The 165,369-nt window shown below is 47.9% G+C and carries 143 protein-coding genes, 5 pseudogenes and 1 riboswitch; of the genes and pseudogenes, 38 read left to right on the top strand and 110 right to left on the bottom strand.

Annotation, left to right across the window (positions count from 1 at the left end):
* Positions 1-294 precede the first annotated feature (294 nt).
* From AB1L17_RS16385 to AB1L17_RS16430, 10 genes and pseudogenes are all read right to left on the bottom strand, one after another.
* Complete coding sequence (locus AB1L17_RS16385) at positions 295-1,245, bottom strand: ABC transporter ATP-binding protein (RefSeq protein ID WP_412845853.1); 951 nt, start codon at positions 1,243-1,245, stop codon at positions 295-297.
* Positions 1,242-2,264 (bottom strand): ABC transporter ATP-binding protein, encoded by a 1,023-nt coding sequence (locus AB1L17_RS16390; RefSeq protein WP_412845852.1) that lies wholly within the window; start codon positions 2,262-2,264, stop codon positions 1,242-1,244. The genes AB1L17_RS16385 and AB1L17_RS16390 overlap by 4 nt, the downstream gene beginning before the upstream one ends.
* 21 nt (positions 2,265-2,285) lie before the next feature.
* Positions 2,286-3,221, bottom strand: coding sequence for an ABC transporter permease (locus tag AB1L17_RS16395; RefSeq protein ID WP_412845857.1), 936 nt, complete (start codon positions 3,219-3,221; stop codon positions 2,286-2,288).
* 9 nt (positions 3,222-3,230) lie between these two features.
* Positions 3,231-4,163 (bottom strand): ABC transporter permease, encoded by a 933-nt coding sequence (locus AB1L17_RS16400; RefSeq protein ID WP_412845851.1) that lies wholly within the window; start codon positions 4,161-4,163, stop codon positions 3,231-3,233.
* Between the two features lie 15 nt (positions 4,164-4,178).
* Positions 4,179-5,612: a dipeptidase PepV gene (pepV, locus tag AB1L17_RS16405; RefSeq protein ID WP_412845850.1), complete on the bottom strand. Its 1,434-nt coding sequence runs from the start codon at positions 5,610-5,612 to the stop codon at positions 4,179-4,181.
* Positions 5,609-7,684, bottom strand: a complete 2,076-nt coding sequence (locus AB1L17_RS16410; RefSeq protein ID WP_412845849.1) for a sigma-54 interaction domain-containing protein — start codon at positions 7,682-7,684, stop codon at positions 5,609-5,611. Before AB1L17_RS16410 ends, pepV begins: the two co-directional genes overlap by 4 nt.
* 71 nt (positions 7,685-7,755) lie before the next feature.
* The gene (locus AB1L17_RS16415; RefSeq protein WP_412845848.1) at positions 7,756-9,426 is read right to left on the bottom strand and encodes a peptide ABC transporter substrate-binding protein; all 1,671 of its coding nucleotides are present in this window, start codon (positions 9,424-9,426) and stop codon (positions 7,756-7,758) included.
* An 84-nt stretch (positions 9,427-9,510) separates the two neighbouring features.
* Positions 9,511-10,536: an asparaginase gene (locus AB1L17_RS16420; protein WP_412845847.1), complete on the bottom strand. Its 1,026-nt coding sequence runs from the start codon at positions 10,534-10,536 to the stop codon at positions 9,511-9,513.
* A 278-nt stretch (positions 10,537-10,814) separates the two neighbouring features.
* A pseudogene (locus AB1L17_RS16425) lies at positions 10,815-11,783 on the bottom strand (GDP-mannose 4,6-dehydratase).
* Between the two features lie 197 nt (positions 11,784-11,980).
* Entirely contained in the window at positions 11,981-12,868 is an 888-nt protein-coding gene (locus AB1L17_RS16430) for a DUF4915 domain-containing protein (RefSeq protein WP_412845846.1), read from the bottom strand.
* Positions 12,869-12,938: 70 nt separating this feature from the next.
* On the opposite strand from AB1L17_RS16430, the gene AB1L17_RS16435 reads away from it, so the two are divergent.
* Positions 12,939-13,760: a glycosyltransferase family 2 protein gene (locus tag AB1L17_RS16435; RefSeq protein ID WP_412845845.1), complete on the top strand. Its 822-nt coding sequence runs from the start codon at positions 12,939-12,941 to the stop codon at positions 13,758-13,760.
* On the opposite strand, the gene glf is transcribed toward AB1L17_RS16435, so the two are convergent.
* Entirely contained in the window at positions 13,755-14,882 is a 1,128-nt protein-coding gene (gene glf, locus AB1L17_RS16440) for a UDP-galactopyranose mutase (protein WP_412845843.1), read from the bottom strand. The genes AB1L17_RS16435 and glf overlap by 6 nt on opposite strands.
* A gap of 108 nt (positions 14,883-14,990) precedes the next feature.
* On the opposite strand from glf, the gene AB1L17_RS16445 reads away from it, so the two are divergent.
* The 7 genes and pseudogenes from AB1L17_RS16445 to AB1L17_RS16475 all read left to right on the top strand — a co-directional run bounded on the left by AB1L17_RS16445 (position 14,991) and on the right by AB1L17_RS16475 (position 23,637).
* Positions 14,991-16,736 (top strand): phospho-sugar mutase, encoded by a 1,746-nt coding sequence (locus AB1L17_RS16445; RefSeq protein ID WP_412845842.1) that lies wholly within the window; start codon positions 14,991-14,993, stop codon positions 16,734-16,736.
* A gap of 133 nt (positions 16,737-16,869) precedes the next feature.
* On the top strand, positions 16,870-17,730 hold the full coding sequence (locus AB1L17_RS16450; protein ID WP_412845841.1) for a hypothetical protein: 861 nt from the start codon (positions 16,870-16,872) through the stop codon (positions 17,728-17,730).
* A 125-nt stretch (positions 17,731-17,855) separates the two neighbouring features.
* Positions 17,856-18,818, top strand: a complete 963-nt coding sequence (locus AB1L17_RS16455; RefSeq protein ID WP_412845840.1) for a GDP-mannose 4,6-dehydratase — start codon at positions 17,856-17,858, stop codon at positions 18,816-18,818.
* 54 nt (positions 18,819-18,872) lie between these two features.
* Positions 18,873-20,102, top strand: a complete 1,230-nt coding sequence (locus tag AB1L17_RS16460; protein WP_412845839.1) for a glycosyltransferase family 2 protein — start codon at positions 18,873-18,875, stop codon at positions 20,100-20,102.
* Positions 20,103-20,203: 101 nt separating this feature from the next.
* Positions 20,204-21,067, top strand: a pseudogene (locus AB1L17_RS16465) (GDP-L-fucose synthase family protein); the annotation flags it as partial.
* Positions 21,064-22,170, top strand: a complete 1,107-nt coding sequence (locus AB1L17_RS16470) for a glycosyltransferase family 4 protein (RefSeq protein ID WP_412845837.1) — start codon at positions 21,064-21,066, stop codon at positions 22,168-22,170. The pseudogene AB1L17_RS16465 and the gene AB1L17_RS16470, both read left to right, overlap by 4 nt.
* A gap of 27 nt (positions 22,171-22,197) precedes the next feature.
* A complete protein-coding gene (locus AB1L17_RS16475) occupies positions 22,198-23,637 on the top strand; it encodes an FkbM family methyltransferase (RefSeq protein ID WP_412845836.1) in 1,440 nt (479 codons plus the stop codon).
* Positions 23,638-23,689: 52 nt separating this feature from the next.
* Here AB1L17_RS16475 and AB1L17_RS16480 read toward each other — a convergent pair whose 3' ends face one another.
* The 6 genes from AB1L17_RS16480 to AB1L17_RS16505 form a co-directional block, all read right to left on the bottom strand.
* On the bottom strand, positions 23,690-24,577 hold the full coding sequence (locus AB1L17_RS16480; protein ID WP_412845835.1) for an NAD-dependent epimerase/dehydratase family protein: 888 nt from the start codon (positions 24,575-24,577) through the stop codon (positions 23,690-23,692).
* A 39-nt stretch (positions 24,578-24,616) separates the two neighbouring features.
* Entirely contained in the window at positions 24,617-25,210 is a 594-nt protein-coding gene (locus AB1L17_RS16485; protein ID WP_412845834.1) for an FkbM family methyltransferase, read from the bottom strand.
* A 16-nt stretch (positions 25,211-25,226) separates the two neighbouring features.
* A complete protein-coding gene (rfbF, locus tag AB1L17_RS16490; protein WP_412845833.1) occupies positions 25,227-26,003 on the bottom strand; it encodes a glucose-1-phosphate cytidylyltransferase in 777 nt (258 codons plus the stop codon).
* 36 nt (positions 26,004-26,039) lie between these two features.
* A complete protein-coding gene (gene rfbG, locus AB1L17_RS16495) occupies positions 26,040-27,128 on the bottom strand; it encodes a CDP-glucose 4,6-dehydratase (RefSeq protein WP_412845832.1) in 1,089 nt (362 codons plus the stop codon).
* Entirely contained in the window at positions 27,121-28,524 is a 1,404-nt protein-coding gene (locus tag AB1L17_RS16500; RefSeq protein WP_412845831.1) for a sugar phosphate nucleotidyltransferase, read from the bottom strand. The genes rfbG and AB1L17_RS16500 overlap by 8 nt, the downstream gene beginning before the upstream one ends.
* 113 nt (positions 28,525-28,637) lie before the next feature.
* Complete coding sequence (locus tag AB1L17_RS16505; protein ID WP_412845830.1) at positions 28,638-29,483, bottom strand: hypothetical protein; 846 nt, start codon at positions 29,481-29,483, stop codon at positions 28,638-28,640.
* A 496-nt stretch (positions 29,484-29,979) separates the two neighbouring features.
* Between AB1L17_RS16505 and AB1L17_RS16510 the strand changes: the two genes are divergently transcribed.
* The gene (locus AB1L17_RS16510; protein ID WP_412845829.1) at positions 29,980-31,161 is read left to right on the top strand and encodes a glycosyltransferase family 2 protein; all 1,182 of its coding nucleotides are present in this window, start codon (positions 29,980-29,982) and stop codon (positions 31,159-31,161) included.
* Between the two features lie 4 nt (positions 31,162-31,165).
* Here the strand turns inward: AB1L17_RS16510 and AB1L17_RS16515 are convergent, their stop codons facing one another.
* Complete coding sequence (locus tag AB1L17_RS16515) at positions 31,166-31,513, bottom strand: DUF1360 domain-containing protein (RefSeq protein ID WP_412845828.1); 348 nt, start codon at positions 31,511-31,513, stop codon at positions 31,166-31,168.
* Positions 31,514-31,608: 95 nt separating this feature from the next.
* Here AB1L17_RS16515 and AB1L17_RS16520 point away from each other — a divergent pair, with 95 nt between their 5' ends.
* Positions 31,609-32,715, top strand: a complete 1,107-nt coding sequence (locus AB1L17_RS16520; protein ID WP_412845827.1) for a peptidoglycan-binding protein — start codon at positions 31,609-31,611, stop codon at positions 32,713-32,715.
* A 52-nt stretch (positions 32,716-32,767) separates the two neighbouring features.
* Here AB1L17_RS16520 and AB1L17_RS16525 read toward each other — a convergent pair whose 3' ends face one another.
* Positions 32,768-34,135: a hypothetical protein gene (locus AB1L17_RS16525; RefSeq protein WP_412845826.1), complete on the bottom strand. Its 1,368-nt coding sequence runs from the start codon at positions 34,133-34,135 to the stop codon at positions 32,768-32,770.
* Between the two features lie 136 nt (positions 34,136-34,271).
* Here AB1L17_RS16525 and AB1L17_RS16530 point away from each other — a divergent pair, with 136 nt between their 5' ends.
* The 6 genes from AB1L17_RS16530 (at position 34,272) to AB1L17_RS16555 (ending at position 41,771) form a co-directional block, all read left to right on the top strand.
* Positions 34,272-35,156, top strand: a complete 885-nt coding sequence (locus AB1L17_RS16530) for a glycosyltransferase family 2 protein (protein ID WP_412845825.1) — start codon at positions 34,272-34,274, stop codon at positions 35,154-35,156.
* Positions 35,157-35,264: 108 nt separating this feature from the next.
* Complete coding sequence (locus tag AB1L17_RS16535; protein WP_412845824.1) at positions 35,265-35,387, top strand: hypothetical protein; 123 nt, start codon at positions 35,265-35,267, stop codon at positions 35,385-35,387.
* A gap of 207 nt (positions 35,388-35,594) precedes the next feature.
* Positions 35,595-35,813: a hypothetical protein gene (locus tag AB1L17_RS16540; protein WP_412845823.1), complete on the top strand. Its 219-nt coding sequence runs from the start codon at positions 35,595-35,597 to the stop codon at positions 35,811-35,813.
* A 33-nt stretch (positions 35,814-35,846) separates the two neighbouring features.
* Positions 35,847-36,467, top strand: a complete 621-nt coding sequence (locus tag AB1L17_RS16545) for a hypothetical protein (RefSeq protein ID WP_412845822.1) — start codon at positions 35,847-35,849, stop codon at positions 36,465-36,467.
* Positions 36,468-36,617: 150 nt separating this feature from the next.
* Complete coding sequence (locus AB1L17_RS16550) at positions 36,618-41,093, top strand: hypothetical protein (protein WP_412845821.1); 4,476 nt, start codon at positions 36,618-36,620, stop codon at positions 41,091-41,093.
* 288 nt (positions 41,094-41,381) lie between these two features.
* Positions 41,382-41,771: a M67 family metallopeptidase gene (locus AB1L17_RS16555; protein ID WP_412845820.1), complete on the top strand. Its 390-nt coding sequence runs from the start codon at positions 41,382-41,384 to the stop codon at positions 41,769-41,771.
* 38 nt (positions 41,772-41,809) lie between these two features.
* On the opposite strand, the gene AB1L17_RS16560 is transcribed toward AB1L17_RS16555, so the two are convergent.
* The 6 genes from AB1L17_RS16560 to AB1L17_RS16585 form a co-directional block, all read right to left on the bottom strand.
* On the bottom strand, positions 41,810-41,998 hold the full coding sequence (locus tag AB1L17_RS16560) for a hypothetical protein (RefSeq protein WP_412845819.1): 189 nt from the start codon (positions 41,996-41,998) through the stop codon (positions 41,810-41,812).
* 16 nt (positions 41,999-42,014) lie between these two features.
* Positions 42,015-42,311 carry a ferredoxin family protein gene (locus AB1L17_RS16565; RefSeq protein ID WP_106838684.1) on the bottom strand — a complete coding sequence of 99 codons (297 nt, stop codon included), beginning with the start codon at positions 42,309-42,311 and terminating at the stop codon, positions 42,015-42,017.
* Positions 42,311-43,606, bottom strand: a complete 1,296-nt coding sequence (locus AB1L17_RS16570) for an FAD-dependent oxidoreductase (protein WP_412845818.1) — start codon at positions 43,604-43,606, stop codon at positions 42,311-42,313. Before AB1L17_RS16570 ends, AB1L17_RS16565 begins: the two co-directional genes overlap by 1 nt.
* The gene (locus AB1L17_RS16575; protein WP_412845817.1) at positions 43,599-44,621 is read right to left on the bottom strand and encodes an electron transfer flavoprotein subunit alpha/FixB family protein; all 1,023 of its coding nucleotides are present in this window, start codon (positions 44,619-44,621) and stop codon (positions 43,599-43,601) included. The genes AB1L17_RS16570 and AB1L17_RS16575 overlap by 8 nt, the downstream gene beginning before the upstream one ends.
* Positions 44,618-45,448 (bottom strand): electron transfer flavoprotein subunit beta/FixA family protein, encoded by an 831-nt coding sequence (locus tag AB1L17_RS16580; RefSeq protein ID WP_412845816.1) that lies wholly within the window; start codon positions 45,446-45,448, stop codon positions 44,618-44,620. The genes AB1L17_RS16575 and AB1L17_RS16580 overlap by 4 nt, the downstream gene beginning before the upstream one ends.
* 199 nt (positions 45,449-45,647) lie before the next feature.
* Positions 45,648-47,909: an immune inhibitor A domain-containing protein gene (locus tag AB1L17_RS16585; RefSeq protein ID WP_412845815.1), complete on the bottom strand. Its 2,262-nt coding sequence runs from the start codon at positions 47,907-47,909 to the stop codon at positions 45,648-45,650.
* A 399-nt stretch (positions 47,910-48,308) separates the two neighbouring features.
* Between AB1L17_RS16585 and AB1L17_RS16590 the strand changes: the two genes are divergently transcribed.
* Together AB1L17_RS16590 and AB1L17_RS16595 are read left to right on the top strand one after the other, a co-directional pair.
* Complete coding sequence (locus AB1L17_RS16590) at positions 48,309-49,067, top strand: TrmB family transcriptional regulator (RefSeq protein WP_412845814.1); 759 nt, start codon at positions 48,309-48,311, stop codon at positions 49,065-49,067.
* A 124-nt stretch (positions 49,068-49,191) separates the two neighbouring features.
* On the top strand, positions 49,192-50,379 hold the full coding sequence (locus tag AB1L17_RS16595; protein WP_412845813.1) for an MFS transporter: 1,188 nt from the start codon (positions 49,192-49,194) through the stop codon (positions 50,377-50,379).
* Positions 50,380-50,450: 71 nt separating this feature from the next.
* Here the strand turns inward: AB1L17_RS16595 and AB1L17_RS16600 are convergent, their stop codons facing one another.
* Complete coding sequence (locus tag AB1L17_RS16600) at positions 50,451-51,776, bottom strand: ATP-binding protein (RefSeq protein ID WP_412845812.1); 1,326 nt, start codon at positions 51,774-51,776, stop codon at positions 50,451-50,453.
* A gap of 265 nt (positions 51,777-52,041) precedes the next feature.
* On the opposite strand from AB1L17_RS16600, the gene AB1L17_RS16605 reads away from it, so the two are divergent.
* The gene (locus tag AB1L17_RS16605; protein ID WP_412845811.1) at positions 52,042-53,226 is read left to right on the top strand and encodes a M20 metallopeptidase family protein; all 1,185 of its coding nucleotides are present in this window, start codon (positions 52,042-52,044) and stop codon (positions 53,224-53,226) included.
* A 67-nt stretch (positions 53,227-53,293) separates the two neighbouring features.
* Here the strand turns inward: AB1L17_RS16605 and AB1L17_RS16610 are convergent, their stop codons facing one another.
* The 15 genes from AB1L17_RS16610 to AB1L17_RS16680 all read right to left on the bottom strand — a co-directional run bounded on the left by AB1L17_RS16610 (position 53,294) and on the right by AB1L17_RS16680 (position 69,480).
* Positions 53,294-54,457, bottom strand: a complete 1,164-nt coding sequence (locus AB1L17_RS16610) for an FAD-dependent monooxygenase (protein WP_412845810.1) — start codon at positions 54,455-54,457, stop codon at positions 53,294-53,296.
* Between the two features lie 15 nt (positions 54,458-54,472).
* The gene (gene cysK / locus AB1L17_RS16615) at positions 54,473-55,387 is read right to left on the bottom strand and encodes a cysteine synthase A (RefSeq protein WP_412845809.1); all 915 of its coding nucleotides are present in this window, start codon (positions 55,385-55,387) and stop codon (positions 54,473-54,475) included.
* 122 nt (positions 55,388-55,509) lie between these two features.
* Positions 55,510-56,562, bottom strand: a complete 1,053-nt coding sequence (locus AB1L17_RS16620) for a hypothetical protein (RefSeq protein WP_412845808.1) — start codon at positions 56,560-56,562, stop codon at positions 55,510-55,512.
* 201 nt (positions 56,563-56,763) lie between these two features.
* Complete coding sequence (locus tag AB1L17_RS16625) at positions 56,764-57,873, bottom strand: phage exclusion protein Lit family protein (protein WP_412845807.1); 1,110 nt, start codon at positions 57,871-57,873, stop codon at positions 56,764-56,766.
* Between the two features lie 8 nt (positions 57,874-57,881).
* The gene (locus tag AB1L17_RS16630) at positions 57,882-58,253 is read right to left on the bottom strand and encodes a DUF4160 domain-containing protein (RefSeq protein ID WP_412845806.1); all 372 of its coding nucleotides are present in this window, start codon (positions 58,251-58,253) and stop codon (positions 57,882-57,884) included.
* Between the two features lie 148 nt (positions 58,254-58,401).
* On the bottom strand, positions 58,402-59,388 hold the full coding sequence (locus tag AB1L17_RS16635; RefSeq protein WP_412845805.1) for an ROK family protein: 987 nt from the start codon (positions 59,386-59,388) through the stop codon (positions 58,402-58,404).
* Between the two features lie 29 nt (positions 59,389-59,417).
* Positions 59,418-60,239 carry a sugar phosphate isomerase/epimerase family protein gene (locus tag AB1L17_RS16640; RefSeq protein ID WP_412845804.1) on the bottom strand — a complete coding sequence of 274 codons (822 nt, stop codon included), beginning with the start codon at positions 60,237-60,239 and terminating at the stop codon, positions 59,418-59,420.
* 5 nt (positions 60,240-60,244) lie between these two features.
* Positions 60,245-61,219, bottom strand: coding sequence for a Gfo/Idh/MocA family protein (locus AB1L17_RS16645; RefSeq protein ID WP_412845803.1), 975 nt, complete (start codon positions 61,217-61,219; stop codon positions 60,245-60,247).
* A 15-nt stretch (positions 61,220-61,234) separates the two neighbouring features.
* Positions 61,235-62,209: a Gfo/Idh/MocA family protein gene (locus AB1L17_RS16650; protein WP_412845802.1), complete on the bottom strand. Its 975-nt coding sequence runs from the start codon at positions 62,207-62,209 to the stop codon at positions 61,235-61,237.
* Positions 62,210-62,222: 13 nt separating this feature from the next.
* Positions 62,223-63,212, bottom strand: a complete 990-nt coding sequence (locus tag AB1L17_RS16655) for a Gfo/Idh/MocA family protein (RefSeq protein ID WP_412845801.1) — start codon at positions 63,210-63,212, stop codon at positions 62,223-62,225.
* A gap of 30 nt (positions 63,213-63,242) precedes the next feature.
* Positions 63,243-64,085: a carbohydrate ABC transporter permease gene (locus AB1L17_RS16660; RefSeq protein WP_412845799.1), complete on the bottom strand. Its 843-nt coding sequence runs from the start codon at positions 64,083-64,085 to the stop codon at positions 63,243-63,245.
* 30 nt (positions 64,086-64,115) lie between these two features.
* A complete protein-coding gene (locus AB1L17_RS16665; RefSeq protein WP_412845798.1) occupies positions 64,116-65,075 on the bottom strand; it encodes a carbohydrate ABC transporter permease in 960 nt (319 codons plus the stop codon).
* A 69-nt stretch (positions 65,076-65,144) separates the two neighbouring features.
* Positions 65,145-66,425 (bottom strand): ABC transporter substrate-binding protein, encoded by a 1,281-nt coding sequence (locus AB1L17_RS16670; protein ID WP_412845797.1) that lies wholly within the window; start codon positions 66,423-66,425, stop codon positions 65,145-65,147.
* A gap of 150 nt (positions 66,426-66,575) precedes the next feature.
* The gene (locus AB1L17_RS16675) at positions 66,576-67,781 is read right to left on the bottom strand and encodes an ROK family transcriptional regulator (protein ID WP_412845796.1); all 1,206 of its coding nucleotides are present in this window, start codon (positions 67,779-67,781) and stop codon (positions 66,576-66,578) included.
* Positions 67,782-67,938: 157 nt separating this feature from the next.
* Complete coding sequence (locus AB1L17_RS16680; protein WP_412845795.1) at positions 67,939-69,480, bottom strand: YcdB/YcdC domain-containing protein; 1,542 nt, start codon at positions 69,478-69,480, stop codon at positions 67,939-67,941.
* Positions 69,481-69,688: 208 nt separating this feature from the next.
* On the opposite strand from AB1L17_RS16680, the gene AB1L17_RS16685 reads away from it, so the two are divergent.
* Entirely contained in the window at positions 69,689-69,931 is a 243-nt protein-coding gene (locus AB1L17_RS16685; RefSeq protein ID WP_412845794.1) for a hypothetical protein, read from the top strand.
* 230 nt (positions 69,932-70,161) lie between these two features.
* Here the strand turns inward: AB1L17_RS16685 and AB1L17_RS16690 are convergent, their stop codons facing one another.
* Positions 70,162-72,360 carry a glycosyl hydrolase family 18 protein gene (locus AB1L17_RS16690; RefSeq protein WP_412845793.1) on the bottom strand — a complete coding sequence of 733 codons (2,199 nt, stop codon included), beginning with the start codon at positions 72,358-72,360 and terminating at the stop codon, positions 70,162-70,164.
* A 154-nt stretch (positions 72,361-72,514) separates the two neighbouring features.
* A pseudogene (locus AB1L17_RS16695) lies at positions 72,515-72,604 on the bottom strand (helix-turn-helix transcriptional regulator); the annotation flags it as partial.
* A 525-nt stretch (positions 72,605-73,129) separates the two neighbouring features.
* Here AB1L17_RS16695 and AB1L17_RS16700 point away from each other — a divergent pair.
* Together AB1L17_RS16700 and AB1L17_RS16705 are read left to right on the top strand one after the other, a co-directional pair.
* Positions 73,130-74,380 carry a chymotrypsin family serine protease gene (locus AB1L17_RS16700; protein ID WP_412845792.1) on the top strand — a complete coding sequence of 417 codons (1,251 nt, stop codon included), beginning with the start codon at positions 73,130-73,132 and terminating at the stop codon, positions 74,378-74,380.
* A gap of 67 nt (positions 74,381-74,447) precedes the next feature.
* On the top strand, positions 74,448-74,756 hold the full coding sequence (locus tag AB1L17_RS16705; protein ID WP_412845791.1) for a hypothetical protein: 309 nt from the start codon (positions 74,448-74,450) through the stop codon (positions 74,754-74,756).
* Between the two features lie 43 nt (positions 74,757-74,799).
* Here the strand turns inward: AB1L17_RS16705 and AB1L17_RS16710 are convergent.
* From AB1L17_RS16710 to AB1L17_RS16765, 12 genes and pseudogenes are all read right to left on the bottom strand, one after another.
* Positions 74,800-74,940 (bottom strand): annotated as a pseudogene (locus AB1L17_RS16710) (transposase); the annotation flags it as partial.
* 101 nt (positions 74,941-75,041) lie between these two features.
* Entirely contained in the window at positions 75,042-75,221 is a 180-nt protein-coding gene (locus tag AB1L17_RS16715; protein ID WP_412845855.1) for a hypothetical protein, read from the bottom strand.
* A 486-nt stretch (positions 75,222-75,707) separates the two neighbouring features.
* Positions 75,708-75,929, bottom strand: a complete 222-nt coding sequence (locus AB1L17_RS16720; protein WP_003387736.1) for a helix-turn-helix domain-containing protein — start codon at positions 75,927-75,929, stop codon at positions 75,708-75,710.
* A 428-nt stretch (positions 75,930-76,357) separates the two neighbouring features.
* Positions 76,358-77,281, bottom strand: a complete 924-nt coding sequence (locus AB1L17_RS16725) for an ABC transporter permease (RefSeq protein ID WP_412845790.1) — start codon at positions 77,279-77,281, stop codon at positions 76,358-76,360.
* 61 nt (positions 77,282-77,342) lie between these two features.
* Positions 77,343-78,266, bottom strand: coding sequence for an ABC transporter permease (locus tag AB1L17_RS16730; RefSeq protein WP_412845789.1), 924 nt, complete (start codon positions 78,264-78,266; stop codon positions 77,343-77,345).
* Positions 78,267-78,301: 35 nt separating this feature from the next.
* Complete coding sequence (locus AB1L17_RS16735; RefSeq protein WP_412845788.1) at positions 78,302-79,165, bottom strand: ABC transporter permease subunit; 864 nt, start codon at positions 79,163-79,165, stop codon at positions 78,302-78,304.
* Positions 79,166-79,629: 464 nt separating this feature from the next.
* On the bottom strand, positions 79,630-80,145 hold the full coding sequence (locus tag AB1L17_RS16740; protein ID WP_412845787.1) for a GNAT family N-acetyltransferase: 516 nt from the start codon (positions 80,143-80,145) through the stop codon (positions 79,630-79,632).
* Between the two features lie 90 nt (positions 80,146-80,235).
* Positions 80,236-81,978, bottom strand: coding sequence for an ABC transporter ATP-binding protein (locus tag AB1L17_RS16745; RefSeq protein ID WP_412845786.1), 1,743 nt, complete (start codon positions 81,976-81,978; stop codon positions 80,236-80,238).
* Positions 81,979-81,998: 20 nt separating this feature from the next.
* Positions 81,999-82,523: a hypothetical protein gene (locus AB1L17_RS16750; RefSeq protein ID WP_412845785.1), complete on the bottom strand. Its 525-nt coding sequence runs from the start codon at positions 82,521-82,523 to the stop codon at positions 81,999-82,001.
* A gap of 46 nt (positions 82,524-82,569) precedes the next feature.
* Positions 82,570-83,028 carry a chemotaxis protein CheX gene (locus tag AB1L17_RS16755; protein WP_412845784.1) on the bottom strand — a complete coding sequence of 153 codons (459 nt, stop codon included), beginning with the start codon at positions 83,026-83,028 and terminating at the stop codon, positions 82,570-82,572.
* Between the two features lie 119 nt (positions 83,029-83,147).
* On the bottom strand, positions 83,148-83,543 hold the full coding sequence (locus tag AB1L17_RS16760; RefSeq protein ID WP_412845783.1) for a hypothetical protein: 396 nt from the start codon (positions 83,541-83,543) through the stop codon (positions 83,148-83,150).
* A 70-nt stretch (positions 83,544-83,613) separates the two neighbouring features.
* The gene (locus AB1L17_RS16765) at positions 83,614-87,366 is read right to left on the bottom strand and encodes a S8 family serine peptidase (RefSeq protein ID WP_412845782.1); all 3,753 of its coding nucleotides are present in this window, start codon (positions 87,364-87,366) and stop codon (positions 83,614-83,616) included.
* Between the two features lie 191 nt (positions 87,367-87,557).
* On the opposite strand from AB1L17_RS16765, the gene AB1L17_RS16770 reads away from it, so the two are divergent.
* A complete protein-coding gene (locus tag AB1L17_RS16770) occupies positions 87,558-87,998 on the top strand; it encodes a MarR family winged helix-turn-helix transcriptional regulator (RefSeq protein ID WP_412845781.1) in 441 nt (146 codons plus the stop codon).
* 512 nt (positions 87,999-88,510) lie between these two features.
* Here the strand turns inward: AB1L17_RS16770 and sdhB are convergent.
* From sdhB to AB1L17_RS16785, 3 genes are read right to left on the bottom strand one after another with little or no spacing between them, the layout of a single operon-like run.
* The gene (sdhB, locus tag AB1L17_RS16775) at positions 88,511-89,260 is read right to left on the bottom strand and encodes a succinate dehydrogenase iron-sulfur subunit (RefSeq protein ID WP_412845780.1); all 750 of its coding nucleotides are present in this window, start codon (positions 89,258-89,260) and stop codon (positions 88,511-88,513) included.
* Positions 89,261-89,278: 18 nt separating this feature from the next.
* Complete coding sequence (gene sdhA, locus AB1L17_RS16780; protein WP_412845779.1) at positions 89,279-91,033, bottom strand: succinate dehydrogenase flavoprotein subunit; 1,755 nt, start codon at positions 91,031-91,033, stop codon at positions 89,279-89,281.
* Positions 91,034-91,051: 18 nt separating this feature from the next.
* Entirely contained in the window at positions 91,052-91,663 is a 612-nt protein-coding gene (locus AB1L17_RS16785; RefSeq protein WP_412845778.1) for a succinate dehydrogenase cytochrome b558 subunit, read from the bottom strand.
* Between the two features lie 429 nt (positions 91,664-92,092).
* Between AB1L17_RS16785 and AB1L17_RS16790 the strand changes: the two genes are divergently transcribed.
* Positions 92,093-92,545 carry a YslB family protein gene (locus tag AB1L17_RS16790; RefSeq protein ID WP_412845777.1) on the top strand — a complete coding sequence of 151 codons (453 nt, stop codon included), beginning with the start codon at positions 92,093-92,095 and terminating at the stop codon, positions 92,543-92,545.
* 49 nt (positions 92,546-92,594) lie between these two features.
* On the opposite strand, the gene AB1L17_RS16795 is transcribed toward AB1L17_RS16790, so the two are convergent.
* The 18 genes from AB1L17_RS16795 to AB1L17_RS16880 all read right to left on the bottom strand — a co-directional run bounded on the left by AB1L17_RS16795 (position 92,595) and on the right by AB1L17_RS16880 (position 110,783).
* Positions 92,595-93,836, bottom strand: coding sequence for an aspartate kinase (locus tag AB1L17_RS16795; protein ID WP_412845775.1), 1,242 nt, complete (start codon positions 93,834-93,836; stop codon positions 92,595-92,597).
* A 230-nt stretch (positions 93,837-94,066) separates the two neighbouring features.
* Positions 94,067-94,256, bottom strand: a riboswitch (Lysine riboswitch).
* Between the two features lie 81 nt (positions 94,257-94,337).
* On the bottom strand, positions 94,338-96,119 hold the full coding sequence (uvrC, locus tag AB1L17_RS16800) for an excinuclease ABC subunit UvrC (RefSeq protein WP_412845773.1): 1,782 nt from the start codon (positions 96,117-96,119) through the stop codon (positions 94,338-94,340).
* Positions 96,120-96,157: 38 nt separating this feature from the next.
* Positions 96,158-96,409 (bottom strand): DUF2164 domain-containing protein, encoded by a 252-nt coding sequence (locus AB1L17_RS16805; RefSeq protein ID WP_412845772.1) that lies wholly within the window; start codon positions 96,407-96,409, stop codon positions 96,158-96,160.
* 126 nt (positions 96,410-96,535) lie between these two features.
* A complete protein-coding gene (locus tag AB1L17_RS16810; protein WP_412845771.1) occupies positions 96,536-97,249 on the bottom strand; it encodes an ABC transporter ATP-binding protein in 714 nt (237 codons plus the stop codon).
* Between the two features lies 1 nt (position 97,250).
* Entirely contained in the window at positions 97,251-98,012 is a 762-nt protein-coding gene (locus AB1L17_RS16815) for an ABC transporter ATP-binding protein (protein ID WP_412845770.1), read from the bottom strand.
* A gap of 1 nt (position 98,013) precedes the next feature.
* On the bottom strand, positions 98,014-98,985 hold the full coding sequence (locus AB1L17_RS16820; RefSeq protein ID WP_412845769.1) for a branched-chain amino acid ABC transporter permease: 972 nt from the start codon (positions 98,983-98,985) through the stop codon (positions 98,014-98,016).
* A 5-nt stretch (positions 98,986-98,990) separates the two neighbouring features.
* Complete coding sequence (locus AB1L17_RS16825; RefSeq protein WP_173608613.1) at positions 98,991-99,857, bottom strand: branched-chain amino acid ABC transporter permease; 867 nt, start codon at positions 99,855-99,857, stop codon at positions 98,991-98,993.
* Positions 99,858-100,005: 148 nt separating this feature from the next.
* Positions 100,006-101,193 (bottom strand): ABC transporter substrate-binding protein, encoded by a 1,188-nt coding sequence (locus AB1L17_RS16830; protein ID WP_412845768.1) that lies wholly within the window; start codon positions 101,191-101,193, stop codon positions 100,006-100,008.
* A 184-nt stretch (positions 101,194-101,377) separates the two neighbouring features.
* Positions 101,378-101,695: a thioredoxin gene (gene trxA / locus AB1L17_RS16835; RefSeq protein WP_007722428.1), complete on the bottom strand. Its 318-nt coding sequence runs from the start codon at positions 101,693-101,695 to the stop codon at positions 101,378-101,380.
* Positions 101,696-101,836: 141 nt separating this feature from the next.
* Positions 101,837-102,124 (bottom strand): hypothetical protein, encoded by a 288-nt coding sequence (locus AB1L17_RS16840; RefSeq protein WP_412845854.1) that lies wholly within the window; start codon positions 102,122-102,124, stop codon positions 101,837-101,839.
* A gap of 108 nt (positions 102,125-102,232) precedes the next feature.
* Positions 102,233-103,192, bottom strand: a complete 960-nt coding sequence (locus tag AB1L17_RS16845) for an electron transfer flavoprotein subunit alpha/FixB family protein (RefSeq protein WP_412845767.1) — start codon at positions 103,190-103,192, stop codon at positions 102,233-102,235.
* A gap of 20 nt (positions 103,193-103,212) precedes the next feature.
* On the bottom strand, positions 103,213-103,980 hold the full coding sequence (locus tag AB1L17_RS16850; protein WP_412845766.1) for an electron transfer flavoprotein subunit beta/FixA family protein: 768 nt from the start codon (positions 103,978-103,980) through the stop codon (positions 103,213-103,215).
* 52 nt (positions 103,981-104,032) lie between these two features.
* On the bottom strand, positions 104,033-104,806 hold the full coding sequence (locus tag AB1L17_RS16855) for an enoyl-CoA hydratase (protein ID WP_412845765.1): 774 nt from the start codon (positions 104,804-104,806) through the stop codon (positions 104,033-104,035).
* Positions 104,807-104,924: 118 nt separating this feature from the next.
* Positions 104,925-105,515, bottom strand: coding sequence for a fatty acid metabolism transcriptional regulator FadR (gene fadR, locus AB1L17_RS16860; RefSeq protein WP_412845764.1), 591 nt, complete (start codon positions 105,513-105,515; stop codon positions 104,925-104,927).
* 151 nt (positions 105,516-105,666) lie between these two features.
* The gene (locus AB1L17_RS16865; RefSeq protein WP_412845763.1) at positions 105,667-107,367 is read right to left on the bottom strand and encodes a long-chain-fatty-acid--CoA ligase; all 1,701 of its coding nucleotides are present in this window, start codon (positions 107,365-107,367) and stop codon (positions 105,667-105,669) included.
* A 207-nt stretch (positions 107,368-107,574) separates the two neighbouring features.
* A complete protein-coding gene (locus tag AB1L17_RS16870) occupies positions 107,575-108,564 on the bottom strand; it encodes an LCP family protein (protein ID WP_412845762.1) in 990 nt (329 codons plus the stop codon).
* A gap of 53 nt (positions 108,565-108,617) precedes the next feature.
* Positions 108,618-109,793 (bottom strand): acetyl-CoA C-acetyltransferase, encoded by a 1,176-nt coding sequence (locus AB1L17_RS16875; protein ID WP_412845761.1) that lies wholly within the window; start codon positions 109,791-109,793, stop codon positions 108,618-108,620.
* A gap of 42 nt (positions 109,794-109,835) precedes the next feature.
* The gene (locus tag AB1L17_RS16880) at positions 109,836-110,783 is read right to left on the bottom strand and encodes a 50S ribosomal protein L11 methyltransferase (RefSeq protein ID WP_412845760.1); all 948 of its coding nucleotides are present in this window, start codon (positions 110,781-110,783) and stop codon (positions 109,836-109,838) included.
* 434 nt (positions 110,784-111,217) lie between these two features.
* Here AB1L17_RS16880 and csaB point away from each other — a divergent pair, with 434 nt between their 5' ends.
* A complete protein-coding gene (gene csaB / locus AB1L17_RS16885; protein WP_412845759.1) occupies positions 111,218-112,315 on the top strand; it encodes a polysaccharide pyruvyl transferase CsaB in 1,098 nt (365 codons plus the stop codon).
* A 24-nt stretch (positions 112,316-112,339) separates the two neighbouring features.
* Positions 112,340-113,191 carry a class I SAM-dependent methyltransferase gene (locus AB1L17_RS16890; protein ID WP_412845758.1) on the top strand — a complete coding sequence of 284 codons (852 nt, stop codon included), beginning with the start codon at positions 112,340-112,342 and terminating at the stop codon, positions 113,189-113,191.
* Positions 113,192-113,248: 57 nt separating this feature from the next.
* On the opposite strand, the gene AB1L17_RS16895 is transcribed toward AB1L17_RS16890, so the two are convergent.
* Entirely contained in the window at positions 113,249-114,901 is a 1,653-nt protein-coding gene (locus tag AB1L17_RS16895) for a putative polysaccharide biosynthesis protein (RefSeq protein WP_412845757.1), read from the bottom strand.
* 204 nt (positions 114,902-115,105) lie between these two features.
* On the opposite strand from AB1L17_RS16895, the gene AB1L17_RS16900 reads away from it, so the two are divergent.
* The gene (locus tag AB1L17_RS16900; RefSeq protein WP_412845756.1) at positions 115,106-116,482 is read left to right on the top strand and encodes a phenylacetate--CoA ligase family protein; all 1,377 of its coding nucleotides are present in this window, start codon (positions 115,106-115,108) and stop codon (positions 116,480-116,482) included.
* On the opposite strand, the gene murJ is transcribed toward AB1L17_RS16900, so the two are convergent.
* The gene (gene murJ, locus AB1L17_RS16905) at positions 116,457-117,983 is read right to left on the bottom strand and encodes a murein biosynthesis integral membrane protein MurJ (protein WP_412845755.1); all 1,527 of its coding nucleotides are present in this window, start codon (positions 117,981-117,983) and stop codon (positions 116,457-116,459) included. The genes AB1L17_RS16900 and murJ overlap by 26 nt on opposite strands.
* Positions 117,984-118,175: 192 nt before the next feature.
* On the opposite strand from murJ, the gene AB1L17_RS16910 reads away from it, so the two are divergent.
* Genes AB1L17_RS16910 through AB1L17_RS16920 form a run of 3 tightly spaced genes read left to right on the top strand, consistent with a single transcriptional unit; the run spans position 118,176 to position 121,882 of the window.
* On the top strand, positions 118,176-119,438 hold the full coding sequence (locus tag AB1L17_RS16910; protein WP_412845754.1) for an O-antigen ligase family protein: 1,263 nt from the start codon (positions 118,176-118,178) through the stop codon (positions 119,436-119,438).
* A gap of 4 nt (positions 119,439-119,442) precedes the next feature.
* A complete protein-coding gene (locus tag AB1L17_RS16915; protein ID WP_412845753.1) occupies positions 119,443-121,071 on the top strand; it encodes a hypothetical protein in 1,629 nt (542 codons plus the stop codon).
* Positions 121,064-121,882: a hypothetical protein gene (locus AB1L17_RS16920; RefSeq protein ID WP_412845752.1), complete on the top strand. Its 819-nt coding sequence runs from the start codon at positions 121,064-121,066 to the stop codon at positions 121,880-121,882. The genes AB1L17_RS16915 and AB1L17_RS16920 overlap by 8 nt, the downstream gene beginning before the upstream one ends.
* 147 nt (positions 121,883-122,029) lie before the next feature.
* Here AB1L17_RS16920 and AB1L17_RS16925 read toward each other — a convergent pair whose 3' ends face one another.
* Positions 122,030-123,379 (bottom strand): glycosyltransferase family 4 protein, encoded by a 1,350-nt coding sequence (locus AB1L17_RS16925; protein ID WP_412845750.1) that lies wholly within the window; start codon positions 123,377-123,379, stop codon positions 122,030-122,032.
* A 213-nt stretch (positions 123,380-123,592) separates the two neighbouring features.
* On the opposite strand from AB1L17_RS16925, the gene AB1L17_RS16930 reads away from it, so the two are divergent.
* Together AB1L17_RS16930 and AB1L17_RS16935 are read left to right on the top strand one after the other, a co-directional pair.
* Complete coding sequence (locus AB1L17_RS16930) at positions 123,593-124,726, top strand: glycosyltransferase (RefSeq protein WP_412845749.1); 1,134 nt, start codon at positions 123,593-123,595, stop codon at positions 124,724-124,726.
* A gap of 159 nt (positions 124,727-124,885) precedes the next feature.
* Positions 124,886-125,713, top strand: a complete 828-nt coding sequence (locus tag AB1L17_RS16935; RefSeq protein WP_412845748.1) for a M55 family metallopeptidase — start codon at positions 124,886-124,888, stop codon at positions 125,711-125,713.
* A gap of 356 nt (positions 125,714-126,069) precedes the next feature.
* Here AB1L17_RS16935 and AB1L17_RS16940 read toward each other — a convergent pair whose 3' ends face one another.
* The 6 genes from AB1L17_RS16940 to AB1L17_RS16965 form a co-directional block, all read right to left on the bottom strand.
* Positions 126,070-126,270, bottom strand: coding sequence for a cold-shock protein (locus AB1L17_RS16940; RefSeq protein WP_087345359.1), 201 nt, complete (start codon positions 126,268-126,270; stop codon positions 126,070-126,072).
* 106 nt (positions 126,271-126,376) lie between these two features.
* Complete coding sequence (locus AB1L17_RS16945; protein ID WP_412845747.1) at positions 126,377-126,904, bottom strand: DUF4179 domain-containing protein; 528 nt, start codon at positions 126,902-126,904, stop codon at positions 126,377-126,379.
* A 35-nt stretch (positions 126,905-126,939) separates the two neighbouring features.
* Positions 126,940-127,128, bottom strand: coding sequence for a hypothetical protein (locus tag AB1L17_RS16950; RefSeq protein ID WP_412845746.1), 189 nt, complete (start codon positions 127,126-127,128; stop codon positions 126,940-126,942).
* 146 nt (positions 127,129-127,274) lie between these two features.
* Complete coding sequence (locus tag AB1L17_RS16955) at positions 127,275-128,573, bottom strand: nucleotide sugar dehydrogenase (protein WP_412845745.1); 1,299 nt, start codon at positions 128,571-128,573, stop codon at positions 127,275-127,277.
* A 252-nt stretch (positions 128,574-128,825) separates the two neighbouring features.
* The gene (locus AB1L17_RS16960; protein ID WP_106841582.1) at positions 128,826-129,236 is read right to left on the bottom strand and encodes a DUF350 domain-containing protein; all 411 of its coding nucleotides are present in this window, start codon (positions 129,234-129,236) and stop codon (positions 128,826-128,828) included.
* Positions 129,237-129,253: 17 nt separating this feature from the next.
* Positions 129,254-131,611 (bottom strand): endonuclease MutS2, encoded by a 2,358-nt coding sequence (locus AB1L17_RS16965; protein ID WP_412845744.1) that lies wholly within the window; start codon positions 131,609-131,611, stop codon positions 129,254-129,256.
* A gap of 242 nt (positions 131,612-131,853) precedes the next feature.
* Between AB1L17_RS16965 and AB1L17_RS16970 the strand changes: the two genes are divergently transcribed.
* A complete protein-coding gene (locus AB1L17_RS16970; RefSeq protein WP_412845743.1) occupies positions 131,854-132,228 on the top strand; it encodes a phage holin family protein in 375 nt (124 codons plus the stop codon).
* A 104-nt stretch (positions 132,229-132,332) separates the two neighbouring features.
* Here the strand turns inward: AB1L17_RS16970 and zapA are convergent, their stop codons facing one another.
* The 3 genes from zapA to pheS all read right to left on the bottom strand — a co-directional run bounded on the left by zapA (position 132,333) and on the right by pheS (position 136,164).
* The gene (gene zapA, locus AB1L17_RS16975) at positions 132,333-132,608 is read right to left on the bottom strand and encodes a cell division protein ZapA (RefSeq protein WP_412845742.1); all 276 of its coding nucleotides are present in this window, start codon (positions 132,606-132,608) and stop codon (positions 132,333-132,335) included.
* 82 nt (positions 132,609-132,690) lie between these two features.
* Positions 132,691-135,114, bottom strand: coding sequence for a phenylalanine--tRNA ligase subunit beta (gene pheT / locus AB1L17_RS16980; RefSeq protein ID WP_412845741.1), 2,424 nt, complete (start codon positions 135,112-135,114; stop codon positions 132,691-132,693).
* Positions 135,115-135,129: 15 nt separating this feature from the next.
* Positions 135,130-136,164, bottom strand: coding sequence for a phenylalanine--tRNA ligase subunit alpha (gene pheS, locus AB1L17_RS16985; protein ID WP_412845740.1), 1,035 nt, complete (start codon positions 136,162-136,164; stop codon positions 135,130-135,132).
* 453 nt (positions 136,165-136,617) lie between these two features.
* Here pheS and AB1L17_RS16990 point away from each other — a divergent pair, with 453 nt between their 5' ends.
* The gene (locus AB1L17_RS16990) at positions 136,618-137,337 is read left to right on the top strand and encodes a DUF2225 domain-containing protein (protein ID WP_412845738.1); all 720 of its coding nucleotides are present in this window, start codon (positions 136,618-136,620) and stop codon (positions 137,335-137,337) included.
* On the opposite strand, the gene AB1L17_RS16995 is transcribed toward AB1L17_RS16990, so the two are convergent.
* The gene (locus AB1L17_RS16995; RefSeq protein ID WP_412845737.1) at positions 137,334-138,161 is read right to left on the bottom strand and encodes a TrmH family RNA methyltransferase; all 828 of its coding nucleotides are present in this window, start codon (positions 138,159-138,161) and stop codon (positions 137,334-137,336) included. The two genes, AB1L17_RS16990 and AB1L17_RS16995, sit on opposite strands and share 4 nt — an antisense overlap.
* Before the next feature lie 4 nt (positions 138,162-138,165).
* A complete protein-coding gene (locus AB1L17_RS17000; RefSeq protein WP_412845736.1) occupies positions 138,166-138,819 on the bottom strand; it encodes a potassium channel family protein in 654 nt (217 codons plus the stop codon).
* 352 nt (positions 138,820-139,171) lie between these two features.
* Here AB1L17_RS17000 and sspI point away from each other — a divergent pair, with 352 nt between their 5' ends.
* Complete coding sequence (gene sspI, locus AB1L17_RS17005) at positions 139,172-139,408, top strand: small acid-soluble spore protein SspI (protein ID WP_412845735.1); 237 nt, start codon at positions 139,172-139,174, stop codon at positions 139,406-139,408.
* Positions 139,409-139,448: 40 nt separating this feature from the next.
* Here sspI and AB1L17_RS17010 read toward each other — a convergent pair whose 3' ends face one another.
* The 10 genes from AB1L17_RS17010 to AB1L17_RS17055 all read right to left on the bottom strand — a co-directional run bounded on the left by AB1L17_RS17010 (position 139,449) and on the right by AB1L17_RS17055 (position 150,257).
* On the bottom strand, positions 139,449-140,594 hold the full coding sequence (locus AB1L17_RS17010; protein ID WP_412845734.1) for a GerAB/ArcD/ProY family transporter: 1,146 nt from the start codon (positions 140,592-140,594) through the stop codon (positions 139,449-139,451).
* Positions 140,595-140,607: 13 nt separating this feature from the next.
* Positions 140,608-141,744, bottom strand: a complete 1,137-nt coding sequence (locus AB1L17_RS17015) for a Ger(x)C family spore germination protein (protein ID WP_412845733.1) — start codon at positions 141,742-141,744, stop codon at positions 140,608-140,610.
* Positions 141,737-142,897 carry a GerAB/ArcD/ProY family transporter gene (locus AB1L17_RS17020; protein WP_412845732.1) on the bottom strand — a complete coding sequence of 387 codons (1,161 nt, stop codon included), beginning with the start codon at positions 142,895-142,897 and terminating at the stop codon, positions 141,737-141,739. The genes AB1L17_RS17015 and AB1L17_RS17020 overlap by 8 nt, the downstream gene beginning before the upstream one ends.
* Positions 142,894-144,432 carry a spore germination protein gene (locus AB1L17_RS17025; RefSeq protein ID WP_412845731.1) on the bottom strand — a complete coding sequence of 513 codons (1,539 nt, stop codon included), beginning with the start codon at positions 144,430-144,432 and terminating at the stop codon, positions 142,894-142,896. The genes AB1L17_RS17020 and AB1L17_RS17025 overlap by 4 nt, the downstream gene beginning before the upstream one ends.
* Positions 144,433-144,568: 136 nt before the next feature.
* Positions 144,569-145,849 (bottom strand): kynureninase, encoded by a 1,281-nt coding sequence (gene kynU, locus AB1L17_RS17030; protein WP_412845730.1) that lies wholly within the window; start codon positions 145,847-145,849, stop codon positions 144,569-144,571.
* A gap of 98 nt (positions 145,850-145,947) precedes the next feature.
* Positions 145,948-146,331 (bottom strand): DUF1294 domain-containing protein, encoded by a 384-nt coding sequence (locus tag AB1L17_RS17035; RefSeq protein WP_412845729.1) that lies wholly within the window; start codon positions 146,329-146,331, stop codon positions 145,948-145,950.
* Positions 146,332-146,334: 3 nt separating this feature from the next.
* On the bottom strand, positions 146,335-146,952 hold the full coding sequence (locus tag AB1L17_RS17040) for a DedA family protein (protein WP_412845728.1): 618 nt from the start codon (positions 146,950-146,952) through the stop codon (positions 146,335-146,337).
* 173 nt (positions 146,953-147,125) lie between these two features.
* The gene (locus AB1L17_RS17045) at positions 147,126-147,794 is read right to left on the bottom strand and encodes a DNA alkylation repair protein (RefSeq protein WP_412845727.1); all 669 of its coding nucleotides are present in this window, start codon (positions 147,792-147,794) and stop codon (positions 147,126-147,128) included.
* Positions 147,795-147,841: 47 nt separating this feature from the next.
* Positions 147,842-149,620 (bottom strand): B12-binding domain-containing radical SAM protein, encoded by a 1,779-nt coding sequence (locus tag AB1L17_RS17050; RefSeq protein WP_412845726.1) that lies wholly within the window; start codon positions 149,618-149,620, stop codon positions 147,842-147,844.
* 130 nt (positions 149,621-149,750) lie between these two features.
* Positions 149,751-150,257 carry a MogA/MoaB family molybdenum cofactor biosynthesis protein gene (locus AB1L17_RS17055; RefSeq protein ID WP_412845725.1) on the bottom strand — a complete coding sequence of 169 codons (507 nt, stop codon included), beginning with the start codon at positions 150,255-150,257 and terminating at the stop codon, positions 149,751-149,753.
* A 171-nt stretch (positions 150,258-150,428) separates the two neighbouring features.
* On the opposite strand from AB1L17_RS17055, the gene AB1L17_RS17060 reads away from it, so the two are divergent.
* Positions 150,429-151,871: an aminotransferase-like domain-containing protein gene (locus AB1L17_RS17060; RefSeq protein WP_412845724.1), complete on the top strand. Its 1,443-nt coding sequence runs from the start codon at positions 150,429-150,431 to the stop codon at positions 151,869-151,871.
* A gap of 86 nt (positions 151,872-151,957) precedes the next feature.
* Complete coding sequence (locus AB1L17_RS17065) at positions 151,958-153,304, top strand: TrkH family potassium uptake protein (protein ID WP_412845723.1); 1,347 nt, start codon at positions 151,958-151,960, stop codon at positions 153,302-153,304.
* A gap of 73 nt (positions 153,305-153,377) precedes the next feature.
* Here the strand turns inward: AB1L17_RS17065 and leuB are convergent, their stop codons facing one another.
* The 9 genes from leuB to AB1L17_RS17110 all read right to left on the bottom strand — a co-directional run bounded on the left by leuB (position 153,378) and on the right by AB1L17_RS17110 (position 162,676).
* Entirely contained in the window at positions 153,378-154,472 is a 1,095-nt protein-coding gene (leuB, locus tag AB1L17_RS17070; RefSeq protein ID WP_412845722.1) for a 3-isopropylmalate dehydrogenase, read from the bottom strand.
* A gap of 80 nt (positions 154,473-154,552) precedes the next feature.
* Positions 154,553-156,091, bottom strand: coding sequence for a 2-isopropylmalate synthase (locus tag AB1L17_RS17075; protein WP_412845721.1), 1,539 nt, complete (start codon positions 156,089-156,091; stop codon positions 154,553-154,555).
* Positions 156,092-156,147: 56 nt separating this feature from the next.
* A complete protein-coding gene (ilvC, locus tag AB1L17_RS17080) occupies positions 156,148-157,170 on the bottom strand; it encodes a ketol-acid reductoisomerase (protein ID WP_412845720.1) in 1,023 nt (340 codons plus the stop codon).
* Between the two features lie 58 nt (positions 157,171-157,228).
* Positions 157,229-157,735, bottom strand: coding sequence for an acetolactate synthase small subunit (gene ilvN, locus AB1L17_RS17085; RefSeq protein WP_412845719.1), 507 nt, complete (start codon positions 157,733-157,735; stop codon positions 157,229-157,231).
* Between the two features lies 1 nt (position 157,736).
* Positions 157,737-159,473 carry a biosynthetic-type acetolactate synthase large subunit gene (gene ilvB / locus AB1L17_RS17090; RefSeq protein ID WP_412845718.1) on the bottom strand — a complete coding sequence of 579 codons (1,737 nt, stop codon included), beginning with the start codon at positions 159,471-159,473 and terminating at the stop codon, positions 157,737-157,739.
* A 600-nt stretch (positions 159,474-160,073) separates the two neighbouring features.
* Positions 160,074-161,210, bottom strand: a complete 1,137-nt coding sequence (sat, locus tag AB1L17_RS17095; protein WP_412845717.1) for a sulfate adenylyltransferase — start codon at positions 161,208-161,210, stop codon at positions 160,074-160,076.
* A complete protein-coding gene (locus AB1L17_RS17100) occupies positions 161,192-161,893 on the bottom strand; it encodes a phosphoadenylyl-sulfate reductase (RefSeq protein ID WP_412845716.1) in 702 nt (233 codons plus the stop codon). The genes sat and AB1L17_RS17100 overlap by 19 nt, the downstream gene beginning before the upstream one ends.
* A gap of 138 nt (positions 161,894-162,031) precedes the next feature.
* Complete coding sequence (locus AB1L17_RS17105; protein WP_412845715.1) at positions 162,032-162,271, bottom strand: hypothetical protein; 240 nt, start codon at positions 162,269-162,271, stop codon at positions 162,032-162,034.
* A gap of 162 nt (positions 162,272-162,433) precedes the next feature.
* Positions 162,434-162,676: a hypothetical protein gene (locus AB1L17_RS17110; RefSeq protein ID WP_412845714.1), complete on the bottom strand. Its 243-nt coding sequence runs from the start codon at positions 162,674-162,676 to the stop codon at positions 162,434-162,436.
* A gap of 223 nt (positions 162,677-162,899) precedes the next feature.
* Here AB1L17_RS17110 and AB1L17_RS17115 point away from each other — a divergent pair, with 223 nt between their 5' ends.
* A complete protein-coding gene (locus AB1L17_RS17115; protein WP_412845713.1) occupies positions 162,900-163,952 on the top strand; it encodes a hypothetical protein in 1,053 nt (350 codons plus the stop codon).
* Positions 163,953-164,006: 54 nt separating this feature from the next.
* Here AB1L17_RS17115 and AB1L17_RS17120 read toward each other — a convergent pair.
* A pseudogene (locus AB1L17_RS17120) lies at positions 164,007-164,915 on the bottom strand (R2-like ligand-binding oxidase); the annotation flags it as partial.
* Positions 164,916-165,369: the final 454 nt, after the last annotated feature.

Below are 165,369 nucleotides of genomic sequence, written 5' to 3' on the forward strand. Positions count from 1 at the left end.
CATTCCAAGACCCAGCATACAGGAGGCGCTTTTTTCTTTCAAAGCTCAAATTTCTTCATTACAGGAATGGCTCCTCGAAAAATAAATGGTATGGTATCATATGCAAATAGAAGCATGACAGGTTGGACAGTTTGACCATGTAAAATCGCTGAGATTCCCTATGAAAAAGCGTTAGCTGATTTTTGAGAAGGAGGAAAAAAATCGAGAGAGGCTGAATGCTCGAAAAAACAGGATAAAAAACAAGGGCCATCCCTCGTCTAAAGCAGACACTTGGGATAGCCCGTTTTTCATTTTCTACGACTCTATCAAATGACAGGCCACCCAATGCCCGGGTTCTGCTTCCTGCCACTTCGGCACTTCTTCTGCACAACGCGGCTGTACGAGTGGGCAGCGTGTACGAAAACCACAGCCACTCGGCTTGTTGGCCGGACTCGGCAAATCTCCTTGCAGGACGATACGCTCTCGCTTGATCGTCGGGTCAGGTACGGGCACAGAAGAGAGCAACGCCTGTGTATATGGATGCAGTGGACGGGCGTACAGCTCGTAGCTAGATGCCAGCTCAACCATTTTACCCAAATACATGACGCCAATCCTGTTGGAAATATGCTTGACCATGGATAGGTCATGGGCGATGAATAAGTAAGTCAGTCCGCGATCATGCTGCAAGTCTTCCAAAAGATTAACGACCTGTGCCTGAATCGAGACGTCGAGCGCAGAAATCGGTTCGTCGGCAATGATGAACTCCGGCTCTACGGCCAATGCGCGCGCAATCCCGATCCGTTGACGCTGCCCCCCACTGAATTCATGTGGAAAACGCTGTGCGTGATCCTTGTGCAGGCCTACCAGATGCAAGAGCTCTGCCACACGCTCTCGTCTCATCCCGCGATTCAAATGGTGGATGTCCAAGCCTTCTGCGATGATATCCTCCACAGTCATGCGCGGGTTCAGACTCGCTTGCGGGTCCTGGAAAATCATCTGGGCATCCCGATTGAATTGCCCGGCTTCTTTTCCTCGCAGCTGATGAACATTTTTCCCTTTGAACAACACTTCGCCATCCGTATTTTCATATAGTCGAATAATCGTCCGGCCAAGCGTAGACTTGCCGCAGCCACTCTCTCCGACCAGACCAAACGTCTCGCCTTTGTTGATCGCAAACGATACGCCATCAACTGCCTTTAAATCAAAGCCGGTTCCCAACGAAAAATACTTCTTCAAATCGCGAACATCAAGCAAAGCTTCTGTCATACTCCCTGCCTCCCTGCAGCCACCAGTTCCTCGATTCGCGGTGCCCTCGGATCGTGGAGCCAGCACGCTGCCTCGTGTCCGCGACCGAATTCACTAGTCACAGGCATCTGCTGCTCACATATTTCCATCGCAAAATCACAGCGGGCAGCAAACGGACAGCCGACCGGTGGATTGAACAAATCAGGAGGACTGCCTTCGATGGGAATCAGCCGTTGCTTTTCTCCTTCATCCAGACGTGGAAGGGAACGCATGAGTCCCCATGTATACGGATGACGAGGATTCGCAAAAACGTCCTCCACCGTTCCTGTCTCCACCACCATACCGGCATACATGACGACCATGCGGTGAGCAATCTCCGCTACGACTCCCAAATCATGCGTAATGATGACCACCGATAGCTCCTGCTCCTCCTGCAGTCGCTTCAGCAAATCCAAAATCTGTGCCTGAATGGTCACATCCAGTGCGGTTGTCGGTTCGTCTGCAATGACTAGCTTGGGCTGGCAAGCCAGTGCAATAGCGATGACCACACGCTGACGCATCCCGCCGCTAAACTGGTGCGGATACTGATCAATACGCTTCTCCGGATCAGGAATCCCCACGAGTCTCAGCATCTCAATCGCTCGCTTTCGTGCATCCTCTCTCGATACTTGATGACTGCGGACGAAGCCCTCTACGATCTGCGTCCCTACCTTCATCGTCGGGTTGAGTGCTGTCATCGGGTCCTGAAAAACCATGCCGATCTGTGTCCCGCGAATGCCGAGCAGCTCTTTTTTGGGCAGGTGACTGATTTCGGCTCCTTCAAAAACAACCTTTCCCCCGACGATTTTTCCTGGTGGATTCGGGATGAGTCCCATGATCGCTTGTGCTGTAACACTCTTTCCACATCCGCTCTCGCCTACGATGGCAACTGTCTCCCCCTTGTCCACATAAAAAGAGACTCCCCGCACGGCTTGCACCTCGCCACCATACGTCTTGAAGTTCACTCGCAGGTTATCGATTGTAAGCAAATGCTGATTCATCTTCATTTCCCCCTGTCGTCTCTAGTCGCGCAGACGCGGATCAAGCGCATCCTGCAAACCATCGCCGAATACGTTAAAGGCGAACATCGTCAGCGAGATCATCAACGCTGGGAAAAACAGTCGCCACCAATCGCCCGTCAAAATAACGCCCAAGCCGTCGTTTGTCATCGTCCCCCAGCTCGCGACGGGAGCCTGTACACCTAGTCCAAGAAAACTGAGAAACGATTCTGCGAAAATCGCCGAGGGAATCGTAAAGGTCAAATTGACGATAATGACACCAAATGTATTTGGAATCAAATGCTTCAACAGGATTCGTGAAAACTTCGCCCCCAGTACCTGGGCAGCCAGGATAAACTCCTGATTTTTCAGTTGCAGGATTTGACCGCGCACCAACCTCGCCATGCCAACCCAGCCAGTAGCGGACAGCGCAATAATAATCGTCAGCATTCCCGGCTCCATCACGACCATGAGCAAAATGACGACCAATAAATACGGCAGCCCATACAAAATCTCGATAATGCGCATAATGATCGTGTCGATGCGATCACCTCTTTTGCCTCGTCCCGCCATGTACCCCGCGATTCCGCCGACTGTCACTCCGATGACCAGGTCGATTAACGCAGCCACAATGCCAATCGTCAAAGAAATCCTCGCTCCATACCACGTACGGGCAAACATGTCACGCCCCAGCTCATCCGTACCGAACCAATGCTCTGCGGATATTTCCTGATTTTTGGTCAGCAGGCTTTGGTCTGAATAGCTGTAAGGCACGAGATTCGGTCCAATAATCGCCATGCTGACCAAAGCGAGAATAATGAACAGCCCGAGCATGGCCAGCTTGTTTTTCGCGAGCTTCCGAATGACTTGCTGTCCATTGCTAAGACTCGGTCGTGCAATGACATTCGCCTGCGTATTTTTCGCCAACGGGCGAAATAACGGGTCCACTTTGTGCTCCATCGCCACAGTTTATCTCTCCTTGTTGGTCAGCTTGATCCGCGGGTCAATCAGGGTGTATGCGATATCAATCAGGAAAATGGTAAAAATCAATATCGCGCTGTAAAAAATGGTCGTCCCCAAAATGACCGGATAATCACGATTAAAAATGCCATCTACGAAATACTTGCCAATGCCGGGAATCGCAAAGATTTTCTCGACGACAAAGGTCCCTGTTATCAAGCTGGCAATCAAAGGTCCGAGAAAGGTTACAACAGGCAGAATCGCATTGCGAATACCGTGTCTGACAACGATGATAAACATGGGAATCCCCTTCGCCTCTGCTGTGCGAATGTAGTTCTGGTTCATCACTTCAATCATACTGGCGCGCATGTAGCGGGTAATAATCGCAACAGGTCCAAAGGCCAGAGCCAGGGACGGAAGGATCGTGTGCATCCAGGTTCCCCACGTCGCTACAGGAAAGATCGTCAGCTTGATCGCGAAGAAATTGATCAGAAGAGGTGCCATAATGAAGCTCGGGATCGCGATCCCCAATACCGCGAGAGCCATGGCCACATAATCCAGCCATTTATTGCGATTAAGCGCTGCGATGATCCCCAATGAGATTCCGAAAACGAGTGCGATTCCGATCGCTTGCGCACCCAACCAGGCAGATGCTCCAAAACCATCAGCGATCATGTCATTGACTCCACGAGAGTCTGATTTGATAGAAGGACCCAAATCGAACATTAACAGATTTTTCAGATACAAAACGTACTGAACAGGCAACGGTTCGTCCAGGTTGTATTTGGCTCGCAAATTGTTGAGAATTTGCTCTGGCAGCTGATCCGACTCGGAGGCGAACGGATTACCCGGAATAGCATGCATCAAGGCAAACGTCAGCGTCACGATGATCCACAGCGTGACGAACATCATCAAAATACGTTTTACCAGATAGTTTGACATGGAGGTCCTCCTCGTTTACTTGGCCAGCTCGTAAATGGCATGAGCGTAAATCGCCATTGCACGCAGCAGGTCGTCAATCTCGGCATACTCATCAGCCAGATGGGCCATCGATTCCTTGCCTGGAAAGAGCGGTCCGAAAGCAACACCATACGGCATGATTTTGGCGTAGGTAGCACCTCCCGAGGAAAGAAGCGTCGCTGACTCTCCTGTATGCTCCTCATACACCCGCGACAAGGTTTGGATCACAGGATGATCTTTGGGTACATAATGCGACTTGGAGGTCCGTAGAATAGAGATCGTCCAGCCTAATTCCTCTGTCCTTTGCTTCAATTTCCGAACGTATTCCTCACAGGAAACGGTAGCAGGATAGCGGATGTTCAAGAGGACAGTCGCCCCGTCGACTGCATCATAGCGCAATATCCCCGCGTTGACCGTCAGCTTGCCTGTCACTTCATCTTCGCAAGCCATATGCAGGTTGTTCCCAAAATAATCCTCATGCAGCACATCTGAGAGCAGCGCAAGAAAGGAAGAGCATGAGCCCGCAAACGAATACTGTCGTAAAAAGGTGGCGAGCAAGGTTCCTGCATTCACTCCCTGAAATGGCACCATTCCGTGTGCAGGCTTACCTGTGAGGCTGAATTGTAGCTGGCCCAGCGCTATCATTTTCATGCATCCGTTGGTTTGATTCTCCGTCAGAAACCTTTCCCATTCTTCCGCCAATTGAGAAAGAACAACCTCCTGCTGTGCCTGCGAACTGAGCCGTATGAGCGCGACGGCTTTTTCGGGGACGCTGTTCCCTTGATCACCGGAAACAAATGACGCTAACTGCCACGCTCCGTTTGACTCGGTCGGTTCCACTGCTGGAATCGTCAATGTCGGATTGATCTGTCCCTTCTCGGCATGTGTCATCGGGAAAGAAGAATCAGGTGAAAAGCCAATCTCCGGGACGCGATCATGTTCGGCAAAGTGCTTCATGCACAGCCAGCCGCTCTCTTCATCCGTTCCGATGATCATTCGTACGCGTTTTTTCAGAGGCAGTCCTGAATCCTTGACAAGCTTCAACGCATAGTACGCTGCCATCGCAGGACCCTTGTCGTCAATCGCTCCCCGCGCATAGATACGACCATCACGAATGCTCGGCTCAAAAGGCGGAGTCGTCCATCCTTCTCCAACGGTAACGACATCGATATGAACGAGGACACCGACCTCTTCATCCCCTTCTCCGAACTCGATGGTACCTGCATAGCCATCCAGGTTTTTTGTCTGAAAACCATCCTGCTCCCCTCGTGCCAGCATCGCTTCAAGCGCCTCTGCTACGCCATCACCAAACGGCTTCCCGTCCCTCGCTGTCGTCATGTCCTCTATACTGTTGATAGACAGAAACGATTGCACATCCTCCAGATACTTCTCTTTTTGCAGAAGCGCTTGCTGCTTCCAATACTCGCTCATGTACGTTCCCCTGCTTTCGTCCGTTGTAAATAGGCAAGAAACGATTCACCTTTCGAGGAAATCTGACTTCCTTGTCTCCCTTTTCCTACATGAATCAGCTCGTCCTGCTGCAAGAGCTTCAGACGATAGCGCAACTGCTGCAAGGTAACGGAATGACCGCTTTCCTGCAACTGTTCAAGAAGCGTGTAACGTCCACCGCCTCCTCGCCCCAGCTCCTGCAGGATGGCTGTCATTTCATCCAGAAAGCCTCGTTTTCTATATTCCGTGATCATGCTTTCACATTCGCTATTAAGTCCATCTACGGGTAACAGCACTTCCGGTATTTCGCGCAGAAACGGCAAATGATACGGATACGCCTCATCCTCCACGACATGCGCCAAATACTCGATCACATTTTCGAGCTCACGTATATTGCCAGGCCAATCGTATTCGTGGAGCGCTCGTAACGCTTCCTTGGTCAAAGTAAACGGCGGTCTGCGCAAATCATACGAATATTTCTTGATGAATTGATGGGCCAGCCATGAGATGTCCTCCCGTCTGTTACGAAGCGGGGGCAAATGGATCGGCAGGATGTTCAATCGATAATACAAATCAGCTCGGAAAGCACCTTCTGTAATCATCCGTTGCAAATCTTGATTCGTCGCAGCGATGACACGTATATCTGTCGGGATGATCTTGTTGCCGCCTACGCGCATGATCTGCCGTTCTTGCAGCACGCGCAGCAGTCGATTTTGAATCGCTCCGCTGGCATCCCCGATTTCATCAAGAAAAATGGTCCCTTTGTGAGCCAGTTCAAACCAACCGATATGTCCCCCTTTTCGAGCTCCGGTAAAAGCCCCTTCTTCATAGCCGAACAGCTCACTTTCCAAAAGGGATTCCGATATCGCCGCGAAGTTGACTCCGACAAACGGCTCCCTTCTGCGTGGCGAAGCATTGTGGATAGCCTGGGCGAGCAATTCCTTCCCGGTTCCCGTCTCTCCCAACAACAGCACTGTGGAATTGCTTCTCGCGATTTTGCGGGCAATCTGAATGACTTTTTGTACAGACGTGCTCTCTCCATAAATATCCTCGAACTGATATTTGGCTACCAATCCCTTGTTATACAGGCGCATGCGATAATCATGCTCGAGCTTTTCAATTTCTGCCGCCTGACGAAACAAGAGCAAGCTCCCGAGAAAGCTTCCTTCCATGACGATGTGCATTTTGCGGAAAAAGTAGGTTTTGTTCGCCCAATCTACCAAGACGTCTTTGTTCTCATCACACTGCTGGATCAACTCATAAAAATGCCTCGGCAAGCAATTCGCTGCTCGCTCACCGACGACTTTATCCCCTTCCATCTGCAAGCTATCGACTGCCTTCTGATTGACGAAACGGATGTTTTCCTTTTCATCCATGGCAATCACTGCATCCTCGATCCGATTAACGATAGCCTCCAAATATTTGCTCAACAGATGCGCATGCTGAATCTCGTTGTTCAGCTCCTTGGTGATGTAGACCAACGATTGCATGGCGCGCGCTGTCACCTTTTGAAAATTGCCGTTGTTAAAATGAGAGTAGATCGCAAGCCAAGTAGATAAATCGATGATTCGATAGCCAATATCGACGACCTTGCGAATATGCGGCGGGACATGCTCTGCCTCTCCTGGTGTCACCGCGATCTCAATTTCTGGGGGATAATCGGCACCCGGATAATACGGATACAGCTCAAAATCCATTCCAGAGGCCCGCAATAGATCCACATTTTCTTCCGCTGTCTCTTTGGTGTCACTGACGAGAAGCACCTTCACGCCTTTCGGAATCTCCAGCATGCCGCGCAAATTATGGTACGGCAGCATTCGTTTGGCGATAATGATGCTCGTTTCACTCGGCACATACGGTTGTACCAGTGGGATGATGCTCTTAGTGGATACGATCACGAGTGCTCCCGGGGTAATGGGGCGCAAGGGAAGCTGGTCGACTCGTATCGCCTCGACATGAATATCATCGCCGATCCCCAACTCATGATATTGACTAACGACAGACTGCAGGAACTCGTCCATTCTCGCTATAAATACAATTGTTTTTTTGTCCATATCAGCCGCTCCAGGATGTAAAGTGAAGACAAGAGCGTTTCGAATATTCGCTCTTGTCTTCTAGTATTCTACTATTTATTGCCGACTTCTACCCACTTGAAGTCGAGTGTTCCTACTGGATGGCGAACGATGCCTTTGATGTTTGGCTGTTCCATAAATACTTTTGTGCCGAAGTAGATCGGTACGAGTGGCATATCATTCATGAAAATTTTCTCTGCGTCATGCATGAGCTTGAAGCGCTCGGTCTCGTCTGCTGTATTGCGAATCTTCTCTACCAGTGCATCATACTCTTTGTTACTGTAGTTGACACGGTTTCCAGGATGATCTGTCACGAACAATTCGAGGTAATTGACCGGATCTCCGTAATCGGCAGGAATCGTCGAACGGGAGAATTGAAGATTGCGAGCACGCTGATCTGCCAGGAATACTTTCCACTCTTTATTCTCCAGCTTCACATCTACCCCGAGGTTTTTCTTATACATTTCTTGCAAAACTTGTGCAATTGCTTTGTGTGTATCACTGGTGTTGTACGTCATCGTTACAGGTGGAAGGGTTGTCCAGCCTTCTTCTTCCATCCCTTTTTTCAGCAGTGCTTTTGCTTGTTCCACATCGTTATCCTTGAAGTAGTCTCCACCCTTTTCGCGGAAATCCGCACCGTCCGGCTCAGGGAAGCCCAATGGCACGTGAGCCATGGCAGGTGTTTGTTTGCCTTGCACCACATTGTCGATTAACGTCTTGCGATCGATTGCCAGCGCAAACGCTTTCCGAATATTGGCGTTGGTGAATGGAGGCATCTTGGTGTTCATGCGGTAGTAGTAGATGGACGCTTCCGTTTCCACCTTCGCTTCTCCAGATTCGATCAGCTGCTTCTTCATATCGTTCGGAACAGTCTGGATCATGTCGAGCTGTCCTGTTTTGTACATTTGGAATTGCGTATTTTCATCATTGACCATCACCCATTCGATCCCTGCATATTTGATGGAATCGCGGTCCCAATAGCCATCGTTTTTCGCCAGCTTTACCGATTGGTCATGGACCCAATCCTCCATTTTGAACGGCCCGTTCGTCACGATGCTTGCGGCGCTTTCCGCCCATTTCGGATTGCTCTCCACCACTTTTTTATTCACGGGGAAGAAGGTTGGCTGCGTTAAAATGTGGAGGAAATAACCTGTTGGCGCCTTCAAGTTTACTTCAAACGTCTTCTCGTCAACGGCTTTCACCTTCACACCGTCTGCATTTCCTGTTCCTTTGTTGTACGCCTCTGCCCCATCGATGTAATAGGCGAGGAAAGCAGATGGGAATGCATTGTTCGGATCAACAATGCGCTTGAATGCAAACTCGAAATCCTGAGCTGTCACGGGGTCGCCATTCGACCATTTGCTGTCGCGCAGTGTGAAGGTGTACGTTTTCCCATCCTCACTCACTGCCCACTTCTCAGCCATGGCTGGCTGCGGCTTATGATCCTTGTCCAATCGAACCAAGCCTTCCATGGTCGCATTCAACACCTCGTTGGAGGTACTGTCAAAGCCCTTCGGTGGATCGAGCGAAGGTGGTTCTGTCTTCAGGTTGAGCTTTAGTTTTGCTGCCGCATTCGCTTGTCCACCTGTTTCTGTGGACGTTTGACCTGCTGTACCTCCCCCTGCTGGCTGCGTCGGTGCTGCCGACTGGCTACATCCTGTAACGGCAAGGACAGCGACGAGTGCAGCAGTACTTAGCAGCTTCCATCCTTTTTGCATGTTCATTGCATGTGACCCCCTTTTCTTTTTGAACAACTCTTAGCTTGACTTACTTTGCTTTATGGATAAACGGCATCGAAGGAATGCCATTTATACACGTAAGGAAAAATTGGTCTTAGTGAGGCTAAACGAAGTCTCAATCCGACCGACGACATTACCGCTCATGTTCGTGATCGGCGGGTTAGTATATTCGGCGAGTACTTCCAACGGGCCGTCTATGCCGATGCCCAATTGACGAAGCACTTCATTTACGACCGGATTGATCGCCCGCGGTCCCCCATCCTCGATTTTTATCGCAATGCCCAGTCCTGTTTCTCTATCGCCCAGACAATATACCGACTCGGCGCCTGCCTTGCCTACGATTCGACCGCCAAAGGCTGACATGAGGTCTGTACAGTATCGATTTTCACCACCGACCATTTCGGGATGTGCAGTCATGGCATCGGCAATTCGCTGAACGGCTTTTCGGCGCTCTGGTTTATCGATCACCTCAGGTCTCGCCAGCTTGGCAAATGCCCAGGCATAATGAGCGAGCGGTAATTGATGGACGGGAACACCGCATCCATCTGTTCCAAGGTTGATTTTGTCTTTGGGGTAGCCTGTTATGTCCTCCACTACTTCAAGAATCCGTTGTTGAACCGGATGCTCCGGCAGATGATACGTAGCCACGTCCTCCCCCATATGTGTCGCGGTGGCGATCATACCGGAGTGCTTCCCAGAGCAATTCGAGAAGATCGGTGTAAGCGGCTTGCCTTCCCGAATCAGCTGTTTGTAGCTCTCCTCATGACGGGGTACATGTGTCCCGCATTGCAGTGTTGATTCTGGTTGACCTGCTCGCATAAGCATGGAAAACGCCCGTGAGCGATGGCGCGGCTCTCCACTATGCGAAGCGCAACAGAGCGATAGATCAGCAGGCTCGAAGCCAAAGCGATCAGCTGTACCTGTCTCGATGACCGGAATCGTCTGCAGTGGCTTCATACTAGAACGTGCATATGTAAGGCGATGGGGATCACCGTACGAATATAGTAATATCCCCTCCGAATTGACGACTGCAATATGTCCAAGATGAGAGCTCTCTACCTGTTCTCCACGGTATACGTTGGCAACGACGTTCATGACAAGTCTCCTTTGAGTGTGAATAGTAGATTGTTTGTACTTTGCTACATTAAGCAATTAGCGTGCCAACGCAAAAAGGTTACAGTTAATATTGAATTTTCTGCTATTTTACCGAATTGAACGGGACAATAATAATGAGCAACAATGTGAATAGGTCAACACATAAGCATTAATAGGTTGTCTCATTTATTTATTAGGCTAACTTTTTCATCAATAAAAAGAAAAACACCCCTTTTCCTCCTGCAAACGGAAATAGGGTGTCCTCATTCTGCATTCATTTATTGTTTGGCGATACGCTGCAAGTCTGCTTCGACCATCATGTGAATGAGCTGTTCCAGCTTCGTTTTCGGAGTCCAGCCGAGATCTCTTTTCGCTTTTTCCGGATTGCCCAGCAAAACGTCCACTTCTGCTGGCCGATACAAATCCGGGTCGATTACCAAGTAATCCTGGTAGTTCAACCCCACGTAATCAAAGGCGATTTTGCACATCTCTTCCACCGTCGAAGTTTTCCCCGTGGCAATGACATAGTCGTCCGGCTGATCCTACTGGAGCATCAACCACATCGCTTCCACGAAATCACCGGCAAAGCCCCAATCCCGCTTCGCCTGAATGTTTCCCAGCCGAAGCTCCTTTTGCTTGTTCGCTGCAATTCTTGCGACAGCATGCGTTACTTTCCTCGTTACGAATTCCAGCCCGCGCAAGGGTGATTCATGATTGAACAAAATGCCGTTGGTGCTAAACATCTGAAAGCTTTCCCGATAGTTTTTGGTCATCCAATAGCCGAAAAGCTTGGAGACCGCATAAGGGCTTCTTGGATAAAAAGGCGTTTGCTCCGATTGCTGTGGTTCCTGGATTAATCCGTACAGCTCACTTGAGGAAGCCTGATACATTTTGATTGCCGGGTCCGTCTCCCGTATCGCCTCGAGAATATGCAGGACACCCAGTCCGGTTACTTGCGCAGTTAAAATGGGCTGCTCCCACGACGAGCCGACAAAGCTCTGCGCCCCTAAATGGTACACTTCTTCCGGTTTGCATACCTTCAGTGCACGCGTCAACGATGACACATCCTGCAGATCGCCATCCTTGTACTCTACTTGATCTGCGATGTTCAAATACTCCAACCGCCACCTGTCCACCGTGCTACGGCGTGGTACCAGTCCCACAACATGGTACCCCTTCTCTAGCAAAAATTTTGCCAGATAGGCGCCGTCCTGACCTGTGATTCCTGTAAGGAAAGCTGTTTTCATCCGCTACTACTCCCCTTCTTCAGGCTGTGCCGTATTGTTCATTCCGGTAAGTTCCCTTGAGCATCTCTTCAACTTATGCCGGACCATGTTCATACGTTCAGTTGTCAGGGTGAGGGTCAAGAATGGAAGTCCGTAATAAACTAATGAAAGCAGACGATTGTCATGGCTCGATGAGGAGGTAGACAGCTTACCACCCATCAGCTCGGCGTCGATGAATGCGTGGAACGAATCTGGTCCTCTTTCCTGTCGATCATTAACAAGCAATAAGGCTGGGAGTCAGGGATCGGGATCAGCCTGCTTACTTTGTTGACTCGATCAAAAACATGGATTCCGCTATCCAATGAGACATTCAGATGATGTCGCACATCTCTTTCATGAGCAACCGTTATTTTCTTCGTAACGCTTTGGCCAATGAACAGAAAATCACCACACCTCTCCATGCCTCGGGTAAAACCATTACATCGGAAGATAGCCTCCTTGTCTTTTTTCACTTCGAATTCCAAGGAATTGCAGTAGTACAATCCATCCTCACCCAAAATAACGGTATGCGGCTTACTCAGTTTTTGATCATGGATATGAGTGATTTGTCCTTTATCCAGGCAGTACTCCATCACGACCCCAGACGGCCCCTCCGTTGATCTCCAATTTGTTTCCAAGGAAAACATGGAGACAAACAACCTGTTCCCATGAATCCACAGATCATTTACGTGATGAATATCCCGATTCTCTTGGGAAAATCGGATTTCATCTTCTCTGGTTAATGTCAGCGGATGGAAGATTCCGATTGAGTTCGTCCTTGTTTCAACAATGTACGCTTTATTGTTGTGGACGAAGACCCCGTGATAATCCATCGGAGTTTGCTGGCTGCGCACAAGGGTACGGCCATTCGCGTCCAAGAGATGGACTTCATCATAGGTCGCCATCACGAAACGCTCTCTCCACCTGGCAATTCCCCTACAGTTGTTCGTCAACAGTTTCGTGAGCTGATAACTCTCTTCTTTTACATCCAGAACGTACAGTCCTCCATTCACCTTGCTACACGTGACGAGCAGCTTGCATTTCCCGATTCCAAAAATGGTACGCACCCTCTTCCTTCCTGCTGACGTGTGATTCCTAGCTCGTTTTAAAATGACCAAAAGAGGTGTTTTGACCGCCATGACGCTCATTACTGTCGTGATTCCAACCTATAATCGGGAGAAGTATCTCCCTACAGCCATCGAAAGTGTGTTGAACCAAACGCACACGGAATGGAAGCTGCTGATTGTAGATGATGCCTCCACCGATCAAACTGGTGCCCTCGTTGAAGGGTACCTCGACGATCCCCGTATTCAATACGTGCTGCTGCCTGAAAACTCAGGTATCGGAAAAACGATGGCTGCGGCTCTCGAAAGAATTGATACGCCATACTTCGTCTCGCTCGACTCGGATGACTGGTTCGATGAAAAGACATTGGAAATTTTGTTAGACGAGATGGAACGACAGCCTGAAACCACGAACGTCGTCTTTGCCAACACCGTTTTTTGGAAGGAAGCAGGGGACTCGCGAGAATTGCACGAGATCATGCGGCCACCGATCTATGAAGATAAATATTATTACCTGGAAGCACCGATGGTTTGGCCTCGTTTTTATCGGACGCAAGCGGTTCGTGATGTCGGTGGCTTCGAATTTGATGATCCGATGGAGGGAAGGTATTCGCATGACAAATACATGTTATTGAAATTGATCGGAGCAGGTCATATTCACTGGGTAGACGCGAACCTGTATCATTATTTGATTCACGAGAGCAACAATTCTCACACAAAAAACTGGCCGCAATGGACAAAAGCAAGAAAGTACATCCTTACGAAAATCTTGAAGCTGTGGGGCGACGAGTATGAGCCTGTTTTTGTGTACACACCGGAGGGATGGATCTATGTGAACGAGCTAATTTCCAAAGCAGATCCGAACGGGAAACGAATGTACAGAAGCCCATCATGACTTCTCCTCTACAATCTGCTTAAACAAGGTCAATGCCCGGGCTACAGCTTGATCCATGTTGTAGTATTGATAATCCGCGAGTCTCCCCGCAAAAAGCACCTGATCCCGAATCTGCTCTGCTTCTTGTTTGTAGAGGCTGTAACGTTGGGTGTTTTCCTTGCGAGGAATCGGGTAATAAGGCTCGTTCTCACCAGGTGTATACGGCTGTGGATATACGAAGGATATGGTTGTGTGAGGTGAAGCTTGACCCGTGAGATGCTTTTGTTCGAGGATTCTGGTGAAGTCATATTCATTTGGATAATTCACAGTCCCCACTTCCTGGTGCCACTCTTTTTGATGTGTTTCAAAATGAAAGCGCAGGCTTCGATAAGGCAACTGCCCGTGCTTGTAGCGAAAAAAGGAATCGATCGGGCCTGTATAAATCATTCGTTTATACCTGATTTCATCCGCGATCTCCTGGTAGTCCGTATTTAAGAGCACCTTAATATTGGGATGATCCAGCATGCGGGTGAACATCGCCGTATAGCCATGCAATGGAATTCCTTGATACGTATCCTGGAAATACCGATTGTCCCTGCTGACGTACACGGGAACCCTTGCGGAAACAGACTGATCCAATTCCTCCGGCTTCAAGTCCCAATGCTTGATCGTATACCGATAAAATACTTTTTGGTAAATGAAATCAGCCAAAAAGTCAAGCTCTTCATTTGCACGATCCCGAAGCTTCAGAATCGGAATCTTCGCCCCGAAGCCAAATTGACGAATCAGCAAGCTCTCCAGCTTCTGTGCATATTGCGGGGGAAACAATGCCGAAATCGCATTCAGATTGAAAGGCAGTGGTATTTTCATCCCATCGACAGATGCACGCACCTCATGGAAGTACGGCCTCCACTGCGTAAATCGCGACAAATATTCCCACACCAGCTTGGAATTCGTATGAAAGGTATGCGACCCGTATTTGTGAATCATGATCCCCTGTTCATTGTAGCAATCATAGGCATTTCCCCCGATATGATTGCGCCCCTCTACGACCAGGACTTTTTGATCAAGCCCTTTTGCAATCCGCTCTGCGAGTGTAGCTCCGGTAAAACCAGCTCCCACAATCAGCCAATCCACCTTCATCTTTAGACTCACATCCTCAAGGTCTTAATCACATCCACTCACTCCCTCGCCATTCCGTTAATATCCTAGTGAATGATGCAGTATTCTTCACTTGGGAGTGAACGCTACATGAATGCAATTTGGTACTCACACTACGCACGCTGGAATGAATGCGAGTCTCTCGATTCGGAGCTTCGTCAGCAATTAACTGCTATGCAGTCTGATGAAAAACAGCTTGCAGATTGCTTCTCAGCTCCGATCTCATTTGGAACCGGAGGCATGCGCGGCGTCATGGAGCCGGGAATTAACCGCATCAACCTATACACGATTCGCAAAGCAAGTGCAGGGTTGGCTCTTTATTTGCTCGAAGCATTCCCGGACATATCCGTCAAAAAGGTCGTCATTGCCTACGATTCAAGGAGACACTCACAGCTGTTCGCTCGGGAAACTGCCAACATTCTCGGACAGTACGGTATTACTACATGTATATTCAAGCAGCTGACTCCTACCCCACTGCTTTCATTTGCCGTCCGCCACTATTGCGCGTGTGCTGGCATTGTCATTACAGCAAGCCACAATCCGCCAGAATATAACGGCTACAAAGTTTATGGCCCAGATGGGGGACAAATTACAGCAGTCACAGCCGAACGACTACTGGAGCACATCGCTGCCGCGGGAAATGAACTAGAATTGATCTCGGCGAATGAGCAAGAGCTTCACAAAAATGGATTGCTCCACTACATTGACGATTCTCTTTTACAAGCGTACTTGGAAAAAGTAAGTCAAATACGGGTCCATCCGAACTTATCTCCCGCGATCCGAGAGCAAGTGAAGATCGTCTTTACTCCCCTGCATGGTACGACCCATGACTCCATTACACGCGGTTTGGACCTCTTCGGATATACACAGGTGAGTGTCGTCGCAGAGCAAGCCATCCCCGATCCTAACTTTTCGACCGTAGCTTCGCCTAATCCCGAGGAGCCCGAAGCTTTTCGATTAGCAATTTCATACGCCAAACGGGTGGATGCCGATATCATCATGGGGACGGACCCTGACGGAGATCGACTAGGTGTTCTCGTCAAAAATCATGCGGGTGACTACGTCGTTCTGACAGGGAATCAGTTGGGAGCCTTGCTTCTTCAATACCTGCTGGAAGCCAAACAAAAAAAGGGGGAGCTCCCCTCTAACGGCATTGTATTGAAAACAATTGTCACTTCCGAATTGGGCAGAGCGATTGCCTCACACTTCGGTGTAACGACCGAAGACACACTAACAGGCTTCAAGTATATTGGCGAAAAAATCGAAGCCTATGAAAAAAGCGGAGCGTACGTTTTCCAATTTGGATATGAAGAAAGCTACGGATATTTAATCGGCGATTTTGTCCGGGATAAAGATGCCGTACAAACTGCTTTGGTGCTTGCCGACATGTGTACGTATTACAAATCGCATCACAAAAGCCTCTATGACGCCATGAACGACTTGTTTCACAGCTACGGTCATTATGCGGAGGAGCTCATTTCCTTTACGTGCAAAGGCGGGGATGGCATGCAAAAAATAGCTGCAACGATGACTTCCCTGCGCAGTCATCCCCCCTCCCAAATCGCTTCCCAGCCCATCATTGCCATTGAAGATTATGGAACCCGAATACGTACGGACTGCCTGACGCATACATCAACACCACTCACCTTGCCTACTTCAGATACGATCAAATACTTTTTCGAAGACCAATCGTGGTTTTGTGTCAGACCTTCTGGCACAGAACCAAAAATCAAAATCTATATTGGCGTGAAAGGAACAAGCCAACCCAATGCGCAAGAAAGGCTTGCCGCCTTGAAACAATCTATCTTGAAAGAGATCGGATTTAACTCAGAGTAAAATAGGACTCGATTCCCAAATCTGTAGCAAGAAGGCGACTGCCGTTTCATGGTCCACCTCGTCACATATACTAGCAAAGAGTTTGCTAGTTGTAGCCTATTTGGCATTTTGAATGACAGAGGAGATGTGTATCATGAGTTTACCGATCGTGTTTATCCACAGAGATAATGAGGCACATGTAGGCATCTGCATGCAGCAGGCAAAATTCAGCAACCCTTCCTCACGTGTCATTCTGATTGGGAGCCCAGGTAACAAGCAGCTTTGTGGCAATAACATAGAGCACTTCCTTTTGACAAATTACAATCAAAGCGCCCAGATTTTTTCTACTCATTACAAGCACTCCTCCCCCATAACCAGCTACGCTTACAATCTGTTTTGCTTTTTGCGCTGGTTCGTTCTGCGCGATTTTATGAGGAGTCAAGGCTTTGAGCGCTGCTGGTACTTTGATTCCGATGTGATGCTTTACTCCGATCTTAGCAAGATGAATACGGAAGAGTTCCCTAATTTTGAGTTTGAGTATTCGTGGACAACGGTCTGCGAATTGAGCATGCTCGATCAATTTTGCGACTATGTGACGATATTTTTTCGCGAACATGCTCACTACCAGATGCTGCTTGCCTACGCGAAAGAACATGGAGATGTACCCGTGTCAGATATGATTCTGTTTGTTTTTTTTCATAATTACGCCCTTCGCCGCAGTGCTACGTATGGAATGGTCGCCGATGGCTTTTTCGATCATAACCTGAATTGTCCTTTCCCTCCATTCGCTGCTCAAATTAATAGCTTGGATAATAAAAAACAAGTGTATCAAAAAGACGGAACGCTCTTTTGCAAATTCACCGATAAGAATGACTACCTCAAAGCCCATTCCTTGCATTTCCAAGGACATGCGAAAGCATACATTCCTTATTTTCGCTCACAGGTCATCCCGAACACAGACTATGCCATGTATTTCGACTACACGACCTGCACATGGGTGCGTGCCGATTCCTAATCCCAGCAAATTTTCATTCAAAACGAGCTGTACGCCGTGCCATTTTTTTACGTTTCTCCATATTCATAATATGTTAAGCTGTTCATCCTTCGCCAAGCGCATCATGGACAGGGGGGATTCTACTCATGAAGGCATTGATTACCGGAATAACAGGATTTGCCGGCGGTCACTTAGCTGAGTATCTACTGTCGCGGGGAGATGTGGATGTTTACGGTACATTCCGGTCCCTCACCAAAAAGGAGCAGCTGGGGAAACTATTCGATCAAGTCCATTTGGAAAACTGTGAATTGAAAGATCCCCAATCCGTAAATGAACTCATCCAAAAAATAAAGCCTGATCTTATTTTTCACTTAGCTGCACAAAGCTTCGTCCCCACCTCGGTGCACTCGCCCGCTGATACGATGGTGAACAATATCGTCCCACAATTAAACTTGTTCGAGGCTGTACGCAATCAGGCCGTCCCGTGCAAGATTCAGATCGCTTGCTCCAGTGAAGAGTACGGTCTGGTCTATCCCGATGAAATCCCCGTTAAAGAAACCAATCCCCTCCGTCCACTCAACCCGTACGCAGTCAGCAAGATTGCCCAAGATTATCTCGGGTATCAATATCATCACAGCTACGGACTGGCGATCATTCGTACCCGTACGTTCCATCACACAGGACCCAGAAGAGGTGAAAGCTACGTCACCTCTAATTTCGCCAAACAAATTGCCCAAATCGAGCTCGGTCAGCAAGAGCCAAAAGTACACGTCGGGAACCTCAGTGCAATTCGGGACTTCACGGATGTCCGGGATATAGTCAAGGCGTACTGGTTGGCTCTTACTCGAGGCGAACCTGGTGATGTATACAATATATCCGCTGGGACTCGTTACACCATTGAGGACATGTTAAAGACGCTGCTTGCGCTGACTGATGTACAGGTGGAAATACATGTAGACACTGATCGACTAAGACCCTCCGATATCGACATCGTATTGGGTGACTCTTCACTGTTTCGAGAAAAGACCGGGTGGAAGCCCGAGATTTCTTTTCAGCAAACGATGGAAGATTTGTTGAATTACTGGCGCACGGTGCTTCGCCAACCATAACAGCTCATGAATAACGTCGCGTGGATGATTAGAAAAAACTGGAGGGAACCTTATATGTCCATGCAATCCCTTCCTCTCGTTAGTGTGATCACCCCTTCGTACAACCAGGCAACATTCATCAAACGAACGATTGATAGCGTACTGACCCAAGATTATCCCCATATTGAACACATTGTGGTCGATGGCGCATCAACGGACGGTACGCAGGGCATTTTGCAGCAATATAACCATCTGCAAGACCGCTTCCGATTCGTTTCCGAGCCTGATCGCGGCCAAGCGCACGCCATCAATAAAGGGTTAAAAATGGCCCGTGGTGAGATCATCGGCTGGCTCAATTCAGATGATACGTATTTTCCCGGCGCCATTCGAAAGGCCGTGGCAGCCTTCCAGCAGCATCCCGATTGGGGCGTGGTTTACGGAAAGGGTCTCCATATCGATGAGTATGACAAGGTAAAGTATCCATACATTTGGATGGAGTTTGACAGAAAAAAATTGTTTCACCTTAACCTCATTTGCCAGCCAGCTGCTTTCTTGCGGAAACATGCCTTTGAAGCAGTCGGCGGTGTAAATGAGGAACACGACTGGTGCATGGATTACGATCTGTGGAACCGCATCTCCCTGCATTTTCCCATTGGCACGATACCAGAGTATTTGGCCAATTCCCGCTTGTACAACGGGATCAAAACGTTTGTCTATGAATTGGAGCCAGGGTTTTCCGAAATATTGAGTACGAGCGTGAGAAATCATGGCACGATCTCGAATGATTGGCTCCAGTTCTACACGCAAAAGTATTACCATCAAGGAGCATTTTGGTTCCTCCACAAGCTAAAAACGTATCAAGCTTTCGGACCCTCTCCAAAAATCATCGCGTCCAATCGCTACTCGGACTCCTGGGCTCCGCAAAACCTGCGTCTGACCATCGAAGCCAGTCATGGACCGATGTACGCTTTACTTCTCAAGGGAAGAAGTATCTCCCCTCTATTGCATTTCCATATCATGAGAAATGGCACACTCGTACACAAATTCCAAGTCACCCACACCAGTTTTCAAATTGCGATTCCCATTACCTCAGAAGGACAACAATGTGAAGTGAGTATTTTTAGCAGCCAGCAGCTCCTTCAGGACTCGCCAAACAATCCGGGAACCAAGCGATCTGTCAGCTATCACCTAGAAGAAATTCTCCCCCTTTCCTATGAGGAGTACCAATTTTATCAAGAATTCACTAAAGGCAAGGCCCATCTCGAAAAATGGGTTAATCGCAGAGTCCCATCGCCTCGAACTTGAATGCGGACGAGAAAGGCAGGTTGACAAGAATTGAATCTGGCGAAAAAACGGATTGTGGTTACTGGTGGTGCGGGATTTCTGGGAAGCCACGTCGTCAATCAATTACGCAAGTTGGACTGTACTGACATCTTCATCCCTAGAAGCCACGAATACGATCTTCGCAAAGAACATGATGTGAACAAGATGTTGCAAGACTTCCGGCCCGATCTCATTGTGGAATCGGCGCCAATCAAAAAAATCCCGGAAAGTACTTTTACGATAATTTGATGATGGGGACCCAGCTCATGGAGCAATCCCGCTTATTTGGAGTCGAAAAATTCGTGGCTATCGGAACCATTTGCTCCTATCCAAAGCATGCACCCGTCCCGTTTCGAGAAGAAGATATATGGAATGGCTACCCTGAAGAAACCAACGCTCCGTATGGCTTGGCAAAAAAAATGATGCTGGTCCAATCTCAAGCTTATCGTGAGCAATACGGGTTCAATTCCATTTATTTGCTCCCTGTCAATTTGTACGGTCCTGGTGACAATTTCGATTTGGAAACATCACACGTCATCCCTGCCATCATTCGAAAATGCGTGGACGCCATGCGAAATGGAGAGAAGAAGATCGTGCTCTGGGGAACAGGGAACGTCACGAGAGAATTTATTTATGTGGAAGATGCCGCACAGGCGATTATTGCTGCAACCAAGAGCTATGATCGCTCTGAACCGGTTAACATCGGCTCCGGCCACGAAATATCCATCAAAAACTTAGCCGAAATCATCAGGCAGCTAAGCGGCTTTCATGGAGAGATCGAATGGGATGACACCAAGCCTGACGGACAACCGCGACGCCTATTAGATGTGACCAAAGCAAAAGCGCTGTTTGGCTTCGCGGCACAAACATCCTTACTAGCTGGTTTAGAGAAAACGATTGCTTGGTACATGACGCATCCTCATCCGCAAGGGAGGATCCCTACATGAGAATCGGCATAAACCTGATGTCAGTCATACCTGGCAAAATCGGCGGCATGGAACAGTACGTAAGAAACCTGCTGGCCTACTCGATGAACGCAGGGGACAATCATCAGTGGTTTCTTTTTTTATCGTCTCACAATTTCCATACCTTTGATGCGCAAAAAAATGTACGTAAATTCATGGTTCCCGACCGTGGCAATGTGCACGAGATGTTACACTACTGGATTAACTCCCTGCAATTGAATTTGTGGTTCTGTCCGCTGCTCGTATTGAATCCAGCCGATGTCAAAATCCCTTCTGTGATCAACATTCCTGATATTCAACACGAATATTACCCGCAGTTCTTTGATGATCATTCCTTGCGCTGGAGACTGAATAACTATAAATCTTCTGCAGAACGCTGCAGCGCCGTACTGACACTCTCAGAGTTTTCCAAACAAACGATCATCCAAAAATTCGGGCTTCCTCCACATAAAGTGCATGCGATTCACTTGGATGCCTCACGCGAATTTACGTTGCCGCATGATGAATCACGCAACCAACACGTCCTGCAAAAATACAAACTGCCCAGCGACTATGGCTTTTTCCCTGCAAATACATGGCATCACAAAAATCACCTGAATGTATTCAAAGCACTGGTCACTTTGCGAGATAAACACGACATTCGAATTCCCATGGTTTTCACAGGCTTCGCTCAAGAGGCACACCAAAACGTCATGAATTACATCACGAATAACCAGCTATGGAACCAAATCAAATGGCTTCATTACGTACCGCAGGAAGAGATGCCTTACTTATATCGAAATGCGCAATTCCTTTGCTTCCCTTCGCTATTCGAAGGCTTCGGCATTCCGCTTGTAGAGGCCATGAAGTCCCATATTCCAATCGTTTGCTCCAATGCAGGTAGCATTCCAGAGGTGGTAGGTGACGCTGCTCTCACCTTTGATCCGAATATTTCGGATGATATCGCGGTGAAGCTCGCCCATGTTTATTTGTCACCTGACGTAAGGACTGACTTGGTTGCCAAAGGCATCCATCAAGCGAAGCATTTCTCGTGGGAAAAATGTGCATACGAAACATTGACGGTATTTTCTTCCGTCGCACACTAAAATCATTTGAAAGGAGGTCATCTTGGTATGTCGCGCATGCAGCAAATCCGGGAGACGTGGAGGAAGGAGCGCCGAATCCCGTTTCCGTTAACTGAACAAGAAACGTGGGATTTTTGGCTATTGGAAGCACCGACGAATGATTTCAAAATGTCGAAGGTTCAACACATTGGAAAAACGATGGGCTTACGTATCTTGATCGAGACAGGTACGTTTAAGGGCGACATGTTGGAAGCGATGAAGAACAATTTCGACTTGCTCGTTTCCATCGAACTCGATGAAGCATTGTTTTTGGCAGCAAAAGAGAAATTTTCAGGCGACAGTCATATTCACATATTCCAGGGTGACAGTGGAGAAATGATGACCACTCTGATGCATTCTGTCTCAATACCTTGTCTGTTTTGGCTGGACGGTCATTACATTCCCCGATCAACCGAGGCAGCCAAAGGAGTGCTGGATACACCAATCTTGCAGGAGCTAACTGCTATCCTGCAGCATTCTGTTTTGAATCATGTCATTTTGATTGATGATGCCCGTTGCTTTATTGGCCCCAATCCATTGCTGAAGGATTATCCTACCATCGAAGAACTGCGAGAATTCGTTCATTCTCTTCGTCCAGACCTTTTATTCGTCGTAGCAAATGACATCATCATGATCTACAATCCACTTGAAGGAGCAACGAATTCCATGAAGAAAGTTGACTTTCACCTGCCGTTCGATAATCAAACCTTTACCGTGTATGGGGATGACTCCGATCAAAGTGTCTTGTACTTTATCGAGTATTGTAAAGGATACTATGAAGATTATGTCATCCTTCCGCTAAAAAAAATCGTACAACCTGACTATATTTGCCTAGACATCGGAGCGAACCTCGGTACGATATCGCTCGCACTTAGCTATCTCGCACCCCAGGGCAAGATATACGCATTCGAGCCCTCCGATGTTAACTATCCGTATCTCCTGCGAAACCTATCCGAGAATCACATCACGAATGTCGAACCTTTACAGCTCGGTGTAGCGGATCGGAACGGAAAAATTCATTTTCAAGAAGACCCTCGCGGCGGCGGATGGTCTTACATTCCACATGACCCGGCGACCGTGGAGAAATCCACTCAATTTATCTCGTGTGTCAGGTTGGATGATTGGGTAGAAAAGAATATGATCTCCAGCATCGATCTCATCAAAATCGACGTGGAAGGATCAGAAATCGCCGTCCTGGAAAATGCCATGCGGACACTTAAGCAATGGGACCCGGATCTGATCATTGAATTTAGCCCAGAGAACATCAAGCAAAAATTCGGCAGACATCCGCTGGTTTTATACACTCTCCTGGAAAAATTGTTTACCCATATGTATATTTTCAAGCGGGACAATACGGTTGTGAAAGTGAAAAACTACAACCACTTATTAGACGAAATGAAACCTTTCCACGCTGATCTGTTCTGCACGAACAAGACTTTTCTCGATTAAGTGCACGCAATAAAAACATGGCTGCAGGCTCGCCATGTTTTTTGTTTCGCTGCTATTTGCAGCTTTTCATTACCATTCTCACCCCATCCGCTAGCTCCACTTCACCCTTCCATCCTAACGCTTGCAAGGGGCGAATGTCAGCCTGTGAGTGCATGATCTCCAGATCCTGATAGGCAATCGAGCCAAACTTCAAGATCGTCTTGGATTGAGTCAGTTGATGGACCAGTTGGACGAATTCTCGGATGGTTGTGGCTTTCCCTGTTCCTACCTGGTATTCGGCAAATCCACTCGGCAGGCTTGCCGCATGCGCCAGCAGCACGCGAAAGGCGGAAACAACATCCTCCACATAAACAAAGTCCCTCGCTTGCTTCCCTTCTGTCAGCCTTAGTTCAGGCTCATTGGCGAGACATCGTCTGATGACAGAAGCGACAAATTTATCGGCATTGTCATACGGACCATACATATGCTCCAGCCTGACGTTTATGAATTGCAAGGCAGACGATTCTGTCATGCTTTTTCCCCATTCCCTAAACTGACGCTTCGTCAAATTGTAGGGGCGTAGATGTCTGGATAATGAGAGGGGTGCACTTGAAAACGTATCTGTATTCAGAAAAACAGGAGTATCAAAGCGCATGGCCACGTCCAGCAGCTGCAGCGGAAAAGTCACATTGGCATTGACCAGCATGGCAGGACTTTCCTTGTTGCGTCCATAGCATGTGGCTGTATGGATAATCGCATCAATTTTTCCGTGTTCGATAAAAGGGACTTCCAACTGGCTCCGATCCATGTCATACGTAATCAAATCAGATAAAATGTCATGGATGCGCGAGCAATCGGAAGTGCTCCTTTTTAAAATGATGACGGTATGGCCGTCCAATCGAAGCGCTTTTACGAGATGGCTGCCGAGAAAGCCTGTCGCACCCGTCACAAGTACCTTCATTTGGGATCGCTCCCCTTCAACTGCTTGGATCTACTTCGCTTACACCCAGTTTAAATCAATGTTGTGAATTTGTTTTTCTTGCATGACTCTCCGAAAATGATCGGCTTTCGCTTTTAAGTCGGCGATGAGCCATTCGTGATTTTCTACCACGATCTTATCGATTTGCAAATGCAAATTATGCTCCACGATTTTTTCCAGCAGTTCAAATTCTGCTCCTTCTATATCGATTTTGATCAATTTGATCGGACGATTGAGCATTTGAATGAACTGAGTCAAATCGATGACCTCTACCTCTACATATTTCTGGATATCCGTTACAGGGTGATTGGTCAGAAGAGAAGAAGCATATGCTGATCCCGCTGGATCGGTATGATAAAGGTCATGCAAATGCAAGCGCAGCTTGTCGTTTTTATGCCATACTGCTTTATTGATACATACGACGTTTGGATACGACCCTACCCGTTTTAACAGCTCTTCAAATACGAATGGATTCGGTTCGAACGCAAAGACGAGGGCACCTTTATCTGCCATTTTTTGAGAGATGATGCCCATATTTGCTCCGCAATCGATTGCAATGTCCCCATAACTGATGGAAGCAAAAACTTCTTCCGTGTTCTCGTTCAGCACTCCCATTCCCGCTCCCCCTCCATTATCGGTCGGTTGCCCATGCAGCTTTCCCGGATTTCCACAGCTCTTCCAAGTACTTTTTATCTCGCAGCGTATCCATGGGATGCCAAAAGCCCGCGTGCTTGAAGGCCATCAGCTGATTAGCTTTGGCCAAGCTCTCCAGTGGCTCTTTTTCCAATACGGTCTCATCACCCGCAATGTAGTCAAATACGCCCGGCTCCATGACAAAAAAACCAGCATTGATCCATCCGCCATCCCCTTTCGGCTTCTCCTGGAATCCTGTAACAGAATTCCCATCGGCAATATCCAGCGCTCCGAATCGGCCTGGCGGTTGGGTCGTGGTGATGGTTGCAAGTTTATGATGAGTGCGATGAAATTGTACCAGCTGTCCAATATCCATGTCGGATAAGCCGTCGCCGTACGTCAGCATGAACGTTTCCTCTCCAACATATTTCTGAATCCGCTTCACTCTTCCACCCGTCCCCGTATCTTTACCAGTATCAATTAATGTGACTCTCCACGGAGCAGCGTTATGGTTGTGAAATGTGACCTGATTGTCGTTTCGAAAATCAAACGTTACATCAGAATGGTGCAGGAAGTAGTGCGCGAAGTACTCCTTGATCATATACCCTTTGTATCCCAGACAGATGATAAAATCGTCGAAGCCGTACTTGGAATATAGGGACATGATATGACAGATGATGGGCCAGTCTCCGATCTCAATGAGCGGCTTTGGACGAAGATGCGTCTCTTCTCCTATCCTCGTGCCATACCCCCCTGCAAGAATAACGACTTTCATTGGCTGCCCTCCTTCCTCTGTATGAGCGGCTGTGCGCTAAGTCTCATCTGTATACGCTGCGATTTGTTCCAAACAGATCGTTCGCACGTCTTGCTTTTGCTGATAAGCTGTATGCCAAGAAATGATACTGTCCAAGGTCTGTTCGAGCGACCACTTGGGCTTCCAGCCTAAAGCACTTTTTGCCTTGGAGCAGTCCAGCTTTAAATATTGCGCTTCGTGCCATGTTGATTCTGTTCGTTCCGTTTCAAAGCGAGCGTCTGATCCCCAACGCTCACACAGCTGCTGGACGATCCACTCTACCGATTTGGCATCTTGATCATTCGGACCAAAATTCCAGCTCTGCGCGTAATCCTTGCCATTCGCCCACATTTTTTCAGCTAGCATCAAATAACCCTTCAACGGTTCAAGTACGTGCTGCCACGGGCGAATCGCAATTGGATTACGGATGATGATTTTCTCTCCTTTTATCAAGGAACGTATGCAATCCGGGATTAAACGATCAAGAGCCCAATCACCACCGCCGATCACATTGCCTGCCCTGGCTGAAGCAATCGCTACACCGTGCTGATGATACTGGTCAGGGTGAAAAAAGGCGTTGCGATAAGAAGCAGTAACCAGCTCTGAGCACGCTTTGCTATTGGAGTATGGGTCATAACCGCCCAACCCATCCTGCTCACGGTATCCCCACACCCACTCCTGATTTTCGTAAACCTTATCGGTCGTAACATTGACAATTGCCTTGATTTTCATTCCGTTCTGTACGGACAATCTCGCTGCTTCGAGTACATTCACCGTGCCCATGACATTGATTTCATAGGTTTCGACCGGAAATTGATACGACAATCGCACCAGTGGTTGAGCAGCCATATGGATAATGATATCCGGGTTTGCTTGATTGATCGCTTTCTGGACGCTGTCCTTTGACCTGATATCATCGATGATCGAATTGACGAAGGAGCTGATTCCAGCACACGTAAATATACTTGGGTTCGTTGGAGGCGACAGCGCATATCCTGTTACCTTCGCCCCCAAGGAATGCAGCCATAAGCATAGCCATGACCCTTTAAAGCCCGTATGCCCCGTAACCAACACTTTTTTGTCTCGCCAGAAGGCTGTATTAATCATGCTGATCACCCTGGTTTGATATTTGCTCCAGAATCTCTGCCCATGTCATGCCCAGTCGAACGATATCTTCTTCCACCAACTGACTTCCCATCTGTACCTCGATGAATTCCAGCTCACTCGTCGCTTTGATCGCATGCTTGGCCCCTACTGGGATTTGCAGTACGTCACCAGGTCCAACCAAACGCAACTGATCGTCTAAGATGAAATCGCCAGAGCCCTCGACGATCATCCATATTTCGCTACGGTGGTGATGGTATTGATAGCTCAAATTTTTTCCTGCGTTTATATGGAGCCTTTTCGTTAATACCTCCACATCTTCTTCATTCTTCTGAAAATGCATGACCTGATACCAGCCCCACCGTCGCTCTTCGTACATTGGGCGCTTTGTCCAATCCAAGGCCAAATTTTTTACCATGTGGCTGTGCTCCTTGGTAGAAACCAGGATGCCATCCGGACTGGCCGCCACGATCATATCCGATAGACCGATGGACACGATGGGTATGTCCAATTCGTTGATAACGTGCGTATTCGTGCAGCTTTCATCGAGCAAGACCTTTCCGATTTCATTTCCGCTCATTTCTTCCGTCAGCGTATTCCAGGTCCCCAAGTCCTTCCAATAACCGTCATACGGTAGAACGACTACTTTCTCTGCCTTTTCTACAATTTCATAGTCAAAGCTGATTGCAGGCAATTGGCTATAGTTCTCATGCATGCGGTTGTATTCAGTAGGCAATCCTTTTTTCTCCAACTCTCGAATCAGATAGCCCAATCGAAAGGCAAAAATTCCACAATTCCATAGGGCTTTCTTTTCTACTAAATCCTGCGCTTGCTCAAGTGATGGCTTTTCTTTGAAGCTTTTTACTTCATTATAGGCAAAACGTCTTTCCGCCTTATCCGCTTCCGAATCAAGCCGCGGAACAATGTAGCCGTATTTCGTAGATGGATACGTAGGTTTAACTCCAATCAATGCGAGATTCGCTCCTGAGCTGAGAAGGACTTTCTCCAGCTCCTTGATTCTCTCCATGAATCGATCCTCCACGAAAGGATCGACTGGCATGATGGCTACGACCTCATCCGGGTTCATTTGCAAAGCAGAGTACAGATAAGTAACCGCCAATGAAATCGCAGGAAAGGTATCTCTTTTTTCTGGTTCCACGATCAAGGGAACATCTTCACCCAATTGGCTTTGGATCAAATCAACATGTGAGCGGCCTGCCGAAATATAAACCGGCTCCGACCATTTGCACGAGTCCAGCTGTCTCCACACTCTTTGAACCATCGCCTCTGGTTCGTTATGTGCACTGCGTATCAGCTTCAAAAACTGTTTTGATCTCACATCATTGGAGAGCGGCCACAGCCTTTTCCCTGAACCACCCGATAGTAATATCAGTTTCACCCAGGCCACCTCTATCCGTTTATCGTGTTGTATGCACCATCTTATGCGTTTGTCGTTGGGGATGCTCTACGGTTCAATGAAAATGGTCAAATAACACGAGGGATGATAGAAGCCTACATGAACTGAATCCAACGACTTGAAATATAATCGAAAAAGTAGCAGCCTCCTTGTGGTAGATGGGGAGCAGTAAAATACTTCATATAGTGCTTCGTATACCCTTGAAAATGAAGGGAAAACAACGGGAGGTATCGACTTGTTGCGATGTCCTTGCAGCACAAGGAACCGTTGATCGCGTAAATTTTCTTATATCCGTACAAATTCTCCACCGAAGCAGGATACTGAATATTCCCATCAATAAAGCCATCATGAAACAAGCCGTTCGTCATTTGGTAATCCTTGAATTGCGCGAGAAATAGCAAGGCCACCACCATATCGGTAATTAAAGGCTGGTTGAATCTTATTTGGTCCTTTCGCTGCATCGTGTATTGGACGACTTTCGCAAACGAGATAGGATTCGCAAAATGAGACGTCATGAAAGTGCAAAATTCCTCCAGCTTCTGTATATCAACGAAATTGGTCCATACGAATTCCATCATAAAGCTGTCAAAGCGCGGATGGTTCACGTCCGTATACAGCATAACATCCGTATCGATATAGCAACATTTTGGAATGTGGTGCTTCTTCATAAACGCCAGTAAAATAAACCATCTTTGAAAACAAAATAAATTGTACTCGTATGGCATGAAATGAATGTGCTTATAGACTCTCGTAAACTCCATAGCGGCATGCATGTAATTGTCTATCATCTCGTGATTGATTCCATGTGTCACATACCTTCTGTTTCCTACATTCCCTATCAAATAGACGGGCGAATGGGGGTTGCTTCTTTTCGCTTGCTGCAAGCTGTATGTGAGATAATCATCGTCTCCGCGATGGATGATCACAATAGGCAAGGGCATACGCTTTCCGCCTCCTTTTCTCCCCATACTTTATGTCTCTGGCAGACCTCAAGAAACGGGCATATGCCTTTTTTCCAAAAACCTGGTGACTGCCAAGCAACCTTGCACCACTTTGGGACGAAATTAATGCATCTATATCATTCCGTCGAGCACTGCTGAAACATATCGTATAGGGCGAGCACTGTGAAGGGGGACATGTCGATGGGAATATCTTGGACAGATCAGGAACCACTTGGTGGCTGCCATCCGTACTTTGCATCGTGGAAATGTGAAAAGTACACTGTTCGAAGTCATTCCTGAATCGATTCGGACCATTCCATCCGGCAGAAAGAATTGCTCCGTATATTCCGAAATCCGGGCATCGTTCCTGATATCCAGGTAAAATGAGCTCGGGTACACAAGATCAATCGATGCTTGTGTACCCGATTTACCATTCTTTCATAGTCTGATGGTAGTGCATGCTTTATTTTATGAAGTAAAGATGGGAGTGAATCTCGTGTCCCACCAACCCTTGGTGAGTATCATTACCCCTTCCTACAACCAAGGCCGGTTTATTCGTGAGACGATCCATAGCATATTGACTCAAGACTATGCGAACATTGAGCATATCGTTGTAGATGGAGGCTCAACGGATGCTACTCTCTCCATCTTGCAAGAATATGCACAAAATGATCCGCGATTCCGTTACATTTCCGAACCGGATCGCGGACAGTCTCATGCTCTGAACAAAGGCTTGGCAATGGCAAGAGGGGAGATTATTGGCTGGCTGAATTCAGACGACACATATGTACCCGGCGCCCTCATGAAGGCTGTTCACGCTTTTGCGAGTAACCCGGGTTGGGGCATGCTTCACGGCAATTGCTATGTGATGAACGAGTACGGCCAAGTATCCACCACCTACCCGTCAGAACAGGCTGACTCCAAGAAATTGTACCAGAGCTGCGTGATTTGTCAGCCATCCGCTTTCATCAGAGCTCACGTCTTCCGGCAAATGGGGGGCGTCGATGAAAAATTGCAATTTTGCATGGATTACGACCTCTGGATGCGAATCGCCAAATATTATCCCATTGGTTATCTCCCCCACTATTTAGGAAACGCTCGAATCCACACGACGTGCAAATCAGCTACCCAATGGCATTCAGTCGGTGTACCGGAAGTCTTGAGATCTCTTGCGAAAAATTATGCGTCCATACCCCATCATTGGATTTCGTACGTTCCACAGTACAAAGGCATGGGTGTACTTGACTTGCTCCGACTGTATAAGTCATTCCCATCCAATACAAACCGAATCGCAAGCATGAATCGCAGCATGGACTTGTGGGCGCCCCCTGTCCTGCGCGTCATCGTTGAATCGGATCCTTCTGCACCTGCACAAATGCTATTAGTAAAAGGCAAAATTCCTGGTTCCCCTGCAAAATTGCCGAAGCCGATTGTCTTGACTGCGCTCGTGAACGGAGTAAACGTCAAAAGCTATACCGTTGATAAGCCCACCTTTGCCCTCGAAATTCCGCTCGACCCGAATGCCACAAAGCTTCGGGTGGACATAGCGTCATCCAGTGTTGGCTTACCAAGCACCCCACAAGTCCAACAACGAATCGCAGGAGGATACATGGCAGAAGAGATCCTTCCTCTTTCCCATGACGAAGTAATCGTGTACAAAGCTTTTTCGAGGAGCTAACTATTCAGCTTGCGTAGAGCTTCGTTTCAATGACAGCCGCCGCTCCGGCTATGGCAAGCAGGAGTAAAACAGGATAGGCGGCTGGCACATACATATACAACCCAACGATCAGAGCTCCCACCCAAACTCCAATGCACCAATGGCAGCTCAACAATCTTCCTATCCATTGGCGCACCCTCCCGCCTTTAAATTGAAAGTCCCGAACCATTTGTCCTGACTCATCAGTTATATATACGACCTGGTAAAACGGTTTTCGCAGAAAAGACGTGATCTCATCAAAGACAATCAAATGCGTGAGACGAAAGCTTGCCAGCACTAAGATGATCAGATCGATCCACGAGAGGTCAAGCATCACACCTCCACCTCTTTCCAATATTTTGTGCTTTTCTCATTTGTTCCACATTTAGTACCATTGTGGTGCGACAAACCAGAGAAAGGCGTGATGAGATGAATCGCAACATGAAGAAGATTGCAACCATCCTTTCCCTGTCCGTCCTCGTTACCATGATCGGACAACCTGCATTTGCGAAAACAACCTTTACCCCTTTGAAAAAAGGGATGAAGAACACACGTGTGCTTGAAGTGGAAAAGATGCTCGATGCACTCCATTACGACTACAAGCTGGTAGTGGACAAGACCTACAACAGCAACACGGCTTATAACGTCAAAGCGTTTCAAAAAAAGTACAAGCTCCCGCAAACCGGAATTGTCAATAAAGCTACGTACGATAAACTGAAGAGCGCGTACAAGAAACTGAATCAAAAACCGACTACTCCGCCAGTCACACCATCCAAGCCAACTGAGCCAAATGAGTCAAATGAGTCAAATGATTACGCTACGCTCAAATTGGGTGCAAGCGGTGAACGAGTGAAGGACTTGCAAAAGATGCTCGCTGGTCTCGGATACAAAGTGACAGCGTCGGGTCAGTACGATGAATCTACCCGATTTGCCGTCATGCTGTTCCAGTCCCGCAACAAACAACCGTTGACCGGTGAAGCGGACGCCAAAACATATACAGCCATTGCAACGCAATACAAGAACAATCCAGTACAGCCTCAACCAGATACGAAGCCAACCAATCCTACGACACCAACTACTCCTGTAACACCGAGCAAGCCTGAGCAGCCACAAAAGCCTGGGACAGGCACGCAAGTTCCTCTTCCAGCAGGATTGACAGCTGAGGAAAAAGAAATGGTTCAACTCGTGAATCAAGAGCGCACCAGCCGTGGACTTGCACCCTATCAAGTCGACATGCAGCTGGTGAACGTTGCACGTGTGAAAGCCCAAGAGATGGTAAACAAAGGCTACTTCAGCCACACTTCGCCCACTTACGGCTCACCATTTCAAATGATGGACACTTTCGGCATTCGCTATTTAGCTGCAGCCGAAAATATTGCACAAAATTATTCAGTGAGTGGTGCCCATCAAATGTTCATGAATTCCTCCGGGCACAAAGCCAATATCATGAGCCCCACATACGACTACGTAGCCATTGCAGTCGTAAATGGCGGCCCACATGGGAAAACGTTTGTACAAATGTTCCTGAAAAAATAGAGGCTCGGAACGGAAAAGCCATCATTTCTTCTGAAATGGTGGCTTTTCTTCATTAAAAAGAAACGGCGATCCGGTTATTGGCTGGAAAATGCACCTCCTGATCGTTGCAAAGCACGACTCCCTCGACGACTATTCCCTTCCCCGCTTCTTGTTTCATAAAAGAAATCTGGAAGTTTTGGAACGATTCCGTCGATTGTGGCGAAATGGATACAGGCTGGATCGGTGCAATCCAGTATTCCCCCCTCTCCATTGCTTGGGCAAACCAGTCGTCTTCTAAGTATCGCCACCCTTTCATACCCGTCGTGCTTTGAACGGCCATCGTCTCCACGAGCTTGGGTGGCAATACCTGGCCCCCCATTTTGATCGAATCGACAGGCGAGACACGCAAACAAACGATTGGATTATTCAATTCAACATTCCCCGTATTTTTCACTTGGAGCGTACCAATTAAGAGGTACGGCTTCTCAATTGATTCGGAGTGAATCAATGTGTAATCAAAAAACACCTCTGCGGCCGCATGCAAGTCATTTTGTTCAGGCACTTCTAAAATGGGATGAATCATCACTTCCTGTTCCAGATCTTCTTCCGCCATAGTCAGTACTTCTATCGGTTCACTATATTGTTCAGTGACCAGATCACTTGTCAGATCACTTACTTGATCACTTACCTGATCACTCGCCTGATCACTCGCCTCATTCGTGATCAGTGCCTCTGACTGATACCCCTCATCTGCTACCTTCTGTCTCTCCGTATCGGCGGTAAAAAACATCTGGGAATAAAACAGCTTTAAAAGATTTGGCGGTAAAAACGCCAAGGGCTGAATGTGTAAACCATTTTGCAAATACTCCAAAACACCAGACGCTAAGTGAAGAGCAATTTTCTCCGCATAATTCTTCAGTTGGATCTCATCTGTATAGAGCGGTAGCTGAAGCTGGATGTGTATAATCGATGTCTGGTTTTTATTTTTGGGCACTTTGTAATGACACGCGATTCCTGACTGCTGCATTTCTGTACGTAAACACTTGACCAGCTCTTGTCGCTTCTCATCCTCCGACTGAAAAAAAATGAGTCTGGGTTTTTCAAGTATTCGGATTTCCCGCATGCTGAAGCGTATGGCTACATCTGTATTTTTCGCCAAAGAAGAATTGTTTTGGCTTAAGACAACCTCCATACCGCTATCGGAGAGAAATTTTTGTACGGTCCCCAATACCTCCCGCTCGTAGGCTGTCTCTACCGTTGATACTCCTGTAAACAGCACGCAAATTTTCCCTTTCAAACCAGAGTCCAAGTCGATTCTTTTATTCGTCGAATCCCATTTCAATTGAAAGCCATTTTGTTTGCAAAACAAACGAAATGCTGGCAGAGCCTCATACGGCATGGTCCCGCCACGTTGTCCGCTGTAATATACCTCGACTTCCATCCCCATCTCTCCTCACGACTCTTTCTTGAGTCCGCGATATTGTATGAATGCCCAGTGTCCAAAGTGAACATTTTTGGCAACGACCGTTCCGAAGTAACACTTTGCGCATACCATGGCTACAGAAAGGAGTGGTCATATGCCCATCTCACAAACGCCCCTGATCTCTATTATCATTCCAGTAAAAAATGAAGGGGATAATGTGCGTTCTACTATCACTTCCCTTTTGAATACAAGAACCACCTATCCGTATGAAGTGATCGTAGTCGATGATGCCTCAACAGATAACGGTTGTCACTTTTTACAAGGTCTAGGGCAAAATGAAAAAATAAAACTAATCACAACAGAAGGCATCGGCGCTGCAGCAGCACGAAACTTAGGCGTGGATCATGCCCGCGGTAACTACCTGATTTTTTGCGATGCCCATCTGACTTTTGAAAACTTTTGGATCGATCAGATGATGGAGCTCATTCTCACTAAAAAAGCAGATGGCGTTGCCCCTGGCATCGCATCCATGACAGAGCCTCACAAAATTGGTTATGGGCAAAATTTGAACAATAAGCTCGAGATAACCTGGTATCCAAAGCCAAAAGGCCCGGTCCCGGTTGCGATATTGCCAGGGGGATGCTTCCTCGTGACCAGAGAGGCTTTTATGAAAACAGGGGGCTTTGACCGCGGTTTTCGCATTTGGGGATTTGAAGATATCGAGTTTTCCATCAAAATGTGGCTCTTTGGATATACGTGCATGGTCCAACCATCCGTAAAAATCTTGCATTTATTTCGGCAAGTACATCCCTATACAATTGCGCATGAGCACATTTATTACAACATGCTTCGGATGGCGTACAGCCATTTTAGTGAGCATCGAATAGAGGCTGCGAAAAAACTTGTGTTATACGCGAATGCCAGCGAAATTACGGATGATGTGCTGACTTGCGGGGCGGCTGCTCAGCGTGTTCGATACGCTGCTCAAAGAAAATTTGATGACAATTGGTACTTTCAAAAATTCCAAATTCCCTTCTGACAAGATAATTACCTAAAAAATAGGCGCTTGCTGAACATGCAAAACTCCCATTGCCCACATAGTATGTAACTGCAAAGCAAACTCCCTAGGAAAGGAAGGATTCTTACGGTGAAACATCACGTGAAGCCCATTATGGGTCGCCAGCTCCCTACACCGACGCCTACAGCAACTCCTCCTATACCGAACAACTTGCAGGAAGAGTGCATTCGCGTCAAAAAGGTGTATGACTAGGTAGTATTAGCGAACAGCTACCGAAACAAGATTGCCCTTCCAGATGATTGTCAAGCTCTGGTAGACGCAGCTATTCGTGCAGGGCAAGATATTACGCTCTCCTGCGTTGAGCCTGTTGCTCCTGGTCCTACATGCAGAGTCGTCAGTATTCGCCGCGAGAACATTACAGTCAATGGGACCACCGTTCGGGTCGGGGTCGTTCGCTTCGTGTTCGGAGCCACCGTGCTGGTTCGCGTCTTCGCAGATGGAACCCCTCTCTGCGAATTCACAACCACTGTGCAATTCGATCAGGAAGTTGTGCTGTGCCTGCCTGAGCCGCTTGATGAGGACAATGTCTTGTGCCGAATCAGTGCATTCGAGTGCTCTCCAACCGGTACAGTTCTCCTCGGCGGCATGGTTCAACTCGACGTCATTGTTTGCGTATAGATCCAAGTAGAAGCAGAAGTCAAGCTGGAAGTATTGGCGAAATTCTGCGCACCTCGTCCAAACAACATTCCAATCCCATCGCCGACGCCTTCTTTCCGTTGCCCGCCGATCACATTCCCGCCACAATGCCCACCAATCTTCCCAGTACGCAACTGCGATTGCCAGGCATCCGTCAACGCATTGGTACCAAACGTCTCCATTTCCATTGGTATCCCACTCGCGATAGCCGTCGGTACTATCCAGCTCATCGCAGATATCTGCCCAAGCTGCGATCCATCCAGCAGCTCGTTTACTTTTAACTTCTTTGATGCTCTCCTGCCTGATGTGCTTGGCGATCAAAGCTTCAGCTTCTCGCCAACGACCATCAGCTCTCCGACATGCATCACTGTACTGCCTATCCTGCCTATCGTGACAGGTCTGATCGTAACAGGTACTGGTGTACGGACATTCACAGCAACAGGCGTACAAGAAACCATGACCTACTCCCTGACACTCGCCGAAACAGGTATCGGCCTGCCAGACGTCATCATCCTGACACTCACCGACTCTGCTGGCATCCTCGTCTTCAGCGCAACAGTCACAATCGTACCAGACGAACAATTGCTGGTTGCCGATTGCATTACCTTCGGAGATATTGTCATTACCACTCCGTAAGGACAAATATTCATTTCCAATCAGACGGGAGAAGTCAAACACTTCTCCCGTTTTTTCTTTATAAGAGCATTCGCCACAATACAGGCACCAATTCCACCCCCGTACATATGTCTATATGGGAATGCCAGACGGAAAAAGGAGGACAACACTGTGCACAAAAGGAGAATCTCCAATACGAATAAGCCGAGAGAAAATGAGAAGCTCCTCTTGCTAAAAAAACAAGCGCACTACTACGAGGACAAAGCGAACCAACTCACGCAAGAAGTGTGGCATCTACAGAAGCAGATCGAAGAAACAACCAATAAAAGCGAAACGTACAGAGAACAACTTGAACAATTGAACCAAACCCTACACGAGTTGGACAGCAAAGGGACACAGTGGAAGCAGCGTTTGAACGAATCGCAAGACTTGCTCCAAGAAATGAAAAGCAAGCTCGACTACTACGAACGTCTCCTGAAGCAGCGCGAAAATACCATAACCAGCTATCAGGATACAGAGGCAAAGCTGAAGCAATCGATCGAAAACTTGAAAACCGAAATCAAGGAGCAGCGAAAAGGGCCACAGCTTGAAGAAATCATGTCCAAACATCAAGCCCAGGAAGCGCACTTACGCGAGCATCTGGAATTGCTCCAACGACGGGTACAAAGCTACGAACAAAAAGAAGCACAGTGGCAAGCGACGTTACAGGAGCAAGAACAGCTACAGTTGCAGCAAATCGAGGAAATGCAGCAAGAACGCCAACAGCATCTAGACATGATCGCACATCTGGAGCAACAACAAATCGAGTGGAAACAAGCGTTAGACGACGCAAATGAAAATTTTGAGAATGCACAGATAAGTCAGCAGGAGCAGCTGTCCAAAATGGAGTTATTGAATCAACAGCTGGAAGATGCAATCGCAAAATGGGAGCAGCGGGAGCAAGAGCTGGACTCTCAAGCTCAAGAGCTACACGTTCTCCAGCAAGACCTCCATTCTCAAACGCAAGACCTGCAGACACGGGAACAAGATTTGCAGTCTCAAGCTCAAGCGCTACACGCTCTAGACCAAGAGCTGTATACTCAAGCGCAAGAACTGAAGACACGCGAGCATAATCTTAACGCTCTCGAGCAAGGGCTGCAATCTCAGGAGCATGACCTACAGAATCGGGAGCATGACCTCCAGACTCTCGAGCAAGGGCTACATTCTCAAGCTCATGACTTGCAGACACGGGAGCATGACCTTCACGCTGTCGAGCAAAGAGTGCATTCTCAGCTGCATGACCTGCAGGCGCGGGAGCATGACCTGCATGTTCTCGAGCAAGAGCTGCATTCTCAAGCAAACAACCTCCAAACTCGGGAGCAAAACCTTCACTCTCTCGAACAAGGGCTGCTCACTCAGGAACAAGAACTTCAATCAAAGTCAGATGACCTGCAGGCGCGGGAGCATGACCTACAGAATCGGGAGCAAAATCTTCACGATCTCGAGCAAGAGCTGCAAACTCGAGAACATGGCCTCCATTCTCAGGTACATGACCTCCAAGAGCGAGAGCAAAGCCTTCACGCACTCGAGCAAGAGCTGCTCACTCGGGAACAAGACTTCCATTCTCAGGTACATGACCTGCAAAATCGGGAGCAAAGCCTTCACGCACTCGAGCAAGAGCTGCTCACTCGGGAACAAGACCTCCATTCTCAGGTACATGACTTGCAAAATCGGGAGCATGACCTTCGCACTCAAACACAAGAACTACAGACGCGAGAGCAAGAACTACATGTTCACGAGCAAGGCCTGTTCACTCGAGAACAAGAACTGCACTCTCAGGCACATGACCTCCAAGCACGGGAGAATGACCTTCACTCACAGGCTAAAGAACTCCAGACGCGAGAACAAGAAATGCACGTTCTCGAGCAAGGGCTGTTAACTCGGGAACAAGAACTGCACTCTCAGGCACATGACCTACAGACACGGGAACATGATCTTCACTCTCAGATGCAAGACCTACAGACACGGGAACATGATCTTCACTCTCAGATGCAAGACCTACAGACTCGTGAGCAAGGGCTGCACACTCGAGAACAAGAACTGCACTCTCAGGTACATGACCTACAGACAAAAGAGCATGACTTGCACGTTCTCGAGCAAGGTCTGCTCACTCGGGAACAAGAGCTGCATTCTCAGACACATGACCTACAGGCACGGGAACATAATCTTCACGCTAAAGCGCAAGACCTCCAGACGAAAGAGCATGACCTGAACGTTCTCGAGCAAGGTCTGCTCACTCGGGAGCAAGACCTCCACTCTCAAGCTCAAGAACTCCAGACGAAAGTGCACGACCTGAACGTTCTCGAGCAAGGTCTGCTCACTCGGGAGCAAGACCTTCACTCTCAAGCTCAAGAACTCCAGACGAAAGAGCATGACCTGCACGTTCTCGAGCAAGGGCTACTTACTCGGGAACAAGAACTGCACTCTCAAGCTCAAGAACTCCAGACGAAAGAGCAAGAAATACTCGCTCTAGAGCTAGACCAGCAGACTCGGGAACAAAAGTTACAGGCACTCGAACAAAGCCTGCAAACTCAGGGACTAGAACTGCAGTCTCAGGCTCAAGACTTGCAAGCATGGGAGCATGAACTAGCTTCTCAAGCGCAAGGACTACTAACTCAGGAACAAGAACTTCACACTCGGACACAAGAACTTCAAGCGCAGGAGCAAAAACTCCACGCTCAAGCGCAAGAACTTCAATCTCGGGCGCAAGAACTGCAAATTCGAGAACAAGAAATGCACGCAGAGACACAAGAACTTCAGGCGCAGAAGCAAGAGCTTCTCTCTCAAGCGCAAGAACTACAATCTCAGGAACAAGAACTTCACGCTATGGCCCAAGAACTTCAAGCGCAGGAGCAAAAACTTCACGCTCAAGCGCAAGAACTACAATCTCAGGAACAAGAACTTCACGTTCTCGGGCAAGGACTGCAATCTCGGGGACAAGAACTTCACTCTTATGCTCAAGACCTTCAGGCGCAGGAACAAGAACTGCACGCTCAAGCGCTTAACCTACAGAACCGGGAACAAAAGCTACACGATCAAGAGCTAGACCTACATGCACGCGGACAAGAACTGCACGCACAAGGGCAGGACCTACAGACGCGAGAGCAGGACCTACAGACGCGAGAGCAAGAGTTGCACGCGCAGGAGCAAGTACTGCAGACCCAAGGAAAAGAACTGTACGCTCTGACCCAAGAACTACAGGCACGAGAGCAGCAGCTGCACGTTCTCGAGCAAGATCTGCAGGCACGGACTCAAGAGCTACACGCTCAAGCACAAACGGTGCAATTTCAAGAAGAAGAGCTACAGTCTCATGAACAGGAGCTTCAGGTTCGGGAGCAAGCCATTTTCTCCCAGGAGAAAACACTTCTTGCTCAAGGCCAAGAGCTGCAGGTGCACGAGCAAGGTCTACAAGCCCGAGAGCAAGCCATTCAGGTTCGAGAGCAGGAGCTTCTCTCTCACGAACAGGAACTCAGTTCCCATGAGCAAGAGCTACTCACTCTGAAGCAAGAGCTGCACACTCGAGACCAAGCTCTTCTCAATCAAGAGCAGGAGCTACAGGCTCAAGAGCAAGTGCTACACACTCGTGAACAGACAGTAGTCACTCGGGAGCAAGAACTACACACACTGGAACAGTCACTCCTCACTCGCCAACAAGAATTAAATGCTCAGGAGCAAGAACACCAAAATCAGAAGCTGGATTTGCACGCCCAGGAGCAAGAATTCCAGACTCAGAAGCAAGAACTCCAGACTCAGAAGCACGATTTACACGCGCGGGAGCAGGAACTCCAGAAGCAAATACAGGATTTACACACCCGAGAACAAGAACTCCACAATCAAAGCCAGGATCTGCATACCCGAGAACAAACGCTACAGGCCACCCAAAAAGAAATGTCCCAAAAAGTCATTGATCTGGAGCAAAGTTGGGCAGCAAAACACGAAGAAGTTTCTCAACAATTAACCGAAGCGCTTCTTGAGCTGGAAGCTGCACGGCTAAGAAAAAATCAACTCATCGCAGATTATAATGAGCTAGTCGAAGCACATTCCCTGCGTGAGCAAGAACTGCAGCATATTATCCAAAATCGCGACGAGGAATTACAACGTACACAAAACACCGTACAGACCCTCCAGTCGGAGCTACAAGAAACACGGCAGCAATTAACGGAGTCAGGAGATCGTTTGGCTGCTTTTCAAAAACAAGCCAAGGAAAACGACGAAAAGCTGACCACCATCTCTGTTCAGCAAAATAAATGGAACGATGTTTTGGAGCGAACAACCAAAAAATATGACACGATCATAACTGAAAAAGAAAAAGCTCTTGAGCAACTTACAACCCAAGAGCAAGTGCTGAAGAAGACAGTAGCCAGCCTCAAAAGCATGGTGAAGGAATTGCAGAACAACGAAGAAAAATACAAGCAAATCATCAAGGAATTTACGCAAAAAGAGGCTCGTACCAACAAAGTCTTCAGTCAACTCCCGAACACCCAATTCAACCAGCCTTCCCAAACGTCCCATACTTCCCATACTTCGAATCAGTTTTCATCCCCCACTCCAGTGCAAATGCCGATATCTTATACGCAAAACCCGAATACCTTCAACCCGTTTCGCTGAAAAAGCGAAAATGTGCAGGAGCCGTTACCATGTGCAACGATGCTGAATACAACATAATACATTCCAGAAAGGGAGGAAACACCATGACACCTGAACAAATGCGTGCACTGTACCAGCAACGTCAGCAACATTTCGTCCAACCTGCCCAACGTCCATCGAGAATGCCGCGATCACCTTTGCCAAAATCCGGTCCGGTGCACAGAGTGCAGCCGTCCGTACAGACTAGAACCAGTGGAGGTTGCTGCGGCAGGCGTTGGCAGGGCTAATCTTACAGAGACCCCCTTTTCTATGACCCGCGATGTCAGGGATGAAATCATCCGAGATTCACTGGAAAAAAAGCCGAATGAAACGTGTGGATTGCTTTCCGGTAGGAATGGTATGGCACAGACGGTTTGGCGTATGGAAAATACGTTAAAAAGCCCTGTTGCCTTTGCCATGGACCCTAGGCAGATTCAACAGGTATTCCACAAAATGGCGTTACGTGGAGAGCAATTGGTTGGAATTTATCACTCCCATCCAACTGCACCAGCCATCCCGTCACCTGAGGATATTGCTTATTGTCATTACCCGGAAGTAGCCTATCTTATCGTATCGCTCTCTTCTCCCCAACCAGTTCTCGGCTGTTTTCGAATCGAGGGGTCTTGGGCTCGTAAGTATCCTTTTACAGTCCATCACTAATAATCGAATCCACCAAAAAGCAGAAGAACAGCGGGAACTCACTCCCGCTGTTCTAACTGCTTTTTTTGATCGTGATGTTCCACGGAGCTGGCCTGCAGCCATTCCCTTTTCTCCCAGCTAACAAAATCATCTTCCCACTTTACCTGGAAACGATCCTCCTCAATATGGAGAACGACTCCCTTTGCCCCATCCTTCACATATACCACCAGATCGCCTACTTGTATCACCGCTCATCGCCGCCCATTACCCGAGTCTGAAGATGATTCCGTGTCCACCCTTCGGATACACCCATTTAATGTTTTCATACGGGCAACCAATGCGGCAGCTTCCGCACTCATGACACCCTTCGTACCCCACGTGCATCCGCACTTCTTCCCATTTGTATACTTCCGCTGGACAGAAGATCGTACAGAGCTTATCCGGGCATTGCGTCGCACAAACATCAGCGGAGAGCACGTGCAGATGAGACTGTGTATCCGCTTTGAAGCGTACCAGGTACTGTTTTTCTTCGATCGACTGACCCTTCGGTAGATCCTGCATCACTTCATCACCCTCCACGCATTCATCAGATCACGTGCCATTTTCCATTTGTCCTTGGCAGAGCCTAGATCGCGCCAGATTTTTTTCTGCTTCGTCCATTTCGAGCTTCCATCGACCGTAAACATCTGACTAGCCGCTTTGTTCATCATCGGTATATACTGTTCGAAATACTGCGGGAATTTTTCAAAGTGATGCGTGGCATCCTTGTACTTTTTCAAATCTTGACCGACAAAGCTGTTCAACAGATTAATCCGGTATGTGTCGAGCATTCTTTCTGAATAATCGTCCGCCTCTTTTGCCGCGAGAATCGTCTCAGCCGCCATCACACCAGAGGCCATCGCCATATTCGAGCCCTCACGGTGAATGGCGTTCACGAGCTGAGCCGCATCCCCTACAACAATTACACCATTTCCGACGACTTTCGGAATGGAGCGATAGCCGCCCTCGGGAATCAGATGCGCCAAGTATTCCTGTTGTTCACAGCCCTGAATGTACGGACGAATCATCGGGTGATTTTTGACATAGTCCAATAACTCATATGGCTTGATCTTGTTTTTGATCAGACCCGACAGCATCGTCCCTACCCCGATGTTCAAGCTGTCCTTATTCGTATAAAGCCAGGCCGTTCCCAAAATCCCTTTGGTCGAATCCCCGAATATTTCGATGGTACAACCGTGATCGCCCTCCAGATTGAAGCGATCCTCAATCACCTTACGATCCAGCTTCAGTACTTCCATGACGGCAAGCGCTACCTCATCTGGACGAAACTCTTTGTGGAAGCCTAGCGATTTTGCCAGCAAGGAATTGACGCCATCTGCCAATACGACAACATCCGCATACAGATCTCCATCCGGTCGATCTGTTTTTACGCCGACCACCTTGCCGTTTTCCACGATGCACTGCAACGCGACCGTCTCATTGAGCAACAAGGCTCCCTGCTGCACGGCTTTATCAGCGAACCATTGGTCAAATTTTGCCCGCAGTACAGTGAAATTGTTGTACGGCTCCTGTGCCCACTCTAAGCCCTTATAGCTGAAGTTGATGGCTGATTCCCTATCGAGCATCATGAATCGCTGCTCGACAATCGGTCGTTCTACAGGCGCCTCCTTGTAAAATTCGGGGATGATGTCTTCCATCGTCTTGCGATACAAAACACCTCCCATCACGTTCTTGGAGCCTGGATATTCGCCGCGCTCCATCAACAAAACATTTACGCCCGCTTTGGCAAGCGTATACGCACAAGCCGTTCCAGCCGGACCTGCTCCGACGACAATGACATCAAATTTCTCAGCCATACGTTACCTCCTTGTCCGGCTCTTTTTGGAATGCTTCTATTAATAATGGCACGATTTCAAAAGCATCACCGACGATTCCATAATGACAAGACTGGAAGATAAGCGCATTTGGGTCTTTATTGATCGCAATGATCAATCCAGAGTTACGCATCCCGACCAAATGCTGGATGGCTCCCGATATGCCGATGGCAAAGTAAATTTTAGGCGTTACCGTCACTCCTGTTTGCCCTACCTGATGCTCATGATCGATCCACCCTGCTTCAACTGCATCCCGACTCGCCCCAACTGTCGCCCCAATTTTTTCAGCGAAGCGCCGAATCAGCGCAAAGCCTTCCTTGCTCCCCATCCCTTTTCCACCGGCGACAATTACATCGGCTTCATCCAGCCGCACCTTTTCCTTCGTCTCCCGGACGATTTTCAGTACTTTTGTGCGAATGTCTTCTTCACGCAGCCGAATGCTTTCGTCGATGATTTCTCCCGTGCGCGACTCATCTGGCTCAAGCGCTTTCATGACTTTTGGTCGGACAGTCGCCATTTGTGGTCGATGCTTTTTGCACAGAATCGTCGCCATGATGTTACCACCAAATGCTGGGCGGCTCGCTTCCAATAGACCTGTTTCCGCGTTCACATCGAGCATGGTCGTATCTGCGGTCAGTCCTGTCTCCAAGTCTGTCGCGACAGCGCTCGCCAAATCTTTTCCGGTCGAAGTCGCGCCGTACAAGATGATTTCTGGCTTGTGCTTTTGGACACATTCGATGACTGCTCGCATGTAGGACTCTGTTCGATATTCTTGAAAAATCAGGTGATCGTATACGTACACTTGATCAGCACCGTATGGAAACACGGTATGGGCCAACTCCCGTACGCCATCCCCGATCAACAAGCCTGCAAGCGGAACACCTCGCTTGTCAGCCATTTGCCGTCCTGCCCCCAGCAGCTCGAGTGATACAGGCGCAATACGGCCGTCACTCGCCTCCAAATACACCCAGATGCCTCGAAAATCATCCAGATTCATACCTGCTCCTCCTTCACTCGAAACAATCGCTGTTTATCGTGTAAAATTTCCATCAGGCGTGAGATTTGCTCGTTCGTGCTCCCTTCGAGCATTTCGCCACCCTTTGGCTTCTCTGGAGGCCAAACCTTCGCGACGATAGTAGGAGAGCCCTTCAGACCTAACAGTGTCCGATCGATATCCCCCAAGTCATCGACGGACCAGACAACGGGGTTGTATCTGGCTGCTCGAAGCATGTTGGGCAGCGGAGAATAGGGCACCTCGTTAATCTCCTTCTCCACGGAAAACAAACAAGGCAAGGTCGACTGAATGACTTCATAACCATCCTCCAGCTTTCGATGCACGATGGCGTAACCTTGCTCTTTGTTTACCTCCACTACTTTTTTCACACACGTAAGCGGCGGAATATCCAATCTTCTGGCGACACCCGGTCCGACTTGTCCCGTATCACCGTCGATGGTCATCTTCCCGCAAATAACGAGGTCGACTGGCTGGCTTTCTGCAATCTTCTCGATGGCTTTGGTAATCGCATAGCTGGTCGCCAATGTGTCTGCTCCGGCAAACGCACGATCCGTTACCAGATAGCCTGCGTCTGCTCCGATCTCGATACATTTTCGAATGGCCTTCACCGCTGGCGGAGGTCCCATGGTTACGACCGAGACCACACCCCCATATCGCTTTTTCAAGCGAACGGCTTCCTCCACAGCATGTGCGTCATACGGGTTGAGAATGGCTGGCGCACTAGCCCGGTCCATCGTATTTGTCTTCGGATTCATCTTGATGATTTTTGTGTCTGGCACCTGCTTAATGCAAGCGACAATATGCAGCATAAAATAATCCCCCCTTGCTGCCGGGCGCGATTCCTATGCCTGTACAAAAGGTTGTCTGTCTTGCGCGCAATTACGTTCAGGCAGCTTGTCGTTCATTGTTATAGCCTATTGCGATGGAGGCGAGCTTAGACCAGTAAAGAGTGAAACGAAAAAGACGCCAGACATCAGCTCGGCGCTGTGTGGCGTCTTTTTCGTTTCATTAATCTTTGTCGATGGACAACTCAATCGTTGCATCCGTGAACTTTTTGGATACTCTTTTCAATTTGATCTCCAAGCCGATTTGCGGCAGGATTTTTCCGATTTCCGGTACTTCCGGCATCGAGTAGTCATCACTGTCTTCAAACTCAGTAACGCCATCCAGCGGCTCGTATTGCATCGTTCCATAAATGTAATCCAGATCCATTCCGGAGGTATCTTTCGGGCTAAACGCAGCGTCATTCACTTGGTAGCGGGAGTCTGCGATTGCCTTTTTGTTACCCTCATCATTGTTCCAATAACGCACTTCCTGATGAGCATCTACTACACCGAGCAAGCCGTAGCCTGGATGCTGGCTCGTATTATTGTCGCGGGTTCTTTCGAAGCGACCATCAAAGTACCAAATCACCATACCTGGATCATAGGTGAAGAAGGAATCGTTGCGACGGAAATGCTTCAGCCCAGCGTCAATGCCTTCATGAGAGCGCAGCTCAATCAGGTAGTACGTATCGTACATTTTTCCTTTTCCATCGAAGTGGATGAAGCCGTCCAATTTGAACTTCTTCTCACCCTCTGCATCATCAGCGAAGATGACTTGACCGTCTGCTTCTACTTCAAAATTATCGAGATAGAAGCCATCCAACACGTAAGCGACGTCAGTCACATAGTTAAACTCGACTTGTACTTTTTTGCCAACAAACTCATTCAGGCTGATTTCTTCTTTGTCCCAGCCTTTTGTGACGTCATCGAATTTCTGAACTTCTTTTTTCTCGCCTGTATCCGCATCGATCACGTTGACGAACAGGTAGTCATACCCAGTCTCAATGCTTCTCCACGAATCGAATTTCATTGTAGCGGAGCTGACTCCTGTCAAATCGATCACATCAGAAGTCATTTTTGTATTCAGTTTGTTGCCCTCGTCTGAGAAATACGAGTATCCACCATCTTTTGGCTCAACCGGCGGTTTCTTTTCGGCCTTAGGCATGTTCAGCTTGATGACCTTGCCGTCTTTTTCGAGGCTGCTCGCATCAATGAGTCGGAGGGTCCTATCGCGCCTTTCTACATCCTTGTAGTCCAGCACATGCGGAGTAATCCAGTTGCCGCCGAACATTTGCTGCAATACCATTTTGGACCAAGGGTCTAGGCCAGTAGGCTCTGTTTGGAAAACCTTGCCTGTATGGCTGCCTGACGACATGAGGGACCATGCCCCTACTGGCGAATCTTTTCCTGCTCGAGTCGTGTCGTACAAGTCTGGCAACCCGAGATTGTGCCCGTATTCGTGAGTGAATACACCCGGTGCGCCATCTTCAGGCTGAATCATATAATCGAACGCTTTGAGGCTTGTCCCTGGAATCTCCACAGGTCTTTTCAAGGTCCAACGGTGAGACCAGATCGCATCATCGTCTTCCCCTGTCTCTTCCCCGATCCCTGCATGAACGAGCATGAGGTTGTCCAGCATGCCATCCGGCTCCATCAGATCGCCATCGCTATCATGATCATACGGATCGCGTTGGTCATACTCGTCTTCTTTCCCAGCAATGGAATCTCCAACTGCCTCAAGCGTCTCGATTACCAGATCGCGAGGGTTGGAATCGTCACCCTTACTATCGTTTCCTCCGTAATACTTGTAGTCTTTCTCGGCCATTTGCCATGGCGTTACGACACCATCAACCGTCCACGTTTTACCCGATTGTTGATAGAAGTAATTCGCCATCGTTGTCATGCTTGTTCCTTCTGGAGTCGTATACCCTTTCGGATCAAACAGCATCTTTTTATAGTGCTTTTCGTCGAAGTCTTTCGTCCATAGCGAGTCACTGACTTCTGGTAGCTCGTTATGCTCCCGATCAGGGAACTCGACAAGAGCGATCACGATGTTATCGGTATGTACACGCTTGGAAGAGCGCAATTCATCGCCATCTTCCATCTCGGCAACTTTCTTGGCAGCCTTCGCCAATGCGGCCTGCTGCCTTCTACTTGCTTCCCTACCATAAGAAGTCGATTCGTCAATGCCGTGCGGTACTTTTTTGTCTTCCAAGTACTCCATCAACGCCTCGTCAATTTCTTCCTGATCGGCGTCTTCATCAATAATACCTTGCGCCATTAACCCTTTAATCAGTCGCTCGAGGTTAACAGTGGACAAGTCGACTTGCAGGTCATGCTTGTCCTCTTTTGATTTGGCCAAACCCGTTGTTGGGGCAGCCACGAAAGTACTGAGCACGAGTGAGGAGGAAAATAAAACGGATAAGAGCTTTTTGCTTTTCTTCACTTCGGTTCACCCTCTTTTTCTATCTATTTGTGATGCATCGGAAAATTTTTTACCCCCAATTCCGATTATTCATAATTATTGCGTGATACGTAATCTTTGCCAAATTTTTTCCTTCGACAAATAATACTTCCTGTTCAAAAGAAATTTCTCAATAAGGCTATCGTCCTACTTCTGACAAGTGCCGAATTTTCGGCTATTGCTTTATGCTTCTTATTTCTATGTAACATATGAAGGACGTGTCTACCAACTAAAGACCTACAAGATTTTGTCGTTTTTTGTCGGAAAAACATGATAGTTTTTTTGTAACGCAATTCCTTTACCTCGTCCTCTTTCTTGCAAAAAGGCTCGATTATCGGTACGATCGTATAAAAATGCTCGTGTTTTCCATGGAGGATTTTGATGCTGCAAACATTTGGTTTTTCTCTGTATGAGAGTAAAGTTTATGAAGCGCTGGCGTCTAGCGGAGAGCCTCTCGATGCGGCAATGGTCGTCAAGCATTCCGGGGTACCAAAGGCAAAAATTTACGAGGTGTTGAATCGTCTCGTTGAAAAAGGGATGGTACTCGACACCGTTTCGGAAAAGAAAAAGCGGTATACAGCCCTCCCTCTGGATAGCCTGGTAGAAAAGCTAACCAGACAATTCCAAGCGGATGTCAAGCAGTTGACCAGCTCCCTTTCTCATAAAACCGTACGCGATGACCGGGTCTGGAGCCTCAAGGTAGATGAATCGATACGCGCGGAATGCAAGCAATTGATTCAGCGGGCAACGCGGTCTATACGTATCTCTGCTTGGTCGGACGATTTTTTGGAATATGTACCTCTATTGGAGAAGAAAGAAAAAGAAGGAGTCGAGATCGAAGCCCTGGTCATTGGGCAGATTAACACCAAGCTGTCCTGTGTACATTCCTTTATTCCTGTACAAGAGCACGAGGGCTTGGAGCGTTATCAGCTAATCGTAGCGGACCAAGATGAAATGATTTTTGCAGGCGAGGAGGAAACGGGCTGGCATGCGATCAAGACTCGTGGTCAACCGTTCGTCAAATTTTTTGCAGATTCCTTTTACCATGATGTCGCCCTTACAAAAATCACCCAAAAATATGTGGATCAACTGTTTGACGATGAAGAAATTCGCAAGATGATCATCCGTCTCCGATATTGACGATACCTGGACTTTGGCTTTTTGCCAGAGTCTTTTCCTTTTATACGGAGAAATTTCTAGTTGCACAAGCTACAAAAGGTTACTATTATGGTAGTAACCTTTTAACTTGAGAGGAGCTACTGTTTTGAATCCACGTGTCTTCATCTTGGCGATTGCAACCTTTGTCGTAGGTACGGTGGAATTGATTATCGGCGGTACGCTCGACCTGATCGCTCGTGATCTCCAGGTCTCGATCAGTACAGCCGGACAATTGATCACCATTTTCTCGCTTGCCTTTGCTGTTGCCGCTCCTCTGCTCCTGCACCTTACCAGACGCGTTGAGCGCAAACAGTTATATGTGTATGCATTGGCTGCCTTTTTCCTAAGTAATGTGCTCGCTGCACTCAGTCCCAACTACGCTGTATTAATGACGGCGCGTATCCTAAGCGCAGCAAGCAGCTCCATCTTGATCGTCCTGTCGATCACCATCGCGACGAGTCTTGTAGAGCCTGCATACCGCGGTCGTGCGATCGGCGTCATTTTTATGGGAATTAGCGGTTCACTTGTACTCGGTGTCCCTGTCGGTCTTGCGCTGGGGAATGCATTCGGATGGCGCGCTCCGTTTTGGCTCATTGCAGCGTTAAGCGTCGTCGCGATGATTTTCATCCTCTTGTTTTTGCCAAAAGTCCAGACAGCACCGCCTGTTCCGCTGCGTGACCAGATCACGATCCTGCGTAGCGGCAAGCTTTTGAGCGCATTGTTTATCGTCTTGTTAATGCTGACGGGTCACTTGACGCTGTATGCCTACTTCACACCATACCTGCAGACAACGATGGATGTTGACGGAAATACACTGAGCTTGATCTATCTCTTGTTCGGAATCGCTGCCGTCGCAGGCGGAGGTATGGGCGGATGGATTGCAGACAAATGGGGGGCAACCAAAAGCATTCTGTTCATCATTCCTGTGTTTGGAGTGATCATGTGTGTCTTGCCGTTTTTCACGGGCTCTCTTTATTTGTTCTTGCCAATCATGGTGATCTGGAGTGCACTGAGCTGGGCCATTTCGCCGGCACAGCAAAATTATTTGATCTCCTGCTCACCAGCTACAGCAGATATTCAGTTAAGCTTGAATACTTCTGCTCAGCATTTAGGTATCGCCTTCGGTTCACTGGCTGGCGGACTCGTGGTCGAACGATCATCCGTCATCTACACGCCTTGGGTGGGAGCCGTGTTCGTTCTGCTTTCGTTCGGATTTGCCTATTACTCCATCACACGTCCATTTCCCTCACAGGAAAGCCAATTGGAGCAGCCTATATCAGGACAAAATGCATAACAATCGCAAAAAGAAAAGCCGTCAAATGTCTGACGGCTTTTTCTCATCCTAGAATCGCTTTCGTTATTTGCTTATTTCACTGGCAGCCGGACGGTAAACCTCGTAATTCCACGCTCGGACCAAACCTCAATGTTCCCCTTGTGCTTGTGAACGACGGCGGCAACGATCGTAAGACCTGTTCCACGCCCGCCACATTTTTCTTCTGTCTTTGTGGTAAAACCATGTTCAAAAATATACGTACGTTGTTCCGGCGATATTTCTGCCCCTGTATTCTCCACGCAAAAAACAACTTGTTCACCATCACAGCAACAAAAAATGCTAATCCGCTTTTCCCCGTCCGCTACTTCCGTTGCTTCAATCGCATTATCAATCAGATTTGATAAAATTTTGATGAGATCAATGGAAGGAATGCTATCAATTGGATCTGCGCATTCTTCAAATTGCATCACGATTTGCTTGGACTTGGCCTGCTCCCATTTGGTGTGAAACAGCACCATCAGGGCAGGGTTCGCAATCCTCCCGGTGAGATCCAAGAGCTTGGTTTCCTTCAGCAAAGACTGCACGTAATCTCGTGCTTTTGGATAATATCCGCATTCGATCAAACCGTACAGTACCTGCATATGATTGACGAAATCATGGCGAATGGAGCGAATAGAACTAATGACCGAACGCAATTCTTCCTGATAGGCTTCCTCCGTCTCGCCAACCGCAGCCTTGATGGCACGTTGGTACCAGCGTTGCATACACAGAATCAACAAGATGAGTGCAACGACAAAAAATCCTTGGAAAACAAAGACAGGAATACTGCTGCGGACGACATCATTTCCGATGTCTTCCACGATGGCCACGTCCGTATCAACTCCGATAATTCCGATGATTCGTCCTTCTTGATCTCGAAGTGGTGCGCCCGCAGACATGTAGACTCCATAATCGGGGTCCCTAATAATATCTGAATAGTACGTCGACCCTTGGTAGATCGTTGTGATTTGCTCGGCAGATAAATATGTAGGGACACCGATCTCAAAGTTTTGATGCGCATTTGGAGGCCTTGCTACGATCAGTGCACGACCGCTCTTCATGTCCTCGCTTATTTGAATCGTGTATAAATACAGCAAGCCAAACTGCTCTCGTGCCTGATTTAATTGCTGTTCAATTCGTTTATAGGCGGGGTTCGTTTTTACCGGATTGCGCAAAAACTCCTGGTATACTGCAACGTCTAGACTATCTGCAATAGCCGTAGCAGCATTCATGCTTTGATTTGCGATGGAGAGTCGGACTGATTGAATCGTATTAAAATAGGAAATCGCAATACTTACACAAGTCAAGATCAAAACAAGGATGCCAGAAACGAGCATAATGATCAGAATTCTAGGATTTTTCGGGTGTGGACTCGTCATAATCTCCTCAATCAATCGTGTTCTTGACATCGTTTATGATATGTTCAAAAAGTCGTCTTTTGATTACATAGTTGTACGAAAAACACGACTTTTTGAACATGTCCCCCTAACATTCTAGAGATTTCTTATGGAAATGTCTACATCCTATGAACTAACAGGCAGTATACTTATTGAAATCATACATTGAAATATGATTCGGAATATTTTTATAATAAGTCGAATACGAAATACCAATCTCTTTCCCTAGGAAAAAGGAGTGGGTTCGATGGAAGAAAAGCTGTTTGCCCGACTACAAGAGATTTATCCAGAGCTTGTTGCATTCCGACGTGATTTGCATATGTATCCCGAGCTTTCCTTTCAAGAGGAAAACACGGCAAAAAAAGTAGCAGACAAGCTGGCGTCTTTCGGTATTGAAGTACAGACAGGTGTAGGCGGCATGGGTGTTGTCGGTCTACTGAAAGGTGGAAAGCCCGGAAAAACAGTTGCTCTGCGTGCTGACTTCGATGCCTTGCCCATTCAAGATGAAAAAGAAGTACCGTACAAGTCCCGCATTCCGGGTGTCATGCACGCATGCGGACACGACATACATACCTCCGGACTTTTGGGAGTCGCGCAAGTATTGAGCGAGTTCCGCGATGAGCTGCCAGGAAATGTGGTATTCCTGCATCAGTTCGCGGAAGAGCTGCCACCAGGTGGTGCCAAAGCCATGGTCGAGGCTGGCTGCCTGGAGGGAGTCGATGTCGTGTATGGTGCTCACGTCGCTTCTGACCTTCCCGTAGGCATTGTCGGGATTGGCACGGGCTACGTAACAGCAGCGGCAGACAGCTTCGAGATCACGCTATACGGAAAAGGCGGTCACGGCGCTTACCCCCATACTGCTATCGATCCGATCGTATTGGGCAGCCAAGTCGTCATGAGTTTGCAGCAGATTGCCAGCCGCCAAGTCGATCCACTCAAACAGATCGTAGTGTCTGTCTGCTCTTTCGTTGGAGGCGGTGAAGCGTTCAACGTCATTCCCGATCAAGTGAAGTTGAAGGGAACCGTCCGTACATACGACGAGGATGTGCGTACAGCAGCAGAACAATCACTGAGACGTATCGTGGAAGCGAACTGCCAAGCAATCGGCGCGACTTGTGAAATCGTATACCAACGCGGCTACCCTGCTTCCTGGAACGACGAAACGGAGACACCACTTCTAGACGCTGAAGCAAAACGACTTTTCGGTGAAGAGAAAGTGATCAAAATGCCCCCTGGTATGGGCGGTGAGGATTTCGCTTATTTTGCCGCGGAGCGTCCAGCTACCTTCTTCATGGTCGGTGGCGGCAATCCGGAAATTCAGGCTACGTATCCGCACCACCATCCAAAATTCGATGTCGATGAGCGCTCCATGATTCAAACGGGCCAACTGTTTATCGCAGCCTTGCTCGCGTATCAGGCTCGCCATCAATAAGCGCACACAGGTAAAGGCAAGGGCGATGAGCTCCTTGCCTTATTCATCACCGTCTGCTGTTCGTCGCTCATACCTCGTGGCCGACAATCCAGTCCAGTCTCTTGCTCTGGATACGGGCAGGGACTGTTTTTAGCATAAAATTACGGGCAGCGATGGCTAGCGGATTCTCCCATTGAGTGACTGCACCCATCAATCGAGAACCCTTCACAATCGCATTCGCTCGCTTCATCCGTTGCTCCTCATACATGCGCAAGGCCCGAGCCGGGTCCGTCTCCGCTTCTGCCAAGCTTCTCGCCAGCACGAGCGCGTCTTCCATTCCCTGGCCTGCCCCTTGCCCCAGATTCGGAAGCATCGGATGCGCAGCATCGCCTACTAATGTCACACGGCCATCGCTCCATCTCTTGAGCGGTGTACGATCATAAATATCATGACGCAAGATGGCGGCATCCTCTGTTGCCTTAATTACTGCACGCACTGGTTCATACCAGCCATCCAAACGCTGCAAAATCTCTAGCTTGCGCCCCAACGGCCCATCGCTTTCACCCTCTGGTGCATTCATAGCGGCAAACCAATGAATGCGATTGTTGCCGATATGGGAAAATCCGAAACGAATCCCCTTGCCCCATGCTTCAAAGCCTCCGCCTGATTCCAGTGGATACCGTGAGTCTGCGTAAGTCGCTATCCCGCGAATCGCCGTGTAACCGGAATATCTCATCTTCTCTTCACCGAACAGCCTCTTCCGAACACGAGAGTGAATGCCGTCCGCTCCAATCAAAATCGCCCCTCGTGCGCTTGTCCCATCCGCAAAAGCAGCTAGAACCCCTTCGGCTTCTTGCGTGAAGGAGACGAGCTGCTTGCCCAGATCCAGCTCCTGCGGCGAGATTTTTGCCAAGAGAGCCTGCTGCAAATCAGCGCGATGAATCAAGTAGCTATCTGCTCCGTACCGTTCTGCTTGTTCCGCAACAGGCAGTTCTACTAGCAAGTTTCCCTGCCAATCGCGAATCCGTGCGGAGCGGACAGCAGCACCAAGTTCGCGTACCTCCTGTCCCACCCCCAGCTTATCCAACGCTTTCATTGCATTGGCAGCCAACACAATGCCAGCACCGATTCCTTTATGCTCCTTCGCCTGCTCATAGAGCGTCACGTGCCAGCCTACTTGCTTCAATGCAAGTGCTGTTGAGAGCCCACTCAAGCCTGCTCCAACAATCAGTGCGTGTTTTTCACTGCTCATCGCATTTTCTCCTCATTAGAAAAGATTCATGCTCAAATAACGCTCACCCGTATCAGGCGCGATACATACGACCCGCTTACCCGCTCCCAGCCTTTTCGCGATGGTGATGGCAGCAAAGACCGAGGCACCGGAAGAAGGCCCCACGAGAATTCCTTCCATTGCTGCAAGCTGGCGCATGCTATGTAAAGCGTCCTCGTCTGCAATTTGAATAATTTCATCGTAGATGCTTGTATTGAGAATTTGAGGGACAAAGCCTGGACTCGTACCTACCAGCTTATGTGGACCAGGCTTTCCGCCTGACAAAACCGGTGAGCCTTTTGGTTCGACAACAGCGATGTACAGCTCCGGGAGTCTTTCGCGCAGTGCTTCTCCTGTTCCGGTAATCGTTCCACCCGTCCCAGCTGTTGCGACAAAAGCATCCAGTCGTCCATTCGTCTGTGCAAAAATTTCCTCAGCCGTCGTCGTTCGATGAATGTCCGGGTTTGCCTGGTTTTCGAATTGCTGGGGAATAAAGCTCCGCGGAATCTCCTTTTGCAGCTCCTGTGCTTTGGCAATGGCACCTGGCATCCGTAGCTCACTCGGTGTCAATACAACCTCAGCCCCATACGCTTTTAAAATGTTGATTCGTTCCTTCGACATGTTGTCAGGCATAACCATAATGGCGCGATAGCCTTTAGCCGCGGCATTCATCGCCAAGCCAATGCCAGTATTACCACTCGTCGGCTCTATGATCGTATCGCCCGGTTGGATCAATCCCGCTTGCTCGGCCGTCAAAATCAGATTGTATGCTGCGCGGTCCTTCACACTCCCGGAAGGATTGAATTTCTCCAGCTTGACGAAAACCTCTGCAGCTCCTTCAGGAACCATGCGCCTCAATCGAACAATCGGCGTATTTCCAATCAATTCAGTTATGTTCTGGTAGACGCTCATCGTACTCCCCCCGGAAAATCATCTCTTAGTAATACTATAAGAATAATATAATTTTTCCGACCTGAAAACGAAAAAGGGTGTTCCAATGAGAAAAAGCTCCCAAACGAGAGCCCTTATCCTGCCTAAAAACCATACTTTGCTTTTGTCTGATTGATCACTTCTACCGCTTGTTGATACAGATTGTTGGCGGATGCTTTTACCTTTGCTTGCCCGCTTTTGTCAACGGACCCTTGGCGTGCTCTCGCCTGCGCGATTGAATCCGTCGCCGTCTTGATAGCCGTATCAATTGCTTTTTCCCGCTTCTCGGCATCTGGCACGCTCGCTTTAATTTCCGCCCAGATTGTTTGGATGTCCTTCATGTCGGTCTCCATAATAGCGATCATTTCCTGCATGTTTTTGCTTTTATCCTGGATCGAGCCATCCATGGTGTTCATCCCATCGACCAATACCTTCATACTGCCCAGTGTTCCTTGCATGACCTCGAATTCCATCATGCTTAATCCTGGCTGCTGCGAATAGGTACGAATCTCGTCCAAAAGTCTTTGCAGCTCTGCGACTTGATCACCTACAAACTGCGCTTCATCCGTAAATTGCAGCTCGTCCAAATACTTTGCCGTTTCAATCAGATCAGCCTCCAGCTTCCCTGTCTGTTCGACTTTTTTGGCGAAGTCTACACGCGCTGCTTCTTTGGCTCTTTGTTCTGCTACTTCTTTCTTTTTTACTTCTGCTTCCTCGTTAATACGCTTGGTTAATGTCGCCAATTTGCTTTCGTAGGAGCTTTTTTTCGTCGCAACAAGGCTCGTCAGTCCCTTATTTTCTTCCAAAAACAGCCCGTCAAATTCGAGCTCGTCCCCCTTCACTGTGCCAATGATATCCTGACCAGTTGCCGGATTTTTTAGTGTCAGCTGCTTACCGTCCATCGTTCCCTCCAGCAAGAGCGACTCGGTTTTTAGAACAGGGATGCTATCTTCCGTTTCGACGATGGAATCCGTCATTTCTACACTTACTTTCTCGTTATTCATCACGACACTCGTGTATAGAATACGCGTGTCGTCTTCGTACAAATACCCTTCCGCCAGTGTCACAGGACCAAAGAAACGATAGCCTGCGTATCCCAGCAATGCGACGATGACCAGAGCCATGACGATCATGATGCTTTTGTTTTTTCTCTTCATGCTGCGACCCCTTTACCCACATTTTCTATTACGTTTGACCTGTTTTTCCTGCCAAAACGTGCCATAGTTAAATGATACATGAATCGCGGGGGAAAACCCTATGAGTCTAAAGGCCAAAACTAGTAAAGACCTTTAATAACCGAACTTGTCCAGGAGAAGGCATTATAGACACAAAATGGATGTGTATACTAATGATTGGAACTAGCCTAGTCGATTTCGTGAATATTTTTCCATTTTTGTCATGAGCTTACTCCATGTTTCGATGATATTATTCATCTGATGTTCATTTTCCGGATCAACTATTTTATCAATTGTCAGAGTTTCGTTATGATAGATTTTTGCAAGTATTTTTTCACAATGTATGATTCCTTCGTATAATCCATCGATAACAACGGCCAATTCACTTGCTCTATTTAAAGCCTGTATTCTTGCAGCCTCAAAAGCAAACATTTTTCTAATGATCAGCGGTGGATGTGATTGGTTTCTTTGGATTTTTTTATGCAACTGTTCATATTCAAGAATGGAAAACAATCCATGTATTGAGAAGCCTAGTATTTTGAATATATCTCTTTTATTTGAGATAACTGAAAGCAAATTGTTATCCTTATATAATTGATTGATAACGATTTCAATTAATCGGCACATTGCAAATTCATCTGCGTTAATTTCCATCGCATATAATTCCATAACAGGAATGTCTAGATCTCCATTATTGTGAAGCATAAATGCACTACTTGTCTTCTTACTTACTGCTTGCCGATAATGACAATGCCCGTTGTACAAATGTCCTACTTCATGCGCGATAACAAATTTAATTGCCAACATCGCCATATATTCAGCTACAATATTACAATCTTTATTCGATGATACAGGAAACTTCACATTTATTTTCCGGTCAGGTCCAAACTTACTCACGATATTCAAGTTATATAATGTACTTGGTTCCCGAGAAAAGGGACCTACCGTGTGGTAAACAGCATTCATTGTATAGAACAACTCGTAAATCTTTAATATTAATCCCTCAGTCAGGATTATTTTTTCTTGATGGTCGTTAATCGCTGCTCCAGCATTTATCTCAGGATTCACTAGATAATCGTAAATGAATTGATATTGATTAGCTCGCTTGTTGTAACTATTCGCATCATCGTTGAAAAATTGTACAAGACCGATTGCGTAATCTTTGTAGTAATCGTATATTTTAATTTCCTCGTCAAATTGGCTAGTATAGTATGAAAAAGCTGTTTTCCCAAACAACGAAAAAAGATGCTCTACTTTTTCTCTATCATCAGTTAGCTTGTGAAAATCCTTCATTTTTCACCTCAAACCTGAATTTTTTTACTTGGATGAATCGCGTTCCATTTTTCTATCAACATTCTTTGATTTTTTTCTGCCCAATCCAAAATAAATTGATTATGCCTTTTCGTAAAATTGCTACTCAATTTTTTCGCTGGGTATATGGCAAATGACCCCTCGTACTCTGCTTTTTTTACATGGAAATGGGGGAGTTGATGGTTATTCTCTTTGGTTCTCAGCTCGAAGAAAAATCCTTCTATCTTATCTAATGTTAAAGGAAAAAAATCCTCAGGCAGTTGCTCCCACTCACTATTTTCCTCAAAGTTCAATCCTTCTTCTAACTCTTGCAATACTTCCTCAAAATCATCATGCTCTGCATTGCTCATTGGCTTTGTCATATATGCACCTTACCCTCTCGTTTGAATTTTATTACAATTATACCAAATTGTTCTTTCATTTAAAAACTTCGCTCTCTTACCTTCCTACTCAGGAAAATAAAGAAAAAGCCGATGTCATTCAAACATCGGCCCCCCAACTCTCATTCTGTTATACCTCTACCATTTCACGCTCGGACGGATAGTACATGCCTGCTGCACCGAGCACACCTGCTTCTGCTCCGATCGTAGTCAACTGGATGCTCGCTTGGTTTGCCATCCGGGAGATGGAGCGCTCGCGAAGGACGTTCTTGGCTTCTGCAAGCAGCAGCTGTCCGTTCTTCATCACTCCGCCACCAATGACAATCACCTGCGGGTTGAACAGATGAATCAGATTGGTCAATCCGACCCCGAGATAATAACCCGCTTCCTTCATCAAGGTCATGCTCAGGATATCTCCCCGATCCGCTGCCTCTCCTACTTCTCTAGCAGTTATCCTGCCGAGGTCGTTCCCATTTTCAGTGAGCAACGAGCTCGTGACGCCCTGTAGAAGCTGTTCTCTTGCTCTACTTGCCAACGCCAGCCCAGACGTGTAATTTTCCAGGCATCCTCTATTCCCGCACGCGCAAAGCGGTCCTTCCGGGTCCATCGAAATATGCCCGAACTCCCCAGCACTATCGCCAACTCCGGTAATCAGCCGCCCTCCACTAATGATTCCTGCACCGACACCCGTACTGACCGTTACATAGATCAAGTCTTTGGTGCCTCGTGCATCGCCAAACGCCCACTCTGCTACCGCTGCTGCATTCGCGTCGTTGATCAGGTGCACGGAAACACCAAACCGTTCCTTGAGCATCGCGCCGATCGGCACATCGCTCCAGTTCAGGTTGCTCGCAAAGATGACCATTTGGCGCTGGGTATCAATAATACCTGCTGTCGCTATCCCGATCCCGCGAATGCGAGAGATGCCTATTCCACTATCGTCCAGAACGGATTGCACCAAATTACCGATGCGTCCGATGACTGCTTCCGCTGACTCTTCTGTTTGTGTCGCTGCGTTCGCCTGACTGAGGATGTTGCCATACTGGTCGACGATCGCGGCCATGATCTTCGTGCCTCCCAGATCAATCCCGATGGCATATGGTTTGTCTTGATTCATCACGCTTTCACATCCTTGCTGTCAGTTCACTACTGGAAAATGGCGTCCAACGCTTGGGAGGTATGCGCGATTAATTGCTCGGGCAGTTGGCTGTAAGGCGAGATTTCCGGGATGATGTAGCCGTTGTACCCGATCTCACGCAACGCTTCTACGACACGGTTCCAAGGAATATCGCCAGCAAGTAGCGGCACAAATCCTGTAATATTGCCTGTCGACGTCTTGAAATCCTTGACATGGACAGCCAGAATTCGCTTACCCAGAATCCGAATCCATTGCTCGGGAAAACCGAATTGCAGCACATTGCCTACATCAAAGTAAGCGCCCACCCAAGGACTGTCTACTTCATCGATCAATCGCGCCATTTCGAGTGGACTGAGCAAAAATTTATTCCACACGTTTTCGACGCCGATGTATACCTGATGCTGCTCCGCTGTTTTCGCCAGTCGCTGCAATGCTTCACGTGCCCGCTCGTAGGCAGTATCATACGACACCTCAGCCGTTACTAGACCAGGGACGACGAGGACCGTCCGTGAACCAAAAATACTTGCCGCCTCTATCATTTTCTCGACAACTCGAATACCTTTCTCGCGGATCGCTTCCTCATTGTGCGTCAGCGGATATTTCCATAAAAGGGCCGTAGAGACGCTTGGCAGCTCCAATCCTAGCCCGCGAGCCTCGTCCGCCAGCCCCTTCATTTCCTGCTCTGTCATCTCCAGATGAAAGGGAGCGTCTCCCTCGTCCAAGTTCAGTTCTACCCCTAGATAGCCATGTGCTTTCGCCTGGCGAAACATTTCTTGCACACTCGTTTCCTTCGGGAAGCACCAAGCATTAATTCCCTTTTGAAAAGCCATGCGCCTCACTCCCCTTTTCCCATAATTGTGACTGGCTTCCCTTGCTCAGCCGATTGATTGGCTGCCAAGGTTACTTCCAACGTCTTTCTCGCTGATTCATACGGAGACAGAATCAAGCTGCGATCCTCTGTCAGGATCGCGGTAATAAACGCACGATCCTGCTCCATGTACATATCGACCGTGCTCTCGGAAGTACGTGTTCCTTGCTCATCCATAATCGTCAATTGCTTTCCGTCAATCGTGACACGGAAGTCTTTGCCCATGATCTCGACATTTGTACGGTGATCTGTTTGGATAAAGCACGTATCCAGATGCCCAAGTGCCCCGGATTGTAATACCATACTGATGGAAGACACATCTGGGATATCGATGTTTGGTACATCACGCGAAACAAGCAAAGCCATATGCGCATAGACCTTCTCAATGTCTCCAGCCAAATACCGCATCATGTCCAGCGTATGTGTCGCCTGCTCTACCAGCTGGCCACCTGATTTCCCCATTTCCCTCCACCAAGGTGTCGTAACGAACTTGGTCAAATAATGGCCGCGGACGAGTGCAATGGACTTGTCTCCCAAGTACGCTTTCGCTTCTTGTACGATATCGAGATAGCGCAGGCAATAACCAGTCGCGGTAATAATCCCTGCCTTTTCAATCGCTGCTTGCTTTTCTCTCACCTTCTGCATGTCGAGTCCGATTGGCTTTTCCACAAATAGATGAATGCCTTTCGCAGCAGCCGTTTCCTCAATTTCCTCATGCGCAAAAGGAGGGACACACACAAACAAAGCATCCAGCTTCTCCGCCTCTAGCAGCTCACGCCAAGAGGTGTAGCCATGTGCACCAATGCGCCGAGCCGTCTCATTCACTGCCTCACTGTTCACGTCGCACACAGCAACGACCTCTACACGTTCGTCCGCAAGCAAGCCCTTCAAATGATGCTGCCCGATACCACCTACGCCGATCATGCCTACACGTACACTCATGCGTCATTCACCTTCCTAGCGTAATACTACTGGTTGCTTCTGTTCAGCGGATTGATAAGCCGCGAGTGCTACTTCTACAGCTCGCAAGCCGTCTTCACCCGTAATCGACGGCGCTTTCTTTTCACGCACGCTGGTGACGAAATCTTTGACCAGCTGGCTATCCATGTCATCGCCCCAGTTGACCCACCTCAAGCCCTTCTCATTGGAATAGACGTCCAGCTTCTGGGAAAACGCGTCGAGCGAGATCGTGCCTTCTGTCCCGATAATTTCCATCGTAACGTCGCCCCATGTCGGGAACGCCTTGTTGCGAGACCAGCTGCAATCGAGTGTGGCAAATACACCGTTCTCAAATTCCATCGTCAAAATGCCGCAATCGTCAATCGGGGTATCGGAAAACTTGCTGTCAACCTCCGCGTAGACCTCACGCACTTCAGAGGCCATGAACCAGCGCATCAAATCAACCACGTGAACCGTATGATCAATCACTGCACCGCCGCCGGATTTCGCCGGATCGACGAACCAACCGCCAGGATTTTGTCCACGATTCGTGCCCCGGATCGCCATAATACGTCCGACCTTGCCTTGCTCCACCAGTTGCTTGGCTCGCACGACAGCCGGATGGAATCGGACAGGGAATGCAGTCTGCAAAATAACGCCTTGCTCACGGCAAATGTCGATCATCTCTTGAGCAGCCTCTGCGGTAGTGGCAAGCGGTTTTTCGCACAGGATGTGCTTGCCAGCCTTCGCTGCCGCTAACGTATGCTCTTGGTGCTTGGCGTTTTCCGAGGTGATGATGACTGCATCGACATCCGCAGCGAGCAGTTCATGATAATCCGAGAAAAACGGAACGCCAAACTTCTCAGCCGCCGCCTTTCCACGTACTTCATCCTCGTCTGCTACACCAACTAATTGAACCCCTTCCAAATTCGCAACTGCATTTGCGTAGCTGTATGCATGCATATGTGCAACACTGATGATTCCGAGTTTCATGTCCAGTCCCCTCCTACTCCAAAGTTACGGGTTTGCCCGTTTCGATTGACACAAGCGCAGCACGAGCGATTTCTACCGCTTTCACGGCGTCTTCTGCTGTCACGAGTGGCTCCAGATCACGATCGATGCACTCGATGAAATGCTTCAGTTCTCTGAAATACGGGTTCTCACGCAACGGACTCTCCGGAACGGCGACTCCGTTCATGCCTGCTTGCTTCGAGCGGTTCACGGCTACCAACGGCTTATCCTTCGAGCTGTCGTAGGAAATGATGCCTTCCTTGCCTGCCAGCTCCATTTTCATTGCGAAGCCTTCATGCGCCCACGAGCCTTCCACATGCGCAATCATCCCGTTCTTGAAGCGCAGCGTAACCAGTGCGTAATCCATCCGGGCAAATCCTCGACCAAGCAAGCCTTTCGCGTACACTCGCTCCACATCCCCGAAGCACCAGCGCAAAAAGTCAAAATCGTGAATGATCATATCTAAGACAAGGCTGCCACTGTTTTTGTAGTCCGCGTACCAGTCGTTCCACGCTGTAGGGAAGATACCACCGCGGAACGTACGTGCCACACCGACATTGCCAATCGCGCCGTCATTAACCAGCTGACGGGACTTTTCGTATTCCGGGAAAAAGCGCAGAACGTGTCCGACGAACAGCTTGACGTTTTTCTCCCGGCAATAATCGACGATAAAACGAGCCTCTTCCTTATCACGAGCCAACGGTTTTTCGCAAATGACATGCTTGCCTGCATCCGCAGCCTTTTGCACATAAGTCTTATGCAGGTACGTAGGCAAACACACGTCTACGATGTCTACCTGCGCCAGCTTTTCCATGGCTTCTTCATAGCTCGCGAACCATTCCGTTTTTGTTTCTGCGGCTAATTCCTGTCCGCGTTCACTGCGGATATCGACGATCCCGACCAGCTTGACGTTTTCCATGGCAGCATACGATTTCGCGTGAACAGTCCCCATGGTGCCTGCTCCGATTACCAGAACATGATGCATAATGGTTTTCACTCCTTTTTTCGAAAATAACTATTTGGACCCAGTTAGGGTAATTCCCTCAACAAAATGCTTCTGCAAGAAAATAAAGACGATGATCATTGGCCAAATGGCAAGAACGGAGCCCGCCATCAAAATCGGGTAGTTCGTCAAGTTTGTGTGCTCGCCCGTCAAGTAAGCAAGACCCGCGGAGAGCGGCATTTTATCTGGTGTGCTGTTGACGATCAGCGGCCACATCAAATCATTCCAAGACCACAACGCAACGAAAATAGCGAGTGCGATCAATCCGGGCTTCGCCAGCGGCAGCATAATTCTCCAGTAAATCTGGAAATGGTTGCAGCCGTCGAGCTTCGCCGCTTCTTCCAGTTCTTTTGGCAGCGACATGAAAAACTGGCGCAGTAGAAACGTACCAAATGCACTGAACAATCCCGGTACAATCAATGCTGTCAAGGTGTTCAGCCAGCCAAGCTCTTTCATGATCATAAATTGCGGGAGCAGAAACACCTGACCTGGAACCATCAATACGGTCAAGAACAGGATGAACAAAGCATTTCTCCCCGGAAATTCAATTCGTGCGAATGCGTACGCCGCAAGCGAGCAAAGGAATACTTGCCCGACTACCTTCGCCACGGTTGTGATCACGGTATTCCAATAAAAGTCCAAGAACGGCAGCATCTCAAAAATATGGGTGTAATTCTCCCATTGATACTTGGTCGGCAAAATGACCGGTGGTACCTGTGTCGATTCGCCCAGTGACTTGAGAGACGTGAGAACCATCCAGACGAATGGCGCAATCATCACGAGAGCACCTGCAATCAACAGCAGATGAATCAACAGCTTCTTGGTCGTTTTATTCCGACTCGTATAAACACTCATTCCATATCCCTCCCGTCTGTCCAGCGCAGGTTAATCATAGTGAACCCATTTTTTCTGCAATTTCATTTGAATAGCCGTTACGATCAGGATCATCACCAGCAGCACGACGGCAACTGCGGCCGCATAGCCACCATTTCCCGATTCAAATCCATTGGTAAAGAACAAGTACGCCATCGTCTGCGTCTGCTCTGTTGCCGGATTCCCCATTTTGCTTCCAAGCATCAGATAAATCAGGTCAAATACTTGAAAAGCCCCGATCAGGGAAGTGATACTGACGAAAAAGATCGAAGGAGTCAACAGCGGCAATGTAATCTTGAAAAACATGCGAATCGGTCCCGCACCGTCAATTTCTGCTGCTTCGTAATAGCTTCTCGGGATGCCTTGCAGTCCAGCCAGAAAAATCACCATGTTATATCCGATGGAGCTCCAGACGGCAACGATAATCACCGCATACAAAGCGATGGCAGGATCAGATATCCAGCGCGGACCTTCAATCCCCACCAAGCCCAGCAAATAGTTGATCAGACCGTAGTCAGCGTTGTACAACCATCTCCACACCATCGCTACCGCGGCCGCCATTGTCACAACGGGCAAGAAATACAGAGTACGATAAATCGTAATCCCCCTAATTTTCTGATTAAGAAGGACAGCGATGAAAATGGAGATAGCGATACCTACTGGAACCGCGATCACTGTATAAATAAGCGTGTTTTTCAGCGCGATCCACAAGTATGGGTCTTTAATCAACAGCTCGTAATTATGTAAGCCAGCCCACTTGTATTTGCCGAATCCTCCCCATTTGGTAAAGCTCAAATAAATGGTTTGCACGATCGGCCACAAGTAGAACACACTCAACCCGATCAGTGTGGGAGCAATCATGAGGTACGCCCAGAACCAATCATTTCTCTTCATGCGATTCAACGATTTTTTCGTTTTTTGCTGGACGGCGGCGTGCATTTCAGGCTGCAACTGGCTGCTCATCGCATTCATTCCCTCCTGACATAGGCTTTGAAAAAGGATGGCCTCGTCCATGATACGAAGCCATCCATCATGGACCTTTTATTCTTGACTCAGCATTTCGTTCATTTTTTGCGCGAGCTCTTTCGATGCATCCTCTACGCTCATTTGACCAGCCCAAGCCTTGGTCATGAGCTCTGTTTCGAGCTTGGCCCACTTCGCCGTGTCTTTCGAGATCGGATACGGTTTCGCTACAGCTGCCTGATCAATAAAAATTTTCAGATTAAAGTTCGGCATGGATTGTACCCATGTATCCTGTGTTCCGTTAAACGCTGGAATTGCAGCACCCGATTTTGCCAGGATTTCTGCCCCTTCTTTAGAGCCCAAGAATTTCACGAACTCCCATGCTTCCTTCGGATGCTTGGTATTAGCAGAAATCACGTTGCCCAAGCCGTGAATGACGCTTGTATTCTCTTTACCTTTCGGGAGATACGTCACGTCCACTTTGTCTTTTGTATACTCATTCTTATTAAAAGCAGAAGCCATCCATGATCCGTTGTACATCATCGCAACCTTGCCTGATTCAAACAGCTGTGTTGCCTCTGTTTCCGACATTTGCGCTGCGGTTGGCGATGATTTTTCGTTGATCAGGTCTGTCCAAAACTTGAGACCTTCGATTGTTTCCGGTTTGTCATAGCCCGACGTTTTCTTGTCTTCCGAAATGATATAGCCACCGCTTTGATAGATTGTATTATAGAAGCCGTCTTGTCCATAAGGAGGTGCCGCAATTCCCCACACACCTTTTTTCTCGTCCGTCAGCTGTTTAGCCGCTTCCTTCAGCTTGTTCCAATCCCAGGTTTCATCTGGATATGGGACTTTTGCGTCGTCAAACAGCTTCTTGTTGTACCAAAGGCCAATCGTGTCGAAATCTTTCGGTAGCGCGTAGTTTTGTCCATCGTAGGTGTAGAGATCAACGAGAGCTTTTGGATAATTGTTCAAATCGATGCCATCAGCCTTAATTTGGTCTGTAATTGGCAAGAGCATGTCATTCGCTGCATATTTGATGATGCGCGGACCATTTATCCAAAAAATATCCGGCAAGGTGCCACCCGTTGCGGCTGCCTCCATCTTTGTCCAGTATTGCTTGTTAGGCGTTAGCTCGATCTTGATGTCCACGTTCGGATTCTTTTCGTTAAACTTTTTCGCCATTTCCTCTATCGCAGGCATTTGGTTTTTGTCCCACAATGCGTATGTGAGCGTCACCTTTTCGCCTGAAGCAGCACTGTCAGTCGTTCCAGCTGGTGCGGAGCTCTGCCCACCGCCAGAACATCCTGCCACTGCTACCAAGAGAGCAGCCATTGCAATCGAAACCAACTTCTTCATCAGAAATCCCTCCTCGATTTACGTTCTCCTCTGTTACCCCCAAAATATTGCAAACGCGACACGCTTCCCTTTTCGACTCGCCCCCCTTCACCGATTGTTTACGCACCAACTTTCTTTTTCCAATGACCAAATAAAGTATCTAAAAAGATGTTACAAGCTGAAGTGGAAAACATCTTGTAACAAAACAGCGGCAGCAGCCTTGACCTCGAAATCAGCTCCCAACACCGTCGGACGGAATTCAAGACCTTCTACCATGGTCCCCATCGCTTGAACCATCACTTGTTTTTGGATGCGCTCAAACAACACCTGGTTGTCACGTATCATTTCTCCACCCAGAATGATCAGGCTCGGGTTGAACAAATTCACCAGATTCACAATTCCGATCGACAAGTACGAAGCGATCTCGTCGACGATGTCTTGGCATACCTGATCCCCTTGATGCAGTGCCTGGCGAAAGACATCAAATGTGATTCTTGTCATATCTCCGTCAGCCAAATCCATGACGAGTGTTTCTTTTCCGCGTGTAACAGCAGACAGTATGCCTGAGTAGATGGCTGGCCAAGCTACGTAGTTTTCCAAGCAGCCTACGTTGCCACAATCACAGCGCATGCCGCTTCGATCTACCGTCGTATGCCCAAATTCGCCTGCTCCACCACGGCTGCCCCGGAAAATGGAACCGTTTACAACAAGACCCGACCCAACACCTTCTCCTACCGTTACAAAGAGAAGATTGTCAGCATTCAGGCCACCGCCGAAGTTTTTTTCTGCCAGGGCGATTGCATTGGCATCATTATCGAGCCAAGTTTCTAGCCCAAAGCGCTCTTCTGCCATGTCCTTTAACGGAACATCATGCAGGCGCAGCTTGGAGTTGAAGCGGATGACCCCGCTCGCTGCATCGACAATCCCTGGTGCGATGATGGAAATACCCAGACAACGGCCGACATCATCCACCGACTGGAGAAAGCCCTCGATTGAATCCAGTACATACTGGATGATCAAATCACTCACAAGCCCAGCTTTTACCGGATAGATTTTCTTTTGCTTTGTCGCTGCTTCCAAATTCATTTCGGCAATCGTGATCGCTGTATTCGTAATGGAGACGCCAATCAAAAATTTCCCGTCTGGACAGAAGCGAACCATGATCGGCTTTCGGCCACCCTTTGACTCACCTGTTCCATCTTCTGCTACCATACCCTCACGAATCAGTTCATTGACCGCTGAGGTAACTGTCGTTGGACTGATGCCCTGCTTTTTGGCGATATCACTTCGCGAGATGGGCCCAAACTGGCGAATGGTGTCGAGTATAATAAAACGATTTAGTTCTTGGATTAATTTCAGATCTCCAGTTCTGCGCATCGTAATCGTTCATCCTTTGTTTTTCCAATGACTTTATAAAGTGATCATACTGAAATTTGTATTTTGTGTCAATTTGGTTTTTTCTTATATTTCAATTAATTTTTTCTGATCGAAAAAGAACCTCCCTTAAACAGGAGGCTCTTCTTTGCTTGTACTCTTATTCTGTGGACCCGTAGGAATAAAACTCACCTGTCAACGCATCTATTTTTGCATCGAACAACTGAGGCAAGGTATAGACGAGAGAAGCTTTGCCTTCCTCTTGCAAGGTATATTGCAGCTGCAACGGATATTTCTTGAGCAAAGCGGCTGCCGCTTTTTCCTGGGAGATTGCCTTCTTCGGATCAGGCATCACTCCATCGAGATTTTGATTGATATCCATCCCCATGACTTTCCCATTACTGCCGTTGATCGAGATATGCGTCAGCCAATCCTCTACAGGAATTCCTTGCTCATGCTTCACAAAATGGAAGGAGTATTGATTAGTACTTTCATGAAATTCTCCGGGCTGAAGTAGTAGCAGCTCGCCTGTACCCGCAGGAGCGATCTCAGCCAATTCATTCATGGCAGATTGCAAGGCCTGCTCTGACGTCAATTTTTTGTCAGATGCCTTTGGCGCACTTGTATCGATCACACTATAGTTCACAATTGAACCTGTTTTCGGTTCGATCAGCATGCTCCCAATCCATCCGTCTTCTGTCCTCCACGAATAATTGGTACGTCCCTCCCATTTGTTTGTTTTCCAGAAAGATTCGATAATCACGGGTTTTTCACCAGTCAAATCTTCAAAAAAGACGTTCCCTTTTGAAAAATCATAACCAGTACGCTGAGTCAGATACGTTTGTGCTTCTTCACGCGATTTCGCTACGTGCTGGCTGGTACCCTTTGGCTTCACATTCACTTTGCTATGGTAAGGCATATTCACGCTGTCTTTGCCGGACACAGCATCCAGCTTCCCGGAAAAAGCAGGGACGTAAAGAAGCTTGTATGTTTTTCCGTCTTGATCGAGGGAATACCGTAATTTCATATAGGTAGACAGCTGTTTCTCGGCTTTTTCTTTGGAAAGGATTTGATCCATTTTGGCAAAGGAGATTCTTTCGATATTGATGCCAAGGGATTTTCCTGTGATTTGCCCTTCGTGATCAACTTGTACCTGAATCATGTCGTCTGTGAAAGGAACCCCGTTGACCATGCGTACAAACTGAATTCTATTGGTTTGTCCATCGAAAACCTTCGCAACCCCATCCCCATCCAGCTGATAACCACCCATGTCTTCTCCGTACCACTTTTTCATAAAGGAAATGGCTGCTTCCTTTGATTTGTCGATCGGGTAAAGTGTTTGGCTTTTTTGGTTATATAGCTCGTGTTTGCCAAACTCAAGCAGGTCACCAGTATTTTTGTCGAGCACCAATGTAACGAAATCGGCTTTGTTTTCTTTAGACTTGTAGTTATTCACGAGCAAATAAGGAGTGTCTTTCAAAACTACTTCCGTAACAGGGTAATCTTTTACATAAGGGATGAGGCTAGCTGCTTTCTTTACTCCGTTTTCTACTAGCTTGCTTATTTCAGGTGTCATTTTTTCAACCATTTTTTCTGCTGTTGAAGTTGGCGAGCTGTCCCCTGCAAAAGCACTATTAGGAGCTGACAACGTTAGATTTGCAGCCATCAGGAGGAACATAGCGTACGTAACTTTTTTCATCATTTCTCTTCCTCTCGTTTGTTCATACTTGCTTTCCCGTATTCATTATTCGAACCACACTCTGTTTTGTTTCAATTTTCCTAAAAAATTTGCATAAAAAAGCCTTCGAAAGGAGTTGAATCGTCTTTTAACTCCCTAGCTGAGCCTTATTGCTTGGCTTTTTTCTTGTGTATGTTAAAATTTACAAAAAAGGGAAAAGGGGGGCGTTAGTATGAGTGAGCAGCCCTTTTGGTTTAAAGTGATAGCAACTGTTGTTGTTGTCATTGGAATACTAGCAGTACTAACGAGCGTTGTTTTTATTCAGCTATTATTTTTAGCAGGCTTAATCGTTATCTTTTCTATTCAAGGCGTATTCGCATGGCAGAAAAACCGAGACAAGGCGGTTATTATTTTTGGTGTGGTCCTATTACAAATCGTTTTTTTCGTTGATGCGATTAATGATTTATTTGCATAATTAAAAGGAAAATATTTCTTGATAACTATTATGAACATTTATATAATGATAGTGAATTTGGAATTTTAAGGAGGGGCTTCTATGAATACTGCTATCGCGATTCTTACTTTTCTTGGAGATCTCATTCCATTAATCGTCCAGCTTTTAAAAGCCTTTGCTTAATTTCCAAAAGAACAAAAAGGGGCGTTCCACCGTCATTTTCATGACTTGTGGGACAGCCCCTTCTCTATTTAATGCGTGTTTGTATTTCCTTCTGTTTCTTCTAAAACCTCTGCTTCCTCCAAAATCTCCTCACCTACATTACCATCGACTCCTTCTACTGCCGCTTGCTGTTGAACCTGCCAGAGAGCAGCTACATTTGTTGGCTCCCACCCTACGAGTGAAGTGTGTGGTTGCAGACATTTGTATACCTTGCCTTGATAGCTAACCAAATCACCAGCTACGTAGTTTACATTAGGCGCCCATGCTGGAGTCCCAGGATTTTGTGCATCCGTTTGGCCTACTACCTCGTTGCTCTTCTGAGATGCATTACCTGCCGCGTCCTTCGCTACTACAGAGAAGGTATAAGAAGTATTCGGCGTAAGTCCTGTAACAGTTGCCGTCGTAGTCGTTACGTCCGCAGCTAATGCTGTACCGTTGTAAATCTCGTAATTCGTCACCGCGATATTGTCAGTGGACGCATCCCAACTCAGACTGATACTCGTACCTGTTTTCCCTGTTATGACAAGATTGCTAGGTGTGCTTGGCGGTTGATTGTCTGGCTGAATCGTATCCGTCGTAATCGTTACCACATTACTTGCTGGTGAGTAGTTACCCGCTGCATCCTTGGCCTTCACAGTAAAATGGTAGGTCGTTCCAGCCAGAAGCCCGCTAACGGTAGCACTTGTACCTGTTACTGATGCCGCAAGCTGTGTGCCATTGTATACCTCATAGCCTGTGACGCCGACATTATCGGTAGCTGCTAGCCAACTCAGGCTGACGCTTGTAGATGTTTTGCCTGTCGTTTGGAGCGTAGCCGGCACTGTCGGTGGTTCATTATCGACTGGTGCTGTCCCACCCAGGAGATCACCATACACTTTGTCTAGCAGTCCTTTGTTACGGTCTCCGCTAAATTCCCAAAACATTGCGCCAGCTAATCCTTTTGATTTAATAAATGAAGTTTTATGTCCGATTGAAGTCACATCGTCATAGCTAATATATGTTTTCGAAGCCGGGTTGAAGAGATAGGGCACTTTTGCAGCGTCATTCCAGTAGCGTGTGAAACCATTTTTGTTCACATAATTATTTTGGATATCCGTGAAGTCAAGCATACCGGGTTCCCATGTTCCTATTGAAGGCCCTGTGCAATTTTGATATTCTCCATTGTTAGCCGTTGCGCAACCCGACCAGCCTCTTCCGTAAAACGGAAGTCCGACCACGAGCTTGCTAGAAGGAACCCCATCACGGAGATGACCCTCTACAGCCGTTTGGACATTGTAGGTTTGAGCATTTGGCAAACCAGCTGCTCCTGCTGCCGGGTCATAGGCCAACGGGGCGTTATGGCCGCTCTGCTTTTGGAAGGCGCCATAGAAGTCGTAGGTCATAATATTAATCCAATCCACGACCCGGGCAATATTTCCAAGCTCTGTATTTGCGGCATAGCTAGGGCTGGCACCAGAGGCTATCGTCAAATAGTACTGTTTGCCATCCGTTACCTCAGCCGCATCGAGTTTATTTCTGACAGCCTGTAGCAACAACGTATAATTTTGCTTATCTTCTGGACGTTTGCTGTTTCCAGGCAAGCCTCCTTCAACTGGGTACTCCCAATCGAGATCGACCCCATCCATCTGATATTTCCTAATAAAATCTACCGAGGACTGTGCAAATACTTCGCGTGCTGCCGGATCTGCCGCTACGTCAGAGAAGCGATTGGACCACGTCCAGCCCCCGATCGATATCAATGTCTTCAATTGAGGGTTTTTTTGCTTTAATTTTGCCAATTGATTCAAGTTTCCACGGATCGGTTGATCCCATTTATCTCCTGGAAAGGACTTTTGTACATCAATCCATGGATCTCCGAGAACAACCGTACCATTCGGGGCGTTAATATTGCCTACTTCATCCTGGCAAGCCCATGTCTGAGGATTGGGACCAGTTGGATCTGGGTTGCCGTGTCTTCCATTCCAGCAAATATCTGCAAATGCGTAGTTAATATGCGTTACTTTGGTTGGATCGACATCCGTTACATTGTAGTTTCGTCCATAAGCTGCCCACGAGGGATAGTAGCCAATAATTTTGTAATTGGATACAGCTGTTGTCTCCGCTTGATTTTCCTCTGCTTGCGCCGCCTGTGCAGCCATGGGCAATACTGAGGTGACAAGCAGGGCACCTATCATTAGCACATTCCTAACACATTTCTTGAATTTCATAGTATCCCTCTCGATCTTCATGGATTTAGTTACAAATCCATCTTATTGCGACTAATATCACGATATGCTAATACGTTTACATAAATGGTAATAATAGGGTATTTAGTCTTAAATGAACATAAAAAAACCCTCCCTTCCGACCAAGGGAAGAAAAGGGAGGCTGGGTGGACTGGGTTCAAATCTCTAGTTCACCAAGTCGAACGAGTTCGACTACTGCCTGAGATCGACCTTTGACACCTAATTTTTGCATGACATTCGTCGTGTGTTTTGAATTATTAAGATAACCATTTTGTTTGCAATTTTCATTTTGCTGGATATTTAATCTGCTCGACCAACTACACACGCGTTTCCGCAGCGGCTTCCTCCGGTGTCAGTCCAATGACCTCTGCAATCCTATGCAAGTCCTTGACGATCCTCGGCTCAGCAAAAAGTTTAGCTAATAGGTGTGAAAATGATGATGTGTGTTCAGTCCACTAGGTGGGGAACTTTTTGTTAAGCAAAGTGGTCAACATTTTGGTGATCGTTCACATCATGGTATGTGGATTTGTGAAGAAACTGGCGGCACTCACTTTAAAGTTGCGCAAATTCAAAAGTATACACCAAACACAAGAGTAGAACTTGTTATTGATGACGTGTATGCAATATTGAAGATGTCTTAATTGATGGAGGTAATCCTATTGGCACAAACTAAAACCGGTAGATTTTTACTACGTGTTAAGCGTTGAACTAATTTACAATATTTGTTATATTTGGGTTTGTTGTACTAATTAACCTAACGGAGGTAAAGTCTATGACGTTGAGAAATGTTGTACTGAACCTAATGCTAGTTGGTGCAATATCTATTTTGCCACTATCTAGTACGATCATTGCGCAAGGAAAAGAGAAAGACAGTAAAGTGCGTTATGTTACTCCTATTGATGAAGATGAATTCTGGGATAGAATGGAAGCTCAGAAGCGAATTCCTAAGTTAATCAAGTATTTAGAAAAAGAATTCGATGAAAATTATGCAGGGCTATATGTTGATCAGGAAAGCGGAGGAGTCATTCATATTGGGTTTCATTCAATTCCCGATGAAGAAGAGCTAGATGAAGTTGAAGACATATTAGGAGAAGGAGTCGAAGTTCAGTATGACGAAGTGAAATATTCTAAAGAAGATTTGGATGAAGTAGTTGAAGAGATTTCGGCGAGGATTGATGAATCCGAGGAAAACATTACAACAATCTCTACCAGTTTCAAAGATCAATCTGTAATAGTAGGCTATACCGAAGATGAAAGTGACGCGAAAGAAAGTATAGCAAATGGTTTAAATAAGAATTCGATTAGGTCAATCGATGTAGATGAGTCATTAATAAAATTTGAACAAACAGAGAAGATAGAGCCTAAGATAGATAGAGCACAAATAAAACTTAGACCAGTTCCAGGCGCTGCACAAATGAACTTCTCTGGAAGTGGATTTTGTACAAATGGCTTTTCAGCTAAGGATTCAAAAAGTTCGACCTATTTCCTAGTCTCTGCTGGACATTGTGCTTCAAAAACTGGTCAGCAAGTTTTCCAAAGTTATGATAAAGATAACCTGATTGGGACAGTTCACACTAAAATCTTCTACTGGGGGAGTTCAGTAGACGTATCCTTAGTTAAGGTTAACTCTAGTTTGACCACTCACAACATCTTAACTACATCAAGTAAAAATTATAATGAAGCAGGATATCAAATTATTGGTGAGCAGCTTAGTGATTGGGAAGGTATGGGAGTGTGCACATCATTAGGTCAGTCTGATACTCAAATGTGCGGATTTGTACAAGGAACAAATGAAAGTGTTTATGCTTTTGGTGGTCATTTGAAAAATCAGAAAAAGGTTGGACTTAAAGTTGTTAATGGAGATAGTGGATCACCAGTTGGTGCACCTGATTCAAAAAATACAAAGAAATTGTATTTGTATGGAATCGTTTCTGCTGCTAAGTCTAATGAAAGTGTAGCTTATTTGAGTTATATTGGTAACATAAAAGCAGAAACAGGCATTAAAACAATAACAGGTAAGTAGTTTTGCCAACATTAACACACGCCCATTTATTTGGCATGTGGCGTGTGTTAATAAGGAGGAGAATCCTGTGAAAAAAATTAAAGAATACCTGATTCTTTACTTGCTTTCAGGAGTTTTTATATTTTTTGGTAAGGTATTTGTTTATATGTTAGGTGACCAACATGCATTTGGGGATTCTTTGCTTTACTATCTCAGCAGTATCTTTTATCTTGTTGTAGTGTTATTTATCATTTACTTTGGTGTTAAAAGGTTGCGAATAATTAATACAAATAAAGCTAATAAATTTTTTGATGCTTCGATATTTATTGCATATGATTCTTTGGTTTATTTAATTGCAAATGCGTTCATATCAAAATATGTTGTTTACCTAGTGTAGACGTAACATTTTTATAATTTAACAAAAAATTAGCTCTTCACCGTTAAACGTGCTTGATCTTCCTCTTGGTAGCGGGTTTACACTTAAGGCGGATTCGAATCTTGAATCGCTCAAGGTTTCGGTAGCCATATGCTCTGCGCTTGATCACTTTCACTTTGTTATGTGTCCATTCTATTCGTGCATTTATGACTCGAAAGCGAGAATAATTCTAAATGGGTTCACGCCACTGGACAACCGTTTTGGCTATCGAACGAATCGCAGCAGTCGGTGAATAGGGATTTTTGTTTATCCATTTACGGAGGGCTTCTTCTCCCGCTTCTGGTGTCTGAACGGCATATATCGCTCGCATATCCTGAAGAGATTGGGGGCCCACTGGTAGTACCAACGTTCCAGTGTCGTGTAGCCGATTCCTACTTGCTCTGCTACGCTGAGTAAGTCCCGTTTCTGACACAAGTCTACGGCCATTTGTTGAAAAGCGTAGGTGGATGATCCGCGATACGGAATGCATGCCCATTCAAGAGTCCACGTGATCTGAAAGTCTGAACAACGTTGACGATAAATAGGAACGGATACCCATACTTTCCCCCAAGAAGGAATAAATCGCTGACCAAGAAGACGTCGTCCTGGACGGGCATGGTTCGTGCTCTCTTTGTGAAGAGAGGACAGGGAAAACAAACGGAATGGGGCTCTAAATAAGCAATCCAATCCGTTTCTGTGATTTTATCCTAATGGGAGAGAGTGAACGATGGAAGTCCGATAAAGTCTGTGTTAAAATCAGGACACAACGTAGATTTCCTCCTTTTTTGTGGTTGTCTCGACAACTCCCGCGATAGAGGAACATCTGCGTTTTTTCAATCTCTAGCACGGGTTATGGTGATGAATCCTTAAATGAACATAAAAAAACCCTCCCTTCCGACCAAGGGAAGAAAAGGGAGGCTGGGTGGACTGGGTTCAAATCTCTAGTTCACCAAGTCGAACGAGTTCGACTACTGCCTGAGATCGACCTTTGACACCTAATTTTTGCATGACATTGCTAATGTGATTGCGCACAGTCTTTTCGCTGATGAAGAGTTGTCCGGCAATCTCTTTGGTTGTCTTATCTTGGACCAAGAGTTCAAACACTTCTCTTTCGCGATTCGTTAACAACGGCTTGGTTTGGTCGCTACCCTTCAATCGTGCCACCCCTCCTTGTGGGCTCTACAGGAACAAGGTTGAGGGATTACAGAGTCACCTTATCCTATGATGGGGGGTGGGTGATGGTGCCGGAATTTCAAGGATTTTAGGCTTTTGCCTTACATCCTATTCAGAAAATGGGCAATGGGTTCCGAACACCGATGAGAAACCTCTTCGACATACGCCGTGAATTTATCCGTTCGAGACGACGATGGCCGCCAGTTGTCCCCCGTTCAGATCGCGACAAGTTCGTCTCGCCTGCTGAGGTTGCCATCGGAACCCAAGGCCAACACCGCCCCCGACACTCCAGTCTATTCACCCGGCACATATACTGCTCCCTTCAATTCGACCTCTATTCCATTATTTTTAATGGGATCAACCAAAAATGCCCTTGATTCGCAAAAAATCAAGGGCACCAACACAACACATTAAATAAACGGTGTACGATTATAGGTTTGTTCGAACTTATCTCGCAATCCTTTTGCCAACAGACTAAACGAGCCAATCGCGATCATGAAAGCACCCAATGGCACAAGGAAAATCCACGTGTAATTACTGTAAATAAAACCGCGATAAGAGCCAAGCAGCCCCGCCCATTCGTGTGTGATCGAATGATACAGAACGGGATCAAAGGTCATCTTCGTGCCGCCTACAAACAGGTCAAATATGCCGAGCAAGCCCATCAAGGTCATGACAGCGATCATTTCTGTCACCAGAATAATCATGAGTTGTTCCTTCAAGTGTGGCAGGATGTGGCGAAAAACGATTTGATTCCGACCAGCCCCCAGCGCAATGGCAGCCACAACGTATTGAGATTCTTTAATTTGTTCGGCCTTTTGACGTACAGATGAGGCTACAGACGGTGTTCCAAGGACAGAGACAAGCCCAATGAAAAGCAGTACGAGCGTGAACGTCGGCAGCTCAGAATCCATATTGATTCCTTGCAAAACAAAATACACAGGAATAAATATAGGTATATAGCTCCATGCATTTTCAATCACGATCCACCAACGCTGCTCTTTATCCTGGATGCCGATATAGAGTCCGATCCATGTACCAAGTAACACGCGAATACATGCGGTCGCAAGTGTAATAAAAATGGTGTACGGCGCCCCATGGAGCAATTTTGTCAGTAAATCATAGCCCCATTTATCCGTACCGAGCAGATGCTCCTCTGATGGTGGAAATGGCGGTGCGGCCATGACTTGTTTACCATTCACCACCTCATGACGCAGCTTCGCTTGATATTCCAAGTCATAGGGAGCCAAATATGGCCCCGCTACAGCGATCACGATCAGAAGGAACACGAAAATACTACCTATCCATAGTGACAAATTGAATCGTTTCTTCATCCAAAAACCTCACTTCTTACCATCGAAGTCACAAGCCCTCATGCTGCCTGGTGTCTAGTCCTTAAATGAATGGTGTCCGACTATATGTCTGTTCGAACTTATCACGCAATCCTTTCGCCAACAAGCTAAATGAACCGATAGCAATCATATAAGCAGCCAGCGGGATCAGGAAAATCCACGTGTAATTCGTGTAGACAAAGCTTCGGTAAGTCCCGAGCAGTCCTGCCCATTCATGAGTGGTCGAGTGGTACTCAACTGGGTCGAAGTACATGGTCGTACCGCCTACAAAAAGACCAAATATACCCAGTAGCCCCATCAACGTCATGGTAGCGATCATTTCCGTCACCAGGACTATGGCCAAATGCTCCTTCAAATGTGGCAGGATATGGCGAAAAATAATCTGATCCCGCCCGGCTCCCAGCGAAGTCGCAGCTAAGACGTACTGCGATTCCTTGATTTGCTCTGTTTTTTGCCGGATGGAGGCAGCCACCGAAGGCATTCCGAGTACAGCAACAACCACTATGAAAAACAACACGAGTGTGAACGTTGGCAATTCGGGATTGATATTGATTCCTTTCAGTAAAAAATAGACAGGAATAAATATGGGCATGTACCCCCATGCATTCTCAATCGCAATCCACCAACGCTGCGGCTTGTCCAATATTCCGATATACAGCCCGATCCACATTCCAAGAAATAATCGCAGAGAGGCAATCGCGAGTGTAATAAAAATGGTGTATGGAGCTCCATGGAGCAGTATGGTGAGTAAATCATAGCCCCATTTATCCGTCCCCAACAGATGCTCGCCCGACGGTGGCAACGGCGGAGAAATGATAACCTGCTTTCCGTCCACCATCTCATTTCGCACCTTCACCTGATAATCGATGTCATAAGGTGCCAAATAAGGTCCGGCTATACCGATAATGATGAGAAAAAACACCAAGATACAGCCTAGCCATAATGACCAATTGAACCGTTTCCTCATACAAAAAACCTCACTCATCCCAATAAAAGTCTGCGTTATTTATAGACAACCGCACGTTCAATCAAATACAGAATGAGACGAATCAGAAGGTATACCAGAATAGATAACAGGATAATGCCAAGCAGCCCCATTACAGCCGCATTGAATTCGTAACCACCATCTTTACTGAAAATAAAACGGGTCAATCCTACGACGTTTAGCAAATACTCGACAATAAACAAGTTGGCTACTGTAATGGCAATGGTCTTTTTCAAATCAGCGATGAGAAACGGCTTAATATTTTTGTACACGTGATGAATGAGAACATGCCAGATCCCCATACCCTTGGCTAACGCTGTCTTAATGTAATCTTCGCCGCCTATTTGTGAATACTTCAAGCTGACCACCTTCATAAGGAAGATCGTCGGTCCGATCGACAATAAGGTAATCGGAAACCATGTACTCTCAGAGTCACTCACAGGAGACAAGGTGATGATCCGAATGTTCGTCAGCTTGTAAAATCCGACTGCACCCACAATTGACACAACAATTAGAATAAAATCAGGAATCGTGGCAATCAGATTCAGAACCTTTTGGAACTGCCGCACCACACGAAATCGCTGCAACAACAATCCAAAAACCAGACTGACGACTACCGCGATACTGACGCTTGCGAATAGTAATTCAAAGGAGCTTATCGCAAATGGCAGAATGTCCTCTGCGATGCTCCTCTCATTTTGTCCCGAATAATAGGTTCCGAGGGAGCCCTCTGCAATCTGCTGAATGAGATAAACCGTATGGACTACTATATTTCCCGGTTCGAACACAATCTCTTCCTTCTCCGTATATAGCATAAACGGCCCACCGCAAACCACGATGACTAGGAAAAACATCCCAAGTAATTGTTTCACATAGGTCAAGCTCTCATACCCCCTTACTATTTCCAACAATACACTATCTATTAAAAATCATCCAGACAATAGGAAATATTTTATGTTTTTATTATATTCAATCAGAAGGAGAAATAAAAAAACCTCTACCGAGGCTATTCATGGGGGAGCGACCGCGTTTTAGTGGAAAGTTTTTATGCGCTCCGAAATTTATTTTATAAATTCCTACACGTTAAAAAAGTGGCTGAGCAGGATAGCCTGTCAACCACTTCTCCATTCTTGGGAACAGTTGATACGGGAAAGATGATAGCTTGTCGACTACTTCGTAGTAGAAGTAGCTACACGCAGCTGCTCATTTTTCATGAGAAGATTTTGAATCGAAGCAGTGAAAGGCTTTCTTACTCCGTCTTTCAAACGTGGAACCATTGGAATCATCTGATAGGCCTCCTTTCTGACAATATCTTCATAATAATAGCATTTTTCCTTATAGAACGTCAATTATTGGCAATTCCCAGATAAGAAGCGAGCTGATTGATCTCCGTCATATAAATGTTTTCTTGTCCGTAATAGCCCTCCTGCTCCCCTGCAACCTTGGCAAATTTCGAATAAAGCCGGTTCAGATAGGCATGATCAGCATCTGCGCGAAAGGTCACCTGTTTCACGTGTACATTTTCTTCTTGAACCTGTTTGATTAGGTGGCGAAAGCCTTTCAGAAATACTCTGCTACTTCGATATTTTTCTTGGATAATGACAGAGTGTATATAGCAAATTTCGCCCTGTGGATCTGGTTGGTTTTCCGCTGTCAGGTATTGATAATGGCCCCATCCGACCAATTTACCTCGCTCGTCTTCTATCAGGATCAAATAAGAATCCGGAAGAAAGGTCAAAATATGAACGAGGGTGTCACTGAGCGAAAACATACGGCTAAATTCCAGCCGATTGCGAATAAAGAATAGCGTGAATTGGGCAAAATCCTCATCACTCGTGCAACGTCTAAAATGAGCATGCATGGATGACATACCGCCTTTCTTTTTCTGTTTCGTTAACATAGCGATAGTTGGGACATCGCCAAAGTAATCACCGTCCTCCAAAATCGCAAGTTAACCACCCTGTGAGCTTGTCAAATCGATTTGCTTGTCCCATAGCCTCTTGTAATAACCACGCTTCTCCAGCAGCTGCAAGTGAGTCCCCTGCTCCACTAGCTCCCCCCGCTCCAGCACAAAAATCTGATCCATCTCCGTTATCGTCGCCAAGCGGTGCGTCACCGTAATGACAGTTCGATCGCTGGAAAGCTTCACAAAAGTCTTGTTAATAGAAGCCTCTGAGATGGGGTCGAGAGCCGAAGTTGCTTCATCCAGTATGAGTAGTGAAGGATTGCGCAGAATCGCCCGAGCAATTGCAAGGCGCTGCCTTTGTCCCCCTGAGAAGTTGCTTCCCCCATCCAAAACAAGTGTTTCGTACTTGTCTGGTAGAGTCATGATAAAATCATGGATCTCCGCTTGCTGTGCTGCCATCCTGAGCTCATCGTTGGTCGCATCGAGTTTGCCGAGCCGGATGTTTTCCGCTATTGTTCCGTGAAAAAGAAAGCTATCTTGAAAGACAACACCTACATGATTGCGGAAAGATCCGAGATGATACGCATGGAGGTTTGAGCCATTTATCTCGATATGACCAGCATTAGGTTTATAAAAACCTAATAACAGCTGGACAATGGTGCTTTTTCCAGAACCGCTGGAGCCAACAATGGCAACCTTCGTCCCAGCTGGAATATGCATGCTGACCTGACTAATGGACAACTGATTTTCCTGATAGCCAAATGAAACATTTTTTACAGACACCTCAGTAGAACGCAGACCGAGCGGTTCCTCTCCAGAATGGTCGGCATTTTCTCTTGGCTCATTCAACAGCTTCTGGATTCGCTCCATACTGACTTGTGCATCTGTAAGAAGAGGAAGGGTGAACGTTAGATTAAACACAGCATTCCCCATCGATGTATACATCGTGAAAAATGCGACCAAGGAACCGAGAGATATTCGCCCGGTGAGCGCCAGATAGGAACCAAAGCCAATGATGGTAAAGTTGATGAGTAATAAACAAAGCGCAGGAATTCGTTCCAGTTTTGCTGCCATTATATTTTTGCGGTAATTGCTGATTAACAGTAAGTTGAGCCTTTCCGTAAATTTATCGATCATCACGTTTTGCAGGTTGAAGCCCTTGATGACCATTTGCGCTTTTATATTTTCTTGCACATCACTCGTCATGGCAGCGAGCTGTTCTTTGTATGCAGAGTTGACAGCATGCGCACGTCCTCCGAGCAAATACGGACCTGTAAAGACCAAGATTGCCCCGACCAAAATACACAAGGCCATCGTCCATTCCAAATAAAACAGCACCATCGTACTGATGGTTACGACTGTTAAAGACTGAATACCTGTGGTGAACAGGATTGCCATCGATCTGTCAATGACCGGCAAATCCACTGAAAAGGGAGAAACCAGTTCGCCCGAACGAGATTTGTGAAAAAAGCCCACTGGCAGCTGCTGCATATGTGCAAATAATTTTTTCCTCAAGTCATTTTGCACTCGTGCGTTTAGTTTTGCCAGCGCATAATCACTGAATATTCCTGCACTGACACAAATAAAGCCGCTAATAGTCAGGACAATCATGATGACAGTAAAATACTCCATGTCTTTTGGTATGATCGCTTTGTCGATGATCATCTGGAAGCTAAGAGGGGCCAGGGATAAGAAAAGCAGATCAAGTGCAAGTGTGAGGAAAAAAAGGATGCTCAGGAGCTTGTAGGGGCGTATGTAGGCAAACAGGTTTTTGATGACATACAGCATCGAAACGTCTCCTTCTTGGATTAGAAAAATGGTTCATGTTCAAATTTGGCTGCATAGGACTGCCATGCCAAAAACGATGCGCGGTACTCATCCAATGGACCGTTTGCCGTTTCAACAGAAGCTGTTCGCTCTGCAATTTTCGCATACAATTTACGGTTAGCGGCGTCTGCGGGTGTCCAGAATCGAAACTCCTTTACGTCTTCCTCCATATAAGCGATATATTCGGTTACATACTGAAGGGCATGCAAAAACAGGCGACTGCTACGATACTTCTCCAAAAAATAGACAACCTGGATTTGAACGATATGCTTGTCTTCGTACTGATTTTCACCTGTTCCGTAAATGTACGAAAAGGCACCGATCACCTCATCATCATCGTTGAAGCATAGAAACGCTTTTCCCTCCATTAGAACGGGACTGGCCAGAAAACTGAGGGAAACAGGAAAGGAATAAGGCATGCGAAGCTGGTTGTAGTTTTCCAATAAAAATGTCATGTATTTCTCGTAATACATTTCAGCTGAGCAGATCGAGAAGTAATGATCCATCTCTTCCGATTCCTCCTTTACCAAAAAAGACGGCCATTAGCCGCCTTTATCTAATCACAATAATTTGAATATCCAATCTCCCCATATCGTGAAGGTCAAGTGGTGCTGTCAACGCAGTACCAGCCATCTCTTTCAAATCCTGCTGGTGCAAAAATAAAGGAGGCGTTATGTCTACAATGACACCTCGATTGGACAAAAGAGTACTCGCGTTCCCGGAAATCATGTTCCCCAACTCAGAAATGGCGCTTTTTCCGAGCTCATCCATCTCTTGCACAGGATAGCCGCCCATCATAGCCGAAACAATTCGCAAAGCCAATTCCTCTTGCAGACCGAAAAAGACGTCACCCTCTAATTGACCTGTCATTCCGATTCGAATCCATGTATGACCTTCTACATGGCTCCATTCTTTTTCAGCTAACTCTCCACGCGAAATGTCGACATTGCATACTTGTTGAATCACGGACGAAGCTGATTCAAGAAATGGATCAAGGTAGTGGACTATCATCTGCGTTCTCTTCCTTTCCCGGGCAATTCACTCTCTTAGCGGTTGTTCAAAAAATCGTCTTTTGATCACATACTCGTATAGGACTATCATAATGTCGATTTTTGGCAGATGCAATAGGATTACGAAAACTTCATAGGCACAAGGTCATGAAAACAAGGTATACCCGGAAAATATTCCTCTACTTTTGTCTCATGACGAATGGTATAGATCGCCTTGCATGTTCGCAAATCTAATACCTCTACACCAATCTCGTGCTTACTTAGTTGCCACATCGGAAACGGAATGCGATCAAAAGCAAAAACAGTATCTCCGAATGCCAGGCATTCCTGTATACAGCGTGCAGCATGGTAATGCTCATCGGCCTCAAGCAAATGGACTGGCTCCAAACCAAATTGCTGGAATAAATGAATGCGATCCAATAATTGCTCCTTCCCACGCATCCTGACGGTCCGTCGCGGCGATAGGACTGGATACTCTCTCGTAACATATTCCCACATGATGCCGTGGTAAAACATCGGATTGAATCCTCCCACAAAAATTTGGCCCGGCAATAGCTATTTTAGCTGCTACTGACGGGCCTCTTAGCTACTTCTTCTTTCCTACGACGTTCATCTCAGCACGGGCTTCCCTTCCCAATGCATCAGTGGCAACAACCGTCAGCTTTTGCTTGCCTTCCTCTACCTCGTTTAGCACCAAACGAAACAGGCCGTGATCATTCGCATTCGTCTGGAATGTCTTTGAACCATAGTTGATCTGGAGGTTGACTGCGCCAGCGCCTATCACTTTGCCTTCAATGGGCAATGTCTCGCCTTCCTGTCCTTCTAATTGTTTGTTCGAAAGCTGAATCGTCGGAGCTGGCACTGTTCTCGCCTTATAGGAAATACGCTGTTCGCCATTACTGATGACGACCGTACCTGCATTGGCATCGACATACGCATACACCTGGAGCATGCTTGGATTACCAGCACCGTCTTTTCCTTCAAGAAGTATGCGATTTTCTCCATGCTTCATGTTCAACATTTGCGTCAAATATTTTTGCGCCGGGATTTCTAGTTGATCTTCTTCAAAGTAAGACACGATTTGCCCGTTAATACTAGCCTGGCCTTTATAATTCTGGTCTTTGTACAGGAAACGAACGGGAACGAGCATGTTCTTGGTTGCAGGGTCAAACTGAATATCTTCGCTGCCATCATTCAACAATTGCAGCATGGGGGGACTCGTATCGACAATCACTCGCTGTGTGAATTGCCGCTTGTTTCCATACATATCCATGGCACTGTACATCACGTAGTTGAGGCCTTCCGTTAAGCGCAAAATGGTCTCAAATGAGCCATCCATGGCAAGCTTCACAGGCGTCTTATTAATCGACAAGCGTACTCTGTCCATCATATCCTCGCCCGTCACTTTTCCTCGAAAGGCTACATCTGGCTGCTTGGATATTTTCAGATACGGAAACAAATCATCCGGAAACTCCACAAAGGGTGGTGTGCTGTCACTTTTCCCGTTAATATGCGCCACACCGATATTACCGGCGTAGTCATACGCTACGACACTCATTCTTTTATCTGGCTGATTGATCAGCGTACTTGTCACTTTCGGAGAATAGGGACCTCCTGCCTTCTTCCCGTTAATATAGAGGAAATAGGCCTGTACATCTTTATCGCGACTGTTCCACTGAACCCGGTTTCCCGACACAGATGCAGTAATCACAGGAGCTTTTGTATCCACGCGTATCGGGAGCGTCATCGATTGCCATTTCGCATGATGTCCGTCTATTTTGGCTTTAATGGAAAAGTAGTATTGCCCGTCGGATGCCTGTGTATAGGCTCCTTTTTGCGAGGAAAAGACCTTCCCATCCCAGCCCCACGCTTCTCTTTCCGTATAATAATAAGGCGTTCCCAACTTTGATTGGTCGTACTTGCTCACCTTTTCATCACGGACAAGGGAGCGGATCGGCTTGCCCGATTGGTCTGTTACTTCGACGATAACATGACGGGCGTTACGCAAAAATGTAATCGAAGGAGACGCTACGTCGTAATGGCCATCCCCGTTTGGCGAGAAGGCGATCTGGTTTGGATCGATTTTGGCGCTGCCATCCTCTTGGACACCTGTGACACCCAAATAATCACGATAGCGCCACTTATCATTGCGTTTATCGTGATACCAGCTCGTTTTGACGCCCGTCCGTTTCTCCTGACTTCCTGCCTCCCAAACCGGCTGATCCATAATCCGTGGTTCATCCCAATCGCCGTAGAAGCCATAAAACGGAGTCCGCAACGTAGGCAGCTCCTTATCATCTGGTTGAAACGAAATAAACCCTTCCGCAAATTGATTGCGTGCTGACCCTGGAGGAATTGTCAGCGTCACCTTCACTTCCTCTAGCTTGCCCGGTGCAACTGTAACCTGTGGAGCGGAAAATTGCAGTTCTGCCCCCTCGAACATCGTGTTGGTCAGCATGTTTATCCCATTCTTGCGCAAGTCAGTCATGACGCCAAACTCATTTTGCAGCTGATACGTAATTGGCTTTTTGCCAAACTTGTTATTGACAAATAGCGAAAATGTCGTTGAATTCCCGATTTCACCTAACGAAATACCTGCTTTGCCTTTTGCATTCACCACGATGGCTGGCGTCTTGATCGCTTTTGCGATTTGCATCAGTCCTGCCCCTTGGACGCGTGGACTGTATGGCACTTTTTTTGCTTTCACTTTATCCGCTGTGGGGATGCTGATTTGTGGATCAATGATAGGCTCTGCTGTATTCATCGCCGCAGCCTTCAATGTATCTACAAGCGTCCTGCCTTGCAGGTTCCGCCCCTGCTTGAGATAACCTTGCTTCAGCAAAGCCATCCCTCCTGCCACATGCGGCGTTGCCATAGACGTGCCACTTTTCACGCTGTAATCGAATTCTCGCGTCAGGGACAAGATCCCGCCACCGGGAGCAGCAATCTCTGGCTTGAACTGCAAATCTGGTGTTGGCCCCCATGATGAAAAGCCTGATATCGTTCCTCCATCTGGATATGGCATTGGATTTTGTCCATACTCACCATGAAACGAAATCGTTACTTTCTTGCCTTTTTTAATCGCTTGTGCCATTTGCTCCCCCATTTGCTTCAAGACGGAAACAGCCGGGATTTGTTTGAGATGCTCTGCACTCATAATGAGTGGACCCATTTCGTTGTTGTAGATGACGGCTCCGACTGCTCCCGCTTCCTTGGCAAGACGAAGCTTTTCGTCAAACGAAATGTCGCCCCGCTCCAATAAAACAACCTTTTCTTTCACGGAAACATTATAGTCTTCCTTCTTCCCTTTCCCCATATAGACAAGCGGGTATGGCTTCATCAGTGTCATCACTGGGTTGACCGCACCCCCACCTTCCACATGTCCTGGCAAATAAACAACCCTATCCATACCGGCTACTCCTTGCACCGTGAAGCTATAGCCGGCCAGAGTCGTAGCATTGACAGAAGCAACTGAAAAGGCATCGGGACTCAATCCCGGAGAGCTGATCATGGAAATATCCGGGTTTTGTGCGCGTACCTTATCACTGCCGAAATACGCATCGTTACCTGCAGCTGCAACCACAATAATCCCATTGTCGACCGCTCGCTTCACTGCCATTTGCTCTACATTTGTCTCATCTACATAGCCCGCTGAGGAGCCGAGACTCAAGTTGATGACATCTGCTTTTTTCGATACGGAATCATTGATCGCAAATAAGATCGATTCTCCCAGTCCTGGTACCTCCGCTTGATAATTCGAGAATACTTTTTGGCTGATGAGCTGAGCTTCCGGAGCGACGCCTTTTACTTTTCCGTTTGCCCCAATGATTCCCGCTACATGGATGCCGTGCTGTGACTCCGATACGTCTTCGGTTGTTTGTGTACGGTCAGCCCAGTTGAAGCCAGGGATCACCTTCTGGGAGGAACCTGACTTTTGCATAGCGGAACGTTTATCATGCGGGACAGGCAAATCAGGGTGTCCGGGATTGACACCCGTATCAATCACAGAAACTAACATACCTTCCCCTTTTACCCCTGCTTCCTCCCATGCCCGTGTTGCCTCAATCATTTCCAGCGAATTGACAGGAGCAGAATTTAATTTCTCTCCACGTAACAACAATTCTTGTCGCTGCCATTCATCTGCCCTTGTTTTATATACCTCGTCGCTGTTCGTTCCGATCGCCTTGCCTGTATGTAATGGCTGATGCATTTTTTCTTCTGCAATATCCTGCAAAATCTGCGTACGAATGGTCGCCGTTCCTTCAAACGCTGTTGTACTGACAGTCGTTGCGGGAAGCAAAACCAATATCAATCCAATGCTGCATACCTTTTTCTTCATCGTTTGCCCCCTTGCTGGAAGTCATTCCATTATGTTTTCAGTTTTCACTAGGAACCGCTTGGGTATTCCCTTCTTTTCGTGAAGGTTGACAAACGATGCAATTTAAGCCTATATTTAAGTGCGTTAAATACTACATATCAAATATTCCTGATCACGAAGGAATAGATCAAATACAAGGAGACGATACGAGCATGTCCTCCCTCTCAACAGATACCTTTGAGCGCCTGCAGGAGGCGTTTCGTACCATTATGCGCACGATGGGATCGCAATTAGCTGAGCCTGCTTCTGGTTTAACCGGCCCGCAATTCTACATTCTTCACCAATTGGAACTGAAGCAAAAATGCACGGTCGGAGAATTGGCTGATTCCATGGGAGTCAAACCAAGTGCCATCACAGCAATGGTGGATCGTTTGGATAAACATGGTTACGTCGCACGTGACCGTGACGAGGAAGATCGACGAGTAGTACACATCAGCTTACACGATTCTGGCAGGCATATTTTGAAATTGGCCAAGCAAAATCGGCGAGAAAAGCTCAACAAAATGTTTTCTCATCTCTCGGAGGATGAACTCCAGGCCTTCGTCACTATCTTTGAAAAGCTGGCGTTGGCGGCGGTCATCGAGACGAATTGAAAAAACTTCTTGTACGTTGCTGTTGTGGTGGGGAGGAAACAGGAGAAAACGCTCAGCTTCTAGGGCCACCCGCTGTGGGATTGACTGCCCGACTCCATGCAAAAAGCGAAACCGCGGCCAAAGTGGTCTCTTCAAGATGTTTTTCAGAGGTGACCGCTTAAGGGCGTGTTTCGCTTTTTGCATTGCGTCTCGGTCGGTGTCCCTAAGATCTTCGCCGTTTTCTCCTGTTTCCTCTACGAGCTTGCCGTGTTCATCCGTGTTTTAATTCCTTAAAAGAATGAAGAACGTATTCAGATACGCCAGAGAAGAATATTTCCAGACGTAGCGACTTGTAGAGTCCTACCGAGCGGAGAAGGGATTAGCGGGCAATCCAAGCTTCCCCGAAGGACGGAGCCTGGAGCCTAGACTGGAAATATTCTTCTCTCCACTACAGCCACATTAAACAAACTTCCCTATAAGGTAAAAAAAGGCGTGCTTTCCGGATAACCGGTGCACGCCTTTTTCTATGGCAATTAAGAGAAGAAGAACTTCTTCACTGCATGTTTGGTTGTTTCTTTGTTCATATGAGCGATTGACGTTGTGAGTGGAATTCCTTTTGGACAAGCTTGTACGCAGTTTTGCGAGTTACCGCAATCACCGATACCGCCATCTTCCATCAGTGATTCCAGACGCTCATGTTTGTTCATCATACCAGTTGGATGCTGGTTGAACAGACGAACTTGGGAAATCGCGAATGGACCAATGAATTCAGACTTCGCATTCACGTTCGGGCAAGCTTCCAAGCAAACACCGCACGTCATGCACTTCGAAAGCTCGTACGCCCATTGACGTTCTACTTCCGGCATGCGAGGACCTGGTCCCAGATCATGCGTACCATCGATTGGAACCCACGCTTTTACGCGTTTGAGCGCATCGAACATGCGGCTGCGGTCAATCGACAAGTCACGCTGTACAGGGAAGGTACTCATTGGCTCAAGACGAATCGGCTGTTCCAGTTTATCTACCAGTGCCGAGCACGCTTGGCGAGGTCTTCCGTTAATAACCATCGAGCACGCACCGCATACTTCTTCCAAGCAGTTCGATTCCCAGTTTACTGGGGATGTTTTTTGACCTTGTGCATTGAGTGGATTGCGTTGGATCTCCATCAAAGCACTAATCACGTTCATTCCAGGACGGTAAGGGATTTTGAACTCTTCCTTGTACGGAGTGCTGTCAGGGCTATCTTGACGAGTGATAATCAAATGAATCAATTTTTCTGCCATGATCCGTTTCCTCCTCTCTTATTTCTTGTCAGACGTATAGTCACGTTTACGTGGTGCGATCAGGGATACGTCGATGTCTTCATAGTAGATTTCTGGCGCAGTCGTTTCTGCATTGTACTTCGCCATTGTCGTCTTCATGAAGTTTTCGTCATCACGCTCAGGGAAATCTGGCTTGTAGTGAGCACCGCGGCTCTCGTCGCGCTTGAGCGCGCCGATCGTGATCGCACGGGACAGCACGAGCATGTTCCACAGATGACGGGTAAACGCAGCACCAGAGTTGCTCCATTTATTTGTATCGTTGATGTTGATTTTTTTGTAGCGTTCCATCAATTCAACGATCTTATCATCCGTTCTTTGCAGACGGTCATTGTAACGTACTACCGTTACGTTGTCAGTCATCCACTCACCCAGTTCCTTGTGGATCAGGTAAGCATTCTCTGTTCCGTCCATTTTCAGGATGCTGTCGTATTTCGCTTGCTCTTGGCTAGCAAAGCCGTCAAAGAGCGTGGAAGACAGGTCATCAGAGGATTTGTTCAAGCCTTTGATGTACTCGATCGCTTTTGGACCTGCAACCATACCGCCATAGATCGCGGACAGGAGAGAGTTCGCACCCAAACGGTTTGCACCGTGCTGAGAGTAATCGCACTCACCTGCTGCGAACAGACCAGGGATATTGGTCATTTGGTTGTAGTCTACCCACATACCACCCATGGAGTAGTGAACCGCAGGGAAAATCTTCATTGGTACTTTACGTGGGTCATCCCCAACGAATTTTTCGTAAATCTCGATAATACCGCCCAGTTTTACATCCAGTTCTTTTGGATCTTTGTGGGACAGGTCGAGGTATACCATGTTTTCGCCGTTGATACCCAATTTCATATCTACGCAAACGGAGAAGATTTCGCGAGTCGCGATGTCACGCGGTACCAGGTTTCCGTAAGCAGGGTATTTATCTTCCAGGAAGTACCAAGGCTTACCGTCTCTGTACGTCCATACACGACCACCCTCACCACGTGCAGACTCAGACATCAGACGCAGTTTGTCGTCGCCAGGGATTGCTGTCGGGTGAATTTGGATCATCTCACCGTTGGAGTAGATAACACCTTGTTGATACGCCGCAGATGCTGCTGTACCTGTATTGATAATCGAGTTCGTCGATTTACCGAAGATGATACCAGGTCCGCCTGTTGCCAAAATAACGGCATCCGCACGGAAGGATTGAATTTCACCGGAACGCATGTTTTGTGCAGTAATCCCGCGACAGGTTCCTGTATCGTCCAAAACGGCTCCGAGGAAATCCCAATATTCGTACTTGGTTACCAGACCTTCAGCTTCATAACGGCGCACTTGCTCGTCCAATGCGTACAAGAGCTGTTGTCCAGTTGTTGCACCCGCAAAAGCGGTACGGTGATGCTTGGTTCCCCCGAAACGACGGAAGTCCAACAGACCTTCTGGCGTACGGTTAAACATAACGCCCATACGGTCCAGCATATAGATGATGCCAGGTGCTGCATCGCACATTGCCTTAACTGGCGGTTGGTTAGCCAAGAAGTCTCCACCGTATACTGTATCGTCGAAGTGCTCCCATGTGGAGTCGCCTTCCCCTTTGGTATTTACCGCACCGTTAATACCGCCCTGCGCACAGACAGAGTGGGAACGTTTTACTGGAACCAGGGAGAACAGCTCAACAGGAACGCCTTTTTCTGCTGCTTTGATGGTAGCCATCAAGCCGGCCAAACCTCCACCGACAATGATCAGTTTACCTTTTGCCATAGTTTTGTCCCCCTATCCCTACAAAATGAAAGCCGACATCGCACGCAAGCCGATGAAGGTTACCACTACGAATACGCCCATAGTCAAAAATGTTGCAATACGCTGGGAACGCGGTCCAACCGTGATTCCCCAGTGAACCAAGAACGACCAAATTCCGTTGGAGAAGTGGAAAGTCGTGCTAATAATCCCGATTGTGTAGAATACGATCATTGCAGGACTGCTAAGAATGTTGGCCATCATGTCATAATCCACGTGTGCACCCAGTGCTTTTTGGATACGGGTTTCCCAAACATGCCAAACAATAAAAATGAGGGTAATGACTCCTGTAACGCGTTGCCACAAGAACATTTGATTTCGGAAGTAACCGAAGTTCCCTACGTTATGCTTCGCTTGGAACGCAATGTAGAGACCGTAAACAGCGTGGAACAGGATCGGGAGGTAGATCAAGGCAAATTCAAGTACTAACAGAAATGGAAGGCTTTCAATGAAGCCTACCGCCTGGTTGAAAGCTTCAGGCCCACGAGTCGCTTGATAGTTGGCTGTCAAGTGGAACACGAGGAAGAGCCCGATCGGAAACAAACCAAGAAGTGAGTGTAGCTTGTGACTGAGAAAGCTATGGCCTTTCGCCATACAATGGTCCCCCTTTCAATGTATGTAACTCTCAATTCTGTGAAAAACGTCAAGCGTTACCGCAAGCGGCCCAAAACGGTTTTCGACCGTTTTGATAGACCTTTCCCCAATATCCTAACCCATTGCCTCACCCATTAGACATAGCAAAACCTCCACGATCAATGTATGAAAAGCATCGAAATGCTGTTCACAAAAAGATTGTGTTCACTAGATCACCTGAATTTGTCGGAATGTGTCAAAATACGAGAAAAAGTTGGGCAAAACTTTGACCAAATCCAATTGTACTCTTGTCGACACAGAGCGTCAAGACAATCAATGTACTAAATACATTGATAGAATAACTTTGTTTAGTCCAGCTATTTTTTCTATGAATATGTCATGAGTCGGAGTCCCTCCTCATAATCTAGTACAGACAGGAGGGAAGCACAAATGAAAGAGAAGGATCAACTGGCAGCACTGTTGCCACCTGAGACCATTCCCTATGCGGAAAGAATCAATATGCCCTATCTTGGCTATCATCTTCTACGCGAAACGCTGACCAGCAGCCTGCTAGGCGATAGTGAGAACCACATTCTATATTGGATAGGAAAAAATATGGGCCGCCAAATCCCCGTTCAATCTGCAACTGGCCCGATTATGCCTTTTATTCGGCTGGGACTCGGTCAGCTAGACGTGGTTGAAGAGAGCGAGCAAAGCATCATCTATTCACTCACTCATTCCATTTTTAGCTATCAGTCTATAGAAAGACTAGGATGCAGTCTTTCCTTTGAGGCCGGGATCATCGCTGGTATGGTTGAGCAGTGGAAAGAAAGAGAAGCGTTCAGCAAAATCGAAATGGAAAGCCCTTCAGACATACGTATATTCGTACAAGTAGCGCCATGAAGAAAATGCCCCCTCTACCTGTAGACAAGTAAGAGGGAGCATCCCAATTCTATAATCCGTGCACGACAGCTGTTTCCTCAACATCCAGACCATATGCCGAATGGAGACTGCGAACAGCCAGCTCAGTCAAGGCTGCCGGAATGACGCAGGAAACCTTGATATCAGACGTAGATACCATCTTAATAGAAATTTCTCTTTCTGCCAGCACGCGGAACATTTCGGCAGCTACCCCCGGGTTGTTAATCATGCCGGAACCGACAATGGATACTTTGGTCAAGCCCTCTTCGAAATCGACTTTTTCAAAGCCAAGCTCTGTTTTGTTCCTATCGAGTGTATTCAGTGCTTTTTTCAGGTCATCCGCTGCAACTGTAAATGAAATGTTCGTAACAACAGCATCATAGGAGCTTTGGATAATGATATCGACGTTCACTTGATTGTCAGCCAGCGTATTAAACAGACGGGAGAGCGTCCCGACCTTGGCAGGCATGCCGACAACCGTGATTTTTGCTACATCTTCGTCATGTGCGACTCCACTTACTACTCTTCCTGTTTCCATGTTGGCAACCTCCTCAACGTACGTACCATCTTCGGCAGTAAAGCTAGAGCGGACGACCAGCCTTACCTTGTATTTTTTCGCAGCCTCTACTGACCTTGGATGGAGAACCCCTGCACCGAGATTCGCCAGCTCCAGCATCTCATCATACGAGATCGTATCCAGCTTGCTCGCTGCTGGAACCATTCGCGGATCAGCTGTATACACCCCGGACACGTCCGTAAAGATTTCGCATTTTTCAGCGTTCAAGCTCGCTGCGAGAGTAACCGCAGATGTATCCGATCCACCGCGGCCGAGCGTCGTAATTTCACCTTCGTCACTGATCCCTTGAAATCCTGCCACGATGACCACACGACCACGGCCGAGCTCGGATTGAATCCGTTCAGGATCAATCTGCTTGATCCGGGCTCTTCCGTGAATCGCCTCGGTAGTGATTCCAGCCTGCCAGCCAGTAAGAGAAATAGCGTCGTAGCCTTTTGAATGTAAGGCCATCGACAATAGCGCGATTGATACCTGCTCCCCCGTGGTCAGCAGCATATCCATTTCTCGCTCGGATGGGTATGCGCTAATCTGTTTCGCCATGTCTACCAACACATCAGTAGATTTCCCCATCGCAGACACGACAACTACCACATCATGCCCTTCCTCTTTATAGCTGATAATTCGATCCGCAACTCGTAAAATTCGCTCAATGGTACCTACAGAGGTGCCTCCGTATTTCTGCACGATCAACCCCATGCGGCTTCTCTCCCTTTTTCTCATATCCAATGTTGGTATTTTTCTATTATCGTATGGTTTTTCACTATTCTCTCTATAAGGAAAAGTCTTGCATTTTTATTTTACAAAAAAGGCACCGACAAGGATAAGACCTGCCGCTGCCTACTGTTTCGACATACCGGTTCCTCCCTCCCAATACACGCGGACAACGAAGATTGACAGTCATCACCATCAAAACTCACATTGACACACCGTGAGATAGCTCTCCATCTGAACAATTGGTCAAAAGTGCAGATGACAGTCCTGCATTTGTTCAACGCAGACCCAGCATGGAGAAAAGCGGGTTCCCCTCCACACTTCGGCGAATTCCCCTTTCCCGTTCCCTTCACAGATACCCGATCTCAGGGTGGTACTCTTGGTTTTCGCGCCTCTACCTCACTCCATAATGGAAGTGAGGCTAACTATTCTGTTTGAATCGGATTATATCATGAGTCTAAAAATGGATCAATTCCTTTTTGAACTCTATGTGTCCAGCTTGCGCAGATGAGCGATGATTTCTTTCGCCAGCTTGTCGCCGATTCCTAATTGACGGAAGTCTTCGACGGTCGCTTCACGCATTTTTTTCAACGAGCCAAAATGAGAGAACAACAGCTTGCGTCGCTTCTCACCGATACCCGGGATCTCATCCAACTGTGAGGACAGCATCGTTTTCGTTCGGGATTGTCTGTGGAACGTAATAACAAAACGGTGGACTTCATCTTGGATGCGCTGCAACAAATAAAACTCGTAGCTGTCCCGTCTCAGATTCACTGGCTCCGGCGGATCACCGTACATGAGCTGAGCAGTGCGGTGCTTCTCGTCCTTCGCCAGACCACAGACAGGAATATAGAGGCCAAGCTCGTTTTCCAGGACGTCCATTGCGGCACTGATTTGGCCTTTCCCACCATCGATGACGATCAGGTCAGGCATCGTCTGATTTTCTTTGAGCAGGCGAGAGTAACGTCGGCGAACTACTTCGCGCATGGAGCCGTAATCGTCTGGTCCCTCGACGGTTTTGATCTTGAATTTGCGGTATTCCTTTTTGTCAGGGCGACCATCTGTAAACACAATCATTGCAGACACAGGCTCTGTTCCCTGGATGTTGGAGTTGTCAAACGCTTCAATTCGATGCGGAACCGGAATCCCCAAAATGTGCCCGAGGTTGTGTACCGCCTGGACGGTACGAGCATCGTCCTTGGACATAAGCGCGAACTTCTCCTGCAGGGCTATACGCGCGTTCTCGGCAGCCATTTGCACGAGTTCCCGCTTCTTGCCTCTTTTTGGCGCATGAACTTTGATGCCTAGCCATTCACTTAACAGCTCTGCGTCACTTTCTTCCGGGAGCAAAATTTCTTTAGGAAGCGCATTTTGCTTGTCGTAGTAAAACTGGCTCACATACGACATGAAGTCTTCGGTTTCGCTGCCATAGTACGGAAAAGAGGTCGTCTGCCGCTCGATCATCTTCCCTTTGCGCATGTAAAATACTTGAATGCACATCCAGCCTTTTTCCACAGCAAACCCGATAATGTCGCGGTCTACAGTATCTGCGAAGGTAATCTTCTGCTTTTCCATCACTGCTTCGATGCTCTTGATCTGATCCCGATATTCCTTTGCGCGTTCGAACTCCATGTTTTCTGCGGCTTGGAGCATTTTTTCTGTGAGCGTCTTCTTCATTTCCTCATGGCCGCCATCGAGGAACCGGCTAATTTCATCTACCAAACGCTGGTTTTCCTCTGCCGATACCTCGTATACACAGGGCGCTAAACATTGTCCCAAATGGTAGTAAAGACAAACCTGCTTGGGCATATTGCGGCATTTGCGCAAAGGATAAAGGCGATCCAGCAGCTTCTTCACCTCGGAGGCATCTCCGGCATTCGGATAAGGACCGAAATATTTGGCTTTATCTTTTAATACCTTACGGGTAATCTCCAGACGTGGCTGTGCCTCATTCGTAATTTTGATGTACGGATACGTCTTATCGTCGCGGAGCATGACATTGTAGCGCGGGTCGTGCTCCTTGATCAGGTTGCATTCCAGGATCAGTGCTTCGATGGGTGAAGATACCACAATATACTCAAAATCCACGATCTCACTGACCAACAGCTGCGTCTTCCCGTTATGACTGCCTGTAAAATAAGAGCGGACGCGGTTTTTCAGCACCTTGGCTTTTCCTACGTAAATGATTTCCCCGCTCGCATTTTTCATCAGGTAGCAGCCTGGCTTATCTGGCAAGACGGCCAGTTTATCTTTTAAGGAGCTGTTCATGGCTGCTCCCTCCTCTTTGCTCTATATCTGCCTTGCATCTATTTGTTCTTGTGGATTGGCTTTTCCAAAACATACAGTTCATCTTCTAAGGAACTCATCCGTTCGACCAGCAGCTTGCGGCTGTCTTGCACCCCTTGATTGTAGTAGAAGGGGCCGAGCTCCTTCGAAAAAAAGGCAATCAACTCTTCCGTCTCCAAATTGCCGAGTGTCTCCGACCGTTCTTCTTTAAAATAACGCTGTACTTGATGAACAAGATATTCCATTTGCTCTCTCGTCAATTTGGTTGGCATCGTATCCGGCTTCCTTCCCTTTTTCGCATCATAAGAGAATATACGTTCTATCCTTCATAGTACCATGGAATCCATACGAAAAAAACTGCCGCCTCATTCCATGGCGACAGTTTTTTATAGGCTGACCTAGTGCTTGCGACCGCCCAAATATGCTTCTTTTACACGCTCGTCGTTTAACAACGCTTCTCCTGTGCCATCCAATACGATTTGCCCTGCCTCGAGCACATACCCGTAATCAGCGATTTTGAGGGCCTGTTTGACATTTTGCTCTACGATGAGGACGGTTGTCCCTTCCGCATTGATTTCTTTGATCACCTTGAAAATGTCCGCCACCACGATGGGAGCCAAGCCCATCGAGGGCTCATCCAAGAGCAGCAGCTTCGGTCGAGACATCAATGCACGGGCAATGGCGAGCATTTGCTGCTGACCGCCAGACATCGTCCCGCCCAATTGAGCTAGCCGTTCCTTGAGAATGGGGAACCAGGTCATCATCTTTTCCATATCGTCCTTGATGCCTTGTGCATCATTGCGCTGGAATGCGCCCATCTCCAGGTTTTCCAGCACAGTCATCTTCCCGAGGATCGCACGCCCTTCTGGTACCAACGCCAGTCCGGCTTTTACGATCTGATGAGGTCTCGAGCCCTCCATTCGCTTCCCACAAAACGTAATCGTCCCTGCCTCAGGCTTTAGCTGACCTGCGATCGTACGCATGGTTGTAGTTTTGCCCGCTCCGTTCGCCCCGATCAGCGAGACGATTTTGCCCTCTGGCACTTCCAGCGTTATCCCACGAATCGCCTTGATTTGACCGTAGGAGGTCGTCAAGTTTTGGATATTCAGCATCTTATTCGTCCTCCTTGCCGAGGTAGGCTTCTATCACATCTGGATTGTTTTGTACCTCTGCCGGGGTGCCGTCGGCAATTTTGACCCCAAAGTTGATACATACGACCTTTTCACACAGATTCATGACCAATCCCATATCGTGTTCGACCAACAGGACAGTCGTCCCATCATCGCGAATTTTTTTGACCAGCTCCATGAGCGCTTTTGTCTCGGTCTCGATCATTCCGGCAGCAGGCTCGTCCAAAAGCAAGAGCTTTGGCTCTGTAGCCAGTGCCCGTGCGATCTCCAGACGCCGTTGTTGACCGTAAGCCAATGTATCCGAGCGGACGTCAGCAATGTCAGACAAGCCTACGAATTCGAGAAGCTCCTCCGCTTTTTTGGTAACCGCCTTTTCTTCCGCACGCTGTCCCGGTGTTTTCAAAAGGGAAGCCCAAAAGCCCGCGTTCATGCGCGAGTGGCAGCCTACCTTCACGTTGTCCAACGCACTCATGTGACCGAAGAGGCGAATATTTTGGAACGTCCTTGCAATTCCCATTTCGGTAATTTTGTTAGGCGCCATTCCATTTAGCTTTTGTCCGGCAAAAGAAAAGGTACCTGTCGTAGGTTCGAATATGCCTGTTGCCATATTGAAAATGGTCGTTTTCCCTGCACCATTCGGACCGATCAAGCCGACAATCTCGCCCTCCCCAACGGAAAAAGAAACGTCACGCAAGGCAGTAATGCCGCCAAAGCTTTTCCCAACGTTTGCTAGTTCCAGCAACATCCTACACTCCCCCTTTCGCTTCCTTGTCCGATGGCTTGCCCCGACGACGCTTGAACAGCTTCTGGAATGTATCGGCACCAATCAACCCATGCGGACGGAACGCCATCACACCGACCATGATCAAACCGTACATGAGCATTTTGTACTCGGCCAAACCACGCAGTACCTCCGGCAATGCCGTGAGAACCAAGGCACCAAACAGCGGCCCCCATACGACTTCGCTGCCGCCGATCACGGCATAAGACAGAATCTCTACGACTTTATGATAGTTAAAATCATCAGGAGTAATGGTCGTTGTAATGTGAGCGAATAATCCTCCACATACCCCTGCCAAAATCGATCCGATCACAAACGCCAGCATCTTATAATAGTTGACTTGCAATCCCATCGCTCGTGCCGCCGTTTCATCTGCTTTGATCGCTTCAAATGCACGGCCCAGACGCGAACGGTTCAGACGCAGCGTCAGGAAAAGAACGAAGGCAAACAGGAGCAGCATAAATAAGAAGGTCGATAATGACTTCATTTGCATGACCGAAATGCCTAAGGTCTGTGCTTTTAACCCCATTGCTTTTTCAAAATCGTACAAGTAATTGCCAATCGATTGAAGCCCTGTCAGTCCAAGAGCGCCATTTGTAATCTCCATATTGAGAAAAATAACGCGAATCACTTCACCAAAGCCCAGCGTAGCAATTGCCAGGTACAAGCCGTGGAGCTTCAAGGTCGGAGCGCCGATCAAGAGTGCAATCAGCCCCGCCGCCAGTCCTCCAATCATGATGGCGATAAACAGCGGCATGTCCGCTTGCTTTGTCAAAATACTCGCCGTAAAAGCACCAATGCTCATAAAGCCCGCATGTCCCAAGGAAAGCTGACCAGTCGAGAGCGTAATGTAAATACTGATCGCCAAAATACTGTTTAACAAGATAAAAGTCAGTACCTGTAAGTTATATGGATTGAGAATGTCCAATGTCTGCACCTCCCTTACGCTTTGCGTCCAAATAGTCCTTCCGGCTTCAAGAGCAAAATGAGAATGATTAATCCGAAAGCAACCGCGTCCCGATAGGACGAGTCTCCGTACGCGACGGTAAACACCTCGATAATCCCGAGCAATACACCGCACACCATGGCCCCAGGAATGCTGCCCACACCACCTAAAATCAAAACAGCCAATCCTTTAAATCCTAGGGTCATCCCCATCGTCGGAATCAACGCTGAATACGCCATTCCAATCAAAATGCCGGCTACTCCGCCAAGTGCCGAAGCGAGCATGACGGTAACGACAATGACCATATTGGTGTTAATCCCCAAAATATTTGCTGTATCTGTATTTTCAGCCGTCGCCCGAATGGCTTTTCCCATTTTTGTTTTTTGAATCCAGAAATGCAGGACGAACATGAGCAACACGGAAATCCCTAAAATAACGAGATCAACGCTGCGTATTTGAATGATACCCAGATCAAAAGTAGTGTCCCCAAAGGATTGCGGGAACGCACGGGAGTCGGCACCAAAAAACTTGTGCATCGCTTCCTCCATCAAAATGGCAAACCCGATCGTACTGATCAAGGATGCCAGATGGGGCACGTTCTTTTTACGAAGTGGGCGAAGCGCTGTATATTCCAGCACAAGACCCAAAATGGCCGATATCACGACCGCCACAATCAGCGCTACCCCTAAAGGCATATTCAGGCTGGTCATCAATACCAAGCCAACCAGTGATCCAAAAATAAAGATTTGTCCATGAGCCATATTAATGATTCCCAAGACTCCAAAAATGAGCGTATAGCCCAATGCGATTAATGAATAAGTGCTTCCAACTGTCAAACCGTTGACTAATTGCTGCCAAAACAAAAGGCCTCACCTCACTGTTAAGTGGTTAACATCCAACGACAAACGAGTTATTCTCGCTGGATCAGCAAGCGAAGAACATAATCTGGTACTTTCTGATCCAGCGAGATAACGGATAGAAAAAGAAGCCCGGGCGACCCCGGGCACGATCCTATTCAAACGGGACGAATTTGCCTTCTTTTGCTACAACGACAACCGCATCACCAATCGGATTGCGTTTCTCGTCAAAGGACAGTTTGCCGGATACACCTGTGAAGTCTTTCAGCTGAGCCAATTGTCCGCGCAGCTCTTCACGGTCTGCTTTTCCTGCGCCAAGCAATGACTGCGACATGATATAGAGCGAATCATAAGCTTGAGCTGCGAACTGGTCAGGCTTTTTGTTGTATTTGGCTTCGAATGCTTTTACGAAGGCTTGTACCTTCTCATCTTGCTTTTCAGGACTGAATGGGGTCGCAACGATCAAGCCTTCAGCAGCTGGACCTGCAATTTCAAAAACTTTCGGATTATTGAAACCATTACCACCAAGAATTGTCCCTGTAAAGCCCAACTCACGTGCTTTTTTCACAACCATGGAGCCTTCTTTGTACAAGGCGGACACTAGCAAAGCGTCGGGGTTGGTTTGCTTCAGCTTGGTCAATTGTGCCGCGAAATCCACATCGCCATTTGCGAAAGTCGCTTCACCAGTGATCTCCAAGCGCAGCTTTTCGGCGGTTGCTTTCATGACCTTGTAGCCATTCACGGAGAAGTCATCGTTAGAAGCATGGATAAGAGCAACTTTTTTCAGGCCATTTTTCTCCACTGCTGCTTTCATAGCTGTCGGGATCGCAATGGATTCAGGCAAAGAGTTGCGGAACACATATTCCCCGATATCATTGATTCCTTCTGACGTATTGGAGATACCGAAAATCGGCGTCTCTGCCTCGTTTGCTACAGGTCCCGCAGCAAACATTTCACCGGAAAGAGTCGGTCCGATAATCGCTACGACATTATCCTGATTAATCAGTTTATTTACCGCATTAATCGCGCCTTCTTTTTCTCCAGCGGAGTCTTCAAACTTCAGTTCAATCTTGAGCTTGCCTTTGTTCGCTTCGTTCAACTCACCCAAGGCCAGCTCCAATCCTGCTTTTTGCGCTTCTCCATAAGCTGCCCCAGATCCTGAGAGGAAACCAACCACACCGATTTTTGCTTGAATCTCTTGTCCGTCGGTGCTAGCTGCTTGGCCAGAGCTGCCCTCTCCTGCTGCAGGAGCACTTGTATTGCCTCCGCTCGAACATCCGACCATCAATACCGCCCCTAGCGAGATTGCCGCCAGCGAGCGCATCAAATGAAATCCCTTCATTAGAAAAGCCCCCTTCTATTTTCGAAATAAATTGAATATATGAAGTTTAATCAAAGTATTCAAAAAACGCAATTATTTTCGTTCAAGTAAACTTAATTTTTTGACAAACGATCGCTCAGAATTCCGCATGAAAACAAACAAAAAAGCGGCACATTGCTATGCCGCTTCACTCGTTGCTTTGCGATTACAGATGTTTGCCTACAGTTGCCATGAGTGCTTCTTTTGGTTGGAAGCCGATCACTTTGTCAACTGGTTGACCGTCTTTGAATACGATCAGGGTTGGGATGGACATTACGCCAAAACGACCAGCAGAATCTGGATTGTCATCCACGTTTACTTTGACGATTTTGAGCTGGGAGCCCACTTCACCGTCGATTTGCTCCAGTACAGGAGCGATCATTTTGCAAGGGCCGCACCATGGAGCCCAGAAGTCAACCAGGACTGTACCGCCTTGCTCTACTTCCTGGGAAAAGTTTTGATCAGTAGCATTTACAATTGCCATGAGAAGTTACCTCCTTGAATTTCAATTGCTAAATAAAGGTTCCTAACGGTTATCAGTATATCATTCAAACACCAAATTGACTACGCCGCTCCACACTTTGCCCTGCACTTCTCGCTTTAGTCTGTCCAGTCTGACCGCACCTTATTGACCGACTTGTTTGAGCCGGTTAATCTCCCGTTCGTGGTCACTAACTTTCCGATGCATCAGATCGAGGTCTGCATCGATGTGTTTGTTTTGGCGCTCCAATCTGTCTAATCGTCGCGTAGCGTCATCGCGAAATTCGTACATCTCATCCCGAAATGCGTACATCTCCTCACGAAAATCATACATCTCTTTTTTAAACTCACGTAGCTCCTGCTGCGTCTCTTTTACAAGCCGATTATTCTCCGCCACCATGTGAATCAGTTGTTGCAAAAGCTCCTCGCTCATCCCGATCACCTCGCCTTACCCCCTATTATACCAAGCAAGGAAAGCATAAAGTAAGCCTTGCGGACAAAAAAAGCGCCCCATAAGGAGCGCCTAGTCATCGCCTACATGTTATACCAATACTTTTTTAAACTCAGCCGTCAGCAATGGCAGCACTTCGAACAGGTCACCTACGATACCGTAATCAGCCACTTGGAAAATAGGTGCTTCTGGATCTTTGTTGATAGCCACGATGACCTTCGAGCTGGACATACCAGCCAAGTGCTGGATCGCTCCGGAAATTCCGCATGCGATATACAAGTCAGGTGTAACAACCTTACCTGTCTGTCCGATCTGCATGGAGTAATCGCAATAGTCTGCGTCGCAAGCGCCACGAGATGCACCAACAGCTGCACCCAGTACTTCCGCCAGATCGTACAGCGGCTGGAAGCCTTCTGCACTCTTTACACCGCGTCCACCGGAAATCACGACTTTCGCTTCGGAAAGGTCTACTTTGCCGCTTGTTTTTCTTACGACTTCTTTTACGATCGTGCGCAAATCCTTGATATCCAATTCAACTGGTACCACCACTGCCGTTTTCGAAGGGTCAGCAACACCAATGGCAATGTTGTTTGGACGAATCGTAATAAATGTTGTTCCATCAACGAATTTACGTGTTTGCGTCGCTTTCCCTGCATAGATCGGGCGCACGAAAACAGGGCCCGCTTCTACACTTGTTACGTCCGAAACCAGACCGTAACCGAGTCTCGCTGCTACGCGAGGTGCGATGTCACGACCAATCGCTGTGTGACCCAATACAACTGCATCAGGAGAAGCCAGCTCAATCAACTGCGTGAGTGCCTGCACATACGCATCTGGCGTGTACTGTGCCAACGCTGTATGATCAGCCGTATATACCGTGCTTGCACCGTGATGACCCAATGTAACCGCATGAGCGGATGCATCTGCCCCGAATACACCTGCTACAATTTCGCCGCCCTCAGCCAATGCTTGTGCTGCAGTCAATGCTTCCAGCGACACGTTGCGAAGTTGTCCGTCACGTACTTCTGCCAATACAAGTACCTTTTTCATGGATATCCTCTCCCTCTCGCTTAGATCACTTTCGCTTCATTGCGCAACAGTTGCACCAATTCCGACGTTTGAGCTGCCAATTCGCCAGAGAGAATGCGACCTGCCTGCTTTTTCGGAGGCAATGTCTGATCGACGATTTCTGTCTTCGCTTTTACCTCTTCCGCAGTGATACCCAAATCGTCTGCGCCGAGTCGATCCAATGGTTTTTTCTTCGCTTTCATGATACCAGGGAGAGAAGGATAGCGAGGCTCATTAAGGCCTTGCTGAGCCGTAATCAAAACAGGAAGGCTCGTCTCCACGACTTCCAGGTCACCTTCTACATCGCGCTCTACGCGTACATTCGTCCCGTCCACCTCTAGCTTCACAGCAGTCGATACATGGTTAATTCCCAGTTCTTCTGCGAGACGAGGACCGCCTTGCCCAGCTCCGGAGTCTACAGCCATTTGTCCACCGATGATGATATCAAAGCCAATCTTATTCGCTACTGCAGCCAAAACTTTCGCGGTCGTGAATTCGTCTCCGAACAGAGACTCGTCATCCACAAGAACAGCCTTGTCTGCACCCATCGCCAACGCCGTGCGCAGTGCACTTTCAGCCCGGTCAGGACCGACGCTGATCACGGTTACTTCGCCGCCATGCTCTTCCTTGAGCTTGATTGCCTCTTCTACAGCGTACTCATCGTAGGGATTAATGATGAATTCAACGCCATCTTCGGAAATTTGTCCGTTTTGGATGACGATTTTTTCTTCTGTGTCAAACGTCTGTTTCAACACAACCACGATATTCATCAGGATGCCTCCTCCTTAGTGGTACCTCATACTTGTGAAGCTATATGCTTAACTACCGATCTGCGAATTGCGGCTTGCGCTTTTCGAGAAAAGCAGTCACGCCTTCTTTTACGTCCTCCGTCGTGAATGCATCGCCAAAGAGCTTCGCTTCTTGCTCCAAGCCTTGTGACAACGTCAGCTCTGTTGTGTTGTGGATAGACGATAGAGCCAATTTCAGCGTAATCGCACTTTTTTGTGCGATCGTAGCGGCCAGCTTTTGCGCTTCTGCGAGCAGCTGCTCTACGGGATAAACCGCTTCCACAAGTCCGATGCGCAATGCTTCCTCGCCACCGATCATCTCAGATGTGAGGATCATTTGTGTCGCTTTGCCACGGCCTACCAGACGAGGTAAACGTTGCGTGCCACCGTAGCCCGGAATAAGTCCGAGATTCAGCTCAGGCAGTCCTAGCTTGGCTTCTGGTGCTGCAAAGCGAATATGGCATGCCAATGCAAGCTCTAGTCCTCCACCAAGGCAAGCGCCATTAATCGCTGCAATGATTGGCTTCGGGAACGTTTCCAAGCGATTAAACAACGCTTGCCCCTTCTTCGCCAGTATTTCAGCATTGTCGCGATTCAGTTGGGTAAATTCTTTGATGTCCGCTCCTGCAATGAAAAACCGACCTTCGCCAGTCAAAACGATCGCCTTAATCTCATCGTTATTTTCCCACTGGTCTAAAAGTTCACTCAATTGATCGAGCACTGCTTGACTAAGTGCGTTAGCAGGCGGGTTGCTAATCGTAACAGTAGCAACGCGATCAACGATTTCTACATTCCAATGCGACGCCATTCCTCTCCCCCCAGACTCTATCCATTTATGAAAACAGCTAACCTTTCATACCGAGCGATCGCTCAGTCTTACTGCTATCATTGTAACAAACGTTTTCATGCAAAAAAAGCTTTTCTTTTCATTCTTTTCCCTTCATACCAAGCAGGAAGAGGTTATGAATGGAATCAACATAAGAGACAAGGTCGTACTTGCACTGTTTCATCACCCAAGATGTCGTCACTTCGTCGAGCGTTCCAAAAATCATTTTGCGGGTAATCCGCACCTCAAGATCGGATCGGAATACGCCCTGTTCCATTCCCTCCACGATCACTTCGTCAATGAGGTTGAAATACTGCTTCATCACATTGCCGATTCCTTCACTGATGATCGGACTGGATTGGCGCAGCTCGATCTGCGTCACTTTTGCCAAGTCATGATCCTGAGATAGCTGGCTTAGGTGAGCGTGAATGAGCACATATAATTTTTGCTCAATGGTCGTCGCTTCCGAAATGCGTTTGCGGTTTGTCTCCACAAACTGGCCCATCTTTTCGTTAAACAGTGAAATCAAGATATCATCCTTGTTTTCAAAATAGAGGTATATGGTGCCGTCTGCTACCTTCGCCTCTTTCGCAATTTTCGATACCTGGGCGCTGTAATAGCCCTGTCTGGCGATTACTCGAACAGCAGCATCAATAATGGCTTGATACTTTTCCCCCGTTTTCTTTGCCATAACTACCTCCACATTTACTAACATTGATGACGAAATGAATGATCGCTCATTCATAATTAGTGTAATACAGGGCTACTTCTCTGTCAATCGCAAGAGGTCAGCAAAAAAGGCCGCTTTCCGCCTGGGATCGCAAGCCTCAAAACATCAGCTACTAGCTCGTTTTGATTTCTTCCTGAGCTTCCCTTTTCTTCTTGTCTTCTTCTTGCAATTGGCGACGCAAAACTTTTCCGACCATGGTTTTGGGCAAATCTGTGCGAAACTCGTATTGTCTCGGAATCTTATAGGCGGCAAGTCTCTGTCTGCAATGCGCTTCCAGCTCTTCTTCACTCGCGAGCTGTCCATTCTTGAATACGACGAATGCTTTGACGGTTTCACCCCGGTATGGATCAGGGACACCAATAACCGCAGCCTCCTGGATAGCGGGATGCTCAAACAACACCTCTTCTACTTCGCGCGGATAAATGTTGAAGCCGCCAGCAATAATCATGTCTTTTTTGCGATCTACGATGTAGAAATAGCCGTTTTCGTCCATATAGCCCATATCTCCCGTCAAAAACCAACCGTCCTTCATTACGGCCGCGGTATCCTCAGGGCGATTCCAATAGCCGAGCATGACTTGGGGTCCTTTTACAGCCAGCTCGCCGATCTCGCCTTGTGGCAGCTCTTCTCCTGTTGCTGTATCGATAATTCGGCAATCCGTATCGGGCCAGGGCATTCCGATGCTTCCGGTAATGCCTTTTTCCCAAATGGGATTGGAGTGCGTTACAGGAGAGGTCTCCGTCATCCCATAACCCTCGACCAGCTTGCCTCCCGTCAGCTCCTCGAATTTGAGCTTGACCTCGATCGGCAACGGAGCTGATCCGCTGACACAAGCATCGATGGATGAGAGATCATGCTTTTTCAAGTCAGGGTGATTGATCAGTCCGATGTACATGGTTGGCGCACCTGGGAATAATGTTGGCTTCCGCTTGTCGATCATTTCAAACATTTGTTTGACGTCGAATTTAGGAACGAGAATAATTTCTGCTGCAATACAAATGCCTTTGTTCATCACGGTAGTCATCCCGTACACATGAAAAAGAGGAAGCACGCACAAAATTCGTTCTTTTCCCTTTTTAAGCTTGTAAAGGACCGCTTGGCACTGGACGGCATTCGCAATGAGATTGGCATGGGTGAGCATCACGCCTTTCGCAACACCCGTTGTACCTCCCGTATACTGGAGCAACGCAATGTCTTGGGTGGGATCGATTGCTACAGCTACAGGCTTGGTAGCGCTTTCTTTCAGAACAGAAAGAAAAGGCTCAACATCTGCGCTGTATGTAACCTGCGGATTGTGCCCTTGTTTTTTCTGAACGAACGGATAAAGCCATTTTTTCAATAAGGGAAGGAAATCACCAATACTTGTGATAATGATTCGTTGAAGTGAGGTAGATGCACGGACTTGTGAAACACGTTTGTACAGCAAATCCAGCGTAATGATGGTCTCGGCGCCTGAATCGTTCATCTGGTGAATCAATTCTCGCTCGGTATAAAGCGGGTTCGTCATGACCACGATGGCACCTGCAAAAAGTGCACCGTAGTAGCTGATGACTGCTTGAGGAGTATTTGGCAGCATAATCGCCACACGGTCGCCTTTCTTCACACCGCGCTTGATCAATGCATTGGCAAATTGGTATGACAACTGCAAAAGCTCTCGATACGTAATGCTTTTTCCCATGAAATAGATCGCGTTACTGTCTGGATACATTTCTGCCGACTGCTCCAGAAAATGCGTCAAAGGAACACGGGGGTAATCCAATGACGGCGCAGTTTCAGGCGGGTAATTGGCAATCCAAGGCTTGGCATTTGACATGGTCATTCCCTCCATCCCTTAAATGGCCTTGCCTCTCCCTATGATCTACATTCATAATCTCTTCCTTACTACCTATTGTATTCCAAACATATTAAATTTTCCAACTAAATTCATTCGCGTTCCTTTTCGTACAAGACATTTTTCCTAAAAAGAAGGACACGGTCCCAACGTGGAAGCGTGCCCTACTCATTTCCTCTATCGCACGAGTTACGGTGTCATTTCCTTGATGATTTGCTGACGCGCTCTTTCCCGTTCTGTGGTGGGGACGAGATGATACCAACCGACGATCCCATTTTGCCAAATACGCTCATCCTGCCCGATCAATGTATCTGCTTGTATGGAATTCGGTGTCCCATCGCCATAAGACAATAGAAGCGAGGCGATTTCCTGCTCGGTGAGGTCTGTTTTTACATGCTGGCCCAATATTTCCATCAGCGAAAATGCCTTGGTGTACACTTGAAGCGTGTTGCCTTTTGCCGCCAATGCTTTGAGAATCTCCTGCTGTCTGCCAATCCTCATGTAATCACTGTCTTCCTTGCCTAGATCACTTTTGCGATAACGGGCGTAATCCAATGCCTGTTCACCTGATAAGGCTTGAAGTCCTGGTTGAATGTCAATATACGTGTCATCGCTGGGGTCGCTGTACTTCATCCGTTTTTTCACGTCGACAGTGACACCTCCCAGCTCATCCACAATCTGACGAAAGCCTTCGAAATCGACGGAAACGTACCGATCAATTTTTACATTCAAAAATTTCTCCAACGACTCTTTTACCATTTTCGGACCGCCGAAAGCCATCGCGTGATTCACTTTGTCGTACCCTTTTCCCGGAAGCTCCATATAACTGTCTCGCGGGATGGCCAGAAGGTAGACCGATTGTTTCGCCGGATGAATCGCTGCCAGCATCATCGTATCTGAACGCGCATTTTCCCCATCTCGACTATCCACGCCAAGCAGCAGGGCAACAAAAGGCTTCAGTGGTTCTGTACCTGTCAGAAGATCGCGCGGAGGAAGTGAGACAGCTGCCTGCTTTGAACTGCCTTTCGCTCCATCAATCGGGGCATACCACTGATCCGTCATATGTTTGTATTGATAAGCACTGTAGGCAATCAGCAGCAATGCACCAATCGCCAAACAGGAAAAGGTATGAAATGCGATTTGTTTTCCATGTCGTTTTAAAAATGACCGTATAAACATGACAAAGCCTCCCCCTTTGCTTCCATTTTTAACAGGGGAGACTTCGTTTAAACCTACATGCGTTCGACAACCATTGCCATACCCATTCCACCACCAACACAAAGCGTAGCCAAGCCTCGCTTCAGCTGACGCCTCTTCATTTCGTGCAGTAAGGTTACGACGATTCGGCAGCCAGTAGAGCCGACTGGGTGGCCCAGCGCGATGCCGCTTCCATTCACATTCGTAATGTCTCTTGGCAGCTCCAGCAGTTTTTCGACAGCGAGGTATTGCGCCGCGAAGGCTTCGTTTACTTCGATCAGTTCGATATCCGCCAGTGTCAGCCCAGCTTTCTGCAATGCACGCTTCACGGCAGGAACAGGACCATAGCCCATCAAATCGGGTTCTACGCCAGCTACCGCCCACGAAACAATCCTGCCTAGTGGTTCGATCCCGAGCTCCCGAGCTTTTCCTTCCTTCATCAAAACAGCAGCGGATGCGCCATCATTGAGTCCGGATGCATTTCCTGGCGTCACTGTTCCATTGTCACGGAAGCTGGGTCTAAGCTTCGCGAGACTTTCCAAGGTTACTCCCCTGCGCGGGAATTCGTCTTCGGTTACGCTGATTTCTTCCGTACGTTTTTGGATAGGGACTCCGATGATTTCTTCGGCAAACAGGCCGCTGTCTATTGCTCGAATCGCATTTTGCTGACTGCGCAATGCAATTTCGTCCTGCTCCTCACGCGTGATCCTATAACGATCGACCAGACGTTCTGCCGTTTCACCCATCAAGATTTGGTGGTGGGGGTCCGTCAACAGCTCCCACATCGCATCGGTCATTTCACCATGCGTCAGTCGTTTACCCCAGCGAGCGTTTTTCAGGACATATGGTGCGTTGCTCATGCTCTCTACGCCGCCAGCAATGACGATTTCACTGTCACCTAAAAGGATTTGGGAAGCACCGCTAACAATCGCCTGCATACCGGAAGCACATTGACGTTGGATCGTAAAACCAGGCACTTCCTTGCCCAATCCTGCATCCAATGCTGCTACACGTGCGATGTTTGGCTCATCTGTGCGCTGAATGCAATTGCCTAGGATGACTTCGTTGATCTGAGAAGCATCCAGACCTGATCGAGCCATAACTCCGTGAATGACGGTTTCTGCCAGCTTGCGAGCGCTTACATCCTTCAAGGCGCCACCAAACGTACCGATTGGCGTACGTCCGGCAGCAGCAATGACAACCTGCTCCATTTATTTGTCCCCTCCACTGTGTAAAATGTTTTCTCTATTGTCTCACACGGTAGTTACAAGGCGGTTCACAGACATATTTTTCAGTAAAACAGTCACCCATTCATCATGTTGACTTTCTTTTATGACCTGGAAGCCCGCCTGTTCAAAAATGGTTATGACAGCTTCCCGATTCCATTCAACGATGCCGGAGAGAATCAACATTCCTTCTGGTGCGATTCGTTCCGCAATCATCGGAAGCATTGCGACATTTTCGTCGCCTCCGATGTTGACCAGGATGATATCAGCCTGAGCAGGCAGCTCGGCCTTAACGACTTCTTCACTTGCATCACCGATGACGACTCGCACAGCTTGGTCTGGCAAGTGGTTATTGGACGCATTGACAAGCACCTGATATTCACTTTGTGGATTAATATCTACCGCCCATACTGGATGCTTAGCTCCATTCAACGCGCAGTATAAAGAAAGAATACCGGAGCCTGCTCCTACATCAATGACCTGCTTATTCGCAAGCTCCATCTCTTGCAAGAACAGAAGCATGTCCTGTGTCGTTCCATGATAGCCGGTCCCGAAGGCTGCACCTGGATCGATCCACAAAATGCGCTCTGCCGACGCGAGCGATGCCGGGTCTGTCCATGTAGGTGCCACCCACCAATCGCCTATTTTGATTTCTCGAAACTCATCTTTCCACGATTCATTTTCTTCGGCGACGAGCTCTACTTCTTTTATCGTTACTTGTCCATTCCAGCGTTGGATGTAGGCCTTCAAACGCGCCACATGCTCCTCTTCACTATCGTGCTGCGGCTCGAACAAATAGCCAACGACCGGACCTTCTGTATTTTCCGCGTAATCATATCCATTTTCCGTTGTCAGTACTTCAATTTGTGGTTCAATCCAGCCAAGCGTGTAAGAGCTGGACAAAACCTCTGCCACAAACAAATCCTCCATCTCTGGTTCCACTAGTAACGTGTATTTTAGCCACATGTTTTCCATAATGAAAAAGACTCCTTCCCTTCTGCTGTCATTCGCCCCTATTCTTGCGGACATATATGGTTTCACTCATATGTTGATGGCAAGGATGATAGAGAACATGGTATGATACTAGAATGGACTATCATAACCGCAGGGAGGCTTACCATGTTTGACGAATTTTTTTACCGCCGCCGCAAAAATAAGGGACTTCTCATCGTAATGGTTGCCCTTATTGTGATTGGCATTGGCATGTTCGGTCTGGGTTTCCTCTATATGTTCTCGTAAGTCGGAACATCATCATTATACCCTACGAATCGTGTGGGACCCACTGTATCTCTTCAAATAACCGGGGCGTGAAGTTTTCTACTGTGGTTGCTTTACTTCCCCTTGATTACTCGATTATACTTGAGAATGTATTTTTCCTGTACGTTTGATATAGAAAGAAGGTTCACTCCATGTCGCGAATTCTCATCTCCGGGTACTACGGCTTTAATAATGCCGGAGACGATGTGGTCCTGTACGGCATCATCAGCTCTCTAAAGCGGGAACAACCAAATATCTCTCTCGCCGTCTTGTCCAATCAGCCTGATCGGACTGCGGAATTGTTCGGGATTGAAGCCTATAACCGCTGGAGCTTTGGAACCATCGTCCGCGAGCTTTCGCGAAGTGACATGCTGGTGATGGGCGGCGGTACACTGATGCAGGATGTAACCAGTCCGCGCAGTGTCCTCTACTATTTGGGCATCGTCACCATTGCCAAGCTTTTAGGTAAACCCGTGGTCTTTTACGCACAAGGGTTTGGACCCATCCTCAAATCGCTCAGTCGCACGATGATTAAACGCGTGGTGAATCACGTCAACATCATCACGGTCCGCGACTACGAATCGGGAGAGGACTTCAAAGCCTGCGGCGTAAAAAAAGCACCCATTTATATAACAGCTGACCCTGCTCTGACGATATCCCCTGAAGATATTGGAGATCAACGGGGAAAAGAGCTGCTCCACGGCATGTTTGAGGATCCGTCCAAGCCTTTGGTTGCGATTTCTGTCCGGGACTGGAAGCAGGAACAACAGTTCAAACAGAAGATTGCCCGAGCAGCGGATTGGTTTATCATGCGCGGTTGGAACGTGCTCTTTCTTCCAATGCATGTCCCTAGTGATTTGGCACCGTCCAAAGAAATCATGGATCAGATGAGCCAACCAGGAGCACGTCTTCTCGAAGCGCCTGTTACTTTTCATGACATTATGTCCGTACTGAAGCAATGCGACTACGTCGTCGGTATGCGACTTCACTCGCTCATTCTTGCGTGCATGCTGCGAATCCCTTTTATCGGCATCTCCTACGATCCGAAAATCGATCGATTCGTCGAACGCGCAGGAATGCCAAATGCTGGTCATATAACACAACTCGATGAAACTACACTTTTGACCTTGCTCGCTGATAAACTGGACAACCTCGATCACGAAATCGATGTGGTAACGAAGCATTCCCATCTATTAGCTATCGAAGCTTCCAAAAGCAGTGAACTTGTTCTGCAAGCACTGCGCAAATAAGGCTGACCTGGAAAGGAGGACATCATGTCCTTTTCTTCACAAGTGTTACTTGGTTTAAATCGATTGTTTCCTCTCCCCGTCCACCCATTCAATCTGGCGAATAACGGGGAAATGAGCTATACGGAATGGCAGTTTCAAAAGGGAGATCAAACCATCCAGTTTTTCCTCCCTTTCCATTCTCAGGAGCAAATGTTCCGCGACAAAACGGTATTGGACATCGGCTGTGGCGGCGGGGGAAAAACCTGCTATTACGCCACCTATGGACCAAAAAAAATGATTGGCATCGACATCGTCCCCCACTACGCGGAGGAAGGTAATGCATTCGCCAAGAAAAAGGGACTGGATCATCTTGTCTCCTTCATGACTGGCGATGCCGCGAGAATGGACTTCCCTGATGATACGTTCGATACGATCATCATGAATGACGCGATGGAGCACGTTGGCGAACCAGAGAAGACGCTTGAAGAATGCTTCCGGGTATTGAAGCCTGGCGGGCATCTCTACATCAACTTTCCGCCGTATTATCATCCATACGGTGCCCATTTGTCAGATGCGATCGGGATTCCTTGGGTGCATGCTCTCTTCTCGGAGCAAGCATTGATTGACGCCTATAAAAAGCTAGTCCGCGACTTGCCAGACGGTTCTGACCGGATCGCTTTTCGTTTCGACAAGCTTCCTGATGGCAGAGATACGATTTCGTACATCAATCGTATGACGATCAAGCGTTTTCGAAAAATTCAACAAGGCGTGGTGCAGCCTGCTGTTTACCAGCGCGAGATTCCGTTGCGAAACCAGTTGCAGGCCTTGGCTAACTTACCTGCTACTCGTGAGTTTTTTGTAAAAATGGTCGTATGTGTGTATCAAAAAGCGAAATAAGCAAGATTATATAAAACCCCTTCCTCCGTTTGTGGAGAAAGGGGTTTGTTAATGTTATCAATCGTTATTCGTATTGGACTTTAACGAGGACCCCTCTTTCTTCCGAATGAGTTGGATAAAGGCACGCAGCTTGTTACCGCCTGGCAACCAGTCCAGCTCCTTGTCCTCAATAAGTGGAATGAGGATCAGAAGTCCCAAGTAAACAACGAGTCCTACACCGACTCCAGCGACGGTCTCTATTGCTCCCAAAATGCGCACCGGCTCTTTTCCCCGAAACAGGAAATCTACTGCCTCTGTCGCACCCCATGCCAGAACCAGCATGAGATTCGCAACCAGCAATGGATAAATTGTATCGAAGCGCCAATGAATCGGAATCGATACGAAGCGGTTGATGACCCGCATATTCAACACGCAGACAAATGCGGTTGCAACCAGCCATGACAGGGACAGTCCGTCCATACCAAACATCGAAGTAAACACGAGTGTTGCCAGTACTTTGACAATCACACCATACAGCAGATGACGAGCAGGGATCTTCTCTTTGCCAATCCCTTGCAAAATACCATTCGTAGCAAGCAACAAGGAAAGCGGGATCGCTGTGATGCCCAAAATCGCCATCGCACGTGTGCCTTCCATATCACCGTACAACGCCAGATTCGCCCCTTCTGCCACTGCTGTCAGTCCAAGACCGGCAGGTAGACCGATCAGCCAAGCAAAGCGCAGCGAGAGCTTGGTCAAGGTCGTAATTCGTTCCTGATCCTTTTGTCTGATCGCTTCCGCAATGGCTGGAACAATCGAGAGGGCAATCGACGATCCGAACAGGCTGGCCATTTGCAGAAGTGGTCCCCCCCTGCTGTAAATGCCGAACCACGTATCCGCCGTCAAGCCGTCCACATTCCATATGTAGCGGAAAATGTTAATCGCCAGGAAGGAATCGGTCAGGCTGAAAATCGGGATAACCAAGGCGCTCACACAAATCGGCCAAGCAATTCGCCACATCGAAACGAAGAAGGCACGATCGTACCACCAAGTAAGGCGCCCCCACTCTGCCCCGCTAAACACGGAATTTTTCCGATTATGGAGCCACATGAGTAGCGCAAGAAACCCAAGACTTAAAAACGTACTGATCATCGTACCGAAGTTGACTCCCGTAATGACTGTATCTGTATCTTCACCGAGAGACACCAGGTACAAGGAAGCTACCAAAATGAATACAACGCGCAAGGTCTGCTCCACAATTTGCGACAGCCCTACGTACAGCATTTTTTGATGGCCGTAGAAAAAGCCGCGTATGACCGCAATCAACGGAACAAATAGCAGTGACATGGAAATCGCTCGAATCGGCTCGATCAAGTGCGGATTCCCCATGAGCTTCGCGATGAGAGGCGAGCTCGCATACAAGAGGACAAACAAGACAAGCCCGATGGCGCCCATCATGACCATGCTGCGGGCCAAAATTTGCCCGATAGAGCCTTGCTTTCCTTCAGCCAATGCCTCTGCAATGACTCTCGACAACGCTACTGGCACACCTGCTGTCGCCAGTATGAGAAAGGTCAGGTAGAGAGGATATACTTCCTGATAGAGTCCGAGACCTCTGTCGCCCACTATCTCCTGAAGCGGAATCCGATAAAACATCCCGATAACTTTTGACAAAATCCCCGCTATGGCTAAAATCAACGCTCCTGCGAGAAAATGACTTTTATTCAACATGGGTAACTCCTTTATTCGTCTCTTTGACTGGAAACCCTTGGGGCAACACCAATCGACATGAACCCACTCTCTATCCTACTATCATTTCCCTCTTCCAGCAAACAGGTATATCGATGGAATTTGGCAGGAATACTGGTGAAAAACAGATTCCATTGATTTTTTTTAATCGTCTGCCTGTGTGATCTGTGTGTAGGAGGGGAAAATATGCCCACAATTGGCTTTTTGATTCGTCATGTACAGTGGCCCTTGATGGAGGCTATGAAAGGTAATCGCATACGTCATTACACAAAAGAATTGCAAGCAGCGCAGCTTCTATCCACGGAAGCTTTGCGTGCGCAGCAGCAAGAAAAACTCGTAAAGCTACTCGATCACGCCGTTCAAAACGTGCCAGCTTACACGGACTTCGCCCCAGACTGGAGCAAAATGCGTGATAGGCCTGAACGCTTTTTGCAGCGTATTCCCGTTCTCACCAAAACACAATTTCGGCAAAACGCTGATCAATATATGAGCAAAGCCCTACAATCGAAAAAGCTCATCGGAAACCGTACAGGAGGCTCCACAGGTGAACCTACCCATTTTTACCTCGATCGTCCTACCGTCGAACGGTATGAAGCGGCACGCTGGCTAGGGCTGTCCTGGTATGGCATTCGCATTGGAGACCCGTGTGTGATGATCTGGGGCTCTCCCCTCGAATTGAATGCCCAGCAAGCTCGCCGCTACCGCTGGAAGGAGCGCTGGTTGAAAAACCGCGTGATTATTTCTGCCTATGAACTGGACGAAAGACATCTGGAAGCAAACCTGCGCCTCATCCGGCAATTCCATCCAGTCTATTTGTACGGGTACGCCTCCGCGCTTCATACGCTCGCTGTGATGATGCTCAGGCGCGGCATCACACTCGGTATCCCGCTCAAAGCCGTCGTCTCCACAGCGGAAAGCTTGCACGAGCACCAGCGCCAAACAATTGCCCAAGCTTTTGAAGCGCCTGTCGTGAATGAATACGGCGCTCGTGACGGAGGTATCATCGCCTATCAATGCCCGGCAGGAGGCATGCATGCCTTTTCCGGGAACTGTTATTTGGAGGTGGTCGATCCGATCACGCACATTCCCGTGTACGAAGGGCAGCCAGGAGCCTTGCTCGTCACAGACCTGCACAATACCGTCATGCCTCGTCTGCGCTACCAATTAGGAGATGTCGTCGCTCTGTCCAAATCATCCTGTTCATGCAAGGTTCAGTTACCACTACTGGCTACGATCGACGGCAGGGAAGACGACATGTTCCTATCGCTAAACGGAAGGTACGTTCACGGACATTATTTTAATCACATCGTGCGCAATATGGATAGCTTCCGCACCTTTCAAATCGTCCAGCATGAACCGGAACGTTTGAGCCTGAGACTGGTGAAGGAGCCCGATCGGTTTTTGCCAGCCGATGAAGCCAAGCTTTTGGCAGGAATTCGTTCAGCATTAGGCCAAGTGAGCATCCACGTGTCGTACGTGGAGACAATCCCACCTGCCAGCTCAGGCAAGTTTCGCTATGCGATCCGGGAATTTCCGCTTACGAGCGCTCTCCCGCGGGAGTAGACCGCTTGCGTACTTTTTGCAGCAGCTCTGACACAAGTGGCTCACGAACAACAATGAGCACCACGAGATAAAGCAGTGCCGCACCGATAATTCCTAGCGGCAAGTACAACCAGACAGGCAATGCGGATAACCATGGATCGACGAGCATAATAGCTCCGGCCATGACTCCGCAGCCCAGGATGGTTTTCCCGGCAGTCATGAGGAAATTCGCTCGAACAGGGCTGCCCACTGCCCTCCACAGCAAAACAAACAGCAAGAGTGCTTGGCTGACAGCCGAAACCGCATTGGCGAGAGCGATTCCGCCATGACCGAGAATCGGGATAAGCAACCAGTTGGCAAGTGCGTACACACCGATCCCGATCGCCCCAATGATAACGGGTGTCTTCGTGTTTTCCAGAGCATAAAAGGCACGAGTCAGCAAGTCTCTCGACGCTAGAAAGAAAAGTCCCAAGCCATAAAATGGCAGTGCCCACGCTGTCAAAGCGACAGAACGCTCATCGAACGCACCGCGCTCGAACGCAAGCCGGATAATTGGCTCTGCGTATAGAGCAAGTCCTACCGTTACAGGCAGTAAAAGAATGAGCAGATAAGCGAGACCCTTTTGCAAAATCTGCTTCATCTCCGTCATTTCCCCTCTCTTGACGTGCGTAGCCAAAAGCGGGAACAACGGCAACGTGAACGCCCCGACAAAAATAGCCAGAGGCAATTGCATGATTTGGTTCGCATTGGCAAGAGCTGAAACAACGCCCGTTCCGAGCCCTTCCGCGAAGCCGCGCTCCAAAAAGGTAGTGGCCTGTGCAACAACTGCACCGATCAGAATCGGAATGACCCGCTCGCCCATGCCTTTGAGAGAAGCATCCTCACGCCAAGCGAAAGAGAGACGTTGCTGGTAGCCGAATCCGCGCAAGGTCGGGAGAATCGGCAGCAGCGCAGCCAAGTAACCGATCGTCGTAGCAATCGCCAGCCCGATTGGACCATACATCGGCACGAGCACATACATACTGGCAATTACCAAAGCTCCATTGACCACCGTACCGAGTGTCGGCGTAAAAAAATGCTGGTGCGCATTACAAATACTTGACCACAGCCCTGTTAATCCGATGAAAATAGCCGATGGCCACATCCATTGCAGCATGCTTGCCGTGAGCTCCAGCTTCTCACCGGTTAGTCCGAACAGCGCAGCAAGCTCGTGAGAAAAGACGACGCCCAAAACAGACAGCGTAACGAATATACCCAAAATGATCGTGAGCATCTTCTGATACAATTCAGTTGTCCGCTCTCCTTTTTCTATCATGCCGCGCATTGTCGGAATCAGCACGGCATTAACCGCTCCCGGTATGACCAAAAACAGCGTCAGCGGGATCGTAGCCGCGATGTTAAACGCATCCGCCTCCATCCCTGTACCGTACAAATTGGATACATACACACTGCGAAAAAAGCCCAGCAGCCTTCCAACGAGAGTCAGCACGACAATCATGGAAGCGATTTTTAACAAACTCATGTCCACTTTTCTCTCCTATCCCTATTTGAAAACCTTCGTTCCAGGCTTGGTTCAAATACCCCAAACTACCTTTGTTATCATATCTTATTTCTACTATTCCTACCAACCTCTTTCACCCCGGCTTGCTACCGGGTTGCCAGATTCATTATAATAGGTAGGTTAATCCCTACGTGTAGGAGGACTACAATAAAAATGAGAGAAACCGTGTTGAAGTGGGGAAGCCAATCAACTACGTGGTTGTATTTGCTGTTGGCCTATCCGGTAATCGATTACGTCTTACGACAGATTCTACCGATTCCAGTCATATCTTCTTTGTGGGATGAAGGACTGCTCATCGTTCTGATGCTGTTTACATTCGTTGGATTTTTGCAATCCAATCGGACGATGCCTGGAATCAAACATTGGCTTGGAGCCTTTTTCGTCCTGGGTGTTGCCTTAATGGTGACAGACATGGCGAACTGGGAAGCTAGCGTAGAAGGATTCCGCTCCGTCTACCAGTACGTCCTTGCCTTTTTCATGGGCTTCTATTTACTGAAGTCGATGGAAGACTTGGACAAGTTTATGAAGGGACTTGTGCTCGTTGGTTTCGTAGCGGCACTGTATGGTGTCTTGCAAGTCATCGTAGGCGTAAAAACACCTGAATCATGGGTGCAGGAAGGTGAAGCGATCACGACTCGCGCCTTCTCATTCGTGACGAGCCCGAACGTATTGGGCAGCTACATGGCGTTGGTTTCACCGATTGCCGCTGGTCTTTTCATGACCGCGAAAGACCGTAAGCAAAAATGGATCTGGGCTATCGTTACATTGACTACCGTGCTCGCCATGTTCTTGACGGGGTCACGCGGTTCCTGGTTGGCACTCGCCTTTGCTGTATTTGTTTGCTTCTACATATGGAACAAACGAGTGGCAGGATACTTGGTAATCGCAGGGATCATCGGGCTGGTAGCACTGTTCTTCGTCCCTGATTCTGTTCCGCTTGTCGGAAAAGTAAAAGACCGTATTTTCACGTTGTTTACACCTGAATACTTCCAATCAAGTAGTCAAGGTGGGCGTATCGATCGCTGGGGCAAAGCCTATGACAAAATGCGTATCGAGCCATTGTTCGGCGATGGACTCGGCCATCATGGCGGAGCAGTTGCCGCCCGTCATTTCGGCACGACTTATACAGACAGCTACTTCTTCAAAAGCTTGGCGGAATACGGTCTGATCGGGATCATCCTGTTAATCGGAACTGTTCTCACCATGTTCAAGTATGGGGCTGGGCTCATCCGCAACCTCCAAGGATCGCCGCATTTTTTTGCGATACTCGGACTCATCGGCGGATTAATCGCGGTAGCTACCCATAACCTCGTGGAAAACATTTTCGAGGTGCCGTTTATGGCCCTCTATTTCTGGCTGTTTGGCGGCTTCCTGTGCGCATTATTCGTCGACCAAACACAAAACAAAAGGTGGTGATCGCATGCGCCGCAATCCTATTCTCGAAACGATAAGCTGGGCGCTGTACGCCATCGCCCTGTTTCTCATTTACCATTTGCTCGTGAAACCGGCCTTCCTTGATTTAACATGGATTGCCTTACTCGTTTTCTTGCCACTGCTAGCATTCTGCTACTTCGTGGTGCATCCGTCTGAACGTCGTCAAGTGCTCGTGTTTACCATCGGCTTCTTGCTCTTGGATCGCGCACTGACACGTGTCGATGTGAAGACAACTGCTGCTCTCTTGATCGGTGGAGCAATCGCAGTCATCGTGATTGCCCTTCTCGTGAAATGGTACGGACGCCTCAACTGGCGTGCAGTCGGCTCGTTAGTTCTGATCGCTGTTCTGGTGAATGTCACGTTCAACAGAGATACGCTGGCTGCTCTGAGCCATTTTACTGTGAAATACGAATCTGACCGTCTATACAACGGCGATTGGGTCGATTACTTCCCGATCACCTTACATGACGTCAATGGCGATGGCAGCATGGAGATCATCACCATCGGAAATGCTGAGGAGCTTCCGCTGCCAGAAGAAATTGAAAAGCCGGAGACAGAAGAAGAGAAAAAAGCAATGGCCGAGAAGCTGCGTCACCTGCAGTCTGAACCTGTTTCTCTCTATGTCCTGACCTGGAAAGATGGCCAAATGGTACGGATGCCAAACGATCAAATCCCGGCAGATACCATGGAGATCATCAAGGAAAAACTCCCTACCGATTACCCGGGCTTCCCGTATTACACGATGAAAGACGGTCAATTGGTACCGAACGTACAGCGTCAGCCATATGCGGAAGGAATGCTGCAAATCGGAACGGCACCATATCGTGCGTTTGTGCTTGATATGGAAAACATCGCGAATCTACTGGAAGAAAACCAAGGCAGTATGGACGTACGCCAAACCTTGGGCTCGAAGTACACGGATCTTCACATCAAGGATGGTATGCTGACAGGAAACTACGACGGCAAGCCATTTGGCGGCACGACAAAATCAACGAAGCTGTTGACCACCATGATGCTCCCAGATGGACGCGAAGGACTCGTTGTGATGGGTGAGCATCTGAGTGTCCTGACTGTTGATCCTGATGGTACATTGACAGAAGCCTACACACTGACTCGCAAGCAAGCTGAGCTGGCAACTGGCGAGTTCATTCCTGCCGATATCGACAATGACAAGGTTGATGAGCTGCTTGTAGCAGGCAAGCCTTCGTACATCTTGAAGCCAAAACCAGATGGAACGTGGGAAATACTATGGGCAAGCGGTGACCGCGACAAGAGCTTCCGCTTCTCCAATTTTGCTACTATCGGCAGCAATGAAAAGCCTGAAATCGTAGCTAAGGCAAAAAGCTGGGTCAGTAACCACGAATTACGCTACTTGTCAGGCTATGACTACACGCCTGAAGGTTTGAAACAAAACTGGCGCATTTACTTGCCGCTGATCAATGTCCAAATCGGCGACATCGACGGCGACAAGCAAAACGAAATCGTTGCCAACATGCACAATACGCATCGCATTTTCGTGTTTAAGCAGCACAACATTCCGGTACTCGGACTCACGATCGCTCTCTTCGTGGGACTCTTGGGATACGGAGTCGTAAGGAGGTTTCGCCATGCGTAAAGCGACGAAAGCATGGGCATTACTCGCTGCCATTTGCACTGCCTCCCTGCTCGGTGGCTGCACGTATGAATCAGGAACGAAGGCTTTTGCCACCACCAATTTTGACCAAACGCCGGAGCAGACGACCACGGTCCAAACCGAGTCAGGTGCAGAGTGGCTGCAAACAGCCCTGCAAAGAGGCAAGACGGATAAAGAGGCACAGACTTACTGGTACAAGGGTCATGTAAAAAATACGATCCTCTCTCGCTCCACAACAAGCATGTTCAATGGGGCTGTCATCAACGGTAAAGGCTACAATGTGGATGCCCGCATCGCTGCCCAACCGTATTCGTACTACCGAATTCACGACAAGCGCTACATCAAGGCGAACGAGCAGTTTGTAACCGCTCCGGATGAGCCGCTCGCCTTTGATGTATTGAAGGGCTTTGAGGATTGGCTGCCTTTCATGGATCAAGCTGTACAATTGCCTGAGGAAAAAGTAATCGGCGTGGTCAGTGTACCGTTTCAATTGAAAATGACAGGGGCAGAATGGTTGAAAAATAGCCAAAGCCCACTGTTTGAACCATTGAAAAAACAACTGGGAGATCGCCCTGATCTGGATTACATCCTGAAGGAATCCACGATCAAAACAACATTCTGGTTCGGCAAGGAAGATCGTCGAATCCACCAATACGAGACTTGGATCATTCTCCCACTGCCTGAAGCAGGAACAATGGACCAGCAAGTGATGTTCAACCTGTTTAAATACGGAGATACCGGCGGCATTCACATCAAAGAACCGGAAGAAATAGAACAGTATTTGTTGTACTAAAAAAAGCCTGCTACATTTGCGTTGTAGCAGACTGATAGGCACGCTCCAGGATCTGGCGATTATCGTCAGGTCCTTTTTTAATCAGAAGAAGTATGTCTGTCACGAAGAAAACCCCGCAGCCTTCATTGGCTACGGGGCTATGCTGAACTATTTTTTTACCAGCTCATCCATTAATTGCGCCAATTGTTTCGCCTGTTCACGACGCTCGTATGGCTTCACACGCTCTGCAAAATCTGCTCCGCGTTCCTCGCTATTCGCTTGACCTTGCGCTTTCCACTCCTGATACAGCTTCAGGTACGCTTGTTTGATCTCGTCTTTTTGCTCTGGATCGGCTACTTGTCCCAAACGGAATTCTTCAATAATCTCTGTTGCCTCTCCTCTTTTGTTCAGGGCGAGAATCGGGTTGCCGATCCCCATGTATTCGTAGAGCTTCCCCGGAATGTACGCCCCAGCGTCAGCCGACACATCCCCAATCAGCAAGAGAGCGTCAGCGCCCCTCATCAGTCCGAGCGCTTCTTTATGTGGCAGGTTCCCCAGCACACGCACGATGTCACCAAGTCCCAATGCCTCCACACAGTCGCGATTTTCGGAATACCCCGGATAATCGAACACCCCGGCAAAGCTGAGTAGCAGATCATTTCGGTCTACTGCTTTTTCATCGATTAATTCCCGGATGGCTTGCAGGAGAAGGCGCGGGTTGCGTTTTTGATACAAAATGCCTGCGTAGACCGCGTGAAATTTCTCAGGAACGTTGTGACTCGGAGCCAAACCGTGAAAATCTGCCTGATCAAATCCATTGTAGATCAGTTCCATTCGCTTGATACGGTCTTGATGCTTCTCGCGAAAATTATGGGCGAAGGTCGCGGTAACCGTCGTGATCGCGTCAGCCTGGGACATCACAGCCTCTTCCATTCGCTCTTCCATCCGCTCCCGCCAAGCGATGCCTGAGGTATGCATATTTTGCGTCCACGGATCACGGAAATCCGCTACCCATTTGCAGCCAAACTCACGGGATAGCTTTTTCGCAATCAAATGATTCGTAACCGGTCCCGATGTGGAGAAAATCACGTCGATCTTTTCACGGCGCATAATTTCACGCCCCAGCTTGAGTGCATTCGGCATCCACAAGATTTGATCATCTGGAATTAACAGATAGGGCTTTACCTTTTTCAGGACATTTACGACCTGTTTTTTCACCTTTGTTTTGAACGAAGGCTGCGGTGGTGTCGCCGTTGCATTCGCACTTGCAGATGCAGCTTGGCCCCCCCGATTCGGGAGCAATTGCCACTCCTTCGCCCGGTGAATGGTAACCTCACTCGGTAGCTGTGCCAGAAGTGATGGATCAAGCGTCGCATGATAGGCAGGATCTACAGTCAGCACGTGGACATTCCAGCCGAACTCCCCCAAATATTTGGCCATTTTCAACGGTCTTGGCACACCGCCGCCGCCGATAGGAGGAAATATGTAGCATATGATCAACACGTTGTGCGTATTCATTTACGTAACCGTCCTTATCCATTTCAATTTTCCATCATCAACGATACCATAAGTGCTGTCTTATTGCGAATCTAGCAGGCATCTGCTATAGTGAAAATGGCTTTGTTTACAAGTTATCCTTCATTTTTTGGTACACCGCCTATATTTGGTCGTACCTCCATGTACATACCTCAATAGAGGTTGTTTTTTTAACTACGATTCGGGTGAATTCAGATGAGCAAATTACGAGTCCTCCACGTGATTGGCGGGGGGGAATTTGGCGGTGCTGAACAACATATTCTCAATTTAGTCTCGACTTTTCCTGCAGACGAAGTAGAAGTTGCAGTCGTATGCTTTTACGATTCTCTCTTCGCGAGTAAGTTGCGGGAATTGGGCATCCATGTCATTACACTGAATCAGTTTGGACGTTTTGACATTCGCTTGCTGCAGGCTCTACGGAATGCATTCTCTACATTCCAACCGGCGATCATCCATACGCACGGGATAAAAGCCAATTTCTTTTCCCGTCTGGCTGCTCGCGGTATGAAAGTGCCTTTGCTGACAACTGTTCACAGCTCACTTCGATATGATTATACAAGCTCATTGGCTTATGTCATTGTCAGTATGATGGAAGTGAGCACGAGACATTGGAACCGTCATTATATCGCGATTAGTGGTGCAATCGCCGATATTTTGCGTGGGCAGGGTGTTCGTTCGTCTGACATCAGCGTCATTTATAACGGAATGGACATGGCGCCCTATCGGCAAAACCATTTACGGGAGGATGATCGCCGTCGTCTGCGAGCGGAGTGGAACATACCAGAGGACGCCTTTTTGTTCGGAACAGCAGCACGGTTTGTTCCAGTAAAGGGTCTGCCCATTTTGCTTGATGCTTTCCATGCCTTCGTGAAGGACAAGGAAGAAGCTCCTTATCTCGTGTTGATCGGAGACGGCTCTGAGCGTGCTGTGCTCGAAGCAAAGGTACAAGAGCTGGGGTTGGAATCATGTGTACGTTTTGCCGGGTTTCGGCAGGATATCCCTGCATGTCTGCATGCCATTGATGGCTTTGTTCACTCTTCCTTGTATGAAGGGTTAGGCTATACGATCATCGAGGCAATGGCTTCGGAAGTTCCTGTCGTAGCAAGCAACGTAGGCGGCGTGAAAGAGTTTGTTTTCGAGGGTGAGACTGGACTGATTGTCGAACCTGGAAATCCCGCTAGCCTGGCGAACGCAATGGAACGTCTTTGGAGCTCGCCACAGCTGCGTGAAACCATGGTGCAAAACGCTCTGGACAAAGTGGAATCCACTTTTACCATTCAACTCATGACCGAACAAATCATTGCTCTTTATCGTAAGCTACTGAGATAACGAAAGGCACGATGACACGCTAACACAGCGAGCATCGTGCTTTTTCACGTAATTTGTTTGAAGAATCTGTTTTTATAGTTGCCTACTCATGTTCAATCTGGTTACATAGAAATGGGACTATTTTGTAAAGGAAGTTGCACAAGAAAGGGTGAACATCAGATGAAATTATTTCTTTCGGTAGACATGGAAGGTATTTCTGGCATTGTTGACACGAGCTATATTAATCCGGATTCAGGCGTGAACTACCAGCGAGGGCGTCAATTTATGACGGACGATGCCAATGCAGTCATTGAAGCTGCACTCGAAGCGGGCGTAACAGAAATTATCGTAGCAGACAGCCACAACACGATGAACAACATTCTCTGGGAACAGCTCCATCCAAAAGCAAGACTGTTGGCAGGTTCTCCACGCGATTCATCCATGATGCAAGGTTTGGATGAGAGCTTTGATGCGGCGATGTTCATTGGCTATCATACCCGCCAAGGGATTCCGGGCGTGCTGAGCCATACGATGTCCGGCGTCCTCCACAATATGTATATCAACGGTCAAGTCGTGGGCGAATTCGGTTTTAACGCTGCGATTGCTGGCATGCACAACGTTCCTGTTGTCATGGTGTCGGGCGATAATCTCATTGCGATCGAAGCAGAGGAACTCATCCCAGGCATTCAGACTGCTATCGTGAAGGAAGCTGTATCCCGAACAGCGGCTATCTGTCTCTCGCGCGAAGAGGCTACCGCTGAACTAAAGCAAAAGACGGCGAGAGCCTTGCGCAACCGGAACAGCATCCAGCCATTCCGTACAGCCGTACCTGTAGAGCTGGCGATGGAATTCTCCCATGCCGGACAAGCCGAGATGGCCGCAATCGTCCCTGGTACTCGCTATGAGACAGCGACCAACACGGTTTATTACAACGCAGCCACTCCGCAAGACATGTATAAAACAATGCGTGCTATGCTGAACCTGGCTTCGGGTGCAGAGTTTTTCTAAAAAGGTACGGAGGGAACGGGAGACTGAAATCAGTTCTTCCGTTTCTCTTCATTTGGCATTTTTTTCATTGCTGAAAGCCACTGAGAAAGAAGTGCATTTCCAGTCCTAGCGCCTCTGGAGCCCATCTCAGCGTCGGAATAAATGGCGGGGAATTTCAGCTTTACATATGAACTACCTCCTCGAAACTTCTACGTTTAAAGCGCTCCCGCCATTTATTCCGACGCGGACAGTCTTGACCCCTTGGAGGGCGTAGGCCGAAGCGTAGACTGGAAATGCGCTTCTTTCCTCCACTACAGCTACTCCTAACCCAAATAAAAAAGCAGACCCATAACTGAGTCTGCTTGTCGTTTCAGCTCTTATACTTTCCGAACGTTCGTCGCTTGAGGACCGCGTTGACCGTTTTCTACGTCAAACTCAACCTCTTGCCCTTCGTCCAAGGATTTGTACCCTTCGCCCTGAATTGCGGAGAAGTGAACAAATACGTCATCTCCACCATCACGCTCGATAAAACCGAAACCTTTTTCACTGTTGAACCACTTTACTCTTCCACGTTCCATTTTTGCCTCCTAGCATGTAACCCTTACATGACATTGAAATATAGTCTTACCCCGGTTACTATTGCCATTTACGAGGCTTATTATACGTGATCTAGTTTTTTTTCTCCTATTTCGCAGCCTTTGTTGCTTCTTTTGCTTTGCTCTGGTCCACAATAAATTGTCCCTTCCAGTTGCCCGTAGTTTTGCCAATCCGGTTCACATCGATATTTAAGGTGAGTGGCTGTGGTAGCTCGAATCCACTCGCGACGAAGGCAAGTACGCCTTCTGGCTTATCATGATCCGCTATTCCCACCATTACTTCCTTACCGGACTCGTCTGTTAAGTAGAAAGGCAAATGATCCTCTTTGCTGGTCCCGATAAAGTTTAGGACACTCGTACCTTCCACACCTTTATCCTGGTACACCGGATTGCCATTTTGTTCGCCTACCACATCTAATCCTGTCGTATCGAACTCGAAAGGCACCAGTTCTCGGTTTTGTTGTTCAATGCGATAGTGCAGCAGAACTTTGGTTTCTTCCGCATACACTTCCGTAAAATGAATCGTAATCCCCTGATCGGTAATTTTTTGATCGATCGGAATGGACAACCCTTCTGCCGCTGCTCGCTTAACCCCTTCATCCACCAAACTGTTCAAGTCTTTTGGTTTGTCTGCAAAATACGAGGTTCCATTTAAAGCCGCATATACTCCAGTCGGCAGTATATTTCGCTTACAATATCATGCACATCTTCTCTATTCGTGACCATGGCTGCTACGGTACCGTAAATTTTTGTCCGCGTCATGCTGTAGATGACTTCAAAAGCTTCCTGATCCCCAGTAAGCAGACGGTCCAGCCATAGTTCTAACATTTGATCATTCATCGGAGGGCCCCCTGAAATTGTATACACCTTGTATTGGCTCTCTCGTTCAATATGGTTCACTACTTTTATGAAAAAAACCTCTCCAAACGCTTCTGGGTGCGTTTAGAGAGGTTTTATCGTATGAATCAATAGAATTTGGTCTGGAATTAAATGCGCACCACAGTGGCCTTGCTCACCAGGTCACGCGGGATGCGGTTCTTCGTGTCGAAGAGAATTGGAGCATCTGCCATCATTTCAGCGACATTCGCCCAATCTGCATCAGCAAATTCCTTCTGCACAGCAGTCAGGAACAACGCATCTGCCCCACTCACTGCTTTCTCCAAACTATCTGTCTTATGCTCATAGAAAGTCGGAACAGCTGGATCGTAGGAACGAACGTCTACTCCTTTTGCCAAGAGCAACTTGATCAGATCGTGAACAGGACTAACGCGGTCGTCATTGGAGAAGTCCTTCATGGCCATTCCCAATACGGCTACGCGGCTTCCTGCCAACATCTTGCCATTTTTCTTCAATGCTTCCTCTAGCATGCCAATCAACACTTCAGGGATTGCATCGTTCGTGTTGCGAGCCAGCTGCAGAATCGGCGTGTTTACTTCCAATTCACGCGCCTTAGGCTGCAAGTAGTACAGTGCATTCGGCAAGCAGAAGCCTCCCACACCCGGTCCTGGACTCAACAGGTTTACACGCGTATGCGTATTGGCAACCTTGATCAGCTCAAAGGTATCAATGCCGAATGCTTCGGAGAAACGGGCGAATTCCTGTACCATCGCAATATTCACATCACGCTGGATATTTTCGATTACTTTTGCAGTCTCGACTACTCGAATATCGGAGATCGTGATATCTGTCTCGCTGATGAAGGACAACAGCTCTTTTCCTTTTTCAGCGCTTTGTTCATTGATGCCCCCGAGAACGAGCGGCATATGGATGAACTCTTCGAAAGCCCGACCTTCAGCAATTCGTTCCGAGCAGTATGTCAGATAGAAATCGACACCCGCTTTAAGTCCGCTTGTTTCCTCCAAAATCGGCAGAATCACTTCTTCTGTCGTTCCTGGTACGACGGTACTGCGGATCATGATGGTATCGCCTTTTTTCAGTACTCGACCGAGCGATTGCGCACAGTTTTTCAGCGGTCCGAGATCAGGATCGCCGTTATGAACAGGCAATCCGGCTGTTACAATATAATTATGGACTTCCGCTGCCGCTTCCTCATACGAGGTAGTTGCACGGAATCGTTTTGCTTCAATCTGCTCTTTGAGGATCTCTGGCAAAGTTTTTCCCTGATAGGATTCCAGGTGATGGGAATGTGCCGCATTGATCTCATCGACGACATGCGGTAGAACGTCAATACCGATGACGTTTGCTCCTTTCATGGCATAGGTAAGCGCCAACGGCAAGCCTACAAACCCCAATCCCACAACAGCTACGCTTACAGGTTGAGTCATTGCGTATCTCCTCTTTCACATTCTCTAAGTAAGGTCCGGGTGACGAAGGAAGTCACACAGCCTACTTGCATATTTTTATGACAGGTAGTAAACACCTGCAGCGATAAAAACCACACACAATCCGATGAGGACCTTGTATAACGTTTCCAAGGCGTATCCTCCCTCATACTCACAATCTCGGCTTGTCCTCTTCTCTTCAATCGGACTTTGCCAAATCAAATTATACTCCCGTTTGAAATATCGTTCAACCGTCTAACGAGGCAGGGATGCCCCTATGATATACGAAAAGCCGATCGACAGGACCATCGCAATAAAACCAATGGCCCTGTTATCTTTGGCAATTTCCTGATCGACATTGAACGTAGGCGTCATGAATTCGAAAATGAAGTAAGCGGAAAGCAACAGGAAAAATCCGAATGTCCCCCAAATCAACGCCTCACCCAAGGACAAATGCGCCTGAATCGAGTAGCGGAAAATGTTCGCGATCCCGAATATTTTCCCGCCTGTTGCCATGGCTACCGCCATATTGCCGCGCTTCAGCTCATCCCAGACACGATAACGCGTCACAAGCTCAAAGATGGCTAAGAACAAAACCATCGCCAGTCCAGACACAGTAAAATAAGCTGCAGTTGCAAAATATGGATTGTGTAGAAGGCTTTCCATATGTCCCTCCCGACCTCTTATTTCAATTCGGCAATGGTAGCACCTACGCCGCCCTCTCCTTGACCACCCAAGCGGAAGGATTTTACATTACGATGGTTTCTCAAGTACTCATGCACGCCTTTGCGCAGTACCCCTGTCCCGTGTCCGTGAATAATGGAGACCGAGTGAAGACCCGCCAGCAGTGCATCATCCAAAAATTGATCGATTTCCCGTATGCTGTCCTCGACGTTGTAGCCGCGCAAATCGAGATCCATCTTGATATTGTCGCTACGACGCTTCACAGAGGTGTACGGAGCCGCTTGCGGTTTTTGCTGGATGGAGTTTTGTACGTGCATGTCATCGCGCTTCACTTTCATTTTCATGATCCCGATCTGCACGAGGAATTCTTCATTGTTTACCTTTTCCAGCACGGTTCCTTTTTGACCGAAGCTCGTCACCATAACCTCGTCGCCCACCTTGATCTGTGTGGCACGAACCGCTTTCGCAGGCTTCTTCACCTTTTCCTTCTCCAGCTCAAGTACGGCATTGCCCAAGCGCTTCTTCGCATCAATGAGACGATGCTCTTTGATTTCCATGCCCTCTGCCATCATCTCGCGCAGCTCGCGAATGATCGTCTCCGCTTCTTCTTTTGCCAGTTGGACAGCGATCCGCGCTTCGTCCTCCGCCCGTTCCATTCGTTTGTTTTTCTCTTCGGCAAACTGGGCGCGCTCTTCTTCGAGCTGTCTACGCAGCTCTTCCGCTTCCTGGCGTGCTGCTTTGGCTGCCATCCTGTCCGCTTCCGCCGACTTGCGGTTGCGCTCCAACGAAGCGATCATGCTCTCGACTTGATTGTCTTCCTCACTAATCGAGCCACGCGCAACGTCAATGATATGCTCCGGTAGTCCCAAACGTCTTGCAATTGCAAATGCATTGGAGCGACCTGGCACCCCGATGAGCAAACGATAGGTTGGACGCAGTGTCTGCACGTCGAATTCTACGCTGGCGTTGATGACTTCCGGTCGATCGTAGGCATACGCCTTCAATTCACTGTAGTGAGTGGTTGCGACGAGTCTTGCTCCGGAATCAATAACATGGTCGATGATCGACATGGCCAGAGCAGCACCCTCTGTCGGGTCTGTTCCTGCGCCCAGCTCATCAAACAGAACCAAGCTCTTGTCATCCATCTTCGCTAAAATTTGAATAATATTGGTCATGTGGCTAGAGAATGTAGACAGGCTCTGTTCGATGGATTGTTCATCCCCGATATCGGCAAAAACGGAGGAGAAGACGGTCATTTCACTCTCTTCCTCTGCCGGAATATGCAAGCCTGACATGGCCATCAGGGACAACAGCCCGATCGTTTTGAGGGAAACGGTTTTCCCTCCCGTATTCGGACCTGTCACGACGATCGCCTGATACTCTCCACCCAACTCCACATCGACAGGAACGACAACTTCTCGCGGAATGAGTGGGTGTCGCGCTTTTCGCATATTTACGTATCCACGATCATTTAATTGCGGGCAAATCGCTTTCATGCTCCAAGCTAGCTGAGCCTTGGCAAACATAAAGTCAAGCTCTGTTAGCGCTTCTGTGTTCTCGATCAAGGCCTCTACTGCAAAAGATACTTGCTCCGTCAACACATACAAAATGCGCTCAACCTCACGCTCCTCACGCAGGCGAAGCTCACGAAGCTTGTTGTTCATCGTTACGATGACTTCCGGTTCGATAAAGAGCGTCGCTCCAGAAGCCGATTGATCGTGGACAATACCGCCAAACACAGAACGATACTCTTGCTTCACCGGAATGACGAAGCGATCACCACGAATGGTTACGATGTTTTCCATCAGCATCTTTTGGTAAGTGGACGAGCGTGTCATTTGATCGAGCTTTTCGCGAATGCGCGCTTCGAGCTGTCTTATCTCCTGACGTACCTGACGCAATTCGAGGCTCGCACTATCCAAAATATCGCCATTTTCATCAATACAGCGGCGAATTTCTGTCTCCAGCTCGCGCAGGCCCTCAATTCGCTCAGCCTGGTGCTGCAATAGCGGCAGCTCGTGATCATTACACATATCCAGCAAAAACGTTTTGAGCTTGCGTCCAGCCATAACGGTACTGGCGATATCCAGCAATTCCATCGGAGCAAGCATGGCGTTCAATCTGGCACGCTGCACGGGACCGCGAATATCGCGAATTCCACCGAGCGGCACACTACCTTTTAAACGTAATACGGTTGCTGCTTGTGCAGTCCCTTGTTGAGCGGTTATGACTTCATCCAAATGTACAAAAGGAATCAGCTCTGCCGCTTTTTCTTTTCCATATGTGCAAGATGCCTTGTCAATCAACAGGGCGACCATTTTATCGTATTCTAACGTCTTTAAAACCCGTTGTTCCACTGTGCTCCTCCTTCTTTCTTCAGCTTACGACCGTTGTACCGTGCGGGCGGGAGCGACGGTCTATACCGGCAATCATTACGATCTCCCCATTATAGCATGGCTGCGGAGCTTAGAAAACTTGGGCTACGTTAAGCAACCAGGGTATCACTCGGTGAAGGATAATTTTACACGTTCGCGTTTGGCATAGTTCTACTCTTTGCGTGAGAGAATGAAAATGAAACAAACCTAAAGGAGGAGTACACTTGACGATTATGCGCCATATCGTCCGCTTTATCGTCGCTGCCGTAGTCCTGATGTTTGTCGGCTTTCTGGTCCCCGGCTTTTCGGTTAACAGTTTCTGGACAGCTCTGTTCGCGGCCGTGGTCATCGCACTAATCGGCTGGGCAGTAGAAGCCATTTTCGGAGATCGAATTTCGCCGTACAACCGTGGTATTATCGGCTTCTTGGTCAGTGCCGCCGTGATTTATCTCACTCAATTCCTTGTCGCTGGCTTCCGTGTAACCATTCTTGGAGCGCTTTTGGCTTCCCTGGTGATCGGGATCATCGACCTGTTCATCCCGATTAAAACGCATATGGATTTGCGCAATGGAGATGCAGGGAACAAGCAGGAGACATAAGGAAATAGTGGAAAAGAGCCATCCCTTCAAACGGGTGGCTCTTTTCATTTGTCCTTTATTTGTCCCACAAAACCGAAAAGAGAGGCATGCAGCCCCTCTTTTCCTCAATCTATCGGTTTAGCCTTTGCCTCATCCTGAATGATTTTCAGCAGTTCTTCGTACTCCTGACGCAAGCGGAAGTATTCATCCGCGATGTTGACTGCAGAAAGCACGGCAATTTTGGCAGTATCCAGTCGATGGTTGCCGTTTGCGATTTCGTTCATCTTGTCATCAACGAAACCGGCCACCATGCGTATGTGATTGACACTTGCCTTGCCACTGAGCCGGTATTGTTGGCCGAAGATGTCCACCGTCAAACGATTTTTCCCATCACCTTGCACGAGGGGTTCCTCCCTACTGCGACCTTTGCTCTACTTTATCCTTTTTTAGGTTACTGAAAATGTCAGATTTCGTCAAGCTATCTTACATGCGCAGTTCAGCGCCTGTGTTATTTTTCAATGCTTCAATCACAGCTGTGGTCACTTGTTGAATCTCTTCATCCTGCAAGGTACGCTCTGCGTGACGGAATACGAGGGCAAATGCCATGCTCTTCTTCTCTTGTGCAATGCGCTCACCTGTATATACATCGAACAGCGTCACTGACTCAAGCAATTCTCCTGCTGCTTCGCGAATGGTCGCTTCCAATGCACCAGCAGGAACACTACGATCCACAACGAGAGCTAGGTCACGCGTTACAGCTGGTGATTTCGGCAGTTGATTGTAATGTCCAACCTCGGCAGCTACTTCAATCAAGTCAGCTACATCGAATTGGAATACGTACGTTTCGGACAGATCGTACGCTTTTTCCGTACCCGGGTGAACTTGCCCCAGATAGCCCAAACGTTTTTCCCCTACCCATACTTCTGCTGTACGACCTGGGTGCATGCCTGCGATATCCTGTACTGCTTTGTAATCGACTGCTTGGATACCCAAACGAGCGAAGAGTGATTCCACAATCCCTTTTGCTTGGTAGAAATCAACAGGCTGCTTAGCACCCATCCAGTTTTGTGTGAGCAGCTGTCCTGTCAAGGCACCCGCTACATACAGGCGTTCTTCCGGGAGCTGCGTGAGTGTTTCTTCTTTCGTCAAGAAGACACGGCCCAATTCAAAAATCGCGACATCGTGGTTTTGACGGTTTTTATTGTAAGCGACTGTTTCCAAGAGGCTTGGGATCAAGCTCGTGCGCAGAACGCTATGGTCTTCACTCATCGGCATCAAGAGCGCTACCGGATTTACTTTTTCCTGATGCAGACCTGCTACCGCTTCTACGCGATCTGGGTGAACCAGCGCATAGGAGATCGCTTCATTCATGCCAGTACCGATCAGATGATGACGGATCGTACGGCGCAATTGCTGTTCTTTTGTCAGCTGTCCTTGTGTGGTCGAACCCGAAGGCAAGCTGGTCGGAATGTTGTCGTAGCCGTATAGACGAGCTACTTCTTCCACCAAATCCTCTGGAATCGTAATGTCTCCACGTCTCGTTGGTACCGTAACTGTCCATTTTTCACCCGCTACTTCATACGGGAATTGTAGACGCGTAAAAATCGGGGACACATCAGAAGCCGACATGTCGGTTCCCAAATGCTGATTGATTTTCGCAAGGGTAACGGAAACGACAGCAGGCGCAGCTTGGCTAACAACGGCAGAGCTGATTCCTTTGGATACTGTTGCACCAGACAATTGCTGAATCAAGGCAGCAGCACGCTCTCCTGCCTCCTGCACGCGCGCTTGGTCAACACCTTTTTCCCAACGTACGCAGCCTTCTGTACGCATACCGAGCATACCAGCTGTACGGCGAACCGTTTTTGGCGTGAACCAAGCTGCTTCGAGAATGATTTCGCTCGTCTCGCCTGTAATTTCAGAGTTGGCTCCGCCCATTACGCCAGCAATCGCCAAGCCTTTTGTCTCGTCAGCAATCAACAAGGTTTGTTCATCCAGTGTGCGCTCTTGATCGTCAAGCGTTACGAGCTTTTCGCCCTCGTTTGCCAATCGAACAACAATGGAGCGATCCGTTACTTGCGTCGCATCAAAAGCGTGCAGTGGCTGACCGTATTCGAGCAGAACGTAGTTCGTCACGTCTACCACGTTGTTGATTGGACGGATTCCCGCTGCCATCAGGCGATTTTTCATCCATTGTGGAGAAGTCGCGATCTTGGCATTGGTGAAGTGACGTCCATGGTACTGATAGCTTTCATTCGTAGCTTCGATCTTGACCTGAATCGGGTTGTCGCTGCCGTTTTCATTCAGCTCGATTTGAGGGAATACCACTTCTTTGCCCAAAATAGCGGCAACCTCGTAAGCAACTCCCAGCATGCTCAAGCAATCAGAGCGATTTGGCGTCAATCCCAATTCCAGCACGTAGTCATCCAAGCCGAGGTACGAAATGGCATCCATTCCGATTTCCGCATCCGCAGGCAGGACCATAATGCCTTCTTGCTGATCCTTTGCCAAGAGCTTGTCGTTTAGGCCCAGCTCTTTTGCTGAGCAGATCATTCCTTGGGATTCTACACCGCGCAGCTTGGAGCGCTTGATGTTCAGCCCACCTGGGAGCTTCGCACCGATCAGGGCAACGAGAACCTTTTGTCCCTTATCTACGTTTGCTGCACCACAAACGATTTGCAGGTCTTCGCCTTGTCCCGCATCAACCACACATACATTGAGACGGTCTGCATCCGGATGCTTGCTGCGTTCTTTTACATAACCGATCACAACACCGGATACACCTGCGTTGCGTGATTCAACTGCGTCTACCTCAATCCCGCTGCGAGTCAGCTTCTCAGCCAGCTCCTGGGGCGTCGTTCCACTCAGATCGACGTATTCAGATAACCATTGGTACGATACCTTCATCTTTGCCTCTCCTCTCTAGCCTCGGTTGAACTGACGCAGGAAACGAACGTCGTTGGTATAAAAATGGCGGATGTCCTCCACCGCATATTTGAGCATCGCAATCCGTTCTACACCCATTCCGAATGCAAAACCGCTTACTTCCTCCGGGTTGTAGCCGGCCATTTCCAGTACGCGCGGGTGAACCATACCAGCACCCAAAATCTCGATCCAGCCTGTTTGCTTACATACGCGGCAACCTTGACCACCGCAGTTGAAGCATTGCAGGTCTACCTCTACGGACGGCTCCGTGAACGGAAAGAAGCTTGGGCGCAGACGAATTTGCTGGTTTTCCCCGAACATTTGACGGGCAAACGTTAGGAGGGTACCTTTCAAGTCACTCATGCCGATCTTTTTATCGATCACGAGACCCTCGATCTGCGTGAACTGGTGGGAGTGAGTCGCGTCGTCATCATCACGGCGGTACACTTTACCCGGACAGATCATTTTCAGTGGCGTCTTGCCTTCTTTTTTCAGCATCGTGCGTGCTTGTACCGGAGATGTTTGCGTACGCAAGAGCAGCTCTTCTGTGACGTAGAACGTATCTTGCATGTCACGCGCCGGGTGATCTTTTGGCAGGTTGAGCATTTCGAAGTTGAAGTGATCCATTTCTACCTCAGGACCTTCCGCTACCTCAAAGCCCAGACCGATGAAAATGTCTTCGATCTCTTCGATGATACGAGAGAGCGGATGCATCGTGCCAGCTGGTACTGGACGGCCTGGCAGCGTTACATCGATGGTTTGAGAAGACAGCTTGGCATTCAGTGCCGCTGCTTCAAATGCTTGTTGCTTGCCGGAGAAAGCCGCCTCCAGTGCTTCCCTTACTTCATTTACCAGCTGACCGACAACGGGACGCTCTTCTGGTGACAGGCTGCCCATTCCGCGCAGCAGTTCTGTCAACTCGCCTTTTTTCCCCAGGTATTTGACGCGCAAATCCTGTAGTTGTGCGGCTTCTGTCACTTGGCTGATTTGGCCCAGTGCGGACTCTTTCATTTCTTGCAACCGAGTTTGCACTTCGAATCGCTCCTTTTTTCATTAGGTAAAAAGAAAAACCCGCCCCAGAAAAGGGACGAGTTACTTTTTTCTCGCGGTACCACCCTTGTTAGACAAGTCGCTTCCACCCTGTGACAGTTCCATGACAATATCACTAGTGGGAAGAGACATTTGTCTCACTTCAGATCATTGGTAACGGGTATGACCCGGCTGCTCCTACTGCGCCAAAAGCGGTTCAGAGTGCGGCTTTGGAGTGAATTCAGCAGCTATCGTGTTAAAGATGCTCGCAGTCTGTGACATCTTCTCCCTGAAAAACAGATAGGTCCTGCGTACTAGTCTCCGTCATCGCTTTACGTTATAATTATGACGTAGGAAAATTATAGCGCAACAAGAGAGAACTTTCAATTCTACAAATGTTACATATCCGAAGAGTGTTTCCAAGTGTATGTTACCAGTTCGAAAGGGGATTTTGACATGATTGATAATGTTTCCGCCCTTTACGATAAGACAAGCAACTGCCGCCATTGCCAAGCGACCTTTTCGACCAAAAGGATCAGAAGCGGCACGTTGACGATGCTCCATCGCGACAGTGACTTTTATACCACCTTTAAAGAGCAATCCTTAAATCCCATTATATATACTGTGAATGTCTGCCCTGAATGCGGCTTTGCCTTTACAGATCAATTCCGGGACAAGCTCGCACCATGGCAAAAGCAAATCGTGGATGAGCAAATCTCTTCGAAATGGAAGCCAAAAGATTTTGGCAAGGTACGCCAGGTACCAGAAGCCATTGTCAGCTACAAGCTGGCGATTTACGCAGCTGAATTGACTGACCAGCCTCATTCTGTAAAAGCAGGTCTGTACTTGCGCCTCGCATGGCTGTATCGATTCCAGAAAAATGTCGCAGAAGAATTGCGCTTTATCGATATGGCTGTGGAAGAATATGAGCAATCGTATATTCATTCCGATTATACACGCGGCGACAAGGAAATGACCGAAGTCCGTTTGCTATACTTGATTGGTGAGCTCTACCGCAGACTCGAAAAGTTTGATTTAGCCATCAAGTATTTCGGCAAGGCACTCGCCTTTCGCAACCACACCATTGAGAGCGGCATTATTCGCATGGCGCAGGATCAATGGCAGCTCGCGCGCGAAGAGTACAAAGAGAAAAAAAGTGAGCAAAAGATCGGCTAAGCGTGCCGATCTTTTCTTTTGCGCTGTGCTTCATATACAAATATACCTGCCGCTACTGCCGCATTCAGTGACTCTGCACCGCCGTAAAGCGGGATGTGAACGAATTGATCGGCCGTGGCAAACATCTCTTTAGAGACGCCTCTACCTTCGTTTCCGATAACCATCGCTGTGAGACCGGAATAGTCAGCCTCGTCATAGGAAACACTGTTTTGTTCCAAGGAAGAGATCAAGACTCGACCTCCCTTTGTCTTCCACTCATTGGCCGTTTCAGCCAACGATTGGGTGAAGACCGGGATGCGGAAGAGTGCCCCCATTGTGGCTCGTACTACTTTTCCATTGTAAATATCGACACTGCCACGACCGAGCACGACACCATCCACTCCTGCCGCTTCTGCTGTACGCAAAATCGTGCCGAGGTTGCCCGGGTCCTGTATTTCGTCTAAAAATAGAAGAAGCAAATTGTTTTGCTCCGCTAGCTTCTTATCTACCCATTGTGCCCAATCGGCTGTCGTTTTTTTCACTTCGGCTACAATTCCTTGCGGCGACTTTGTTTCGGATAGCTTCGCGAGTACGGTATCTGTAGCAGCAATTACCTGAACAGCTTGTGGATGACTAGACAAAGCGCGCTGACAAGCCGGATCCATATCGCGCTGTTGGTCGTAGATGACTGTGACCACTTCTGCCCCGCTTTTTAACGCCTCCTCTACAAGATGCGCCCCTTCTACGAGAAAACGATTTTGCTCTTCTCGCCCTTTTCGTGTCAGCAACTGGTGCAATCGCTTCACCAGAGGGTTTTGTACCGAAGTAATGATTTCATGTGTCATAAACTTATGCCCGCTCCTCAAATGCACTCAAGTCTTTGTTGTTGCCAATCACCACTAGCACGTCGCCGTACTGGATGACTTCATCCGGACTAGGAGCGATGTTGAATTTATCCCCGCTTTTGATCGCGATGACGTTGACCTCGTATTTTTTACGAATATCCAGCTGTCTCAAGTTTTGGCCGACCAGCTTGGACGAAACGACTACCTCCGCCACGCTATAGTCCTCTGCCAGTTCAATAAAGTCGAGCACGTTGGAGGAGATCAGATTGTGAGCGACACGCACTCCCATGTCACGCTCAGGGAATACCACGCGGTCCGCTCCCACCTTGTACAATACTTGCCCATGACGCTCATTCTGTGCTTTTGCCACGATCTTTTTGACGCCCAAGTCCTTTAAGGTCAAGACAGTCAGGATACTCGCCTGAATATCGACCCCGATAGCTACGACGACCACGTCAAAATTGCGAATGCCGATTTCCTTCAACGCCCGTTCATCCGTAGAGTCGGCTGCTACAGCATGTGTCACGTACTGGATGTTTTCGTTAATACGCTCCTCGTTCTCATCTATTCCCATGACTTCATAATCCATCTCGTACAGCGTTCTCGCCACGCTAGAACCAAAACGTCCCATACCGATAATGGCAAATTGCTTGGACATGTTAATCTTCTCCTTTACGTCCGTGTTCAAAAAGTTGTCTTTTCAGCACCGAGAAAGTGGCGAGAACCTGAAGAAGGAGGAGCGGAATGTAGGGAACTACATGAGCACCGGACTTTGAAGGTGAGCGCCTCTTTCGATGTCGAATCAGCTTTCAGTACGACCACGTGATCAAAAGACGACTTTTTGAACAACCTCTTTACGGAACTTACCAATAACATGCATTATAGCACAACCAAAACATGCCCTACAAAACGGTCATGTCCGTTTTTTACGCAAGTATGGTATGCACGAATCAGTGTTTACAAATACTATTTCTTGAATTCATTCTCACAAGAGAGGTGCGAGCACGGTCATGAACATTGCCTCACTCAATTTACGACAAGCGATTATGTACAAAATGCAAGGCTCAGACCCAAACGCTGTCGAAGAAACCATCAGCGATGCGATTTCAAGCGGTCAGGAGAAGACACTCCCAGGCCTGGGTGTTTTGTTTGAAGTACTGTGGCAAAACAGCGATGCCTCCTCACGTCAGACGATGATCAATACCATCGCGGAGCACTTGCCTGAGCAAGCAGATAAACCGATCTAACCACATCGTTTAGAACAAACTGTGAGAAAAACACCATTCACTAAGGGAGGGGCTCTATGTCCCTCCCTTGTTCGTTGTTCCCTTTTTGCCCTTTGTTGAGTCTATTGCGCATGAATTGGGTGATTGCCAGCAAGATCGGAACGATGATGGTTACCAAAAATCCCATGGTTGTCAGATACTTTAGAAAGGTAAACAATTCCACGATATTTTGCGGTACTAATGTGAAGTAAAAAAGTGGCACCATCATTACGATCACGCTGATTCTCTGAAAACGAATATCTTTGCGAAGCCAGCGCCGCAGTGAAAAAATCGTCGCATAAAACATATTCCCGATCGTTGTAAACACTGAAGCTACCCAGATCGCGAGAAAAGCTGACTCAAAACGCTCCAAAAACCATCCTGTTCGCTGTGTAACTTTGACCAGTTCAAGGGAAGGCCAGACCAGCCTTTGCAATTCTTCATAGCCAAATACAGTTATGCCTGCGACGACTGTAGTCGTATATACGACAAGAGCAAAGCTAATGCCTGTCATGCTTGCCACCCCAAGTCTTGCACCCGGTATGGAAAAGGCAAAATAAACCATCAACAGCTCATACCCGGTGTAAAGCGTATACGTTTCCATACCTGTTTTGAATAAATTCGGCCATGACTCAATATGAAACGGCATTAAATTGTACCATTCTGCGTTCATGAAAGAGACAAGTGGAATCAAAAGAGACGGTAACAGCAGAAAAGGTATCAAGAGCTCATTAACCCTTGCTACAACTTCAATCTCATGACAACAAAGAAACACGACCAACAATAGCAGCGTGACAAGAATGGTCTCTAGCGGGGTATTCGGTAATACTGAGGTCACGACGACTTCCCCAAACATTCTAGCTGTTATTCCTGCATTGAAAAACTGATAGAGAATGAAAAGAAATACACAGAGGCCACCTAATGCAACACCAAATATCCGCGGCATAAATTCTACTAAGGTAAGACCAGGAAACTGGTAACCTAAATAGACAATGGCCGCCACTGCCACAGATGCTATCATGGCCCCTACACTGGGTCCCAACCACCCCATTTGATGAAGAATCATAGTTGACGTTCGCGGAATGGTGAGTATCCCCACCCCAATCATCGAACTAATCATAATGCTTGTCAGTTGCCAGGTACCAAAATTTCGTTGCTGATTCTCCACAGTGATCGCTCTCCTATTGCATTTCCATACCAAGACGACGCAGCTTGATGGTGTATTTGACGCGAACAGGAAAATCTCTGAAATCTTTCTTCCAGTCATGAGTTTCCCAGTATTGTTGGTAATGCTCCGCACGCAGTGTAAGACCCAGCTTCAAAATGTCACTATTGTACTGCTTTTGTAATTGCAGCATGAGCTTTTTGGCGCGATTTTCCATTTCTTTTTTGATAAGGGCCTGCATTTGAACGATGAATTGCTCTGCGGGAATGTTCAAGTCTTCTGTGAGCTCGACAATATCCCCTTGGAGCTCACAATGATAGGTAGCGGAAAAGGCATCCTGTTCATGAATCCTCAACTTTGTTTTTACAAAGTGCGGACGAAAGCTCACATAGCCGTTTTTCGTATCCGGCAACGGAATGACAATGTCTCCACCCGGTTTTTCGTTTCGCAGATTGATCAATGTCCACGACTGCACGCTATCCAGCTTTCCTGCCATCTTGTGTCCCCGAAACACCGCAACCCCCTTCCAGCTCACCTCGTCTTTGCTTGCTTCTACATAATTTAGAAACGTCTCCATGGTTTGATTCGAGGTCTGATTGAAATAGTCGCCCAACGTTTGATCGGGGATTCTCCCTAATTTCATCCCGTTCTCGATCAGCCCCATCAAAAAGACGACTGGAATTTGCTCCAGCTGCGGCTTAATTTCCAGCAGAGAAGACGCCTTGCCTTTTACGACGATCGGCCACAACAGTCGTCTGATTTGCGGTTCACGGCGAAAACTGTCCATGATGTCTTGAACACCCTCCTTGGCGACCTCCTCACTCAAGGCGAGAACACGCGTATGTCCCAGGAACAGTCGTTGGTTGAGTCGCAATTGCAAGTTGTTTGCAGCATCTGTTACCGTTCTCCCCGTCACGCTCATAACTTTTACTGCATCCGCATTTCCTCCTCCTCCCTGTCCGCTGCTTCCCGCTATTTTGATAGGAATCGGGATTTGGACGGTCATTTTGTACAGATTTTCATTCGATTCATCCTGATCAATGGCAATCGCCAATACCGATGCACGTTCTTCCAGTTCGCGCCGATCCCAGCACCCCGTCAACAGACTTGCAGATATGATCAAAACAACGAAACACCTAAGAGACTTACCCATCGACATTACGCCCCTCTCGTCTGGAGAACATGTCACGGATAAAAATCGCTACCCAGTAAACGACGGGGATGAGCAGATTGATGACCAAGCTTGACAGTCCCAATAGAGAAGCAACCTGAAATACCTCACTGGTGTTCTGGGGTATGAGGGCGAAGAAGTACAAAGGGATCAACAGGACAGCAGCCACGATTCTCTGAAACCTGATTCCCTTCCGAAATAACTGCCTCAGTGAATAAACAACGGCGTAATACGCATTCGCTACACTGGTAAAGACCGCAGAAACCCACACGGCCAAAAAAGCGGACTCCAATCGTTCCAAGATAAACCCAGGCACTTGCGTCGTCTTGACCAATTCAAGCGTCGGCCATGTCACCCTCTGCAACTCTTCGTATCCAAATACCGAAATACCAGCCACCACTATTAGCATGTAGAGCAGTGCTATAATTAACAGACTGTAAAATCCCGCCAGTTCTTTGTTTGTGTTTTTATGGGCAAAGGCGAAAAAGACGAACATAATCTCAAAACCTGAGTAGGAATAGATCCCTTCGTACACTCCCTCCACCATCGAACGCATCGATATATGATTGACCGGCAGAAGATTCCCAAATTCTGCCTTTTGAAACGACGCAAGCGCGATGAATAGAAGCGGAAAGATAATGAAGGGAAACAGTAGCTCGTTCACTCGCGCTACCACTTCCACCTCTTGCATGCACAAAAAAAGTACCAACAAAAACATCGTTATGAGCATAACTTCCAACGGAGTCTGCAAAAGAACGGAAGTCACAACCACTTCACCAAATACCCGCGAAACGATTGCCGTGGACAAATACAGGTATACCAGGTAGATGCCAATCCAGGGGAGGCTGAATACTTTGCCCACCCAAGGCCGTCTGATAGATCCCCATACCTTGTGACTATATTCAATAAATGTTTCACCCGGATATCGCTTGCTTAATTTGACAATTAACCATAAGGAAACAAACGCACCTGCTGAGCCAATCATGGGGGCGATCCAGCCTGCCTCAAATAATTTCGAGCTGGTTGTACGAGGAAGGGTCAAAACGCCGACACCGATTAAGGTACTTGTCATGAGACAAATTTGCTGCCACATCGATATTGTCTGGTGCCAGCTGTGCCCCTCCCTCCTGTTCATTTCGAGTTATCCTCCTCTCTGATCCGGATTTTATCTTGAACATGAAACATCATCGGCCTCGATTTCAATAGGTGATGGGGAGCCCGTATGAACAAGTCCTTCATTCCATTCAGATTGAGCGGACTAAGTGGAGACATATAGGGTACTCCAAACGATTTCAGTGAAGACAAATGAATGACGATAACGATCAAAAACAGCATAATACCGTACAGACCAAACATCCCTGCCAAGAACATAACCGGAAAACGGAGCATGCGAATGGCGATCGCTGCACTGTAGCTAGGCGACGCGAATGACCCAATCGTCGTCACAGCCACGATGATTACCATGACGGGACTGACAAGCCCGGCAGTTACCGCCGCTTCCCCGACCACGAGCGCTCCAACGATCCCGATCGTAGGACCTATTGGCCCCGGCAGCCTCACACTTGCTTCGCGCAATATCTCAATAGCCAACTCCATAAACAATGCTTCGACTAACGAAGGGAATGGGACAGTAGATCTTCCTGCCGCCATTGCAATGACCAGTCGAGAAGGGATCATCTCTGGATGGAACGAGCTAAAGGCAATATAGAGAGACGGGAGCAGCAAGGCGATACTGATACTGATAATCCGAATCAGTCGGATCAAGGTCGAGATATAAAATCGCTCGTAATAATCCTCGGGACTCTGATAAAACTGTGAAAATACAGCCGGAGCAATCATACCAAACGGTGTACCATCTACCAGAATGCCTACTTTCCCTTCCAGCAGATTGGCTACTACTTTGTCAGGACGCTCCGTATTTTGAATCTGCGGGAATGGGGACCATCTGCGATCCTGAATCATTTGCTCGATATAGCCGCTCTCCAACACAGAATCCATATGTAGGCTCTCTATTCGCGCTATCACTTCCTCCACCATCGGGGGATACGCAATGCCGTCGATGTACATGACATAGATGTCAGTCTGTGTTCGTTCTCCTACAACCAGATGACGCACTCTGAGATTCGGGTCTTTCAAGCGGAAGCGGATCAGTGCTGAATTCACACACAACGTCTCACTAAATCCATCGCGCGGCCCTCGCACTACAGACTCTGTCTGAGGCTCTTCCACCCCTCGCCTATCCCACCCTCTCGTGTTGTTCAAGTACGCGTTTGGACATCCCTCGATGATCAGCACTGCACATCCAGACAAAATATTTCGGATGACCTGCTTGAGTTTATCCGTTACATCCAGCTCATTCGTCGCCGGATCATCATAAGTGATATCCGGTGTCGTCATATACCGAATAATAAAATCACTGATGACATTGCGATCGACCATGCCATCGATAAAAATGATTGCCGCACTAGCTCCAGACTTTGTTTGAAAACGACGAACGACGAGATCGTCACACGTTCCAAACTGAGCTTCAATCAATTGGATGTTCTCTTCCACATTAGTACTGAGGGCGATATCCTCGACGCTTTCCATACTCTTGTCGGCGTACTGCTCCAACGCCTTTGACTGGAGGGCTTCTTTTCTTTTTTGCCATGCTTGAAAAAACTGGCTCACCCTGCTCCCCCTTATCTATGGAATGTAGCCTGCCTACAGGTACGGATAGTGTGTCCAATAATGGAAAGGAAATCCGCACAAGTACGTGTTTGAACAACCTCTAAAAGAAAAACAGGTCCAACCAAAGTCGGACCTGTCAGGCAACTACCTCGCGCTTGTTTTCAAATTTTTCGTAGCTCTTCTCTTGCATGATCGTTTTTAGGATGTGGATACTTTCCCAAACTTCTGTATATGTCGTGTAGAATGCAACGGGAGCCAAACGAATAATGTTTGGAGCACGGAAGTCAGGAATAATGCCTGCTTCCTTCAAAGCCTTGCAAATGCGGATGGCCTCATCGTGCTCAAGGCTAACATGTCCGCCACGGCGATCATCTTGCATAGGATTCGCGATCGTAAATCCCATATCAGCAAGCTCTACCTCGATCAAATCCATCATGAACCGAGTCAAGTTCAGCGACTTTGCACGGAGCTTTTCCACGGACACCTCCCCGAACATTTCTAAAGATCCATACAGCGGAGCGAGACTCAGCATATGTGGGGTGCCTATCTGGTAAGCGCCTGCATTTTCGCTTGCCTCAAGGGTATGGTCCATGTCAAATTGCTTATCCTTTTTTGAACTGAACCATCCTGCCAGTCCCGGAACGGTACCAAAATGCTTCCGGTTGACATACAAGCTGCCCACACTTCCCGGCCCTGCATTTACGTATTTGTAGTTGCACCAATAAGCAAAGTCCACGTCCCACTTGCTGAAGTAGTGCGGAATGGCTCCTACGGAATGACATCCGTCAAAACCGATGAGAATTCCTCTCTCATGTGCGGCTTCGGTCAACCGTTCGATATCTAGCAGCTGACCGCTGCGATAAAGTACAGTCGGAAGAACCACCAGTGCCACTTCTTCCGTCATCGCCTTAATTATGTCCTCTTCCTCGATCAAGCAACCATCTCTTGCAGCTACACGGATCAAATGCTCTTGCGGGTCCAGACCATGCAGCTTGATTTGACTCTGAAGTGCGTATATGTCGGTAGGGAAATCCAACTCGGTCGCAATAATCTTCGTTCTCTTTCCAGCCGGATGATAGAAGGTAGCTGCCAACTGATGCAGGTTGATTGTCGTTGACCCGGTTACAATCACTTCTTCTGGACTGGCTCCGACAAGTGCTGCGCTCATCTCTCCTAATTTCTCCGAGAAGAAAAACCACGGATGATTGCCTGTTGTCCAGCCTTCAACACCAAGCTCTTTCCATGACTGCATTATGTCCATGACGCTTTTTTCCGCTCTCTTTGACATCAGGCCAAGCGAGTTTCCATCCAAATACATACTTGGAAGCAAATAAAACTCATCGCGATAGCTCGCCAATTCGTCCTGTGCATCCAATTGCTGTGCGTAGCTTTTGGTAAGGGGGCTTGCTTGAGACATCGTTACCTCCTTGGCTTGTTCTGTCGTTATACACCCCTATTATAGGCTGAATTTTCAAACAAGAAAATGACATTTCCAAAAGAAAAATCCCGTGCCGTCTACGACACGAGATTCTTATCCAAGAATAACTGAGCTAACCAAATGACTAACAATATTTGCGCGATGCAGAATAGCGGAACCAGGATGAGAAAAGCGACATGCTTCGTCTTATGCCGTTGAATAAGCATGCCCTCAAGCGCACCGATCCCTCCTCCAAGAAATGCAACCAATAAAAGGCTCAGTTCCGGAACCCGAAAGCCTTTTTCTTTGGAAAGACGCTTGTCTGTCTGCATCAGGAAATAAGCATAGCCATTCAGCAGTAAAGCTCCAGCCGCCAGCACCCAGACATTGAAGTAAAAGTATCCTGCCAAGAGCAGCGCCCAGCTTATCATCAGCACAATCACCATATTGCGGCGATGGGCAGCTAATTGTTGATGGTACATGCCTTACTCTCCTTTTGCCCGATATGCCCGATTCCCCATGAACAGCTTGCGTACGAAGAAAACCACACCGATACCAGCGACGATTACCAGCAAAGCGTAGAAGCCGTACTTGCGGATGACTTCGATAATCGCTTCGACATTATTACCGAATACATAGCCGAGAAAGTAGAACCCAATGGTCCAAACCAATCCGATGGGATAAGAGAGCAACGCGTAACGACGGAATGTCATACCGCCCAATCCGACCAAATAAGGTACGACATGTCGAACCACCGGAAACAAGTAGCTGATGCAAAGAGCAGCAGTACCGTACTTCTCCAGCATGCCCGTTGATCGATTCACTGCGTTTCTCATCTTTTCGGTTTTGCACAACCATTGCAAGATTGGTTTCCCAAAGTACTTTCCTAGTAAAAAGCCAATCGTCAATCCGGAGGCAACCCCTAAATATCCTGCCAAAAAAGAATACCATGGGTTTAACACGCCGATGGAGGCAAGAAATCCTCCTGTAGCGACAACCAGCTCATCCGGAATCGGCAAACCTACAATCCCCAGCCAAAGCAGGAAAAAAATCGCTACATAGCCGTATTGCTCTATGATTGACATCAGCAGGTCGACTTCCATGAGGCAAAATCCCCTATCTTCGCCACAGTGCGGCAAATTCTTGACATACTAGCAGCTATGGCTTCGCACAATATCTGACTCTATTTATTACGAATGAACAGCAAAAAAGGTACTTGTTTATTTTGCAATAGATGTAAGCATTTTATCAAGCAAACATATAACAGACAACTCCATCACGAAAGATGCTTGAGCGCTTCGCGTCTGGAGAGGCTCGCGAGTGTAGTCGCTTCTACAAATTCACGTACGGCGGCGGGATTCGTTTTGGCATACTCTCTCAATGCCCAGCCAATTGCTTTCTGAATAAAAAACTCTTTGGATTCCGCACATCTTCCAATCAAGGAAAAGAGAAGCTTCTGATCTGTTTTGTCCTTGTACGACAGCTGAAATAAAAGGGCCGTTCGTTGCAGCCACATGTTATTTCCTTCCATCCAGGCAGTCGTATTCGGTTCAATCAGTTCAGGATGCAAGCCAAATATCCTGCCTATTGCATGCGAAGCCAAATAATCCACGGTATCCCACCACGATTTTGTCGTGATGAATTCGACGACAAGCGCGAGATGGTCTGGGGAGAGACGCTTTTTGGACTTCTCCAGTACGTCAAGCGCGACATACTGGTACTCCCGTTCTGGCAGAGCCCACAATGAACGAGCGACCTGCTCCCAATCGGCAGGTACACCATAGTCCCGAAAGATTTGCTTGGTCAGTTCTTTGCGCTGTGGTGACTTGATCCCCAGAAAAGGAAAATGATTTTTCATGTACTGCTCCATTGGAACAGCCGCATTCGGATCACCATGTGCGCGCAACAGATCCTTGACAGCCTCGGTATACTCGTTTGGCTTCATCAGCATCTCCTCCCCCCTCTCGTGTATTGTCTCGATCAATTAGCCTACTAGCCTGCTGCCTGGACGTCCTGCTTGACGACAGCAAAGGCGTTTTGCTCCTCATCTTTGTACGGATAATACACGACCAGTGTAAAATCTCCCTCTACAAGCTCACCTGTCTCCAGCCATTTCTCGATATCAAATGTCACATTAGCAGCCAGCGTGTGTTTGAAATAATCTTTTTCCACTGCAGCATGGGTAGCAAAATCTTCGCGGAGTCGCTCACGCTGTTCGGATATAACAGCGAACGTCTGCTGCATCTGCTCCTTGTCCATAACATCCTCCCACCACAGCTTGCGCGGGCGATGCTTCTGGTTCCGCAGGAAATCGAACTTCATCATACTGAGGACATGGTCCATCCCTTCCACTTGCTGGAATTGCAAAAACTTCTGCAAACGCATGAACAAATCCTCTAATTGATGACCGATACGGCTCCAGCCCTGATTTTCCCAGTAATTTCCGAACTCCTGGAAGAAGTCAAACGCCGTTTCAAACTGATTCGCCAGCAGCCATTCCAATGTAAAATCCATGCGGTGAGCATTCCAATATTTTTCCAAAATGTCTTCTACACGCTTGATTTTTTGCATGTCATCAAAAGAAAGAACGTTGTTACCCAAAATTTCGTAAGGAGCTTCATCCATATACACATAGCCGTGATTGGCGGCACGTGCTCGAACCCCTGTCCCGCGAAGCATTTTCAAAAAGCCGAGCTGAAGCTCTTCCGGACGCAGCCCAAACACATCATTGAATGTTTTGCGGAACGATGCATAATCTTCCTCTGGCAAACCAGCGATCAAGTCCAGATGTTGATCGATTTTTTTCGATTCCTTGATCTGCGTTACCGTACGCGAGAGACGATCGAAGCGTTGAATTCGCTGAACAAGGCGGTTTGTCTCGTCATTCGTTGACTGAACGCCAATTTCAAAGCGGAAAATGCCTGGCGGTGCGTTCTCGGTCAAGAAGTCGAGTACATCCGCTCGCAAAATGTCTGCCGTGATTTCAAATTGAAAGATCGTTCCATTGTGGTTGTCGATCAAAAATTGAAAGATTTCCAGCGCATATTTCTTATTGATGTTAAACGTTCGATCTACGAACTTGATCGTTTTGACCCCGTGGTTGATCAAGCGCATGAGCTCATCTTTTACCCGTTCCAGACTGAAATAGCGTACCCCATCTTCAATCGAAGACAAACAGTATTGGCATTTGAACGGGCAGCCTCGGGATGCCTCAAAATAGACGACGCGGTTGTTCAGCTCGTCCAGATGATCCATGTATGGGGACGGAATGCTGTCCATCTCTTCAATTTGTGCACGCGGCATGGAAAAACGCACGTACTCTTCTTCGCGATACGCGATTCCTGCTACATCACGCAGGCGTGGAGGCTGCTTCGTTTGCAGGGATTCCTGGTACACCTGCAACAGCTCCAGAAACGTTTGCTCCCCTTCACCAATGCAGATGACATCAATCTCAGGGTGCTTCTTCATCCATTCGTCAGCATCATAGGTGACCTCAGGACCCCCGAGGATAACCGGCACATCCGGGCATATTTTTTTCAACGTGCGAATGACACTGAGTGTCTCACGAATATTCCAGATATAACAGGAAAACGCAACGACATCGGGCCTGCGTTTGTGTATGTCCGCTACTATATTTAATGTCACATCGTTAATGGTATACTCCACCAGCTCGATGGAAGGAAATGCTTCCTGCGCATAGCTTCGCAAATAGCGCAAAGCAAGTGAGGAGTGAATAAACTTGGCGTTTAAAGTCGATAGTAAAATCTTCATAGATGGGTCTACTCTCCTTGCAAATTTCGGCACCAAAAAACCATCTTTAACGATGGTTCAAGGTCTGACCGATCTTATTCCTTTCGTAACAGTACCATACGAGACTAGTAACGGCAAATCCTATGGATGTTTAACGGTTTAATTCGCGCACCACGTGGCCGAGCTCAGGCACGATCAATCGATTCATCGCCAAACGCACGGCTCCTGTCGATCCCGGCGTGGAAAAAATCATTTTTCCTTGGCGCGTTCCTGCAATCGCACGACTAAGCATTGCCGCTGAGCCGATGTCTTCTGTGAAGCTCAACATCCGAAACAGCTCTCCAAATCCCGGCATTTCCTTGTCGAGCAAGCCGGAAACAGCCTCGAAGGTATTGTCTCTTGGCGAGATGCCGGTTCCGCCATTAAGGAGAATGACTTGGACGTCTTCATGTACCACTCCCGCTTCAATCGCCTCTATGACCTGTACAGGCTCGTCCTTTACGATTTGATAAAGGGCAACGCTGTGACCGGCATCAGTCAGCAGCTGCTTCATTAACTGTCCGCTTTTATCTGTATCCTCTGTCCGCGTATCGGAAACGGTAATGACCATGCACGTTACTTGCTTGGGCGAAAGCGCCTTGTGTTCCTGTGTACTCATCCGTAATTACCTCATTTCCTTCTTATATATCTTCTCTCATGATACCATGTTCAGGTATCCAATACCCCCATCGTCCCTGCAACAATTTCTTTACTTCCTATACCCTAGATGCTTCCCTTTCCTATATAATGCTGATGACTGCTATTTTCAACAGACAGGAGGCGTGCGCGAATGCCAGAGCGCCCTTTTTTCTCTTTTCATTTCCACAAACAATCGCACACACCGATATATGTACAACTCGCTGATCAATTAAAAACGGCGATTCTGCGCGGTGCCTTTCTCGTAGATGGGCAGCAATTAATATCGCTGCGTGATATGAAAACGATAAGCGGCTGCTCTCTGGAGACAGTCAAAAAAGCATACGATCACCTCGCATTGGAGGGCTGGCTCGAAGCTGTTCATGGTAAAGGCTATTACTTGACGCAGCTGGCAAAAGAAGCCCGTTTGGAAAATCGTCTCCCTCTGACCGATATCCCGATCGCTTCGCTGGCTGACTCCTCTCCTCGCCCGAGCGAAGAGCTGGTCAAACGTTTGCGCGGAGCTTTTTATGAGAGCCTGACAGTATTGGACGAACCGTCAGCGAAAAAGAAAATCATGCGAACGCAAGCGGCCAAGGTATTCGCTGATCATCTCAGCCGCAGAGGACTGCCCCACTCTCCTGAACGCCTGCTGCTTTTTAACAGAAGCACGAGCGGCTTCGCCTTTCTCGCACAGCGCGTCATGACTGCGCGTGATGTCGTCTATGTGGAGGAGTACAGCTATCCCGTATTCCTGCGCCTGCTGAGCCAGTGCGGTATTACGGTTCGCCCGATTCGCATGGATGAAGAAGGCGTATGTATTCAAGCCCTCAATGAAGAGCAAGAGCATTATCCTGCCAATTGGCTGTTAATTAACCCGCATTATCAATTCCCTACGGGCATCAGCTATTCGTTGAAACGTAAGGAAGAGCTGCTCGAATGGGCCCAGAATCATAATGTACGTCTTGTGGAAAACGATCATTATGGCGATCTCTGGTTTGAAGAGCCGAGTATTCCGCTGTACCATATGGCTGCACAGTCAAAAAGCCATGTCGAGGTCTACTATTTGCATTCTTTGTCCAAGACACTGGCTCGCGATCTGCAATTGGGCCTGTTGATGCTTCCTTCTCATTTATCGGATGATGAGTTGGAGCGCTACAGCCAGCTTGTTTCCATGACCGGAGCGGAGCCCTCCCTGCTCGTCGTAGAGGCAGCCGTTCGACTCCTCGATGATCCATGGTTTTACGAAGAGTTTTTGGCGGATCGACGTGCCCTGTTCCAGGCCCGCTTCCTGCGACTGTGGCAGGAAAAACGCCAGGCACTTCCTGATCACGCACGAATGTACCCAATCACAGGCGGCTTAAATACGTGGATTAAATGGGGCTCGCCAACCGCTAGAGCAACCGAGCAGGAAGAGAGAGTCGTCGCGATCCTGCGCGAGGAAGGTCTTGAGCTGACAGGTGGCCATGCTTTTCGTGTGGCAGATGAGCCTGCCGACATCCAACGCTGCCCTGCTGTTCGCTTCCCACTGGCTCCACTGGAGGAAAGAGAGTTAAAGCATTGGCTTCACCGATTAGGTGCCGCTCTTCTGCGGTAATTTTTCCAAAGGAAATGCCATACTAAGAGATGGATTTCCCTGCTTCCGTACATTAGACCTGAAAAAAAGCCGAGGTATAACCTACTATGATTAAAAAAATCGTAGAAAAGCTTCGCCTTGATCCACCAAAAACGCTTGTTCTTGGTTTTGCCTTGATTATCTTCTTGGGAGCGCTGCTTTTGACACTTCCCATCGCTACGGTGGATGGGCTTGGACTTCATTGGCTGGATGCTCTGTTTACGGCTACCTCTGCTACGTGTGTAACAGGCTTGGTTGTCGTCGATACCGGTACGACCTTTACAACCTTTGGTCAGCTCGTCATTTTGTCGCTCATCCAGATTGGTGGACTTGGCTTTATGACACTCGCTACCTTTTTCGCACTGATCATGCGCAAGAAAATCTCCTTGCGCGAGCGACTCATCCTGCAAGAATCCCTGAATCAGATGTCGATGGAAGGTATCGTCCGTTTGGCCAAAATGATCCTGATCTTTACGGCTTTGGCTGAGGGCATCGGCGGTGTGATTCTCTCCATTCGTTTTGCCTTTGATTTCCCACTGCCAAAGGCGATCTACTTCGGCTTTTTTCATGCGATTTCTAACTTTAATAACGCTGGCTTTGACTTAATGGGTGAATTCGCCAGCTTGACAGCCTATGTCGATGACCCGGTCGTCACGCTTGTCGTCTGCCTGTTGATCATCCTTGGCGGGATTGGGTTCATGGTTGTCAGTGAGCTGTACGATTTCCGTCAGACCCGTCGGCTCTCTCTTCATACGAAGGTCGTTTTGTCTACTACTGGAATATTAATTGTGGCAGGAACTGCTCTGATCTTTATTTTGGAGTATACGAATCCGAAGACCTTGCAGCCTCTGTCTATGATGGGCAAAGTACTTGGCTCGCTTTATCAGTCAGTCACAGCACGTACGGCAGGGTCCAATACGTTAAGTATCGGTGATATGTATCAATCGTCCCTTTTCCTCATTATTATCCTGATGTTCATCGGTGCTTCTCCTGGTTCGACGGGAGGCGGGATCAAGACGACGACATTTGCCACACTGATTGGTGCTGTTATCGCCCAAGTGAAAGGAAAAGAAGATGTCATCTTCTTCCGTCAACGCATCTTGCCACACATGGTGTACAAATCACTGACGCTGACTATGATCGCCCTGTCCATTGTACTTTTCATGACGATGATTCTCTCCATTACAGAGACAAGTGCGCGATTTGAGATGATTCTGTTCGAGGTCACTTCTGCTTTTGCTACGACTGGACTATCGATGGGGCTGACACCTAATCTGACTCCCATCGGGAAGACGTTGATCGTTATCACGATGTTTGCCGGTCGGGTAGGACCTCTCACGATTGCATTTGCCCTCGCACAGCGCAAACAAAAAGAATATTTTCGTTATCCGAAAGGGAAGATCACCATCGGATAAGCCATATACAATAGGAAAAAACCCTGCCAGAGCACCCGAAGGACTTTGGCAGGGTTTCGTTTTGTGTATGATTTTATTGCGTTTGCCACTGTTTGGACAGCGCATCGCGAACCAGCTGCCCCATCTCGACTGTACCGATTGCTTTGCTCCGGTCTGTAGCGATATCACCTGTGCGGTGACCTGCTTCCAGTACAGACCATACTGCGTTTTCAACTGCTGCTGCCGCTTCATCCATACCGAGCGAGAGACGAAGCATCATCGCTACAGACAGAATGGTCGCCAATGGATTGGCAATGCCTTTTCCGGCAATGTCAGGAGCAGAACCATGTACCGGTTCGTACAGTCCAAAGCTGCCTGCTGCCAGACTCGCCGAAGACAGCATCCCAATTGAGCCAGTCAGCATCGCTGCTTGATCGCTCAAGATGTCACCAAACATGTTTTCCGTCACGATGACGTCAAATTGCTTCGGTGCACGAACGAGCTGCATGGCGCAAGAGTCTACCAGCTGGTGAGACAGCTCTACATCCGGGTAATCAGCCGCTACTCGTTCTGCTACCTTGCGCCACAGGCGGGAGCTTTCGAGCACGTTTGCCTTATCGACGGATACGAGGCGTTTTTGACGTTTGCGAGCAATGTCAAACCCGACACGGATAATTCGCTCGATTTCTGCTTCATGATAAATGCACTGATCTTCTGCTACTTCACCGTTTGGACCGTCGTAGCGTTTTTTCTCACCGAAATAAATACCACCGGTCAGTTCACGTACAACAATCAAGTCAACGCCAGAAACGACTTCTGGCTTGAGGGACGAAGCATCCACCAGAGAGCTGTGCATGGTAGCTGGGCGAATGTTCGCAAACAAACCAAGCGCTTTGCGAATTCCGAGCAGACCTGTTTCTGGACGAAGATGCCCAGGATTCTGATCCCACTTCGGTCCACCAACGGCTCCCAAAAGCACAGCATCTGCTTGCTTTGCCAGCGTTACGGTTGCTTCTGGCAACGGTGTTCCATCCGTATCGATTGCGATACCACCGATCCGGCCTTCTTCGCATGTAAAAGTGACACCTTCATGTTCCCCTACGAGTGTAAGGACTTTAACCGCTTCCTGCATGATTTCTGGTCCAATACCGTCTCCAGGAAGAACGGCGATGCGATAGTTTTTCTTCATCGTTTATCCCGCTTTTCTATACGTAATGGTTTCCGAACGCTGCTGGTTCCTATGATCCTATCCACATTTGACCTATCTCTTTATATCGTTGCACTGACGGGCGTAGGTTCTCCGCGACGCTCCATAATCTTGTTGACTGCGCGTACATAAGCAATCGCGCTCGCTTCCAACACATCTGTGCTCACACCGCGACCTGTTACGATCAGATCGTCCTGTTGCAGACGGACGAACACTTCACCCAATGCATCTTGCCCGTGAGTAACGGAAAGAATTTTATAATCGACAAGGGAGACTTCTTCACCGGTAGCGCGGTCAATCGCCTTGTAGATGGAATCAACCGATCCATTTCCACATGCGGCTTCTTCGCATACAGATCCGTCTGCACGAACCAGTCGCACACTCGCTGTGGGAACGGAAATGTTGCCGTATGCGAGCTGTATCGATTCCAGCTGGAACGCTTCAGGTCCGCGAACCATTTTGGAGTCAACCAGTGCGAGGATGTCGTCGTCGCTGATTTCTTTCTTCTTGTCGCACAATACTTTGAACGCTGCAAACGCTGCGTTTACCTCTTCTTGCTCCAGGTGATAGCCCAGATCGACCAGCTTTTCCTTGAAGGCATGGCGGCCAGAGTGCTTGCCGAGAACGAGCTTGTTTGACTTGAAGCCTACTGATTCCGGGCGGATAATTTCGTACGTGGTGACTTCCTTCAGCACGCCGTCCTGGTGAATACCGGATTCGTGCGCAAAAGCGTTTGCCCCCACAACTGCTTTATTGCCTGGAACGATCATCCCTGTCAAACGGCTCACCAGTTGACTGGTCCGTGCGATTTCCTTCAAATTCAGCTTGGTCGTCGCCTGGTAGTAATCCTTGCGCGTCTCCAATGCAAGTGCCACTTCTTCCAGTGCCGCATTTCCGGCGCGCTCTCCGATTCCATTAATGGTGCCCTCGACTTGAGTAGCTCCGCCCTCGACAGCAGCGAGACTGTTTGCGACTGCCATCCCGAGGTCATCGTGGCAATGGCAGCTCAAGCGAATCAGATCGGTAGAAGGCACGCGTGTTTTCAGCTCACGGAAAATGTTTCCATACTGATACGGCGTCATGTAGCCGACCGTATCCGGAATATTGACCGTAGTAGCGCCTGCCTTGATGACAGCCTCAACCACCTCTGCCAAAAAGTCGATCTCGGTACGAGCCGCATCTTCTGCGGAAAACTGGACTTCCGTAAAGTACTTTTTCGCATAGGTGACCGCTTCCACCGCCCGAGCAAGGACTTCTTCCTTGCTCATGTTCAGCTTGAACTGACGGTGAATCGGAGATGTTGCGAGAAAGACGTGGAGGGAAGCGTTTTGTGCGTTGCGAAGCGCTTCGTATGCCTTATCCATGTCATCTTTGACGGCACGAGCCAGGCTGACGACGGTAGCATTCTTCACCCGTTTTGCAACTTCGGCCACAGACTTTTGGTCACCAGGGGAGGCAGCAGCGAAGCCCGCCTCGATTCTGTTTACGCCCAGCTTCTCGAGTTGAAGGGCGATCTCCACCTTTTCGTTCGTGCTAATATTGACGCCCGGAGACTGCTCCCCATCACGCAGTGTCGTATCAAAAATCTCAATGGTCCGCATGAACTTTTCACCTCCACATTTTTCCCTACATTATATATAGAATTTTTACACGGCTATTATTGGCCGATTTTTGCTTCTTCTTTTTTCTCTTCTTTGTTCAGCCAAGACATCATGCCACGCAGCTGCTCTCCTACTACCTCGATGCCATGCTCGGATTCCAGACGGCGGCGGGATGTGAAGCCAGGACGGTTAGCTTGGTTTTCCAAGATCCAATTGCGAGCGAATGTACCGTCTTGGATTTCAGTCAGAACTTTTTTCATTTCTTTACGAGTTTCGTCAGTGATGATGCGACGACCGATGCTGTAGTCACCGTACTCTGCAGTGTCACTGATGGAGTAGCGCATGCGAGCCAAGCCACCCTCATACATCAGGTCAACGATCAGCTTCAGTTCATGCAAGCACTCGAAGTACGCCATTTCAGGAGCATATCCTGCTTCTACCAATGTATCGAAACCAGCTTTTACGAGCTCGCTTGCGCCACCGCACAATACTGCTTGCTCACCGAACAGGTCTGTTTCGGTTTCTTCACGGAAGCTAGTTTCAATTACGCCAGCACGTGTGCAACCAATACCGCTAGCGTATGCGAGAGCGATGTCTTTCGCATTGCCAGTCACGTCTTGGTGGATTGCAATCAGGCCAGGAACGCCAAAGCCTTCTTGATATACACGGCGAACCAGGTGACCCGGGCTTTTTGGAGCTGCCAGAATAACATCGATGTCAGCTGGTGGTACGATTTGAGCAAAGTGAACGTTAAAACCATGGGAGAAGCACAGAGTAGAACCAGATTTCAGGTTTGGAGCGATATCAGAACGGTATACTTCTGCTTGACGCTCGTCTGGCAACAAGATTTGGATGAGATCTGCACGTTTGGTAGCTTCTGCTACAGTCAGTACTTCGAAACCGTCTTTTACTGCTACATCCCAAGATTTACCTGGGCGCAGACCCACTACTACTTTATAACCGCTTTCGCGCAGGTTTTGTGCTTGTGCATGACCTTGGCTACCGTAACCGATGATTGCGATTGTTTTACCACGCAGTACCTCTTGTTTTACGTCCGCTTCATAATACATTTTTACCATTTGTGTAGCCTCCCTAAAATTATGTTTAGTTTGAATTTTTATTCTGAAATTTTGCAATTTAAACCGTTGCTGCGGCTGTTGCTGGAACAATACTGCGCGCCATTGCTACTGAACCTGTTCTCGTCAGTTCAAGAACACCGTAGCTTTGCAAAAGTACAAGCAGCGCATCAATCTTCTCGGTGTCACCCGTTACTTGCACGATCAGTGAGCTAGGACCCACATCGACGATCGCGGCGCGGAACGGCTCGACAATTCCGTTTAGCTCTGCCAGCTGGCTGGGCGATGCCGTCACCTTAATCAGTGCTAGTTCCCTTGAAACAAAAGGATTCTCGCTAAGGTTCGTGACTGAGATGACATCGATCAGCTTGTGCAATTGCTTCATGAGCTGATTGATTTGGCGGTCATCTCCCCCGGTTGTAATAATCATCCGGGACAAGCCCTGTTCTTCTGTGCCCCCCACCGTAATGCTGTCGATGTTGAAGCCACGTTGACCGAACAGTGTCGCCACTCGAGTCAAAACGCCTGGTTGGTCGTTGACGAGTACGGAAATGGTATGTTGCTGCATCCTAATCGTCCCCCAATTCCATCTGATCTAATGTGTTGCCTGATGCAACCATCGGATATACGTTTTCTTCCTGTGCAACTCGGAAGTCCACCACGACTGGTCCATCATGCGCAAGCGCCTGTGCCCAAACTGCTTCGGCTTCCTCCGGCGTGCTTGCACGCAAGCCTTTTACGCCATATGCTTCTGCCAGTTTGACAAAATCCGGGCTGCACGTCAGATCGATTTGGCTGTAGCGATTATCGTAGAAGAGCTCCTGCCATTGACGAACCATACCCAAGCATTGGTTGTTCACAATCGCTACCTTGACCGGAATGTTGTATTGGGAGACGATTGCCAGCTCTTGATTCGTCATCTGGAATCCGCCATCCCCAACGACGGAGATTACCGTACGATCCGGGTGAGCGATCTGTGCGCCAATTGCTGCCGGGAAGCCGAAGCCCATCGTGCCGAGACCACCGGAAGAGATAAAGGAGCGAGGGTGCTTGAACTTGTAGTATTGAGCTGTCCACATCTGGTGCTGTCCAACGTCTGTTGTGACGATCGCTTCCCCATCTGTGGAGCTGTACAAGAGCTCAATGACTGCTTGTGGCTTCAAGACATCGCCATCTTTTTTGTACTTGTACGGATATTGTTCTTGCCACTCTTTCAGCTGGCTGATCCACGCTTCGGAATCACAAGCTTTTGCGAGCGGAATTGCTTTTGCCAGCGTGCTCTTCACATCGCCCGCTACTGTTACGGCTGTCGTTACGTTTTTCCCCAGCTCTGCTGGATCGATGTCAACGTGAACGATGCGCGCTTTTGGAGCGAACTCCTTGGTGCGGCCCATCGTGATCCGGTCGTCAAAGCGTGCACCGAGACCAATGACGCAATCGGCATTCAGGAGAGCTTGGTTCGCCGTGTAGTTTCCGTGCATCCCCGGCATTTGCAGGGACAGCTCATGTGTTCCTGGGAAGCCGCCCAGTCCCATAAAGGTATTGATTACCGGAATGCGTGTTTTTTCAGCAAAGTCGAGCAATTCTTTCTCTGCTTGTGCTGCAATGATTCCCCCGCCCGCCAAAATGACCGGACGCTTCGCTTCGCCAACTGCTTTTATAAAGGCTTGCACTTCTTCGTCGCTTGGCACGAGTGAAGCGCGGTAGCCGCGAATCTCCACTTGATCCGGGTAAGTAAATGGTGCCTTCGCATTGGCGACGTCCTTTGGAATGTCGATCAATACGGGACCCGGACGACCGGTTGTTGCGATGTGGAACGCTTCCTTCACAATCCGCGGGAGATCGCGAATGTCACGAACAAAATAGCTGTGCTTCGTGATCGGAATCGTGATTCCGGTAATGTTCGCTTCTTGGAACGCATCCGTACCAATCAGTGACTGTGCCACGTTTCCGGTGATACAAACCAGCGGAACCGAGTCCATCTGAGCGGTCGCAATCCCCGTTACGAGGTTCGTTGCTCCCGGACCGGAAGTGGCGATACATACGCCTGGTTTGCCAGTCGCTCGGGCATATCCGTCAGCAGCGTGGATAGCGCCTTGCTCGTGGCGAGTCAAAATGTGCTTGAAGTAGCTCCCGTACAGGGAGTCATAAATCGGGAGCACCGCCCCGCCTGGATAGCCGAAAATGTATTCGACCTGCTCCAGGATCAAACAGCGCAGCAGCGTTTCTGCTCCTGTCACTTCTTCCCCGAACTGAATCGGTGGAATGCCGTTCTTTTTCTGCAATTCGGCCATTTCAACACTCATTGACCTCTCCTCCTCCCATTTCTCAACAGGTATTGAAAATAACTATAGACACATAGAAAAACCCTTTCGCCCCGACACGGTTTTATTTCCATGTCTTTTGGGGCGAAAGGGTTCGCGGTACCACCCAACTTTATCGGCGCCTCACGGTCAGCCGATCTCAGCCAGTCACAGCAAATGTGGACTGTAACACGTTAACGGGTGTTAAGCGGTTTGGCCTACTACCTGCATAAGCAAGTTTCAGCAAAACGGCTCAGAGGTGAGCAATGCGACGTACCCTATACCCGTTTCTCAGCATCAGGGCTCTCTGTAAAAGGGGTAACGCGCACCATCCTCGTCATGGCCTACTATTTAAACAATTTTTTTAATATTGTTGTTGTCAGAATAAAGTGTTACGTCTGATTATAGCTAGGCACCTAGGGGGTGTCAACGAAAACAAAAAGATTTTACTGGACTTTCGTCCGAACGAATGCTCAGTAGGAAATGGCTATATAGCGCGGTTTTTGACTGAAAGCGCATACAAGAAAAGGAAATCTTGTCCAATTATTTGCAAGGGAAAAAGAACGGCTTTGCCGTCCCTTCCCCGCTTTTTACTCTCTTCTATCAGGTAACTCGCAACCCCTCAATCAAAATAGTCGCCACTTCTGGACGCGTGAATTCGGGTGGTGGCGTAATCCCATTTCTCAACATTTCCCTCACCTTCGTCCCGGATAAGGTCATATGGGAGGAGGCGTCATGCGGGCACGTCTTGGTCGTTGCCATTCCTTGGCAGGCAGTGCAATAAAAGCTGTGTTCAAAAAACAGCAGCTGGATGCCGAGCTCCTCTAGCGCAAACTCGGAAAAGATGTGCTGCGCATCATAGGTGCCGTAATAATCGCCTACCCCTGCATGATCACGACCGACAATAAAATGAGTGCAGCCGTAATTTTTCCTCACCAATGCATGGAAGACCGCCTCGCGCGGACCCGCATATCGCATGGCCGCTGGAAAAGCTCCGAGCAGTACACGGTTGTTCGGATAGTAATTTTCCAGGAGTGCCAGATAGCTTTTCATCCGTACTTGTGCTGGAACGTCATCGGCTTTCGTTTCACCCATCAACGGATTGAGAAAAAGGCCATCGACGATCTCCAATGCCGCCTTTTGAATATATTCATGTGCCCGATGGACGGGATTGCGCGTTTGGAAACCGACCACTGTTTTCCAACCGTTTGCACGAAATCTTTCCCGCGTTTCCATCGGTGTCAAATAAAAATCAGAGAAACGCTCAGGCTGTGGCCTTTGCAGAACCTCAACCGATCCCCCCAGGTATAGATCTGGCTTTTCAAACAGCTTTTTCACACCTGGATGAGCGAGATCCACCGTGCGGAAAACGAGCTCTGCCTCACGCATTTTATCTGGCACGAAGCAGCTTTCTACCCGAAGAATCGCATAGTCTACTCCATCCTCCCCGCGTAACAGGATGAGATCGCCAGGATCGATATCGTCATGCTCGAATGCATCGACAGCCAAAGTCACTGGTAACGGCCAAACGGTCCCATTCGCAAGCCGCATCGTTTCCACAACAGCATGGTAATCGGCTTCTCCCATAAATCCCGTCAACGGGGAAAAGGCTCCGATCGTAAGGCATTCGATGTCTGACAGTGTCCATTTGTCTACGATGATGGCTTTTTTGATCCCATGCGGCAGTATCGTTTGCTTCACGTCTTTCCCTCCTGCGCTGTTCATTTGTGCAAACCGCATTCCGTCTTCTCAAAGCCAGTCCATCGACCTGCCCGTGAGTCTTGACCAGGCAGCACAGCGCGGGTACATACCCGGCAGCCAATGCTGGGATAATTCCTGTCATGCAAAGGATTATAAGGGACATCATTCGCATGTATATATTCCCACACCTGGCCCTCCGTCCAATCTGCAAGAGGGTTGAATTTAACCAGGTTGAACTTTTCGTCCCATTCTACTTTTTTCGCATGGGCGCGAGTAGGTGATTGATCGCGACGAATGCCTGTAATCCACGCCTCATAGTTGGACAGGACACGCTTTAGTGGCTCTACTTTACGAATCTCACAGCAAAGATTCGGTTCTCTCTCCCACAGTTTGTCGCCGTGTTTTTCTGCCTGCTCGGCCAACGTCAGCTGTGGCAGTACTTGAATAAATGTCGTGCCGTATCTGGCTTGGAGCTTGTCGCGCGTGTCATAGGTTTCAGCAAAATGAATGTTGGTATCGAGGTAAAAAACAGGTATAGTCGGTGCCAAGTTGTGCAGCATGTCGATCAGCACGACATCTTCCGCTCCAAAGCTGGCAGCCAAGATCAGACCGGCTGCGTAGTTTTCAACGGCTTGCACAAGCACGTCCTGTGGTGCTTTCTCTTCTAGTCGGCTTGACCATTCCTGTAATTCCTCATCCGCCATTTTCTGGCGATTGCTCATCAGCGAAACTCCTCTCTTGCTAGGATTCACCCACCATCATATGCCTAGTGACAGGAAGTGGCGCATCGTCCACCCCATCCATCGCGCCCAAACGAAAAAAGCCGCCAGACATAGCCTGACAGCTTTTGTGGTAAACCCTTATTCATTTTCTTCTTTTTCGTTAGCAGTTGGCGCAAAAGTAAAGGCAGTGCCCGTTTGTTGTGTATGTTTGACAGCATCCGTTTTTTGAACGGCTGGCACAGAATAAGGTCCAGGGGCGAAGACAGAAGAAGGAACTGAGTATGAATCGTCTTTGTCTTTCGCAAATGCTCCTGGCACGAACAACGCTGAACAGACTACTGCTGTAACACCCATCATCATCCATTTTTGTTTTCTCATCTATTTCTCTCTCCCTATCCAATGTTTTCCTTTAACGCTTTTTATTGTATGGCATCAGGTAATCCGCTCGACACGGACGGAAGATTGTTTTTTACTCAGACTTGAGGCGGAATCACTGCAAAAGAAAAAGCATCCTGTGCAGATGCTTTTTCCAATCCCATCTTATTTTTCTTCTTTTTCACTTACATTAGGGGCGAAGATAAACGCACTTCCCGTTGTTTGTGTGCTATTGCTAGTAACCGCATCCGTTGTCTGTGCTGCTTGCACACTGTACGGGCCAGGGGCAAAGATACTAGGCGTCACTGAGTATGAATCATCTTTGTCTTTGGCAAACGCCCCTGGCACGAACATCGCCGAACAAACTACCGCTGTAACACCCATCATCATCCACTTTTGTTTTCTCATTTTGATCTCTCTCCCTATCCAATGTTTTCCTCTTATGGCTTTATTGTATGGCATCACCTAGTCCTTACAACACGGACGGGAGGTTGTTTTTTACTCAGACCTTAGGCGGACTCCCCGTTAAGCCCGGAGCCTAGATTCATTTCTCATGACGAAATTTGATTCAAATACAAAATATGGTATGATTTTGAATTGTGTTGATTTTCAAACGACAGGAGGTAACTGCATGTCTAAGCTCAGTGGGATTATGCTTTCTGCTTTTTTGCTCATTCCGATCCTTTCGGGATGTAGCCAGGAAGTCAAACCCGAAGCAACCGAGTCCGGGCAATCACAAAATCAGCCGTTAACTCAGACAACAACAGCTCCTGAGTCATCAGCTGAAGCAAAGCCAAATAGCGATACCAAACCAGAGGGTGAAGCCGTAAATTTCGAAGTCGTTGGCCAGCCATCCGGCGACGCTCCACCAGACCAGGGAGATACGAAAGCGACTCTCGGAGGCGAAGTAACCGTCAACGCCAAAACGTTGGCCATCAAGGGAACTTCCAACTTGCTGCCCGGTGCTAAAGTAAAAGCAAATGTAACCGCAAAAGGTTATAACATGTGGGGTTATAACGATGAGACGGAGGTTAACTCCGATGGCAGCTTTGACCTTGAAGTAAAAAAACCAGACGTTAAGGCACAGATGGAAGTCGAAGTATCCTTCACTTCCGATCAACAGAGCGACCGAATCCAAGAAGCCTACGGAAAAATTGGTGAAAAGCTATCGGGTGATTACGTTTACCAGTACCTCGATTCTGACGAAATCAAGTCCAAAGTAGCGACCTTTGCTTATGTAGATCCGAAAGCTCAGACAAATACGAAGGTACCATTCGAAACACCTGTATGGGATAAGCCGTCAGATTATGGCCAACCTGCAATTTGGATCAAGCCAAGTGTAACAAAAACCGGGAAATCCCTAACCATATCCGCGAAAAGCAACTTCCTGGAAGGAACAAAGATAAGTGGTGGCCTCGATATCCCTAACCATGTCCATTATGGTTATACGGATCAGGCGGAAGTAAAGCCAGACGGTTCTTTTACCCTGCAAATCCCGCAGCCAGACAAAGTGAAGAAATACTATGTTCTCATCCAATTCGTACCGGACGACAACATGTGGCCATCTGTAAAGGATGCCTATGGGGAAAAAGGCGAAAAATTAAAAGGCGAGCTCATCAAAATCAAGGACGCGGACAAACAAACACTCAATATGGTTGAGATGAAAATAAAAGTGGATCTGTAGAAAATAAAAAGCACCCGTTGTGGGTGCTTTTGCTTTGAGAAGAACGCTCCCTTTCTATGCATCTACCGTCGTTCTTGTATGCTTATACAGCTCTTGAATCGTCTGCCCTTTTGCACGGGAAAGTACCTCCATCCGCACATTCAGCTGCTTTTTGGCAAACTGCTGCAAATCAGCGACCCTCACTCCGAATGCACTGACACCGTCAGGATCGTCCATCCAGTCATACAGATGACTCGCCATTGGTGCCAGCTCATCCATCTTTTTGGCAATGACATCGTAAACATGCGGATGCTCACAGATCAATCGCTGCAAGAGGAACGTTCCGTAGCTAATGTGACGCGATTCATCCGTCTTCAAATAACCGATTCCTTGCATGAGTCCCGGCATCAGCCCTGTTTTGCTAAGTCCTTCGTAAAAGGCGTAGTAGCCAGTCTCTGCAAGCACGCCTTCCACAAACATGTTGTAGACGGTCGAGGCTTCTGCGATGGCTTCGGGTGACTTATCCGTCAGTAGTCGATTGAGTGCATTTGGCAAGATCTCATGGAATATGCGCTTGTACACATCATCGTGAAAATGGTGCAAGTCCCCTGACTCGCCGATGTTGTCCAGGACCAGGCGGAAAAATTCCGTATGCTTGGCTTCTTCAAAGAGGAAGGTCGTCAAATACATCTCTTCCTCCAATCGGCCTTCCTCTGCAATGACCATAATCAAGGGCAAAAGGTCGAGAGTGACCGCTTCTTCTCCACCAAGAAAACCAGCGATCCGCCCCAATGTTTCTTCTCTTTGCTCCGGTGTCATATTGGCGTAGTCTTCGCGGTCTTGTGTAAAATCAATGTCCTGCGGGTTCCAAATGCCGTATCGCTTGGCTTTCTGATACAGTTGGTACGGTAACAGCTCCTGATTCAATCCTTTTTGGCTGGTCGAAACAAAACCATTCCTCATACTCATCCAACCTTTCTTTTTCTCGTGCGCCTTCTACTCTGAATGAATGAAAGAAGTCACCAAATTGTAAATTAATTCCATTCATCCATTTGATAAAATAAAGGCGCTGTACGTTGATTATAGGTCGCGCTGAACGATCGTTCATATCCCCAAAAATAGTCGATGTCGAGCCCGAATTGCTTATGGGGTTCTACCGGTTATTCTCTTTGGCTCTTCAACCTCCATCGTAGAGAAAAGTAGCTAAAGGAGTCGGTTTATCTCCATACGACTTTCGTCGAATGCTTGATCATGATTATCCACGGATCTTCGCCTCCTGCAAGGCATTTCGCCGTTTGCTTAACATGAATCATCAGGCTCGACAAAAATAGTATGACCTCATCGCTGGTTTTCATACATCGTCTTTACAATAAATCTGCAGCTAGCTGTGCAAGCACACTCCGTTCGCCTTTTTCCAGACGAATATGCCCTGCCAGCT

The sequence above is a fragment of the Brevibacillus jepli genome (genome assembly GCF_047229145.1).
Taxonomy (GTDB): domain Bacteria; phylum Bacillota; class Bacilli; order Brevibacillales; family Brevibacillaceae; genus Brevibacillus.

Bases quoted from the DNA above. Each gene is read 5' to 3' on its own strand.
- AB1L17_RS16385 (WP_412845853.1), bottom strand. From the start codon at position 1,245: ATGACAGAAGCTTTGCTTGATGTTCGCGATTTGAAGAAGTATTTTTCG.
- AB1L17_RS16390 (WP_412845852.1), bottom strand. From the start codon at position 2,264: ATGAATCAGCATTTGCTTACAATCGATAACCTGCGAGTGAACTTCAAG.
- AB1L17_RS16395 (WP_412845857.1), bottom strand. From the start codon at position 3,221: ATGGAGCACAAAGTGGACCCGTTATTTCGCCCGTTGGCGAAAAATACG.
- AB1L17_RS16400 (WP_412845851.1), bottom strand. From the start codon at position 4,163: ATGTCAAACTATCTGGTAAAACGTATTTTGATGATGTTCGTCACGCTG.
- pepV (WP_412845850.1), bottom strand. From the start codon at position 5,612: ATGAGCGAGTATTGGAAGCAGCAAGCGCTTCTGCAAAAAGAGAAGTAT.
- AB1L17_RS16410 (WP_412845849.1), bottom strand. From the start codon at position 7,684: ATGGACAAAAAAACAATTGTATTTATAGCGAGAATGGACGAGTTCCTG.
- AB1L17_RS16415 (WP_412845848.1), bottom strand. From the start codon at position 9,426: ATGAACATGCAAAAAGGATGGAAGCTGCTAAGTACTGCTGCACTCGTC.
- AB1L17_RS16420 (WP_412845847.1), bottom strand. From the start codon at position 10,536: ATGAACGTCGTTGCCAACGTATACCGTGGAGAACAGGTAGAGAGCTCT.
- AB1L17_RS16435 (WP_412845845.1), top strand. From the start codon at position 12,939: ATGACGCTCATTACTGTCGTGATTCCAACCTATAATCGGGAGAAGTAT.
- glf (WP_412845843.1), bottom strand. From the start codon at position 14,882: ATGAAGGTGGATTGGCTGATTGTGGGAGCTGGTTTTACCGGAGCTACA.
- AB1L17_RS16445 (WP_412845842.1), top strand. From the start codon at position 14,991: ATGAATGCAATTTGGTACTCACACTACGCACGCTGGAATGAATGCGAG.
- AB1L17_RS16450 (WP_412845841.1), top strand. From the start codon at position 16,870: ATGAGTTTACCGATCGTGTTTATCCACAGAGATAATGAGGCACATGTA.
- AB1L17_RS16455 (WP_412845840.1), top strand. From the start codon at position 17,856: ATGAAGGCATTGATTACCGGAATAACAGGATTTGCCGGCGGTCACTTA.
- AB1L17_RS16460 (WP_412845839.1), top strand. From the start codon at position 18,873: ATGTCCATGCAATCCCTTCCTCTCGTTAGTGTGATCACCCCTTCGTAC.
- AB1L17_RS16470 (WP_412845837.1), top strand. From the start codon at position 21,064: ATGAGAATCGGCATAAACCTGATGTCAGTCATACCTGGCAAAATCGGC.
- AB1L17_RS16475 (WP_412845836.1), top strand. From the start codon at position 22,198: ATGTCGCGCATGCAGCAAATCCGGGAGACGTGGAGGAAGGAGCGCCGA.
- AB1L17_RS16480 (WP_412845835.1), bottom strand. From the start codon at position 24,577: ATGAAGGTACTTGTGACGGGTGCGACAGGCTTTCTCGGCAGCCATCTC.
- AB1L17_RS16485 (WP_412845834.1), bottom strand. From the start codon at position 25,210: ATGGGAGTGCTGAACGAGAACACGGAAGAAGTTTTTGCTTCCATCAGT.
- rfbF (WP_412845833.1), bottom strand. From the start codon at position 26,003: ATGAAAGTCGTTATTCTTGCAGGGGGGTATGGCACGAGGATAGGAGAA.
- rfbG (WP_412845832.1), bottom strand. From the start codon at position 27,128: ATGATTAATACAGCCTTCTGGCGAGACAAAAAAGTGTTGGTTACGGGG.
- AB1L17_RS16505 (WP_412845830.1), bottom strand. From the start codon at position 29,483: ATGCCCTTGCCTATTGTGATCATCCATCGCGGAGACGATGATTATCTC.
- AB1L17_RS16515 (WP_412845828.1), bottom strand. From the start codon at position 31,513: ATGCTTGACCTCTCGTGGATCGATCTGATCATCTTAGTGCTGGCAAGC.
- AB1L17_RS16520 (WP_412845827.1), top strand. From the start codon at position 31,609: ATGAATCGCAACATGAAGAAGATTGCAACCATCCTTTCCCTGTCCGTC.
- AB1L17_RS16525 (WP_412845826.1), bottom strand. From the start codon at position 34,135: ATGGAAGTCGAGGTATATTACAGCGGACAACGTGGCGGGACCATGCCG.
- AB1L17_RS16530 (WP_412845825.1), top strand. From the start codon at position 34,272: ATGCCCATCTCACAAACGCCCCTGATCTCTATTATCATTCCAGTAAAA.
- AB1L17_RS16555 (WP_412845820.1), top strand. From the start codon at position 41,382: ATGACCCGCGATGTCAGGGATGAAATCATCCGAGATTCACTGGAAAAA.
- AB1L17_RS16565 (WP_106838684.1), bottom strand. From the start codon at position 42,311: ATGCAGGATCTACCGAAGGGTCAGTCGATCGAAGAAAAACAGTACCTG.
- AB1L17_RS16570 (WP_412845818.1), bottom strand. From the start codon at position 43,606: ATGGCTGAGAAATTTGATGTCATTGTCGTCGGAGCAGGTCCGGCTGGA.
- AB1L17_RS16575 (WP_412845817.1), bottom strand. From the start codon at position 44,621: ATGAATCTGGATGATTTTCGAGGCATCTGGGTGTATTTGGAGGCGAGT.
- AB1L17_RS16580 (WP_412845816.1), bottom strand. From the start codon at position 45,448: ATGCTGCATATTGTCGCTTGCATTAAGCAGGTGCCAGACACAAAAATC.
- AB1L17_RS16590 (WP_412845814.1), top strand. From the start codon at position 48,309: ATGCTGCAAACATTTGGTTTTTCTCTGTATGAGAGTAAAGTTTATGAA.
- AB1L17_RS16600 (WP_412845812.1), bottom strand. From the start codon at position 51,776: ATGACGAGTCCACACCCGAAAAATCCTAGAATTCTGATCATTATGCTC.
- AB1L17_RS16605 (WP_412845811.1), top strand. From the start codon at position 52,042: ATGGAAGAAAAGCTGTTTGCCCGACTACAAGAGATTTATCCAGAGCTT.
- AB1L17_RS16610 (WP_412845810.1), bottom strand. From the start codon at position 54,457: ATGAGCAGTGAAAAACACGCACTGATTGTTGGAGCAGGCTTGAGTGGG.
- cysK (WP_412845809.1), bottom strand. From the start codon at position 55,387: ATGAGCGTCTACCAGAACATAACTGAATTGATTGGAAATACGCCGATT.
- AB1L17_RS16620 (WP_412845808.1), bottom strand. From the start codon at position 56,562: ATGAAGAGAAAAAACAAAAGCATCATGATCGTCATGGCTCTGGTCATC.
- AB1L17_RS16625 (WP_412845807.1), bottom strand. From the start codon at position 57,873: ATGAAGGATTTTCACAAGCTAACTGATGATAGAGAAAAAGTAGAGCAT.
- AB1L17_RS16630 (WP_412845806.1), bottom strand. From the start codon at position 58,253: ATGACAAAGCCAATGAGCAATGCAGAGCATGATGATTTTGAGGAAGTA.
- AB1L17_RS16635 (WP_412845805.1), bottom strand. From the start codon at position 59,388: ATGAATCAAGACAAACCATATGCCATCGGGATTGATCTGGGAGGCACG.
- AB1L17_RS16640 (WP_412845804.1), bottom strand. From the start codon at position 60,239: ATGGCTTTTCAAAAGGGAATTAATGCTTGGTGCTTCCCGAAGGAAACG.
- AB1L17_RS16645 (WP_412845803.1), bottom strand. From the start codon at position 61,219: ATGAGTGTACGTGTAGGCATGATCGGCGTAGGTGGTATCGGGCAGCAT.
- AB1L17_RS16650 (WP_412845802.1), bottom strand. From the start codon at position 62,209: ATGAAACTCGGAATCATCAGTGTTGCACATATGCATGCATACAGCTAC.
- AB1L17_RS16655 (WP_412845801.1), bottom strand. From the start codon at position 63,212: ATGCATCATGTTCTGGTAATCGGAGCAGGCACCATGGGGACTGTTCAC.
- AB1L17_RS16660 (WP_412845799.1), bottom strand. From the start codon at position 64,085: ATGAGTGTTTATACGAGTCGGAATAAAACGACCAAGAAGCTGTTGATT.
- AB1L17_RS16665 (WP_412845798.1), bottom strand. From the start codon at position 65,075: ATGAATGCGATGAGCAGCCAGTTGCAGCCTGAAATGCACGCCGCCGTC.
- AB1L17_RS16670 (WP_412845797.1), bottom strand. From the start codon at position 66,425: ATGAAGAAGTTGGTTTCGATTGCAATGGCTGCTCTCTTGGTAGCAGTG.
- AB1L17_RS16675 (WP_412845796.1), bottom strand. From the start codon at position 67,781: ATGCGCAGAACTGGAGATCTGAAATTAATCCAAGAACTAAATCGTTTT.
- AB1L17_RS16680 (WP_412845795.1), bottom strand. From the start codon at position 69,480: ATGATGAAAAAAGTTACGTACGCTATGTTCCTCCTGATGGCTGCAAAT.
- AB1L17_RS16685 (WP_412845794.1), top strand. From the start codon at position 69,689: ATGAGTGAGCAGCCCTTTTGGTTTAAAGTGATAGCAACTGTTGTTGTT.
- AB1L17_RS16690 (WP_412845793.1), bottom strand. From the start codon at position 72,360: ATGAAGATCGAGAGGGATACTATGAAATTCAAGAAATGTGTTAGGAAT.
- AB1L17_RS16700 (WP_412845792.1), top strand. From the start codon at position 73,130: ATGACGTTGAGAAATGTTGTACTGAACCTAATGCTAGTTGGTGCAATA.
- AB1L17_RS16715 (WP_412845855.1), bottom strand. From the start codon at position 75,221: ATGGCCGTAGACTTGTGTCAGAAACGGGACTTACTCAGCGTAGCAGAG.
- AB1L17_RS16725 (WP_412845790.1), bottom strand. From the start codon at position 77,281: ATGAAGAAACGATTCAATTTGTCACTATGGATAGGTAGTATTTTCGTG.
- AB1L17_RS16730 (WP_412845789.1), bottom strand. From the start codon at position 78,266: ATGAGGAAACGGTTCAATTGGTCATTATGGCTAGGCTGTATCTTGGTG.
- AB1L17_RS16740 (WP_412845787.1), bottom strand. From the start codon at position 80,145: ATGCATGCTCATTTTAGACGTTGCACGAGTGATGAGGATTTTGCCCAA.
- AB1L17_RS16745 (WP_412845786.1), bottom strand. From the start codon at position 81,978: ATGCTGTATGTCATCAAAAACCTGTTTGCCTACATACGCCCCTACAAG.
- AB1L17_RS16750 (WP_412845785.1), bottom strand. From the start codon at position 82,523: ATGGATCATTACTTCTCGATCTGCTCAGCTGAAATGTATTACGAGAAA.
- AB1L17_RS16755 (WP_412845784.1), bottom strand. From the start codon at position 83,028: ATGATAGTCCACTACCTTGATCCATTTCTTGAATCAGCTTCGTCCGTG.
- AB1L17_RS16760 (WP_412845783.1), bottom strand. From the start codon at position 83,543: ATGTTTTACCACGGCATCATGTGGGAATATGTTACGAGAGAGTATCCA.
- AB1L17_RS16765 (WP_412845782.1), bottom strand. From the start codon at position 87,366: ATGAAGAAAAAGGTATGCAGCATTGGATTGATATTGGTTTTGCTTCCC.
- AB1L17_RS16770 (WP_412845781.1), top strand. From the start codon at position 87,558: ATGTCCTCCCTCTCAACAGATACCTTTGAGCGCCTGCAGGAGGCGTTT.
- sdhB (WP_412845780.1), bottom strand. From the start codon at position 89,260: ATGGCAGAAAAATTGATTCATTTGATTATCACTCGTCAAGATAGCCCT.
- sdhA (WP_412845779.1), bottom strand. From the start codon at position 91,033: ATGGCAAAAGGTAAACTGATCATTGTCGGTGGAGGTTTGGCCGGCTTG.
- AB1L17_RS16785 (WP_412845778.1), bottom strand. From the start codon at position 91,663: ATGGCGAAAGGCCATAGCTTTCTCAGTCACAAGCTACACTCACTTCTT.
- AB1L17_RS16790 (WP_412845777.1), top strand. From the start codon at position 92,093: ATGAAAGAGAAGGATCAACTGGCAGCACTGTTGCCACCTGAGACCATT.
- AB1L17_RS16795 (WP_412845775.1), bottom strand. From the start codon at position 93,836: ATGGGGTTGATCGTGCAGAAATACGGAGGCACCTCTGTAGGTACCATT.
- uvrC (WP_412845773.1), bottom strand. From the start codon at position 96,119: ATGAACAGCTCCTTAAAAGATAAACTGGCCGTCTTGCCAGATAAGCCA.
- AB1L17_RS16805 (WP_412845772.1), bottom strand. From the start codon at position 96,409: ATGCCAACCAAATTGACGAGAGAGCAAATGGAATATCTTGTTCATCAA.
- AB1L17_RS16810 (WP_412845771.1), bottom strand. From the start codon at position 97,249: ATGCTGAATATCCAAAACTTGACGACCTCCTACGGTCAAATCAAGGCG.
- AB1L17_RS16815 (WP_412845770.1), bottom strand. From the start codon at position 98,012: ATGTTGCTGGAACTAGCAAACGTTGGGAAAAGCTTTGGCGGCATTACT.
- AB1L17_RS16830 (WP_412845768.1), bottom strand. From the start codon at position 101,193: ATGAAGGGATTTCATTTGATGCGCTCGCTGGCGGCAATCTCGCTAGGG.
- trxA (WP_007722428.1), bottom strand. From the start codon at position 101,695: ATGGCAATTGTAAATGCTACTGATCAAAACTTTTCCCAGGAAGTAGAG.
- AB1L17_RS16840 (WP_412845854.1), bottom strand. From the start codon at position 102,124: ATGAGCGAGGAGCTTTTGCAACAACTGATTCACATGGTGGCGGAGAAT.
- AB1L17_RS16845 (WP_412845767.1), bottom strand. From the start codon at position 103,192: ATGAAAAAGGTACTTGTATTGGCAGAAGTACGTGACGGACAACTTCGC.
- AB1L17_RS16850 (WP_412845766.1), bottom strand. From the start codon at position 103,980: ATGAATATCGTGGTTGTGTTGAAACAGACGTTTGACACAGAAGAAAAA.
- AB1L17_RS16855 (WP_412845765.1), bottom strand. From the start codon at position 104,806: ATGGCGTCGCATTGGAATGTAGAAATCGTTGATCGCGTTGCTACTGTT.
- fadR (WP_412845764.1), bottom strand. From the start codon at position 105,515: ATGGCAAAGAAAACGGGGGAAAAGTATCAAGCCATTATTGATGCTGCT.
- AB1L17_RS16865 (WP_412845763.1), bottom strand. From the start codon at position 107,367: ATGTCAAATGCCAAGCCTTGGATTGCCAATTACCCGCCTGAAACTGCG.
- AB1L17_RS16870 (WP_412845762.1), bottom strand. From the start codon at position 108,564: ATGTTTATACGGTCATTTTTAAAACGACATGGAAAACAAATCGCATTT.
- AB1L17_RS16875 (WP_412845761.1), bottom strand. From the start codon at position 109,793: ATGGAGCAGGTTGTCATTGCTGCTGCCGGACGTACGCCAATCGGTACG.
- AB1L17_RS16880 (WP_412845760.1), bottom strand. From the start codon at position 110,783: ATGGAAAACATGTGGCTAAAATACACGTTACTAGTGGAACCAGAGATG.
- csaB (WP_412845759.1), top strand. From the start codon at position 111,218: ATGTCGCGAATTCTCATCTCCGGGTACTACGGCTTTAATAATGCCGGA.
- AB1L17_RS16890 (WP_412845758.1), top strand. From the start codon at position 112,340: ATGTCCTTTTCTTCACAAGTGTTACTTGGTTTAAATCGATTGTTTCCT.
- AB1L17_RS16895 (WP_412845757.1), bottom strand. From the start codon at position 114,901: ATGTTGAATAAAAGTCATTTTCTCGCAGGAGCGTTGATTTTAGCCATA.
- AB1L17_RS16900 (WP_412845756.1), top strand. From the start codon at position 115,106: ATGCCCACAATTGGCTTTTTGATTCGTCATGTACAGTGGCCCTTGATG.
- murJ (WP_412845755.1), bottom strand. From the start codon at position 117,983: ATGAGTTTGTTAAAAATCGCTTCCATGATTGTCGTGCTGACTCTCGTT.
- AB1L17_RS16910 (WP_412845754.1), top strand. From the start codon at position 118,176: ATGAGAGAAACCGTGTTGAAGTGGGGAAGCCAATCAACTACGTGGTTG.
- AB1L17_RS16915 (WP_412845753.1), top strand. From the start codon at position 119,443: ATGCGCCGCAATCCTATTCTCGAAACGATAAGCTGGGCGCTGTACGCC.
- AB1L17_RS16920 (WP_412845752.1), top strand. From the start codon at position 121,064: ATGCGTAAAGCGACGAAAGCATGGGCATTACTCGCTGCCATTTGCACT.
- AB1L17_RS16925 (WP_412845750.1), bottom strand. From the start codon at position 123,379: ATGAATACGCACAACGTGTTGATCATATGCTACATATTTCCTCCTATC.
- AB1L17_RS16930 (WP_412845749.1), top strand. From the start codon at position 123,593: ATGAGCAAATTACGAGTCCTCCACGTGATTGGCGGGGGGGAATTTGGC.
- AB1L17_RS16935 (WP_412845748.1), top strand. From the start codon at position 124,886: ATGAAATTATTTCTTTCGGTAGACATGGAAGGTATTTCTGGCATTGTT.
- AB1L17_RS16940 (WP_087345359.1), bottom strand. From the start codon at position 126,270: ATGGAACGTGGAAGAGTAAAGTGGTTCAACAGTGAAAAAGGTTTCGGT.
- AB1L17_RS16950 (WP_412845746.1), bottom strand. From the start codon at position 127,128: ATGAATGATCAAATGTTAGAACTATGGCTGGACCGTCTGCTTACTGGG.
- AB1L17_RS16955 (WP_412845745.1), bottom strand. From the start codon at position 128,573: ATGACTCAACCTGTAAGCGTAGCTGTTGTGGGATTGGGGTTTGTAGGC.
- AB1L17_RS16960 (WP_106841582.1), bottom strand. From the start codon at position 129,236: ATGGAAAGCCTTCTACACAATCCATATTTTGCAACTGCAGCTTATTTT.
- pheT (WP_412845741.1), bottom strand. From the start codon at position 135,114: ATGAAGGTATCGTACCAATGGTTATCTGAATACGTCGATCTGAGTGGA.
- AB1L17_RS16990 (WP_412845738.1), top strand. From the start codon at position 136,618: ATGATTGATAATGTTTCCGCCCTTTACGATAAGACAAGCAACTGCCGC.
- AB1L17_RS16995 (WP_412845737.1), bottom strand. From the start codon at position 138,161: ATGACACATGAAATCATTACTTCGGTACAAAACCCTCTGGTGAAGCGA.
- AB1L17_RS17000 (WP_412845736.1), bottom strand. From the start codon at position 138,819: ATGTCCAAGCAATTTGCCATTATCGGTATGGGACGTTTTGGTTCTAGC.
- sspI (WP_412845735.1), top strand. From the start codon at position 139,172: ATGAACATTGCCTCACTCAATTTACGACAAGCGATTATGTACAAAATG.
- AB1L17_RS17015 (WP_412845733.1), bottom strand. From the start codon at position 141,744: ATGGGTAAGTCTCTTAGGTGTTTCGTTGTTTTGATCATATCTGCAAGT.
- AB1L17_RS17020 (WP_412845732.1), bottom strand. From the start codon at position 142,897: ATGAACAGGAGGGAGGGGCACAGCTGGCACCAGACAATATCGATGTGG.
- kynU (WP_412845730.1), bottom strand. From the start codon at position 145,849: ATGTCTCAAGCAAGCCCCCTTACCAAAAGCTACGCACAGCAATTGGAT.
- AB1L17_RS17035 (WP_412845729.1), bottom strand. From the start codon at position 146,331: ATGTACCATCAACAATTAGCTGCCCATCGCCGCAATATGGTGATTGTG.
- AB1L17_RS17040 (WP_412845728.1), bottom strand. From the start codon at position 146,952: ATGGAAGTCGACCTGCTGATGTCAATCATAGAGCAATACGGCTATGTA.
- AB1L17_RS17045 (WP_412845727.1), bottom strand. From the start codon at position 147,794: ATGAAGCCAAACGAGTATACCGAGGCTGTCAAGGATCTGTTGCGCGCA.
- AB1L17_RS17050 (WP_412845726.1), bottom strand. From the start codon at position 149,620: ATGAAGATTTTACTATCGACTTTAAACGCCAAGTTTATTCACTCCTCA.
- AB1L17_RS17055 (WP_412845725.1), bottom strand. From the start codon at position 150,257: ATGAGTACACAGGAACACAAGGCGCTTTCGCCCAAGCAAGTAACGTGC.
- AB1L17_RS17060 (WP_412845724.1), top strand. From the start codon at position 150,429: ATGCCAGAGCGCCCTTTTTTCTCTTTTCATTTCCACAAACAATCGCAC.
- AB1L17_RS17065 (WP_412845723.1), top strand. From the start codon at position 151,958: ATGATTAAAAAAATCGTAGAAAAGCTTCGCCTTGATCCACCAAAAACG.
- leuB (WP_412845722.1), bottom strand. From the start codon at position 154,472: ATGAAGAAAAACTATCGCATCGCCGTTCTTCCTGGAGACGGTATTGGA.
- AB1L17_RS17075 (WP_412845721.1), bottom strand. From the start codon at position 156,091: ATGCGGACCATTGAGATTTTTGATACGACACTGCGTGATGGGGAGCAG.
- ilvC (WP_412845720.1), bottom strand. From the start codon at position 157,170: ATGGTAAAAATGTATTATGAAGCGGACGTAAAACAAGAGGTACTGCGT.
- ilvN (WP_412845719.1), bottom strand. From the start codon at position 157,735: ATGCAGCAACATACCATTTCCGTACTCGTCAACGACCAACCAGGCGTT.
- ilvB (WP_412845718.1), bottom strand. From the start codon at position 159,473: ATGAGTGTTGAAATGGCCGAATTGCAGAAAAAGAACGGCATTCCACCG.
- sat (WP_412845717.1), bottom strand. From the start codon at position 161,210: ATGCGGTTTGCACAAATGAACAGCGCAGGAGGGAAAGACGTGAAGCAA.
- AB1L17_RS17100 (WP_412845716.1), bottom strand. From the start codon at position 161,893: ATGAGCAATCGCCAGAAAATGGCGGATGAGGAATTACAGGAATGGTCA.
- AB1L17_RS17105 (WP_412845715.1), bottom strand. From the start codon at position 162,271: ATGAGAAAACAAAAATGGATGATGATGGGTGTTACAGCAGTAGTCTGT.
- AB1L17_RS17110 (WP_412845714.1), bottom strand. From the start codon at position 162,676: ATGAGAAAACAAAAGTGGATGATGATGGGTGTTACAGCGGTAGTTTGT.
- AB1L17_RS17115 (WP_412845713.1), top strand. From the start codon at position 162,900: ATGTCTAAGCTCAGTGGGATTATGCTTTCTGCTTTTTTGCTCATTCCG.